At 61.3% G+C, this 224,996-nt stretch carries 215 protein-coding genes, 1 other RNA gene, 1 pseudogene and 1 riboswitch (1 of these 218 running past the window's edge); of the genes and pseudogenes, 126 read left to right on the forward strand and 91 right to left on the reverse strand.

Annotated features, from left to right (window positions below; translation table 11 throughout):
* Positions 1–164 precede the first annotated feature (164 nt).
* A complete protein-coding gene (locus tag BM017_RS05455) occupies positions 165–632 on the reverse strand; it encodes a TIGR02444 family protein (protein WP_092241734.1) in 468 nt (155 codons plus the stop codon).
* Between the two features lie 50 nt (positions 633–682).
* Here BM017_RS05455 and BM017_RS05460 point away from each other — a divergent pair, with 50 nt between their 5' ends.
* The 5 genes from BM017_RS05460 (at position 683) to BM017_RS05480 (ending at position 6,423) form a co-directional block, all read left to right on the forward strand.
* On the forward strand, positions 683–2,593 hold the full coding sequence (locus BM017_RS05460) for an ATP-binding cassette domain-containing protein (protein ID WP_092241736.1): 1,911 nt from the start codon (positions 683–685) through the stop codon (positions 2,591–2,593).
* The gene (locus BM017_RS05465) at positions 2,593–3,165 is read left to right on the forward strand and encodes a mechanosensitive ion channel family protein (RefSeq protein WP_028618427.1); all 573 of its coding nucleotides are present in this window, start codon (positions 2,593–2,595) and stop codon (positions 3,163–3,165) included. Before BM017_RS05460 ends, BM017_RS05465 begins: the two co-directional genes overlap by 1 nt.
* An 88-nt stretch (positions 3,166–3,253) precedes the next feature.
* Positions 3,254–3,886, forward strand: a complete 633-nt coding sequence (locus BM017_RS05470; protein ID WP_028618426.1) for a LysE family transporter — start codon at positions 3,254–3,256, stop codon at positions 3,884–3,886.
* Between the two features lie 183 nt (positions 3,887–4,069).
* On the forward strand, positions 4,070–5,965 hold the full coding sequence (locus tag BM017_RS05475) for an FTR1 family protein (protein ID WP_092241738.1): 1,896 nt from the start codon (positions 4,070–4,072) through the stop codon (positions 5,963–5,965).
* A 2-nt stretch (positions 5,966–5,967) separates the two neighbouring features.
* The gene (locus BM017_RS05480) at positions 5,968–6,423 is read left to right on the forward strand and encodes a YaiI/YqxD family protein (RefSeq protein WP_071490476.1); all 456 of its coding nucleotides are present in this window, start codon (positions 5,968–5,970) and stop codon (positions 6,421–6,423) included.
* 180 nt (positions 6,424–6,603) lie between these two features.
* Here the strand turns inward: BM017_RS05480 and elbB are convergent, their stop codons facing one another.
* Complete coding sequence (gene elbB / locus BM017_RS05485) at positions 6,604–7,269, reverse strand: isoprenoid biosynthesis glyoxalase ElbB (RefSeq protein ID WP_071490475.1); 666 nt, start codon at positions 7,267–7,269, stop codon at positions 6,604–6,606.
* 116 nt (positions 7,270–7,385) lie between these two features.
* Between elbB and BM017_RS05490 the strand changes: the two genes are divergently transcribed.
* The gene (locus BM017_RS05490) at positions 7,386–8,621 is read left to right on the forward strand and encodes a sterol desaturase family protein (RefSeq protein ID WP_092241740.1); all 1,236 of its coding nucleotides are present in this window, start codon (positions 7,386–7,388) and stop codon (positions 8,619–8,621) included.
* On the opposite strand, the gene BM017_RS05495 is transcribed toward BM017_RS05490, so the two are convergent.
* A complete protein-coding gene (locus BM017_RS05495) occupies positions 8,602–9,237 on the reverse strand; it encodes a DedA family protein (RefSeq protein WP_092242379.1) in 636 nt (211 codons plus the stop codon). The genes BM017_RS05490 and BM017_RS05495 overlap by 20 nt on opposite strands.
* Positions 9,238–9,445: 208 nt before the next feature.
* Between BM017_RS05495 and hemB the strand changes: the two genes are divergently transcribed.
* Together hemB and ppk1 are read left to right on the forward strand one after the other, a co-directional pair.
* Positions 9,446–10,459: a porphobilinogen synthase gene (hemB, locus tag BM017_RS05500; RefSeq protein ID WP_092241742.1), complete on the forward strand. Its 1,014-nt coding sequence runs from the start codon at positions 9,446–9,448 to the stop codon at positions 10,457–10,459.
* A gap of 18 nt (positions 10,460–10,477) precedes the next feature.
* The gene (ppk1, locus tag BM017_RS05505; RefSeq protein ID WP_058426437.1) at positions 10,478–12,700 is read left to right on the forward strand and encodes a polyphosphate kinase 1; all 2,223 of its coding nucleotides are present in this window, start codon (positions 10,478–10,480) and stop codon (positions 12,698–12,700) included.
* A gap of 134 nt (positions 12,701–12,834) precedes the next feature.
* On the opposite strand, the gene ppx is transcribed toward ppk1, so the two are convergent.
* The gene (gene ppx / locus BM017_RS05510) at positions 12,835–14,337 is read right to left on the reverse strand and encodes an exopolyphosphatase (protein WP_092241744.1); all 1,503 of its coding nucleotides are present in this window, start codon (positions 14,335–14,337) and stop codon (positions 12,835–12,837) included.
* A 443-nt stretch (positions 14,338–14,780) separates the two neighbouring features.
* On the opposite strand from ppx, the gene BM017_RS05515 reads away from it, so the two are divergent.
* The 4 genes from BM017_RS05515 to BM017_RS05530 all read left to right on the forward strand — a co-directional run bounded on the left by BM017_RS05515 (position 14,781) and on the right by BM017_RS05530 (position 19,312).
* The gene (locus BM017_RS05515) at positions 14,781–15,434 is read left to right on the forward strand and encodes a DUF1120 domain-containing protein (protein WP_092242381.1); all 654 of its coding nucleotides are present in this window, start codon (positions 14,781–14,783) and stop codon (positions 15,432–15,434) included.
* 186 nt (positions 15,435–15,620) lie between these two features.
* Positions 15,621–16,268, forward strand: a complete 648-nt coding sequence (locus tag BM017_RS05520) for a fimbria/pilus chaperone family protein (protein WP_093514186.1) — start codon at positions 15,621–15,623, stop codon at positions 16,266–16,268.
* A 7-nt stretch (positions 16,269–16,275) separates the two neighbouring features.
* Positions 16,276–18,792, forward strand: coding sequence for a fimbria/pilus outer membrane usher protein (locus BM017_RS05525; RefSeq protein ID WP_256575633.1), 2,517 nt, complete (start codon positions 16,276–16,278; stop codon positions 18,790–18,792).
* A complete protein-coding gene (locus BM017_RS05530) occupies positions 18,782–19,312 on the forward strand; it encodes a DUF1120 domain-containing protein (RefSeq protein ID WP_170856041.1) in 531 nt (176 codons plus the stop codon). The genes BM017_RS05525 and BM017_RS05530 overlap by 11 nt, the downstream gene beginning before the upstream one ends.
* Here BM017_RS05530 and BM017_RS05535 read toward each other — a convergent pair.
* Genes BM017_RS05535 through BM017_RS05550 form a run of 4 tightly spaced genes read right to left on the reverse strand, consistent with a single transcriptional unit; the run spans position 19,293 to position 22,133 of the window.
* Positions 19,293–20,030, reverse strand: a complete 738-nt coding sequence (locus tag BM017_RS05535; RefSeq protein WP_092241746.1) for an amino acid ABC transporter ATP-binding protein — start codon at positions 20,028–20,030, stop codon at positions 19,293–19,295. The genes BM017_RS05530 and BM017_RS05535 overlap by 20 nt on opposite strands.
* Positions 20,017–20,667, reverse strand: coding sequence for an amino acid ABC transporter permease (locus BM017_RS05540; RefSeq protein WP_092241748.1), 651 nt, complete (start codon positions 20,665–20,667; stop codon positions 20,017–20,019). Before BM017_RS05540 ends, BM017_RS05535 begins: the two co-directional genes overlap by 14 nt.
* Positions 20,664–21,332, reverse strand: coding sequence for an amino acid ABC transporter permease (locus BM017_RS05545; protein WP_017736949.1), 669 nt, complete (start codon positions 21,330–21,332; stop codon positions 20,664–20,666). Before BM017_RS05545 ends, BM017_RS05540 begins: the two co-directional genes overlap by 4 nt.
* A 15-nt stretch (positions 21,333–21,347) precedes the next feature.
* Positions 21,348–22,133, reverse strand: a complete 786-nt coding sequence (locus tag BM017_RS05550) for a transporter substrate-binding domain-containing protein (protein WP_071490465.1) — start codon at positions 22,131–22,133, stop codon at positions 21,348–21,350.
* A 256-nt stretch (positions 22,134–22,389) separates the two neighbouring features.
* Between BM017_RS05550 and BM017_RS05555 the strand changes: the two genes are divergently transcribed.
* From BM017_RS05555 to BM017_RS05580, 6 genes are all read left to right on the forward strand, one after another.
* Positions 22,390–23,085: a FadR/GntR family transcriptional regulator gene (locus BM017_RS05555; RefSeq protein ID WP_092241750.1), complete on the forward strand. Its 696-nt coding sequence runs from the start codon at positions 22,390–22,392 to the stop codon at positions 23,083–23,085.
* Positions 23,086–23,206: 121 nt separating this feature from the next.
* The gene (trxA, locus tag BM017_RS05560) at positions 23,207–23,536 is read left to right on the forward strand and encodes a thioredoxin TrxA (protein ID WP_003213989.1); all 330 of its coding nucleotides are present in this window, start codon (positions 23,207–23,209) and stop codon (positions 23,534–23,536) included.
* A 235-nt stretch (positions 23,537–23,771) separates the two neighbouring features.
* Positions 23,772–25,031, forward strand: coding sequence for a transcription termination factor Rho (gene rho / locus BM017_RS05565; protein ID WP_016973082.1), 1,260 nt, complete (start codon positions 23,772–23,774; stop codon positions 25,029–25,031).
* 153 nt (positions 25,032–25,184) lie between these two features.
* Positions 25,185–27,167 (forward strand): acyltransferase family protein, encoded by a 1,983-nt coding sequence (locus tag BM017_RS05570; RefSeq protein WP_092241752.1) that lies wholly within the window; start codon positions 25,185–25,187, stop codon positions 27,165–27,167.
* A gap of 59 nt (positions 27,168–27,226) precedes the next feature.
* Positions 27,227–28,693, forward strand: a complete 1,467-nt coding sequence (gene ubiD, locus BM017_RS05575) for a 4-hydroxy-3-polyprenylbenzoate decarboxylase (RefSeq protein ID WP_092241754.1) — start codon at positions 27,227–27,229, stop codon at positions 28,691–28,693.
* On the forward strand, positions 28,693–29,661 hold the full coding sequence (locus tag BM017_RS05580; RefSeq protein ID WP_092241756.1) for a CDP-6-deoxy-delta-3,4-glucoseen reductase: 969 nt from the start codon (positions 28,693–28,695) through the stop codon (positions 29,659–29,661). Before ubiD ends, BM017_RS05580 begins: the two co-directional genes overlap by 1 nt.
* On the opposite strand, the gene BM017_RS05585 is transcribed toward BM017_RS05580, so the two are convergent.
* Positions 29,658–30,140, reverse strand: a complete 483-nt coding sequence (locus tag BM017_RS05585; protein ID WP_092241758.1) for a sn-glycerol-3-phosphate transporter — start codon at positions 30,138–30,140, stop codon at positions 29,658–29,660. The genes BM017_RS05580 and BM017_RS05585 overlap by 4 nt on opposite strands.
* Positions 30,141–30,469: 329 nt before the next feature.
* Between BM017_RS05585 and BM017_RS05590 the strand changes: the two genes are divergently transcribed.
* The gene (locus BM017_RS05590; RefSeq protein ID WP_092241760.1) at positions 30,470–32,857 is read left to right on the forward strand and encodes a TonB-dependent receptor plug domain-containing protein; all 2,388 of its coding nucleotides are present in this window, start codon (positions 30,470–30,472) and stop codon (positions 32,855–32,857) included.
* Positions 32,858–32,883: 26 nt separating this feature from the next.
* Positions 32,884–33,537: a gamma-glutamylcyclotransferase gene (locus tag BM017_RS05595; RefSeq protein WP_092241762.1), complete on the forward strand. Its 654-nt coding sequence runs from the start codon at positions 32,884–32,886 to the stop codon at positions 33,535–33,537.
* Here the strand turns inward: BM017_RS05595 and glpT are convergent.
* Both glpT and BM017_RS05605 read right to left on the reverse strand, forming a co-directional pair.
* Entirely contained in the window at positions 33,534–34,871 is a 1,338-nt protein-coding gene (gene glpT / locus BM017_RS05600; RefSeq protein WP_025857408.1) for a glycerol-3-phosphate transporter, read from the reverse strand. The genes BM017_RS05595 and glpT overlap by 4 nt on opposite strands.
* Positions 34,872–35,058: 187 nt before the next feature.
* Positions 35,059–36,036 (reverse strand): NADPH:quinone oxidoreductase family protein, encoded by a 978-nt coding sequence (locus BM017_RS05605; protein ID WP_071490458.1) that lies wholly within the window; start codon positions 36,034–36,036, stop codon positions 35,059–35,061.
* A 150-nt stretch (positions 36,037–36,186) separates the two neighbouring features.
* Between BM017_RS05605 and BM017_RS05610 the strand changes: the two genes are divergently transcribed.
* Positions 36,187–36,594: a flagellar basal body-associated protein FliL gene (locus tag BM017_RS05610; RefSeq protein WP_032884296.1), complete on the forward strand. Its 408-nt coding sequence runs from the start codon at positions 36,187–36,189 to the stop codon at positions 36,592–36,594.
* Positions 36,595–36,691: 97 nt separating this feature from the next.
* On the opposite strand, the gene BM017_RS05615 is transcribed toward BM017_RS05610, so the two are convergent.
* From BM017_RS05615 to BM017_RS05630, 4 genes are all read right to left on the reverse strand, one after another.
* Entirely contained in the window at positions 36,692–37,810 is a 1,119-nt protein-coding gene (locus BM017_RS05615) for an ABC transporter permease (RefSeq protein ID WP_092241763.1), read from the reverse strand.
* A complete protein-coding gene (rbbA, locus tag BM017_RS05620; RefSeq protein WP_092241764.1) occupies positions 37,810–40,527 on the reverse strand; it encodes a ribosome-associated ATPase/putative transporter RbbA in 2,718 nt (905 codons plus the stop codon). The genes BM017_RS05615 and rbbA overlap by 1 nt, the downstream gene beginning before the upstream one ends.
* A complete protein-coding gene (locus tag BM017_RS05625) occupies positions 40,524–41,489 on the reverse strand; it encodes an HlyD family secretion protein (protein ID WP_092241766.1) in 966 nt (321 codons plus the stop codon). The genes rbbA and BM017_RS05625 overlap by 4 nt, the downstream gene beginning before the upstream one ends.
* Positions 41,490–41,558: 69 nt before the next feature.
* Entirely contained in the window at positions 41,559–42,008 is a 450-nt protein-coding gene (locus BM017_RS05630; RefSeq protein WP_092241768.1) for an EVE domain-containing protein, read from the reverse strand.
* Positions 42,009–42,203: 195 nt separating this feature from the next.
* Here BM017_RS05630 and BM017_RS29065 point away from each other — a divergent pair, with 195 nt between their 5' ends.
* On the forward strand, positions 42,204–42,353 hold the full coding sequence (locus BM017_RS29065; protein ID WP_010207387.1) for a hypothetical protein: 150 nt from the start codon (positions 42,204–42,206) through the stop codon (positions 42,351–42,353).
* Positions 42,354–42,360: 7 nt separating this feature from the next.
* On the opposite strand, the gene BM017_RS05640 is transcribed toward BM017_RS29065, so the two are convergent.
* From BM017_RS05640 to BM017_RS05655, 4 genes are all read right to left on the reverse strand, one after another.
* Positions 42,361–42,990, reverse strand: a complete 630-nt coding sequence (locus BM017_RS05640; protein ID WP_092241770.1) for a 5-formyltetrahydrofolate cyclo-ligase — start codon at positions 42,988–42,990, stop codon at positions 42,361–42,363.
* Positions 42,991–43,046: 56 nt separating this feature from the next.
* A non-coding RNA gene (ssrS, locus tag BM017_RS05645) (6S RNA) lies at positions 43,047–43,225 on the reverse strand.
* Between the two features lie 30 nt (positions 43,226–43,255).
* A complete protein-coding gene (locus BM017_RS05650) occupies positions 43,256–43,573 on the reverse strand; it encodes a cell division protein ZapA (RefSeq protein WP_058426457.1) in 318 nt (105 codons plus the stop codon).
* Complete coding sequence (locus tag BM017_RS05655; protein ID WP_007982902.1) at positions 43,570–43,779, reverse strand: TIGR02449 family protein; 210 nt, start codon at positions 43,777–43,779, stop codon at positions 43,570–43,572. Before BM017_RS05655 ends, BM017_RS05650 begins: the two co-directional genes overlap by 4 nt.
* A 138-nt stretch (positions 43,780–43,917) precedes the next feature.
* On the opposite strand from BM017_RS05655, the gene BM017_RS05660 reads away from it, so the two are divergent.
* The 9 genes from BM017_RS05660 to gcvH all read left to right on the forward strand — a co-directional run bounded on the left by BM017_RS05660 (position 43,918) and on the right by gcvH (position 53,314).
* The gene (locus BM017_RS05660; RefSeq protein ID WP_058426458.1) at positions 43,918–44,475 is read left to right on the forward strand and encodes a YecA/YgfB family protein; all 558 of its coding nucleotides are present in this window, start codon (positions 43,918–43,920) and stop codon (positions 44,473–44,475) included.
* A 20-nt stretch (positions 44,476–44,495) separates the two neighbouring features.
* Positions 44,496–45,818 carry a Xaa-Pro aminopeptidase gene (gene pepP, locus BM017_RS05665; RefSeq protein WP_071490452.1) on the forward strand — a complete coding sequence of 441 codons (1,323 nt, stop codon included), beginning with the start codon at positions 44,496–44,498 and terminating at the stop codon, positions 45,816–45,818.
* Positions 45,815–47,002 (forward strand): 2-octaprenyl-6-methoxyphenyl hydroxylase, encoded by a 1,188-nt coding sequence (ubiH, locus tag BM017_RS05670; protein WP_092241772.1) that lies wholly within the window; start codon positions 45,815–45,817, stop codon positions 47,000–47,002. Before pepP ends, ubiH begins: the two co-directional genes overlap by 4 nt.
* Complete coding sequence (locus BM017_RS05675) at positions 46,995–47,480, forward strand: DUF4442 domain-containing protein (protein WP_092241773.1); 486 nt, start codon at positions 46,995–46,997, stop codon at positions 47,478–47,480. Before ubiH ends, BM017_RS05675 begins: the two co-directional genes overlap by 8 nt.
* 9 nt (positions 47,481–47,489) lie before the next feature.
* Positions 47,490–48,707, forward strand: coding sequence for a 2-octaprenyl-3-methyl-6-methoxy-1,4-benzoquinol hydroxylase (locus BM017_RS05680; RefSeq protein ID WP_170856050.1), 1,218 nt, complete (start codon positions 47,490–47,492; stop codon positions 48,705–48,707).
* Positions 48,708–48,867: 160 nt separating this feature from the next.
* Positions 48,868–49,872 carry an extracellular solute-binding protein gene (locus BM017_RS05685; RefSeq protein ID WP_092241775.1) on the forward strand — a complete coding sequence of 335 codons (1,005 nt, stop codon included), beginning with the start codon at positions 48,868–48,870 and terminating at the stop codon, positions 49,870–49,872.
* A gap of 149 nt (positions 49,873–50,021) precedes the next feature.
* A complete protein-coding gene (locus BM017_RS05690; protein WP_092241776.1) occupies positions 50,022–51,638 on the forward strand; it encodes an ABC transporter permease in 1,617 nt (538 codons plus the stop codon).
* Positions 51,639–51,794: 156 nt separating this feature from the next.
* Positions 51,795–52,877: a glycine cleavage system aminomethyltransferase GcvT gene (gene gcvT, locus BM017_RS05695; RefSeq protein ID WP_071490446.1), complete on the forward strand. Its 1,083-nt coding sequence runs from the start codon at positions 51,795–51,797 to the stop codon at positions 52,875–52,877.
* Between the two features lie 53 nt (positions 52,878–52,930).
* A complete protein-coding gene (gene gcvH / locus BM017_RS05700; RefSeq protein ID WP_092241779.1) occupies positions 52,931–53,314 on the forward strand; it encodes a glycine cleavage system protein GcvH in 384 nt (127 codons plus the stop codon).
* A 42-nt stretch (positions 53,315–53,356) separates the two neighbouring features.
* On the opposite strand, the gene BM017_RS05705 is transcribed toward gcvH, so the two are convergent.
* The 6 genes from BM017_RS05705 to BM017_RS05730 form a co-directional block, all read right to left on the reverse strand.
* The gene (locus BM017_RS05705) at positions 53,357–54,496 is read right to left on the reverse strand and encodes a DegT/DnrJ/EryC1/StrS family aminotransferase (protein ID WP_092241782.1); all 1,140 of its coding nucleotides are present in this window, start codon (positions 54,494–54,496) and stop codon (positions 53,357–53,359) included.
* Between the two features lie 174 nt (positions 54,497–54,670).
* Positions 54,671–54,985 (reverse strand): DUF2388 domain-containing protein, encoded by a 315-nt coding sequence (locus BM017_RS05710; protein ID WP_003176799.1) that lies wholly within the window; start codon positions 54,983–54,985, stop codon positions 54,671–54,673.
* 69 nt (positions 54,986–55,054) lie between these two features.
* Positions 55,055–55,501: an NfeD family protein gene (locus BM017_RS05715; RefSeq protein ID WP_071490443.1), complete on the reverse strand. Its 447-nt coding sequence runs from the start codon at positions 55,499–55,501 to the stop codon at positions 55,055–55,057.
* A 10-nt stretch (positions 55,502–55,511) separates the two neighbouring features.
* Positions 55,512–56,432 (reverse strand): SPFH domain-containing protein, encoded by a 921-nt coding sequence (locus BM017_RS05720; RefSeq protein WP_010207363.1) that lies wholly within the window; start codon positions 56,430–56,432, stop codon positions 55,512–55,514.
* A gap of 76 nt (positions 56,433–56,508) precedes the next feature.
* Positions 56,509–58,188 carry a GspE/PulE family protein gene (locus tag BM017_RS05725; protein ID WP_092241784.1) on the reverse strand — a complete coding sequence of 560 codons (1,680 nt, stop codon included), beginning with the start codon at positions 58,186–58,188 and terminating at the stop codon, positions 56,509–56,511.
* Positions 58,189–58,271: 83 nt separating this feature from the next.
* On the reverse strand, positions 58,272–58,610 hold the full coding sequence (locus tag BM017_RS05730) for a hypothetical protein (protein WP_092241787.1): 339 nt from the start codon (positions 58,608–58,610) through the stop codon (positions 58,272–58,274).
* Positions 58,611–58,737: 127 nt separating this feature from the next.
* Between BM017_RS05730 and BM017_RS05735 the strand changes: the two genes are divergently transcribed.
* The gene (locus BM017_RS05735; RefSeq protein ID WP_010207358.1) at positions 58,738–59,208 is read left to right on the forward strand and encodes an Lrp/AsnC family transcriptional regulator; all 471 of its coding nucleotides are present in this window, start codon (positions 58,738–58,740) and stop codon (positions 59,206–59,208) included.
* A gap of 110 nt (positions 59,209–59,318) precedes the next feature.
* Here BM017_RS05735 and BM017_RS05740 read toward each other — a convergent pair whose 3' ends face one another.
* Positions 59,319–60,686, reverse strand: a complete 1,368-nt coding sequence (locus BM017_RS05740) for a CYTH domain-containing protein (protein ID WP_092241790.1) — start codon at positions 60,684–60,686, stop codon at positions 59,319–59,321.
* Between the two features lie 158 nt (positions 60,687–60,844).
* Here BM017_RS05740 and argE point away from each other — a divergent pair, with 158 nt between their 5' ends.
* Complete coding sequence (gene argE / locus BM017_RS05745) at positions 60,845–61,993, forward strand: acetylornithine deacetylase (RefSeq protein WP_071490438.1); 1,149 nt, start codon at positions 60,845–60,847, stop codon at positions 61,991–61,993.
* A 135-nt stretch (positions 61,994–62,128) separates the two neighbouring features.
* Positions 62,129–63,430, forward strand: coding sequence for an amino-acid N-acetyltransferase (argA, locus tag BM017_RS05750; RefSeq protein ID WP_071490437.1), 1,302 nt, complete (start codon positions 62,129–62,131; stop codon positions 63,428–63,430).
* Positions 63,431–63,462: 32 nt separating this feature from the next.
* Here argA and BM017_RS05755 read toward each other — a convergent pair.
* A pseudogene (locus BM017_RS05755) lies at positions 63,463–64,066 on the reverse strand (ABC transporter substrate-binding protein).
* Positions 64,067–64,436: 370 nt separating this feature from the next.
* Here BM017_RS05755 and BM017_RS05760 point away from each other — a divergent pair.
* The 8 genes from BM017_RS05760 to BM017_RS05795 all read left to right on the forward strand — a co-directional run bounded on the left by BM017_RS05760 (position 64,437) and on the right by BM017_RS05795 (position 71,609).
* Positions 64,437–65,807, forward strand: a complete 1,371-nt coding sequence (locus tag BM017_RS05760; protein ID WP_092241793.1) for an OprD family porin — start codon at positions 64,437–64,439, stop codon at positions 65,805–65,807.
* A 290-nt stretch (positions 65,808–66,097) separates the two neighbouring features.
* Entirely contained in the window at positions 66,098–66,736 is a 639-nt protein-coding gene (locus BM017_RS05765) for a peroxiredoxin (RefSeq protein ID WP_092241795.1), read from the forward strand.
* A gap of 196 nt (positions 66,737–66,932) precedes the next feature.
* Complete coding sequence (ssuE, locus tag BM017_RS05770) at positions 66,933–67,526, forward strand: NADPH-dependent FMN reductase (protein WP_058426479.1); 594 nt, start codon at positions 66,933–66,935, stop codon at positions 67,524–67,526.
* A gap of 95 nt (positions 67,527–67,621) precedes the next feature.
* A complete protein-coding gene (locus BM017_RS05775) occupies positions 67,622–68,590 on the forward strand; it encodes a sulfonate ABC transporter substrate-binding protein (protein WP_071490434.1) in 969 nt (322 codons plus the stop codon).
* A gap of 25 nt (positions 68,591–68,615) precedes the next feature.
* The gene (gene ssuD / locus BM017_RS05780; protein WP_071490433.1) at positions 68,616–69,764 is read left to right on the forward strand and encodes an FMNH2-dependent alkanesulfonate monooxygenase; all 1,149 of its coding nucleotides are present in this window, start codon (positions 68,616–68,618) and stop codon (positions 69,762–69,764) included.
* Between the two features lie 9 nt (positions 69,765–69,773).
* The gene (gene ssuC / locus BM017_RS05785) at positions 69,774–70,562 is read left to right on the forward strand and encodes an aliphatic sulfonate ABC transporter permease SsuC (RefSeq protein WP_071490432.1); all 789 of its coding nucleotides are present in this window, start codon (positions 69,774–69,776) and stop codon (positions 70,560–70,562) included.
* Positions 70,559–71,365, forward strand: coding sequence for an aliphatic sulfonates ABC transporter ATP-binding protein (ssuB, locus tag BM017_RS05790; RefSeq protein WP_092241799.1), 807 nt, complete (start codon positions 70,559–70,561; stop codon positions 71,363–71,365). The genes ssuC and ssuB overlap by 4 nt, the downstream gene beginning before the upstream one ends.
* Positions 71,366–71,393: 28 nt before the next feature.
* A complete protein-coding gene (locus BM017_RS05795) occupies positions 71,394–71,609 on the forward strand; it encodes a TOBE domain-containing protein (protein WP_003213899.1) in 216 nt (71 codons plus the stop codon).
* A gap of 115 nt (positions 71,610–71,724) precedes the next feature.
* On the opposite strand, the gene BM017_RS05800 is transcribed toward BM017_RS05795, so the two are convergent.
* Together BM017_RS05800 and BM017_RS05805 are read right to left on the reverse strand one after the other, a co-directional pair.
* The gene (locus BM017_RS05800) at positions 71,725–72,354 is read right to left on the reverse strand and encodes a TetR/AcrR family transcriptional regulator (RefSeq protein ID WP_092241804.1); all 630 of its coding nucleotides are present in this window, start codon (positions 72,352–72,354) and stop codon (positions 71,725–71,727) included.
* 165 nt (positions 72,355–72,519) lie between these two features.
* Complete coding sequence (locus BM017_RS05805) at positions 72,520–73,896, reverse strand: glutamine synthetase family protein (protein ID WP_003213894.1); 1,377 nt, start codon at positions 73,894–73,896, stop codon at positions 72,520–72,522.
* Positions 73,897–74,493: 597 nt separating this feature from the next.
* Here BM017_RS05805 and BM017_RS05815 point away from each other — a divergent pair.
* From BM017_RS05815 to BM017_RS05845, 7 genes are all read left to right on the forward strand, one after another.
* Positions 74,494–75,852, forward strand: coding sequence for a glutamine synthetase family protein (locus BM017_RS05815; protein ID WP_003176780.1), 1,359 nt, complete (start codon positions 74,494–74,496; stop codon positions 75,850–75,852).
* Positions 75,853–75,910: 58 nt separating this feature from the next.
* On the forward strand, positions 75,911–77,275 hold the full coding sequence (locus tag BM017_RS05820) for an aspartate aminotransferase family protein (RefSeq protein WP_092241813.1): 1,365 nt from the start codon (positions 75,911–75,913) through the stop codon (positions 77,273–77,275).
* Positions 77,276–77,471: 196 nt separating this feature from the next.
* Entirely contained in the window at positions 77,472–78,566 is a 1,095-nt protein-coding gene (locus tag BM017_RS05825; protein ID WP_092242392.1) for a polyamine ABC transporter substrate-binding protein, read from the forward strand.
* A 151-nt stretch (positions 78,567–78,717) separates the two neighbouring features.
* On the forward strand, positions 78,718–79,812 hold the full coding sequence (locus BM017_RS05830; RefSeq protein ID WP_071490428.1) for a polyamine ABC transporter substrate-binding protein: 1,095 nt from the start codon (positions 78,718–78,720) through the stop codon (positions 79,810–79,812).
* 64 nt (positions 79,813–79,876) lie between these two features.
* On the forward strand, positions 79,877–81,019 hold the full coding sequence (locus BM017_RS05835) for an ABC transporter ATP-binding protein (protein WP_010207336.1): 1,143 nt from the start codon (positions 79,877–79,879) through the stop codon (positions 81,017–81,019).
* Positions 81,016–81,936, forward strand: a complete 921-nt coding sequence (locus BM017_RS05840) for an ABC transporter permease subunit (protein ID WP_092241816.1) — start codon at positions 81,016–81,018, stop codon at positions 81,934–81,936. Before BM017_RS05835 ends, BM017_RS05840 begins: the two co-directional genes overlap by 4 nt.
* A complete protein-coding gene (locus BM017_RS05845; protein WP_058426490.1) occupies positions 81,933–82,817 on the forward strand; it encodes an ABC transporter permease subunit in 885 nt (294 codons plus the stop codon). The genes BM017_RS05840 and BM017_RS05845 overlap by 4 nt, the downstream gene beginning before the upstream one ends.
* 102 nt (positions 82,818–82,919) lie before the next feature.
* On the opposite strand, the gene BM017_RS05850 is transcribed toward BM017_RS05845, so the two are convergent.
* Positions 82,920–83,558: an HD domain-containing protein gene (locus tag BM017_RS05850; RefSeq protein WP_092241824.1), complete on the reverse strand. Its 639-nt coding sequence runs from the start codon at positions 83,556–83,558 to the stop codon at positions 82,920–82,922.
* Between the two features lie 276 nt (positions 83,559–83,834).
* Between BM017_RS05850 and BM017_RS05855 the strand changes: the two genes are divergently transcribed.
* The gene (locus BM017_RS05855) at positions 83,835–84,800 is read left to right on the forward strand and encodes a GlxA family transcriptional regulator (RefSeq protein ID WP_092241829.1); all 966 of its coding nucleotides are present in this window, start codon (positions 83,835–83,837) and stop codon (positions 84,798–84,800) included.
* A gap of 7 nt (positions 84,801–84,807) precedes the next feature.
* Here the strand turns inward: BM017_RS05855 and BM017_RS05860 are convergent, their stop codons facing one another.
* Both BM017_RS05860 and BM017_RS05865 read right to left on the reverse strand, forming a co-directional pair.
* Entirely contained in the window at positions 84,808–87,171 is a 2,364-nt protein-coding gene (locus BM017_RS05860) for a penicillin acylase family protein (protein WP_092241832.1), read from the reverse strand.
* Positions 87,172–87,199: 28 nt separating this feature from the next.
* Positions 87,200–87,775, reverse strand: a complete 576-nt coding sequence (locus BM017_RS05865; RefSeq protein WP_092241834.1) for a DUF6436 domain-containing protein — start codon at positions 87,773–87,775, stop codon at positions 87,200–87,202.
* Between the two features lie 99 nt (positions 87,776–87,874).
* On the opposite strand from BM017_RS05865, the gene BM017_RS05870 reads away from it, so the two are divergent.
* The gene (locus BM017_RS05870; protein WP_092242395.1) at positions 87,875–88,798 is read left to right on the forward strand and encodes a phospholipase BipL; all 924 of its coding nucleotides are present in this window, start codon (positions 87,875–87,877) and stop codon (positions 88,796–88,798) included.
* A gap of 42 nt (positions 88,799–88,840) precedes the next feature.
* Here BM017_RS05870 and BM017_RS05875 read toward each other — a convergent pair whose 3' ends face one another.
* Positions 88,841–89,593 carry a DUF2059 domain-containing protein gene (locus tag BM017_RS05875; RefSeq protein WP_071490422.1) on the reverse strand — a complete coding sequence of 251 codons (753 nt, stop codon included), beginning with the start codon at positions 89,591–89,593 and terminating at the stop codon, positions 88,841–88,843.
* 131 nt (positions 89,594–89,724) lie between these two features.
* Between BM017_RS05875 and BM017_RS05880 the strand changes: the two genes are divergently transcribed.
* On the forward strand, positions 89,725–90,357 hold the full coding sequence (locus BM017_RS05880) for a 2OG-Fe(II) oxygenase (protein ID WP_092241837.1): 633 nt from the start codon (positions 89,725–89,727) through the stop codon (positions 90,355–90,357).
* A 2-nt stretch (positions 90,358–90,359) separates the two neighbouring features.
* Positions 90,360–90,842 carry a 2-thiouracil desulfurase family protein gene (locus BM017_RS05885; protein WP_071490420.1) on the forward strand — a complete coding sequence of 161 codons (483 nt, stop codon included), beginning with the start codon at positions 90,360–90,362 and terminating at the stop codon, positions 90,840–90,842.
* Here BM017_RS05885 and BM017_RS05890 read toward each other — a convergent pair.
* On the reverse strand, positions 90,793–91,320 hold the full coding sequence (locus BM017_RS05890; RefSeq protein WP_092241839.1) for a transporter substrate-binding domain-containing protein: 528 nt from the start codon (positions 91,318–91,320) through the stop codon (positions 90,793–90,795). The genes BM017_RS05885 and BM017_RS05890 overlap by 50 nt on opposite strands.
* Positions 91,321–91,454: 134 nt before the next feature.
* Here BM017_RS05890 and BM017_RS05895 point away from each other — a divergent pair, with 134 nt between their 5' ends.
* Complete coding sequence (locus BM017_RS05895) at positions 91,455–91,895, forward strand: DUF4399 domain-containing protein (protein ID WP_092241842.1); 441 nt, start codon at positions 91,455–91,457, stop codon at positions 91,893–91,895.
* Between the two features lie 64 nt (positions 91,896–91,959).
* Here BM017_RS05895 and serA read toward each other — a convergent pair whose 3' ends face one another.
* Positions 91,960–93,189 carry a phosphoglycerate dehydrogenase gene (serA, locus tag BM017_RS05900; protein WP_071490418.1) on the reverse strand — a complete coding sequence of 410 codons (1,230 nt, stop codon included), beginning with the start codon at positions 93,187–93,189 and terminating at the stop codon, positions 91,960–91,962.
* Between the two features lie 205 nt (positions 93,190–93,394).
* Between serA and BM017_RS05910 the strand changes: the two genes are divergently transcribed.
* From BM017_RS05910 to BM017_RS05925, 4 genes are all read left to right on the forward strand, one after another.
* Entirely contained in the window at positions 93,395–94,789 is a 1,395-nt protein-coding gene (locus tag BM017_RS05910; RefSeq protein ID WP_016979015.1) for an FAD-binding oxidoreductase, read from the forward strand.
* A gap of 21 nt (positions 94,790–94,810) precedes the next feature.
* The gene (locus BM017_RS05915; protein WP_092241845.1) at positions 94,811–95,476 is read left to right on the forward strand and encodes a fumarylacetoacetate hydrolase family protein; all 666 of its coding nucleotides are present in this window, start codon (positions 94,811–94,813) and stop codon (positions 95,474–95,476) included.
* Positions 95,477–95,703: 227 nt separating this feature from the next.
* On the forward strand, positions 95,704–96,630 hold the full coding sequence (locus BM017_RS05920) for an SdiA-regulated domain-containing protein (protein WP_092241847.1): 927 nt from the start codon (positions 95,704–95,706) through the stop codon (positions 96,628–96,630).
* Positions 96,631–96,750: 120 nt separating this feature from the next.
* Positions 96,751–97,659: an SdiA-regulated domain-containing protein gene (locus BM017_RS05925; protein WP_092241850.1), complete on the forward strand. Its 909-nt coding sequence runs from the start codon at positions 96,751–96,753 to the stop codon at positions 97,657–97,659.
* Here BM017_RS05925 and rpiA read toward each other — a convergent pair.
* Positions 97,646–98,320: a ribose-5-phosphate isomerase RpiA gene (rpiA, locus tag BM017_RS05930; RefSeq protein ID WP_016979019.1), complete on the reverse strand. Its 675-nt coding sequence runs from the start codon at positions 98,318–98,320 to the stop codon at positions 97,646–97,648. The genes BM017_RS05925 and rpiA overlap by 14 nt on opposite strands.
* A gap of 137 nt (positions 98,321–98,457) precedes the next feature.
* Between rpiA and ilvA the strand changes: the two genes are divergently transcribed.
* Together ilvA and BM017_RS05940 are read left to right on the forward strand one after the other, a co-directional pair.
* Positions 98,458–99,972, forward strand: coding sequence for a threonine ammonia-lyase, biosynthetic (gene ilvA / locus BM017_RS05935; RefSeq protein WP_092241852.1), 1,515 nt, complete (start codon positions 98,458–98,460; stop codon positions 99,970–99,972).
* Between the two features lie 40 nt (positions 99,973–100,012).
* Positions 100,013–100,426, forward strand: a complete 414-nt coding sequence (locus BM017_RS05940; RefSeq protein ID WP_092241854.1) for a DUF2269 family protein — start codon at positions 100,013–100,015, stop codon at positions 100,424–100,426.
* 102 nt (positions 100,427–100,528) lie between these two features.
* Here BM017_RS05940 and BM017_RS05945 read toward each other — a convergent pair whose 3' ends face one another.
* Entirely contained in the window at positions 100,529–101,185 is a 657-nt protein-coding gene (locus BM017_RS05945) for a histidinol-phosphatase (RefSeq protein ID WP_092241857.1), read from the reverse strand.
* A gap of 143 nt (positions 101,186–101,328) precedes the next feature.
* Here BM017_RS05945 and BM017_RS05950 point away from each other — a divergent pair, with 143 nt between their 5' ends.
* Together BM017_RS05950 and ptsP are read left to right on the forward strand one after the other, a co-directional pair.
* Positions 101,329–101,808 (forward strand): RNA pyrophosphohydrolase, encoded by a 480-nt coding sequence (locus BM017_RS05950; protein WP_003176750.1) that lies wholly within the window; start codon positions 101,329–101,331, stop codon positions 101,806–101,808.
* 22 nt (positions 101,809–101,830) lie between these two features.
* Entirely contained in the window at positions 101,831–104,110 is a 2,280-nt protein-coding gene (gene ptsP / locus BM017_RS05955; RefSeq protein WP_092241860.1) for a phosphoenolpyruvate--protein phosphotransferase, read from the forward strand.
* 125 nt (positions 104,111–104,235) lie between these two features.
* On the opposite strand, the gene BM017_RS05960 is transcribed toward ptsP, so the two are convergent.
* On the reverse strand, positions 104,236–104,982 hold the full coding sequence (locus BM017_RS05960; RefSeq protein WP_092241863.1) for an NRDE family protein: 747 nt from the start codon (positions 104,980–104,982) through the stop codon (positions 104,236–104,238).
* A 120-nt stretch (positions 104,983–105,102) separates the two neighbouring features.
* Here BM017_RS05960 and BM017_RS05965 point away from each other — a divergent pair, with 120 nt between their 5' ends.
* From BM017_RS05965 to BM017_RS05975, 3 genes are all read left to right on the forward strand, one after another.
* A complete protein-coding gene (locus tag BM017_RS05965; RefSeq protein WP_092241866.1) occupies positions 105,103–105,885 on the forward strand; it encodes a sulfite exporter TauE/SafE family protein in 783 nt (260 codons plus the stop codon).
* A 78-nt stretch (positions 105,886–105,963) separates the two neighbouring features.
* Complete coding sequence (gene lgt, locus BM017_RS05970) at positions 105,964–106,776, forward strand: prolipoprotein diacylglyceryl transferase (protein ID WP_071490408.1); 813 nt, start codon at positions 105,964–105,966, stop codon at positions 106,774–106,776.
* 54 nt (positions 106,777–106,830) lie between these two features.
* Positions 106,831–107,664: a thymidylate synthase gene (locus BM017_RS05975; protein WP_092241868.1), complete on the forward strand. Its 834-nt coding sequence runs from the start codon at positions 106,831–106,833 to the stop codon at positions 107,662–107,664.
* Between the two features lie 138 nt (positions 107,665–107,802).
* On the opposite strand, the gene cadR is transcribed toward BM017_RS05975, so the two are convergent.
* Positions 107,803–108,243 (reverse strand): Cd(II)/Pb(II)-responsive transcriptional regulator, encoded by a 441-nt coding sequence (gene cadR / locus BM017_RS05980; RefSeq protein ID WP_092241870.1) that lies wholly within the window; start codon positions 108,241–108,243, stop codon positions 107,803–107,805.
* Positions 108,244–108,328: 85 nt separating this feature from the next.
* Between cadR and BM017_RS05985 the strand changes: the two genes are divergently transcribed.
* From BM017_RS05985 to BM017_RS28780, 3 genes are all read left to right on the forward strand, one after another.
* A complete protein-coding gene (locus BM017_RS05985) occupies positions 108,329–110,581 on the forward strand; it encodes a heavy metal translocating P-type ATPase (protein ID WP_092241871.1) in 2,253 nt (750 codons plus the stop codon).
* A 16-nt stretch (positions 110,582–110,597) separates the two neighbouring features.
* A complete protein-coding gene (locus BM017_RS05990) occupies positions 110,598–111,461 on the forward strand; it encodes a LysR family transcriptional regulator (protein WP_092241872.1) in 864 nt (287 codons plus the stop codon).
* 172 nt (positions 111,462–111,633) lie between these two features.
* Positions 111,634–112,410 (forward strand): sce7726 family protein, encoded by a 777-nt coding sequence (locus BM017_RS28780; protein WP_139212850.1) that lies wholly within the window; start codon positions 111,634–111,636, stop codon positions 112,408–112,410.
* A 2-nt stretch (positions 112,411–112,412) separates the two neighbouring features.
* Here BM017_RS28780 and BM017_RS05995 read toward each other — a convergent pair whose 3' ends face one another.
* Together BM017_RS05995 and BM017_RS06000 are read right to left on the reverse strand one after the other, a co-directional pair.
* The gene (locus BM017_RS05995) at positions 112,413–113,489 is read right to left on the reverse strand and encodes a beta family protein (protein WP_092241877.1); all 1,077 of its coding nucleotides are present in this window, start codon (positions 113,487–113,489) and stop codon (positions 112,413–112,415) included.
* A complete protein-coding gene (locus BM017_RS06000; RefSeq protein WP_092241880.1) occupies positions 113,486–113,896 on the reverse strand; it encodes a hypothetical protein in 411 nt (136 codons plus the stop codon). Before BM017_RS06000 ends, BM017_RS05995 begins: the two co-directional genes overlap by 4 nt.
* 254 nt (positions 113,897–114,150) lie before the next feature.
* On the opposite strand from BM017_RS06000, the gene BM017_RS06005 reads away from it, so the two are divergent.
* From BM017_RS06005 to BM017_RS06025, 5 genes are all read left to right on the forward strand, one after another.
* Positions 114,151–115,215 carry a putative 2-aminoethylphosphonate ABC transporter ATP-binding protein gene (locus BM017_RS06005; RefSeq protein WP_092241884.1) on the forward strand — a complete coding sequence of 355 codons (1,065 nt, stop codon included), beginning with the start codon at positions 114,151–114,153 and terminating at the stop codon, positions 115,213–115,215.
* 1 nt (position 115,216) lies between these two features.
* Positions 115,217–116,923: a putative 2-aminoethylphosphonate ABC transporter permease subunit gene (locus BM017_RS06010; RefSeq protein WP_092241887.1), complete on the forward strand. Its 1,707-nt coding sequence runs from the start codon at positions 115,217–115,219 to the stop codon at positions 116,921–116,923.
* 18 nt (positions 116,924–116,941) lie between these two features.
* Positions 116,942–117,967 carry a putative 2-aminoethylphosphonate ABC transporter substrate-binding protein gene (locus tag BM017_RS06015; protein ID WP_092241889.1) on the forward strand — a complete coding sequence of 342 codons (1,026 nt, stop codon included), beginning with the start codon at positions 116,942–116,944 and terminating at the stop codon, positions 117,965–117,967.
* Positions 117,968–118,079: 112 nt separating this feature from the next.
* Positions 118,080–119,213 (forward strand): TIGR03364 family FAD-dependent oxidoreductase, encoded by a 1,134-nt coding sequence (locus tag BM017_RS06020; protein WP_092241893.1) that lies wholly within the window; start codon positions 118,080–118,082, stop codon positions 119,211–119,213.
* A complete protein-coding gene (locus BM017_RS06025) occupies positions 119,213–119,767 on the forward strand; it encodes a phosphonate degradation HD-domain oxygenase (RefSeq protein ID WP_092242397.1) in 555 nt (184 codons plus the stop codon). The genes BM017_RS06020 and BM017_RS06025 overlap by 1 nt, the downstream gene beginning before the upstream one ends.
* On the opposite strand, the gene BM017_RS06030 is transcribed toward BM017_RS06025, so the two are convergent.
* Together BM017_RS06030 and BM017_RS06035 are read right to left on the reverse strand one after the other, a co-directional pair.
* Positions 119,764–121,131, reverse strand: coding sequence for a DUF3482 domain-containing protein (locus BM017_RS06030; protein ID WP_092241896.1), 1,368 nt, complete (start codon positions 121,129–121,131; stop codon positions 119,764–119,766). The two genes, BM017_RS06025 and BM017_RS06030, sit on opposite strands and share 4 nt — an antisense overlap.
* The gene (locus tag BM017_RS06035) at positions 121,124–122,494 is read right to left on the reverse strand and encodes a DUF2868 domain-containing protein (protein WP_092241898.1); all 1,371 of its coding nucleotides are present in this window, start codon (positions 122,492–122,494) and stop codon (positions 121,124–121,126) included. The genes BM017_RS06030 and BM017_RS06035 overlap by 8 nt, the downstream gene beginning before the upstream one ends.
* A gap of 69 nt (positions 122,495–122,563) precedes the next feature.
* Between BM017_RS06035 and BM017_RS06040 the strand changes: the two genes are divergently transcribed.
* Positions 122,564–123,076 carry a dihydrofolate reductase gene (locus BM017_RS06040; RefSeq protein WP_092241902.1) on the forward strand — a complete coding sequence of 171 codons (513 nt, stop codon included), beginning with the start codon at positions 122,564–122,566 and terminating at the stop codon, positions 123,074–123,076.
* Positions 123,077–123,151: 75 nt separating this feature from the next.
* Here the strand turns inward: BM017_RS06040 and BM017_RS06045 are convergent, their stop codons facing one another.
* Positions 123,152–124,543, reverse strand: coding sequence for an L-cystine transporter (locus BM017_RS06045; protein ID WP_092241905.1), 1,392 nt, complete (start codon positions 124,541–124,543; stop codon positions 123,152–123,154).
* Between the two features lie 240 nt (positions 124,544–124,783).
* On the opposite strand from BM017_RS06045, the gene BM017_RS06050 reads away from it, so the two are divergent.
* The 4 genes from BM017_RS06050 (at position 124,784) to BM017_RS06065 (ending at position 130,114) form a co-directional block, all read left to right on the forward strand.
* A complete protein-coding gene (locus BM017_RS06050; RefSeq protein ID WP_092241908.1) occupies positions 124,784–125,842 on the forward strand; it encodes a phosphorylcholine phosphatase in 1,059 nt (352 codons plus the stop codon).
* 214 nt (positions 125,843–126,056) lie between these two features.
* Complete coding sequence (locus BM017_RS06055; protein WP_092241910.1) at positions 126,057–126,590, forward strand: RNA polymerase sigma factor; 534 nt, start codon at positions 126,057–126,059, stop codon at positions 126,588–126,590.
* Positions 126,587–127,534 (forward strand): FecR family protein, encoded by a 948-nt coding sequence (locus BM017_RS06060; protein ID WP_092241912.1) that lies wholly within the window; start codon positions 126,587–126,589, stop codon positions 127,532–127,534. The genes BM017_RS06055 and BM017_RS06060 overlap by 4 nt, the downstream gene beginning before the upstream one ends.
* Positions 127,535–127,666: 132 nt before the next feature.
* Positions 127,667–130,114, forward strand: coding sequence for a TonB-dependent siderophore receptor (locus tag BM017_RS06065; protein ID WP_092241915.1), 2,448 nt, complete (start codon positions 127,667–127,669; stop codon positions 130,112–130,114).
* Between the two features lie 74 nt (positions 130,115–130,188).
* Here BM017_RS06065 and BM017_RS06070 read toward each other — a convergent pair whose 3' ends face one another.
* The 4 genes from BM017_RS06070 to BM017_RS06085 all read right to left on the reverse strand — a co-directional run bounded on the left by BM017_RS06070 (position 130,189) and on the right by BM017_RS06085 (position 136,300).
* A complete protein-coding gene (locus BM017_RS06070; RefSeq protein WP_092241919.1) occupies positions 130,189–131,598 on the reverse strand; it encodes a surface-adhesin E family protein in 1,410 nt (469 codons plus the stop codon).
* Between the two features lie 122 nt (positions 131,599–131,720).
* Complete coding sequence (gene ilvD, locus BM017_RS06075; RefSeq protein ID WP_092241922.1) at positions 131,721–133,562, reverse strand: dihydroxy-acid dehydratase; 1,842 nt, start codon at positions 133,560–133,562, stop codon at positions 131,721–131,723.
* A gap of 225 nt (positions 133,563–133,787) precedes the next feature.
* On the reverse strand, positions 133,788–134,978 hold the full coding sequence (locus BM017_RS06080; protein ID WP_092241930.1) for an MFS transporter: 1,191 nt from the start codon (positions 134,976–134,978) through the stop codon (positions 133,788–133,790).
* Between the two features lie 125 nt (positions 134,979–135,103).
* Positions 135,104–136,300: a class I SAM-dependent rRNA methyltransferase gene (locus tag BM017_RS06085; RefSeq protein WP_092241933.1), complete on the reverse strand. Its 1,197-nt coding sequence runs from the start codon at positions 136,298–136,300 to the stop codon at positions 135,104–135,106.
* A gap of 275 nt (positions 136,301–136,575) precedes the next feature.
* Here BM017_RS06085 and BM017_RS06090 point away from each other — a divergent pair, with 275 nt between their 5' ends.
* Positions 136,576–137,388 carry an HDOD domain-containing protein gene (locus BM017_RS06090; protein WP_170856052.1) on the forward strand — a complete coding sequence of 271 codons (813 nt, stop codon included), beginning with the start codon at positions 136,576–136,578 and terminating at the stop codon, positions 137,386–137,388.
* Positions 137,389–137,409: 21 nt separating this feature from the next.
* Entirely contained in the window at positions 137,410–138,222 is an 813-nt protein-coding gene (mutM, locus tag BM017_RS06095; RefSeq protein WP_071490390.1) for a bifunctional DNA-formamidopyrimidine glycosylase/DNA-(apurinic or apyrimidinic site) lyase, read from the forward strand.
* Between the two features lie 122 nt (positions 138,223–138,344).
* Here the strand turns inward: mutM and BM017_RS06100 are convergent, their stop codons facing one another.
* The 5 genes from BM017_RS06100 to BM017_RS06120 form a co-directional block, all read right to left on the reverse strand.
* Complete coding sequence (locus BM017_RS06100; protein ID WP_003176712.1) at positions 138,345–138,596, reverse strand: YfhL family 4Fe-4S dicluster ferredoxin; 252 nt, start codon at positions 138,594–138,596, stop codon at positions 138,345–138,347.
* A gap of 100 nt (positions 138,597–138,696) precedes the next feature.
* Complete coding sequence (gene coaD, locus BM017_RS06105; RefSeq protein WP_003176711.1) at positions 138,697–139,176, reverse strand: pantetheine-phosphate adenylyltransferase; 480 nt, start codon at positions 139,174–139,176, stop codon at positions 138,697–138,699.
* A gap of 114 nt (positions 139,177–139,290) precedes the next feature.
* A complete protein-coding gene (locus BM017_RS06110; RefSeq protein WP_092241939.1) occupies positions 139,291–140,886 on the reverse strand; it encodes a GMC family oxidoreductase in 1,596 nt (531 codons plus the stop codon).
* Positions 140,887–140,922: 36 nt separating this feature from the next.
* Positions 140,923–141,468 (reverse strand): twin-arginine translocation pathway signal protein, encoded by a 546-nt coding sequence (locus tag BM017_RS06115; protein ID WP_092241941.1) that lies wholly within the window; start codon positions 141,466–141,468, stop codon positions 140,923–140,925.
* Positions 141,469–141,496: 28 nt separating this feature from the next.
* Positions 141,497–142,924 (reverse strand): coniferyl aldehyde dehydrogenase, encoded by a 1,428-nt coding sequence (locus tag BM017_RS06120; protein ID WP_092241944.1) that lies wholly within the window; start codon positions 142,922–142,924, stop codon positions 141,497–141,499.
* Positions 142,925–143,070: 146 nt separating this feature from the next.
* Here BM017_RS06120 and BM017_RS06125 point away from each other — a divergent pair, with 146 nt between their 5' ends.
* Complete coding sequence (locus BM017_RS06125) at positions 143,071–143,742, forward strand: TetR/AcrR family transcriptional regulator (RefSeq protein WP_092241947.1); 672 nt, start codon at positions 143,071–143,073, stop codon at positions 143,740–143,742.
* A 33-nt stretch (positions 143,743–143,775) separates the two neighbouring features.
* A complete protein-coding gene (locus BM017_RS06130) occupies positions 143,776–144,630 on the forward strand; it encodes a sulfurtransferase (protein WP_071490385.1) in 855 nt (284 codons plus the stop codon).
* Here BM017_RS06130 and BM017_RS06135 read toward each other — a convergent pair.
* The 4 genes from BM017_RS06135 to BM017_RS06150 form a co-directional block, all read right to left on the reverse strand.
* Positions 144,617–145,609, reverse strand: coding sequence for a hydrolase (locus BM017_RS06135; protein WP_092241950.1), 993 nt, complete (start codon positions 145,607–145,609; stop codon positions 144,617–144,619). The genes BM017_RS06130 and BM017_RS06135 overlap by 14 nt on opposite strands.
* A gap of 205 nt (positions 145,610–145,814) precedes the next feature.
* Positions 145,815–146,423, reverse strand: coding sequence for a 16S rRNA (guanine(966)-N(2))-methyltransferase RsmD (rsmD, locus tag BM017_RS06140; protein ID WP_071490383.1), 609 nt, complete (start codon positions 146,421–146,423; stop codon positions 145,815–145,817).
* Complete coding sequence (locus BM017_RS06145) at positions 146,423–147,913, reverse strand: M16 family metallopeptidase (RefSeq protein ID WP_092241953.1); 1,491 nt, start codon at positions 147,911–147,913, stop codon at positions 146,423–146,425. The genes rsmD and BM017_RS06145 overlap by 1 nt, the downstream gene beginning before the upstream one ends.
* Positions 147,906–149,261 carry a M16 family metallopeptidase gene (locus BM017_RS06150; RefSeq protein ID WP_092241957.1) on the reverse strand — a complete coding sequence of 452 codons (1,356 nt, stop codon included), beginning with the start codon at positions 149,259–149,261 and terminating at the stop codon, positions 147,906–147,908. Before BM017_RS06150 ends, BM017_RS06145 begins: the two co-directional genes overlap by 8 nt.
* A 231-nt stretch (positions 149,262–149,492) precedes the next feature.
* Here BM017_RS06150 and ftsY point away from each other — a divergent pair, with 231 nt between their 5' ends.
* The 4 genes from ftsY to rpoH all read left to right on the forward strand — a co-directional run bounded on the left by ftsY (position 149,493) and on the right by rpoH (position 153,507).
* Positions 149,493–150,833, forward strand: a complete 1,341-nt coding sequence (ftsY, locus tag BM017_RS06155) for a signal recognition particle-docking protein FtsY (RefSeq protein WP_092241960.1) — start codon at positions 149,493–149,495, stop codon at positions 150,831–150,833.
* Positions 150,830–151,501, forward strand: coding sequence for a cell division ATP-binding protein FtsE (ftsE, locus tag BM017_RS06160; RefSeq protein ID WP_003234627.1), 672 nt, complete (start codon positions 150,830–150,832; stop codon positions 151,499–151,501). The genes ftsY and ftsE overlap by 4 nt, the downstream gene beginning before the upstream one ends.
* On the forward strand, positions 151,498–152,523 hold the full coding sequence (ftsX, locus tag BM017_RS06165; RefSeq protein WP_016976026.1) for a permease-like cell division protein FtsX: 1,026 nt from the start codon (positions 151,498–151,500) through the stop codon (positions 152,521–152,523). The genes ftsE and ftsX overlap by 4 nt, the downstream gene beginning before the upstream one ends.
* Before the next feature lie 129 nt (positions 152,524–152,652).
* A complete protein-coding gene (gene rpoH / locus BM017_RS06170) occupies positions 152,653–153,507 on the forward strand; it encodes an RNA polymerase sigma factor RpoH (protein WP_003176698.1) in 855 nt (284 codons plus the stop codon).
* 123 nt (positions 153,508–153,630) lie between these two features.
* Here rpoH and mtgA read toward each other — a convergent pair whose 3' ends face one another.
* Positions 153,631–154,353, reverse strand: coding sequence for a monofunctional biosynthetic peptidoglycan transglycosylase (gene mtgA, locus BM017_RS06175; RefSeq protein WP_092241963.1), 723 nt, complete (start codon positions 154,351–154,353; stop codon positions 153,631–153,633).
* A 74-nt stretch (positions 154,354–154,427) separates the two neighbouring features.
* Between mtgA and BM017_RS06180 the strand changes: the two genes are divergently transcribed.
* From BM017_RS06180 to trmB, 4 genes are all read left to right on the forward strand, one after another.
* Entirely contained in the window at positions 154,428–154,805 is a 378-nt protein-coding gene (locus tag BM017_RS06180) for a DUF423 domain-containing protein (RefSeq protein ID WP_016976028.1), read from the forward strand.
* A gap of 71 nt (positions 154,806–154,876) precedes the next feature.
* Positions 154,877–155,077: a sulfur carrier protein ThiS gene (gene thiS / locus BM017_RS06185; protein ID WP_170856042.1), complete on the forward strand. Its 201-nt coding sequence runs from the start codon at positions 154,877–154,879 to the stop codon at positions 155,075–155,077.
* A gap of 52 nt (positions 155,078–155,129) precedes the next feature.
* Complete coding sequence (locus tag BM017_RS06190) at positions 155,130–155,924, forward strand: thiazole synthase (protein ID WP_058426547.1); 795 nt, start codon at positions 155,130–155,132, stop codon at positions 155,922–155,924.
* 9 nt (positions 155,925–155,933) lie between these two features.
* On the forward strand, positions 155,934–156,659 hold the full coding sequence (trmB, locus tag BM017_RS06195) for a tRNA (guanosine(46)-N7)-methyltransferase TrmB (RefSeq protein WP_092241969.1): 726 nt from the start codon (positions 155,934–155,936) through the stop codon (positions 156,657–156,659).
* 141 nt (positions 156,660–156,800) lie between these two features.
* Here the strand turns inward: trmB and BM017_RS06200 are convergent, their stop codons facing one another.
* The 9 genes from BM017_RS06200 to BM017_RS06240 form a co-directional block, all read right to left on the reverse strand.
* Complete coding sequence (locus tag BM017_RS06200; protein ID WP_058426549.1) at positions 156,801–157,124, reverse strand: DUF3392 domain-containing protein; 324 nt, start codon at positions 157,122–157,124, stop codon at positions 156,801–156,803.
* Between the two features lie 18 nt (positions 157,125–157,142).
* The gene (gene hemW / locus BM017_RS06205; protein ID WP_071490377.1) at positions 157,143–158,345 is read right to left on the reverse strand and encodes a radical SAM family heme chaperone HemW; all 1,203 of its coding nucleotides are present in this window, start codon (positions 158,343–158,345) and stop codon (positions 157,143–157,145) included.
* Positions 158,342–158,938, reverse strand: coding sequence for an RdgB/HAM1 family non-canonical purine NTP pyrophosphatase (gene rdgB, locus BM017_RS06210; protein ID WP_025859581.1), 597 nt, complete (start codon positions 158,936–158,938; stop codon positions 158,342–158,344). Before rdgB ends, hemW begins: the two co-directional genes overlap by 4 nt.
* Positions 158,935–159,369, reverse strand: coding sequence for a DUF4426 domain-containing protein (locus BM017_RS06215; RefSeq protein WP_092241971.1), 435 nt, complete (start codon positions 159,367–159,369; stop codon positions 158,935–158,937). Before BM017_RS06215 ends, rdgB begins: the two co-directional genes overlap by 4 nt.
* Positions 159,370–159,390: 21 nt before the next feature.
* Positions 159,391–160,011 carry a methionine biosynthesis protein MetW gene (gene metW, locus BM017_RS06220; protein WP_078050562.1) on the reverse strand — a complete coding sequence of 207 codons (621 nt, stop codon included), beginning with the start codon at positions 160,009–160,011 and terminating at the stop codon, positions 159,391–159,393.
* A 7-nt stretch (positions 160,012–160,018) separates the two neighbouring features.
* The gene (locus BM017_RS06225; protein ID WP_071490374.1) at positions 160,019–161,158 is read right to left on the reverse strand and encodes a homoserine O-succinyltransferase MetX; all 1,140 of its coding nucleotides are present in this window, start codon (positions 161,156–161,158) and stop codon (positions 160,019–160,021) included.
* Between the two features lie 119 nt (positions 161,159–161,277).
* Positions 161,278–161,868 (reverse strand): YggT family protein, encoded by a 591-nt coding sequence (locus BM017_RS06230; protein WP_025859579.1) that lies wholly within the window; start codon positions 161,866–161,868, stop codon positions 161,278–161,280.
* Positions 161,869–161,877: 9 nt separating this feature from the next.
* Complete coding sequence (gene proC, locus BM017_RS06235; RefSeq protein WP_092241973.1) at positions 161,878–162,696, reverse strand: pyrroline-5-carboxylate reductase; 819 nt, start codon at positions 162,694–162,696, stop codon at positions 161,878–161,880.
* 33 nt (positions 162,697–162,729) lie between these two features.
* Positions 162,730–163,416 carry a YggS family pyridoxal phosphate-dependent enzyme gene (locus BM017_RS06240; protein ID WP_092241976.1) on the reverse strand — a complete coding sequence of 229 codons (687 nt, stop codon included), beginning with the start codon at positions 163,414–163,416 and terminating at the stop codon, positions 162,730–162,732.
* A gap of 57 nt (positions 163,417–163,473) precedes the next feature.
* Here BM017_RS06240 and BM017_RS06245 point away from each other — a divergent pair, with 57 nt between their 5' ends.
* Positions 163,474–164,508, forward strand: a complete 1,035-nt coding sequence (locus BM017_RS06245; protein ID WP_092241979.1) for a type IV pilus twitching motility protein PilT — start codon at positions 163,474–163,476, stop codon at positions 164,506–164,508.
* Positions 164,509–164,634: 126 nt separating this feature from the next.
* Here BM017_RS06245 and BM017_RS06250 read toward each other — a convergent pair whose 3' ends face one another.
* Positions 164,635–165,270 (reverse strand): C40 family peptidase, encoded by a 636-nt coding sequence (locus BM017_RS06250; protein ID WP_071490370.1) that lies wholly within the window; start codon positions 165,268–165,270, stop codon positions 164,635–164,637.
* Between the two features lie 268 nt (positions 165,271–165,538).
* Between BM017_RS06250 and BM017_RS06255 the strand changes: the two genes are divergently transcribed.
* Positions 165,539–165,949, forward strand: coding sequence for an NINE protein (locus tag BM017_RS06255; RefSeq protein ID WP_162276412.1), 411 nt, complete (start codon positions 165,539–165,541; stop codon positions 165,947–165,949).
* Positions 165,950–166,034: 85 nt separating this feature from the next.
* Here the strand turns inward: BM017_RS06255 and BM017_RS06260 are convergent, their stop codons facing one another.
* From BM017_RS06260 to gshB, 7 genes are all read right to left on the reverse strand, one after another.
* Complete coding sequence (locus BM017_RS06260; protein ID WP_092241982.1) at positions 166,035–167,306, reverse strand: dihydroorotase; 1,272 nt, start codon at positions 167,304–167,306, stop codon at positions 166,035–166,037.
* Positions 167,303–168,307 (reverse strand): aspartate carbamoyltransferase catalytic subunit, encoded by a 1,005-nt coding sequence (locus tag BM017_RS06265; protein WP_092241985.1) that lies wholly within the window; start codon positions 168,305–168,307, stop codon positions 167,303–167,305. Before BM017_RS06265 ends, BM017_RS06260 begins: the two co-directional genes overlap by 4 nt.
* A 24-nt stretch (positions 168,308–168,331) precedes the next feature.
* Positions 168,332–168,838, reverse strand: coding sequence for a bifunctional pyr operon transcriptional regulator/uracil phosphoribosyltransferase PyrR (gene pyrR, locus BM017_RS06270; protein ID WP_058426562.1), 507 nt, complete (start codon positions 168,836–168,838; stop codon positions 168,332–168,334).
* Positions 168,839–168,911: 73 nt separating this feature from the next.
* Entirely contained in the window at positions 168,912–169,349 is a 438-nt protein-coding gene (ruvX, locus tag BM017_RS06275; RefSeq protein ID WP_092241988.1) for a Holliday junction resolvase RuvX, read from the reverse strand.
* On the reverse strand, positions 169,349–169,918 hold the full coding sequence (locus BM017_RS06280) for a YqgE/AlgH family protein (protein ID WP_071490368.1): 570 nt from the start codon (positions 169,916–169,918) through the stop codon (positions 169,349–169,351). The genes ruvX and BM017_RS06280 overlap by 1 nt, the downstream gene beginning before the upstream one ends.
* Positions 169,919–169,985: 67 nt before the next feature.
* Positions 169,986–170,891 (reverse strand): energy transducer TonB, encoded by a 906-nt coding sequence (locus BM017_RS06285; RefSeq protein WP_092241991.1) that lies wholly within the window; start codon positions 170,889–170,891, stop codon positions 169,986–169,988.
* Between the two features lie 76 nt (positions 170,892–170,967).
* A complete protein-coding gene (gene gshB, locus BM017_RS06290; RefSeq protein ID WP_028618297.1) occupies positions 170,968–171,921 on the reverse strand; it encodes a glutathione synthase in 954 nt (317 codons plus the stop codon).
* 239 nt (positions 171,922–172,160) lie between these two features.
* Between gshB and pilG the strand changes: the two genes are divergently transcribed.
* The 21 genes from pilG to madM all read left to right on the forward strand — a co-directional run bounded on the left by pilG (position 172,161) and on the right by madM (position 192,803).
* Positions 172,161–172,568: a twitching motility response regulator PilG gene (pilG, locus tag BM017_RS06295; protein WP_071490365.1), complete on the forward strand. Its 408-nt coding sequence runs from the start codon at positions 172,161–172,163 to the stop codon at positions 172,566–172,568.
* Between the two features lie 46 nt (positions 172,569–172,614).
* Positions 172,615–172,980, forward strand: coding sequence for a twitching motility response regulator PilH (pilH, locus tag BM017_RS06300; protein ID WP_014720320.1), 366 nt, complete (start codon positions 172,615–172,617; stop codon positions 172,978–172,980).
* A gap of 12 nt (positions 172,981–172,992) precedes the next feature.
* On the forward strand, positions 172,993–173,517 hold the full coding sequence (locus BM017_RS06305) for a chemotaxis protein CheW (RefSeq protein WP_071490364.1): 525 nt from the start codon (positions 172,993–172,995) through the stop codon (positions 173,515–173,517).
* Positions 173,514–175,565: a methyl-accepting chemotaxis protein gene (locus tag BM017_RS06310; protein ID WP_071490363.1), complete on the forward strand. Its 2,052-nt coding sequence runs from the start codon at positions 173,514–173,516 to the stop codon at positions 175,563–175,565. The genes BM017_RS06305 and BM017_RS06310 overlap by 4 nt, the downstream gene beginning before the upstream one ends.
* 167 nt (positions 175,566–175,732) lie before the next feature.
* On the forward strand, positions 175,733–181,537 hold the full coding sequence (locus BM017_RS06315; RefSeq protein WP_092241994.1) for an Hpt domain-containing protein: 5,805 nt from the start codon (positions 175,733–175,735) through the stop codon (positions 181,535–181,537).
* On the forward strand, positions 181,530–181,985 hold the full coding sequence (locus tag BM017_RS06320; protein ID WP_058426570.1) for a chemotaxis protein CheW: 456 nt from the start codon (positions 181,530–181,532) through the stop codon (positions 181,983–181,985). Before BM017_RS06315 ends, BM017_RS06320 begins: the two co-directional genes overlap by 8 nt.
* Before the next feature lie 284 nt (positions 181,986–182,269).
* On the forward strand, positions 182,270–182,653 hold the full coding sequence (locus tag BM017_RS06325) for a polymorphic toxin type 44 domain-containing protein (protein ID WP_081049329.1): 384 nt from the start codon (positions 182,270–182,272) through the stop codon (positions 182,651–182,653).
* Positions 182,631–183,050: a hypothetical protein gene (locus BM017_RS06330; protein ID WP_058426571.1), complete on the forward strand. Its 420-nt coding sequence runs from the start codon at positions 182,631–182,633 to the stop codon at positions 183,048–183,050. The genes BM017_RS06325 and BM017_RS06330 overlap by 23 nt, the downstream gene beginning before the upstream one ends.
* Before the next feature lie 328 nt (positions 183,051–183,378).
* A complete protein-coding gene (locus BM017_RS06335) occupies positions 183,379–183,618 on the forward strand; it encodes a DUF6124 family protein (RefSeq protein ID WP_092241997.1) in 240 nt (79 codons plus the stop codon).
* A 61-nt stretch (positions 183,619–183,679) separates the two neighbouring features.
* On the forward strand, positions 183,680–184,309 hold the full coding sequence (locus tag BM017_RS06340; protein WP_092242000.1) for a nucleotidyltransferase domain-containing protein: 630 nt from the start codon (positions 183,680–183,682) through the stop codon (positions 184,307–184,309).
* Entirely contained in the window at positions 184,272–184,706 is a 435-nt protein-coding gene (locus BM017_RS06345; RefSeq protein ID WP_092242400.1) for a hypothetical protein, read from the forward strand. Before BM017_RS06340 ends, BM017_RS06345 begins: the two co-directional genes overlap by 38 nt.
* Positions 184,707–184,839: 133 nt before the next feature.
* The gene (locus BM017_RS06350) at positions 184,840–185,562 is read left to right on the forward strand and encodes a hypothetical protein (RefSeq protein ID WP_092242003.1); all 723 of its coding nucleotides are present in this window, start codon (positions 184,840–184,842) and stop codon (positions 185,560–185,562) included.
* Between the two features lie 120 nt (positions 185,563–185,682).
* Positions 185,683–187,353, forward strand: coding sequence for a malonate decarboxylase subunit alpha (gene mdcA, locus BM017_RS06355; RefSeq protein WP_092242006.1), 1,671 nt, complete (start codon positions 185,683–185,685; stop codon positions 187,351–187,353).
* Positions 187,354–188,187 carry a triphosphoribosyl-dephospho-CoA synthase gene (locus BM017_RS06360; protein WP_092242009.1) on the forward strand — a complete coding sequence of 278 codons (834 nt, stop codon included), beginning with the start codon at positions 187,354–187,356 and terminating at the stop codon, positions 188,185–188,187.
* A complete protein-coding gene (locus BM017_RS06365) occupies positions 188,187–188,486 on the forward strand; it encodes a malonate decarboxylase subunit delta (RefSeq protein ID WP_071490357.1) in 300 nt (99 codons plus the stop codon). Before BM017_RS06360 ends, BM017_RS06365 begins: the two co-directional genes overlap by 1 nt.
* Positions 188,479–189,321: a biotin-independent malonate decarboxylase subunit beta gene (locus BM017_RS06370; RefSeq protein WP_092242012.1), complete on the forward strand. Its 843-nt coding sequence runs from the start codon at positions 188,479–188,481 to the stop codon at positions 189,319–189,321. Before BM017_RS06365 ends, BM017_RS06370 begins: the two co-directional genes overlap by 8 nt.
* On the forward strand, positions 189,318–190,088 hold the full coding sequence (gene mdcE, locus BM017_RS06375) for a biotin-independent malonate decarboxylase subunit gamma (RefSeq protein WP_092242015.1): 771 nt from the start codon (positions 189,318–189,320) through the stop codon (positions 190,086–190,088). The genes BM017_RS06370 and mdcE overlap by 4 nt, the downstream gene beginning before the upstream one ends.
* Positions 190,082–190,669 (forward strand): malonate decarboxylase holo-ACP synthase, encoded by a 588-nt coding sequence (locus BM017_RS06380; protein WP_092242018.1) that lies wholly within the window; start codon positions 190,082–190,084, stop codon positions 190,667–190,669. Before mdcE ends, BM017_RS06380 begins: the two co-directional genes overlap by 7 nt.
* Positions 190,666–191,565: a malonate decarboxylase subunit epsilon gene (gene mdcH, locus BM017_RS06385; RefSeq protein ID WP_092242021.1), complete on the forward strand. Its 900-nt coding sequence runs from the start codon at positions 190,666–190,668 to the stop codon at positions 191,563–191,565. Before BM017_RS06380 ends, mdcH begins: the two co-directional genes overlap by 4 nt.
* A 67-nt stretch (positions 191,566–191,632) precedes the next feature.
* Positions 191,633–192,037, forward strand: a complete 405-nt coding sequence (madL, locus tag BM017_RS06390; RefSeq protein WP_092242024.1) for a malonate transporter subunit MadL — start codon at positions 191,633–191,635, stop codon at positions 192,035–192,037.
* Position 192,038: 1 nt separating this feature from the next.
* Positions 192,039–192,803 (forward strand): malonate transporter subunit MadM, encoded by a 765-nt coding sequence (gene madM / locus BM017_RS06395; protein ID WP_092242027.1) that lies wholly within the window; start codon positions 192,039–192,041, stop codon positions 192,801–192,803.
* 97 nt (positions 192,804–192,900) lie between these two features.
* Here madM and BM017_RS06400 read toward each other — a convergent pair whose 3' ends face one another.
* Positions 192,901–193,821, reverse strand: a complete 921-nt coding sequence (locus BM017_RS06400; protein ID WP_092242030.1) for a LysR family transcriptional regulator — start codon at positions 193,819–193,821, stop codon at positions 192,901–192,903.
* A 143-nt stretch (positions 193,822–193,964) separates the two neighbouring features.
* Here BM017_RS06400 and BM017_RS06405 point away from each other — a divergent pair, with 143 nt between their 5' ends.
* The gene (locus tag BM017_RS06405) at positions 193,965–194,582 is read left to right on the forward strand and encodes a PAQR family membrane homeostasis protein TrhA (protein ID WP_058426584.1); all 618 of its coding nucleotides are present in this window, start codon (positions 193,965–193,967) and stop codon (positions 194,580–194,582) included.
* Here the strand turns inward: BM017_RS06405 and BM017_RS06410 are convergent.
* Complete coding sequence (locus BM017_RS06410; RefSeq protein WP_092242033.1) at positions 194,577–195,479, reverse strand: LysR family transcriptional regulator; 903 nt, start codon at positions 195,477–195,479, stop codon at positions 194,577–194,579. The two genes, BM017_RS06405 and BM017_RS06410, sit on opposite strands and share 6 nt — an antisense overlap.
* 87 nt (positions 195,480–195,566) lie before the next feature.
* Between BM017_RS06410 and BM017_RS06415 the strand changes: the two genes are divergently transcribed.
* A complete protein-coding gene (locus BM017_RS06415) occupies positions 195,567–196,811 on the forward strand; it encodes a D-amino acid dehydrogenase (protein ID WP_256575634.1) in 1,245 nt (414 codons plus the stop codon).
* A 34-nt stretch (positions 196,812–196,845) separates the two neighbouring features.
* Positions 196,846–197,748: a transporter substrate-binding domain-containing protein gene (locus tag BM017_RS06420; RefSeq protein ID WP_092242039.1), complete on the forward strand. Its 903-nt coding sequence runs from the start codon at positions 196,846–196,848 to the stop codon at positions 197,746–197,748.
* Positions 197,749–197,751: 3 nt separating this feature from the next.
* On the opposite strand, the gene BM017_RS06425 is transcribed toward BM017_RS06420, so the two are convergent.
* Both BM017_RS06425 and BM017_RS06430 read right to left on the reverse strand, forming a co-directional pair.
* Positions 197,752–198,471: a 16S rRNA (uracil(1498)-N(3))-methyltransferase gene (locus BM017_RS06425; RefSeq protein ID WP_071490347.1), complete on the reverse strand. Its 720-nt coding sequence runs from the start codon at positions 198,469–198,471 to the stop codon at positions 197,752–197,754.
* Between the two features lie 30 nt (positions 198,472–198,501).
* On the reverse strand, positions 198,502–199,908 hold the full coding sequence (locus BM017_RS06430) for an adenosylmethionine--8-amino-7-oxononanoate transaminase (protein ID WP_092242042.1): 1,407 nt from the start codon (positions 199,906–199,908) through the stop codon (positions 198,502–198,504).
* Between the two features lie 273 nt (positions 199,909–200,181).
* On the opposite strand from BM017_RS06430, the gene BM017_RS06435 reads away from it, so the two are divergent.
* Both BM017_RS06435 and BM017_RS06440 read left to right on the forward strand, forming a co-directional pair.
* Complete coding sequence (locus tag BM017_RS06435; protein ID WP_092242044.1) at positions 200,182–200,733, forward strand: cytochrome b; 552 nt, start codon at positions 200,182–200,184, stop codon at positions 200,731–200,733.
* 32 nt (positions 200,734–200,765) lie between these two features.
* A complete protein-coding gene (locus BM017_RS06440; protein WP_092242046.1) occupies positions 200,766–201,344 on the forward strand; it encodes a YceI family protein in 579 nt (192 codons plus the stop codon).
* Between the two features lie 66 nt (positions 201,345–201,410).
* On the opposite strand, the gene BM017_RS06445 is transcribed toward BM017_RS06440, so the two are convergent.
* From BM017_RS06445 to ahcY, 5 genes are all read right to left on the reverse strand, one after another.
* Positions 201,411–203,294, reverse strand: coding sequence for an RNA helicase RhlE2 (locus BM017_RS06445; RefSeq protein ID WP_071490343.1), 1,884 nt, complete (start codon positions 203,292–203,294; stop codon positions 201,411–201,413).
* A gap of 221 nt (positions 203,295–203,515) precedes the next feature.
* Entirely contained in the window at positions 203,516–204,307 is a 792-nt protein-coding gene (locus BM017_RS06450; protein ID WP_092242049.1) for a substrate-binding periplasmic protein, read from the reverse strand.
* A gap of 63 nt (positions 204,308–204,370) precedes the next feature.
* Positions 204,371–205,453, reverse strand: a complete 1,083-nt coding sequence (locus tag BM017_RS06455; RefSeq protein ID WP_092242051.1) for a hypothetical protein — start codon at positions 205,451–205,453, stop codon at positions 204,371–204,373.
* Positions 205,454–205,529: 76 nt separating this feature from the next.
* Positions 205,530–206,375: a methylenetetrahydrofolate reductase [NAD(P)H] gene (metF, locus tag BM017_RS06460; protein ID WP_092242053.1), complete on the reverse strand. Its 846-nt coding sequence runs from the start codon at positions 206,373–206,375 to the stop codon at positions 205,530–205,532.
* A 185-nt stretch (positions 206,376–206,560) separates the two neighbouring features.
* Positions 206,561–207,970 (reverse strand): adenosylhomocysteinase, encoded by a 1,410-nt coding sequence (ahcY, locus tag BM017_RS06465; protein ID WP_092242059.1) that lies wholly within the window; start codon positions 207,968–207,970, stop codon positions 206,561–206,563.
* 21 nt (positions 207,971–207,991) lie between these two features.
* A riboswitch (S-adenosyl-L-homocysteine riboswitch) is annotated at positions 207,992–208,098 on the reverse strand.
* Positions 208,099–208,296: 198 nt separating this feature from the next.
* On the opposite strand from ahcY, the gene BM017_RS06470 reads away from it, so the two are divergent.
* The 3 genes from BM017_RS06470 to BM017_RS06480 all read left to right on the forward strand — a co-directional run bounded on the left by BM017_RS06470 (position 208,297) and on the right by BM017_RS06480 (position 211,680).
* A complete protein-coding gene (locus BM017_RS06470; protein ID WP_092242066.1) occupies positions 208,297–208,701 on the forward strand; it encodes an acyl-CoA thioesterase in 405 nt (134 codons plus the stop codon).
* 103 nt (positions 208,702–208,804) lie between these two features.
* Positions 208,805–210,736, forward strand: coding sequence for a patatin-like phospholipase family protein (locus BM017_RS06475; protein WP_092242403.1), 1,932 nt, complete (start codon positions 208,805–208,807; stop codon positions 210,734–210,736).
* Positions 210,737–210,792: 56 nt separating this feature from the next.
* Positions 210,793–211,680 (forward strand): formate/nitrite transporter family protein, encoded by an 888-nt coding sequence (locus BM017_RS06480; RefSeq protein ID WP_092242068.1) that lies wholly within the window; start codon positions 210,793–210,795, stop codon positions 211,678–211,680.
* On the opposite strand, the gene BM017_RS06485 is transcribed toward BM017_RS06480, so the two are convergent.
* A complete protein-coding gene (locus tag BM017_RS06485) occupies positions 211,674–212,933 on the reverse strand; it encodes a cation:proton antiporter (protein WP_092242070.1) in 1,260 nt (419 codons plus the stop codon). The two genes, BM017_RS06480 and BM017_RS06485, sit on opposite strands and share 7 nt — an antisense overlap.
* A 203-nt stretch (positions 212,934–213,136) precedes the next feature.
* Between BM017_RS06485 and BM017_RS06490 the strand changes: the two genes are divergently transcribed.
* Positions 213,137–213,523, forward strand: coding sequence for an MAPEG family protein (locus BM017_RS06490; RefSeq protein WP_010207167.1), 387 nt, complete (start codon positions 213,137–213,139; stop codon positions 213,521–213,523).
* Positions 213,524–213,637: 114 nt separating this feature from the next.
* Here BM017_RS06490 and BM017_RS06495 read toward each other — a convergent pair whose 3' ends face one another.
* Positions 213,638–214,822, reverse strand: coding sequence for a murein transglycosylase A (locus BM017_RS06495; RefSeq protein ID WP_092242073.1), 1,185 nt, complete (start codon positions 214,820–214,822; stop codon positions 213,638–213,640).
* Between the two features lie 129 nt (positions 214,823–214,951).
* Here BM017_RS06495 and BM017_RS06500 point away from each other — a divergent pair, with 129 nt between their 5' ends.
* Positions 214,952–215,401, forward strand: coding sequence for a c-type cytochrome (locus tag BM017_RS06500; protein ID WP_092242076.1), 450 nt, complete (start codon positions 214,952–214,954; stop codon positions 215,399–215,401).
* A gap of 6 nt (positions 215,402–215,407) precedes the next feature.
* Here BM017_RS06500 and BM017_RS06505 read toward each other — a convergent pair whose 3' ends face one another.
* The 5 genes from BM017_RS06505 to BM017_RS06525 all read right to left on the reverse strand — a co-directional run bounded on the left by BM017_RS06505 (position 215,408) and on the right by BM017_RS06525 (position 220,386).
* Positions 215,408–215,803 (reverse strand): DUF1090 domain-containing protein, encoded by a 396-nt coding sequence (locus BM017_RS06505; protein WP_092242082.1) that lies wholly within the window; start codon positions 215,801–215,803, stop codon positions 215,408–215,410.
* A gap of 44 nt (positions 215,804–215,847) precedes the next feature.
* Positions 215,848–217,512 (reverse strand): NAD-dependent DNA ligase LigB, encoded by a 1,665-nt coding sequence (gene ligB, locus BM017_RS06510; protein ID WP_092242085.1) that lies wholly within the window; start codon positions 217,510–217,512, stop codon positions 215,848–215,850.
* Between the two features lie 95 nt (positions 217,513–217,607).
* The gene (locus BM017_RS06515) at positions 217,608–217,958 is read right to left on the reverse strand and encodes a DUF1090 family protein (protein ID WP_092242088.1); all 351 of its coding nucleotides are present in this window, start codon (positions 217,956–217,958) and stop codon (positions 217,608–217,610) included.
* 222 nt (positions 217,959–218,180) lie between these two features.
* The gene (gene metK, locus BM017_RS06520; protein WP_071490330.1) at positions 218,181–219,371 is read right to left on the reverse strand and encodes a methionine adenosyltransferase; all 1,191 of its coding nucleotides are present in this window, start codon (positions 219,369–219,371) and stop codon (positions 218,181–218,183) included.
* Between the two features lie 19 nt (positions 219,372–219,390).
* On the reverse strand, positions 219,391–220,386 hold the full coding sequence (locus tag BM017_RS06525) for an ArsR/SmtB family transcription factor (RefSeq protein WP_092242091.1): 996 nt from the start codon (positions 220,384–220,386) through the stop codon (positions 219,391–219,393).
* Positions 220,387–220,647: 261 nt separating this feature from the next.
* Between BM017_RS06525 and tkt the strand changes: the two genes are divergently transcribed.
* The 3 genes from tkt to BM017_RS06540 all read left to right on the forward strand — a co-directional run.
* The gene (tkt, locus tag BM017_RS06530; RefSeq protein ID WP_092242094.1) at positions 220,648–222,645 is read left to right on the forward strand and encodes a transketolase; all 1,998 of its coding nucleotides are present in this window, start codon (positions 220,648–220,650) and stop codon (positions 222,643–222,645) included.
* Between the two features lie 138 nt (positions 222,646–222,783).
* Positions 222,784–223,842, forward strand: coding sequence for an erythrose-4-phosphate dehydrogenase (epd, locus tag BM017_RS06535; protein WP_071490327.1), 1,059 nt, complete (start codon positions 222,784–222,786; stop codon positions 223,840–223,842).
* 17 nt (positions 223,843–223,859) lie between these two features.
* Positions 223,860–224,996, forward strand: the 5' portion of a protein-coding gene (locus BM017_RS06540) for a phosphoglycerate kinase (protein ID WP_092242097.1). 27 nt of this gene lie beyond the right edge of the window; 1,137 of the gene's 1,164 nt are visible here — the first part of the coding sequence; it begins with the start codon at positions 223,860–223,862; its stop codon lies beyond the right edge, outside the window.

The raw sequence follows: 224,996 nt of genomic DNA on the forward strand, positions 1-224,996 counted from the left end.
GCTAAAACCGCTGCTGCGAAACCAGCCGCCAAGCCAGCGGCCAAACCTGCTGCTGCCAAGCCAGCAACACCTGCTGCCGCCCCGGCTGCAGCCACCGCTCCAACTGCACCGGCCAGCAGCACGCCTGCCCCGGTAGCGCCAAGCACCACCCCAACCAGCGCCTCCTAAGTGCTGGTGGCCGCGACGCGCAGCTGTTGCAGCGCGTCGTGGTCAAGGTTGGCGGTGTCCTCAGCCGCCAGTCCTTCCAACCATCGTTGCTGACCCTGCGCATCGCCTGTCGGCCATGTTTGTGCCAACGCTTCCAGGCGCTCCAGCAACTGCCGTTCGGCGTCCAGCTCCAGGGTCTTGACCCGCTCGCGTAAGCCCGCCAAATCCTGATCCTGCAGCGCCATGGCGCGCCATTGCATGCGCACCTGTCGTAACGGTTTGATTACGTGTGTCTGCCAAGACCCGGCGATCTGTTTCAGCGCCTGCATGCGCTCGGCGGTCGCTATCACCGCACGCTGCTCGAGCCACGCACCACACAGCAACAGGCACACGTCCGCACCTTGCTCCTGCAAACGCAGGCAAGCGGCCTCGCATCCTGAGCGGGCGTAAGTCGAGAGGGCAAAGCTCCACAGGTCAGCGCACATATTCACACCCAAGCCAGCGGCCAACGAAGCTGGTAGACTCCGCCGCCATTATGATCCGACTTCAAAGCCTAACATTACAGCGTGGCCCGCAACGTCTTCTCGAAGACGCCGAGCTGACCCTGCACGCCGGTCACAAAGCCGGCCTGATCGGTGCCAACGGCGCCGGCAAATCCACGTTGTTCGCTCTGTTGCTGGGTGAGCTGACCCCGGATTCCGGGGACTGCCTGCTGCCGGCCGACTGGCGCATCGCCCATATGCGCCAGGAGATCGACACCCTCGACCGTATTGCAATCGACTACGTGCTCGATGGCGATCTGCGCCTGCGCCAGGTGCAACACGACCTGGCCGAGGCCGAGAAAGCCCAGGACGGCGCCGCACAGGCGCGCCTGCACTCGGAACTCGACAGCGCCGACGGCTACACGGCTGACGCCCGGGCGCGCAAAATGCTCGCCGGCCTTGGCTTTACCAACGAGCAGATGGACCGCCCCGTCGCCGACTTCTCCGGCGGCTGGCGCATGCGCCTGAACCTGGCGCAGGCGTTGATGTGCCCGTCTGACCTGCTGCTGCTCGACGAACCGACCAACCACTTGGACCTCGATGCGATCCTGTGGCTGGAAGACTTCCTCAAGAATTATCAGGGCACCTTGCTGTTGATCTCCCATGACCGGGATTTCCTCGACGCCGTGGTCGACAACATCGCCCACGTCGAGCAGAAAAAGATCACCCTCTATCGTGGCGGCTACACTGCGTTCGAACGCGCCCGCGCCGAACGCCTGGCCCAGCAGCAACAGGCGTACGAGAAGCAGCAGGCGCAACGTGCGCACATGGAAAGTTACATTGCCCGCTTCAAGGCCCAGGCCACCAAGGCCCGGCAGGCCCAGAGCCGGATCAAGGCCCTGGAGCGCATGGAAGAGCTGTCGGCGGCCCACGTCGACTCACCGTTCGACTTCGTGTTCCGTGAGTCGGTGAAGATCTCCAGCCCGTTGCTGGATCTTTCCGATGCGCGTCTGGGCTACGGCGACAAGACCATCCTGGAAAAAGTGAAGCTGCAGCTTACGCCGGGTGCGCGTATCGGTTTGCTCGGCCCCAACGGCGCGGGCAAGTCGACGCTGATCAAGAACCTGTCAGGCGAGCTGTCGCCACTGGCTGGGCGTCTGACCCGTGGCGAGAACACTGTGGTGGGTTATTTCGCCCAGCATCAGTTGGACTCGCTGGACTCCAAGGCCAGCCCGCTGCTGCACTTGCAGCGCCTGGCGCCAACCGAGCGCGAACAGACCCTGCGCGACTTCCTCGGTGGTTTCGATTTCCGTGGTGCGCGTATCGACGAGCCGGTGCTGAATTTCTCCGGCGGCGAAAAAGCCCGTCTGGCCCTGGCGTTGATCGCCTGGGACCGTCCGAACCTGCTGCTGCTCGACGAACCGACCAATCACCTCGACCTGGAAATGCGCCTGGCGCTGACCATGGCCTTGCAGGAGTTCAGCGGTGCAGTACTGGTGGTGTCTCACGATCGCCACCTGCTCAAGAGCACCACCGACAACTTCCTGCTGGTGGCGGACGGTAAAGTCGAAGAGTTCGACGGCGACCTGGATGACTATGCGCGCTGGCTGACGGATTACCGCCTGCGCAACGCGCCGGTCAGCAACACCCCGGTCAACCCGGACAAGACCGACAAGAAAGCCCAGCGCCAGGCCGCCGCCGCGCTGCGTCAACAGCTGGCGCCGCACAAGCGTGAAGCCGACAAGCTGGAAGCCGAGCTGGGCAAGGTGCATGAGCGCCTGGCCAGGATCGAAACCAGCCTGGGCGACAGTGCCGTCTACGAGGCGGCCCGCAAGGACGAACTGCGCGACCTGCTGGCTGAACAGGCCAAGCTCAAAGTACGCGAAGGGCAATTGGAGGAAACCTGGATGGAGGCCCTCGAATTGCTGGAAACCCTGCAAGCGGAGCTGGAGGCGCTGTCCTGATGGAGGCGTTGCAACTGCCGATACCGACGCAGTGGGTCGAACCCGTATGGGTCGGCGTGCAAATCCTGCTGATCCTGCTGGCCGGCTACCTCGCCCAGCGTTTTGTCGCCAAGGGCCTGACTCGCCTGGGTGAGCGCTATCCGTTCCCGCCGCAATTGCTGATGCCACTGCGCGGTGGCTTGCGCTGGCTGATCATGGGCAGTGCGCTGATCTTTGTGCTGGGTCGCCTGGGCGTGTCCGCCACGGTGTTGTGGACGGCACTCTCCGGGTTTGTCGCGGTTGCCGCCGTGGCGTTCTTCGCCATGTGGTCGGTGTTGTCCAACCTGCTGTGCGCCATTCTGATTTTCACCGTCGGGCCCTTTCGCCTGGGTGACATCGTCGAACTGGTGGATACCGTCGACAAACCGGGCGTGAAGGGTCGGGTCGTGGCGATCAACCTGCTCTATACCACGTTGGTCGAAGTGGCAGAGGCCGGTACCGACAGTGCGATGGTGCAGGTGCCCAACAGCCTGTTCTTCCAGCGCTCGGTGCGCCGTTGGCCAGGTACCCATGTCTTTCCGGGCGACCGCTAGTATTCACATCCTGTAAAAATCTATAGCCATCCTTTGGTCGGCGGAGTTAGCTTAAGGCACAACAGCAAACTCCCTCCTGAGGTGTGTAATGGCACTCGATACGTGGCTGGCCTTTTTCCTGGCCAGTTGGATCATCTCCCTTTCCCCTGGCGCTGGCGCCATCGCCTCGATGTCCAGCGGCCTGCAATACGGCTTCCTGCGTGGTTACTGGAATGCCATCGGCCTGCAACTGGGCCTGGCGATGCAGATTGCCGTGGTCGCGTGCGGCCTGGGTGCCATTCTGGCGACATCCTCCACCGCTTTCTATGCGATCAAATGGTTTGGCGTGGCGTACCTGGTGTACCTGGCCATCAAGCAATGGCGCGCCCTGCCCATGGACATGACCGATGACGCGGCCGTGCGCCCGATCGGTAAACCGATGGCGATGATGTTCCGTGGCTTCCTGGTCAACGCCAGCAACCCCAAGGCCCTGGTGTTCATGCTGGCGGTCCTGCCGCAATTCGTGAACCCACAGGCGCCGCTACTGATCCAGTACCTGATCCTGGGTGCGACGATGATCTGCGTCGATATGGTGGTGATGGCGGGGTATACGGGCTTGGCGTCGAAGGTGTTGCGCCTGTTGCGCACGCCTAAGCAGCAGAAACGGATGAATCGTACGTTTGCGGGGTTGTTTGTGGGGGCTGCGGGTTTCCTGGCCAGCTTGCATCGTGCCACGGCCTGACTGACGAAACGGGATTGAAAATGGGGGAGGGGCGAGCCCCCCTTCCACATGGGTGTCGATACCCACCCTCCAACTGTTCTGACAACTACCTTGCCTCAACCCACGACAAATCACTTGTGCCTTGAGTCAAACGCTTTAACGTTTGACAATGTGTTACTTCGTATTTCCATTTGAGATTCATTCATGACTGCCCCTTTTCGCTTTCTCGCCTGGCTGGTTTTGCCGGCGTTGATGTCGTGCAGCTTCAATCTGTTGGCCGCGACGGCCGAGGGTGCCCCACAAGCCCTGCATTTGCTGGATTACATTGGCGCTGACTACCCAGCGACGGTGGAGGCGGGCAAGGTCATCGATGAGTCCGAATACCGTGAACAGCTGGAGTTTCTCGGGGTGTTGCAGGGCCTGGTGGCAGAGCTGCCGCAGCGCCCGGAACGTGCGGCGTTGGTCAAAGGCGTCGACGAACTGTCAGCGGCTGTAACCGCCCATCAGGACGGTACGACAGTCGCCCGCCAAGCCCGTCAGTTAGGAGCCCAACTAGCCGTGGCCTATGAAGTCAGCCAGGCCCCGGCGATCACCCCTGATCCAACACGAGGCGCGCCGCTCTATGCCCAGCATTGCTCGGTGTGCCACGGCACCGCAGGTGCAGGTGACGGCCCGGCCAGCGTGGGCATGACGCCACCACCGGCCAATCTGCGTGACGCTGTGCGCTTGGATCGCCTGAGCCTCTACGCGATCTACAACACCCTGGGCCTGGGTGTTGAAGGCACCGACATGCCGTCTTTCGCCGACCAACTGGACGACCGCCAGCGCTGGGACCTGGCTACCTACATCGCCGGCTTTACTGCCGACCCGGCGGCTGCAAAAAGCGAGCAACCGTTCAACCTCGCCGACTTGGCCCGCCAGACCCCCAATGAAGTACTGGCGGCCAACGGCCCAGCCGCCGCCGCTACGTTCCGCGCCCAGCGTGCGCAACCGCCGCAGGTCAAGCGTGGCCCGGCGCAGTTGCTCGACTACACCGCGGCCACCCTGGACAAGAGTCTGGCGGCGTTCCAGAAGGGCGATCATGAGCAGGCCTACGACCTGTCTGTGGCTGCGTACCTGGAAGGTTTCGAACTGGTAGAAAGCTCGCTGGATAACGTCGACGCCAACGTGCGCAAGGACACCGAAAAGGCGTTGATGGCCTACCGGCAGTCGTTGCAGGACGGTTTGCCGGTTGAACAGGTGCAACAACGCCTGGACGTGGCCAAGGGCAAACTTACCGAATCCGCCGGTCTGCTTGGCGGTGATGGCTTGAGTTGGTCGCTGAGCTACATCTCCGGTTTGCTGATCCTGTTGCGTGAAGGTCTGGAAGCGATTCTGGTGCTGGCGGCGATCCTTGCGTTCCTGCGCAATACCGGCCAGCAATCGGCGGTGCGCAGCGTTAACGTCGGCTGGGGCCTGGCGCTGCTGGCGGGCCTGGCAACCTGGGCATTGGCCGCGTATGTGATCGATGTGAGCGGTGCCCAACGCGAGTTGCTTGAAGGCTGCACGGCGCTGTTTGCCAGTGTGATGGTGCTGTGGCTCGGCGTGTGGATGCACGACCGCCGCCACGCCGCCGCCTGGCAGGACTACATCAAGAGCAGCCTGGTAGGCGGCGGCGGGCGCTTCGGTTTTGCGGTGCTGGCGTTCTTCTCGGTGTACCGCGAGCTGTTCGAAGTGATCCTGTTCTACGAAACCCTGTGGCTGCAAGCCGGGCCGGCCGGGCATAACGCGGTGCTGGCGGGTGGCGCCACGGCGCTGGTGCTGTTGGTGGGCCTGGCGTGGGTGATCCTGCGGGGTTCGGCGAAGCTGCCGCTGGCGTTGTTCTTCGGCATCAACGCGGCGTTGCTGTGTGCGCTGTCGGTGGTGTTTGCCGGGCATGGGGTGAAGGCGCTGCAGGAGGCCGGCATCTTCGGCACCCGGCCGGTGGCGTTCTTTGATTTCGATTGGCTGGGCATCCACGCCGATGCGTACTCGTTGAGTGCACAGGCGGTGGCGATCCTGGCGATTGTGGTGCTGTACGGTCGCAGCCGTCTGGCCGAAAAGCGCCGGGTGGTTGCCTGAGCATGCGGGTGTGGATCGATGCCGACGCCTGCCCTCGGGCAGCCAAGGACCAGGTGGTGAAGTTCGCCCTCAAGCGCCAGTTCGAGGTGGTGCTGGTGGCCGGTCAGAGCCAGATCAAGCCGAGCTTCTCGTGTGTGAAGCTGATTGTGGTGCCCAGCGGCCCGGATGCGGCGGATGACTACCTGGTGGAGCACGCGGAGCCCGGGGAGCTGGTGATCTGCAGCGATGTGCCGCTGGCTGACCGCCTGGTAAAGAAGGGCGTTACGGCGCTTGATCCACGCGGCAAGGAGTTCAGCCCCGCCAACATGAGTGAACGGTTGGCGGTGCGCAATCTGTTCACTGATCTGCGTGAGCAAGGCCAGATGGGGGGCGGGCCACCGCCCCACGGGGAGAAGGAAAAGCAGGCGTTTGCCAATGCGCTGGACCGCATTCTTACACGCTTGATGCGCCAACCCTGATCCGTGGCGAGCGGGCTTGCCCCGCGTTGGGCGGCGAAGCCGCCCCAATTCAAGCGATGCGGTGAGTCTGTTAGACCATGGCTGCAGGTTTTAGGGCTGCTGCGCAGCCCAACGCGGGGCAAGCCCGCTCGCCACAACAAGCCGAGTCACCTACAAGCCTGCTCACCATAGGTGGGGCTATCAGTCGTTCTCGTGGGTCAGTTCCAGCACCCGATCCACCAGCTTGTTGATCCCTGAAGCGACCTCGCTGATGTTCTTGCCGAGCATATAGGCCGGGGTGCTCACCAGCTTGCGTGCCTTGTCTTCGACGATATCTTCCACCCCGCACTCCTGGTGGGTAGCGCCCATCTTGTCCAGTGCGGCGGCGGTGTCGGCGCAGTTGCCGATGGTGCAGGTCACGCCGGGGCCGTAGATTTTCGCCGCCAGGGCCGGGGAGATGCAGATCAGGCCCACGGGCTTGCCCGCTTCGGCAAAAGCTTCGGCCAGTTCCAGCACCTGCGGGTTGACGCTGCAGCCGGCACCCTCCACGGCAAAGTTCGAGAGGTTTTTCGCCGCGCCAAACCCACCGGGCACGATCAGCGCGTCGAAATCGCCGGCGTTGGCTTCGCGGATATCTTTCACGTCACCCCGGGCGATCCGCGCCGACTCCACCAGCACATTGCGCGACTCGGGCATCTCTTCGCCGGTGAGGTGGTTGATCACATGCAGTTGCGCAATATCCGGGGCAAAGCATTGGACCTGAGCGCCACGCTGGTCCAGGCGCAGCAAGGTGATCACGCTTTCGTGGATCTCTGCGCCGTCGTACACGCCGCAGCCGGAAAGGATCACTGCAATCTTTTTGCTCATGGGCATTTCTCCTGGGGTCTTGGCGTTAAATGTCTACTAATTTGTCATCTGTTGCCAATGGGATCTCACGCCGCTGCACCTAATCTTGATGTAACAAAAATAGACCGGACCAGACCATGGACTTCGTGCCTTACGCGGTACCGTTTTTCATTGCCTTGATCGTCGTGGAGTTGCTTGCCGACCGTTGGCGCGGCGAGCGTAACTACCGGGTGGCGGATGCCATCAACAGCCTCAGCACCGGGGTGCTGTCCACCACCACGGGGCTGCTGACCAAGGGCGTGGGGATTTTGACCTACGCGTTCGCCCTCAAGCATCTTGCCGTTATCGATCTGCCGGCCCAAAGCGTCTGGACCTGGGTGTTCGCCTTCGTGTTCTACGACTTCTGCTACTACTGGCTTCATCGCATGGGGCACGAACGCAACATCCTGTGGGCCGCACACTCGGTGCATCACCAGAGTGAGGACTACAACCTCAGCACCGCACTGCGCCAGACCAGTACCGGCTTCCTGCTGAGCTGGATTTTCTACCTGCCCTTGGCCGTACTCGGCGTGCCATTGGTGGTGTTTATCAGCGTGGCATCGCTTAATTTGCTCTATCAATTCTGGGTGCACACCCGGCACGTGCCGAAGCTCGGCTGGTACGAGTGGTTTTTCGTCACGCCATCCAATCATCGGGCTCACCATGCACAGAACGCTCTCTACATGGATCGTAACTATGGCGGTGTGTTCATTATTTGGGACCGGCTGTTCGGTACCTTCCAGGAGGAAGACGACAACGAACCGGTGATTTTCGGCGTAACCACGCCGTTGGCCAGTTGGAATCCGCTATGGGCCAACCTGCAGTTCTATGCCCAGTTGTGGAGTGATGCGCGGCGCACCGAGCGTTGGTGGGACAAGCTGCGCATCTGGTTCATGCGCACCGGCTGGCGCCCGGCGGACGTGAAGGCCAAGTACCCGATGGCCAGGCACGACCTGAGCCAGTTCCGTAAATTCGACGTGCCACTGGACGTGCGTCAACAGGTGTACATCGCACTGCAATTTGCGGCCTATGTTGGCTTTGGCAGCTATCTGATGAATTTCGGCGAAGGTTTGCCCACGGCGGCACTGATCCTCGGTTGGAGTGCCATGGCGCTGGGGCTGTTTACCTTGGGGGTGGCGCTGGAGAACCGGCCTTGGACGTTGAAGGCCGAGCTTTCGCGGCTGGTGCTGAACGTACCGCTGGTGTGGCTGGCACCGTTGGTCGGGTTATGGCCGGCCAGCAACCTGGGCTGGCTGGGCCTGCTGAGCTACAGCTTGCTCAGTGTGATTGGCCTCTACTGCTGCAGAAGCCGGTTTACTCGACTGGTGTCTTAGGCGGCTCGACCGGGTCCGGCTCTGCTGCGAGCCGGGCCTTGGCGTCGGCGCAGGCTTCGCGGGCGATGCGTGCATTCTTGATGCGACGGCGCAGCCACAGGCCGAAGCCCACTATCAGCAAGGCACCCAATACCCACAGCTCGTATTTCTTGATGCTGCCCAGCATGCCTTCCAGTACGGCGCCGAAGTGATAGGCCGCAGCGCCCAAGGCCAAAGCCCAGATCGCAGCGCCAATGCCGTTGAGGATCAGATAGCGCAACGGTGGATAGCCGGAGAGGCCGATCGCCACTGGCATGACGGTGCGCAACCCGTACACGAAGCGAAAGCTCAGTACCCAGATATCCGGGTGCTTGCGGATATGCTCCAGTGCCTTGTCACCCATCAATTGCCAGCGTGGCTTGCGCGCCAACAGCTTGCGGCCGTGTCTGCGACCCATGTAATACCAAAGCTGGTCGCCGGCGTAGCTGCCGAAAAAGGCAACGACCACCACCAGGTTGATATCCATGTATCCACGGAACGCCAGGAAGCCTGCGAGAACCAGAATGGTCTCGCCTTCAAAGAAAGTGCCCAGGAAGAGCGCAAAGTAGCCGAAGTCATGCAGGAATTGTTGAAGCATGGTCTGGGGTGCTGGCGAAATGAACGCGCAGCCTACGCCTTCATGAAGATTCATGAAAGTATCGAGATGTGTCACGAAGTGAACAATTCCTACGGAAATGCCGAATGCGACTACAGGTCGCATCCTTAAGCACAACTGTCATACCTTCGTCATAATGGCCGCTTATAACTGCATCGCTCGCCCGTAAACCCGGGCTCAGGAGTCTGTCGTGAGCTTTACCCCTGCCAATCGCCTGTTCCCCGCCACCCGTCTGCGTCGCAATCGTCGTGATGATTTTTCTCGCCGTCTGGTGCGTGAAAACGTGCTGACGACCGATGATCTGATCCTGCCGGTGTTTGTGCTGGACGGGGAAAAACGTCGGGAAGCGGTGGCTTCGATGCCGGGCGTGGAGCGCTTGACCATTGATCTGCTGCTTGAAGAAGCCGCTGGTTGGGTCGAGTTGGGGATTCCGGCCTTGGCACTGTTCCCGGTCACGCCGTCTGAACTCAAGTCGCTGGATGCTGCCGAAGCCTGGAACCCGGACGGGATCGCCCAGCGCGCCACCCGTGCCCTGCGCGAGCGTTTTCCGCAGCTTGGGGTGATCACCGACGTGGCGTTGGACCCGTTCACCACCCACGGACAGGATGGCATTCTTGACGAAGACGGCTATGTTCAAAACGACATCACCGTCGATGCGCTGGTCAAGCAAGCCTTGTCCCATGCGGCAGCCGGCGCCCAGGTGGTTGCCCCGTCGGACATGATGGACGGCCGCATCCAGGCGATTCGTGAAGCCCTGGAGCTGGCCGGCCACGTCAACGTGCGGATCATGGCCTACTCGGCCAAGTACGCCAGCGCCTATTACGGCCCGTTCCGCGATGCGGTGGGCTCGGCGCTGAACCTGGGCAAGGCCAACAAGGCCTCGTACCAGATGGACCCGGCCAACAGCCATGAAGCCCTGCACGAAGTGGCGGCCGACCTGGCCGAAGGTGCTGACATGGTGATGGTCAAGCCGGGGATGCCGTACCTGGACATCCTTTACCGGGTCAAAGACCAATTCAAAGTGCCGACCTTTGTCTATCAGGTCAGTGGCGAATACGCCATGCACATGGCTGCAATACAGAATGGATGGCTGAGCGAAGGGGTGATCCTTGAATCCCTGACAGCCTTTAAACGCGCCGGGGCTGATGGCATCCTGACCTACTTCGCCGCCCGCGCCGCCCAATTGCTTAGAGAGCAACAATAGCCCTCACAGGAACACTCGATGAATACCGAAGGACTCACAGAAGTTGCCGTAAAAGACGCTCACCCGGTGGTTGAACAAGTCACCGAGACCCCGCCGGAGCATGAGCCCGCCGCGCCCGTCGTGGTGGCCGAACCGCCCGTGCCGGCCCCGGTAGCGGCGGTGACCAACCTGGATGACAGCAGCCTGTACATCCACCGCGAGCTGTCACAACTGCAATTCAACATCCGTGTGCTGGAACAGGCGCTGGATGAGTCCTACCCGCTGCTGGAGCGGCTCAAGTTCCTGCTGATCTTCTCCAGCAACCTGGATGAGTTCTTCGAAATCCGCGTGGCCGGCCTCAAGAAGCAGATCACCTTCGCCCGTGAACAGGCCGGCGCCGACGGTCTGCAGCCGCACCAGGCCCTGGCGCGCATCAGCGAGCTGGTGCACGGCCATGTGGACCGCCAGTACGCGATCCTCAACGACATCCTGCTGCCGGAGCTGGAAAAGCATCAGGTCCGTTTCATCCGTCGCCGTCACTGGACCACCAAGATCAAGACCTGGGTGCGTCGCTACTTCCGCGACGAGATCGCGCCGATCATCACCCCGATTGGCCTGGACCCGACTCACCCGTTCCCGTTGCTGGTGAACAAGAGCCTCAACTTCATCGTGGAGCTGGAAGGTATCGACGCCTTCGGTCGCGACTCGGGCCTTGCAATCATCCCGGCGCCCCGTTTGCTGCCACGGATCATCAAGGTACCGGAAGAGGTGGGGGGCGCAGGCGATAACTATGTATTCCTATCCTCCATGATCCATGCGCACGCCGATGACCTGTTCCAGGGCATGAAGGTAAAAGGCTGCTACCAGTTCCGCCTGACCCGTAACGCCGACCTGGCGCTGGACTCCGAAGACGTCGAAGACCTGGCCCGTGCCCTGCGCGGCGAGCTGTTCTCGCGGCGCTACGGCGATGCGGTGCGCCTGGAAGTGGCCGACACCTGCCCGAAACATCTGTCGGACTACCTGCTCAAGCAGTTCAACCTGGGCGAGACCGAGCTGTATCAAGTCAATGGCCCGGTGAACCTGACGCGCCTGTTCAGCATCACCGGCCTGGACAGCCATCCGGAGCTGCAATACACGCCGTTCACCCCGCAGATCCCGAAACTGCTGCAAAACAGCGAGAACATCTTCAGCGTGGTGAGCAAGCAGGACATCCTGCTGCTGCACCCGTTCGAGTCCTTCACCCCGGTGGTCGACCTGCTGCGCCAGGCCGCCAAGGACCCGCATGTGTTGGCCGTACGCCAGACCCTTTACCGTTCCGGCGCCAACTCGGAAATCGTCGATGCCTTGGTCGACGCCGCGCGTAACGGCAAGGAAGTCACCGCGGTGATCGAGTTGCGTGCGCGGTTCGACGAAGAGTCCAACCTGCAACTGGCCAGCCGTCTGCAAGCAGCCGGTGCGGTGGTGATCTATGGCGTGGTCGGCTTCAAGACCCACGCCAAGATGATGCTGATCCTGCGCCGTGAAGCCGGCGAGATCGTGCGTTACGCCCACTTGGGCACCGGCAACTACCACGCCGGCAACGCCAAGCTTTACACCGACTACAGCTTGCTGACCTCCGACGACGCCTTGTGTGAAGACGTCGGCAAATTGTTCAGCCAGTTGATCGGCATGGGCAAGACCTTGCGCATGAAGAAGTTGCTGCACGCGCCGTTCACGCTCAAGAAGGGCATGCTCGACATGATTGCCCGCGAAACCCAGTTCGCCCTCGACGGCAAGCCGGCGCACATCATCGCCAAGTTCAACTCGCTGACCGATCCGAAGATCATCCGCGCGCTGTACAAGGCCAGCCAGTCCGGCGTGCGCATTGACCTGGTGGTGCGCGGCATGTGCTGCCTGCGCCCTGGCATTGTCGGGGTTTCGCACAACATTCATGTGCGCTCGATCATCGGCCGCTTCCTGGAGCACACACGGGTGTTCTACTTCCTCAACGGCGGCGAAGAGCAGATGTTCCTCTCCAGCGCCGACTGGATGGAGCGCAATCTCGATAAGCGCGTAGAGACGTGCTTCCCGGTGGAAGGCAAGAAGCTGATCATGCGGGTCAAGAAGGAACTGGAAAGCTACCTCACCGACAACACCCACAGCTGGAGCCTGCAGTCGGACGGTCGCTACGTGCGCAACACGCCGACCGGCAACCAGAACCCGCGCAGTGCGCAGGCGACGTTGCTGGAGAAGTTGGGTAGCCCGATTCTGACGGTGAACTAAAACCCTGCGGGGGTCTAAAAATGTGGGAGGGGGCTTGCCCCCGATGGCGGTGTGTCAGTCACCAAATACTTGGACTGATCCACAGCTATCGGGGGCAAGCCCCCTCCCACAATTGTTTTGCAGAGTTCTTCAGATCAGCGCAGGTTCAGGCTGAACCCCACCCGCTTCAGCCACTCCGCTTCCAGGCCAAAATCCGCCTGGGTCAGCTGGTTCTCATCCAGCCAGCCTTTCGGGAATACCACATCCAGGCTGTCGCCGTCGGCGCGCAGGGTCACCTGGGGCATTGCCTGGGTGCCACGGATGTGGTGGAACAGGATCGCAAAGCGCAGCAGCACGCACAGGCGGATCAGCTTGATGCCTTCGTCGCCGAATTCAGCAAATTTGTCCTTGGGGATGTTACGGCGATGGCCGCGCACCAGCAGGGCGAGCATTTGCTGGTCTTCACGGGAGAAGCCGGCCAGGTCCGAGTGCTCAATCAGGTAGGCGCCGTGCTTGTGGTAATGGTAGTGGGCGATGTCCAGGCCCACTTCATGCACCTTGGCGGCCCAGCCCAGCAACTCGCGCCAGACGCCGTCTTCCAGGTCCCAGTCCTCGGCCACCTGGTCGAAGGCGTGCAGGGCTTTGCGCTCCACGCGGGCGGCTTGTTCCAGGTCGACGTGGTAACGCTCCATCAACGAAGTGAGCGTGCGCTCACGCACGTCTTCGTGGTGATGGCGACCCAGCAGGTCATAGAGCACGCCTTCACGCAGGGCGCCGTCGCAGTGGTCCATGCGTTGCAGTTCAAGAGCATCGAAGATCGCTTCGAGAATCGCCAGACCGGCCGGGAAGATCGCGCGACGATCAGGCTTGATACCGTCGAAGTCGATTTTCTCGGCATCCCCCAGCTTGAACAGCTTGCGCTTGAGCCACGCCAAGCCCTCGGCATTCACCTCACCCGTGCCATGGCCGCCGGCTTTCAGGGCCAGGCCGATGGCGCGGATGGTGCCGGACGAGCCGATGGCTTCATCCCAGGTCAGGCGGTGCAGGGCGTGTTCGATGCTCATGATCTCCAGCCGCGCCGCGGTGTAGGCCTGGGCGTAGCGTGCCGGGGTGATCTTGCCGTCTTTGAAGTAACGCTGGGTGAAGCTGACGCAGCCCATCTGCAGGCTTTCGCGCAGCAATGGCTCGAACCTTTGCCCAATGATGAATTCGGTACTGCCGCCGCCAATGTCGGCGACCAGGCGTTTGCCTGGTGTATCGGCCAGGGTGTGGGACACGCCCAGGTAGATAAGACGGGCTTCTTCACGGCCGGAGATGACTTCTACCGGGTGCCCGAGGATCTCCTCGGCGCGGCGGATGAATTCACCACGGTTACGCGCTTCACGCAACGCGTTGGTGCCGACGATTCGAACGGCGCCCAGGGGCATGCCGTTGATCAGTTGCGCAAACCGCTTCAGGCAATCGAGCCCGCGTTGCATGGATTCTTCGTTGAGCTGGCGCTCGTCGTCGATCCCGGCAGCCAGTTGCACTTTCTCTCCGAGCCGCTCAAGGATGCGGATTTCACCGTTCTGGGCCTTGGCCACGACCATGTGAAAGCTGTTGGAGCCCAGGTCGATGGCGGCGATCAGGGACAGATTCTTGGCTTGGGATTGCGGCATGGTTTGGGGTCTCGGTCGATAACCTGACCATCGTGCCACGATCGACCGCTGGCGCCAACGCGTAGTGCGCCGGTAATTTTCCTGCGGGTGTCTGTGAGGAATTCTTGTGGGAAATGTAGGGTGGTTTTCAGGGCTATCAACGAAAGCGGTTTTAGCTTTGTAGGAGTATTTAACTTTTTATTGTCATCATGCTGTTTATGATTTTGCCTACAAGGGAGCGGTTAATAATTTATTGATTTTGCATTTGTGCCTACTCGGTATTTTGACATGGCTCACTGCTTGTCTTTACGGTTCCCACAACAACTGGCGCCCCATCTGATTCTTTAATCACGAGCCAAAACGACAGACTGTCACCCGGCAATTTCGCCGTGGTGTTATTTATTTATGGTCGGAGTTTTCGGCTGTCGTAAATGCACCTACTCATTACAGATGACAGGTTGATCATGAAAAAAATGCTTGGTGTGACAGTGGGTGCTCTTTGCTTGGCCGCAAGTATTGGGGCTCATGCTACGAATGTTGCCGAACTGATTGTACGGGGGACTATCAAGCCAGTGGCTTGCAACCTCAGCCTCGCTGGAGGCGGCATCGTCGATTATCAGACAATTCCAGCCGCAAACCTGTCCCCGACGCAGTTCAATCCTCTTGCAGCTAAAACGGTCAGCTTGAGCATCAGTTGCGGCCAGAGCCCAGCGCAGTTCCGAGTGGCGCTCACAGACCTGCAACCTGCCCAAAGCAAGGTGGTAGGTATCCTCGGTGCCGGGTTCACCGAGGCGCAGAACTACAGCCTGGGCCTTGCCAATGGCAAGCGCACTGGTGGGTACTCCGTCACGCTCAAGGACCTGAGATCGTCCACTGGGAGCCTGAGCCCCATCATGCGGAGCAGTCAGGGCGCGTCCTGGCAGATCAGTGACGGTAAAGTCGCGCAATCGCCAGCCCAGTATTCATGGCGTAGCGGTGCCACTGCGGTACCTGCATTCGTTACCACGCTTACAGGCACGCTTGAAGTGAAGGCCGTTATCAACCGCGCGAACGATTTGGACCTGGCCCGCGATGTAACGCTGGACGGTCGCACCAGTCTGTTAGTGGATTACATCTAAAAACATCATTAACGGCCGACATTTATCCAGAGATACTTACCTGTCTCTGTTAAATGTCGGTAGTTGTAATGTGTGCATTTGTTGGTGTTCGACTTCTTTTGGTTGTGGGGAAAATCGGTGAATGGTTTATCAATAACCGTTATTTCGTTGCTGCGATATATAGGTTTGTCTCTTTTTTCGTGCGGTATGGCCATGGCAGACGGAATGCAGCCCGAAACAACCGTTGTCATTCTGAATGAGGAAGAGGGCGAGGCAACGCTTAATGTTAAAAATACGGACCCTGGCCCTGCATTGCTTCATTCCGTCATACAAAACATACCCGAAGACCCCGAACACTTGTTGATCGTGACGCCCCCGATTACACGGGTCGAAGCGGGCGACACCCAACTTGTTCGCTTTATCAGTACTACAAAGCAACCCCTCAAGACCCAGCGCCTGAAACGCGTTTCCTTTGAAGGTATCCCTGAGGCACGTGCACCCGGCGGTGCGACCATTGGTATCACCCTGCGCCAGAGCCTGCCATTGATCCTGCATCCCAAAGGCTTGCCCAGGCATGACGCGCCCTGGCAGTTGCTGACATGGGAGCGTAAAGGAGATCAGTTGAGGGTCCACAACAACAGCGCTTACGTCGTCCGCCTAGGGATGGAAGTGCAGCTGCATCCGCAGGCAAGCGTGGCAACGTTGCCGAGAACCTACATCCTGCCGGGCGAAGTGCTGACGCTCGCGTCGGCAGGCTCGGTGGCGGGAGTGGTGGCGGTGGAGATTCACCCGGCCACGGTCTACGGGTTTACGGTGGACAGTTACCGCGCACCCGTTACGGCTGGTGCGGATTGACGGGCCTATGAAAAAGATCAGGCCTACCCGTCGCTCTGCCAATAGCGTGCCGAGCAGTGTTTCCCAGGCTCGCTCCAGGATTCTGCTGGGGCTCGCGACGCTCTGGAGTCTGCCCGGCACCAGCGCAGCGGTTGGGCTGGGGCAGGGGTTTGACTTGGCCGCGTTGACCTCTCTTGGAATAGATCCACAGGTTTCTGAATACTTTCGCAGCGCAGCGCGCTTTCGCGAAGGTGTCCATGTCGTCGGGCTGCGAGTCAATGGCACGCCGCTGGGGTTGGTTGACGCGCGTTTCGATTATCAGGGCCAGTTGTGCTTCACTCCTGCGTTGCTGGCAAAAGCCGGTCTGGTCACCCCGTCCAGGCTTCTGCGCGAGGGCATCACCCCTGACCAGGCCTGCCATGATTTTGTTGGAGAATACCCGGCGACCATGGTGCGTCTGCGCCCTAGCAGCGATGAGGTCGCCCTGGTGGTGCCGACCCAGTCCCTGCGTGCGCCGGAGTGGGAGGGCGGGGATTTTTCCGAGGGTGGCGCGGCCGCCATCTTCAACTACGACGTATGGGGTTTTGATACCCACTCTCGCGGTAGGCCAAGTCGCGTCGTATCGGCCTATACGGAGGCGGGATTCAACCTGGGTAACTGGATCGTTCGCAGCCGCCAGTTCTATATCTCCGACAATGGCAAGACGCGTACCGAACAGGTAAGCGCCTATGCCCAGCGTGATATCGCGGCGTTGCAGTCGACCTTCCAGGTGGGGCAGATTTCCAGCAACAACCCGATTTTTGGCGGTGTGCAACTGACCGGCGTGCAGTTCTCTCCAGACGGCCAGCAGCGCAGCGGTGCGGGCGACAGCAATGTCGTGGTTGAAGGGCTGGCTCAAAGCCAGTCGCGGGTGGAAGTTCGTCAATCAGGCGCATTGATCCATTCCACCCTGGTGCCGGAAGGTCCGTTCAGGCTGACCGGTTTACCGTTGCTGAACAGCACCAGTGACCTTGATGTGAGCGTGATTGACGTGCGTGGGGCAACGCGCAGTTTCGTGGTGCCCGCTGCGTCCTTTCGGGGTGGGGCTCCGATCAAGCCGGGATATTACTTTTCCCTCGGCAAGGTGCGTGAAACGTCCATCGACAACCAGGATTCGCCCGTGGTTGCCATGGGCAGCGGCACCTGGGGGCTGGGCCAGCGCTCGTCGTTGGGTTTCGGTCTGCTGAGTACCGATGAGTACCAATCGGCAGGTGGAACCCTCAGCAGTGTGTTTTTCCATCAGATGACCGTGGGCGTGCGCCATAACCTTTCCCGTGATGCTCAAGATGAGGTGGGTGGCACGCGTAGCACGCTGTCATTGGGGGCTCCTTTATTCGCCAATCTTGATATCAACCTGAGCGCTTCGGTACAGAGTCGCGGTTACCGGGAGGTACTGGACGCCGGTCAGGCTTCGCGGGGGTACAGCCTCGATGCCCGTTTCAAGCGCCAGTACACGGCAGGTTTGAGCTGGACGGCCCCATACCTGGGTGGATTCTCCCTCGGTTTCACCCGTAGCTCTCAGTTTGACGGGCAATCCAGCGATCACCTCTTTGCCTCGTGGAACGACACCTTCAAAGGCGTGGGGGTCGCACTGATTGCCGACGCCCAGGTCGGTGCGACCGCCCCTCGGCGCCATGACCCGGTTCGAGGTGGCCGCCGCGACGAGCGGCTGGACGAGGGCACGTCGGTCAGGCTGCAGGTCACGGTGCCCCTCGGCACTGATCGGCGCATGACCACTTACGTCAGTCGTCGAGGTGACCGGCTGGAAGCTGGCACCGCCCTCAGCGAGCGGGTCAACGACTATGTGAACTATGAGGTCGGTGTCGATCGGGACGTGAAAGAACGAGAACAAAGCGTGCGCGCTCGTGTGGGTGCCTTGCCGCGGTATACCCGCGTGACCCTGGGCGTCAGCCGTGACCCGACGAACACCAACTATTCCGGCCAACTGCAAGGCGGCATCGTGGCCCATGAGCACGGGGTGACCTTCTCGCCGTATACCGTGCAGGACACCTTTGGCATTGTGTCGGTGGGAGATATCGGAGCGGCCAAGGTCTCCACGCCCCAAGGGCCGGTATGGACCGATTTCAGTGGCCAGGCGGTGATCCCCGGGCTGCAGGCCTACAGCAACAACCACCTGCAGGTGCAGACCCAGTCGCTGCCCAAGCGCGTCGACTTGAAGAACGGCACCAAGGTACTCGCTGCCGGTCGGGGGTCAGTCAATATTCTCAACTTTGATGTGGTGAAAGTCCGTCGTCTGTTGCTTGAAGCCCAGGATGAACGGGGTCGGCCACTGCCTCAAGGCGCTGCAGTGTTCGGTCAGGACAACACCTTTGTGACCAGTGTGGTGGGTGACGGCATGATTTTCCTCAGCAATATCGATGGTCCGCAAACCTTGAAGGTTTCACTGCCGGATTCGCAATCCTGCGTGCTGCAAGTCAACCCGGAGCAAGAGCCTGACGATGACAAACTCTATGAAACCGCACCGGTGGTCTGCCATGTTCGCTAAGCACAGGAACCTGTGGCTGTTGTGGGTAGCCCTGGTGACGACCCAGGCGCAGGCTGAAAACTGCCGGATGACCCTGAGTGAGCCCCGTGTCGACTATGGCGTGATTCGCCCTGCGCAAGCCTCCTCCGGCAGGGCGCTAATGACGCTGGACACGCCGCGTACGCTGCACTTGAGCGTGCTTTGCGCGGATCCTTCGGCAATGGCGCTGCGTTTCAGCAGTGTCGCCGCCGATGCACAGGGCTTTCAGTTCGGGCGACAAGGGCGTTTCACCTTGAACCTGAGGCAGGCTCAGGTCGATGGCAGGCCGGTATCGTGGCAGTCCGATGACACCTCCAGCGGACAGCTGCTACCGGGTCGTACGTTGTATGCAAGCGCAAGCGGTACGCCGGTGATGGGCCGTCGGCTGACAGCCCAAGTAGAGGTCACGGTTCAACTGCCGGCCAATGCCCTCGCGGTGCCTCGGGAGACGCTGCTGGAGGGCCATGGCCAATTCGAACTGGTCAGCCCGGCTGTTCCGTAGAACCAATGAAGCTCGCCAGCTCGGCGGTTTGCGGGTGGGCGAATAGCACTTTGGGATCGCCCACCTCATGCACTTTGCCCTGGTGCATGAACACCAGCTTGTCGCCGACTTCACGGGCGAAGCGCATCTCGTGGGTCACCATGATCAGGGTCATGCCGTCCTTGGCCAATTGGCGCACCACGCTGAGCACTTCATTGACCAGTTCCGGGTCGAGGGCCGAGGTGATTTCATCGCATAACAGCACCTTGGGCGACATGGCCAAGGCGCGCGCAATCGCCACGCGTTGTTGCTGGCCGCCGGACAAGCGATCGGGGTAAGCGTCGAATTTTTCACCCAGCCCGACGCGCTCCAGCATTTGCCTGGCCAATTGCGCCGCTTTGGCCTTCGATACTTTCTGCACCACTTGCGGCGCGAGCATGACGTTCTCGCCTACCGTCAGGTGCGGGAACAGGTTGAACTGCTGGAACACCATGCCGACTTTCTGCCGCAGGCTGCGCAGATCGGCGCGGGCGGCGTCGAGGTACTCGCCATCGACCTCGATCACGCCGTCGTTGATGGACTCCAGGCCGTTGAGCGTGCGCAGCAATGTGGATTTGCCCGAGCCACTGCGGCCAATGATCGCCACCACCTGGCCTTCATCCACGGTCAGGTCGATGCCCTTGAGCACATGGTGATCGCCGTAATACTTATGCAGGGCGGAAATTCTAAGCAGAGGCATGCAGTCTCCTTTCCAGGTAGCGGGCACTGAGGGACAGGGGGTAGCAGAGTAAAAAGTAACCAAGGGCCACCAGGCCGTAGACCATGAAGGGTTCGAAGGTGGCGTTGGCGAGCATGCCGCCGGTCTTGGTCAGTTCGGTGAAGCCGATGATCGAGGTCACGGCGGTGCCCTTGACCACCTGTACCGAGAAGCCCACCGTCGGCGCTACGGCAATGCGCAGTGCCTGGGGCAGGATCACATAGCGCAGTTGCTCCAGCGGGTTGAGCGCCAGGCTGGCCGACGCTTCCCATTGCCCGGGGGCGATGGAGTCGACGCAGCCGCGCCAGATCTCGGCGAGGTAAGCGCTGGTAAACAGAGTCAGGGCAATCGCCGCCGCCAGCCAGGGCGAGATATCCACACCCAGCAGGGCTATGCCGAAAAACACCAGGAACAGCTGCATCAATAGCGGTGTGCCCTGAAACAGTTCGATATAGGTGCGCGCCACATTGCGTGGGAAGGCGTTGCGGCTGATGCGCATCGTCATCACCAGCAAGCCGATCACGCCGCCCCCGACAAACGCCACCAGTGACAGCAGCAGCGTCCATTGCAGGCCGGTGGCCAGGTTGCGCACGATGTCCCAGAACGAGAAATCACTCATCGACTGTTCCTCATCACGAAGCGGCGACCGATCCAGTTGAGCAACTGGCGAATCATCAGCGCCATGCACAGGTACACCAGGGTGGTCAGGGCGTAGGTTTCGAACGCACGGAAGTTGCGCGACTGGATAAAGTTGGCGGCAAAGCTCAGTTCCTCAGTGGCGATCTGCGAGCACACCGCCGAGCCGAGCATTACGATGATGATCTGGCTGCTCAGGGCCGGCCACACCTTGCCCAGCGCCGGCAGCAGTACCACGTGGCGGAAGGCTTCGAAGCGCGTCATCGCCAGCGCCGCAGCGGCTTCCAGCTGCCCGCGAGGAATGGCCTGGATACCGGCGCGGATGATTTCCGTGGAGTAGGCCCCCAGGTTGATCACCATCGCCAGCACGGCGGCTTGCCACTCGGTGATCTTCAGCCCCAGCGACGGCAGGCCGAAGAAGATGAAGAACAACTGCACCAGGAACGGTGTGTTGCGGATCAACTCGACATAAACGCCGAAGAACCAGGCGAACGGCTGGATCTTCCACGCCCGCACCACAGCGCCAACGGTGCCCAGGGCCACGCCGAGGATGGCGCCGATGGCCGTGAGTTCGAGGGTGAACAGCGCGCCGCGCAGCAGCAGGTCGGTGTTGGCCAGCACCGGCACAAAGTCAAATTGATACGCCATGAGTCAGCTCCGCTTTCAGAGATCGGCGGGCAGTGGCTCTTTCAGCCATTGCATAGCGTTCTTTTCCAGGCTGCCATCGGCCTTGGCCGCGACCAGGATCTGGTTGACCTTATCCAGCAATGCCGGCTCGTTCTTGTTCACGCCCACGTACACCGGCGAGTCCTTGAGCTTTACCTTCAGCGCGGGTACGCGTTTTGGGTTGCGTTCGCTGATCGCCACCATTACCACGTTGCCGCTGGCAATCAGGTCGACCTGGCCGGCCAGGTAGGCGGCGATGGTCGAGTTGTTGTCTTCGAAGCGCTTGATCGTGGCTTCCTTGGGGGCGACGGCGGTCAGTTCGATATCTTCGATGGCGCCACGGGTCACGCTGATGGTTTTGCCCTTGAGGTCGTCGGTGCTACTGATGGCGGCTTCAGGCGGGCCGAACACGGCCAGGTAGAACGGCGCGTAGGCCTTGGAGAAGTCGATGACCTTTTCCCGCTCAGGGTTCTTGCCCAGGCTGGAGATCACCAGATCGACCTTGCCGGTGGTGAGGAACGGAATACGATTGGTGCTGTTGACCGGGGTCAGTTCCAGCTTGACCTTGAGCTGGTCGGCCAGCAGCTTGGCGGTGTCAATGTCCAGGCCACGTGGCTTCATGTCAGGGCCGACCGAGCCGAAGGGCGGGAAGTCCTGGGGTACGGCGACCTTGAGGGTGCCACGGGCGACGATGTCGTCCAGACCATTGGCCTGGGCGGGTGCCTGGCTCAGCATCAGGCTGGCAAACAGGGCAGTAAGCAGGGCGCTGTAGCGTTTGGTCATGGCAACTCTCCGAGAAGGGCGAAGGGATTTTCTGGGTTTGCCCAGTGCACGGCCCATGCCATCAACCTCAGAATGGTCTGCAGGGCCAGTATTTGTTGAGTTCTGGTGGTCGGACTGGTCTGAACAGTGTCGGGGCTTTGCGCACTGTTTTCGAGCGTCGGCAAAACCCCGCGAGCCCCTTTGGGGCGTGGCTTGCCGCCCGCCACGAATAGCTTTACAACTAGCCACTCAGTTGACTGGAAACTTGACTTTTTTTATGAATTCCATTGCCCAAGCCGTACCGGAAGCGGCCCTGCAGGCCATCCGCAAACTGATCAAGGAGCAAGGCTTCGGGCCGGGCGATGCACTGCCGTCCCAACGTGATCTGGCAGTGCAGTTGGGGGTGAGCCGAGCGTCGTTGCGTGAGGCATTGTCGTCCCTCAGTGCGTTGGGTGTGGTCAGTGTGCAGCCGGGCAAGGGCGTGTTCGTGCAGGCGGTCGAGGAGTCACCGGGGTTCGCCTGGCCCTTCGCGGCGCAGGCTACGCCACTGGATATCTTCCAGTTGCGCTATGCCCTGGAGGGTTTTGCGGCGGGGTTGGCGGCGGTGACGCTGACCCTCGATGAGTTGGACAGCCTGGAAGACAATGTCGAGGCCATGCGCAAGGTGCTCAAGGCCGGCGACTTCGAAGCCGCCGCCAGGCTCGACTTCGAATTTCACCAGCGCATCCTGCTCGCCAGCGGCAACCAGGCGATGGTGAGCATTCTGAGCGCGAGTGCCGAAGTTTTTCTGGAGAGTCAGAAGCTACCGTTCATCCGACCGGAGCGTGCCATGGAAACCTGGCAGGAGCATCGCCGGATAGTGCGCGCGCTGGCCCGGCGCGCCAGCGCGGCGGCGCAAAAAACCATGCAGGAGCACGTACGCAATGCGGCGTTGCGCACCGGCATAGCCTTCGTGACTCCCATAACGCCCTGAGTTGGGCTATACCCAGACTCATGGGCCATCATAGGAAGACTCAATCAGAGGCGGCTTCCTGAACGGGGGAAGGGCGGCTATGATGGGCCACGTTTTTTTTGCTTACAATCCGGAGACATCCATGAGCAACGATCTTATCAAGCACGTCACCGACGCGACCTTTGAGGCCGAAGTACTCAAGGCTCAAGGCCCGGTGCTGGTTGACTACTGGGCTGAATGGTGCGGCCCTTGCAAAATGATCGCTCCAGTCCTGGACGACATTGCGACCACCTACGAAGGCAAGCTGACCATTGCCAAGTTGAACATCGACGACAACCAGGAAACCCCGGCCAAGCACGGCGTGCGTGGCATCCCGACCCTGATGCTGTTCAAGAACGGCAACGTCGAAGCGACCAAGGTAGGCGCGCTGTCGAAGTCTCAGCTCCAAGCTTTCCTGGACGCGAACATCTAAGCGTCGTCAAAAAGGCCCCGCAAAATAGCGGGGCTTTTTCGTGAAACAGGGCTAGACGCTCCGAAACTCAGGTGGTACATTCGGCCCCGCACTGGTTTCTCCACTGCCCCCTGCAAGCCGTCGCCGACGCATTCCTTTTCGATTAGTACGCGATCCTGTCGCCTTCTCTGCGGCGCGGCCTCATTAAGCCAAAAGCTTAATTTCCCCCCTCCATAAATGATTACGTCATTCCTATATGAATCTGACTGAACTCAAGCAAAAGCCGATTACCGACCTGCTCCAATTGGCCGAAGAAATGGGCATAGAAAATATGGCCCGTTCGCGCAAGCAGGACGTGATTTTCTCCCTGCTCAAGAAGCACGCGAAAAGCGGCGAGGAAATCTCCGGTGATGGCGTGCTGGAGATTCTCCAGGACGGCTTCGGCTTCCTCCGCTCTGCTGACGCGTCCTATCTCGCCGGCCCAGACGATATCTACGTCTCGCCAAGCCAGATCCGTCGCTTCAACTTGCGCACCGGTGACACCATCGTTGGCAAGATCCGCCCACCGAAGGAAGGCGAGCGTTATTTCGCCCTGCTCAAGGTCGACACGATCAACTTCGATCGTCCCGAGAACGCGAAAAACAAGATTCTCTTCGAGAACCTGACCCCGCTGTTCCCGACCGTGCGCATGAAGATGGAAGCCGGTAACGGTTCCACCGAAGACCTCACCGGTCGTGTGATCGACCTGTGCGCCCCGATCGGCAAGGGCCAGCGTGGCCTGATCGTCGCCCCGCCGAAAGCCGGTAAGACCATCATGCTGCAGAACATTGCCGCGAACATCGCGCGTAACAATCCTGAAGTTCACCTGATCGTGCTGCTGATCGATGAGCGTCCGGAAGAAGTAACCGAAATGCAGCGCACCGTGCGCGGCGAAGTGGTTGCCTCCACGTTCGACGAGCCGCCAACCCGCCACGTGCAGGTTGCCGAAATGGTGATCGAGAAGGCCAAGCGCCTGGTCGAACACAAGAAGGACGTGGTGATCCTGCTCGACTCCATCACCCGTCTGGCCCGTGCCTACAACACCGTGATCCCGAGCTCCGGCAAGGTATTGACCGGTGGTGTCGATGCCCACGCCCTGGAGAAACCGAAACGTTTCTTCGGTGCCGCGCGGAACATCGAAGAAGGCGGCTCGCTGACCATTATCGCCACCGCACTGGTTGAAACCGGTTCGAAGATGGACGAAGTGATCTACGAAGAGTTCAAGGGTACCGGCAACATGGAACTGCCACTGGATCGTCGCATCGCGGAAAAACGCGTGTTCCCGGCGATCAACATCAACCGTTCCGGCACCCGCCGCGAAGAGTTGCTGACCGCTGACGACGAACTGCAGCGCATGTGGATCCTGCGCAAGCTGCTGCACCCGATGGACGAAGTAGCCGCCATCGAGTTCCTGGTCGACAAGCTGAAAACCACCAAGACCAACGACGAGTTCTTCCTGTCGATGAAGCGTAAGTAGTACGACGTTTCAGGTCGAAAAAATGGCGCACCAAGGGGCGCCATTTTTTTGCGCCAAAAAAGGGAGGTTTGTGCGGCATAAGTGTCAGTTAAGAAACAAAAAAGGGGAGTGAGGCTACGCTCACTCCCATTCGTATCAGGTTGACTACGTTTTATGACTGTTCTTGCTTACCGAAGAGACATCGATGGGCTACGCGCCGTTGCAGTGCTGGCTGTGGTGCTGTTCCATTTTGGGGTGCCTGGTGTAACAGGCGGCTTCGTCGGTGTAGATGTATTTTTCGTGATTTCAGGGTTCCTGATCACCTCGATCATCTGTCGGGAACGCCAGGCCGGGCGCTTCAGCTTTGTGGATTTCTGGGCGCGGCGTGCCCGGCGCATCCTGCCGGCGCTGTTTGTCATGATGGCGGCCACCCTGGCGGGGGGCTGGTTCCTGTTGGCGCCCAAGGACTACGAGGAGCTTGGGCGGTCGGTGCACTACCAGGCGATCTTCACCTCCAACCTGCTGTTTTCTCGCCAGCACGGTTACTTTGAGGCGGCCTCCGACATCAAGCCGTTGTTGCACACTTGGTCGCTGGCGGTCGAAGAGCAGTTCTACATCATCTTCCCGCTGCTGTTGACCGTGCTGGCCAGTCGCCTGAAGCATTGGCGCCTGGCGCTATTCGGGATTTTGCTGGTGTCGTTCGGCATGAGCCTGTGGGCGGTGGCCCATGCGCCGCAAAAGGCGTTCTACCTGTTGCATCTGCGTGCCTGGGAGTTGCTGGCCGGCGCCATGCTGGCGGTGATGCCCCTGCGTGAATGGCGAGCGTCGCCCGCTCTGGCCCAAGGGATCAGCCTGTTGTCGATGACACTGATACTGATCGCCGTTTTAGTCTTCGATTCAGCCACACCGTTTCCCGGCGCGGCCGCGTTGTTGCCGGTGCTGGGTGTGGTCGGGCTGATCTGGGCCAACGGCCAGCAACCCACCTGGGTCGGGCGCCTGCTGAGTTCACGGGTGATGGTGGGCGTGGGGTTGATTTCCTACTCCTGGTACCTGTGGCACTGGCCGGTGTTCGTGTATGCCAGCTATGCCGCGGTTGATGGCCTGAGCCCGCTGGAACTGGGCGGTCTGATGCTGCTGAGCCTGGTGTTGGGCTACCTGTCCTGGCGTTTTGTGGAAACTCCGTTTCGGGAGAAGCGCCTGCTGCCCGGGCGTAAGGCGATTCTGGCGGCGGCGTGCGTCGGGATCCTGTGCCTCGGCATCACAGGTGTGGCGTTGCGCAAGGCCGACGGTGTGCCATCGCGCTTATCCGAGCAGGCCCTGCGTTATGCCCAGGCAAAAAAGTGGAGCCCGGAGTTGATGGCGTGCATGGCCGACAAAGACACGCCCGACGAGCGGCTGTTCTGTTATTTCGGTTCTAAAGACAGCGCGGTTTCCGCACTGGTATGGGGTGACAGTCACGCCACGGCCTTGATTCCAGCACTTGAGATGGCGGCCAAGCGGCACGACATCAGCCTGGTAGAGGCCAGTTTTGCGGGTTGCGTGCCTTTGGATGGCCTGGAAAACATTGCCCGCTGCGCCCATTTCAATCATCGCGTGGAAAAAGCGCTGGCCGAGCGATCCTTCAGCGATGTGGTGCTGGCGGCGCGCTGGAGCTTGTACCTCTATGGGCAGATGTCAGGTGACAAAGAGCACGCGCTCAAGGACCCCGCGACAGGTCAATACGTGCGTGCCATCGCTGAGCAACGCTTCGCTGAGGGGCTGCGCGAGCGCATCAAGGATTTGCGCGCCGCAGGCCATAGAGTCTGGCTGATCAAGGAGGTGCCGCTGCAGGAAATCATCGTGCCTTACCGGCTCAGTCGCCTGGCGATGATGCACCGGCCGGTGGACCGAGAAGGCCTGCCCGTGGCCGAGCACCTCAAGCGCCAAGCCTTTATCTCCCAGCTGTTTGACGAGTTGGCAGCGGCCGACAGCGGTGTCACGGTGCTCGACCCCGCGCCCTTGCTGTGCGGCGCCGATGGCTTGTGCCGGGTTGAGTTCAACGGCCGAGCGCTGTACACCGATGACAATCACCTCTCTGATGTCGGTGCGCGGCACGTCGAGGCCTTCCTGGAGCCGTTGTTTCGTTCGCTGCAATCACGAGGGCTAACGGCCAATTAAGCTGCCAGCCGCCCTCAGAGCAGGTAGGATGTACGCCTATTTTACGGGTGGCATGGTTAATGAAATTCAAGGATCTTCGGGATTTCGTGCAGCAACTTGAGCAGCGCGGAGAGTTGAAACGTATTCAGATGCCGATTTCCCCGGTGCTGGAAATGACTGAGATTTGCGACCGTACCCTGCGTAACAAGGGCCCGGCGCTGCTGTTCGAGAACCCGACCGGCTTTGATATCCCGGTGCTCGGCAACCTGTTCGGTACGCCGGAGCGCGTGGCCTTTGGCATGGGCGCCGAGTCGGTCAGCGAATTGCGCGAGATCGGCAAGCTGCTGGCCTTCCTCAAGGAGCCCGAGCCGCCCAAGGGCCTCAAAGATGCCTGGTCGAAGCTGCCGATCTTCCGCAAGATCATTGCCATGGCCCCCAAAGTGGTCAAGGACGCGGTGTGCCAAGAGGTGGTCATCGAAGGCGATGACGTCGATCTCGCCATGCTGCCGGTGCAGACCTGCTGGCCCGGCGACGTCGGCCCGCTGATCACCTGGGGCCTGACCGTCACCAAAGGCCCGAACAAGGACCGCCAGAACCTCGGCATCTACCGCCAGCAAGTGATCGGCCGCAACAAGGTCATCATGCGCTGGTTGAGCCACCGTGGCGGCGCGCTGGACTACCGTGAGTGGTGCGATAAGCATCCCGGCAAACCCTTCCCGGTCTCCGTGGCCCTGGGTGCCGACCCCGCCACTATCCTCGGTGCCGTGACCCCAGTGCCCGACAGCCTGTCCGAATACGCCTTCGCCGGTCTGCTGCGCGGTAACCGCACCGAGCTGGTGAAATGCCGCGGCAACGACCTGCAAGTACCGGCCACTGCCGAAATCATCCTCGAAGGCGTGATCCACCCGGGTGAAATGGCCGATGAAGGCCCTTACGGCGACCACACCGGCTACTACAACGAAGTCGACAGCTTCCCGGTGTTCACCGTCGAGCGCATCACCCATCGGATCAAACCGATCTACCACAGCACCTACACCGGCCGGCCGCCGGACGAGCCGGCGATTCTCGGCGTGGCACTCAACGAAGTGTTCGTGCCGATCCTGCAGAAGCAATTCCCGGAGATCACTGACTTCTACCTGCCGCCGGAAGGCTGCTCGTACCGCATGGCCATCGTGACCATGAAAAAGTCGTACCCAGGTCATGCCAAGCGGGTAATGCTCGGTGTGTGGTCGTTTTTGCGACAGTTCATGTACACCAAGTTCGTTATTGTCACCGACGACGACATCAACGCCCGCGACTGGAACGACGTGATCTGGGCCATCACCACGCGCATGGACCCCAAGCGCGACACGGTGATGATCGACAACACGCCAATCGACTACCTCGACTTCGCTTCGCCGGTGTCGGGCCTGGGTTCGAAGATGGGCCTGGATGCCACCCACAAATGGCCGGGTGAAACCACCCGCGAGTGGGGCCGGGTGATCGTCAAGGATGAAGCCGTCACTGCCCGTGTCGATGCGATCTGGAAAGAATTGGGAATAGATTGATGCGTGTAACCCTGCAACCTTCCGGCGCCGTGCTGGAGCTGGTCCCTGGCGAGCGAATCCTCGAAGGCGCACGCCGCCTGGGCTACGAGTGCCCACAGGCCTGTCGCAACGGTGTGTGCCATGTGTGCGCCGCGCTGTTGGTGGAAGGCCGCGTGCAGCAGGCTGGTGAAGTGCGTGATCACGGTGAGTTCTACACCTGTATTGCCGAGCCGCTGGAAGATTGCATTGTGTTGTGGGATGGCGTGCTGGCGCCGGGAGAGTTGCCGTTGCGCAAGCTGTCGTGCCAATTGAGTGAATGCGTAGAGGTCGGTGGCGATGTGTGGCGGGTGCGCCTGCGTGCGCCGGCTGGCAAGGCGGTGCGTTACCACGCCGGGCAATACCTGATGATCGAGCGGGAGAATGGCGAGAAATCCGCCTTCTCCCTGGCGTCGGCGCCTCATGCCGGGCGTGAGCTGGAGTTACATGTACTGGCTCGCGAGGACAGCGCGCGCACTTTGCTTGCGCAACTGCAGCGCAACCAGATGGCCCGCGTCGAGCTGCCGTTTGGCGACACCCACCTGGCCGAGCTGCCCGATGGGCCGCTGGTGTTGATCGCCGCCGGCACCGGCATGGCGCAGATGCACAGCCTGATCGAACATTGCCGCGCCTCCGGCTTCAAGCACCCGGTGCACCTGTACTGGGGCGTGCGTCGACCGGAAGATTTCTACGAGATCGAACACTGGGATCAGTGGCTGCAACTGCCCAACCTGTTCCTGCACAAAGTCGTCAGCGATCTGTGCGGTTGGGAAGGGCGCTGCGGGTTGTTGCATGAAGCGGTGTGCGAAGATATTGCCGACCTCAAGTCGGTGCACGTCTACGCCAGCGGCTCACCGGCCATGGTCTATGGCACCTTGGATGCGTTGGTCGAAGCCGGCATGGATGCGCACCAGATGCGAGCTGATGTGTTTGCCTATGCGCCGCGTGCTTAAAATCGTACGCCGGTCGTCACCATCGCTGCATTGAACCCCAGCAACACCAATTCCGCCGCTACCGGCCCGTAATGGGCGCCCACCGACGGAATGATCACTGGCGCCACGCCGAAACGGTTCAACGGGATCTTGTCGCGGTACTTGCCGCGATATCCCTGGATCGCCCCACCGGTCAGCTTCAGGTACACCGGATAGTCCGCCAGGTCGTAGCGTTTACCCGCGTACGCGTAGAACGAGCGCTGGCTGAACGAGTTGCGAAACGTCGCCCCGCCATACACAAAACCTGAGGTTTCATTGCGCTCCAGGCCGATCAGGTCCTGGTTGTTGTTGTGGTCCGGGTCCGGCGCAAAGTGCCGGGTGTAGACGCTGGTCTGGGCGTACCAGAAACCTTTGTCGTCCTCGGTGGCTGGTGCTTCGCCCGCCAGAGCGGTGGTGGCCTGGGCCAGGAACAGCAGGCCAGGCAGTCGGAATTTTTTCATGGGTGCGACCTCGATAGTCGGTTTGACAGGCGGCTAGGTGGGTCGTGACGTGTGCGCTATTTTGACGGCTTGGCGCGTTCCCAGGCTGAACCGGGGCTGAAACTACCGGGATTGGCACGCGCAATCCTGACGAATGGGCGAGTTTGCATATGCAATCGCTTATGCTTTAAAGGTATTTAATTTGTTACATGAATATCCTTAAGCTATATCGCAACGGACTACCGACTCATTCACAACCACCAATCACTGACCGCCACCGCCCGCCAGCCGGACCGATCGTATGAACTCAGAACGCGATGTTCTGGTTTTTTGATTCAAAGGGGAGCGGTATGGGGAGCTACAAGCAACACGCGCTTTACACGGCGATTTTGTCAGCCAATTTGCTGACCGCCGTGGGTTTCAATCCTGTCTTCGCGGCCGAAACCTCGGCTACCGATGCACCCAGGCTCGACACCGTGATCGTCACCGGCACCCGGGCCCAGGAGCGCACGGCCAGTGCTTCGCTGTCACCCATCGATGTGATTTCCGGCGATACCCTGCGCAGCACCGGCTCCGATGAGCTGGGCGCCGTGCTGGCGCGGCTGATTCCGTCGATCAACTTCCCGCGCCCGAGCCTGGTGGACGGTGCTGAGCTGGTGCGTCCTGCGCAGTTGCGTGGCCTGTCGCCAGATCAGGTGCTGGTGCTGGTCAATGGCAAGCGTCGCCATACCAGCGCGTTCGTCAACCTGGGCGGTGCGGTGGGTCGCGGCTCGGCGCCGGCGGACCTGAATGCGATCCCGCTGTCGGCGGTAGACCATATCGAGGTGCTGCGCGATGGCGCTTCCGCGCGCTACGGCTCGGACGCCATTGCCGGGGTGATCAACGTGATCCTCAAGCACGCCGACCATGGTGGCTCGATCTCTACCAAGTTCGGCGAATACAAGAAGGGCGACGGTATCCAGCGTAATGTCAGCGGCAATACTGGCCTGGCGCTGGGCGATAACGGCTTTATCAACCTCTCGGCCGAAGGTGCCGATAACGATTACACCAACCGTGCGGGAGATGATTACCGCCCAGGCAGTGTCGGCTCCACCACCTACGGCCAGCGCGTGTTCCGCCAGGGCGAGCCGGCCACCAATGAGGGCAAGTTCCAGTTCAACTCGGAATATTCGTTCAACGATGCCGCCGAGTTCTACACCTTCGGCGGCTACAGTAAGCGGCGCGGTGAGACGGCGGCGTTCTACCGGGCGAGCAACGCTTCCAATAACATCCCGGCGCTCAACCCCAACGGTTATCTGCCGCTGATCAAGGGCAACCTGGAAGACACCTCGCTGGTGGTGGGCCTGCGTGGGCTGTTGGCCTACGACTGGCATTACGACCTGTCGGCCAACTACGGCAAGAACCAATACGAGCTGGGCACGGAAACCATCAACACCTCCCTGGGCCTGGCCACGCCGCGCAAGTTCGACAACGGCACCCTGAGCAACGACCAGAAGCAAGTCAGCCTCGACCTGTCCCGTGAGTTCGACGTGGGCTTGCTGCCATATCCGGTCTCCGTGGCCTTTGGCGGTGAATACCTGCGCCAGGGTTACGAGATTGAAGCGGGTGAACCGGCGTCCTACTACCAGACCGGCAGCTCGGGCCTCGGTGGCTTCCGTGATGCCGACGCCGGCAGCAGTTCGCGCCACAACTGGGCCCAGTACCTGGACCTGGAAACCAACTTCACCGAAAAACTCAGCGCATCGGCCGCCGTGCGGCATGAGGATTACAGTGACTTCGGTTCCAATGTCAGCGGCTCGCTGTCGGCCCGTTACGACTTCACCCCGCAGGTGGCCTTGCGCGGCAGTATCTCCAACGGTTTCCGCGCACCGTCCCTGGCGCAGCAGAACTTTGCGTTTACCTCGTCGCAATTGATCGGCAGTGATATCCGCGAGGCCGGCACCTTCCCGGCGTCGAGCCAGGTGGCTCGCCTGCTGGGCGCGGAAGACCTCAAGGCCGAGAAGTCGCGCAACTACAGCCTTGGCCTGGTACTGGAACCTGCCGACGACCTGACGGTAACGGTGGACGTGTACCGCATCGATATCCGCGACCGTATCAGTCTGTCGTCCAACCTTAACCTGGACCCGGCCACCCAGGCCTATCTGCGCGCCAATGGTGTCGGCAATATCAACTACACCACTGCCCGCTACTTCACCAACGCCACCGACACCAGCACCGACGGCGTCGACCTGGTGGCCAACTATCGCTATCAGTTCGATAACGGCATCCGCTGGAACAGCACCGTAGGCTACAACTACAACCACACCCGAGTGACGGACGTGAAGCCCAACCCCGCCATCCTCGACAGCCTGGGTGCCAACCTGGTGCGGGTAGACCGTCGCGAAAAGAGCGGTTTGTTGGGCGATACCACGCCTGAGCACAAGCTGAGCCTGGGTAACGACTTCACATTCGGCAATTGGGCGCTGCACAGTAACCTGGTGCGCTATGGTGAATTCACCAGCTACCAGGCAGACAAGGTCAACGACCAGACCTTCAAGGCGGCCTGGGTACTGGATTTGTCGGCGGACTACAAGTTGAAGAACTGGACCTTCACCCTGGGCGGCGACAACGTCACCGATAAATATCCGGAGAAGGTCAACGCGTTTGCCAGCAGCGGTGGGAATTTGGCCTATAGCACTTTTTCGCCATACGGTTACAGCGGTGCGTTCTATTACGGTAAAGTTGCCTACAACTGGTAAAGCACAGGAGACCTAAGCGATTTGCCATGACCGTTATTGAATCCGATCTTTTGCAATTGGCTTACCCTCCGCGGCTCGATCTTGGGCCGCAACTCACTCACGAACAGTTGATGAGCTCGATGCAGGCCACTATGGCGCGGCATAAGGGTGGGCCGGTCTGGTTATTCGCTTATGGTTCGCTGATCTGGCGCCCTGAATGCTCCTCGACCGAGCGGGTGCGGGCACGGGTCCACGGTTATCACCGGGGTCTGTACCTGTGGTCCCATGAGCATCGGGGGACACCGGAGTTGCCGGGATTGGTGTTTGGTCTGGATCGCGGCGGCTCCTGCAGCGGGTTTGCCTACCGTTTGCCGGACGATCAGTTGGAGGCCTCGCTGTACGCCCTGTGGCAGCGCGAGATGCCTTACCCGTCCTACCGGCCACACTGGCTCAGCTGCCGTCTGGAAGATGGCAATACCGTACAGGCGCTGGGGTTTGTGTTGGAACGGCACTTGCCCAGTTACGCCGGTAACTTGCCCGATATCGTGCTGAACCATGTGCTGCAAAGCGCTTGCGGGCGTTACGGCACCACTCGCGATTATGTCGAGCAGACCGTCAACGCCCTGCGTAGCCACGCCATGCCAGATAAGAACCTGGAGGCGCGGCTCAAGCGCTGTGCAAAGGATTGCCCAGGCGGTTAACGCGCCGAGCTGACGCTGTTGGTGTGCCACAGGGTTGGGATCAGGAAGGCGATTGCCAGCAGGCACGCGCCGATCAGCAGCACGAAACCACCGTCCCAGCCGAAATGGTCCACGGTGTAACCCATGGCCGCACTGGCTGCCACCGAGCCGCCCAGGTAACCGAACAGGCCGGTGAAGCCCGCAGCGGTGCCGGCGGCTTTCTTCGGTGCCAGTTCCAGCGCCTGCAGGCCGATCAGCATCACCGGGCCGTAGATCAGGAAGCCGATGGAGAACAGCGCGATCATGTCGATCATCGGGTTGCCCGGCGGGTTGAGCCAGTACACCAGGGTCGCCACGGTCACCAACGCCATGAACACGATGCCGGTCAGGCCACGGTTGCCACGGAAGATCTTGTCCGACATCCAGCCGCACAACAGCGTGCCCGGGATACCGGCCCACTCATAGAAGAAGTACGCCCACGACGATTTATCCACCGTGAAGTGCTTGGCTTCTTTCAGGTAGGTCGGTGCCCAGTCCAGTACGCCATAGCGCAGCAGGTAGACAAACACGTTGGCGAAGGCGATGTACCACAGCATTTTGTTGCGCAGCACGTACTTGACGAAGATTTCCTTGGCGCTGAATTCGTCTTCGTGGCTGGCGTCGTAGCCTTCCGGGTAATCGTTCTTGTATTGCTCGATTGGCGGCAGGCCTACCGATTGCGGGGTGTCGCGCATGGTGATGAAGGCAAAGGCCGCGACCAGCAACGCCACGGTGGCCGGTACGTAGAACGCCGCGTGCCAGTCGTTGAACCAGGCCATGCCCAGCAGGAACAGCGGGCCGATCAGGCCGCCGCCGACGTTGTGCGCCACGTTCCACACTGACACCACGCCGCCGCGTTCTTTCTGCGACCACCAGTGCACCATGGTCCGTCCACTTGGCGGCCAGCCCATGCCCTGGGCCCAACCGTTGATGAACAGCAAAATGAACATCATGGTCACGCTGGACGTCGCCCAAGGTGCGAAACCGAAAATGAACATCACCCCGGCGGAAACCAGCAGGCCGAAGGGCAGGAAGTAGCGCGGGTTGGAGCGGTCGGACACCAGGCCCATGAGGAACTTGGACAGGCCGTAGGCAATCGCGATGGCCGACATCGCCAGGCCCAGTTCGCCGCGGGTATAGCCCTCGTCGATCAGGTAAGGCATGGCCAGGGAGAAGTTCTTGCGCAGCAGGTAGTACCCGGCGTAACCGAAGAAAATACCGGCGAAGATCTGCCAGCGCAGGCGTCGGTAGGTACTGTCTATTTTTTCTTCAGGCAGGGGCGCCTGATGTGCGGCAGGACGAAAGAAAGCAAACATTCAAGAGCTCCAGATTTCTTGTTTTGACTGCGGATGCGAATGTTACAGTTTCGTTACCGAAAATAGCATCGCCTCTTATCTGTAAACAACAAGAAATGAACCCTAATGAATGTTCCCTTACGAACACCGGAGATCAAAATGTGTGAGGGGGGCTTGCCCCTCCCACATTGACCCTATTTCAAATTTTTTATCGAGTCTGGACGACCACTTTACCAACCGCCTTGCGCTGCCCCAGGTCATTGATTGCCTGGGCGGCCTGTTCCAGCGGATACACCTGCGACACCAACGGCTTCAACTTGCCCTCGCCGTACCAGGTGAACAACTGCTGGAAGTTCGCCGCATTATCCTGCGGCTGGCGCTGAGCGAACGAACCCCAGAACACCCCTACCACCGCCGCGCCCTTGAGCAGCGCCAGGTTCACCGGCAACTCCGGAATGCGCCCGCTGGCAAACCCCACCACCAGCAAGCGGCCGTTCCAGGCGATGGCGCGGATGGCCTGGTCAAACAGGTCGCCCCCCACCGGGTCGTAGATCACATCGGCGCCATTGCCGTCCGTGAGGCGCTTGATCTCGTCTTTCAGGCTGGCTTCGCTGTAGTTGATCAACTCATCGGCGCCGGCGGCCTTGGCCACCGCGAGTTTGTCGGCGCTGCTGGCGGCGGCGATCACACGGGCGCCCATGGCTTTGCCGATTTCTACGGCGGCCAGGCCCACGCCACCGGAAGCGCCGAGTACCAGCAGGGTTTCGCCGGCTTGCAGGTTGGCCCGTTGCTTGAGTGCGTGCATCGACGTGCCGTAGGTCATGCTGAACGCGGCGGCGGTGTTGAAATCCATGCTCGGCGGGATCGGCAGTACGTTATAGCCCGGCACCGCGACCTGTTCGGCAAAGCTGCCCCAGCCGGTCAGCGCCATGACCCGGTCACCGACTTTCAAGTGGCCGACTTTTTCGCCCACTTCACTGACCACGCCTGCCGCCTCGCCACCCGGCGAGAACGGAAAGGGCGGCTTGAACTGGTACTTGCCCTCGATGATCAGCGTATCCGGGAAGTTGACCCCGGCCGCGTGCACGTCCAGCAGGATTTCGTTCTTCTTGATCGCAGGGCTTGCGACATCTTCCAGCACCAGGGTTTCGGCAGGGCCGAAGGCTTTGCACAGCACAGCTTTCATCGGACTATTCCTTTTGGCGTCGTGGCCGATAAGTGTAGGAGGGTACGCCCGTGGGTCAACGAGCATGCCCAGGCCTGATAAGCCGCCATAAGCTTGTGCTCTGCCTTGCTAGCGTTATGCTACCCGGCAACCGAATGTGAGGAATGAACTGTGAAAGCGTGGATCCTGTTGATGCTGGCCCTGACCTTGCCGATGGCGGCCCAGGCCGAAGAAGCCAAAGAAGGCGAGGCGCCGAAGGTCAGCTATATCAGCCTGAGCCCGCCGTTCGTGGGCAACTACGGCCTGGATGGCACGGCGAAACTCAAGGTGTTCAAGGCCGACATCGCCCTGCGCGTGACCGGCACCGAAGCGGCCGCCGCCGTCAAAGCCAACGATGCGTTGATCCGTAACCAGTTGGTGGCGCTGTTCACCCAGCAGACCAATGAGGCGATGAGCACCGTCGAAGGCAAGGAAAAACTGCGCCAGGAAGCCCTGAAGCAGACCCAGCAAGTGATGAACGACGAAACCGGCAAACCGGTGGTGGAAGACCTGTTGTTCAACAACCTGATCATCCAATAAGTCGCTACGCGACTATCGGGGGCAAGCCCCCTCCCACAGTTGGAATGCGATCAAATGTGGGAGGGGGCTTGCCCCCGATGACGGCGGTACAGGCGCCTCAGGAAGCCAGGCTTTTCCTGAACCGCGCCAACGCCACCACAAAAAACACCAACCCAATCCCCGCCAGCGCCAGCAAGTCCGGCCACACCACGCTCACCCCCGCATCACGAAACAGAATCGCCGCACTCAAACTCACAAAATGCGTCGACGGCGACCCCTGCATCACCCACTGCAACCACTCGGGCATGCTGTCCAGCGGCGTACTGCCGCCTGAGAGCAACAGCATCGGGATAATCACCGGAATCGCCAGCAGGCCGAATTGCGGCGTCGAACGGGCGAGCGTGGCGAGGAAAATCCCCAGCGCCGTGCTGGCAAACAGGTACAGCGCTGTCACGAACAGGAATAACCCCAGCGATCCGGCCAGTGGTACACCGAGCAAGCCTCTGACCACCACCTCCAGCGACAGCCAGGTGCACAGCACCACCACCAGCATGTTGCTCCAGATTTTTGCCAGCATGATTTCCAGCGCCGTCAGCGGCAGCACCAGCAGGTGGTCGAGGGTGCCGTGTTCACGCTCACGCAGCAGGGCAGTGCCGGTGAGGATAATGGCGAGGATGGTGATGTTGTTGACGATCTGGATCACCGCCAGGAACCAGCCGCCCTCCAGATTGGTGTTGAACAGCGCCCGGGTAGTGAGCTGCGCGGGTGCCCTGCTGGCGGCATCGGCTTGTCCGCTGTAGGTCAGCAGTTCCCGCTGGAAAATCCGCCCGATGTAGCCCGCCCCCATGAACGCCTGGCTCATCGCCGTGGCATCCACATTCACCTGCACCCCCGGCTGGCGCCCCGCCAACAGGTCAGCCTGGAAGTTCGCCGGCACATTGATTACGAAGGTGTACTTGCCGCTGTCCATGACCCTGTCCAATTGGTCATAGGCCAACGGTGCAGGCGCCTGGAATTCGGGCGGTTGCAGCGCTTCGGCCATCTGCCGTGAGAGGGCGCTGTGGTCTTCATCGACAAACGCTACGCTGGCATTGTGCACACCGATCACCGAACCGGCGGCGGGCATATAGATGGCGACGGTGAAGGCGTAGAACAGAAACAGCAGCAATACGCTGTCGTGGCGCAGGCTGGTCAGTTCCTTGATTCCCAGCCGCAGAATGTGCGCGAACTTATGCATCAGGCCTCCTGCTTCTTGAGCATGACCAGGCTCAGCCCGGTAAACCCGACGAAGAACCCGAACAGCGCCAGGCACTGGGGCCACAACTGGCGCAGGTCCAGGGCCTTGGTGAAGGTGCCCACGGCAATATCCAGGAAGTGCCCCGCCGGAAACAGCATACCCATCAAGGCTGCCGCGCCCTCCAGGGACGAGCGCGGCACGATCAGCCCGGAGAACTGGATCGTCGGCAAGCTGGTGATGATCATGGTGCCGAGGATCGCCGCGATCTGCGTACGGGTGAAGGCCGAAATCAGCAGGCCCATGCTGGTGGTCGCCAGCACGTAGAGCAGGCCGCCGAACGCCAGGGTGAGGGCGCTGCCCTTGAAGGGGACGCCGAACAGCCAGCGGTTCATCGCCACCAATACCGCCAGGTTGACCAGGCTCACGGCCAGGTACGGTGCCTGTTTGCCGAGCAGGAACTCCAGTCGGGTCAGCGGCGTGGCGTAGAAGTTGGTGATCGAGCCCAGCTCCTTTTCGCGCACGATGCCGAGCGCGGTGAGCATGGCCGGGATAAATGCCAGGATCAGCGCCATCACGCCGGGGCCTATGGCATTCACGCTGACCACGTCCTGGTTATAGCGAAAGCGCGTTTCCAGCCTGGCGGCGGCCGGGGTGTTGCGCGGCAGGCTGCTCAGTTCGGCCAGTTGCTGCAGGTTCTCCTGATGCACGGCCTCGACATAGTTACGGCTGGTTTCCGCGCGAAACGGCATGCCGCCGTCCAGCCACGCGGCCACCGTAGGCTGGCGGCCGGCATAGAGATCGCGACCAAAACCCGGCGGGATCTCCAGGGCCAGTTTGATTTCTGAACGTTGCAGGCGCCGGTGCAGTTCAGTCGAGTCCTGGATCGGCGCTTGCTCGGCGAAATAGCGCGAACTGCGAAACGCCTCCAGGTAGGCGCGGCTTTGCGGCGTCTGGTCCTGGTCGTAGACGGCGAAGGCGAGGTTTTCCACATCCAGGGAAATGCCATAGCCGAAGATCACCATCATGAACATCGCCCCCAGCAGGGCGAAGGCCATGCGCACTCTGTCGCGCAGCAGTTCCTTGCCTTCGCGGCTGGCTACGGCCACCAGGCGGGCCAGGCTGAACCCACGTTTACTCATGGGCGGTGTGCTGGTTTCGCTGACAGTCTTGGCGGGCACGGTAGGCTCGGCTTCGCCCTGGGCGTGCTCCAGGCAGGTGACGAACGCCGCTTCCAACGTATCGCCGTGGAATTGCTGTTGCAGCGCATCCGGCGTATCGCAGGCCAGCACCTTGCCCGCGTGCATCAAGGAGATGCGGTCGCAGCGCTGGGCTTCGTTCATGAAGTGGGTGGACAGGAAGATGGTCACGCCTTGCTCGCGGGACAGCTCGATCAGCAATCGCCAGAAGTCATCCCGGGCGGCCGGGTCGACGCCCGAGGTGGGCTCGTCGAGAATCAGCACTTCCGGACGATGCAGCACCGCCACCGCCAATGACAAGCGCTGGCGCAGGCCCAAGGGCAGCTCGCCGGACGGTTGCTCGGCGACGTCACCGAGGTCGAAACGCTGGATCAGCTCATCGATGCGCGGGCCGCTGTCCGCCTTGGGCAGGTCGAACAGTTGCGCATGCAGCACCAGGTTCTGGCGCACGCTGAGTTCGCCGTACAGCGAGAAGCTTTGCGACATGAAACCCACGCGCTTGCGGGTGGCCAGGTCCTTGGCGTTCACCGGGTTGCCCAGAAGCGTCGCGCTGCCCTCGGTGGCCGGCATCAGCCCGGTGAGGACCTTCATGGTGGTGGTCTTGCCGCAGCCGTTGGAGCCGAGGAAGCCGAAGATCTCGCCGCGACCAATGGCGAAGCTGACCTTGTTCACTGCGGTGAAATCGCCAAAACGCAGGGTCAGGTCATGGGCCTCGATGGCGATATCGGTGTTGTCGCTTTGCCTCGGCGGGATCACCAGCGGCTGGTTGTCGTGAGCGCTGTCACCCTGGAAGTGGGTGAAGGCTTCGTCCAGCTTGCCGCAGGGTGTCGCGGCGGCCAAGTCGCTGCTCAGGCCATCGGCGATCAGCTTGCCGCGATCGAGCATCAGGCAGTGTTCGAACTGCTCGGCCTCTTCCATGTAGGCCGTGGCCACCAGCAGCGTCAGTTGCGGGCGTTCGCTGCGTACGCTGTCGACCAGTTCCCAGAAGCGCCGACGTGACAGCGGATCGACGCCGGTGGTGGGTTCGTCGAGGATCAGCAGGTCCGGGTCGTGGATCAGCGCGCAGCACAAACCGAGCTTCTGCTTCATGCCGCCGGAGAGCTTGCCCGCCGGGCGTTCGGCGAAACGCGCGAGGTCGGTGGCCAGCAGCAGGTTGTGCATGCGCTGGTCGCAATCGGCTTGGGACAGGCCGAACAGCGTGGCAAAAAAGCGGATGTTTTCGCTGATGGACAGCTCGGGGTACAGGTTGCCGCCCAAACCCTGGGGCATAAAGGCAATGCGCGGGTACAGGCTGTTGCGGTGGCGGCGATCTTCGATGGCGCCGCCGAGCACCTGCAACTGGCCGTCCTGGAGCTTTTTAACCCCGGCGATCAAGCCCAGGAGGCTCGACTTGCCTGCGCCATCCGGGCCGATCAACCCGCAGCGCGTACCAGCCGGCAGGCTGAAAGCGATATCAACCAGGGCCTGTTGCTTGCCGTAGCGATGATGGATCCCCGTGGCCTGCAGCGCCAGGGCGGTCATTGCAGGTTGGCCGGCCAGTCAATGTCAGCCGTGCGCACATAACCGGCGCCGGGCATGCCCGGTTTGGCCTGGGGCACGGCGCTGGGTTGGGTCAGGCGCAGTTTGACGCGGAATACCAGTTTCTGGCGTTCGTCGCGGGTTTCCACTTCTTTGGGGGTGAACTGGGATTTGGCGGCGACGAAGCTGATCCTGGCCGGCAGCGGCTGGTCGGGCAGGGCGTCGAGCAGGATGCGTGCGTCGCTGCCGACGGTGAGGCGGCCGGTCACGGAAGCGGGCAGGTAGAGGTTCATGTACTGATCATTAGGATCGATCAGTAGCAGCACGCGGCCACCCGCGCCGAGCACTTCGCCGGGCTCGGCCAGGCGCAGCTGGATGATTCCGTCGATGGGCGCGCGCAGGCTGCTGTCGTCGATCTCGCTGGTGAGCTGGGCGACCTGGGCCTGGGCGGCGCCAATCTCGGCTTTCACCGAATTGACCTGGGCCTGGGCGGCAGTCACCGCGGCGTTGCCGGTGTTCTGCCGGGCTTGCTGCTGGTCGATCAACTGGCTGCTGGCGAAGCCGCGCTTGTACAGCTCCTGGGTGCGCTTGAGTTCCTGGTTGGCCAGCAATTGTTCGCTCTGGCGCAGTTGTACGTTGGCCTCGGCAGCGGCGAAGTTTTCCTTGGCGCGCAGCACTTCGGCCTCGGCCTGGGCGCGTTGGGCTTCGAGGGTGCGGGTGTCCATGCGCGCGAGCAGTTGGCCTTTGAGCACCTTATCGCCTTCGTCCACCCGTACTTCGGCCAGGCGCCCGGGGATCTTGGCAGCGATCTGCACTTCGGTGGATTCCAGGCGCCCATTGCCCATGCTCAGGCCTTCGGGCAGGCGGTCCTGGGTGGAGCGCCAATAACCGAAGCCGCCGGCACCCAGCAACAGGGCGATGAGGGCAACGGCGAATAGGCGGGAGGTGTGGTGGTTCGTCGACATGGCTGCTTCCTGCGGCGTTAGCGTCCTAGTGTGAGCGGTTTGCCCCGGTGCGGCGTTGACGCCGGTCAGTCAAATCAAGTTGATGACGGCGGCCCATTGCTCGGGCGTGACGGGCATCACCGAAAGCCGGCTGCCTTTTTGCACCAGAGGCAATTCGGCAAGGGCCGTTTGCTGTTTGAGATAGCCCAGGCCGAGCACCTTGGGAAAGGTCTGGACATGGGCGACGTTGATCGCGCTCCACGGATTTTTTTCCGGGCTGGCCTTGGCGTCGAAGTAGTGGCTTTCGGGCTCCAGCGCGGTGGGGTCCGGATAGGCCGCCTCGATGATTTTGCCGATGCCGGCAATACCCGGCTCCGGGCAACTGGAGTGATAGAAGAAAAACTCGTCACCCACCGCCATGGCCCGCAGGAAGTTACGCGCCTGGTAATTGCGCACCCCGTCCCAGCGGGCTTCGCCGAGTTTTTCCAGGCCTTTGATGGAGAGTTCGTCGGGCTCGGATTTCATCAGCCAATAGGCCATTTTCGGGCTCCTGAAATAAGCAGTGGGCAAGTTGTCCTGCAATTTAATGACAAACCGACAGTCGGTTGGCGCCAAGGTTTGCGTGTTGGTTCACGTTACCGCAGAATGCCGGCTTTTAAAGCTTGACGCAGCTGCAACGGACTACTTTGGAACGTTGTTGTCATCGTGTACGAGATGCCTGAAGGGGGGCAATCGATGCAACGTAAACCGGATTTACTATGGATTTTGGTGATTTTGTTTGGTTTGGGCGTCGTGACCACCGGGTATGCCCAAAGCTTGTGGTCGAACAAGACCGATGCGCCCGTTGAACTGGCTCAGCAGCAGCCGCAACCGTTCAAGCGCTGACCCTTCTTCAAGGCGCCGCTGACTCCAGTGGCGTCTTCGCAATATACCAATGCTTATCGGTGACGGTGCCCGCCAACGGCACATCCCAGCTTGCCTGTGCCAATCGACCGACCTTCTGACATTCATGGGCCAGGCCCAGCAGTGTTGGCTTGCGCCAGCTCCGGCGGCGCGCCAGATAAGCCAGGCTGCGGTCGTAGAACCCGCCACCCATGCCCAGGCGTCCGCCGACATCATCGAACCCCACCAACGGCAGCAGCACCAGGTCCAGCGCCCAGATGTTGCGTTGGCGGCTGATATTCCCCTGTGGTTCCAGGATGCGAAAGCGATTGGGCAGCAGCTTTTCCCCAGGTCTCACCCGTTGAAACACCATCTTGGTGCGGGGCCAGGCGCTGAGTACCGGCAGGTAGGTGGCTTTGCCCCGGCGCTGTGCTGCACGCAGCAGCAAGCGCGGATCGATTTCACCGTCCGTCGGTAGATACAAAGAAATATGCTTGGCCCGGCGAAACAGCGGATGCTGTGCCAGTTGCCGATACAGGCCCTGGGCGGCCTTGCGCTGCTCGCTCGGCGTGAGGGCGCGGCGGGCTTTGCGCAACATGCGTCGAAGTTGCGGACGGGAAAGCGGCGCAGGTTCGGTCATGGTTTCGGCTCATAAAACAATGCCAGTCCGGAGACTGGCATTGAGTTTGGGAATTCAGGCTCCCCGACAGAGCCGCTGTCGACTTAGCCCTTGAACCCGAAAGTTCAAGGTGGAAGATGCAGTAGGCTTTAAGGCTTTCCGTCTAGCGGACATGCACACCAGCCCAACGTGCAACTTCCAGGGTAGTGCGAATCGGCTCAGGGACATCGCCGACTGGCAAACACGCCAGGGAGTGGGGCGAGTATACCTTAAACCGTCGCGGCAATCAGCCCTTGGGTGCTTCCGGGTCGCTGGAAAGCACCAGATCGACACGTTCCAGCAAGTCACGCACCTGCTCACGTGTCGAGCCGCTGGCCTGCACGTCAGGGCGTTCCTGCTTATGCAGCAGATCGTGGGTAATGTTCAGGGCGGCCATCACGGCGATGCGGTCAGCGCCGATGACTTTGCCGCTGCTGCGGATTTCACGCATCTTGCCATCCAGGTAGCGGGCGGCGCTCACCAGGTTGTTGCGCTCTTCCTGGGGGCAGATGATCGAATATTCTTTGTCGAGGATCTGCACGGTGACGCTATTGCTTGAACTCATGAGTCTTGCTCCAGGGCCTTCAGGCGCGAAATCATCGATTCGACCTTACGCCGGGCGATTTCGTTTTTTTCAATGAGGTGAGCGCGTTCCTCGCGCCAGGTCTTTTCCTGAGCTAATAGGAGTCCGTTTTGACTCTTAAGTTGCTCGACCCGAGTAATTAGCAATTCGAGTCTGGCCATCAGCGCTTGCAGGTCGGTGTCTTCCATTGGGTTCCACTGGATTTGTCTGATGAATGGCAACTGCAGGATAAACGATCTGACGCCCTTGATAGTCTTGGTACGTCTGCCGGTGCTAGGATACAGCGCTCCATTCTAGACATTGCGCCGTCTGGCGCCTAGCTCACCATGCCTATTCAGAACTCCCCGTACGATGCTTTCTCCAAACTGCTGAGCGCCAGCGGCCACCCCTGCTCACCAGCCGAACTGCACGGCGTGTTGCTGGGCCGTAGCTGTACCGGCGTCGGCTTTGATGCCGACAACTGGCTGGCCGACGTGGCCGAGCTGCTGGAAACCGAACCGACCGACAACGTGCGCAACGCGCTGATCGGCCTGCAAGAGATGGTCAAGGGCGAGCTGACCGGTGATGACGTCACCGTGGTCCTGCTGCTGCCGACCGACGACGCGCCGCTTACCGAGCGTGCCGCCGCACTGGGCCAATGGTGCCAGGGCTTCCTCCACGGCTTCGGCGTGAACGCCGGCGGCCTGGAACTGAGCACCGACGCCAAGGAAGTGCTGCAGGACCTGGCAGCCATCTCCCAGGTGCAAGACGCCCTGGAAGAGTCCGAAGACGGTGAGGGCGACTACATGGAAGTGATGGAATACCTGCGCGTCGCGCCGCTGCTGCTGTTCACCGAGACCAAAAAATCGGCTGAGCCGGCTGCACCCAAGCCGTCGCTGCACTAAGAAAGGAAACCCATCTGCCCATGATCCATATCCCGAAAGCGGAATACACCCGGCGCCGCAAGGCGCTCATGGCGCAGATGGAACCCAATAGCATCGCGATCCTGCCGGCCGCCGCCGTGGCGATCCGCAACCGTGATGTCGAGCACGTCTACCGCCAGGACAGCGACTTCCAGTACCTGAGCGGCTTCCCCGAGCCGGAAGCGGTGATCGTGCTGATGCCCGGTCGCCAGCACGGCGAGTACGTGCTGTTCTGCCGCGAACGCAACGCCGAACGCGAACTGTGGGACGGCCTGCGCGCCGGCACCGAAGGCGCGATCCGTGACTTTGGCGCCGACGATGCCTTCCCCATCACCGATATCGACGACATCCTGCCCGGCCTCATCGAAGGCCGCGACCGGGTGTACTCGGCCATGGGCAGCAATGCCGAGTTCGACCGGCACCTGATGGAATGGATCAACGTGATCCGCTCCAAAGCCCACCTGGGCGCCCAGCCACCGAACGAATTCGTTGCCCTGGATCATCTGTTGCACGACATGCGCCTGTATAAATCGGCGGCGGAAGTGAAAGTGATGCGCGAGGCGGCGCGAATCTCCTGCGCGGCCCACGTGAAGGCGATGCAGGCCAGCCGGGCCGGGCTGTATGAGTTCAGCCTGGAAGCCGAGCTTGATTACGAGTTTCGCAAGGGCGGCGCAAAAATGCCGGCCTATGGCTCCATCGTCGCTGCCGGGCGCAACAGCTGCATCCTGCATTACCAGCAGAATGATGCGGTGCTCAAGGACGGCGACCTGGTGCTGATCGACGCCGGTTGCGAGATCGACTGCTATGCCAGCGACATCACCCGCACCTGGCCGGTCAATGGCAAGTTCTCGCCGGAACAAAAGGCGATCTACGAGATTGTGCTGGCCTCCCAGGAAGCGGCCTTCGCCGAGATCGCCCCGGACAAGCATTGGAACCAGGCGCATGAGGCGACCGTGCACGTCATCACCGCCGGGTTGGTCAAGCTGGGATTGTTGCAGGGTGACGTCGACGAACTGATCGCCAGCGAAGCCTATAAGGCGTTTTACATGCACCGCGCCGGCCATTGGCTGGGCATGGATGTACATGATGTGGGCGAATACAAAGTGGGCGGTGAATGGCGTGTGCTGGAAGTCGGCATGGCGTTGACCGTGGAGCCGGGGATCTACATTTCGCCGGACAACCAGAACGTGGCAAAGAAATGGCGTGGCATTGGCGTACGCATCGAGGACGACGTGGTAGTGACCAAGCAAGGCTGTGAAATCCTGACCGGCGGTGTGCCCAAGACCGTCGCCGACATCGAAGCGCTGATGGCGGCTGCCCGATGAGCCGGGTTAACCTGGCGATCATCGGCGGCGGCCTGGTGGGTGCCAGCCTGGCACTGGCGTTGCAGGCCGGGGCCAGGGCCCGTGGCTGGAAGATCGTGCTGATCGAACCCTTCGCGCCGGGCGACAGCTACCAGCCGAGCTACGATGCACGTTCGTCGGCGCTGTCCTTCGGCGCCCGGCAGATCTATCAGCGCCTGGGCCTGTGGCAGGACATTTCCCGCCGCGCCGAGCCGATCAAGCAGATCCATGTGTCCGACCGTGGGCGTTTCTCCACTGCACGTCTGTCCGCGATGGAGGAGGGCGTGCCGGCCCTCGGCTACGTGGTGGAAAACGCCTGGCTGGGCCAATGCCTGTGGCAAGGCCTGGACAAAGACGTGGTCAGCTGGCGTTGCCCGGCCGAGGTCACACGCATGGAGCCGCTGCCCGATGGCTACCGCCTGACCCTCAATGATGAAACCGTGCTGGAGTGTGATCTTGCCGTACTGGCCGACGGCGGCCGCTCCGGCCTGCGCGAGCAATTGGGCATTGGCGTGAAAACCCGCCCGTACAATCAGAGCGCGCTGATCGCCAACATCACCCCCAGCGAAGCCCACAACGGCGAGGCGTTCGAGCGCTTCACCGATGAAGGCCCGATGGCCTTGCTGCCGCTGCCAGACAACCGCTGCGCGCTGGTCTGGACCCGCATCGGCATGGATGCGCAGCGCCTGGCCAGTCTCGATGAGCGCAGTTTCCTGAGTGAATTGCAGGGTGTGTTCGGCTATCGCCTGGGCACCCTCAAGCAGGTCGGTGCCCGCCACCTGTATCCGCTGACGCTGGTGGAAGCCGAGGAGCAGGTGCGTTCGCACCTGGCGATCCTTGGCAATGCCGCCCACAGCCTGCACCCGATTGCCGGGCAAGGCTTCAACCTGTCCCTGCGTGACGCGAATGCCCTGGCCGAGGCCTTGCTGGCCGGGCCGCAGGTGCCGGGTGATTTAGCCACCTTGCAGGGCTATCGCGAGCGCCAGCGCCTGGACCAGAGCCTGACCGTGGGCTTCTCCGACCAGGTCACCCGCCTGTTTGGCAGCGCCCAACCGTTGGTCGCGGTGGGGCGCAACCTGGGTTTGCTGGGCCTGGACCTGTTGCCGCCGGCCAAGCGCTGGTTCGCCCGGCAGGCCATGGGCCTGGGCACGCGCCCCGATGCGTAAGTGGTTGATCGCGCGTCTGGGCAAGGCGCGGTTGTTGCGTTGGATCATGACCCTGTACCCGCCGTATCTGGGCGCGGGGGTCAGCGTGCAGCACATGAGCGCCGATTTTCGTCACGTCAAAGTGCGCATGGGCCTGGGCTGGTACAACCGCAACTATGTCGGCACGCAATTCGGCGGCAGCCTGTACTCGATGGTTGACCCGTTCTACATGTTGATGCTGATGGAGAACCTGGGCCGCGACTACATCGTGTGGGACAAGGCTGCGAGTATCGATTTCATTTCGCCCGGCAAAGGTCCGGTGTATGCCGAATTCTCCATCGACGAGACCTTGCTGGACGAGATCCGTCGACACACCGAAGGTGGCGAGAAGTACCTGCCCCACCTCGAGGTGCAGATTCATGACGGCTCCGGCACCCTGGTGGCGCGGGTCGACAAAACCCTTTACGTGCGGCGCAAGCCGCCAGTGAGACAGGCTTAAAGCATGGATATGCGCGCAGATGTGCTGATTGTCGGGGCCGGAATGGTCGGAAGCGCCCTGGCGCTGGCATTGCAGGGCAGCGGCCTGCAGGTGCTGCTGCTCGACGGCAGCCCGCTGAGCGTCAAGCCGTTCGACCGTGACGCGGCGTTTGAACCCCGCGTGAGCGCCTTGTCGGCTGCCAGCCAACGCATCCTCGAACGTCTGGGCGTGTGGGACGGCATCCTGTCGCGCCGCGCCAGCCCTTATGGCGAGATGCAGGTGTGGGACGGCAGCGGCACCGGGCAGATCCACTTCTCGGCGGCCAGCGTACATGCCGAGGTGCTCGGGCATATCGTCGAGAACCGCGTGGTGCAGGATGCCTTGCTCGACCGTCTGCACGACTGCGACCTGGGCCTGCTGGCCAATGCGCGCCTGGAACAGATGCGCCGCTCCGGCGATGACTGGCTGCTGACCCTGGCCGACGGGCGCAAATTGCGCGCGCCGCTGGTGGTGGCCGCCGATGGTGCCAACTCCGCCGTACGCCGCCTGACCGGCACCGCCACCCGCGAATGGGATTATCTGCATAACGCCATCGTTACCAGCGTGCGCAGCAGCCAGCCGCATCAGCGTACGGCGTGGCAACGCTTTACCGATACCGGCCCGCTGGCATTTTTGCCGCTGGTGCGGGATGGGCATGAGGATTGGTGTTCGATCGTCTGGTCGACCACGCCGGCCGAGTCCGAGCGCTTGATGGCGCTGGATGATGAGCGTTTCTGCCGTGAACTGGAGCGCGCCTTTGAAGGGCGCCTTGGTACGGTGCTGAGCGCCGACCCGCGCGTGTGTGTCCCGTTGCGTCAGCGCCACGCCAAACGCTACGTCGCCGAAGGCCTGGCATTGATCGGCGACGCGGCCCACGTCATCCACCCATTGGCGGGGCAGGGCGTGAACCTGGGCTTCCTTGACGCGGCGACATTGGCTGAAGTCTTGTTGGCGGCGACCGAGCGCGGCGAGCGCCTGGCGGACGTGAAGGTGCTGAGCCGATACGAGCGTCGACGCATGCCGCATAACCTGGCGCTGATGGCGGCGATGGAGGGCTTTGAGCGGTTGTTCCAGGCCGATCAACTACCGCTGCGCTGGCTGCGCAACGCCGGGCTGAAGATGGTCGACCAGATGCCCGAGGCCAAGGCCGTGTTCGTACGCCAGGCTCTCGGCCTGACTGGCGATCTCCCGGACCTTGCCAAACCCTGATATTGAAATGCGACCCCTTGTGGGAGGGGGCTTGCCCCCGATGAGGCCATCAGCCTACAAGCAATATCCGTCATGCAACATCTGGTAACGCCTCCACCGAGCGCTACCAAATGTGAGTCCTTATCATTTGCCCTCTTTTTGCAAATGAGAGACCGCACCCATGTTGGCACCCAAGCGCCTCCTGACTGCCCTGGCACTCACCCTGATCGGCAGCACCACCGTGCAGGCCGCCGACGAAGTGGTGGTCTACTCCTCGCGTATCGATGAGCTGATCAAGCCGGTCTTCGACGCCTACACCCAAAAAACCGGCGTGCAGGTCAAGTTCATCACCGACAAGGAAGCGCCGCTGATGCAGCGCATCAAGGCCGAGGGCGCAAACGCAACCGCCGACCTGTTGCTCACCGTTGATGCCGGCAACCTCTGGCAGGCCGAGCAGATGGGTATCCTGCAACCGTTCACCTCCCCGGTGATCGACAAGAACATTCCCCTGCAATATCGCTCGTCAAAACACACCTGGACCGGCTTGAGCCTGCGCGCACGCACCATCGCCTATTCCACCGACCGGGTAAAACCGGGTGACCTCACCACCTACGAAGCCCTGGCCGACAAACAATGGGAAGGCCGCCTGTGCCTGCGTACGGCGAAAAAGGTCTACAACCAGTCGCTGACCGCCACCCTGATCGAAACCCACGGCGCGGCCAAGACCGAAGAAATCATCAAGGGTTGGGTCAACAACCTGTCCACCGACGTGTTCTCCGATGACATCGCCGTGCTCGAAGCCATTAACGCCGGGCAGTGCGACGTGGGTATCGTCAACACCTACTACTACGGCCGCCTGCACAAGCAGAAGCCGGACCTGGCCGTGAAGCTGTTCTGGCCGAACCAGGGCGACCGTGGCGTGCACGTGAACCTGTCGGGTATCGGCCTGACCCAGCACGCGCCGCATCCGGAAGCCGCCAAGGCGCTGGTGGAGTGGATGACCACGCCTGAGGCGCAGAAGATCTTTGCCGACGTGAACCAGGAGTTCCCGGCCAACCCGGCGGTGCCGCCGTCAGCCGAAGTGGCGACGTGGGGCAAGTTCGTCGCGGATACCTTGCCGGTGGAAGTCGCGGGCAAGCGCCAGGCTGAGGCGATCCGGTTGATGGATCGCGCCGGCTGGAACTGACACACTACGGGTCAAAATGTGGGAGGGGGCTTGCCCCCGATAGCGGGATATATCAGTTCACTCATCATGGACAGATCCACCGCCATCGGGGGCAGGCCCCCTCCCACATTGAATTGAGTTGAATTTAAGACATTCATTGAGAGCTGACTTTGGCCCACCCCGCCCAACGCCGCTGGTACCTGCCGGTCTTTACCGTCGCCGCCCTGGTGCTGCTGCCGCTGAGCGTGCTGTTGCTGTCCTGGCAAAGTATCGATGCACAGGTCTGGTCGCACCTGTGGGAAACCCAGATGCCGCGCCTGCTGGGCAACACGCTCATCCTGGTGCTGGGCGTCGGCATTGGCGTGACCCTATTGGGCGTCAGCCTGGCCTGGCTGACCAGCCTCTGCGAATTCCCCGGACGACGCTGGCTCGATTGGGCACTGATGTTGCCGTTCGCCATTCCTGCCTATGTGCTGGCCTTTGTATTTGTCGGCCTGCTGGACTTCTCCGGCCCCGTGCAAACCCTGTTGCGTGAATGGTTCGGCACCGGGCTGCGCCTGCCACGGGTGCGCTCCACCGGCGGTGTGATCATCGTTCTGGTCCTGGTGTTCTATCCCTATGTTTATCTATTGGCGCGCACCGCATTCCTGGCCCAGGGCAAAGGCCTGATGGAGGCCGCGCGGGTGCTCGGGCAATCGCCATGGCGAGCGTTCTGGCACGTGGCTCTGCCCATGGCGCGCCCGGCGATTGGGGCTGGAGTCGCCTTGGCGTTGATGGAAACCCTGGCGGATTTCGGCGCGGTCTCGGTGTTCAACTTCGATACGTTCACCACCGCCATCTACAAGACGTGGTACGGCTTCTTCAGTCTTTCCAGCGCCGCCCAACTGGCCAGCCTGTTGCTGCTGGTGGTGATGCTGGTGCTGTACGGCGAGCGGCGCGCCCGCGGCGCCAGCCGGCCGGGCAATGAGCGGCCACGGGGCAAGGCGTTGTACCACCTGCGCGGGGTCAAGGCGGCCGCAGCCAGCAGTTGGTGCGGGTTGGTGTTCGCCTGCGCGTTTGTCATCCCGATGCTGCAACTGGTGGCCTGGTTCTGGCAGCGCGGCCGCTTCGATCTGGATGAGCGCTATTCGGGCCTGATCCTCCATACGCTTTACCTGGGCGGCATCGCGGCCTTGATCACGGTCAGCGTGGCGCTGGTACTGGCGTTCGCCAACCGCCTGGCGCCGACACGGGCGATCCGTTCCGGTATCAGCCTGGCCAACGTCGGCTATGCCTTGCCGGGCTCGGTGCTGGCGGTATCGATCATGTTGGCGTTCAGCTATCTGGACCGTGAACTGGTGGTGCCGCTGTCCGGCTGGCTCGGCGGGGCGGGCAAGCCGTTGTTGCTGGGCAGCCTGTCGGCGTTGGTGCTGGCGTATCTGGTGCGTTTCCTGGCGGTGGCCTATGGGCCGTTGGAAAACAGCCTGGCGCGTATCCGTCCGTCCCTGCCGGAAGCTGCACGCAGCCTTGGCGTCAGTGGTCCACGACTGTTTTGCAAAGTGTATCTCCCGTTGCTGTTGCCGGGGACGTTGAGCGCAGCACTCCTGGTGTTTGTTGATGTGCTCAAGGAAATGCCTGCCACCTTGCTGATGCGCCCGTTCGGCTGGGACACGCTGGCGGTGCGGATCTTTGAAATGACCAGCGAAGGCGAGTGGGCACGGGCCTCTTTGCCGGCGTTGACCCTGGTGCTGGTGGGCCTGTTGCCCGTGATCGGGCTCATCCGACGCTCTGCACGGCAAATCGGTTAGGTGCCAGTCCTACGGCTTGCGGCTACAATGCGCGGCATTCGGTGCGCTTCGTCTTTTGGAGCGGGTCGCTGGACGTGGCTGCAGGCCTTGTGAATCAAGGTGTTCAGCGCGGACAGTAGCTCCGCGCACCTTCGCCAAGCCCGGAAGGAGAAACCCATGGGACAGCGTACGCCTCTGTATGACCTGCATCTCGCCCTCGGCGCGAAAATGGTCGATTTTGGCGGTTGGGATATGCCTCTGCACTACGGCTCGCAAGTTGAGGAGCACCATCAGGTGCGACGCGACTGCGGGGTGTTCGATGTATCTCATATGACCGTGATCGATGTCAGCGGCCCCCAGGCCAAGGAATGGCTGCAGCACCTGCTGGCCAATGATGTCGAACGCCTGCACGACTGCGGCCGTGCGTTGTATAGCGCCATGCTCAACGAGCAGGGCGGCGTGGTGGACGACATGATTGTCTACCGCACCGAGGCCGCCTATCGGCTGGTGGTCAACGCCGCCACCCGCGACCAGGATATGGCCTGGATGCACGCGCAACTGGGCGACTATCAGGTGCAACTGCATGAGCGCGCCGAGTTGGCGATGCTGGCCATCCAAGGCCCCCACGCCCGGCAGAAGATCGCTGAGCTGGTCACTCAATCGCGCAGCACCCTGATTCACCAGCTCAAGCCCTTCGAAGGCCGCGCCGATGGTGACTGGTTTATCGCACGTACCGGGTACACCGGCGAAGACGGCCTGGAAATTGTCCTGCCTGCCGATCAGGCACCGGGCTTTTTCAATGACCTGGTGGGCGCTGGTATTTCACCCATCGGCCTCGGCGCCCGCGATACCTTGCGCCTGGAAGCGGGCATGAACCTGTACGGCCAGGACATCCACCAGGAGGTTTCGCCCCTGGCGTCGAATATGGCCTGGAGCATCGCCTGGGAACCGGCCGAGCGTAATTTCATTGGCCGCACCGCACTGGAAGCGGAAAAAGCAGCTGGTGTGCAGTTCAAACTGGTCGGGCTGGTGCTGGAAGAACGCGGGGTTTTGCGTGCTCACCAGGTGGTTCGTATCGCCAATATTGGCGAAGGGGAGATCACCAGTGGTAGTTTCTCTCCTACGCTGAGCAAATCCATTGCGCTGGCGCGTGTACCGACGGCAACCGCTGATCGGGCCGAAGTGGAAATCCGCGGCAAGTGGTACCCGGTTCGAGTGGTCAAACCGACCTTCGTGCGCCATGGCAAAACCTTGATCTAACCTATTTCCGGCAGGCCGAAGGCCGCTGACATTACTTCTTGAGGACACAGACTATGAGCGATATCCCTGCCGACCTGCGTTTTGCCGAAAGCCACGAATGGGCACGCCTGGAAGCTGACGGCACCGTCACCGTCGGTATTTCCGACCATGCCCAGGAAGCGTTGGGTGATGTGGTGTTTGTTGAGTTGGCCGAAGTGGGCGCCCAGTTTGACGCGACTGGCCAGGCGGGTGTGGTTGAGTCGGTCAAGGCCGCCTCGGATATCTACGCCCCGGTTGCAGGCGAAGTGATTGCCGTCAACGAAGAACTGAGTGGTAGCCCGGAGCTGCTGAACTCTGATCCCTACGGCGCTTGGATCTTCAAGCTCAAGCCAAGCAACCCGGCTGACCTGGAAAAATTGCTGGATGCTGCCGGCTACAAAGCCGCCATCGGCGAGTGATCCTGTTGCGGGAGCCGGTCAAACGGCTCCCGCAATGTGTTTTCAGGGCTGTAGAACCGCCTTCACGGCTGCCACCGACCGCTCCACATCCGCCTCTGTCATCGCCGTAAACATCGGCAACGACACGATCAAACGCCCCACTCTCTCCGCCACCGGGAACATGCCTTCCTTGAACCCCTGTGCCCGATAAAGGCTCAGCAGGTGGATCGGCGGGTAGTGATAGCCAATGCCGACGCCATGAGCCTGCATCTGCTCCATGAAGGTGGCGCGGGCTGGCAGACCGTCTTGACGTTCCGGCAGCACCAGTTGAAACAGGTGCCAGTTGCTGTTCTCGAAGTCTGCCGGCGGCAGTTGTGCGCCGTACTGCTCTTCAAAGTCACTGCCAAAGCATTTGAAGTAGTGCCGCGCCAGGTTCTGGCGGTGAGCAGTGATCTGCTCGATATGGGCAAATTGCCCCAGGCCAATGGCGGCGGCGATGTCGGTCATGTTGAACTTGCCGCCCAATACATCCACGTCGAGGCCGTCGAAGCCGGTGCGGGTAACGCCCTGCAGGCGGTATTTTTCCGCCAGCCGTGCCTCTTCGGCGTTGTTCAACACCAGGCAGCCGCCCTCGGAAGAGGTGATGTTCTTGTTGGCCTGGAAACTGAACGACACAAAATCCCCGGTGGCGCCAATACGCTCGCCATCCCAGCTGGAACCCAGCGCCTGCGCCGCATCTTCGATAATGCGCAGGTTGTACTTGTTCGCCAGTGCATACAGCATCGGCATATCCAGGGGCAGGCCGGCCAGGTAGACCGGGATGATCGCCTTGGTGCGCGGGGTAATCGCCGCTTCCACCTGGGACAGGTCGATATTGCGGGTCACCGGGTCAATATCGGCAAACACCGGCGTAGCGCCCACTTCCAGGATCACGTTGGCCGTGGCCACCCAAGAGATTGGCGTGGTGATGACCTCATCGCCCGGACCGATGCCGGCAATGCGCAAGGCAATCTCCATGGTGCAGGTGCCCGAGTTGAAGGTGCGCACCGGCCGACCGCCAAGGTACTCCGACAACTGCGCCTCGAAGGCCTGGACCTTCGGCCCGCTGGTGATCCAGCCCGAGCGCAGTACATCGCCGACCGCTGCAATGGTGGCTTCATCAATGGTGGGTTTGGAAAACGGCAGGAAGGGCAGTTGGCTCATGACGACGAAGGCATCCGTTTCAGGTTGGCGATGAGTAAGCGAGGTATCAGTACCGGCATGGTTGCACGGGTTGACTGAATATAGCCTGTCGCCCGTGAATGAATTGTCATGCGCGGGGAAAAACGTGGACAAAAAAATGCCGCTTCAACAGCGGCATTTTTCAGAGCGATGGAATCACTCGGTGACAGCATTTTTCGCAAGGATGGCGTTGGCCAACTCCATGTCCGTGGCCTGCAGACCAGGGTTGTCAGCGCGAACTTTCTGCATTGCTGCTTCCAGGTATGGACCACGGATGCCGCCGTCGCTGGCAACGAAGCTGCCTGCGTCGTCTTGTGCAGCGACCACCAGCTTGTGGTCCTTGAAGGTCAGGTACGTCGAGCCGGTAGTGGCGCCGGACGAGATGACATTGCGCCAGAAACTGTCGGCCATGGCTGATCCGACAGGGAGGGAAAGCACAGCAAGGGTTGCGACAGCATATTTGAGACGCATGATGGGTGACTCCGGGTGGGTTATCTGTACTTTATGATTGTAGTTAGCCCAATCGAGTTCCATCACTGACTAAACAGTTTCAACCCTTAACACCACGCCTTCCTGGCCAACCACCCGTACTTGAGCGCCTACGGGGCTGTCCGGGCCGGTCACCATCCACACGCCATCACCGACTTTCACCTTGCCCCGGCCATCCACAATCGCCTGGTGCACCACGAAGGTGCGGCCGATCAGCTCGGAGCCGCGTTCGTTGAGCCCCGGCTGGTCGCTGGCCTTGGCGCTGCTGCGCTGACGTTTCCACCAGTACACCGCCGTCATTATCGACAACACGGCAAACAGCAGGAGTTGCCATTCCAGCCCCAGGGGTGGCACCAGAAACTTGATCACGCCCACGGCCGCCGCGGCGATACCCATCCACAACAGGTAACCGCCAGCGCCGAATACCTCAAGAATCAGCAGTACCGTGCCCAGTGCCAGCCAATCCCAGAACGACAGATGCTGCAGGAAATCCCACATGGCGCTGGCCTCAGCCTTTCTTGTTGTCGAACGTTGCCTTGACGATCTCGCCGATACCGCCAACTGCGCCGATCACCTGGCTGGCTTCCAGCGGCATCAGGATGACCTTGCTGTTGTTGGCCGAAGCCAGCTTGCCCAGGGCGTCGATGTATTTCTGTGCGACGAAGTAATTGACCGCCTGCACGTTGCCCGACGCGATTGCTTCCGATACCACCTGTGTGGCGCGGGCTTCGGCTTCGGCCTGACGCTCACGGGCTTCGGATTCAAGGAACGCCGCCTGGCGGCTACCTTCGGCCTCGAGAATCTGTGCCTGCTTCTTGCCTTCGGCCGTCAGGATCGCCGAGGCGCGCAGGCCCTCGGCTTCGAGGATCTGCGCACGCTTGATCCGTTCGGCTTTCATCTGGCCCGACATCGCGGCCATCAGGTCGGCGGGCGGGCTGATGTCCTTGATCTCGATACGGGTGATCTTGATCCCCCATGGCGCGGTGGCTTCGTCCACGGTCTTCAGCAGTTTTTCGTTGATGCCGTCACGCTGGCTGAGCATGGCATCCAGTTCCATGGAGCCGAGCACGGTACGGATGTTGGTTTGCAGCAGGTTGCGGATGGCGTGTTCGAGGTTGTTCACCTCGTAGGCGGCCTGGGCGGTGTTGACCACCTGGAAAAAGCACACGGCGTCGATCTGCACGGTGGCGTTGTCGGCGGTGATGACTTCCTGGGGCGGGATATCCAGTACGCTTTCCATCACGTTGATCTTGCGACCGATGCGGTCCATGACCGGGATGATGATGTTCAAGCCAGGCTTGAGGGTATTGGTGTAACGGCCGAAACGCTCGACCGTCCATTGGTAGCCCTGGGGGACCACCTTGAAGCCCATGAACAGGATGGCGATGGCCAGCCCCACGAAAAGAAGCAGTACGGTTCCGATCTGCATAGCGATTCCCTATCTGATGGTGTCAGTGAAACGACGTTGGGCGATTGTAACGGTGTTGTCACCGATAAGAACGGTTTCACTGCTTAACAAACAAAGGATTTGTTACCGAATCCCCGGGAGTCACCCGCAAGACTTCCGCCATCGTGGTGAGCCCCGCCGCGACCTTCCGCATGCCGGCCATACGCAAGCTGCGCATGCCGTGAGTCACTGCTGCCTGGCGCAGGGCCTGCACATCGGCCCCAGGCGTGATCAAAGTCCTGAGCGCTTCGTTCAAAACCATGATTTCGTAAACGCCGGCCCGCCCCTGATAACCGCTGTGTCGACATTCAACGCACCCGACCGCTTCATGGGCGTCACCCAACGCACGCTTGCAGTGGGGGCACAGAACCCGCACCAAACGCTGCGCCATTACGCCGAGCAAGGTGGCTTTGATCAAATAATGCGCAATGCCCAGCTCCTGCAGGCGGCTGATGGCGCTGGGCGCATCGTTGGTATGCAGGGTCGACAGCACCAGGTGCCCGGTCAATGCAGCCTGGATCGCCATTTCGGCGGTCTCCTGGTCGCGGATCTCGCCGATCATGATGATGTCCGGGTCCTGGCGGAGCAGGGCGCGGATGCCGCTGGCGAAGGTCAGGTCGATATTGTGCTGAACCTGCATCTGGTTGAACGCCGGCTCGACCATCTCGATCGGGTCTTCCACCGTGCACAGGTTGACTTCCCGCGTGGCCAATTGCTTGAGCGTGGTGTAGAGGGTGCTGGTCTTGCCTGAACCGGTAGGGCCGGTGACCAGGATGATGCCGTTGGTCTGGCTCGTCATGGCTTGCCAGCGTTGCTGGTCCTCAACCGATAAACCAAGCTGGTCAAAGCCCTTGAGCAGCACCTGTGGGTCGAAGATCCGCATCACCAGCTTTTCACCAAATGCCGTGGGCAAGGTGGACAGGCGCAGTTCCACTTCCGCTCCGGTCGGGCTTTTGGTCTTGACCCTGCCGTCCTGGGGCCTGCGCTTTTCCGCCACGTTCATGCGGCCCAGGCTTTTGAGGCGGCTGACGACTGCCATCGTGACCTGGGGCGGGAACTGATAGACGTCGTGCAACAACCCGTCGATGCGAAAGCGCACACGGCCCTGTTCACGGCACGGTTCAATGTGGATATCACTGGCACGCTGGCCGAAAGCGTACTGCAACAGCCAGTCGACGATGTTGACGATATGCGCGTCGTTGGCATCCGGCTCCTGGTCGCTGGCGCCGAGGTTGAGCAGTTCGTTGTTGCCCGGTGCCGCAACTTTTTGATCGGCGCCGCTGACGGACTTCGCCAGCCGGTAGAACTCGCCGATACAGCGCGTTATGTCATGGGGGTTGGCAACCACACGCTTGATCGAGCGCTTGAGCACCTGCGCCAGCCCGGCTTCCCAACTGGTGACGTGGGGCTGGGCGCTGGCGACGGTGACCGTCTGCGCGTCCACCGCCACTGCAAGGATGGCGTGGCGTTGGGCGAACGCATGGGACATCAGCGGCACGACCGTCGCCACATCGATCTTCAACGGATCGATGCGCAGGTACGGTTGCCCGGCATGTTGGGCCAGCCATTCGGTCAGGGTTTCCAGACTGGGGCCAAGGGCTGCGATGCTTTCCAGGGGATGCAAGGTGTTGCTGGCCGGCAGCGCCGACAACTGCTGTGCAACTTCCGGGGTGATCACTCGCCCTTCGAGCAAAGCCGGCAGCAGCTGACGCAGTTCCAATCGTTGATCAACCGGCATGGAGATTTTCCTGAGGGCAGTGTGCGTAAATCCCAGGCTAGCCAGCCCCTGAATATCTTCCTCCCGGCGTGTATTGCAGGGTCTTACTGAGCAACCGCCATCACTGCCTGAGGCGCCACGGAATCAGCCGACCACACGTCCAGTGTGCACACGCTGATCAGGTTTCGAATCTTTTCACCGATCACCTGGGCGCGGTGCCAGCTCAGGCCGTCCATCACGATGGCGATGTTCAACAGGTCTTCTTCGCGGTTGACTGTAACCTGCTGTGGCGTGAGGAATTGCAGAGCGAAATAGTTGAGTACCCGGCACACAACGTCGGGCTCCGCCTCGGCGACGATGTGGTAATGGGCCTGGCAATGGGCGCTGTTGACGGCCCACGCATCGACGCGGGTGGCGGGGTGGTTGGTTTCGACGGCATGCATGGGAAAGCTCCGGATTCGACTGGAGAAATTTTTACATTCGCGACGGGAGATTTCTTATCTAAGATGGGCCTTATTTGTCGAAAATCGAATCAATCAATTCAGAATAAGTGCGATGGAGGGTATTTATATGCACAGCGAGTTGGACGCCTACGACCGCCGTATCCTGGCCCTGTTGCAAGAAGACGCTTCTCTCTCCAGCGCGCAGATCGCCGAACAGGTCGGCCTGTCCCAGTCGCCTTGCTGGCGACGTATCCAACGGCTCAAGGAAGAGGGCGTGATTCGTGGCCAGGTGACCTTGCTGGATCGCAAGAAGATCGGCCTCAACACGCAGATATTCGCCGAGGTGAAACTCAACGCCCACGGCCGCTCCAACTTCACCGAGTTCACCGATGCGATTCGCGGGTTCCCGGAAGTGCTGGAGTGTTATGTGCTGATGGGGGCGGTGGACTTTCTGCTGCGTATCGTCACCTCGGACATCGAGGCGTATGAGCGGTTTTTCTTCGAGAAACTGTCGATGGTGCCGGGGATTCAGGAGGTTAATTCGATTGTGGCTTTATCCGAGATCAAGTCCACCACCAGCCTGCCAGTACTGCGCTGACAGGGATGGCCTCATCGCGGGCAAGCCCGGCTCCCACATTGGATTGGGTTCACAGATTTCTATGTGTGAACCCAGTCAGTGTGGGAGCGGGCTTGCCCGCGAAAGCGTCCTTACAGGCGCAGCAAGGTCTTCCACGCCCGGTTCTGATACACCGCAATCGCCTGATGCATCCGCGCATCCAGCGACTCATCGGTAATCGGCTGGTTGGCCAGTTGCACCAGCTTGTTCAGCTCGCCGTACAGACGGTCCAGTTCCGGAATGTCGACCACCTGGCGCGCATGGTGCAGCCAGGCCTGGATGCGTTCGATACGCGGCAGTTGCTCGGCCAGGTCTTCCGGCTGTTGCTGGTAGCGCGGCAGTTGCAGGGCGACAGCGTCGTCGGCCAGCAGGCGCGGCAGCCAGTTGGTGATTTGCGCGGCGCCCTGGCGGTTGCCACGCACGGTGCGGTCGGCGGTCCAGCTGCGGGCGAGCAGCCAGCGTGAAGCGTTCAGTGAGAACAGGCCCCAGCGCACGTCGTCCAGTTCTTCGGCGAACTGTTCCGGTGCGGCTTTGCGGATGTCCTCGTCGTCATCACCGGCCTGTACCAGTGGACGCCAGTCTTCCAGCAGGGCATCGAGCGCGCTGCGCAGTTCGCTGGTGGACTGACGCGGTGCCGCCTGGCCAAGGCTGCCGACCAGGGCCCGCAGTTCGCCGAGGTTGTCGACCCAGTCTTGCAGCAGGCGCCAGTGGCCATTGAAACGGTATTGCTCGGCCAGGCGTTGGCTGCTGCCCAGCAGGTGCCACATGATCGCAGCGAAGGCATCGTCCAGCGGCATTTCAGCGTGGATCTGCGGCGCCGGCAGGCTCAGGGAGTAGCTACTGGCGTCGTACAAGCGGTAGCCGCGCTCGGCCTTGCTGATATCGCACGGCATCAACGCCAGGGTCGCGGCCAGCTCGGCGGCCAACTCCAGCAGGGCGGCCGGTTCGCCTTCGCGCAGTTCCAGTTCCAGCTCGCAGATTTCTTCTTTCTGCTTGCCGACCACCACGTGGCCCAGATCCAGGGCGGCTTCGATCACCACCTTGGCCTTGCCGCGACCCCAGGCGATTTCGGCGCGCTCACGCACGAAGTCGGTGGTGAAGATCGGCTTGAGGGTCTTTTTGTCCAGCTCGGCCAGTTGCTCGGGCCAGCATTCGCCGTCGAGCTTCTTCACGTCGAGCTTGGCTTTAGGCAGTTCCCAGTTGTATTCGTTACGTTCCGACAAGCCGGCGACGCTCTGGCCGCGGGTCTTGAGGGTCTGGATGATGTCGTCACCGTCCTTGCGCAGGCGCAGGGCGACTTTGGCCTGGGCCAGGTCGCGCTCGGGGGTGTCGAAGTACTGGTTCATCAACTCACGGCGTTCCCAGCCACTTTTGTTGCGTTTTTTCAGGAGCGGGTGCTCACGCAGCGCGGCGAGGGTCTCGCGGCTGACGCGGAGCTTGATTTCAGTTTCTTTTTGCATGGCCGGAACATCCAGGATCGGGAGCGCAGCCGGGGAAGTGAGTGGCTGCCAAGGTCGTGCAGTGTACAGGACTGAGCCCGGCAACGCGCCGCAACGGTTTATTGTGTCGTGCAGATGGCTCTATAGTGAGGCTCATCCGGGAAGTCGAGAGGCCGAGCATGCCGTTACCGTCCATGAAAGAGCAGTTTGCCGCGTTGATTGCCGCGCCATCCGTGAGCTGCACCCAGGCGTCTCTCGACCAGACCAACCGCCCGGTGATCGACTTGCTCGCCGCTTGGCTGGGGGATCTGGGTTTCGCCATCGACATCCAGCCAGTCAGCCCCGGCAAGTTCAACCTGTTGGCCAGTTACGGCAGTGGGCCCGGAGGCCTGGTGCTGGCGGGTCATAGCGATACCGTCCCTTATGACGCAGCGCTGTGGAAGACCGACCCGCTCAAGCTGACGGAAGTTGATGGCCGTTGGGTAGGATTGGGCAGCTGCGACATGAAGGGCTTTTTCGCGCTGGCCATCGAAGCGGTGTTGCCGCTGCTGGATCAGCCGTTCAAACAGCCGCTGCTGATTCTCGCCACCTGTGATGAAGAAAGCTCCATGTCCGGCGCTCGCGCACTGGCCGAAGCGGGCCGCCCGCTGGGTCGCGCAGCGGTGATCGGCGAGCCGACCGGCCTCAAGCCGATCCGCCTGCACAAAGGCGTGATGATGGAACGCATCGATATTCTTGGCCAAAGCGGCCACTCGTCGGACCCGAGCCTGGGCCACAGCGCGCTTGAAGCCATGCACGACGCCATCGGCGAACTGCGCGGCCTGCGCCTGGCCTGGCAGCGCGAGTACCGCAACCCTCAGTTCAGCGTGCCGCAACCGACCATGAACTTCGGTTGCATCCACGGCGGCGACAACCCCAACCGCATCTGCGGCCAGTGTTCCCTGGAGTTCGACCTGCGCCCACTGCCGGGCATGGACCCCCAGGTGCTGCGCGATGCGATCCGCCAGAAGCTCCAGCCGGTGGCCGAGCGCCATCAGGTCAAGATTGACTATGCGCCCCTGTTCCCCGAAGTACCGCCGTTCGAGCAACCGGAAGATGCCGAACTGGTACGGGTGGCGGAACGATTGACCGGCCATCGTGCCGAAGCAGTAGCGTTCGGCACCGAAGCGCCTTATCTTCAGCGCCTTGGTTGTGAAACCCTGGTGCTCGGCCCCGGCGACATCGCCTGCGCACACCAGCCGGGCGAATACCTCGAAATGTCACGCTTGACGCCTACAGTGCGTCTATTGCGGGAACTGATCGAACATTACTGCCTGAAACCTGCATAAATTAACCCCTGCCTGTTCGTACATAGAAGGAGAGTGAGCGTGTCGCCAAGCCTGTTCCGACGATAACCATCAGCCCGCCGTGCGCTTTCACGATTCATCCTTTCTCGGCTGCTTTTTATTACAGGCCCAGGTTCTATGCCCGACTACGTTAACTGGCTTCGCCATGCGTCCCCCTACATCAATGCCCACCGCGACTGTACCTTTGTGGTCATGCTGCCTGGCGATGGTGTGGAACATCCCAACTTCGGCAATATCGTCCACGACCTGGTGCTGCTGCACAGCCTGGGTGTGCGATTGGTGCTGGTCCACGGTTCGCGCCCACAGATCGAAGCGCGCCTTGAAGCGCGGGGCCTGACCCCGGCTTACCACGAAGGCTTGCGCATCACCGATGCCGCAACCCTGGAGTGCGTGATCGACGCGGTCGGCCATCTGCGTATCGCCATCGAAGCGCGCCTGTCGATGGACATGGCCTCGTCACCGATGCAGGGCTCGCGCCTGCGCGTTGCCAGCGGCAACCTGGTGACGGCACGTCCGATCGGTGTACTCGAAGGCGTGGACTACCATCACACTGGCGAAGTGCGCCGCGTCGACCGCAAGGGTATCAATCGCTTGCTGGATGAGCGCTCCATCGTGTTGCTGTCGCCGCTGGGGTATTCGCCCACCGGTGAGATCTTCAACCTGGCCTGCGAAGACGTCGCGACCCGCGCCGCCATCGACCTGGGCGCCGACAAACTGCTGCTGTTTGGCGCCGATATGGGCTTGATCGATGAGAACGGCCGCCTGGTACGCGAGCTGCGCCCGCAACAGGTGCCGGCTCACCTGCAGCGCCTGGGTAAAACCAACTATCAGGCCGAATTGCTCGATGCCGCCGCCGAAGCGTGCCGGGGTGGAGTAGGGCGCAGCCATATTGTCAGCTATGCCGAAGACGGCGCCTTGCTCACCGAGCTGTTTACCCGGGACGGCGGCGGTACGCTGGTGGCCCAGGAGCAATTCGAGCAGGTGCGCGAAGCGGCGATTGAGGATGTCGGCGGTTTGCTCGACCTGATCAGCCCGCTGGAAGAGCAGGGCATCCTGGTACGCCGTTCGCGGGAAGTGCTGGAACGTGAGATCGAGCAGTTCAGCGTGGTGGAGCGCGAAGGCATGATCATCGCCTGTGCAGCGCTGTATCAGATCGCCGATTCGGACGCGGGAGAGCTGGCTTGCCTGGCAGTGAACCCGGAATATCGCCATGGCGCTCGTGGCGATGTGTTGCTGGAGCGCATCCAAGCCCGTGCCCGGGCGCAGGGGTTGAAGACCTTGTTTGTCCTCACCACCCGCACCGCGCACTGGTTCCGTGAGCGGGGGTTTGTGCCGAGCAGTGTCGACCGCCTGCCGTCGGCGCGGGCGTCGCTGTACAACTATCAGCGTAATTCGAAGATCTTCGAGAAGGCCCTGTAACCCACACCCTGTAGGAGCCGGTTAACCGGCTCCTACAGGGTGCAGGGCTTGACGAATTTGTCGGTCACGAAGGCCGAGTCATCCGGCAGCACTACCTCGACCTTTCCCTGTTACTCCAAGAGCTGCGCCGTCTCCCCGATCGCCTTCGCCGTGCCGCCTTTTGGCAGCGCATCGGTTTGTTGTGCCTGGGCATCCGGGAATGTCGTGCCGGCTAGCAGCTCATGAATGTCTGCGGCGTCGGTGCCTGTCATTTTCGCGATTTTCTGCAGCGGTTTCGAATCTACTAATGAGAGGTTGAGACAAACGGCGTCGCGATGGTTTTACCGAACAAATCCTTGGGTGCGTCAATGTGGCTGTCCTTACGCACCACCGATGCTTCAGAAGTATTGATCTGGGCCGATACGATGAACGCGACGATGGATAGATTCCGTGATGCCGCTGCGGCAGCGGCGCTGGAACCGAGGTTGCCGATTTGCACGTCGCCCGAGGCGATGGCGGTTACGACTTCCGGCCCACTGTTGAATGGCGCCAGGCAATTTTCTAGCCGATGGGCAAATCGGCCGCTTTGACACCAAAAGAAACTATTAGTGACACAAAAACTGTAACAAATTGACGGGAGGATATGCGTTTGGCCATGATGGCGTCGCCTTTTTGATCGTGGGTGACGTATGCAACCTTACGGCCACACTAATCGATCTAAAAAAGTGCTAACAAATACCCTTTAGGAATTAGCTTGTGAAGCGGTTCGTCTACGCTGACGGGTTCGCGTCATGCAAAGGCTTATTCCCGAATCGTATGAAAAAGAATGAAATAATTCTTTTTGGGTGTATGAAAAACTCATTACCCTGCAGGGACCAAATCAACTGCGATTAGACGAAGGTAGTAGACACACAAGGTTACGATTGACTTGGTGGTCACTATCTGGCGCTAATCGGGCATCTGTGGATCGAGGGCGTCAGACCCGAGACCAAAGAAATACAAAAATTAGAAATGAGAGGAGCGGTACATGAAGAAGTCAACATTGGCGTTGGCCGTAGCTTTGGCTGCGATTGCCCAGCAGGCAAACTCCGCCGGTTTCATCGAAGACAGTAAGGCAACACTGGGGCTGCGTAACTTCTACATCAACACCGATAACCGTGACGGTCACCCTAACGCCACGTCCAACACGCGTAGCAAAAACGCTGAATGGGGCCAAGGCTTCGATCTACGTTTCATCTCGGGTTACACCCAAGGTACTGTGCAGTTCGGTGTTGACGCGATCGGTCTGTACGGCGTGCGTCTGGATTCGAGCCGTGCTGATCACGGTAACTACACTGGCACTGCTTCGGGCGGTACCATCTTCCCAAGCGACGGCAACAAAGCTGTCCACGATTACGCCAGCCTGGGCGTGACCGGTAAGGTGAAGATCTCCCAGACCGAACTGAAGTTGGGCACCCTGCAGCCAAAACTGCCGGTTATCGTGACCAACGATGGTCGTCTGCTGCCGCAAACCTTCCAAGGTGGCCAGATCACCACCAACGACATCAAGGATTTGACCTTGGTGGCCGGTCAGGTGGAAAAGGCCAAGGGCCGTAACTCCAGCAATAACGAAAACCTGTCGATTGGCGGCGCCAACGGTAGCTCCAACTACAACGCCGGCAAGTTCAGCAACAAGTTCTACTACGCCGGTGGTGACTACAAGCTGACCAAAGACCTGACTGCCCAGTACTACTACGGCAATCTGGAAGATTTCTACAAGCAGCACTTCCTTGGTCTGACCCACAACTGGGCAATCGGTCCAGGCGTTCTGAAGTCTGACCTGCGTTATTTCAACAGCTCGGACGATGGCAAGAACGGCAACACTGCCGCTTACTACTCCAGCGGTAACTACAACAACTTCAACGCGGGTAAAGGCAAGGTCGACAACAACCTGTACAGCGGCCTGTTCCTGTACACCGTTGCCGGTCACACCTTCGGTGGTGGTTACCAGGTCAGCAATGGTAGCAGCGACTTCCCTTGGTTGAACCAGGGCGACGGCTCGTCGGCTTACATCACTACCGACATGCAGATCCAGAAGTTCGCCCGCGCTGGCGAGCGTACCTGGCAAGCTCGCTACGCTTATGACTTCGCAAAAGTCGGTGTACCTGGCCTGACCGCTGGTGTTGTCTACCTGAAAGGTAGCGACATCGACACCATCGCCAACAACAACGGCCGTGCCGAAACCACTGGTCAATCCGAGTGGGAGCGCGACATCACTGTTGCCTACGTGATTCCGGAAGGCCCGCTGAAAAACCTTGGTGTTGCCTGGAAAAACGCTATGTGGCGTACCGACCTGGCGAACACCCGTTCCCAGGACGAAAACCGCCTGATCGTCAGCTACTCGCTGCCACTGTTCTAGTAGCGTGACGCTGTTGTAAGCCTGTAAAGCCCTGCCCGGTGCAACACCGGGCAGGGTGTCTTGCTTTCAAGTCGGGCCAAACCCCCGCAGGCCCTTCCTGACCCCTCTTTGTACAGCGTCTCAAGGCCTTCTCGAACCTTGAAAACGATGTTGCTCCTCGTCTGCCCCCGCGTCCAATGAACAGATTTTTAATATTCCTTTATCGTCTAGATAAATTGATATTTATTCTTTTTAAATAATCCACAATCCATGCACAGTGGGCTCCATAAGCACTCACCAGGAGCCACACCATGAGCCTAAGACTGGGCGATATCGCCCCCGACTTCGAACAGGATTCCAGCGCCGGCACGATTCGTTTCCACGAATGGCTGGGCGATAGCTGGGGTGTGCTGTTTTCCCACCCGGCGGATTTCACCCCGGTGTGCACCACCGAGCTGGGTTTCACCGCCAAGCTCAAGGACGAATTCGCCAAGCGCGGCGTCAAGGCCATCGCCCTGTCGGTCGACCCCGTGGATTCGCACCACAAGTGGATCGAAGACATCAACGAAACCCAGAGCACTGTTGTCAACTTCCCGATCCTGGCCGACGCCGATCGCAAAGTGTCCGACCTCTACGACCTGATCCACCCCAACGCCAGTGACACCCTCACCGTGCGTTCCTTGTTCGTGATCGACCCGAACAAGAAGATCCGCCTGACCATTACCTACCCGGCCAGCACCGGGCGCAACTTCCACGAGATCCTGCGGGTCATCGACTCGTTGCAGCTCACCGACAGCCACAAGGTCGCCACGCCCGCCAACTGGCAGGACGGTGATGAGGTGGTGATCGTGCCTTCGCTCAAGGATGAGGAAGAGATCAAGAAGCGCTTTCCGAAGGGCTATCGCGCGGTGAAGCCGTACCTGCGCCTGACACCACAACCGAATCGCTGATCACATAGCAGGGGTTTTGAGGCCGTTTCGACGGCCTTTTTTTTCGGCTGCGATTTCATATCTGGCATATGCATTTAAAGAATAAACAAATGAAAAAATAAGATTTATAGATATATGAATCTGCTGATAAGGTCTGTTCCATCTTGGCGCCATCGCCACACAGCGAACCGCCGACACCTGCTCAAGGAATTCCTGCATGTTGGTCGTAACACTTGGAGGCAGCCCCAGCCAGCGCTCCCGCTCCGGGGTATTGCTGGATAAAACCCGTCAGTGGTTGCAAGACAAAGGCGTAGAAGTGGTGAGTTACCAGATACGGGACTTCCCGGCTGAGGACCTGCTGCATGCGCGCTTCGACAGCCCCAAGGTCATCGACCTGTTGCAACAAGTGGCTAACGCTGACGGCCTGGTGATCGCTACGCCGGTGTACAAGGCCTCGTTCTCCGGCGCGCTGAAGACCGTGCTGGACCTGCTGCCCGAACGCGCCCTGGCCCACAAGATCGTGTTGCCGATGGCCACCGGCGGCAGCATCGCCCACATGCTGGCGGTGGACTATGCCTTGAAGCCGGTGCTGTCGGCGCTGAAGGCCCAGGAATTGCTCCACGGCATCTTTGCCGAAGACAGCCAGATCGCGTATGGCGAAGGCAGTGCCCAGGCGCAGTTGGTGCCAGTGCTCGAACAGCGTTTGCACGAAGCCCTGGAAACACTGTACGGCGCCATGGCCCGTCGCCCGAAACCGCTGGACCCCCACGTGTTGAACGAACGTTTGTTGAGTGCTCGCTGGAGCATCTGAGCCTCACTGATATACCGAAACACTCACCTTACTCAGCCGCCAACGGCCAAGCAGGTGCAGCCAAAACCCCTAATCGCATTTTTGGAGAGAGCGCCATGCGCACTGTCATCTTGCGTCGTGGTCTGGTCGCACTGTTTGCTGCGGCTGTGTCCTTCGGCGCCATTGTTCAAGCTCAAGCGGCCGAGACCCTGCGGATCGGCTATCAGAAATACGGGACGTTGGTGCTGCTCAAGGCCAAGGGCACCCTGGAAAAACGCCTGGCGGCCCAGGGCGTGAATGTCCAGTGGACCGAGTTCCCTGGCGGCCCCCAGCTGCTTGAAGGCCTGAATGTCGGCTCCATCGACTTTGGCGTGACCGGCGAAACCCCGCCGGTGTTCGCCCAGGCTGCCGGTGCCGACCTGCTCTACGTGGCCTACGAACCACCGGCGCCGACCAGCGAAGCGATCCTGGTGCCGAAAGACTCACCGATCAAATCCGTGGCCGAGCTCAAGGGCAAGAAGATCGTGCTCAACAAAGGCTCCAACGTGCACTACCTGCTGGTGCGGGCCCTGGAAGATGCCGGCCTGAAATACACCGATGTGCAAACCGTATTCCTACCGCCCGCCGATGCCCGTGCCGCTTTCGAGCGTGGCAGTGTGGACGCCTGGGTGATCTGGGACCCGTACCAGGCCGCCGCCGAGAAACAACTGCAGGCCCGCACCCTGCGTGACGGCACCGGCATCGCCGACAACCATCAGTTCTACCTGGCGACCAAACCGTATGCCGAACAACACCCGCAAGTGATCAAGGCGCTGGTGGAAGAAGTACGCGCCGTGGGCGAATGGTCCAAGGCCAACCCCCAGGAAGTCACCGAACAAGTCGCACCGCTGCTCGGTCTGCCGGCTGACATCACCCTGACCTCGGTAAAACGCCAGGGCTACGGCGCGCTGTTCCTGACCCCGGAAGTGGTCGCCGCCCAGCAGAAAATCGCCGACAGCTTCTACCAACTCAAATTGATCCCCAAACCCTTGAGCATCAAGGACGTGATCTGGACGCCACCCGCCGCCGTTGCCAACGCGCCGTAATCCGACTTCTTCAGGAGACAACTCCATGAGCCTCAATATTTTCTGGTTCCTGCCTACCCACGGCGACGGCCATTACCTTGGCACCGCCGAAGGCGCTCGCGCCGTGGACCACGGTTATCTGCAGCAAGTGGCCCAGGCCGCCGATCGCCTGGGCTTCGGTGGGGTGCTGATCCCGACCGGGCGCTCCTGCGAAGACTCGTGGCTGGTGGCCGCTTCGCTGATCCCGGTGACCCAGCGCTTGAAATTCCTTGTCGCGCTGCGCCCCGGGATCATTTCCCCGACGGTGGCTGCGCGTCAGGCCGCGACCCTGGATCGTCTGTCCGGTGGCCGTGCGTTGTTCAACCTGGTGACCGGCGGCGATCCGGAAGAATTGGCCGGCGACGGCTTGTTCCTCAGCCATGAAGAGCGCTACCAGGCCTCGGTGGAATTCACCCGCATCTGGCGCCGTGTGCTGGAAGGCGAGACCGTGGATTACGACGGCGAACACATCAGCGTCAAAGGCGCCAAGCTGCTTTACCCGCCGATCCAGCAACCGCGTCCGCCACTGTACTTCGGCGGCTCCTCCGAAGCGGCCCAGGACCTGGCAGCCGAGCAGGTGGAAATGGTGTTGACCTGGGGTGAACCACCGGCCGCTGTCGCGGAAAAAATCGAACAGGTACGCGCCAAGGCCGCCAAGCTCGGGCGTACCGTGCGCTTTGGTATCCGCCTGCATGTGATCGTGCGTGAAACCAACGAAGAAGCATGGAAGGCCGCCGACAAACTGATCTCCCACCTGGATGACGACACCATCGCCCGTGCCCAGGCCTCTTTGGCACGCTTTGATTCTGTCGGCCAGCAACGCATGGCGGCGTTGCATGGCGGCAACCGCGACAACCTCGAAGTCAGCCCCAATCTGTGGGCCGGCGTTGGCCTGGTGCGTGGCGGTGCGGGGACGGCGCTGGTGGGCGATGGCCCGACCGTGGCGGCACGCGTCAAGGAGTACGCCGCGCTGGGTATCGACACGTTTATTTTCTCCGGTTATCCACACCTGGAAGAGTCGTATCGCGTTGCCGAATTGCTGTTCCCTCACTTGGATATCGAGCGACCCGAGCTGCCGAAAAGCGCCGGCTACGTCAGCCCGTTCGGCGAGATGGTCGCCAACGATATCCTTCCCAAAGCTGCGTCACAGAGCTGAGGCCGCCCCATGAGCTATGAAAAACTAAGCCACCGCGTGGCGCCCTGGGTACTGCCGGTGCTATTGCTCGCGGTGTGGCAGTTGTCGGTGTCGGCGGGGTGGTTGTCGACCCGTATCCTGCCGGCGCCCAGTGCCGTGATTGCTGCCGGCGTGCATCTGGTCGCCAGCGGTGAGATCTGGACGCACCTGGCGATCAGTGGCTGGCGTGCCGGCCTGGGGTTTGTGATCGGCGGCAGCATCGGCCTGGTCCTGGGCTTTATCACTGGCTTGTCGAAGTGGGGCGAACGCCTGCTGGACAGTTCGGTGCAGATGATCCGCAACGTGCCGCACCTGGCGCTGATTCCGCTGGTGATCCTGTGGTTCGGCATTGATGAGACGGCGAAGATTTTCCTGGTTGCCCTCGGCACGCTGTTCCCGATCTACCTGAATACCTACCACGGCATCCGCAATGTCGACCCGGCGTTGGTGGAGATGTCGCGCAGCTACGGCTTGTCCGGGTTCAGCCTGTTCCGCCAGGTGATCCTGCCGGGTGCGCTGCCGTCGATCCTGGTGGGCGTGCGCTTTGCCCTGGGCTTCATGTGGCTGACGCTGATCGTGGCGGAAACCATATCGGCCAGCTCCGGCATCGGCTACCTGGCGATGAACGCCCGTGAATTCCTGCAAACCGACGTGGTGGTGTTGGCTATCGTGATGTACGCCATCCTCGGCAAACTCGCCGATCTGGCTGCTCGTGGCCTGGAGCGTGTGTGGCTGCGCTGGCACCCGGCCTATCAAGTGAATAAAGGGGGGGCGGCATGACAGCTCAACAACCTCCGCGCCTGCTCAAGGGCATCCCCCTGGCGGTACGCAAGTTGCGCAAGGCCTTTGGCGCACGGGAAGTGCTCAAGGAGATTGACCTGCACATACCTGCCGGCCAATTCGTGGCGGTGGTCGGCCGCAGTGGCTGCGGCAAAAGTACCTTGCTGCGCCTGCTGGCCGGGCTGGACAAAGCCAGCGGCGGCGAGCTGCTGGCCGGTTCCGCACCGCTGAGCGAAGCGCTTGAAGACACGCGGTTGATGTTCCAGGAAGCGCGCCTGTTGCCATGGAAAAAGATCATCGACAACGTCGGCCTTGGCCTTAAAGGCGATTGGCGCCCCAAAGCGTTGGAAGCCCTGGAGGCGGTCGGCCTGGCTGAACGTGCCAACGAGTGGCCGGCGGCGCTGTCCGGTGGGCAAAAGCAACGCGTGGCCCTGGCCCGTGCGCTGATCCACCAACCGCGCCTGCTGTTGCTGGATGAGCCACTGGGGGCGCTGGATGCCCTGACCCGCATCGAGATGCAGCAACTGATCGAAAACCTGTGGCAGAAGCATGGCTTCACCGTGTTGCTGGTAACCCACGATGTCAGCGAAGCCGTGGCAATTGCCGACCGCGTCATCCTGATCGAAGACGGCGAAATCGGCCTCGACCTGATCGTCGACCTGCCACGCCCGCGTGCACGGGGCTCACATCGCCTGGCCGCGTTGGAAGCTGAAGTGCTCAACCGTGTGCTGTCGTTGCCCGGCTCGCCACCGGAACCCGAACCTGTTTCACCGCTGCCTACGCAATTGCGTTGGGCTCAATAACTCACTCGTCCCCTGAAGGAAGAACACCATGACTATTAAAGCCATCAACGTGCGTAACCAGTTCAAAGGCACCATCAAGGAAATCGTCGAAGGCGACGTGCTGTCGGAAATCGACGTGCAGACCGCGTCCGGCATCGTCACTTCCGTGATCACCACCCGCTCGGTCAAAGAGCTGGAGCTGGTGATTGGCAGCGAAGTGATTGCCTTCGTGAAATCCACCGAGGTGTCGATCGCCAAGTTGTGATCGCGCTTGAGACCGCCATCGGGGGCAAGCCCCCTCCCACATTTTGAATGTATTCACAAGTCAAAGTGTGGGAGGGGGGCTTGCCCCCGATGAGGCCGGCCCAGCCCCTACAAAATTAACGCTTGGGCAGATAGGGCGGCAGGTACAGCCCTACATAGGCATCAAACACTCGCATCCCTTCCTCCGCCATGCGCGGCGTGATCAACCCATGCTGATGCACCGAGCGTGCATACACGCGGTCGCTCAACTCCAGCGCCAGCGCGAACACATCCACGTCTTTCGGCAAGGTCGGCACTTCGAAGTGCCGGTTGAACACCGCGAGCATCAAATCTCCCAGCTCCAGATCATGCTGACGATCTGCCTGGGTCACTTCGGTCAGCCCATGCTGGGCCAGGATCAACTGGCGTGCGGCGGCGTCATGCTCGTAGATGCTGAGCATGCGCTGTTCGACGATGCAGGACAGGTCGCGCCAATGCTTGAGTGAGTCGTGGTCGATGGGCGCCTGAATCGCCGCCCGGAAAGCGGCATGCACATCGGCGGTCAGAGCTTCCAACAGCGCCGGCACACTGGCGAAGAAGTGATACACCGACGACGGCGGAATCTGCGCCCGCTCGGCCACGCCGTAGATCGACAAACCCGCCACGCCTTCGGCAGCCAGCAAGGTGCGGGCGGCGTCGAGGATCGCGTCGATCCGGGCCTGACTGCGGGCGCGGGGTTTGCGAAGGGCGGCGGGGCGGGTGGTCATGGAAGTCTCCTACAAGGCAGCGGGCATTGTACGCAGAGCCTGAAGATGATCCATACCTGGGGCGAGGGCTTTTGTGGTGAGCGAGTTTGTTGTGGCGAGCAGGCTTGTTGTGGCGAGCGGGCTTGCCACAACAAGCCTGCTCACCACATTTACAGTCGCAACCGCTTACACGGTATGCAGGTACCAGTTGTACTCAAGGTCGGAGATGGAGTGTTCGAACTCTTCCAGCTCACTTTCCTTACAGGCGACGAAGATATCGATGTATTTAGGATCGATATACTTGGCCATCACCTCGCTGTCGTCCAACTCGCGCAATGCATCGCGCAGGTTGTTCGGCAGGCTTTGCTCGTTTTGCTCGTAGCTGTTGCCTTCCACTGGTGCGCCAGGCTCGATCTTGTTGGTCAGGCCGTGGTGCACGCCTGCCAGGACCGAAGCCATCAGCAGGTAAGGGTTGGCGTCGGCGCCGGCCACGCGGTGTTCGATACGTACGGCATCGGACGAGCCGGTCGGTACGCGAATCGCCACGGTACGGTTGTCCAGGCCCCAGCACGGCGAGTTCGGCACGTAGAACTGTGCGCCGAAACGACGGTAGGAGTTGACGTTGGGGCACAGGAACGCCATCTGGGCGGGCAGGGTCTCGAGCACACCGCCGATCGCGTGACGCAATGCGGCGTTCTGCTCGGGATCCTCGCTGGCAAAAATGTTCTTGCCGTCTTTGTCCAGGATCGAGATGTGTACGTGCAAACCGTTGCCTGCCTGGCCCGGATACGGCTTGGCCATGAAGGTGGTGTCCATCTCATGGTCGTAGGCGATGTTCTTGATCAGGCGCTTGAGCAGTACCGCGTAGTCGCAAGCCTTGATCGGGTCGGCCACGTGGTGCAGGTTCACTTCGAACTGCGCCGGGGCACTTTCCTTGACGATGGCGTCGGCCGGGATGCCTTGTTCTTTCGCACCTTCCAGGATGTCCTGGAGGCAGTCGACATATTCGTCGAGGTCGTCGATCAGGTAGACCTGTGTCGAGTGCGGGCGTTTGCCGGAGATCGGCGAGCGGGGCGGTTGTGGGCGGCCGTTCACGTTCTCCTGGTCGATCAGGTAGAACTCAAGCTCGAAGGCGGCGCAGATGGTCAGACCGAGGTCGTCGAATTTGCTTACAACTTGGCGGAGCACTTCGCGCGGATCGGCGAAGAAAGGTTCACCTTCCAGTTCGTGCATGGTCATCAGCAGTTGCGCGGTGGGGCGCTTTTGCCAGGGTTCATTGCACAGGGTGTCGGGGATCGGATAACAGATTCGGTCAGCATCACCGATGTCCAGGCCCAGGCCGGTGCTTTCCACCGTAGAGCCGTTGATATCCAGGGCAAATAAAGAGGCAGGCAGGTTAATGCCCTTCTCGTAAACCTTGTGGAGGCTGGTGCGTTCGATGCGCTTGCCGCGCACCACACCATTCATATCCGCAATTAGAAGGTCTACGTACAGAACCTCAGGATGATCCTTAAGGAACGCGTTCGCTTCGTTAAGCTGAACGGCACGCGGGGGTACCGACATGATGCAACACCTTTGTTGTTAAAAATATCAATCATTGATCTTTTCTGGTTTCAGTCAACCCGAACGGCATGCCGAAGTCAAGCGAGGCCTTTTTTGCCCTAAAAAAGCGCCGTGAAGGCTTTTTTGGGGCTTTTTGGGGCGGTTTTTTGGGTTTGAGAGGCTTGGGACTCGCAGGCTTGAGCGGGCCGTGTTGTATTTTTTACGGGGGTGTTGTGTAAAAAAATGAACAAGGCTAAGCTCGATTCAAACCCATAACAGCAATAATACCGGGGTGCTTCATGTTTCACCTGCCGCCCAACGGCGTCTTGGCCTGCTTCAGCCAGGCTGTGTCATCCGTATTTTCCTCCCGCATGATAGCGCGCCCCCCGGCCAATATTCTTGACGCCCGGTCTACCCTCTTTTTTGCTTCCTCATTTGTCAGAGAGCGGCGTGCGCCCTGCGTGCTGCTCAAGATTGCGCACAACTTTGGCGTGAGGAATGCAACGCAGCAGCAAATGGCAGGTAAGCTCCTACCCTGAACGAAAAAACGACGCGGATGCTGCGTCAAACAACGCCTGGCCTTTAATGGATGCCAGGAAACCCAGCCCAGAGGCATTTATGAGTAACAACCTCGACCAGCTCACCGATTGGTTGAAAGACCACAAGATCACAGAAGTCGAATGCATGATTGGCGACCTCACCGGCATCACCCGGGGCAAGATCTCGCCGACCAACAAGTTCATTGCCGAAAAGGGCATGCGCCTGCCCGAAAGCGTTCTGCTGCAGACCGTGACCGGCGACTATGTCGAAGACGACATCTATTACGAATTGCTCGACCCGGCCGATATCGACATGATCTGCCGCCCCGACCAGAACGCCGTGTTCCTGGTGCCTTGGGCCATCGAGCCGACCGCCCAGGTGATCCACGACACCTACGACAAGCAAGGCAACCCGATCGAGCTGTCGCCGCGCAACGTGCTCAAGAAGGTCCTCAAGCTCTACGCCGACAAAGGCTGGCAGCCCATCGTGGCGCCGGAGATGGAGTTCTACCTGACCAAGCGCTGCGAAGACCCTGACTTCCCGCTGCAACCGCCGATCGGCCGTTCCGGCCGCCCGGAAACCGGTCGCCAGTCTTTCTCTATAGAAGCCGCCAACGAATTCGACCCGCTGTTCGAAGACGTCTACGACTGGTGCGAACTGCAGGAGCTGGACCTCGATACCCTGATCCACGAAGACGGCACGGCGCAGATGGAGATCAACTTCCGTCACGGCGATGCCCTGTCCTTGGCCGACCAGATCCTCGTGTTCAAGCGCACCATGCGCGAAGCCGCGCTCAAGCACGACGTGGCCGCCACCTTCATGGCCAAGCCGATGACCGGCGAGCCTGGCAGCGCGATGCACCTGCACCAGAGCATCATCGACATCGCCACCGGCAAGAACGTCTTCTCCAATGAAGACGGGACCATGAGCCAGCTGTTCCTCAATCACATTGGCGGCCTGCAGAAATTCATTCCTGAACTGCTGCCGCTGTTTGCCCCCAACGTGAACTCGTTCCGCCGCTTCCTGCCCGACACCTCGGCGCCGGTGAACGTCGAGTGGGGCGAAGAAAACCGCACCGTCGGCCTGCGCGTACCGGATGCCGGCCCGCAGAACCGCCGTGTGGAAAACCGCCTGCCGGGCGCCGACGCCAACCCGTACCTGGCGATTGCCGCCAGCCTGTTGTGCGGCTACATCGGCATGGTCGAAGGCCATAACCCGAGCGCGCCGGTGGTGGGCCGTGGTTACGAGCGGCGCAACCTGCGCCTGCCGTTGACCATCGAAGACGCCCTGGAGCGCATGGAAAACAGCAAGACTATCGAGAAATACCTGGGGCAGAAATTCATCACAGGCTACGTCGCGGTCAAGCGGGCCGAGCATGAAAACTTCAAGCGCGTGATCAGTTCGTGGGAGCGGGAATTCCTGCTCTTTGCCGTCTGATACGCCGGGCGCGCCCTTTGAACGGCGCGCCCTTTACTGAAAAGTCTAGGAGATTGGTATGTCCAGCAACAACCCGCAAACCCGTGAATGGCAAGCCTTGAGCAGCGATCACCACCTGGCGCCGTTCAGCGACTTCAAGCAATTGAAAGAGAAAGGCCCACGGATCATCACCAAAGCCCACGGCGTTTACCTGTGGGACAGCGAAGGCAACAAGATCCTCGACGGCATGGCCGGCCTGTGGTGCGTGGCGATCGGTTATGGCCGCGATGAACTGGCTGACGCCGCCGCCAGGCAAATGAAAGAACTGCCGTACTACAACCTGTTCTTCCAGACCGCTCACCCGCCAGTGCTGGAACTGGCCAAGGCCATTTCCGACATTGCACCGGCCGGCATGAACCACGTGTTCTTCACCGGTTCCGGCTCCGAAGGCAACGACACCATGTTGCGCATGGTCCGCCACTACTGGGCGATCAAGGGCCAGCCGAACAAGAAAACCATCATCAGCCGCAAGAATGGCTACCACGGTTCCACCGTGGCCGGCGCCAGCCTGGGCGGCATGACCTATATGCACGAGCAGGGCGACTTGCCGATCCCGGGCATCACTCACATCGCCCAGCCGTACTGGTTTGGCGAAGGCGGCGACATGAGCCCCGAAGAATTCGGCGTGTGGGCTGCCAACCAGTTGGAAGAAAAGATCCTGGAGCTGGGCGTGGACAACGTCGGCGCCTTTATTGCCGAGCCGATCCAGGGTGCCGGTGGCGTGATCGTGCCGCCGGCCACCTACTGGCCGCGCATCAAGGAAATCCTCGCCAAGTACGACATTCTGTTTATCGCCGACGAAGTCATCTGCGGTTTCGGCCGCACCGGTGAGTGGTTCGGTAGCGACTTCTACGACCTCAAGCCCCACATGATGACCATCGCCAAGGGCCTGACCTCGGGCTACATCCCCATGGGCGGCCTGATCGTGCGCGATGACGTGGTGGCGGTGCTCAACGAAGGTGGTGATTTCAACCACGGCTTCACCTACTCCGGTCACCCGGTGGCCGCTGCAGTGGCGCTGGAAAACATCCGCATCATGCGCGATGAAAAAATCGTTAACCGTGTGCATGATGAAACGGCACCGTATTTGCAGAAACGCCTGAGGGAGTTGGCGGATCATCCGCTGGTGGGCGAAGTGCGCGGCGTGGGCATGCTCGGTGCCATTGAACTGGTGCAGGACAAGGCCACCCGCAAGCGCTACGAAGGCAAGGGTGTCGGCATGATCTGCCGCACGTTTTGCTTCGAAAATGGCCTGATCATGCGCGCCGTGGGCGACACCATGATCATTTCGCCGCCGCTGGTGATCAGCAAGGCAGAAATCGACGAGCTGGTGACCAAGGCTCGGCAGTGCCTGGACCTGACTTTGGCGGCATTGCAGGGCTAAGTGCTAGGCTCAGAACGCAGCGGCTTTCGGGTGCTGCGTTCAGGGCAGTTATAAATGAGGCTTTGGTTGAAAGCCGGCCTCGGAACTTGCCAGACTGTCGCCCTGTTTTGTTGCCCTTTGGCTGGGCTACTCAACATTGAAAGCTTGTGGCCCAAAAAAGAAAAAATCGGAGCATCACCAAATGAAGGCATTAGGTTTGAAGAACGCTGGCAAGACCCTCCTCGCCTTGTCCCTGATGGGCGCAATGGCGGGCGCGGCCCAGGCAGACGATAAAGTGCTGCACGTCTACAACTGGTCCGACTACATTGCACCGGACACCATCGCCAACTTTGAAAAAGAGTCGGGCATCAAGGTGGTGTACGACGTTTTTGACAGCAACGAAACCCTGGAAGCCAAGTTGCTGGCAGGCAAGTCCGGTTACGACATTGTCGTGCCGTCGAACAACTTCCTCGCCAAGCAGATCAAGGCCGGTGTCTACCAGGAGTTGGACAAGTCCAAGCTGTCCAACTACGACAACCTGAACAAATCCCTGCTCAAGGCCGTGTCGGTCAGCGACCCGGACAACAAGCACGCCTTCCCGTACATGTGGGGCTCGATCGGTATCGGCTACAACCCGGAGAAGGTCAAGGCCGCGCTGGGCGTGGACAAGATCGACTCGTGGGACGTGCTGCTCAAGCCTGAAAACATCGCCAAGCTCAAAAGCTGCGGCGTGAGCTTCCTCGATTCGCCAACCGAAATGCTGCCGATCGCGCTGCACTACCTGGGCCTGCCGACCGACAGCCAGAAGAAAGACGACCTCAAGCAGGCCGAAGCGCTGTTCCTGAAGATCCGTCCTTCGATCGGCTACTTCCACTCGTCCAAGTACATTTCCGACCTGGCCAACGGCAACATCTGCGTTGCCGTGGGTTACTCGGGTGACATCCAGCAGGCCAAGTCCCGCGCGGCCGAAGCCGGTGGCAAGGTCAAGGTGGCCTATGACATTCCGAAAGAAGGCGCTGGCAGCTTCTTCGACATGGTCGCCATCCCTAAAGATGCCGAGAACGTCGACGCGGCCTACAAGTTCATGAACTACCTGCTCAAGCCGGAAGTCATGGCGTCGATCACCAACAGCGTGCGTTTCCCGAACGGTAACGAGAAGGCCACCGCACTGGTCGAAAAAGATATCACCAGCGACCCGGGCATCTACCCGCCAGCGGATGTGCAGGCCAAGCTCTACGCCATTGCCGACCTGCCGGCTGCGACCCAGCGTGAAATGACACGCAGCTGGACCAAGATCAAGTCCGGTAAGTAAGCGCTGAAACCGGTGGAGGGGCAGTTTGACTGCCCCTCTCACAAATTAAATAACAGAAAGTTTTGCCGGATCGGTTTATCGAGGGTAAGTTGCGCGCCGGTTTTGTTGCCGGGCAACAACTTTGGGCCCAACTATTTAAGAGGACCTCCACTTGCCAATTTCTTTATTTCGCAAAGCCATGCTGGTGGGTGCAGGTATCACGCTGACGTTGAGCGTACAGGCCGCACCGACCGTGCATATTTATAACTGGTCGGATTACATCGGCGACGACACCCTGGCCAACTTCGAAAAGGCCAGCGGCATCAAGCCCGTGTATGACGTGTTTGACTCCAACGAAACCCTGGAAGGCAAGCTGCTGGCCGGGCGTACCGGCTACGACGTGGTGGTGCCGTCCAACCACTTCCTGGGCAAGCAGATCAAGGCCGGGGCATTCCAGAAGCTCGACAAGTCGTTGCTGACAAATTACGCCAACCTTGACCCGGCGCTGCTCAAGCGCCTGGAAAAGAACGACCCGGGCAACCAGTACGCCGTACCGTACCTGTGGGGCACCAATGGCATCGGCTACAACGTCGATAAAGTGAAGGAAGTGCTGGGCGTCGACCATATCGATTCCTGGGCCGTGCTGTTCGAGCCGGAAAACATGAAGAAACTGGCGACGTGCGGCGTGTCGTTCATGGACTCGGCGGACGAAATGCTGCCGGCAGTGCTCAACTACATGGGCCTGAACCCCAACAGCGAGAACCCTGAAGACTACAAGAAGGCCGAAGCCAAGCTGCTCAAAGTGCGGCCCTACGTGACCTACTTCCATTCTTCCAAATACATCTCGGACCTGGCCAACGGCAACATCTGCGTGGCGGCCGGGTTCTCCGGCGATGTGTTCCAGGCCAAGGCTCGCGCAAGCGAAGCGGGCAAGGGCGTGAACATCGCCTACGCGATTCCGAAGGAAGGCGGCAACCTGTGGTTCGACGTGCTGGCCATCCCCAAGGATGCCACCAACGTCAAAGAAGCCCACGCCTTCATCAACTATTTGCTGCAACCTGAGGTGATCGCCCAGGTCAGTGATTACGTCGGTTACGCCAACCCTAACCCAGGGGCGGACAAACTGATGAAGCAATCGATACGCACGGACGAAGCGGTTTACCCACCGCAGGCGGTACTCGACAGGACCTTCGTCAACTTCGAGCTACCCCCGAAAGTGCAACGTTTGATGACCCGTAGCTGGACCAAGGTCAAGACGGGCAAGTAAGGCTCAAACTATCCAAGGTTCGCCCGCCTCGGGCGCACAGAAATTTTTGTTGGGAGTTTCGTAAATGGCAGTTGCCTCCGGCGCCTATAAGAAAGCCCTCGAAGGGGACCAGACACCGAAGAAGGTGCTGGTCAAAATCGACCGGGTCACGAAGAAGTTCGACGAGACGATTGCCGTGGACGACGTGTCCCTGGAAATCAAGAAGGGCGAGATCTTCGCCCTGCTCGGCGGTTCGGGTTCGGGCAAGTCCACCTTGCTGCGCATGCTCGCAGGTTTCGAGCGCCCGACCGAGGGCCGCATCTACCTCGACGGCGAGGACATCACCGACATGCCGCCCTACGAGCGGCCGATCAACATGATGTTCCAGTCCTACGCCCTGTTCCCGCACATGACCGTGGCGCAGAACATCGCCTTCGGCCTGCAACAGGACAAGATCCCCAAGGCCGAGATCGACGCCCGCGTGGCCGAGATGCTCAAACTGGTGCAGATGAGCCAGTACGCCAAGCGCAAGCCGCACCAGTTGTCCGGTGGCCAGCGCCAGCGTGTGGCCCTGGCCCGTTCCCTGGCCAAGCGTCCGAAACTGCTGTTGCTCGATGAGCCCATGGGCGCTCTCGACAAGAAGCTGCGTTCGCAGATGCAACTGGAGTTGGTGGAGATCATCGAGCGCGTGGGCGTGACCTGCGTGATGGTGACACACGACCAGGAAGAGGCCATGACCATGGCCGAGCGCATCGCGATCATGCACCTGGGCTGGATCGCCCAGATCGGCAGCCCGATCGACATTTACGAAACGCCTACCAGCCGCCTGGTGTGCGAGTTCATCGGCAACGTCAACATCTTCGACACCCAAGTGGTCGATGACGCCGAAGGCCACGCGGTGCTCAAGTGCCCGGACCTGGACCGCGACATCTATGTGGGCTACGGCATCGCCACCTCGGTGGAAGACAAGTCGGTAACCTACGCCATCCGCCCGGAAAAACTGTTGGTCACCACCGAAATGCCGACCTGCGAGCACAACTGGTCCAGCGGCAAGGTGCACGATATTGCCTACCTGGGCGGCCATTCGGTGTTCTACGTGGAGTTGCCGAGCGGCAAGCTGGTGCAGTCCTTTGTGGCCAACGCCGAGCGCCGTGGCCAGCGGCCAACCTGGGGTGACCAGGTCTACGTATGGTGGGAAGACGACAGCGGCGTGGTACTGCGCTCATGAACATGAAGAAGCTCAAGCGCCGCCTGCAACGAATAACGCCCAGTGGCCGTCATGCGGTCATTGGCATTCCCTTCCTGTGGCTGTTCCTGTTCTTCATGCTGCCGTTCTTCATCGTCCTGAAGATCAGTTTTGCCGAAGCCGACGTGGCGATCCCGCCGTATACCGAGATCTACACCTTCGTTGAGCAGAAACTGCAGTTGGTGCTCAACCTGGGCAACTACGCGATGCTCGGCGACGACGAGTTGTACATCGCTGCGTACCTGGGCTCGCTGAAAATGGCGTTCTTCAGCACGCTGCTGTGCCTGTTGATCGGCTACCCGATGGCCTATGCCATCGCCAGTGCGCGCAAAGAGATGCAGACCGTGCTGGTGCTGCTGATCATGATGCCGACCTGGACCGCGATCCTGATCCGCGTGTATGCGTGGATGGGCATCCTCAGCAACAACGGTTTGCTCAATGGCTTCCTGCTGTCCATCGGGTTGATCAACGAGCCGCTGCAGATCCTCAACACCAACATCGCGGTGTATATCGGCGTGGTCTATTCGTACCTGCCATTCATGATCCTGCCGCTGTACGCCAACCTGGTGAAACACGACCAGAGCCTGCTGGAAGCCGCTTCGGACCTGGGTTCGAGCACCTTCAACAGCTTCTGGAAGATCACCGTGCCGCTGTCCAAGAACGGCATCATCGCCGGTTGCATGCTGGTGTTCATCCCCGTCGTGGGCGAGTTCGTGATCCCGGAACTGCTGGGCGGCCCGGAAACCCTGATGATCGGTAAAGTGTTGTGGCAAGAGTTCTTCAACAACCGTGACTGGCCGGTGGCCTCTGCCCTGGCGGTGGTGATGCTGGCGATCCTGATCGTGCCGATCATCCTGTTCAACCGCAGCCAAGCCAAAGAGATGGAGGGCAAGGTATGAAGCGCTTCAGTTTCTCGAGTTTCATGCTGGTGGCGGGGTTGCTGTTCATCTACCTGCCGATGCTGATCCTGGTGATCTACTCGTTCAACGAATCCAAGCTGGTAACAGTGTGGGGCGGTTGGTCGATCAAGTGGTACGTGGGCCTTCTGGACAACACCCAGTTGATGGGTTCGGTAGCGCGTTCCCTGGAAATCGCCTGCTACACGGCAGTGGCCGCGGTAGCGCTGGGCACCCTGGCGGCCTTCGTGCTGACGCGCATCAGCCAGTTCAAGGGCCGCACGCTGTTTGGCGGCCTGGTGACCGCGCCGTTGGTGATGCCCGAGGTGATCACCGGTCTGTCGCTGTTGCTGCTGTTCGTGGCCATGGCGCAGATGATCGGCTGGCCCCAGGAGCGTGGCATCGTCACCATCTGGATCGCCCACACCACGTTCTGCGCGGCGTATGTGGCGGTTGTGGTGTCGGCGCGCTTGCGTGAGCTGGACCTGTCGATCGAAGAAGCGGCGATGGACCTGGGTGCGCGGCCGTGGAAGGTGTTCTTCCTGATCACCATCCCGATGATTGCGCCGTCGCTGGCGGCGGGCGGCATGATGTCGTTCGCGTTGTCCCTGGATGACCTTGTGCTTGCCAGTTTCGTATCGGGCCCGGGCTCGACGACCCTGCCGATGGAAGTGTTCTCGGCGGTGCGCCTTGGGGTCAAACCCGAAATCAACGCCGTGGCCAGCCTGATCCTGCTGGCGGTGTCGCTGGTGACCTTCCTGGTGTGGTTCTTCAGCCGGCGTGCCGAAGAGATGCGCAAGAAGGCCATTCAGCAAGCGATTGAAGAAGCCGCTGCCGATGGCTGGCAGCAGCCGGACAAGCGCCGGGCAGCTGCACCGGTCTAAATGTGGGAGGGGGCTTGCCCCCGATGACAGTGTGTCAGCCAATGGATATGTGGCTGATGCTCCGCTATCGGGGGCAAGCCCCCTCCCACGTTTGACTGCATTTCAAGTCCAGGGCGACTTACGGATCACCTCCACAAAATTCATCGGCTTGAACCCCGGCTCCTGATCCACCAGCACGTCCGTCTTCACGTTGCCGAACGTGGTCTGCGGACGATGGCGCAAGCCGTCGGCAAACGCGCAGATGATGCACTCCTTGAACCCCTCGCCGCGTGGGTGCGCATGCACCACGGCTTCGCGCTGCAAGCTGGAAAACGCGGCGTAGTCCATGCCCAGCACGTCCATTTCGACGCCGGCCGTCACCAGTGCCACAGTCGGGCGCAAATGCTGCGGCACGCCCGGCGTGGTGTGCAGGGCGATGGACAGCCACACCTGTTCGATATCGTCATCGCTCAGCCCGTACGGCTTGAGGAACACGGCTGCGGCGTTGGCGCCATCCACTTCGAAGCGCTCGTTGTCACTGCGATGCCCCTCCACCAGGCCCAAGTCATGGAACATCGCGCCGACGTAAAGCAGCTCCGGGTTGTAGGCCAGTTGCTTGCGTTCACCGCTCAAGGCGCCGAACAGGAATACCCGGCGCGAGTGGTGGTAGAGCAGGTCGGATTCGACGTCGCGGATGTATTCGGTGGTGGCCTTGGCCAGGGCGCTGTCCGGAATCGGGATGCCGGCGATGGTGGTGGTCATGGTGGTTCTCCTCAACAAAGCGCCGGGGGTGGCGCTGATGAGTCCAGTCTGTTCGCGTGCCCGCCAAGGGGCCATCGCGGCGGGGGAGCGATCCCGGCCAATGTGCTGGCATATCACGCCAAGGGTGTACTCGGTCAAATGTGGGCGCTGGCTTGTCGGATCGCCGCACCGCTGCGATATCATCACCTCGGTATACCTGATGGACCGAGTCGCTTGCATCGCAGGCAAGCCAGCTCCCGCAGGGTTTTGCGTTCGCCCGGACATAAAGGTCTACCCATGCAAAAAACCGTCGCCATCCTGATCTTCCCCGGCGTCCAGTCACTGGACGTGAGCGGTCCCATGGACGTGTTCTGCGAAGCCAACCGTTTTCTGCCGTCGCAGGATCATTACCGGTTGGACGTCATCGGCTTCGGTCACGGCAACATGGTTGCTTCCAACGGCCTGTCATTGCAGGCCCACCGGCACTACAGCGAAGCGTTGCAAGCGTATGACCTGCTGCTGGTGGCGGGTGGTCCGCAGTTGCCCTTCGAAGACTTCGGCGCCGAGTTCGATGCTTGGTTGCGTGGCGCCACGGCGCGTGCGCAGCGCTTCGGCTCGATCTGCAACGGCGCTTTCCTGCTGGCCCGCGCCGGGCTGCTGGACGGGAAAGCCGTCACCACCCACTGGAACGATGCGGCGGATCTGGCGCGCTTGTGCCCCACGGCTCAGGTCGAAGCCGACCGTCTCTACGTGCAGGACGGCAGTCTCTACACCTCGGCCGGGGTCACGGCGGGCATCGATCTGTCGTTGTATCTGTTGGCCCAGGATCATGGCCCGGAAGTCGCGCTGAACGTGGCCAAGCGCCTGGTGGTGTTCACCCAGCGGTCGGGCGGGCAGTCGCAGTTCAGCCCGTTTCTGACGCCCCACGCCGAAACGACCTCGGCGGTAGCGCTGGTGCAGTTGTATGTGTTGGCGAACCTGACCGGGGACCTGACCATTGCCGATCTGGCCAAGGCCGCGAACATGAGCGCACGCAATTTCTCCCGGGTGTTTGCCCGTGAGGCGCGGATCACGCCGGCGGAGTTTGTCGAGCGGGCGCGGGTGGATGCGGCGCGGGTCATGCTGGAAAGCAGCCCCGCACCGCTCAAGACCGTGGCCTACCAATGCGGCTTTCGCGACGCCCAGCACATGCGCAGTGTGTTCAACCGCCGCCTGGGCGTGACGCCGCAACAGTTCCGGCTTAACTTTGCGGCGCCGGTATAGGCGCCGGTTACTGCGGCGCGCGCGCGGGCAACAGCTTCAGTGTCCCGCGCGTATTGGCTGTCACTTCCTCATCGGTGAAATGCGCCTGTTCGTAGCCACCTTCAATGTAGGTTTCGGCCTGGTCGCTGTAGTGTCGGTCAAACGGCACGCCACTTTGCCCTACCGGGTTGATGGTCAGTGCGTGAGCCGCATCGGCGAAGTCGATCAAGCGGCGGGTCGAGGGGCCGTAGGTGACCGGCCACGGCGCCGGGCCGATCATGGCCGACTGGTTGTTCGGCACTTCATGGGTGCCCGGCGCAGGGAACGGGCCGACGTTGAACACCTTTTCCAAAGGCTTCTGCATGCCCAATGGATGGCCGTGGGTCAGGGTATGCGCGGTGCCCCACTGCCATTGGCCCGGGTCATCGCCGAGGGTGGCCTTGAGGTGCGCGAGGCTGTTGTCCCAGGCGAGCTTGACGGTGTCGGCGCGCTTGCCATCCCACCACGGTGAGTCCGGCGTGGCGGCCAGGCGTGGCAGGGCGGCGTCGATCACGCGGGTGGTGAGCAGGGTCTTGAACATGCCGTCGCCGAGTTTCGGGTGGAAGGCCGCGTCGGCCAGGTTGAACAGGAACTGGTTGAACAGCGTGGCGCTGGTGGAGTCCAGCGGGTAGTCACCTTTCCAACGTGCAAGCTGCTCCACCAGTTTCAACTGTGCCGGGTCCTTGACCACCTCACGCAGTACCGGCAACAGCGGCGCCAGCAGGCGCGGGCCGAAAGCGGTGGTGGTGCCCAGTTGCAAGGCCTGGCTGTTGTTCACGTCCCATTTCACGCTCTTGTCGCTCAACTGCGCATTCAACTGCTGGCCACGGTCGGCCAGGTTGTAATAGCCGGGGATCTCCATACCGGTGGGCGACGCGGGCTGAGCATTGGCCGACACCACATAGCCGCGTGCCGGGTTTTCTTCCTGCGGGTTGGCGCTGAAGGGGTAGAAACCCGGTTTATCGGCCTGTTCGGTACTGCCATCGAGGATGAAACCGGGGTTGACTCCGGCCGGGCGAATCGGCAGTTGCGCCGCCGCCCACCAGCCGATATCGCCCTTGGCGTTGGCCCACACGATATTCAGGCCCGGCGCGGACACCTTGGCTGCAGCGGCTCGGGCCTTGGCCAGGGTGTCGGCGCGGTTGAGCTGGTAGAAGCCTTCGAGGATCGGATTCTGGGTGTCGAGGAACGCCCACCACATGGCAATCGGGGTGTTGCCGGCGTTCTCGCCGAGCACGTCATTGATGATCGGGCCGTGGGGCGATTGGCGCAGGGTCAACGTCACCGGCGCCTGGCCCTTTACCGCGATCTGTTGCTCGGTGCGGGTCATGTCGACCCACTGGCCGTGGTACCAGACCTGGTTGGCATTGTCCGGGTTGACCTTCTCGGCGATCAGGTCGAGGTCGTCGTTCTGGAACATGGTCAGGCTCCAGCCGAAATCCAGGTTGTGTCCCAGGAATGCCATCGGCACCAGTGCGTTGTGATAGCCATACAGCTCGAAACCCGGCGCCGACAGCTGCGCTTCGTACCACACCGACGGCACCGAGAACCGAATATGCGGGTCACCCGCCAGCAACGGCTTGCCGCTCTTGGTACGGTTGCCGCTGATGGCCCAGGCGTTACTGCCTTCGAACTGCGGCAGGCCGTTGTCGGCCAGGGCCTGTTCGCTCAGTGACGCGAGGGCGCCGAGGGTCTGCCAGTCGCTGGCGGCGAGGTTGAGGGCGCCCTTGGGCTGCCAGTCGAGGTCAAAGATTTTCAGGTAGTCGCTGCCCAACTGGTCGCGTACGTAAGTCAGCAAAGGCTCGGTGCGAAACGCGGCGGCAAAGCTGTAGGCCATATACCCGGCGACGCTGATGGTGTCTTCGGCGGTGAACGGCCGCTTGGGGATGCCCAGCACGTCGAACTCCATCGGGCGGGCGTGGCTGTCCTGATACTGGTTGATCCCGTCCAGATAGGCTTGCAGGGCCTTCCAGTGCGCCGACTCATGATCCAGTTGCGCCACATAGGTCGCGGCGCGGTCGCGAATGCGCAGGCTGCGCAACAGTTTGTCGGTCTCCAGCACCTTCGGCCCGAGCACTTCGGCCAGTTCGCCACGCGCCAGGCGCCGCATGATTTCCATCTGGAACAGACGGTCCTGGGCATGCACATAGCCCAGGGCGCGATACAGGTCGGTTTCGTTCTCGGCGCGGATATGCGGCACGCCACGGTCGTCGTAGCGCACCGTGACCGAGCCTTGCAGGTTGGCCAGCGTCACCGTGCCCTGGCGGGTGGGCTGCTTGCTATAGACGTATGCGCCTGCGCCAAGGGCAGCCAGCACGACCAGAACCGCGAACACCTGCAAGACGCGCTTCATGAACATTCCTTACCAAGAGAGAGGCGGGTTACGAGCCTTTTGGCCACGAACAATAGCAGCCCACCGCCAGGGTGTGAGTAGCATTTATCTCGCGCCCCGCTTCAAGGGCCTTCAGGATCGGCTCAATAAAGCTGTTGCTGGAATTGCACGTAAGGCCCTCGCTGTAGGGCCCGAAATACGCGAGCTTGCCTGTGCGATCCCAGATCCCCACGGCCGGGCTGGCCGGCACCTGGTCGGCGCCGGGCAGGGCGGTGAGGGTTTTCATCGTGCGCAGGTTGTCGGGCAGTTGGCCGTGGCTGCCGGGCTTTTGCAGGGCGTAGAACTCGACGCCTTGGCGCGCGTACTGCTCGATCAACTCGCCCAGGTGCTGCTGGTTGCCGACGTTGCACGGGCAGGCTGGGTCCCAGAAGTGCACCAGGCGGATCGGGCCGGGGCCGGCGAGGTCGGCGGGCAGCTTCAATGGATCACCGGAAAACACCGCCGTGTGTTCGCTGAAGGCGCGCAGGTAGCGGCCCTGGAACCAGTCATACGCCGCCCACAGCACGCCGGCGCAGATAACCAGGATCAGGCTGGCGAATAGAGCGGTGCGGTAGGGCTGTCGCATTCAGATGTATCCTCGAAGGTCGCGTAGCTTGCCATGCTTGTCCTGACAGATGAATATCGCAGCTCGATATTCATCTTCGCCGCCAGTCTGGAAGCCTTTATGCCTGTCACCTTTGACCCCGATCATCTGCGCGAAAGCTTGCAGCCCCTGGTGGATGCGCAACCGCTTTCAGCCGAGGCACGGGTCTACCAGCGTTTCTATGGGCTGGACCAGGCGGTGAGTCGCCTGGGGCGCTTCGAGGTGGATGGATTCGAGGTGGTCGCGCAAGTGTGGTGGCCGCCCACACCGGTGGCCACGATGTTCATGTTCCACGGCTTCTACGACCACATGGGGCTGTACCGTCATGTGGTGAAGTGGGCGCTGGACCAGGGCTTCGTGTTGATCGCCTGCGATCTGCCCGGGCATGGGCTGTCCAGCGGCGCGCGTGCCAGCATCGACGATTTTGCGGTGTACCAGCACGTGGTGCAGGCCCTGTTTAGCCAGGCCGAAGCCCTGCAATTACCACAACCCTGGCACCTGTTCGGGCAAAGCACCGGCGGCGCGGTGGTGGTGGACCACCTGCTCCACCACGGCGCCGACAGCCCCGCCCAGGGCAAGACCTTCCTGCTGTCCCCCCTGGTGCGGCCGCGTGCGTGGGGCTGGTCGCAGGTCAGCTATTACCTGCTGCGCCCCTTCGTCAAAGGCATTGCGCGGCGGTTCAGCGAAAACACCAACGACCCCGCGTTCAAACCGTTCCTTGAAGCCGACCCACTGCAGCCGCGCCAGTTGCCGACCGCCTGGGTGGGCTCCTTGGCGCGCTGGATCAAACACATCGAAGCCGCACCGCGCAGCCCTCGGCGGCCGGTGATCGTGCAGGGTGAAGAAGACATGACGGTGGACTGGCAGCACAACCTGCAGGTGTTGCGGAGCAAGTTCGACCAGCCGGAGGTGTTGATGCTGCCGCGTGGCAGGCATCACTTGGCCAATGAGATTCCGGAGATTCGCGAGCAGTACTTCAGGTATCTCACCCAGCACCTGAACTAAGACGATCCAAATGTGGGAGGGTGCTTGCCCCTCCCACATTTTTTACTGCGCAAGGCTTGAGGTGCTTTGGCCGACCGCCAGGCCCGCGCGAATAGCGGCAAGGGCTGCCTGGTAATACGCCTTACCTTCCGGCGACTCCGCAAACGTCGCGAATTCTTCCAACTCCGGGTCGGACAGATCCCGATAGACGTACAGCAGCGTGTTGTTCAGATCCTTGTCGATCTGCTGCATCAACCGTTCACGTTGACCGTTCAACATGCCTTGGGCCTGGCCGCCGCCCAGCAGGCCGGGGATCATCTGGCTCAGGCTGTCGGCCGCCACGCCGGCAATCGCCAGGCTGACTTCCGCGCCGGCTTCACGGGCCGGCAGGGCCTGGGCCAGGTGGCCGATGATCAGGCTGCGTGTGGCGCCGGCTTCGATTTTCGGCAAACCCTGGGCGTTTTTCGCCAGTTGGTCACGGCGGGTGGCGAGCAATTCGGCGGCGACAATCTTGCGGCCCAGGGGCGATTGGAAAAACGCCAAGGCAGGCGCAGGGTCCGCCAGGTGTTTGCGCAATTGCGCTTCGGCACGCTGGTCCATGGCCTGGGCGGCAAAGCGTTTATTGCTGTTGTCCACCAGCGCCTGGTACACCGCCGGCGGCAGGCTATTGCGATAGCGTTGCTGGGCGGCACTGAGGGCGTCATTGAAATGCGCACGTTGTTCGGCCCAGCCGGCGACCTTGTACAACTGGTCATGGCCGTCTGCCCAGGCGGGCAAAACGCAGAACATCAGCAAGGAAAAAAACAAACGACGCATAGGGACTCCTGTCAGTCGGCCACTATTGTCCGTGTCGGGCGTAGGATTTGTCGAGAAGTCCTATCAGTCACCTGACTAAAGTGCATTCAGACGCTCGGCGGCTCTGTCGGATTCACAGGCGTATGGATACTATGCGCGCCATGCAAATGCCCTTCGATCACCCCTTGCTGCAATGTATTGTCGACGACCTGGCCGAAAAGGGCTGGTCCCGACAGGACGGCTTCCTGCCCCAGGCTCTGACCCTGGAACTGGCGGCTGAGTGCCGTAAACGCAAGGCCGAAGGTGAGCTGGCCCCGGCAGCGGTAGGGCGCGGCCCGAGCCAGGAGATCCGTGAAGGCATTCGCGGTGACCACATCCAGTGGCTGGAAGAGGGCGATGCGGCGGTTTGCGACACCTATATGGCGGTGATGGACAGCCTGCGCTTGGCCATGAACCGTGGCCTGTTCCTGGGCCTGGAAGACTTCGAAAGCCATTTCGCGATGTACCCGCCGGGGGCGTTTTACCTCAAGCACCTGGATCGTTTCCGTGACGATGACCGGCGCATGGTCTCGGCGGTGATCTACTTGAACGATGCCTGGCTGCCCGAACATGGCGGCCAGTTGCGCATGTACCTCAAAAACGGCGTCGAATATGACGTGGTGCCCACCGGCGGTAGCCTGGTGGTGTTCCTGTCGGGCGAGGTGCCCCACGAAGTGATGCCCGCCACGCGCGAACGCCTGTCCCTCACCGGCTGGTTTCGCCGGCGGGGCAACGAGCCGTTCTGAGCATGCAAAAGATTCTGATCAGCCGCTGCCTGCTCGGGCACAAGGTGCGTTATGACGGTGGCGCCAGCGGGCCGTTCGACCAGTTAGCCGCGTGGCAGGCCGAGGGGCGTGTGGTTGCGATCTGCCCGGAAGTGTCGGGTGGTTTGCCAACGCCACGACCTGCTGCCGAGATCCCAGGCGGGCAGGGTGTGGATGTGTGGGAGGGGCGTGCCCAGGTGCTGACGGCCGAGGGCGAAGATTTCAGCGCAGCGTTCCTTGATGGTGCCCGCCAGGCACTGGCTCTGGTTCAACGCCACGCTATCCGCATCGCCGTGCTCAAGGCCAATAGCCCGTCCTGTGGCAACCTGCTCACCTATGACGGCACTTTTACCGGCGTGAAAGTGAGTGGCGAGGGCGTAACCGCGGCACTGCTCAAGCGCCACGGCGTGCAGGTGTTCAGTGAGCTGGAGCTGCCTGAGGCTGCGCGGGCACTGGCGCGGCTGTAGTCGGGGCCTCTGCGTCAAACCACTTTTGCGACAGCGCCTTTAATCGGCCATCCTCCTTCACCCGTTTCAGCGCCCCGTCCAGGCTCGTCTTGAACGCCGGGTTACCCTTCTGGAACGGGATCACCAAATCAGGCTTCTCGCGATAAACCTCGCTGAAATCGAACTGATCCTCAAGGTCGGCAGTCTTAGCGATATGGTTGATGGCCACGTCGTACTTGCCGGTTGCCACGCCGGGCAGCAAGTCGACGTCATCGGTGGTGATGAACGAGGAGCGCACATCCATTTCCTTTGCCAGCAGTTCACCCAGTTCCACTTCGAAACCGGTGAGTTTGTCGCCTTCCTTGAAGTTGAACGGAGGTGTATTGGCTTCAAGGGCGATGCGCAGTTCGCCACGATCGAACACATCATCGACCAGCTCGGCGTGAGCCAGGGGGCTCAGAAGGGGAAGCAGCAGTAACAGGCCAGGCGAAAAGCGCATGGTCACTCCTAGAGAATTTTTATGTGCGAGGCGCCGGTCAGCATCGCTTTGCTATGGTGTTGAGTGCCTTGGACAGCAATTTGTCGCGAAGTTGTCTTAACCCTACAGATTTCACAGAAAAACTGGAGAAGCGAATGAAAGCCCTTTTGTCCCGTGCCACCCTGGCCTCCCTGATGCTGGGTGCTTCGATGTTGGCAAACGCTGCTGATGTTCCCCGCACCCCCGCACCCAAGGGCGCCGAGGTGTTTATCGTCTCGCCCAAAGATGGCGCCACCGTCGACAAGACCTTCACCGTCAAGTTTGGCGTGAAGGGGCTGGACCTGGAACCGATCGACAAGCAGGTGCCCGGTGCCGGTCACCATCACCTGCTGGTCGACCAGGACGTGAAGTCGCTCAAAGCAGACGAGGCGATCCCGGCCACCGCCACCTCTATCCATTTCGGCAAGGCGCAAACCGAAACCGAACTGACACTGGCCCCAGGCAAGCACACCTTGCAACTGGTGGCGGGCGATAACGTGCACCGCCAGTTCGAGCCCACTGTAGCCTCGAAAGTGATCACGGTTAACGTCAAGTAAGATTTGTTCAGATGCAAAAAAGGGAGCCCCGAGGGGCTCCCTTTTTCGTGGTGCGGTCGAAACCTTAGAACAACACGCGGCTACGGATAGTGCCGTTGATGTGCTGCAGCTTCTCTTGCGCCAGGTCCGAGTACTCGGCGTCGACGTCGATCACCACGTAGCCGACCTTCTCGTTGGTCTGCAGGAACTGACCGGAGATGTTGATGCCGTTTTCCGCGAAGACCTTGTTGATCTCCATCATCACGCCAGGGATGTTCTGGTGGATGTGCAGCAGACGGTGTTTGCCAGGGTGAGCCGGCAGGGCCACTTCCGGGAAGTTCACGGACGATACCGAGGTACCGTTGTCGCTGTACTTGACCAGCTTCTCGGCCACTTCCAGGCCAATGTTGGCTTGGGCTTCAGCGGTGGAACCGCCGATGTGCGGGGTCAGGATCACGTTGTCCAGGCCACGCAGCGGGCTTTCGAAGATGTCGTCGTTGGAGCGAGGCTCAACCGGGAACACGTCGATGGCGGCGCCGATCAGGTGCTTGTCCTTGATCGCATCGGCCAGGGCGTCCAGCTCGACCACGGTGCCGCGTGCGGCGTTGATCAGGATGCCGCCCTTCTTGATGGCGCGGATTTCCTTCTCGCCGATCATCCACTGGGTCTCGGCAGTTTCCGGAACGTGCAGGGTCACGATGTCGGACATGCCCAGCAGCTCGGTCAGGCTGGCCACTTGGGTGGCGTTGCCCAATGGCAGCTTGGTCAGGGTGTCGTAGAAGAACACCTGCATACCGAGGCCTTCAGCCAGGACCGACAACTGAGTGCCGATCGAGCCGTAACCGACGATGCCCAGCTTCTTGCCGCGGATCTCGAAGGAGTTGGCCGCGCTCTTGATCCAGCCGCCACGGTGGCAGGAAGCGTTCTTCTCGGGAATGCCGCGCAACAACAGGATGGCCTCGGCCAGCACCAGCTCCGCCACGGAACGGGTGTTGGAGTACGGTGCGTTGAACACCGCGATGCCGCGCTCGCGCGCAGCAGAGAGGTCGACCTGGTTGGTGCCGATGCAGAAACAGCCGACCGCCACGAGTTTCTTGGCGTGATCGAAGATTTCTTCGGTCAGCTGAGTGCGGGAGCGAATGCCGATAAAGTGCGCGTCGGCGATCTTTTCCTTGAGCTGGGCTTCCGGCAGAGAACTGGTGATGTACTCAATGCTGGAGTACCCGGCGGCCTTCAGTACTTCGACGGCCGATGGGTGGACGCCTTCCAGAAGAAGGAACTTGATCTTGCTCTTATCGAGAGAAGTCTTGCTCATCTGCGTAAACCTGTATCCCGGAGAAAAATGGCAGGGAATCGGATCGCTTAAGCTGACCCGGACGGCAGGAAAGCCGTCACCGCAGAAACGCCTTTGGGCTCTGTCCTGCGGGGGCGGTATGCTAGCATACGCGCCCCGCTAAACACTCATTCCTGCGACGTGAAGCGTTCTCAGGATGACCATGAATTGTTCGAGAGTTCTGTCGATGACCCATCCTGCCCTGATTGATGAGCTAAAGACCCTGGTTGAGCCCGGCAAAGTGCTGACCGATGCAGACTCCCTGGAGGCTTACGGCAAGGATTGGACCAAGCACTTCGCACCCGCCCCGACCGCCATCGTCTTCCCCAAGACCACTGAGCAGGTCCAGGCCATCGTGCGTTGGGCCAATACCCACAAGGTGGCGCTGGTGCCATCCGGTGGGCGTACTGGCCTGTCGGCCGCTGCCGTGGCGGCCAATGGCGAAGTGGTGGTGTCGTTCGACTACATGAACCAGATCCTCGACGTGAACCTCACCGACCGCACCGCCGTGTGCCAGCCGGGCGTGGTCACCAAGCAATTGCAGAACGTTGCCGAAGAAAAAGGCCTGTACTACCCGGTGGACTTCGCGTCGTCGGGTTCCAGCCAGATTGGCGGCAACATCGGCACCAATGCCGGCGGAATCAAGGTCATTCGCTACGGCATGACCCGCAACTGGGTGGCCGGCATGAAGGTCGTCACCGGCAAGGGCGATGTACTGGAGCTGAACCGCGACCTGATCAAGAACGCTACCGGCTACGACATGCGCCAACTGTTCATCGGCGCCGAAGGCACCCTGGGCTTTGTGGTCGAAGCCACCATGCGCCTGGATCGTGCGCCGAAAAACCTCACCGCCATGGTGCTCGGCACTACTGACTTTGATTCGATCATGCCGGTATTGCACGCGTTCCAGAGCAAGCTGGACCTGACCGCCTTCGAGTTCTTCTCCGACAAGGCCCTGGCCAAGGTCATGGGCCGTGGCGACGTGCCGGCGCCGTTCGAAACCGAGTGCCCGTTCTATGCGCTGCTGGAATTCGAAGCAACCACCGAAGAAGTCGCCAACCACGCACTGGAAACCTTCGAGCACTGCGTGGAACAAGGCTGGGTGCTGGACGGTGTGATGAGCCAGAGTGAAACCCAGCTGCACAACCTGTGGAAACTGCGCGAGTACATCTCCGAGACCATTTCCCACTGGACCCCATACAAGAACGATATTTCGGTGACTGTCTCCAAAGTACCGGCGTTCTTGAAGGAAATTGACGCGATCGTCGGCGAGCACTATCCGGACTTCGAAATCGTCTGGTTCGGCCACATCGGCGACGGCAACCTGCACCTGAACATCCTCAAGCCGGAAAACCTGAGCAAGGACGAGTTCTTTGCCAAGTGCGCCACCGTAAACAAGTGGGTGTTCGAAACCGTCGAGAAATACAACGGCTCGATCTCCGCCGAACACGGCGTTGGCATGACCAAGCGCGATTACCTGACCTACAGTCGCTCGCCGGTTGAAATCGAATACATGAAGGCTGTCAAAGCGGTGTTCGACCCGAACGGGATCATGAACCCTGGCAAGATCTTCGCTGTTTAATCGCCCTGAAGGAGTCGTTCCATGAGCTACCAGCACAAGTATGTCGACGGCACCAACATCCACTTTCCGGTGGGGAAAGTGGTGTGTATCGGGCGTAACTACGCCGAACATGCCAAGGAACTGGACAACCCGGTACCGACCGAACCGTTGCTGTTCATCAAGCCGGGCAGCTGTGTGGTGCCGTTGGGCGACAGTTTCACTATCCCCACCGAGCGCGGTTCGGTGCATTACGAAGCGGAGATCGCGGTGTTGATCGGCAAGCCATTGTCGAACAAGCCCAGCCGTGAAGAAGTGCTGGATGCCATCTCCGGCTTCGCCCCGGCCCTGGACCTGACCCTGCGCGACAAGCAGGCCGAGTTGAAAGCCAAGGGCCTGCCGTGGGAAATCGCCAAGTCCTTCGACGGCGCGGCGGTGATTGCGCCGTTCGTGGTGGGCAGTACCTTTGCGGACGTGACCGACATCGGCATCCGCCTGACCATCAATGGCGAGTTGCGCCAGGACGGCAACAGCGCGCAGATGCTCAACCCGATCATCCCGATGATCCAGCACATGGCCGGCTGCTTCTCGCTGCAGGCGGGCGACGTGATCCTCACCGGCACCCCGGCCGGTGTAGGCCCGCTGAATGTGGGGGATGAGTTGGTGCTGGAACTGGCGGGCCAGCATCGTTTTGAAAGCGTTGTTCGTTAAGCACTGACAAAACGCGGTCAAAATTGTGGGAGGGGGCTTGCCCCCGATGGCGGTTTATCAGTCAAACATCTGTTGCCTGACACTCAGCAATCGGGGGCAAGCCCCCTCCCACATCCCAGGCTTTTGCATTTTTTTCACACGCCATCCGGATAATCCTCAGCCTCGTTCGCGCAGGCCCGTTGTTCCTGTGCTATCACCTAACGCTGACTTTCCGGAAAAAGCGCCCAATGGCCGTGTCCCTGCCCTCCGCTTCACCCAAGCCGCGTTCCCGTTTTGCCATGCGCTGGTATTCCTGGCTGTTGCTGACAGGGGTGATCCTGTATGGCGTGGCCTGGGCCCTGCACTGGGATGATCGCGGTGTGTTGTGGGTGCTGGAGCGCTTTGAGACGCCGGCTGAACGCCAGCAGAGCGTATGGCTGCCGGACTACCATGCGGTCATCGATGGCAAGCTCTTACCCGGGATGGAGAAGGACGAAGCGTCAGACGTTGCCTACAACCCACAGACCAAAACCCTGTTTTCCGTGATGGGCAAAAACCCGTTCCTGGCCGAGTTGAGCCTGCAAGGCGATGTATTGCGCAAGATGCCGCTCAACGGCTGGGACAACCCGGAAGGCGTGACCGTGATGGAGAATGGCCTGTTGGCGGTGGTCGACGAGCGCCAGCACACCCTGACCATCGTCAAGGTCGATGCGAGCACCACCCAACTGAACAAGGCCGACTTCACCAGCTATGACCTAGGCCCGTCCAAGGACCAGAACAAGGCCTTCGAAGCCATCACCTGGGACAAGCGTAACCAGCAGTTGATCCTTGGCGAAGAGCGCCCGCCCGCGCTGTTTACCTGGAAAAGCGACGGCGGCCCGACCCTGGCGGGCGATAAACAAACGCTGGCGAGCAAAGAACTGGACATGCGCAACCTCTCGGCCCTGTCCGTCGACCCGCGTACCGGGCATTTGCTGGTGCTGTCGGCCGACTCCCATCTGTTGCTGGAGCTGGACGAGAAGGGCCAGCAAGTCAGCTTCATGACCCTGCTCGGCGGTTTCAACGGCCTCAAGCGCACCATTCCCCGTGCCGAAGGGGTGACCATGGACGAGGAGGGCACGCTGTACATCGTCAGTGAGCCAAACCTGTTCTATCGGTTCGAAAAGCAGAAATAGCACACCGATTACGTCAGATATGTCTCTGTGAGCGGCATCTGCCAGACATCCGGGCGTGTTTAAGTTTAAATTCAGATGGGCGTGATATTCATTCGCCACTTTTGAATTTGAGCCCGCCCGATGCAACGACTAGCCCGCCCCAAACCCCTGTTCATCATGCTTGCGCTGATCGCCCTGGTCAGCGCCGGGGCCGTTGCGCAGCATTTTCGCCTGTTCGAACGTGCCTGGTTCAATTGGCAGGTATGGCGCCAGCCAGCGGACGAACGCTCCATCGGGCTGGCGGACTACCGCGTCACGCTGGAGGCCCAGGCCATTGAGGGGCTCGACGACGATGTCTCGGCCCTGACCTACGACCCGGTGCGCAAAAGCCTGTTCACCGTCACCAATAAAAACGCCGAGCTGATCGAGTTGTCCCTGGAAGGCAAGATCTTGCGGCGCATCCCCTTGATCGGGTTCGGCGATGCCGAAGCCGTGGAGTTCATCAGCGACAACATCTATGTCATCAGCGATGAGCGCCAGCAGCGGCTGATCAAGGTGCATGTGGACGATGACACCCAATTCCTCGACGCCGCTGACGCGGAGCAGATGACCCTGGGCCTGCACGTCGGTGGCAACAAGGGCTTTGAAGGCCTGGCCTACGACTCGGTGGGCAAGCGCCTGTTCGTGGCCAAGGAGCGCGACCCGATGCTGATCTATGAGGTGCATGGCTTCCCGCATTTCAAACCGGAAAAAACCTACTCGGTACACGTGATCAATAACCCCAAGCGCGACGCCGGGTTGTTTGTGCGTGACCTGTCGAGCCTGCAATACGATGAGCGCAGCGGCCATCTGCTGGCGCTGTCGGATGAGTCGTTTCTGGTGTTGGAACTGGATATCGACGGTCGCCCGTTGAGCAGTCTGTCACTGCTCAACGGACGCCATGGCCTGACGAAGCGAGTGCCGCAGGCCGAAGGCATCGCCATGGATGACGAGGGCGCGCTGTACCTCGTCAGCGAGCCGAACCTGTTCTACGTCTTCAAGAAGCCTTGAGGGTTTTGACGCCTTCGGCGGTGCCCAGCAGCAGCACATCGGCCGGACGCGCCGCGAACAGGCCGTTGGTGACCACGCCGACAATCGCGTTGATCTGCGTTTCAAGCTCCACCGGATTGGTGATCTGCATGTTGAACACATCGAGGATAATGTTGCCGTTGTCGGTCAGCACACCTTCACGGTACACCGGGTCGCCGCCCAGCTTCACCAGCTCGCGGGCCACGTGGCTGCGGGCCATCGGGATCACTTCCACTGGTAACGGGAAGGCACCGAGCACCGGCACCAGCTTGCTGGCGTCGGCGATGCAGATGAAGGTCTTGGCCACGGCCGCGACGATCTTCTCGCGGGTCAGGGCTGCGCCGCCGCCCTTGATCAGGTTCAGGTGTTCGTCGCTTTCATCGGCGCCGTCGATGTAGAACTCCAGGTCGCTCACGGTGTTGAGCTCGTACACCGGAATGCCGTGGCCCTTGAGGCGTGCGGCGGTGGCTTCGGAGCTGGCCACGGCGCCATCGAATGCGCCCTTGTGCTGGGCCAGTGCATCGATAAAGCAGTTGGCGGTGGAGCCGGTGCCGACACCGACGATGCTCTTGTCGTCGAGTTTAGGAAGGATTAAATCGACGGCGGCCTGGGCCACTGCCTGTTTGAGTTGATCCTGGGTCATGCGGGCTCCGGAACGGGCGGGGAGTTATCGAGGGGCGCGAGTATAACCCAACAAAACCTCTGGATTCGTGTGGTCGCCCGCCCAAACGCTGGGTTAGACTCCTTGGCCCTGCCCAACCCGCCCAGTGATATCCGCCGATGCTTGAACAGTACGTCAAAAAGATCCTCACCTCGCGCGTTTACGACGTTGCCGTAGAAACACCGTTGCAGACCGCCCGTCAGCTCTCCGAGCGGCTGGGCAACCAGGTCTGGCTCAAGCGTGAAGACTTGCAGCCGGTGTTCTCGTTCAAGATTCGCGGCGCCTATAACAAGCTGACCCAACTGAGCGCCGAAGAACGTGCGCGCGGCGTGGTCACCGCGTCGGCCGGCAACCATGCCCAGGGCCTGGCCCTGGCGGCGAAGGTGCTGGGGGTCAAGGCCACCATCGTGATGCCCAAGACCACGCCTGAAATCAAGGTCGAAGGCGTGCGCTCCCGTGGCGGCAAAGTGGTGCTGCATGGCGATTCGTTCCCGGAAGCCCTTGCCTACTCGCTCAAACTGGTCGACGAAAAAGGCTACGTGTATATCCACCCCTACGATGATCCGCACACCATTGCCGGGCAGGGCACCGTGGCGATGGAGATCCTGCGCCAGCATCCAGGGCCGCTGGACGCGATTTTCGTACCGGTGGGCGGCGGCGGGCTGATCGCCGGTATTGCGGCGTACGTGAAATACCTGCGCCCCGAGATCAAGATCATCGGCGTCGAGCCGGACGACTCCAACTGCCTGCAAGCCGCCATGGCTGCTGGCGAGCGCGTTGTGCTGCCGACCGTGGGCATCTTTGCCGATGGCGTGGCGGTGGCGCAGATCGGCCAGCACACCTTCGACATCTGCAAGGACTATGTGGATGAAGTGATCACCGTGAACACCGACGAGATCTGTGCGGCGATCAAGGACATCTACGACGATACCCGTTCCATCACCGAGCCGGCAGGGGCTTTGGGCGTGGCCGGGATCAAGAAGTACGTCGAGACCCGTGGCGTCACCGGACAGACTCTGGTCGCCATCGACTCCGGCGCCAACGTCAACTTCGACCGCCTGCGCCACGTGGCCGAACGCGCCGAGCTGGGTGAAGGCCGCGAAGCCATCATCGCCGTGACCATCCCCGAGAAGCCCGGCAGCTTCAAGGCGTTCTGCGAGGCCGTGGGTAAACGCCAGATCACCGAATTCAACTACCGCTACCACTCCGGCAGCGAGGCGCACATCTTTGTCGGCGTACAGACCCATCCGGAAAACGATCCGCGCAGTGCCCTGATCGCCAGTCTGACCCGCCAGGGGTTCCCGGTGCTGGACCTGACCGAGAACGAACTGGCCAAGTTGCACATTCGTCACATGGTGGGCGGGCACGCGGCCAAGGTCAGCGATGAAGTGGTGTTGCGCTTCGAGTTTCCGGAGCGTCCGGGGGCGTTGTTCAACTTTCTTAACAAATTGGGCGGGCGCTGGAACATCTCGATGTTCCACTATCGCAACCACGGCGCAGCAGACGGCCGTGTAGTCGCCGGCCTGCAAGTGCCGGCGGATGAACGTCACCTGGTACCGGCCGCCCTGGAAGCCATCGGCTACCCGTACTGGGATGAAAGCGATAACCCGGCCTACAAACTGTTCCTCGGTTGAGCGACTACGCTGAAGGGGCGGCCTTCAAGGAAAACGACACATGGAAACCCTGACCACCCTGAAAGTTATCCACATGGCAGCCACCGTGGTGTTGCTGCTCAGTGGCCTTGGCCTGGCGCTGCTGGCCTGGCGCAAACGCAGCGCCGGCCCGGCGGTGACCGTGCAGCGCCCGTGGGCGTTCGTCTGGTTGCTGATGGGCGCGTGCGTGGTCAGCATGCCGTTTACCGGCTGGTGGCTGGTGCACCTGGTTGGCTGGCCGCTGGGCCAGACCTGGATCCTGGGTTCCAGCATCCTCTATACCGTGGCGGCGCTGGCCTGGTTCTGGCTGGTGGCGCGGCTCAATCGCCTGCGCAAAGGCGAGGGTGGTAGCCTGAACTTCACGCTGGTGCTGGCGGTGGTCAGTCTGGCGGGGTTTGTGGCGATTGCCGGTCTGATGGGCGCCAAGCCGGTTTAAGGCTTTGGACCGCGTCGTCTGCATCGGGGGCAAGCCCCCTCCCACATTTTGACCGTGTGAACCCGATCAAGTGTGGGAGGGGGCTTGCCCCCGATAGCTTCATCAGCTGCGCAGCGTGATCACCGGCCAGCCGCGTTTCTCGGCCTCGGCCCGCAGATTCGGGTCCGGATCCACCGCCACCGGGTGAGTCACTTGCTCCAGCAGCGGCAAGTCGTTCATCGAGTCGCTATAGAAATAGCTGTCTTGCAGGCTGTACCCGGTTTCCTCCAGCCAGCGGTTCAAGCGGGTCACCTTTCCTTCACGGAAGCACGGCACATCGGTGCTGCGCCCGGTGTAGCGGCCGTTTTCCATCTCGCACTCGGTGGCGATCAAGGTTTCAACGCCCAGGCGTGCGGCAATCGGCGCGGTGACGAAACGGTTGGTGGCGGTGATGATGACCAACTTGTCACCGGCGGCGCGGTGTTTGGCCAGCAGCTCAATGGCCAGCGGCAGCATGATCGGCTCGATGCAGTCGCGCATATAGTCGTTGTGCCACTCGTTCAACTGGGTGATCTCGGTGCGGCCGAGGATCTCCAGGCAGAAGTTCAGGTAGGCGGCGTTGTCCAGCTTGCCGGCCAGGTAATCCTGGTAGAACTCGTCGTTGCGGGCCTTGTAGGCCACCGGGTCGAGAATCCCGCGTTCACAGAGGTAATCGCCCCAGGCGTGATCGCTGTCACCGCCGAGAAGGGTGTTGTCCAAGTCGAATAAAGCCAGGCGCATTGCAGTTACTCGCTGAAAAGTCTGTAAAAAGGCGTCCAGAATACGGTCTTTTCACAAGAGTGCACATAAGGTACGAAGCCTCGTTGCCGCTTCATCAACCTTTGTGGAACAATGCGGCGACATGCGTTTGCGAGGTTGTTGCCGTGATCGACCCCGATGGTTTCCGTCCTAATGTCGGGATTATTCTTACGAATGATGCCGGACAGGTGCTATGGGCTCGCCGAATCAACCAAGATGCCTGGCAGTTTCCTCAAGGTGGAATCAACCCCGACGAGACCCCTGAAGACGCCTTGTACCGCGAGTTGAACGAAGAAGTCGGCCTTGAGCGCGAAGATGTGCAGATTCTGGCCTGTACCCGTGGCTGGTTGCGCTATCGTTTGCCGCAACGCCTGGTGCGTACCCACAGCCAACCGCTGTGTATCGGCCAGAAGCAGAAATGGTTTCTCCTGCGCCTGATCTCCAATGAGCAGCGGGTGCGGATGGATTTGACCGGTAAACCGGAGTTCGATGGCTGGCGCTGGGTCAGCTATTGGTATCCGTTGGGCCAGGTGGTGACATTCAAGCGCGAGGTTTATCGTCGCGCGCTCAAAGAGCTTGCCCCGCGCCTTTTAGCGCGCGACTGACGACGGAGTTCGACCCCGAGCCATGCTCAATACGCTGCGCAAGATCGTCCAGGAAGTTAACTCCGCCAAGGATCTCAAGGCGGCGTTGGGGATTATTGTGTTGCGCGTCAAGGAAGCCATGGGCAGCCAGGTCTGCTCGGTTTACCTGCTGGACCCCGAGACCAACCGTTTTGTGCTGATGGCCACGGAGGGCTTGAACAAGCGCTCCATCGGCAAGGTCAGCATGGCGCCCAATGAAGGTCTGGTGGGCCTGGTGGGGACGCGTGAAGAACCCCTGAACCTTGAAAACGCGGCCGATCACCCGCGTTATCGCTACTTTGCCGAAACCGGTGAAGAGCGTTACGCCTCGTTCCTTGGGGCACCGATCATTCACCACCGCCGCGTCGTCGGCGTGTTGGTCATCCAGCAGAAAGAGCGCCGTCAGTTCGACGAAGGTGAAGAAGCCTTCCTCGTGACCATGAGCGCGCAGCTCGCCGGGGTTATCGCCCACGCCGAGGCCACTGGCTCGATTCGCGGCCTGGGGCGCGAAGGCAAGGGTATCCAGGAAGCCAAGTTCGTTGGTGTACCCGGTTCGCCAGGCGCTGCGGTCGGTACGGCGGTGGTCATGCTGCCGCCGGCGGATCTGGACGTGGTGCCGGACAAGACCGTCACCGACATCGACGCTGAAATCAAACTGTTCAAGACCGCCCTGGAAGGCGTGCGCGCCGACATGCGCAACCTGTCGACCAAGCTGGCCACCCAACTGCGCCCCGAAGAGCGCGCGCTGTTCGACGTGTACCAGATGATGCTCGACGACGCGTCGCTGGGTAATGAAGTCAAGACCGTGATCAAGACCGGCCAGTGGGCCCAGGGTGCGCTGCGCCAGGTGGTCACCGATCACGTCAACCGTTTCGAACTGATGGACGACGCCTACCTGCGCGAACGGGCCTCGGATGTGCGCGACCTCGGTCGCCGTCTGCTGGCGTACCTGCAGGAAGATCGCACCACCAACCTGGTCTACCCCGACAACACCATCCTGATCAGCGAAGAGCTGACCGCGACGATGCTTGGCGAAGTGCCGGAAGGCAAACTGGTCGGCCTGGTGTCGGTACTCGGCTCGGGTAACTCCCACGTCGCGATCCTGGCCCGGGCCATGGGCATCCCGACGGTGATGGGCCTGGTGGACCTGCCGTATTCCAAGGTGGATGGTATCGACATGATTGTCGATGGCCATCGCGGCGAAGTCTTCACCAACCCCAGCGAAGTGCTGCGCAAGCAATACGCCGAAGTGGTCGAGGAAGAGAAGCAACTGGCGCTGGGCCTCGATTCATTGCGCGAGTTGCCATGCGTGACCACCGATGGTCACCGTGTGCCGCTGCTGGTGAATACCGGCCTGCTCGCCGACGTGGCTCGTGCGCAACAGCGTGGCGCCGAAGGGGTGGGGCTGTACCGCACCGAAGTGCCGTTCATGATCAACCAGCGTTTCCCGAGCGAGAAGGAGCAGCTGGCGATCTATCGCGAGCAACTGCAGGCCTTCCATCCGTTGCCGGTGACCATGCGCAGCCTGGACATCGGCGGCGACAAGTCACTGTCGTATTTCCCGATCAAAGAGGACAACCCGTTCCTCGGCTGGCGCGGCATTCGCGTCACCCTCGACCACCCGGAAATCTTCCTGGTTCAGACCCGCGCCATGCTCAAGGCCAGCGAAGGCCTGAACAACCTGCGCATCCTGCTGCCGATGATCTCCGGCACCCATGAGCTGGAAGAGGCGCTGCACCTGATCCACCGTGCCTGGGGCGAAGTACGCGACGAAGGCGCCGACGTACCGATGCCGCCGATTGGCGTGATGATCGAGATTCCGGCGGCGGTGTACCAGGCCAAGGAACTGGCGCGGCAGGTGGACTTCCTGTCAGTGGGGTCCAACGACCTGACTCAATACCTGCTGGCTGTGGACCGTAACAACCCACGGGTGGCCGACCTCTACGACTACCTGCACCCGGCGGTGCTGCAAGCCCTGCAACATGTGGTGCGCGACGCCCATGCCGAAGGCAAGCCGGTGAGCATCTGCGGCGAAATGGCTGGTGACCCGGCGGCGGCGGTGCTGTTGATGGCGATGGGCTTTGACAGCCTGTCGATGAACGCCACCAACTTGCCTAAGGTGAAGTGGATGCTGCGCCAGGTGGAGCTGAGCATGGCCAAGGAGCTGCTGGCGAAGTTGATGACTATCGACAACCCGCAGGTTATCCACAGCTCGTTGCAGTTAGCCTTGAAAAACCTGGGACTGACGCGGATGATCAACCCGGCCTCGGCCAAAACCTTGTAAGGCCTGACACAAATCAAAATGTGGGAGGGGGCTTGCCCCCGATGAGGGAGTGTCAGCAGCAAATGTGTTGCTGACACACCGCTATCGGGGGCAAGCCCCCTCCCACATTTGGTTTTGTGGTGTGGCTAGATATTGAGTTCAACCTCGCCAAGCCGCCCACCATGCGGCCCAAAACTGCGCTCCACCATCCGCCGCGACCCATCCGCATTCACGATCAACGCCGTACTCGCCCTGGTCCCATAACTTGGGCTGGCGATAAACACGCTCGACAATAAACTTTCCGTCGCCAACCCCACCCCTGTATCTGGCAGATCGGCAAACGGCGCTGTCTGCGGATCACTCAAAATCCCCAACAGTGCCTCCGGCTGCGGATCATCCAACAGCGCGCTCAACGCCGCCCTGGCCTTGAGCAACTTAGGCCACGGCGTATCCAGCCCCGCGTTGGATAGCCCATACACCCCGGCCTTCAGGCGCGTGGGCTCGGTATGGTTGGCGTTGTAATGCCACAGCTCATCCCGCGTGCCCACCAGCAGATTGAATCCGGCATATTCAATCGAACGGCCGTTAACATCGGCTAAATATTCGTCAATCGGCAGCGAACCGTTGAGAAACCGCGCCACTAATTCCCCCCGTGACTTACGGGCCGGCGGTTGATGAGGATCACGGATATTGGTCAGGGCAGCGAAGCGCCCGTCGGCGTTCACGCCCAGCCAAGTGCCACCGGCTTCCTGGTCACGGCCGGCGTACACCTGTGGCGCATCCGGCCACTGGGCCAGCGGCAGGCTGGGGCGGGCGTAGAACTCATCGCGGTTGGCCGCGACGATCAGCGGCTGGGCGTGGCCCGGCCGCCAGGCAAAAACAATCAGGCACATCAGGCGATCCCTTTTGTGTTTTCAACCACTCTACCCACTCAAGCAGAGGCGTTCCATCGTATCCAGTTGGGTCGCATGCCTTCCATCCGTTAACATGCCGGACTTGGTTCGGGGGCTCCCATGGAATTTCTGCTGTATTTGCTGCTCGGCGCCTGTGCGGGCGTGCTCGCCGGGCTGTTCGGCGTGGGCGGCGGGATCATCATCGTGCCGGTGCTGGTGTTCAGCTTCACCTTGCAGGGGTTTGACCCGCAGGTGCTGACCCACCTGGCGGTGGGTACTTCCCTGGCGACGATCATCTTTACCTCGGTGAATGCCGTGCGTGAACACCACCGGCGGGGCGCGGTGCGTTGGCCGATCTTTGTGTGGATGACCGTGGGCATCCTGATTGGCGCCGGCTTTGGCGCGCTGACTGCCGAGGCGATTTCCGGCCCGCACCTGCAAAAGATCATTGGCGTGTTTGCCTTGCTGGTGGCCGTGCAGCTGGCCCTGGAGGTCAAGCCCAAGGCCAGCCGTACGGTGCCGGGCAAGGTTGGCCTGACCGTGGCGGGGACGTTTATCGGCTGGGCCTCGGCGATTTTCGGAATTGGCGGCGGTTCGCTGACCGTGCCATTCCTGACCTGGCGCAGCGTGCCGATGCAGCAGGCGGTGGCCACTTCATCGGCCTGTGGCTTGCCGATTGCGATGGCCAGTGCATTAAGTTTCATGATTCTGGGCTGGCATGACCCGCTGTTGCCCGCTCATAGTCTAGGGTTCGTGTATTTGCCAGCGCTGTTGGGCATTGCCCTGACCAGCATGGTGTTCGCCCGTTTCGGCGCACGCCTGGCGCATCGCTTGTCGCCGCGTTTGCTCAAGCGGTTGTTCGCCGGGTTGCTGTTCTGTGTCGGTTTGAACTTTTTGCTTTGAAAAACCTTGAGTAATGCAGGCTTAATCGCGGCCCGGCATGGTCCGCACGCCTAACGAATGATTTAACGAGGAGTCGCAATGCTGCCTTACCCGCAGATCGACCCGGTGGCCCTGGCCATCGGTCCGCTGAAAATCCACTGGTACGGGTTGATGTACCTGATCGGCATCGGCGGTGCCTGGTTTCTGGCCTCCCGACGCCTGAACCGGTTCGACCCGACCTGGACCAAGGAGAAACTCTCCGACATGGTCTTCTGGCTGTCGATGGGGGTGATTGTCGGCGGGCGACTCGGCTACGTGCTGTTCTATGATCTGTCCGCGTACATCGCCAACCCGACATTGATCTTCGAAGTATGGAAAGGCGGCATGGCGTTCCACGGCGGCTTTATCGGTGTGATGATCGCTGCCTGGTGGTTCGGTCGCCGCAACGGCAAGTCGTTCTTCCAACTGATGGACTTCGTCGCGCCGATGGTGCCGATCGGCCTGGGCGCCGGGCGTATCGGCAACTTCATCAACGCCGAGTTGTGGGGCAAGCCGACCGACGTGCCGTGGGCCATGGTGTTCCCGCCGTTCAGCGATCCGGCGCAACTGCCGCGCCACCCGTCGCAGCTCTACCAGTTTGCGTTGGAAGGCGTGGCGCTGTTCCTTATCCTGTACATCTTTTCGCGCAAACCGCGCCCGACCATGGCGGTTTCCGGCATGTTCGCGCTGTTCTATGGGATCTTCCGCTTTATCGTCGAGTTCGTGCGTGTGCCGGATGCGCAACTGGGCTACCTGGCGTTCGGTTGGGTGACCATGGGCCAGATCCTCAGCCTGCCGATGATCATCGGTGGCCTGGGCCTGCTGTGGTGGGCGTACAACCGCCCGCAACCTCTGAAGAACACCGCGCTTTAAATTCGAATGCCCAGGTCTTTATCTGGCCTGGGCTTCAACGATACGGGTACCAACATGAAGCAATATCTCGAGCTACTGAACGACGTCGTGACCAATGGATTGACCAAGGGCGATCGCACCGGTACCGGCACCAAAGCCGTGTTTGCCCGTCAGTATCGGCATAACCTGGCCGACGGCTTCCCGCTGCTGACCACCAAGAAGCTTCACTTCAAAAGCATTGCCAATGAACTGATCTGGATGTTGAGCGGCAACACCAACATCAAGTGGCTGAACGAAAACGGCGTGCGCATCTGGGACGAATGGGCCACCGAAGACGGCGATCTGGGCCCGGTGTACGGCGAACAGTGGACCGCCTGGCCAACCAAGGACGGCGGCACGATCAACCAGATCGACTACATGGTCCACACCCTCAAGACCAACCCCAACAGCCGCCGCATCCTGTTCCACGGCTGGAACGTCGAGTACCTGCCGGACGAAACCAAGAGCCCCCAGGAAAACGCCCGCAACGGCAAACAAGCCCTGCCACCGTGCCACCTGCTGTACCAGGCGTTCGTGCATGACGGTCACCTGTCGATGCAGTTGTATATCCGCAGCTCCGACGTCTTCCTCGGCCTGCCGTACAACACCGCCGCGCTGGCCTTGCTCACCCATATGCTGGCCCAGCAGTGCGACCTGATCCCCCATGAGATCATCGTCACCACCGGCGACACCCACGCCTACAGCAACCACATGGACCAGATCCGCACCCAGCTGGCGCGCACGCCGAAGAAGCTGCCGGAACTGGTGATCAAGCGCAAACCTGCGTCGATCTACGACTATAAGTTCGAAGACTTCGAGATCGTGGGCTACGACGCCGACCCAAGCATCAAGGCTGACGTCGCCATCTAGCGACTGTCCTGGTGTTAAAGTGTGGGCTTGCGTGGGAGGGGGCTTGCCCCCGATAGCGGTGGATCAGCCAAGTATTGGGTGGCTGAAACTCCCCATCGGGGCAAGCCCCCTCCCACATTGGAACCGTGTTGCCTTGAGTTAATGGCCGTGGCTTCTGCCCACATGTGAGGGCTCGGCCTCGCTGGCGGCAACACCTCCGCTGACCTCCAGTTGCTGCAAAATCCCACAGTGATCCCCGCCACCACAGCGCTGGCGCAGGTCCAGCAATTGCTCCTGCAACGCCAACAGCCCATCGATCCGCGCTTTCACGTGGTGGATATGCTCGTCGATCAGCGCATTCACGCTTTCGCACTGGTCCTGGGGGCTGTCCCGTAGCCCCAGCAGGCTGCGGATTTCTTCCAGGGTCATGTCCAGGCTGCGGCAATTGCGGATAAACACTAACCGCTCGGTGTGTGCCTGGGTGTATACGCGGTAGTTGGCATCGGTGCGCGCCGGCGGCGGCAGCAGGCCTTCCTTCTCGTAGTAACGGATGGTTTCCACCGGACAGTCGGTCAGTTTGGCCAGTTCGCCGATCTTCATCGCAACAATCTCCAAATGGGTGCTTGACCCTATAGTGGCTACAGGGTCTTTACTTGGCAACAGGCACCTTTACGGACGCGACAGAATGAGCGATTCCATCCACACCCCGCATAAACACGAACATGATCACGATCATGGCCCGAAAAAACTCACGCCCGTGCATGACCATGGCCACGGTGGCTCCTGCTGTTCCGGCACCCCGGCCCCGGCGTTGGTGCAATTGAGCGAAGCGCCCACCGCCGGCTCGCGGCTGAGCACCTTTCGCATCGAAGCCATGGACTGCCCCACCGAGCAGACGCTGATCCAGAACAAACTGGGCAAGCTTGCGGGTGTGCAGCAACTGGAATTCAACCTGATCAACCGCATCCTCGGTGTCACCCACGACCTGCCGACGACGGCGCCGATCATTGACGCCATCAAGTCCCTGGGCATGCAGGCCGATCCCATCGAAGAAGGCACACCCGCCGCCGAACCGCCCGCCAAGAAACACTGGTGGCCGCTGGCGTTGTCCGGCATCGGCGCGTTGGGCGCCGAAGTGCTGCACTTCACCAGCGCCGCGCCGACCTGGGTGATTGCCATCGTCGCGCTGGTGTCGATCCTCAGTGGCGGGCTCACCACCTATAAGAAGGGCTGGATTGCCCTGAAAAACCTCAACCTGAACATCAATGCCCTGATGAGCATCGCGGTAACCGGTGCGATCCTGATCGGCCAGTGGCCGGAAGCGGCGATGGTGATGTTCCTGTTCACCGTGGCCGAGTTGATCGAAGCCAAATCCCTGGACCGTGCGCGCAATGCCATCAGCGGCTTGATGCAGATGACGCCCGAGCAGGCCACCGTGCAACAGGCTGATGGTTCGTGGGCTGAGCAAGAGGTCAAGAGTATCGATCTTGGCGCCATCGTGCAGGTAAAGCCTGGCGAGCGCATCGGCCTGGACGGCGAAGTCACCGCTGGCCAATCCACCATCGACCAGGCGCCGATCACCGGTGAAAGCCTGCCGATTGAAAAGACCGTGGGCGACAAAGTCTTCGCCGGCACCATCAACCAGGCTGGCTCCCTGGAATATAAAGTCACTGCCGCCGCCAACAACTCCACCCTGGCGCGCATCATTCACGCGGTGGAGCAGGCCCAGGGCGCACGGGCACCGACCCAGCGCTTCGTCGACAGCTTCTCGAAAATCTACACCCCGGCGGTGTTCCTGTTTGCCCTGGGCGTGGCGGTGATCCCGCCGTTGTTCATGGCCGGCGCCTGGTTCGACTGGATCTACCGCGCCCTGGTGCTGCTGGTGGTCGCCTGCCCGTGTGCACTGGTGATTTCCACCCCGGTGACTATCGTCAGCGGCCTCGCGGCGGCAGCGCGCAAAGGCATCCTGATCAAGGGCGGCGTGTACCTGGAGGGCGGTTACAAGCTCGATTACCTGGCTCTCGACAAGACCGGCACCATTACCCACGGTAAACCGGTGCAAACCGATTACCTGGCGCTATTCCCCAACGTCGAAGACAGCGCACCGGCATTGGCCGCCAGCCTGGCTGGGCGTTCCGATCACCCGGTGTCGCTGGCGATCGCCAATGCGGCTGTGGATAAAAATCTGCCTACCCACGTTGTGGATAACTTTGCCGCCCTGGCCGGTCGTGGCGTGCGCGGCGAGATCAACGGCGAAACCTTCCATTTGGGCAACCACCGCCTGGTGGAAGACCTGGGCCTGTGCTCGCCGGCGCTGGAAGAAAAACTCTTCGCCCTGGAGAAACAAGGTAAGTCCGTGGTGCTGCTGCTCGACAAGTCCGGCCCACTGGCGCTGTTCGCCGTGGCCGACACGGTCAAGGACAGCAGCCGCGAAGCCATCCAGCAGTTGCACGAACTGGGCATCAAGACTCTGATGCTTACCGGTGACAACACCCACACCGCCCAGGCGATTGCCGCGCAGGTTGGCATCGACCAGGCCCAGGGCGACCTGTTGCCGACCGACAAGCTGCAAGCCATCGAAACCCTCTACGGCCAAGGCCACCGCGTGGGCATGGTCGGCGACGGCATCAACGACGCCCCGGCCCTGGCCCGCGCCGAGATCGGCTTTGCCATGGCTGCAGCGGGTACCGACACGGCTATCGAGACTGCTGATGTGGCCTTGATGGACGATGACCTGCGCAAGATTCCGGCTTTCATTCGTCTGTCGCGGCAAACGTCGAGTATCCTCAAGCAGAACATCGCCCTGGCGCTGGTGATCAAGGCGATCTTCCTCGCGGTCACCTTCCTGGGCATGGCCACGATGTGGATGGCGGTGTTCGCCGACATGGGCGTGAGCTTGCTGGTGGTGTTCAACGGCCTGCGCCTGTTGCGCAAATAGACGATGAGAGGGTGGTGTGCTGAGTGCCGAGTTGAAGGCGTTTTATATGGTCGCCCGCCTGGGCAGCATTACCCAGGCGGCGAAAAAACTCGGCCTGAGCCAACCCACGGTCACCACCCAGATCCGCAATCTGGAAAGCCAATACGGTATTGAATTGTTCTACCGTGGCGGGCGTCGCCTCACCGTCAGCGACGAGGGCGCGCGGCTGCTGCCGATGGTCAAGGCGCTGTTGCAGCAGGAAGCGGATATCGAGTTTTTCCTGCGCAACAACGGCCAGGTCCAGGGCGCACTGAGGATTGCCGCGACGGCGCCGTACTACATCCTCGACCTGGTCAAAGCCTTTCGCGAACGCCTGCCGCAGGTGGAAGTGTCGGTGGAAATCGGCAACTCCCAGCAGGTGCTCGAAGCGCTGGACGATTACCGCGTCGACGTTGCCGCCTCCTCGCAATTGCTGGAAGACCCACGCCTGATTCGCCGCGTACTGGGCACCGACCCGTTGGTGCTGGCGGTGCACCGCAACCATCCGTTGGCCAAGCTCGACCATGTGCCGCTCAACGCGTTGGCCGGGCACACGCTGTTGATGCGTGAAGCGGGCTCTACCACGCGACGTTTGACCGAAGAACTGTTGCAGAGCGCAGGTGTGAGCTTCGGACCGCTGCTGGAAATCGGCAGCCGCGAGTCGATTCGTGAAGCGGTGCTGCGCAACATCGGCATCAGCATCATTGCCCGCCAGGAAGTGCCCCATGACCCGCAATTGCGCGTGCTGACCATCGAGAACGCGCCGCAGATTCCGGAGTATCTGTACTGCCTCAAAGAACGGAAAAGTGCTCGCCTGCCGGCGGCTTTTCTGGGGCTGGCGCAGGAAATGTCAGGATGTTGAAGATGAAAATCAGTCGGCTATATGCTCAAATTTATGGATGTCTGCTGAGGTTTGGGAGTCAATTGCGCTCTCAAGGCGGCCAGATTTTCTGTCGTTACCGAATGGCCGGGCTGTGTTATTTTGGTACGTGAATGCTGATCGTGTGTTTTTATAACTTTATTATGGTTTATATATGTTGAATGAGCAGATGATTAAAGCTGCAGTCATCGCGAAAATTCAGACCAAGGTTAATAGTGATGGCGCGGTACTTATAAATGAGATGGTTTTTTCTCATGGGGCTCGACGTGCTGATTTGGCGGTGGTTAATGGAAATCTCCATGCTTTCGAGATCAAAAGTGACTTAGATACGCTTCGTAGATTAGAGGGGCAGGTTTCGGACTACTCATCAAGGTTCGACAAGCTAATTTTGGTTGTGTCTGAAAAGTTTGTTGAGCATGCATTGCAAAGTAATGAAAAAATAGGTGTTTGGAAGGCGTCATTAGATCTCAATGGTAAGGTCCGGCTTCAAGTAATACGTCCAGGAAGACTTGACCGGGTACGAGATGTTGGTTTCTTGTGTGATTTTCTTTTGAAGTCTGAATTAATAGATTTAGTAAGAGCTCACAAGAAATATACGTATCTTTCAAGGCTTTCTCGTGAGAATTTGACTGCGTTAGCTTTAGATATACCGATTTCAATAATTAGAGATTTTATGCTTAGGGCAATAAAGCTCAGGTATGAAAAAACGAGTTCTCTGTTTTTCGCTACATGCTCTGATGGCGTCGTCTCTCCTAATGAAATGGATAACCTTAGCCGTTCAAAGGTTCGGCGAAAAGAGATGGAGGAACTATTTAAATGCCCAAGAGCGTTGGGTGCGAATGTTGAGCGGCGAGAAATAAACCTATCTAGGTTTTTCCCAAAAGGGGACATTCCTGAAAATATCCCCCGTTTTGTATTGGTTCCTTCCTAATACTAGAAGATCCAATCGTCTTCATTTTCTGGAACGCCAACCTTAAGGCGTTCCAGTTGATAGTTTATATGTAGATTTACTCGGACGGAAATTGCCGTCACCGGTGCATTTATTGTATCGCCGACTCGGCTAACTGTATTCTTTAACATCTGTGCGCCCCAGCTTTCGCTTTCGGCAATTTCAGGGTGTTCTCTTAATAGCACTGCCGCTGCATCTATGAAACCTTCACCTTTGGTCCGAGGGCGGCGCTCGAAAAACCAAAATCCGTCGCTAGGTATATCTAATCGAGGCAGAAATACTCCCCCAAGGTCATCGTAAACCACTGAATGTATGGATGCATGATCCCCATAAATTACTATATCTGAGCCAATTTCTTCGAATAATAGATTTTCTAAAATATCTATTTTCCCTGATGTTTCGCTTTTTTCATTTAAGAAAGGTGTTACTGATCTTGGGAAACTAGTGCCAGCTAGTACTCGTGGGACTTCTGGTACTTCTTCAACTATTGTGTTTATTGTTTTTAATATGCTTTCCAGTACCCCAGGTTTGATGTTTTTTGTTGATATGTCTCTAATGAATCCGGCATCTATAATTATTAGAGATTTTTCGGGTTGCTCCAGAGCATACAAGGAGTTTAGAGTGTGTTCTAAATCTGTTTTAAAGTCTTTAATTCGGAATACAGGAGGGCGTTGTAGACGCTCTAAATTAAGTGCCTGCCTGACAATTTCACGGCCCTTTGCTCCTGGTGTGAATTGTACAGTAGGAATAATGTTCTCATTTTTTTCAACAAAACTAATCCAGCTTTTAAAATTATCCTCAGGATTCATGAGGTCTCTTACGGCTTGGTTTTGATGCTGGATTTCTCTAGTAAGGTCTAGAATATAGTTTCGCTGACCTACACATTCAGTGATTTTTGCAATGGCTTTTTCACATCCGTCAGAGTTACGCCATTTCCCTAAAATTATCACCGGAGTAAGGCTGTCTTTAGATTTTTCGTCAAGATGCGAATAACCGCTGAGCTCAGCTTGCCGTGTACGAATTATCGGGTAATATTTAAAATCTTTGAAGTTGATGTTCATCGCTCGTCCCTCCGTTCCGCTTGGCTCTCTAAGTGAGCTGCAAGTTTATTTCTGATTGTGTCTTTTAGAGGCTCTGGATTTATCATTGAGGAAAGAGAGTTTGAAATATTTCTATAAGAAACGAGATCGTTTTGTTGGGAGATTAGGTCGTTCTGATATTTCATGGATTCGTTTTTGAATTTTATTGCCTCGTCTTTGGCAAGAATTAAATCGTCCTCAAATTTTTCTAGAGCTCTAAATGCTGTGATGCTTAGGGCTAGGGTAATAACCGCAGACGCGATCCATCCAGAGAGTGAAACGATATTTGCGTTACTCTCTGGAGATGTCAGATATATGCTGATGGCGACGCTGGAGAGACCGACAAGTAAACTGATTATTGAGACTACCCTGTCAACGTTTTTTATCATTTTTGAGTCCACTTCAAAAGCGATTGATGCTGGATCGTAGCTGGTTTGGGTGTCAGTAAACAGCGGTAAGTCGTGTCCAGTGATTCAGCTTCTGTTTCGTGATCTTACTGGTGTGGCGTTATTTAGGTTCTCCGGAAGAAATATTGCCTACCCAAATCCACGAATACCACTATCACCGGGTTTTGCCTTTCTGCCACACCAGGGACGCATTGCCCCCCTAGCATGGCCTTCATCCGTTCGATGAGGTGCCTTGCATGAACACAGCCCTGACCCAACCCGGTGCGCCCATGAAGGTGCGGGGTATCCAGAAACGCTTCGGCGCCTTTACCGCGCTGGACAACGTGTCCCTGGACGTCGCCGCTGGCGAGCTGGTGTGCCTGCTGGGCCCGTCCGGTTGCGGCAAGACCACCTTGCTGCGCTGTATCGCCGGCCTGGAACGCCAGGACAGCGGCGAGCTTTACCTGGGCAACCGCGATGTTTCCCTGCTGCCGCCCCAGGCGCGGGACTACGGCATCCTGTTCCAGTCCTACGCGTTGTTTCCCAACCTCACCGTTGAAGCGAACATCGGCTACGGCCTCACCGGCAGTGGTCGCGATGAAGTGCGCCAGCGCGTCGGCCAGATGCTCGAACTGGTCGGCCTGGTCGGTAGCGAAAAGAAATACCCCGGTCAGCTGTCCGGCGGCCAGCAGCAACGCGTCGCTTTGGCCCGTGCCTTGGCGCCCGCGCCTTCGTTGTTGTTGCTGGATGAACCGATGTCGGCCCTCGACGCCCGCGTGCGTGAGCATCTGTGTACCGAGCTGCGCCAACTGCAACGGCGCCTGGGCATTACCACGCTGATGGTCACCCACAATCAGGATGAAGCGATGCTGATGGCCGACCGCATCGCCGTGATGAACAACGGCAAGGTCGAGCAATACGCCACGCCCCAGGAGATCTACGACCGTCCGGCCACGCCGTTCGTGGCGGAGTTTGTCGGCCAGGGCAATTGGCTGCCGTTCAGCCGCAACAGTGCCAGTCACGCCCAGGTCGGCGGGATGAACATGCGCCTGGCCGACGATGCCGCCATGGCCAAGTCCGGGCGCCTGTTCTGTCGCCCGGAGGCGATCAGCGTCAACCCGTCGGTGCATGAAGAAAACCTGTTCCCGGCCAAGGTGCGCGAGATCACCTTCCTTGGCAACCGCTGCCGCATGAGCTTTGAGCTGGAGCAATTGCCCGGCCACCCGCTGCTCGCCGAACTGGCCCCGGAAGCCATGCCGCGCCTGGGGGCACAGCACATCTGGGTGGCCTTGCCGCCGCACAGCCTGCAGGTGTTTGCCTGAGATGGCTGCTGTGATGACACTGCCACGCCAGGTTTCCCGCGCCGAAACCGGCGACAGAATTTTCGTCGTCGGCGGCAAACTGCTGTGGCTGTTGCTGTTGGGTATCGCTGTATTGATGCCGTTGCTGGCGATCTTCTGGCGCGGTTTCAGCAGCGAGGCCGGGCAGGGCGGTGGCCTGGTGGCGGCGCGGGAGCTGGTGACCAGCGCCAACTTCCATTGGCTGCTGGGCAATAGCCTGAAAGTGTCCCTGAGCGTGGCGGCCATCGTCGTACCGCTGGCCTACCTGTTTGCCTACGCCCTGCAACGCACCTTGATTCCCGGCAAGGCGATCTGGCGCGGTATGTCACTGCTGCCGCTGATGGCGCCGTCGATGCTGCCGGGCATTGCGCTGGTCTATCTGTTTGGCAACCAGGGCATGCTGCGCGGGCTGCTTTCGGAGAACATCTACGGTTTCTGGGGCATTGTGCTGGGGGAGGTGATCTACACCTTCCCACATGCCTTGATGATTCTGCTGTCGGCGCTGTCCCTGGCGGATGCACGCCTGTTCGATGCCGCCTCCAGCATGGGCGCCAGCCCGGCCCGGGCGTTTCGCAGCATCACCTGGCCGGCCACGCGCCAGGCGGTGTTCGCCGCGTTTTGCCTGGTGTTCACCCTGACCATCACCGACTTCGGTGTGCCCGTGGTGGTGGGTGGCGATTATCAGGTGCTGGCCCTGGAGGCCTACAAGGCGGTGGTCGGCCAGCAGCAGTTCGGGCGCGGTGCGCTGATCGGCATGGTGTTGCTGTTGCCGGCGTTGTTCAGCTTTGGGGTGGATGCCTGGCTGCGCCGCCGTCACGGCGACTCGATGAGCGGCCGTGCGCAAGTGTTTCAACCGGTGCCGTCGGCCTTGCGGGACGCCTGCTACCTGGCCATCGTGCTGCTGATCTGCGCGGTATTGCTGTTGGTGTTCGGCATGGCGGTGTATTCCTCGCTGGTGAAATTCTGGCCGTACAACCTGTCGCTGTCCCTCAACCATTACCAGTTCGAGGACACAGCCGGCGGCGGTTGGCTGGCTTACCGCAACAGCCTGACCCTGGCCCTGTGCACCGCGTTGATCGGCAGCGTGCTGATCTTCACCGGCGCCTACCTGATGGAAAAAACCAAGGGCCAGAAGGGCCTCAACCTGGCCCTGCGCATGCTCAGCTTCGTGCCGATGGCCGTGCCGGGCCTGGTGCTGGGCCTGGGCTACGTGTTCTTTTTCAACCTCAACGGCAATCCGCTGCATGTGTTCTACGGAACCATGACCCTGCTGGTGGTGTGCACCATTGCGCATTATTTGACCACTGCACAGATGACCGCGACTACCGCACTGCGCCAGCTCGACGCCGAGTTCGAAGCCGCCGCGCTGTCCCTCAAGGCGCCGCTGTACCGGCATTACTTGAAGGTGACGGTGCCGATCTGCCTGCCGGCGCTGCTGGACATCGTGCGCTATCTGTTTGTGTCGGCGATGACCACCGTGTCCGCCGCGATCTTCCTCTACAGCCCCGACACCATCCTCGCCGCTGTTGCCGTGCTGAACATGGACGACGCCGGCAACGTGGGCGGTGCGGCGGCCATGTCGACCCTGATCCTGTTCACTTCGGCCGGCGTTTCGCTGCTGCTGGCGTGGGCTTCACGTGGCGCGTTGCGCCGCTCCCAAGCCTGGCGCCAGACCGCGCCCGGGCAATAATCCTGAAGGAGGTGTTCCATGTTCAAGCCCCTGGCGCTGGTCGCGGCGGTACTCACGGCATTCAGCGTGAATGCCTTTGCCGCAAAAACCGAGTTGACCGTGTACACGGCCCTCGAAGCCGAGCAATTGAAGACCTACAAAAAGGCCTTCGAACAGGCTAACCCCGACGTCGAGATCAAATGGGTGCGTGACTCCACCGGCATCATCACCGCCAAGCTGCTGGCCGAGAAAGACCGCCCGCAAGCCGACGCAGTGTGGGGCCTGGCCGCCTCCAGCCTGGCGATCCTCGACCAGCAAGGCATGCTGGACAACTACGCGCCCAAGGACCTGGACAAGATCGGCAAGAACTATCGCGATGCCGCCAACCCACCGGCGTGGGTCGGCATGGACGTGTGGGCGGCGACCATCTGCTTCAACACCGTTGAAGCCGAGAAACAGGGCCTGACCAAGCCGGTGAGCTGGCAGGACCTGACCAAGCCTGAGTACAAGGGCAAGATCGTCATGCCCAACCCGGCTTCGTCCGGCACCGGTTTCCTTGACGTCAGCGCCTGGCTGCAGACCTTCGGCGAAAAGCAAGGCTGGCAGTACATGGACGACCTGCACCAGAACATCGGTCAGTACGTTCACTCCGGGTCCAAGCCGTGCAAGCTGGCGGCTTCCGGTGAATTCCCGATCGGCATTTCGTTTGAATACCCGGCGGTACAGCTGAAACGCCAGGGCGCGCCGTTGGACATCATCTTGCCGAAGGAAGGCCTGGGCTGGGATATTGAAGCCACCGCGGTGATCAAAGGCACCGCGCACAAGGACGCCGCGCAGAAGCTCGCCGACTTCTCCGCCAGCCCGGCGGCCATGGAGCTGTACAAGGACAACTTTGCCGTGCTCGCCCAGCCAGGTATCGCCAAGCCGCAGACCGAATTGCCGGCCGACTACGAGCAGCGTTTGATCAAGAACGACTTTGCCTGGGCGTCGAAGAACCGCGACAGCATCTTGACCGAGTGGCGCAAGCGCTATGACGGCAAGTCGGAGAAAGTGGCAGGGCAGTAAGGTTTTTCGTTGGGGCTACTGGCCTCATCGGGGGCAAGCCCCCTCCCACACTAATCGAACTGTGGGAGGGGGCTTGCCCCCGATGGCGGTCTGCAAAACAGGACATCACGATATGACACACCACAGCGACCTGCTGATCATCGGTGCCGGCATCCTCGGCCTGTCCCACGCCTACGCCGCCGCCAAACGCGGCCTCAAGGTCAAGGTGTTCGAACGCAGCGCCACGCCCTTGGGCGCTTCGGTGCGCAACTTCGGCCAGGCGCTGGTGACCGGCCAACCACCGGGGCCGATGCTCGACCTGGCACGCGAAAGCCGTGAGATCTGGGGCCATTGGGCGCAGGTCGCCGGGCTGCAACTCAAGCGCAACGGCGCCTACCTGTTCGCCCGCACCGAAGCCGAAGAGCATCTGTTGGAAGCGTTCTGCGCTGGCCGTGCGCAGGAACACGGCTACAACGTCGACCTGCTGCAAGGCGCAGCGATGAAGGACCTGTACGGCGGCCAGTTCCGCCATCACCGCGCTGCGTTGCATGGCAAGGACGATCAGCAACTCTATTCGCGCGAAGCGATCCCGGCGCTGATCAACTACCTGGCGCAAGAGCTGAAGGTGCAGTTTTACTTCTCTACGCTGGTGCGCGACGTCGAACCGGGCCAGTTGCACAGCACGGCAGGCAGCTTTCGCGCTGAACAGATCATCGTGTGCTCCGGCCACGACTACCAGACCCTGCTGGCCGAAGCGATGGCCGAACTCAACCCGAGCATCTGCCGCCTGCAAATGCTGCGCGCGCGGCCAGCGGTGAACCTGAACCTGCAACACGCGTTGCTCACCGGCTTGAGCTGCGTGCATTACGGTGCCTTTGCCGACCTGCCGGAAGCCGCGCCGGTGCAGGCGCAAATCCTGCGGGAGGCACCGCACCTGCATGAGCACGGTATCCATTTGCTGATCAGCCCGACGCCCCATGGCGAACTGATCATCGGTGACTCCCATGACTACGGCAGCGATGCATCGCCGTTCAATGCCGAGCAGGTCGATGACTGGATGATCGCGCTGGCCGAGCAGACCCTGGGCTGCAAGATCCAGGTCGTGGAGCGCTGGCAGGGCGTGTACGGCTCACGCGGGCCGGCGCCGTTTTCGTTCCTGCGGGCGGCGCCGGGTGTGAGCGCGGCGTTGATGCACACCGGTGTGGGCATGAGCGTGGGGCCGGCAATGGCTGAGCGAAATATCACAACCTTGTGGGGGGCGGCGTGATCAACCCGGAACAGACCATCGCCGAAGTCTTCGGCTTGTACGAACAGCACGGCACGGCGGATTACATCGGCGAGCCGGTGTCGCAGATCGAGCACATGTCCCAGGCCGCACAGTTGGCCATGGCCGAAGGCTTCGATGATGAAGTGGTGCTGGCGGCGTTTTTCCACGATATCGGGCACTTGTGCGGCGAGGGCGGCGAAAACATGGGCGGCTATGGCGTGGTCAGTCATGAGCAGCTCGGCGCCGATTACTTGCGTCGTGCAGGCTTCAGCGAGCGCATGGCCAAACTGGTGGAGTATCACGTGCAAGCCAAGCGCTACCTGACCTTCAGCCAGCCGGGTTATTACGCCCGCCTGAGCGAAGCCAGCCGCCGTACGCTCGGGTACCAGGGCGGTGTAATGACTCAGGAAGAGGCGCAGGCGTTTGAACAAGATCCGCTCTGCGAGATCAGCCTGCGCATGCGTCATTGGGACGAGCAGGCCAAGGCAATGCACGTGCCGGTGCTCGACCTCGAGGTGCTCAAGGCCAAGGCGCGGCAGGTGCTGGCGGCTTAGGTTTCGTCGAGGCGCCGGGCCAGAGCTTCGACCTGTTCCTGGCGCTCAGCCTGGCTGAGCCTAGGGTGAGGGTTGAGCGACGACCACTGCGGGTGGGCGCGGGCTTTGTGCAATGCATCCGGCAACTTGCCCTCGCGCCAGGTCTTGTCCTGGGGCGTGTCGACCTTGATGCTGTGCATCGCCGCATGGCCGCGCAGGTCCAGGGCCTTGAGCAACTGGCGTTGGCGCAGAGCGAGCAGGCGCAATACGCTGTCGTCCACGGTCAGCTCGCGCTGGCCTTTGATCTTGCCCAGCAGCCGGCTGCCATAGCTGCGTGCGGTTTGCAGCGCGCCACCGGCAATGGCGCCGGCCAGGGCGGCGGCGCCCAAGGTCAGGCCGCCGACCAACAGATCCACACCGGCACCCGCCGCTGCGCCTGCGGCGATCCCGCCACCGACGCGCACGCCGAGTTGCTTTAGAGTTTCCGGGTTGAACAGGTCGTCGCCCCAGCGCCCGTCCAGCAGCGGCAAGTCACTGGCGGCGGCATCCTGCGGGCGGAAGCCGAACAGCTTGAGCAGCGCTTCCACACACTTTTGTTCGCGTTGGCGCACGGCTTTGCGCAGGTCGCCGATGGCGTGTTGTTCATCTTCGGTGACCACGCTACGGCGGCAGGCGGCGCAGTCGATCAGCAGTTCGGCGATCAGCCGGGCGGCGCTTTGCTGGCGGGCCTGGCGCTGCGCCCCTTGATCCAGGATCAGCCGTTCCAATTGCGGCCGTGCGTTTTCCAGCAGCAGGGCGAGGCTTTCATACAGGCGCCGCTCGCCGTCTTCCGGCGGTGCCACGCTGTCGAAGCGCACCAGCGCGTGCAGGCCAAGCCGAGCCAGGGCTTCGCGCCAGTCCGGCTCGCGGTGGTCGCTGCTGCTGACAAAGTTGAGCACCGGCAGCAACGGCTTGCCGCAACTGGCCAGCACTTGCAGCTCGTCGCGGTATTTGGCCAGTACCGGCTCGCGGGCGTCGATCACATACAGGCCGGCGTCGGAGGCCAGCAGTTGGCGCAGCACCTTGGCTTCCTGTTCGAAACGCTGGCGCGCTTCGCTGCCTTCCAGGAACCGCGCCAGGCGCGCCGGGCCGTCGAGGCGTTCGCCGGGGCGATCCAGGCGCTCCAGGTAATCGAGCAGGGCGATGGCGTCTTCCAGGCCGGGGGTGTCGTACAGCTCCAGCAGGGCTTCGCCGTCCACCGACAAGCGTGCGCCTTCAACATGCCGTGTGGTACTGGGACGATGGGACACTTCGCCGAAGCCCACATCTCGCGTAAGGGTGCGCAGCAGCGACGTCTTGCCGACATTGGTGTGGCCGACCACGGCGAGTTTCAGGGGCTTAGTCATGACCGGTCTCCAGCCAGTTCAGCGGTGCGCAGTCGGCAAAGGGCAATTCAAGCTGTTGCAGCGCGGTGTGCCAGTCGCCCAGGCGCTCGGCGTCGAGGGCCTGGCCGGGCGGCGCTTGTAGCAGCCACACGCGGGTGGCGGTGGCGCTGCGGGCGAGTTCGGCGATCAGCGCCAGGCTGCCGCGATCCGGCGAGCGGCGCGGGTCGCAGGCGATGGCCAGACGTGCGGGCGGGAAGCGCGTGAGTTGTTCCAGCAGTTTGTTGCGCGATTCGCGGCTGTCGAGGATCCCGGCGTTCTTCACGTTGTGCGGCAGTTTGGGCGGCCAGGGGCGCAGGTCGTCCAGTTCGATGGCCACCAGCAGCGCGCCGTCGCTTTGCAGTTCGCTGACGCCGCCGCTGACGTGATGCAGTTGTTCGGGGGCGGCATCGTTGACCCCGAGGCGCTCACTGCTCGGCATCAGGCGCTCGCGCAATTGGCTGTAGCCGGGCAGGTTGAGGTCCAGGCGCAGGGCGGCGCGTCCACGTTTCCAGCGCCACAGGCAAAGCAGGGCAAGGATCAACCGGGGCAGCAGGCCATAGACCAGCAGCACGCCCACCAGCCATGCGGCCCAGGCCTGGCGGGCGCTTTCGATATTCAGCGCGGAATCGCCGCTGGCGCGGATCATCTCGACAGTCGGCACATTGAAGCCCAGCAGGGCGGGCAGGGCGCCGAGGGCCTGGGTGACGGCGACGAAGGTGTCGGCGCCGAGAATGGTGGTTTCCCACACGAAGCCGTAGCGGCGGGTGGCGAGTAGTGTCAGCAGAATCACCAGGGCGCTGAGCAACGCCAGCAACCACAGGCTATTGACCAGCACACCTACGGCCCAGCGATTGAGTTTCTGCCGTTGCAACAATAGCAGCAGTGCGGGCGCCAGCTGCGCAGCCTTCGCGTCACGGGCGAGTTTTTCGCTGAGCCATAACCACAGTCGCCCCAGGCTGGCGCTGTGTTCACCGGCAAACAGCAGGCCCAAGGCCCAACTGATCAGCAGGATCAGGTTCAAGCCGAGCAAGCTGCCCAAGGCCCAGAACACATTCACCGGGACCAGACCGTTGCCCAGCGCGGCAAAGGCCAGGCCCGCACCGCTGATCACCGCGACGACCGCCAGCAGCACCAGCGCCAGACGTGCGCCTTGCAACCAGCGGGTGAGGGCGGTCGTGAGCCCATCGCGCTCGGCCAGGTGCAGGGCGCGGTGCTGGATGCGCGTCGGCAGGTCGCCACCGACGGTGCGGGCCAGGCGGCTGGCTTCCAGGTCTTCCAGAGGGCCGGCGTGTTCTTCGCGCAGGCGCACGGTTTCTGTCAGCCAGAGTGTGTGCAAAGGAGTCACGCGTTGTCCTGTCGTGTTTGTGAGCCTGGAGCATAACCCCTGGCTCGGGGCTCTGGTATTCTCGTCGCCATGAAAAAAACTCTCCCTTTAAGCCTGATCGCAGCCCTCGGTGAAAACCGTGTGATCGGCGTCGACAACAGCATGCCCTGGCATTTGCCGGGGGATTTCAAATATTTCAAGGCCACCACGCTCGGCAAGCCGATCATCATGGGGCGCAAGACCTGGGACTCCCTGGGCCGACCGTTGCCGGGGCGCTTGAACATCGTGGTCAGCCGTCAGACCGATCTGGCGCTGGAAGGTGCGGAAGTTTTTCCGTCTCTGGAGGCCGCGCTAGAGCGCGCTGAGGAATGGGCAACGGCGCAAGGCGTTGACGAGCTGATGCTGATTGGCGGTGCTCAGTTGTATGCGCAGGGGCTGGAGCAGGCGGATCGGCTGTATTTGACGCGGGTGGCGTTGAGCCCGGAGGGGGATGCCTGGTTTCCGGAGTTTGATCGGGGCCAGTGGAAGTTGGTTTCCAATCTGGAGAATCCAGCTGAAGGTGATAAGCCTGCTTACAACTTTGAAGTCTGGGAAAAAGCTTAAAAGCATCGGGGGCAAGCCCCCTCCCACATCTTGACCGTCAAGTGTGGGAGGGGGCTTGCCCCCGATTGCTATCTATCAGGCTTGCGCTAATTCCGCATGCTCATCCGCATTCAACAACGCCTTGTCCGTCTGCCCCATGACCTGGCTGGTAATCGCCCCCGCCGTCATCGAGCCATTCACGTTCAACGCCGTACGGCCCATGTCGATCAGCGGCTCCACGGAAATCAGCAGCGCCACCAGTGACACCGGCAAGCCCATGGCCGGCAGCACGATCAGCGCGGCGAAGGTCGCACCGCCGCCCACGCCGGCCACACCGGCCGAACTCAAGGTCACAATCGCCACCAGGGTCGCGATCCACAGCGGGTCCAGCGGGTTGATGCCCACGGTCGGCGCGACCATCACCGCCAACATCGCCGGGTAGAGGCCGGCGCAACCGTTCTGGCCGATGGTCGCGCCGAACGAGGCGGCAAACCCAGCGATGGATTGCGGGATGCCCAGGCGACGGGTCTGCGCTTCAATGCTCAGCGGGATCGCCGCCGCGCTGGAGCGGCTGGTGAAGGCAAAGGTCAGCACCGGCCACACCTTGCGGAAGAAGCGCAGCGGGTTGATCCCGGCCAGGGACAGCAGCAGGCCGTGCACCACGAACATCAGGCCCAGGGCCAGGTACGACACCACCACGAAACTGCCGAGCTTGATGATGTCTTGCAGGTTGGAGCCGGCGACCACTTTGGTCATCAGCGCCAATACGCCATACGGCGTCAGCTTCATCACCAGGCGCACCAGGCGCATCACCCAGGCTTGCAGGGTGTCGATGGCGTTGAGGACTTTCTGGCCCTTTTCCACGTCATCCTTGAGCAGTTGCAGCGCGGCAACCCCCAGGAATGCGGCGAAAATCACCACGCTGATGATCGAGGTCGGCTTGGCCCGGGCCAGGTCGGCGAACGGGTTGGCCGGCACGAACGACAGCAGCAGTTGCGGGATATTCAGGTCGGCGACCTTGCCCGCGTAATCGCTCTGGATCACTTGCAGGCGCGCCATTTCCTGGGTGCCGGCCACCAGGCCTTCGGCGGTGAGGCCGAACAGGTTGGTCAGGGCGATGCCGATCAGCGCCGCAATCGCGGTGGTGAACAGCAGCGTGCCGATGGTCAGGAAGCTGATCTTGCCCAGGGACGAGGCGTTGTGCAGGCGTGCCACGGCGCTGAGGATCGACGCGAATACCAGCGGGATCACGATCATTTGCAGCAGTTGCACATAACCGTTGCCGACCAGGTCGAACCAGCCGATGGAGGCCTTGAGTACCGGGTTGCCGTCACCGTAGACCGTGTGCAGCACGGTGCCGAACACCACGCCGAGTACAAGGGCAAGCAGCACCTTCTTGGCGAGGCTCCAGTTTGTGCGACGGGTTTGTGCCAGGCCCAGCAACAGGGCCACGAACACCAGTAAGTTGAGAATCAGGGGCAGATTCATTGAAGCTCCGTTGAGAAGGCAGCCAATCGCGCGAGCCTGCGATTGCGAACCGGAAAGCCTAACAGCTTGAAATATATTGATTTAATACCGATATGGAATGGTGACTGTCGTTTTTGGAATAAGCCTTTGACGCTCAGGCACATGTCCTTGGCGCGTTCACGACGCAAGCGGTCGTGCTCGGGCGATAACTGTCACAGGGATTTGTTAGCGTCGATGTTTTTCACTCAGGGAGAAACGCATATGAAGCTCGCTTCGAGATTGTTTGCCGCCGCACTGTGCTTGGGCCTTGCCGGGCCAACCATGGCCGCCACCGAGTTGAAACACTGGCCGGCCCCGGCCGCCGAGCAACTGAACAAAATGATCGCCGCCAACGCCAACAAGGGCAATTTCGCGGTGTTCGACATGGACAACACCAGCTACCGCTACGACCTCGAAGAGTCCCTGCTGCCCTACATGGAAAACAAGGGCTTGATTACCCGCGACAGCCTTGATCCGTCGCTCAAGCTTATGCCGTTCAAAGACACTGCCGACCATAAGGAAAGTCTGTTCAGCTACTACTATCGCCTCTGCGAAGTGGACGACATGGTCTGCTACCCGTGGGTTGCCCAGGTGTTCTCGGGGTTCACCCTCAAGGAGCTCAAAGTGCAGGTCGATGAGCTGATGGCCTCCGGCAAGCCCGTGCCCGTCACTTATTTCGAAGGCGACGCCGTTAAGAAGTCCGAGGTGCAACCGCCGAAAGTCTTCACCGGCCAGGCCGAGCTATACAACAAACTGATGGAAAACGGCATCGAGGTGTATGTGATGACCGCCGCTTCCGAAGAGCTGGTGCGCATGGTCGCCGCCGATCCGAAGTACGGCTACAACGTCAAGCCCGAGAACGTCATCGGCGTGACCACCTTGCTCAAGGACCGCAAGACCGGCGAGCTGACCACCGCGCGCAAACAGATCACCGCCGGCAAGTATGACGAAAAGGCCAACCTGGGCCTGGAACTCACGCCCTACCTGTGGACCCCGGCGACCTGGATGGCCGGCAAGCACGCGGCGATCCTCACCTACATCGACGAATGGAAAAAGCCGGTACTGGTGGGTGGCGACACCCCGACCAGCGATGGCTACATGCTGTTTCACGACGTGGACGTGGCCAAGGGTGGTATCCACCTGTGGATCAACCGCAAGGACAAATACATGACCCAGTTGAACGGCATGATCGCCAAGCACGCGGCGGCGCAGGCCAAGGAAGGGTTGCCGGTGACGGCGGACAAGAACTGGGTGATCGTCAAGCCTGATGAAATCCAGTAACACCGCGGCGCTTGTTATCGGGGGCAAGCCCCCTCCCACAGTTGACCGAGTTCCAACATGAGAATGCAGTCAGTGTGGGAGGGGGCTTGCCCCCGATAGCTATCTGATTGACAGGCCAAAAGCTACAGCAAAAATAGATATCAATTGCGAACCAATCTCATCATCTGCTAGCGTGCGCACTTCCTGAACCCTCCGTTCTTCTCAAGGTAGTGCTGTGTCCTCCTGGAATTCGCAGATAGCGCGCCTGTTCGCGGAGCAGAAGAAAGCCCTCGAAGCCTTCGTCACCCGCCGCACCGGCAGCGCCCAGGTGGCCGCCGACCTGACCCAGGAATCGTTCCTGCGCCTGGCACGTCTGGACTCCGGCGAGAAGATCGACAACCTGCCAGCCTTCCTCTTCACCATCGCCAGCAACCTGGTGCGCGATCACCAGCGCCAGGCCATCCGCCGTGAGCGCCTGGATGCCGGCGAGCCCAGCGAAGAACTGCCGTGCGGCAACCCCGGTGCCGACGAACAACTGGCCGCCTACCAGCAGGAGCAACTGATGCAGGACGCAATCCTGGCGTTGCCCGCAGCGACTCGGCAGATCTTCCTGCTCTATCATGTCGACGAACTTTCCTATCGCGAGATTGGCGAACGCCTGTCGATCAGCCCGCGCAGCGTGGAATACCAACTGCGCCGCGCCTTGATTGAATGCCGTGCCTACATCAAGACGCGGCTCGCCTGCGACACACAAGGACGTCGGTCATGACTGCGTTACCCACTGCCGACGCGTTGTTCGAAGAAGCGTCCGCCTGGTACTTCCGCTTGCAGGCCGAGGACGTGACCCCGGCCGAGATGGACGCTTTTGCCGCCTGGCTCGGGCAGGGCCAGCCCCAGGACGACGCGTGGCAGGAAGTGCAGGCGATGCTCGGCGGTTTGCGTGAACCGGCACGGCTGATCCGCCGCGCCGAGCAGGTCGCGTGGCGCAAACCCGCGCGGCGTTGGGCTTATGCCGCTGCCGTGCTGCTGGCGGTTGGGTTGACCGTGCAGAACACGCCCTGGCTCGACCGCCTGCGCGCGGACTACGCCACCGGCACCGGCGAAACGCGCACAGTCGAGTTGGCGGACGGCTCCCAGTTGCAGCTCAATACCGACAGCGCCGTTCAGGTACGCATGAGCAGCGGTGAGCGTCAGATTCGTCTGTTGCGCGGGGAAGGTTTTTTCAGCGTGACCAAAGACCCGGCGCGGCCCTTCGTGGTGCAGTCCGGCGAGGGCTGGGTGACGGTGGTCGGCACCCAGTTCAGCGTGGCAAGGCGGGATGCGCAGACGCGGGTGCAAGTGGCGCAGGGCAAGGTGCAGGTCAGCGCGGGCGCCGGTGAGCCGGTCTACCTGGAGCCGGGACGGGCCGTGGAATATCAGGGCCAGCACCTTGCCGAGGCCCACGGTTTCGATGCGGCCAGCGGTTTCGCCTGGCGCCAGCGACAACTGGTGTTCCGCCAACAACCGCTGTCGGAAGTGGTCAGCGAGTTGAACCGCTACTGGCCTGGCAAGACCCTGGTGCTGGGCGATGCGCTGCGCAATCGCGTGGTGTCCGGCGTGTTCGAGATCGACAAACCGGAAGCCGTGATCAAGGCGCTGGAATACACCCTCAACCTGCGCGCTGAGCACTACACCCCGTATTTACTGGTGTTGCGCGAAGGCAAAGCCTCTTAGCGGCAACTTTTGCAAAATATTTTCAGGGTTTCCCCGCAAGCCATCGTCCTTGATCACTGAGGCGTAAATAGTAAGCACTCTCAAGTAGTGCGGCGCCGATCACAGACTTTTTTGCACCGGGGAGCACCATCCATGGCACACCGATTCGCCGCGCGGCCCTTGCTGGCACTGGCTATTTCCATGGCCTGCGGCACTGCGCCGCTGTATCTGCAGGCCGCCGAAACCACCCAGGCCCAGACTTATCGATTCGATATTCCGGGGCAAAGCCTGGACGGTGCGCTGGCGGCATTTTCGGCAGTGACACGGGTGCAGGTACTGGTGAATGGTGAGTTGACCCAGGGTGTGGTGTCACCGGGGGTGAAGGGCAACCTGGGGCAGCGTGAAGCCTTGGGGCAACTGCTCGGCGGCACGGGGTTGAGTGCGGCGTTTATCAATGCCGATACCGTTACCCTGGAAAAGCGTGTGGACGCCGGTGGCGCCCTCGAAGTCGGCGCCACCACCATCAGCGCCGAGCGCCTGGGCGTCACCACCGAAGGCACCGGCTCCTACACCACGGGTGCCGTGACCATCGGCAAGGGCGAGCAGAAACTCAAGGACATCCCGCAGTCGGTCAGCGTCATGACCCGCAAGCAGATGGACGACCAGAACACCACGAAGCTCTCCGACGTGGTCAAGCGCACGCCCGGCCTGACGGCGACCAAATCTCCTGGCCCTGGCATGTTCATCTTCTCCCGTGGTTTCGAAGTCGGCACGCTGCAATACGACGGCGTGGGAATCCCGCGTAACACCTATACGCTGGGCAGCTACCTCACGGAAAACATGGCGATCTATGACCGCGTCGAAACCCTGCGCGGCCCGGCGGCCTTGCTGCAAGGCGCGAATAGCCCCGGCGGCACCATGAATCTGGTGCGCAAGCGTGGCCAGCAGGCACCGACAGTGACCATCACCGCCAAGGCCGGCTCGTGGGACCACTACGGCACCCAAGTCGATGCCGGTGGCCCGCTCAACCCGGAAGGCACCTTGCGCGGCCGGTTTGTGGCGGATTACGACACCACCAACTCCTTCGTCGACTACGCGGGCGGCTGGAATCAGACCGTCTATGGCGCCGTCGACTACGACTTCACGCCAGACACCACCGTGGGCGTCGGCATCAGCAACCAGAAAGGCCACTCACGCCCCAACTTCATGTCGCTGCCCCGCTACGCCAATGGCAGTGATATCGGCCTGCCGCGCTCGACCTTTGTCGGCGCCAGCTGGAACCGTGCCGTCAACAACCAGACCCAGGTGTTCGCCGACCTGGAGCATCGTTTCAACGATGACTGGAAGGTGAAGGCCGCGCTGGTGGCGATGGACGAACACAACGACGCGACCTACCAGGCGACGTGGGATACTGTCCCCAACCCCGGCGACACGGGCAATGTGCGCTACATCGACTGGGTGACCGACTTCAATACCAAAAGTCGCGGCGCGGATGTGTATGTCAACGGCAAGTTCGACGGCCTGGGTTTCCAACAGGAAATGGTTCTGGGCGCCAACTATTCCAAACTCACCACCGACGACCAGTGGGCGCGGGCGGCAACGAATGGCGCGGATATTTTCAACATCGACCATAACCGTGTGCAGCGCGACAAATACCAGTTGTTCCAGGCGGGGAACGCCTCGAAGAGCTGGTATGACATCCGTCAGAAAGGCATCTATGGCACCTGGCGCGTCAAGGTGCTGGACCCGCTCACGCTGATCCTCGGCGCGCGCACCAGTTGGTATGAGTACTCCTATATTGGCCAGAACGGCCGCCAGGGCGTGTACGGCGTTGCCGAGGAAAGCACCACGCAAACCTCCGGCAAGGTCACGCCGTATGCAGGCCTGGTCTATGCCCTGAACGATCAATGGTCGGCCTACGCCAGCTACGCCGATGCGTTCGAGCCGCAAACCAACCTGACCACCTCGGGATCTCTGCTCAAGCCTATCGAGGGCAAGAACTACGAGCTGGGCATCAAGGGTGAACTGGCCGATGGCCGCCTCAACACTTCATTCGCGATCTTCCGCTACGACCAGGAAAATCGTGGCGTCCAGGACCTGCAAGGGCCGATGAACTGTAATGGCTGGTACTGCTCGGTGGCCTCGGGCAAGGTCCGCAGCCAGGGTTTTGAAGCCACATTGGGCGGTGAAGTGCTGCCGGGTCTGCAACTGGTCTCCAGCTACACGTACAACACCACCAAGTTCCTCAAGGACGACACCTACGAAGGCAAGGTCTTCAGCACCTGGACGCCCAAGCACCTGCTCAAGGTGTGGGGCGATTACCAGTTGCCGGGGGACTGGCAGAAGGTCAGCGTCGGCGCTGGCGTAACGGCGCAAAGCAGCACCGTCGCCTACGATCGCACCTTCAGCGTGCCGGGCAATGCACTGTGGGATTCGCGGGTGGCCTACAAGATCAACCAGGAATTCACCGTCGCGGCGAACCTGAACAATATGTTCGACAAGAAGTACTACATCCCGGCGTACAACGCGAACTGGGGCAGTAACTACTATGGCGACCCGCGCAATGTGATGTTCACCATGACCTACACCCCACAGTTCTGAGTGCAACCGGAATAAAAATGCCCCGCACGTGGCGGGGCATTTTCATGGGATCAAACAACCCACGCTATCGCGCGTCACTTCACCGATTTCAAATGCCAGTTCCATTGCGCAACCAACGCGTTCTCACCCAATTTGATGAACAGCCCATAGTCGCTCAGGTAGGCTGCCTGGTAAGTCCAACCTTTCATCTGAACGCAGTCGAGTACCTTTGCTTGCCCCTTCAGGTCCGGGGTCAGGGTGGCGGCCGGGATTTCCCGAGCGACCTTGCAGGTCACGGTTCTTGGCTCGCTGTTCTCCGGCGAAGGACTGCCATCGGGGTTGATGGATTTTGACCACGTTTGGGTGTAGCTCACCTCACTGGCGAGGGGCAAGTTACGCCAATCGCCTTGAAAGCTCAGGCCAACCAAGAGGCGTGTCTTCACCTTGTCAGTGCCTGTTTTGCGGTCGAGACCTTGGCTGTCCAGATCAAACAGGCCTTGGAAGGTCAGCTCCTGGTTAAAGCCAAGTGCCGAGTCGCGTGTTTGTACCAGCGTCTGACCCGATGCTTTGTCGACACTGATGAATGTCTGCTTGGTCTGGTCGCCCACGCGGGTGTTGTTGAAGAGCACGGCGTCATAGTCGTAGGCCAGCTCGCTCAGGGTGCGGGTTGGCGCAGGCAGGCCGAGCGCTCGGATGGCCGCCAGTACGGCTGGGTTGGCATTGGTTGCGCTGGCAGCGGGTGGCAATGCCTGGCGCGCCTTGAAAGCGGGTAACCGGGCCAGCTCCACCGGCGCCTGGCACAGAGCCTTGAAGAGCTGGGCATGTTCGCCGGAAGCTTGATCCAAGGCTTGCGGCTTGAATTGTCGACGGATTTCGCCGTTGATCATCTGGCGCGTTTCATCGAGGTTGAACTGGCTCATCAACGTAATGGTGCGTTGTGTGCAATCCAGGGTCAGCCGCTCCTGCCGTTGAGTAAACAACGATGCGGTCTTGGCGACCTGATAGTGCAGGTAATCCTCTGTGGCCCAGACGGATATCTGACTGCCTTGCTGCTGCACGCTGTTACGGTCGATCAGCAGCCAGCCCTGATCGGCAGAGGTTTGCAGCACCCGCCAGTCGGGCACGGGGCGTGCCTTGCATACGCTCTGCAATTGAGCGCTTTGCTGCAGTTGTTGGGCCTGTGCCGCTGGCAGGTCGACGCCTGTTGCCGGTGAGGGAGTAAAAGCCCGCAGGCCCGTGCGCGTGGGGTAGAACATCCTTCCAGGACCTTGTGTGCAGTAGGCGTCGAACTGCACAGAGATCGGGTTTTGCTGCAAGTCGACGGAGTACGCGACTCTGTCGCCGTTGCGCAGGATGGTGTAGTCGAGCGCCGGCAGTGTCATGGCTTCGTTGAAGAGTGCAAGGCCTGGGTCCACCTGAGGCTTTTGCAGCGAGCTGCAACCGGCCAACGCCAATAGGGAAAGCGCCCATGCAGCTGGGCGTAGAGCGGTAAAGCGGGCATCCATGCGGGTAAGTTCCTTGAGAATACAGTTGCGCCTGTTATCGGCCGGCGTATGAAAAACTACAGCGTCAGAACGCCAGGCAAAAAAATGCCCCGCACGTGACGGGGCATTTTTATGGGCGCAGCTTACAGACCGTCAAGCATCGCCTTGTTACGCACAGCACCCTTGTCGGCACTGGTGGCCAGCAGGGCGTAAGCCTTCAATGCGGTAGTCACTTTGCGTGGACGCTTCTCCACTGGCTTCCACCCCTTCTTGTCCTGCTCAACCCGGCGTGCCGCCAGTTCTTCGTCGCTGATCAGCAGGTTGATCGAGCGGTTCGGAATGTCGATCAGCACCTTGTCGCCGTCCTGCACCAGGCCAATTGCGCCACCGGCAGCGGCTTCCGGCGAAGCGTGGCCGATGGACAGGCCCGAAGTACCGCCGGAGAAGCGGCCGTCGGTCAGCAAGGCGCAGGCTTTGCCCAGGCCCTTGGATTTCAGGTAGGACGTCGGGTACAGCATCTCCTGCATGCCCGGGCCGCCTTTCGGGCCTTCGTAGCGGATGATCACGATGTCGCCTTCCTTCACTTCGTCGGCGAGGATGCCGCGCACGGCGCTGTCCTGGCTTTCGAAGATCTTCGCGTTGCCTTCGAACACATGGATCGACTCATCCACACCGGCGGTTTTCACCACGCAGCCATCCAGGGCGATGTTGCCGTACAACACGGCCAAACCGCCTTCTTTCGAGTAGGCGTGCTCGACACTGCGGATGCAGCCGTTTTCACGGTCGTCGTCGAGGGTGTCCCAACGGGTCGACTGGCTGAACGCGGTTTGCGTCGGGATACCGGCCGGGCCAGCCTTGAAGAAGGTGTGCACGGCTTCGTCGTCAGTCTGGGTGATGTCCCACTTGGCGATGCCTTCGGCGATGGATGGACTGTGCACGGTCGGCAGATCGGTGTGCAGCAGGCCGCCACGAGCCAGCGAACCGAGGATCGAGAAGATTCCGCCGGCGCGGTGCACGTCTTCCATATGGTACTTCTGGATGTTCGGCGCGACCTTGCACAGTTGCGGCACGTGACGGGACAGGCGGTCGATGTCGCGCAGGTCGAAATCGATCTCGGCTTCCTGGGCCGCGGCCAGCAAGTGCAGGATGGTATTGGTGGAACCGCCCATGGCGATGTCCAGGGTCATGGCGTTCTCGAACGCCTTGAAGTTGGCGATGTTACGCGGCAATACCGACTCATCGTTCTCGCCGTAGTAACGCTTGCACAGCTCGACGATGGTGCGGCCGGCCTGCAGGAACAGCTGCTCGCGGTCGCTGTGGGTGGCCAGCGTCGAGCCGTTGCCCGGCAAGGCCAGGCCCAGGGCTTCCACCAGGCAGTTCATCGAGTTGGCGGTGAACATGCCGGAGCACGAGCCGCAGGTTGGGCAAGCGCTGCGCTCGTATTCCGCGACCTTCTCGTCAGAAGCGCTGGAATCGGCGGCGATGACCATGGCGTCGACCAGGTCGAGGCCGTGGGAGGCGAGTTTGGTCTTGCCGGCTTCCATCGGGCCGCCGGAGACGAAGATCACCGGGATGTTCAGGCGCAGGGCGGCCATCAGCATGCCAGGGGTGATCTTGTCGCAGTTCGAGATGCAGACGATGGCGTCGGCGCAGTGAGCGTTGACCATGTATTCCACGGAGTCGGCGATGATCTCGCGGCTCGGCAGGGAATACAGCATGCCGTCATGGCCCATGGCGATGCCGTCATCCACGGCGATGGTGTTGAATTCCTTGGCGACGCCACCGGCGCGTTCGATCTCGCGGGCGACCAGTTGGCCCAGGTCTTTGAGATGGACGTGGCCGGGTACGAACTGGGTGAACGAGTTGGCAATCGCGATGATCGGCTTCTTGAAGTCGTCATCTTTCATCCCCGTGGCACGCCACAGTGCGCGCGCGCCGGCCATGTTGCGGCCGTGGGTGGATGTTTTCGAGCGGTAATCTGGCATGGAGCACTCCGGGCGGCTAATCGGTATCAAAAGGGAGTGAGCTTCTATTGACGTCTGGAACACCCGAAAAATGGCCGTGTGTCCGGAAGTTGCCACTCGCGTCGCGGGATCGCCGCTTGCTTGGGCCTCGAGCTCATAAACCCGCCGGGGGATGACTGGCGATGAATAGGCCGATTCTACACCGCTGGCGGCGGGAGGGAATGACCGAAACCGTGAAGATAGCGGCTACGGGACGTGCGGGTGACGCCGCGCCCATGCGTTCAGGGCCAGGGCGACGGCGCTCAGCATCAGAAAGCACAGACCCAGCGCGGTACTCAGATGGTGGGTAAAGGTGCTGATGAATGCACTGATAAGACCACCGGCAATGAATAGCACTGCCGCCACCGCTGAGGCCGCCGTCCCTGCATTGTCCGGAAACAAGCTCATGGCCTTGGAATTGGAAATGGGGCGGGTGATGGTCGTGCCTGCTGTGCAGAGCAGCATGGGCACCAGCACGGTCGGGGTTGATAAGCCGAACTGATAGGCGAGGACCAGCATGACGATGCCCGAGATCGCGATCAGCACCAGCCCGGTGGCCATCTGGGTCGCGGCCGGTAGTCGCTTGTGCAACAAGCCCGCACTGACACCGCCCAGTACATAAGCGGCGCCGTAGAGGAGCAGGGTCAACGAGTATTCGTGGGGCGTCAGCTGCAACTGGTCCATGAAAATCAGCGGTGACACAACGATGAACGAGAAATGACAGGCGAAGGTAATCGCGGAGATCGTGGCATAGCTGGCGAAGTGCCGGCTGGCGAAGACCTTGGTGTAGGCCTTGAACATGCTTTGGCGGCTTGGTGCCGCTTGAGGCAAGCCGCCATGGAGTAGCCGGTGAGCCATGATCAGGGTGGCTGCACAGAGCGCTATAAACAGATAGAAGCTGGCTTGCCACCCCCCGTGCAGTTGCAGCCACGCGCCCAGCAGCGGGGAAACCGAAATGAAAATTCCCCCGGCCGTAGCCATGGCGATCCGCAACCGCTCTTGTTCTCTGCCGAAGAAAAGGTCCTGCACCAACGCTTGGGACAGTATGAAACCGCCGCAACCCATGGCCTGGATGACGCGAAAGAACAGGAATTGGGCGGTCGTGCTGGCGGTTAAACACCCGGCCGCACCCATGATTGCGACGAGCATGCTGGCCAGTAGCAGCTTCTTGCGGCCGATCCTGTCGGACAGCGGGCCGATCAACAGCATGGCGCAGGAAAAGCCAATGGCGAACAGGCTGACCGAGCGGGCGACCTGGGTGGTGGAGGTGGAGAAGTGTTCCGCCAGGGCGGGAAAGGAAGGCAGCACGACGTCAAGCGGGAAGACGCCCAGCAGGGTCATGGTCATCAGCCAGAAAACAATGAAAGGTTTTTCAGCCTGTGTGATTGCCGTCGACATGGGCGAGCCTCGATTCCGTGAGGGAGTCGAGGATCGAGTCTGAGTAGAGGAAAGTCAAAGCCTGGTTTTGAGCGAAACTTCCTGAAAGCCTGTAGGAACCCGGAGGCCCCTACAGGCCAGCGGCATCAGCTATTCGGCAACAACCGGCACGTAATGCTCTTGATATACCGCGTCTCGGCAATCGCCGGATGCACCGGATGATCCGGACCCTGGCCACCACGTTCGAGCATCTGGATATTACGGTCCAGGTGACGGGCGCTGGTCAGCAGGATGTTTTGCAGGTCATCTTCCGGCAAGTGCATGGAGCACGACGCGCTGACCAGGATGCCGTCCTTGCTGAGCAGGCGCATGGCTTGCTCGTTGAGGCGGCGGTAGGCGCCTTCGCCGTTTTTCATGTCTTTCTTGCGTTTGATGAAGGCCGGTGGATCGGCGACGATCACATCGAAGCGTTCTTCGCTGGCTTTCAGTTCTTTCAAGGCTTCAAACACGTCGCCTTCGATGCAGGTCATCTTCTCGGCAAAGCCGTTCAGCGCGGCGTTGCGCTCCACGCCGTCGAGGGCGAAGGCGGAGGCGTCGACACAGAACACTTCACTGGCGCCGAAGGCCGCAGCCTGCACGCCCCAGCCACCGATGTAGCTGTACAGGTCCAGCACGCGCTTGCCCTTGGCATACGGGGCCAGGCGGGCGCGGTTCATGCGGTGGTCGTAGAACCAGCCGGTTTTCTGGCCCTGGATTACCGGGGCTTCGAACTTCACGCCGTTTTCTTCCAGCGCTACCCACTCCGGCACCAGGCCGAACACGGTTTCGACGTAGCGGTTGAGGCCTTCGGCATCGCGCGCGGCGGAGTCGTTCTTGAACAGGATGCCGCTTGGCTTGAGCACTTGGGTCAAGGCAGCGATCACGTCTTCTTTATGGGCTTCCATGGTCGCCGAGGCGATCTGCACCACCAGGATGTCGCCGAAACGGTCGACCACCAGGCCCGGCAACAGGTCGGAGTCGCCGTAGACCAGGCGGTAGAACGGCTTGTCGAACAGGCGGTCACGCAGGGACAGGGCGACGTTCAGGCGGTGCACCAGCAGCGACTTGTCCAGCTGCAACTTGATGTCGCGCGACAGCAGGCGGGCGCAGATCAGGTTGTTCGGGCTCATGGCCACGATGCCCAGGGTCTTGCCGCCGGCCGCTTCGAGGATGGCCTGGTCACCCGCCTGGAAACCGTGGAGTGGGGTGGCGGCCACGTCGATTTCGTTGCTGTAGACCCACAGGTGGCCGTTGCGCAAACGACGATCGGCGTTGGCTTTGAGACGCAGGCTTGGCAGGGACATGACGTCGCTCCGGAAAAAAGAGCGGGAGTATACCTGTTGCGGCGCGGTTCATGTGGGCGTGGGCTTGCCCGCGATGCAGGCGGCGCGGTGTATCTGACGTACGGCGGTGATGCCATCGGGCAAGCCCCCTCCCATATTTAGTCCGGTTTCAATCGGGCATTTGGGTGTCGGTCAGGTTTGCTTAGAGGTTAGAATCGCCGCCTAGCCCAGAGTATGTACTTATGTCCCAAGAGCTTTCCGCCGAACAGATCCAACAGGCCCTGCAGGGCATCAGCGTGCCGCCCCAGCCGCAAATCATGGTGGATTTGCAGATGGAGCAATACATGCCCGATCCGGACCTGGAAGTGATCGCGCGGCTGATCTCCCAGGACCCGGGCCTGTCGGGCGCACTGCTGAAGATCGTCAACTCGTCTTATTACGGCCTGAGCAACAAGATCGCGTCGATCCAGCGCGCAGTGAACCTGTTGGGCAGTCGTTCGATCATCAACCTGATCAACGCGTTGTCGATCAAGGGCGAGATGAGCGACGACACCATCGTCACCCTCAACCGCTTCTGGGACACCGCCCAGGATGTGGCCATGACCTGCCTCACCCTGGCCAAGCGCACCGGCGCCCAGGCGGTGGACGAGGCCTATGCCCTGGGCCTGTTCCATGACTGTGGCGTGCCGCTGATGCTCAAGCGCTTCCCCAACTACATGGCGGTGCTGGAGCAGGCGTATGCCAATGCCGGCCCCGATTGCCGCGTGGTCGACACCGAGAACAACGCGTTCAACACCAACCATGCCGTGGTCGGCTACTACACCGCCAAATCCTGGCGCCTGCCGCAGCATGTGACCGACGCCATCGCCAACCACCACAACGCCTTGGCGATCTTCAGCGATGAGTCGTCGCGCACTCCGCAGCTCAAGAACCTGCTGGCGATCCTGAAAATGGCCGAGCATATCTGCTCGTCCTACCGTGTACTGGGCAGCCAGACGGTGGACCATGAATGGAATACCATCGGCCACCTGGTGCTGGACTACGTGGGGCTGTCGGACTACGACTTCGAGAGTATGAAATTGTCGATCCGCGAACTGGGCGCCCACTGATCCTTCCTTAAAGAGGCACCTATGCCCGAGTTACCAGAAGTCGAAACCACCCGGCGCGGGATTGCGCCCCACCTGGAAGGCCAGCGGGTCAGCCGCGTGGTGGTGCGCGAACGGCGCCTGCGCTGGCCGATCCCGGAAGACCTCGATGTGCGCCTGTCCGGGCAGCGCATCGTGCTGGTGGAGCGGCGGGCCAAGTACCTGTTGATCAATGCCGAAGTGGGCACCTTGATCAGCCACCTCGGCATGTCGGGCAACCTGCGTCTGGTAGAGGCCGGCATGCCGGCGGCCAAGCATGAACATGTGGATATCGAGCTCGAATCCGGCCTGGCCCTGCGCTACACCGATCCTCGGCGTTTTGGCGCGATGCTCTGGAGCCAGGACCCGCACAACCATGAACTGCTGATCCGACTGGGGCCGGAGCCGCTGACCGACCTGTTTGACGGCGAGCGTCTGTTCCAGCTGTCCCGTGGGCGGTCGATGGCGGTGAAGCCGTTCATCATGGACAACGCGGTGGTGGTGGGTGTGGGCAATATCTACGCGACGGAAGCGCTGTTTGCGGCGGGGATCGATCCGCGTCGTGAGGCGGGTGGTATTTCGCGAGCGCGTTATTTGAAGCTGGCGATCGAGATCAAGCGCGTGCTGGCGGCGGCCATCGAGCGTGGCGGCACCACGTTGCGCGACTTTATCGGCGGCGACGGGCAGCCGGGGTATTTCCAGCAGGAACTGTTCGTCTATGGCCGGGGCGGCGAGGCGTGCAAGGTCTGCGGCAGCGAATTGCGCAATGTGGTGCTGGGACAGCGCGCGAGTGTGTTTTGCCCTAAGTGCCAGAGCTGATTGATGGGTGATTGCTGATATTGCCATCGGGGGCAAGCCCCCTCCCACAGTGAAAGTGTTCGCAATCCAAATGTGGGAGGGGGCTTGCCCCCGATGAGGTCATGACAGGCGCTAAAGGTGGGTCAGGCCTTACCGGTAATCTTGCGGTACTTCTCCATCAGTTGCTCTTGCGTCTCTGGATGGGCTTCATCCAGCGGGATGCAATCCACCGGGCACACTTGCTGGCACTGAGGCTCGTCGTAGTGGCCGACGCACTGGGTGCACAGGTTGGGGTCGATCACGTAGATCTCTTCGCCCTGGGAAATTGCGGCGTTCGGGCACTCGGGTTCGCAGACGTCGCAGTTGATGCAATCGTCGGTGATGATCAGGGACATGGAAACTCCTGCCAGGGCCGTCCGCCAAGGCATCTGAAAACTAATGCGCGCAATTGTGCCGCATTGGCGCCCGCAGTGCGAGCAGGCGCCGATTGGGGGCTTATTTCTTGAAGCGCAGGGTCAGTGCATCCGCCACGGCCGGGTGCACGAACTTGGTGATATCTCCGCCCAAAGCGGCAATTTCACGGACCAACGTCGAGGAAATGAACGAATAGCGTTCCGACGGTGTGAGGAACAGGCTTTCCACGTCCGGCGCCAGTTGGCGGTTCATGTTGGCCAACTGGAACTCGTACTCGAAGTCCGACACTGCACGCAGGCCGCGCAGGAACACATTGGCGTTCTGCTCTTTGGCGAAATGCGCCAACAGTGTGGAAAAGCCCACGACTTCCACATTGGGCAGGTGTTTGGTGACCTCACGCGCCAACTCCACACGCTGTTCCAGGGGAAACAGCGGGTTTTTCTTGGGGCTGGCCGCGACCGCGATGATCACATGGTCGAACAAGCGTGAGGCACGTTCGACCAGATCGCCATGGCCTTTGGTAATCGGGTCGAAGGTACCTGGGTACAACACTCGGTTCATCGCGTCGTCCTGGCGGAGTCCGTTGGGGAACCGGATGGTATCGCAGCCGTCCCGGTCGGGAAAGTCAACTTATGCAGAAGAAAGCACTATAGACACGGCGAATACCGTGTTTTTTCACGCTGTTTTCAGACGTTCGGCCAAGGCTGTCGCCAGTTGGGCGGTCAAACCGTACACCGATAATTGTGGGTTGGCCCCAATGCTGGTGGGGAATAGAGAGCCATCGTGGATCGACAGGTTGCGCAACTGATGATGGCGACCCAGGCTGTCGGCCACTGCATTTTTCGGGTCTTCGCCCATGGCGCAACCGCCCATCACATGGGCGCTGCCCAGGCAGGTGCGATGCAGTTCCAGATTGAGGCCTTCAATCAGCGTGCGCGCTTCGCCCAGGGTTTTTACGTAGCGGGCATCGTGATGCAGCGGCTTGACCGACTTGGCGCCCGCCGCGAACTGGATCTCGGCCATGCTGTGGAAGGCACGACGCAAGCCATTCCAGGCGTAGTCCGACACCTGGTAGTCGAGCACCGGCGTGCCATCGCCACGTAGCTCCACGCTGCCGCCCGGGCTGTCGGGGTGGAAGCCGTCGCGCAGCAGCGCCAGCATCGCGTGGGTGTTGGGCAATTGGCTCATGTCCAGGGCGTTCTGGGTGCCGTAACCGCCGAGCAGGGTGCTGGCCAGCGCTGGGTGCAAGGGCGGCGCCTCCAGCTTGTACGACATTTTCCCCGTGGTGCCGTCCTGCCACTGGAAATGGTCGGAATAGATCGACTGCGGCGCGCCGTAGAACGGGTTGATCACCTCGTCGAACAGCCCGGCGGAGAAGTTCACCAAGTGCAGGAATGTGCGTTTGCCCAGCCGCGAGTGCGGGTCGGGCGCGTCCGAGCGCATCAGCAGCGCGGGGCTGTTGATGCCGCCGCCCGAGAGCACGTAATGTTTGGCCTTCACCGTGATCTTGCGTCCGGTAGGCGCCACGCAACGCTCGTCCATCGCCATACATTCCAGGCTACTGATGGTGTCGCCGCTGTATTTGAGGCGCTCGGCGCGGGCCAGGTACAACAGCTCGCCGCCTTTTTCCAGGGTGGACGGGATGGTGGTCACCAGCATCGATTGCTTGGCGTTGACCGGGCAGCCCATCCCGCAATAGCCCAGGTTGAAGCAGCCGCGCACATTGCGCGGGATCACATGCCAGCTGTAACCGAGCTTTTCGCAGCCTTTGCGGATCACATCGTTGTTGGGGTTGGGTGGCAGGGCCCAGGGCGCGATGCCCAGGCGTTGTTCCATCTTTTCGAACCAGGGCGCCATTTCGGCGCTGCTGTGGCCCTTCACGGCGTACTCGCTGGCCCAGTGGGCGAGGGTGGCGTCCGGGGTGCGGAAGCTGGACGTCCAGTTGATCAGCGTAGTGCCGCCCACGGCCCGGCCCTGCAGGATGGTGATGGCGCCGTCCTTGCTCATGCGACCGATGCCCTCCTGGTACAGGCTGGTGTAGGCCTCGTCCTCCAATAGCTTGAAGTCGCTGCTGGTCTTGAGCGGGCCTTCTTCGATCAGCAGCACCTTGTAGCCGGCGGCACTGAGGACTTCGGCAGTGGTGCCGCCGCCGGCACCGCTGCCGATGATCACCACATCGGCTTCCAGGGTCAGGTCGTTATCGAGGGTGGCGCCATTGTGGGTTTTCCAGCCACGGGCCATGCCGTCGCGGAACAGGTCGGGTACGGGCATCAGGGTCGTCTCTTGTTTTTATGGGAGGGCGGCGAATCAAATCTTCGGCGGACCGGGGTAACCGCAATGCGCCCAGGACGCCGGCTGGAAATACCAGGCCATGATCACCAGCTTGAGCAGCGAGCCCTGGCCCATGCGCAGCAGGTTCAGGTAGCTGTTTTCCCAACGGTGCAGGAAGTTGCGGATCTGCTCGCCGCTGGCGTTTTCCCAACTGCCCCAGATTCCGGTCAACGGTCCACGGGTGACGCCCATGCCCAATACGTCGAACAGTTGCTGGGTAAGCTTGAACATCTCCGGCGACAGGTGTTGCAGGCTGAAGTCGAGCTTCTTGAGGGTGTCTTCAATCCCGCTGGCAACTTCCTGGGCGCTGGCCACGCCTTCGAGCAGCACCGGGATGACCGCGCGCAGGAACGGCAAGTCACTGCTGCGCAGCATGGCAAAACCGCTGGCCGGCGTGCTGCTGGAGCAACCGCTGAGGCTGGCGCCCAACCCGGCGGTAGCCAGGAAGGCGCTGGCGCACAGGCCAATCTTCAAGACGCCGCGCCGCGACAGCACGGGTGAATCAGTCAGGCTAGGGTTCATTGTTATTGGTATCCCGTGGGTGGCGGTTTCAGCGAACGAACAGCTTCTGGATCAACGTCTGGATGGCTTTGCCGTAGGGCGGGTAGATCAGCTTCGCCGCGTTAAGGCGCTGTTTCACCAGCACCCCCTTGGCTTTGCTGAACGTCAGGAAGCCTTCATGCCCGTGATAGTGGCCCATACCCGACGGGCCGATGCCGCCAAAGGGCATGTCGTCCTGAGCCACATGCAGCAGCGTGTCGTTCAGGCACACGCCGCCGGAATGGGTTTCGTGGAGCACGCGGTCCTGCTCGCGCTTGTTGTAACCGAAGTAGTACAGGGCCAGTGGGCGAGGGCGTTGGTTGATGTAGGCAAAGGCCTGGTCGATACCGCGATACGGCACGATCGGCAGCACCGGGCCGAAGATCTCGTCCTGCATCACGGTCATGTCATCGCTGACATTCAGCAACAGGCTGTGGGCCATGCGCCGCGCCTGGCCCTGGTCATACAGCGGGATCAGGGTGGCGCCCTTGTCGGTGGCGTCCTTGACGTAGGCATTCAGCCGGGCCAGTTGTCGTTCGTTGATGATGGCGGTGTAGTCCGGATTGTCGGCCAGGGTCGGATAAAATCCGCGAACGGCCTGGGTGTAGGCCTCGACGAAGCCGTCGACGCGGTCTTCCGGCACCAATACATAGTCGGGCGCGACACAGGTTTGGCCGGCGTTCAACGCCTTGCCGAAGGCGATGCGTTCGGCGGCGTCCTTGAGTGGTACATCCGCAGACACGATGGCCGGCGACTTGCCGCCCAACTCCAGGGTGACCGGTGTGAGGTGTTCGGCCGCCGCACGCATCACATGCTTGCCGATGCTGGTGGCGCCGGTGAACAGCAGATGGTCGAAGGGCAGCTTGGAAAACGCCATGCCCACCTCGGCTTCGCCCAGCACTACGCACACCAGGTCTTCGGGGAAGATTTTCGCCAGCAGCACCTTGAGCAAATCGCCAGTGGCGGGGGTGGACTCACTGAGCTTGAGCATCACCCGGTTGCCCGCCGCCAACGCGCCGACCAGCGGACCAATGGCCAGGTACAGCGGGTAATTCCAGGGCACGATCACGCCAACTACGCCCAACGGTTGATAGATGACTTTGGCCGAGGCCGGTTGGAAGGCAATGCCTACAGCTCGCCGGGATGGTTTCATCCAACCCTTGAGGTGTTTGCTGGCATAGTGAATGCCATGCAGGCTGGGCATCAGTTCGGCAAACAGGGTTTCGTCGGCACTGCGGTGGCTGAAGTCCTGGCTGATCGCGTTGATCAGTGCCTGGCGCTCGTCGCTGAGCAGGTCGCGCAGGGCCTTGAGCCATTGCTGGCGCTGCGCGGCCGATGGCATCGGGTTGGCGGCGTAGGCACGACGCTGGGTGTCGAACAGGCGCTGGAGTGAGTCCAGTGCCTGGGAATCTTGCAGGTAGGCAACGTTGGCAGACATGGCGGCGTTCCCGATTGTTATAGGTCTGCCTGGATTTTTAGAGTCATTACTCTAAATTGTCAAATAACATTGCAGCAACATCCGGTTTTATCCGTGCAAGGATAGGCCGTAAGATGCCTTATCACGTGTACAGAAGCTGATCCCCTATGGCACCACGAGTAAAGACCAGCGAGCGCATTGTGCAAACCAGCCTGGAGCTTTTTAACCAGCAGGGCGAGCGCAGTGTGAGCACCAACCACATTGCCGCCCACATGGAAATTTCGCCGGGCAACCTGTACTACCACTTCCCCAACAAGCAGGCGATCATCGCCGTGCTGTTTCGTGAATACGAAGCCCTGGTGGACAGTTTCCTGCGCCCACCCCAAGGCCGCGCCGTCACCGTCGAAGACAAGCGCTTCTACCTGCAGGCCGTGCTGGCCGGTATGTGGCGCTACCGTTTCCTGCACCGCGACCTCGAACACCTGCTGGAAAGCGACCCGGAACTGGCCACCGGCTACCGGCGCTTTTCCCAGCGCTGCCTGACCCAGGGCGGCGCCATTTACCAAGGGTTTGTCGACGCTGGCATCCTCAATATGGACCCGGTGCAAACCGAAGCCCTGACCCTCAATGCCTGGATCATCCTCACCTCCTGGGTGCGCTTTCTGTGCACCACCAATGAAAACTGCGCCCACCTGAGCGCCGAGGCGATCAAGCGCGGGGTGTATCAGGTGCTGGTGCTGGAGGCGGGGTTTGTCACGCCCCAGGCGAAGGAGGCCGTGGATGCGTTGTTCAAAGAATTTTACGTGCCGTTGAATCAGGCATTGGAAGAAGTGAAGTAGGACCTTTCCCGAATCTGTTCATAGGAGTCCGTCATGCCGCTTGCCCAACTGATCAGCCCCCAGCAATTGGCCGAGCGCCAGAAGGCCGGCGGGTTGGTGATCCTCGATTGCCGTTTTGCCCTGGAAGACCCTGACTACGGGCTCTGCAGCTATGCCGAAGGGCATATCGAGGGCGCGCAGTACGCTGACCTGGAACGCCACCTCAGTGGGCCGGTGATCAAGGGCGTGACCGGTCGCCATCCGTTGCCGGCCGCAGATACCTTCGCCGAGCAATTGCGTGCCTGGGGGATCAACGCCGACACCGATATCGTGCTGTATGACGACGGCCCCGGTGCCTATGCCGCACGGGCCTGGTGGTTGTTGGCGTGGCTGGGCAAGCGCGATGGCGTGTTTATTCTGGATGGTGGCCTCAAGGCCTGGCATGCGGCGGGTTTCCCGCTGAGCCTGGACGCGCCGGTGGTTGAGCCGGGCGCCTTCGTTGGTACGCCAGATAATCGCCTGGTGCTGGATGCCGAACACCTGCAAAAACGCCTGGGCCAACCCGGCCTGACCTTGCTCGACGCCCGTGCACAGCCGCGCTTTCGCGGTGAAGTCGAGCCGATCGACCCGGTGGCCGGGCACATCCCTGGGGCGCAGTGCGCGGCGTTCAACGAAAACCTGGGGGCTGACGGCCGCTTCCTGCCGGCAGACCAACTCAAGCAACGCTTCGCCGCCCAACTGCAAGGTCGCTCGCCGGATGAACTGGTGGCGTACTGCGGCTCAGGGGTGACGGCGTGCCACAATCTGTTTGCCCTGAGCCTGGCCGGTTACCCGTTGGGCAAGTTGTATGCAGGGTCGTGGAGCGAGTGGATCACCGATCCGGCACGGGCCATCGCTACCGGCGACTGAGCAACCAGGCCGGAATACGGCGCTCCAGGTAATAACCGGGGCGCTTCAGTGTTCCATCGACAAAACCGACATGCCCTCCCTTGGCCAGCAATTCGAATTCGGTGCAGTCCGACAGCTCACTGGCCTCGGGCAGGCTGTGGGCAAACACAAACGGGTCATCGGCGGCCTGGATGATCAGGGTCGGCGTGCGGATATCGCTCAGGTAATAGCGACTGGAGGCGCGGCGGTAATAGTCCTCGGCGTTCAGGAAACCGTGCAGCGGCGCGGTGACCCGGCCGTCGAAGTCCCAGAACGTGCGCATCTTGTCCAATGAGCCCAGGGCCTCAAGCGTCTTCAACCCCTCCGCACGACCATCCTCTAGAAAGCGCCGTTGCTTGACGCGGATATAGGCCAGCATTTCCCGCATGAAATGCTTCTGATAAACCCGCGAGAATCCCAGGCCGATGCGATCCGCGCACTGGTCCAGGCGAAACGGCACCGATACCGCCGCCGCGCCTTGCAGCCCTGATGCTTCGCCGGTTTCGCCCAAATGCTTGAGCAGCACATTGCCGCCCAGTGAATAACCCACCGCATACAGCGGCGCCAGCGGTCGCTTGGCGCGCAGATGGGCAATCGCCGCGGCCAGGTCTTCGCTGGCGCCGGAGTGATAGCTGCGCGCCAACAGGTTTGGTTCGCCCGAGCAGCCACGCCAATTCAGCGCCGCGCTGGCCCAGCCTTGCGCAGCCAGGGCTTTTTGCAGACCGGCCACGTAGGGCGAATTGGAGGAACCGGTCAACCCATGCAGTACCAGCACCAACGGTGCTTGCGCGTCATGGGGGCCATGCCAATCGAGGTCGAGGAAGTCGCCGTCTTCCAGCCACAGGCGTTCGCGTTGGCGTTCGATGTGGGTGGTAGGGCGCCACAGCGGCCCCCACAGTGTTTGCAGGTGGGGGTTGCCGAGGCCGAAGGCGGGGGTGAACAGGTCGGAAGAAGGGGTCATGACACGCTCTGCTGCGGATGCATTTAACTGTGGCGAGCGGGCTTGCCCCGCGTTGGGCTGCGAAGCGGCCCCAAAACCAGAATGATGTTCTAACTGAGCAATCGCGGTGTTCTTGGTGGGGCTGCTGTGCAGCCCAACGCGGGGCAAGCCCGCTCGCCACAACAAGCCCGCTCACTACAGAAAGCCCGCTCGCCACAAACAGAGGTCAGGCGGCGCTGCGTTGCCACAACGCGTAATACACCCGTCCGGACTTCTGTTCCCGGTGCAGGCGCCAGGTGGCCGGCAAGCCCAGGGTAGAAGGGGCGGTCTCGCTTTCAGTGTAGATCCACGAATCCGCTGCCAGCCATTGGCGATCTTCCAGCAATGCGCACACGGTTGGCAGCAAGTTCTGGTTGAACGGCGGGTCGAGGAACACCACGTCGAACTCGCTGGCCGGCTGGGTTTCCAGGTAGCGCAGGGCGTCGGCGGTTTGCACCTGGCCGGTGGTGCAGCGCAGGGTGCCCAGGTGTTCCTTGAGGCTGGACACCGCCACATTGCTGGCGTCCAGCGCCTGACCCAGGGCGGCGCCACGGGACAGCGCCTCCAGGAACAGCGCACCACTGCCAGCGAACGGGTCCAATACCTTGGCGCCTGCAATGTATGGAGCCAGCCAGTTGAACAGGGTTTCACGCACGCGGTCAGGCGTCGGGCGCAGGCCTACGACGTCGGGGAAGCTCAGCTTGCGGCTGCGCCATTCGCCGCCAATGATGCGCAGCTGGCCCACACCGTTATGCACGTTGTGGACAGGTTTTTTCGGGCGAGATGAACTGGCCATTAATGCTCCGGAACCCCGAGCGGCTGCTCGGCGGGTTTATCAGTGGGGGGCGGTAGTGGCTTTTGCGCAATCGTCGGGCCGGCGGTCACGATGACCATCTTGTCGGCGCTCAAGTGTTTATTCATTGCAGCCTTGACCTGCTCTACGGTCAGGGCCTGGGATTGTTTCATGAAATCTGCCAGATAGGTCAGCGGCAGGTTGTAGAAACCCATCGCGCCCAACTGCCCCGCGATATCGGCGTTGCTGGCGGTCGACAGCGGGAAACTGCCGGCCAGCTCGCGCTTGGCGTCATCCAGTTCTTTTTGCGTCGGGCCGGTCTTGAGGTAGTCGGCCACCACGTCCTCGACCAGGCGCAGGGTGCCGCCGCTCATTTCGGCGCGGGTCTGCAGATTGATCATGAACGGGCCACGCACCTGCATCGGCGAGAAACCGGAGTACACGCCGTAGGTCAAACCACGTTTTTCACGCACTTCGCTCATCAAGCGAGTGCCGAAACCGCCACCGCCGAGGATCTGGTTACCCAGGGACAAGGCTGCGTAGTCCGGGTCGGCACGGTCGATGCCCAGTTGCGCGAACAGCAAGTGAGTCTGTTTGGACGGGAACTCGATACGAGTCAGGCCCGGTGTGGGTTCGGTCGGCTGAGCAATTTTTGGCAGCGCCGGGCCCTTGGGCAGCGATGCAGAAACCTTGGCCGTCATGGCTTCGGCTTCGGCGCGGGTCAGATCGCCCACTACCGCAATCACCGCGTTGCCTGCTGCGTAAGCCTTGGCGTGGAACGCCTGCAACTGCGCGATGGTGATCTTTGGCACGCTCTCGGGCGTGCCTTCGCTCGGGTGCGCGTAAGGGTGGTCGCCGTACAGGCGCTTGAACAGTTCAAGGCTGGCCAGCTTGCCGGGGTTCTGCTTCTGGTACTCGAAGCCGGCGAGGATCTGGTTCTTGATCCGGGCCAGGGAGTCGGCCGGGAAGGTCGGTTTGCCGATCACCTGGTCAAACAGGCTCAGGGCGGCGTCGCGTTTGCTACTGTCGCTGAGGCTGCGCAGGGACACCAGCGCCATGTCGCGGTATGCACCATTGCCAAAGTCCGCGCCCAGACCTTCGAAATCACGGGCGATCTGGCTCACATCCTTGCCCGGTACGCCTTCGTTGAGCATGGCGTTGGTCATCAGCGCCAGGCCGGGTACGTTGCCGTCCTGGCTGCTGCCGGCGGCGAACAGGATGCGCATGTCAAACATCGGCAGTTCATGGGCTTCGACGAACAGCACCTTGGTGCCTTCGGCGGTGGTCCAGGTCTGTACGTCGAGCTTGCGGTTGGTCGGCGCCTTGTCGTCCAGTTCCGCCAGGGATTGCAGCTTGCTGCTCGATTGGGCTTTTTCCAGTGCCTGGCTGGCGACGGACTCGCTCGGACGCAGGAAATACACGGCGCTCGCCGCAATCAGGGTGACGACGATCAGGCCGGGGAAGATCAGGCGGCTGCTTTTGCGATCACTCATGAGCGGTCTCCTCAGGCAAAACATGGGCGACGCTCAGACGTTCGCGGGTGAAGTAGGTGCGCGCGGCTTTCTGGATATCTTCCGGGGTCACGCTTTGCAGGTCGGCGAGCTCCGTGTCCATCAGTTTCCAGGACAGGCCGACAGTCTCCAGGGAGCCGATGGCCGTGGCCTGGCTGGTGATGGAGTCACGCTGGTAGACCAGGCCGGCAATGACCTGGGCGCGGATGCGTTCCAGTTCTTCGGCGGTCGGCGGCTTGGCCTTCAACTCTTCCAGCAGGCGCCACAGGCCGGCTTCTGCCTGGGCGACGGTTTTCTTCTTCTGCTGATTCGGCGTGGCGCTCAGCATGAACAGGGTATCGCCACGGGTGTAGGCGTCGTAGTTGGTGGACGCAGCGGAAACCAGCTCTTCGCCACGCTCCAACTGTTCGGAGATGCGGGCGCTGTAGCCGCCGTCCAGCAAGGCCGAGATCAGGCGCAGGGCCTGCACCGAACGCTTGTCTTCGGCGGTGGCCAGGCCCGGTACGTTAAAGCCCAGCATCACGCTCGGCAATTGGGTTTTCACATGCATCGTCAGCAGGCGCTCGCCGGGCTCGGCCAGTTCCATCGGGATCTTGGCCGATGGCACGTCACGCTTGGGGATCGGGCCGAAGTAGCGCTGGGCCAGGTTCTTCACTTCGTCCGGGGTGACGTCGCCGACCACCACCAATGTGGCATTGTTCGGCACGTACCAGGATTGGTACCAGTGGCGCAGCTCTTCGACTTTCATGCGGTCCAGGTCGGCCATCCAGCCGATGGTCGGCGTGTGGTAGCCGCTGGCCGGGAATGCCATGGCCTTGAAGCGCTCGTAGGCCTTGGACATCGGGTTGTCGTCGGTGCGCAGGCGGCGCTCTTCCTTGATCACCTCGATCTCGCGGCTGAACTCGTCGGCCGGCAGGCGCAGGCTGGCCATGCGGTCGGCTTCCAGCTCGAAGGCGACGCCCAGGCGGTCGCGGGCCAGCACCTGGTAATAAGCGGTGTAGTCATCGCTGGTGAAGGCGTTCTCTTCGGCGCCCAGGTCGCGCAGGATCAGCGAGGCTTCGCCGGGGCCGACCTTGGCGCTGCCCTTGAACATCATGTGTTCCAGGGCGTGGGACAAACCGGTCTGGCCCGGGGTTTCGTAGCTCGAACCGACCTTGTACCAGACCTGGGAAACCACCACCGGGGCGCGATGATCTTCGCGCACGACCACCTTGAGGCCGTTGTCCAGGGTGAATTCATGGGTGGGTTGTGGGTCGGCAGCCAAGGCTGAAAGAGGCAGACAAACTGTGCTGAACAGCAGGCCTGCGGCGCGGCGGGCTAGAGCATTCATTCGTTTTTAAACCTGTTGGGCTGCCCGCTTGGTCTTAGCGTCGGCGGGCGAGGAGGTGCTAGGATACTGATCCGACTGAGGGACGGCCACTGCGGCCGTCTTGTTGAGGCCCTATTTTGGCCTTCAAAATGTTGCGCATGAACGAGCTGGCTAAAAAACAGTCTGTTACGCATCGAATTTTATTTACCGGCGCGCCCCTTGGCGCGTCGCTACCTTGAGATAGCCGTCTCCATGTTTGGTTCCAACGACGACAAGAAGACCCCAGCCGCGGCTGGCGAGAAGAAAGGCCTGTTCGGATGGCTGCGCAAAAAACCGCAGGAAACCGTCGACGAACACCCGCCGGTTCAACCTGAACCTATCCCTGAGCCAGCAGTAGAAGCCGAACCGGTTGCCGAAACCCCGGCGCCGGTGGTATTGCCGATGGCCGAGCCGGTGTTGCAGCCGGTCGTCGAGGCTGTCCCGGAACCCGAGCCGGAACCCGAGCACAAACCGTGGCCGGAACTGCCGGTGGCTGAAGAGCCCGTGGCGCTGGTCGAAGATGTGCAGGCTGAGCACATCGCCCCGCCGATTCCGACTGTGGCCGAGGTGACAGTGCCTGCTGTTGTCGAGCCGGAGCCCGTCGTCGCACCTGTCGAAACCAGCAAGACCGGCTTCTTCGCCCGTCTCAAGCAAGGCCTGAGCAAGACCAGCGCCAGCATTGGCGAAGGCATGGCCAGCCTGTTCCTGGGCAAGAAGGTCATCGATGACGAACTGCTGGAAGACATCGAAACCCGCCTGCTCACCGCCGACGTGGGCGTCGAAGCCACTGCCGTGATCATCCAGAGCCTCACCCAGAAGGTCGCGCGCAAACAGCTGACCGACGCCGACGCGTTGTACAAATCCCTGCAGGCCGAGCTGGCCGCGATGCTCAAGCCGGTGGAAGCGCCGCTGGTGATCACCCCGAAAAAACCTTTCGTGATCCTGGTGGTGGGCGTCAACGGCGCCGGCAAGACCACCACTATCGGCAAGCTGGCCAAGAAGCTGCAGTCCGAAGGCAAGAAAGTCATGCTGGCAGCCGGCGATACCTTCCGTGCCGCCGCGGTTGAACAACTGCAGGTGTGGGGCGAGCGTAACAAGATCCCGGTCATCGCCCAGCACACCGGCGCCGATTCCGCCTCGGTGATCTTCGATGCCGTGCAAGCCGCAAAGGCCCGTAACATCGACGTGCTGATCGCCGATACCGCCGGTCGCCTGCACACCAAAGACAATTTGATGGAAGAGCTGAAAAAGGTTCGCCGTGTGATCGGCAAGCTCGACGCAGACGCGCCGCACGAGGTTCTGCTGGTACTGGACGCTGGCACCGGCCAGAACGCCATCAGCCAGGCCAAGCAATTCAACCAGACGGTACAACTGACCGGCCTGGCATTGACTAAGCTCGACGGCACGGCCAAGGGCGGCGTGATCTTCGCCCTGGCCAAGCAGTTCGGGTTGCCGATTCGTTATATCGGCGTCGGTGAAGGCATCGACGACCTGCGCACCTTTGAAGCCGAACCCTTTGTACAGGCACTGTTTGCCGAGCGGGAGCGTTCATGATTCGATTCGAACAGGTCGGTAAACGCTATGCGAACGGGCATGTCGGCTTGCATGAGCTGAGCTTTCGAGTGCGTCGCGGCGAGTTTCTATTTGTAACCGGTCACTCCGGCGCAGGCAAAAGTACGTTGTTGCGCCTGCTGCTGGCCATGGAGCGTCCGACCACCGGTAAGTTGCTGTTGGCGGGCCAGGACCTGGCCACCATCAGTAACGCGCAGATTCCGTTCCTGCGCCGCCAGATCGGCGTGGTGTTCCAGAATCACCAGTTGCTGTTCGATCGCACCGTGTTCAACAACGTGGCGCTGCCGTTGCAGATCCTCGGGCTGTCCAAGGCCGAGATCGTCAAGCGCGTGGACTCGGCCCTGGAGCGCGTGGCGCTGTCGGACAAGACCGATCTCTACCCTGGCGACCTGTCCACCGGCCAGCAACAGCGCGTCGGTATCGCTCGCGCTATCGTCCACCGCCCGGCCCTGCTGCTGGCGGACGAACCCACCGGTAACCTCGACCCGCGCCTGGCGGCCGAGATCATGGGCGTATTCGAAGACATCAACCGCCTGGGCACCAGCGTGCTGATCGCCAGTCACGACCTGGCACTGATCGCGCGCATGCGCCATCGCATGCTCACTCTGCAACGCGGCCGCCTGATCGGTGACGGGGAGGCCGGCGTATGAGTGCAACACGCAGCCCTAAAGTCTCCGAGCGCGTGGCGCCGAAACCGGCCGACCCGCAACCGCCGAAGAAAAAACACGACCACGATGACGACGGCCCGGACTTCAGCACCTTGCTGCGCGCCTGGATCGAAAGCCATCGCGCCAGCCTGGTCGACAGCCTGCGCCGCCTGGGCAAGCAGCCGATCGGCAGCTTTTTCACCTGCCTGGTGATGGCAGTGGCCCTTAGCCTGCCGATGGGCCTGTCGCTCCTGCTTAATAATGTGGAGCGCCTGGGCGGTTCCTGGCAGCGCGCAGCGCAGATTTCGCTGTACCTGAATATCGACGCCAGTGCCAAAGATGGCGAAGCATTACGCGACGACATCAAGAACATCCCCGGCGTGGCGGATGCCGAGTACATCAGTCGCGATCAGGCGCTGGAAGAGTTCCAGCAACAATCCGGCCTGGGCGAGGCGCTCAAGGAGCTGCCACAGAACCCGCTGCCGGGCGTGGTCCTGGTGACGCCGAACGAAGTCGACAAGCCGGCGCTGGAAGCCCTGCGACAAAAACTCGCAGAGATGCCCAAGGTGCAACAAGCGCAACTTGATCTAGTCTGGGTAGAGCGCCTGGCCGCGATCCTCAAGCTGGGCGACCGCTTTGTGTTCGGTCTGACAGTGCTGTTGGTGTCTGCATTACTTTTGGTGATAGGTAATACCATTCGTCTTCATATTGAAAACCGTCGCACCGAGATAGAAGTGATTAAACTGGTCGGCGGCACGGACAGCTATGTGCGTCGGCCTTTTCTGTACATGGGCGCGCTTTATGGCTTTGGTGCCGGGATTTTGTCCTGGGGCGTGCTGGCTTTTGGCCTGGACTGGCTGAACGACGCGGTTGTCGGGCTTGCCGGACTCTACGGCAGTGATTTCGCCCTGGCTGGCGTGCCGGTAGCCGATGGTCTGAGTCTCTTGCTTGGCGCGGTATTGTTGGGGTATATCGGTGCTTGGATTGCGGTCGCTCGTCATTTACGTGAGCTGGCACCTAAGTAGTTAATGTCAGATTAATGTGGTTTCGTTTGTATTGACCGTATTGGTGGTTTAGGGAACTTGTCCTACGGTTCCCGGTCAATTTTCGCAGTGCTTCACTGCACGAGTTATGTGAGTCGGAGGTTTTTTCGTATGACCACTTCTTTGCAACCTGCTTATGCCTTGGTCCCGGGTGCGAACCTGGAAGCCTATGTGCACACGGTCAACAGCATTCCATTGCTGACGCCCGAGCAGGAGCGTGAACTGGCCGAGAGTCTCTACTATGAGCAGGATTTGGGGGCGGCTCGGCAGATGGTGCTCGCCCACCTGCGTTTTGTCGTACATATCGCCCGTAGCTATAGCGGCTACGGCCTGGCTCAGGCTGACCTGATCCAGGAAGGCAACGTCGGCCTGATGAAGGCTGTAAAGCGCTTCAACCCCGAGATGGGTGTGCGCCTGGTATCGTTTGCCGTGCACTGGATCAAGGCGGAAATCCACGAGTTCATCCTGCGCAACTGGCGCATCGTGAAAGTCGCGACCACCAAGGCCCAGCGCAAACTGTTCTTCAACCTGCGCAGCCAGAAAAAACGCCTGGCGTGGCTGAACAACGAGGAAGTCCACCGCGTGGCCGAAAGCCTTGGTGTGGAACCGCGTGAAGTGCGCGAGATGGAAAGCCGCCTGACCGGCCACGACATGGCCTTCGACCCCGCTGCTGAAGCGGACGACGACAGTGCCTTCCAATCGCCGGCCAACTACCTGGAAGACCACCGTTACGACCCGGCGCGTCAGCTGGAGGATGCGGATTGGAGCGACAACTCCAACCACAACCTGCACGAAGCGCTGGAAGTGCTGGACGACCGCAGCCGTGACATCCTCTACCAGCGCTGGCTGGCAGAAGAAAAAGCCACGCTGCACGACCTGGCGCAGAAGTACAACGTTTCGGCCGAGCGGATTCGTCAGCTTGAGAAAAGCGCGATGAACAAGCTGAAACTGTCCATCGCAGCCTAAAAATATGGGAGGGGCGGTGCGACGATTCGACTTGCCCCCCGATAGCAGAGTGTCAGTCAACATCAAGGTGACTGGTCCATCGCTATCGGGGGCAAGCCCCCTCCCACATTTGTTTTTGTTGTGTCAGTCGGACCAGGGCGCCTTGCGGGAGTTGTTCAGTTCGACCAGGTAACCGTCTCCACCCAACTGACTCATCTGCTGACGAATCCAAGCTGCGCGCCTTGCCACATACGCCGTCGGATGGCTGGCACTCCACACCCGTGGATTGGGCAAAACAGCCGCCAGATAGCTGGCCTGCTGCCGCGATAACCCCTTGGCACTCACCCCAAAGTGATGCCGCGCCGCCGCTTCCGCGCCAAACACGCCTTCGTCCCACTCCACGCTATTGAGGTACACCTCAAGAATCCGCTGCTTGGGCCACAACACCTCGATCAACCCGGTAAACCAGGCTTCCAGGCCTTTGCGCAAATAGCTGCGGCCGGCCCACAGGAACAGGTTCTTCGACACCTGCTGGCTCAACGTACTGGCACCGCGAATCGAGCCGCCGCGCTCGTTGTGCAGGATCGCCGCCTGGATCGCACCGAAATCAAAGCCCCAATGCTGCGGGAAGCGCTGGTCTTCACCGGCCATCACCGCCACTTTGAGGTCATCGGAGATCTCGTCCCACGATACCCAGGTGCGCTGCAGGTCAATGGGTTCGCCGTCGAACCAGGATTCGACCTTGCGCTCCACCATCAGCGCGGTGAAGGGCGGCGGGACGACACGAAACAGCAGCACCAGCAGCACACTGCCGATGGCAAACCATTTGACGACGTTGAGAAAGCGTTTGAAGAGGAGACGCAGCATAGAGATGGCTTGGCCGAACCCGTTGAGCGGGCCATTATACAGACCCGGCCCTTTGAGTCTGACTGGAGTTCCTCATGCTGCGTGGCTTTCTGATGTTGGCTGCCTTTTTCGGCTTCACCGGTGTCGCCCTTGGGGCCTTCGCCGCCCACGGCCTGAAAAACCGCCTGAGCGCCGAGTACCTCGCAATTTTCCACACCGGCGTGACCTACCAACTGGTGCACACCCTGGCGCTGTTCGGCGTGGCGCTGCTGGCGGCGCATATCCCTGGCCGGTTGGTCAGCTGGGCGGGCATCTCGTTTACCGTTGGCATCCTGCTGTTCTCCGGCAGCCTGTATGTACTGACCCTGACCGGCATCAGCAAGCTTGGGATCATCACGCCGTTTGGCGGCCTGGCCTTCCTGCTTGGCTGGTTCTTCCTGGGCCTGGCGGCGTGGCGCTTGCAGGCAGCCTGACCAAGGGACTTGGGCCGGCAACCTCAATCGGGCTAGAATGCCGACCCCTAAAAACGATGGCGGCCCGTGGCATGCGCATTCAGTTAAACGGCGAATCCTTTGAACTGCCCGACGGTGAAACCGTTGCGGCCCTGCTGACCCGCCTGGACCTGACCGGGCGGCGCGTCGCAGTGGAACTCAACCTGGATATCGTCCCGCGTAGCCTGCACGCCGAGACCTTACTCGCCGAAGGCGACCAGGTCGAAGTGGTCCACGCCATCGGCGGCGGCTGATCGCGCAGTTTCCTGACTTCTGCAGAACCTCACCCCATTCCGAGGATTTCCCATGAGCATCGTTCGTAGCGACAAGCCTTTCGTTCTGGCCGGGCGTACCTACCAGTCCCGCCTGCTGGTCGGCACCGGCAAGTACCGCGACATGGAAGAAACCCGCCTGGCCATCGAAGCCTCGGGCGCCGAGATCGTCACCTTCGCCGTGCGCCGCACCAACCTCGGCCAGATCGAAGGCGAGCCGAACCTGCTTGAAGTGCTGTCGCCGGATCGCTACACCTTCTTGCCGAACACCGCCGGTTGCTACGATGCCATTGAGGCCGTGCGCACCTGCCGCCTGGCCCGTGAGCTGCTCGACGGCCACAACCTGGTGAAGCTGGAAGTGCTGGCCGACCAGAAAACCCTGTTCCCCAACGTGATCGAAACCCTCAAGGCCGCCGAAACCCTGGTCAAGGAAGGTTTCGACGTGATGGTCTACACCAGCGATGACCCGATCATCGCGCGCCAACTGGCGGAAATCGGCTGCATCGCGGTGATGCCACTGGCCGGCCTGATCGGTTCCGGCCTGGGTATCTGCAATCCGTACAACCTGCAGATCATCCTCGAAGAAGCCAAGATCCCGGTGCTGGTGGATGCGGGCGTGGGCACGGCCTCCGACGCAACCATCGCCATGGAACTGGGCTGTGACGCGGTGCTGATGAACTCGGCGATCGCCCACGCCCAGCAACCGATCCTGATGGCCGAAGCCATGAACCACGCCATCGTCGCGGGCCGCCTGGCCTACCTCGCCGGCCGCATGCCGAAAAAACTCTACGCCAGCGCCTCCTCGCCGCTGGATGGTCTGATCAAGTAAGAGCCATTGATGACTGAATCAAACGAAACGCCGAACACCCTGGAAGCAGGCGACGAGTCCAAGCACCGCCGCATCAAGAGTTTTGTGATGCGCGCCGGTCGCATGACCGAAGGCCAGCAAAAGGGCCTGGAGCAAGGCACGCCGCTGTTCGTGTTGCCATTGGCCGACGCGCCGGTGGACTACGACCAGGTGTTCGGCCGTTCGGCCCCGCGTTCCCTGGAAATCGGCTTCGGCATGGGCCACTCCCTGCTGGAAATGGCCGCCGCTGCGCCGGACCAGGACTTCATTGGCGTGGAAGTCCACCGCCCAGGTGTCGGCGCGCTGCTCAACGGCGTGTTGACCCAAGGCCTGACGAACCTGCGGGTCTATGACTGCGACGCGATCGAAGTGCTCAACCGCTGCATCGCCGACAACAGCCTAGACCGCCTGATGCTGTTCTTCCCGGACCCATGGCACAAAGCCCGTCACCACAAGCGCCGCATCGTCCAGGCCTCCTTCGCGGAACTGGTACGCACCAAGCTGAAAGTGGGCGGCATCCTGCACATGGCCACCGACTGGGAGCCCTACGCGGAGTACATGCTGGAGGTGATGAACGTCGCCCCCGGCTACCGCAACCTGGCTGAAGACGGCAAATGCGTGCCACGCCCGGCCGAGCGGCCGATCACCAAGTTCGAGCGTCGTGGTGAGCGGTTGGGGCATGGGGTGTGGGATTTGAAGTTCGAGAAGTTGGCGTAACCGGCCCCTGGCTTCAAATGCAATCAAATGTGGGAGGGGGCTTGCCCCCGATAGCGGTGGATCAGTCAGCTTATCTGTAGCTGACCCACTGCAATCGGGGGCAAGCCCCCTCCCACATTTGTTTTCGCAGTGTGCCTTGGATCAGCGGCGGTCTGCGACTACACCAATCAGTACCAGCACCACAATCAACACCGGCGCCAGGCTGTAGTTATTGAACTGGCTCAACCCCCGCACAATCCACGGCGTGGCATAGATCAGCGCCGCGCCGCTGCCGATCATGCACACCAGCGCCATCAACGGCACGCGCAACGCACCCGCGATGCTGCCCAGGCGTGCTTCGATCCAGCCCTTGATATCGGCGCCGAACAGCACCAGCAGGCAGCCCACGAGGGCCAGGGAGATTTCCGACAGGTTGCTGCGGCTCCAGCGGGATACGGTGGCGAGCAGGTCGAGTACCAAATCCATTCGATTTCCTTAAGAGCGTCAGCTCAAAAACTTCTGCAACAGATCATTGAGAAAGAGTTGCCCGCGGTCGGTCGCCGCCAGGCGTGACGGTTCGACCTGCATTAAGCCACTTTGTTCTGCCTCGCGGCGGCCTTCATCGAGGCTCGCCAGATCCAGACCGGTACGCTCGGCGTAGAGCCTGGCATCGACCCCTTCGGTGAGGCGCAGGGCGTTCATCAGGAACTCGAATGGCAACTCTTCGTTGGTCAGCTCCTTCGCGCCGGCCTGGAAGCTTTTGGCCGGGTTTAGGTAGTCCTTCGGTGCACGGGTCTTCCAGGTGCGTACGATGCGTCCGTCCGGATGGCTGAGCTTGCCGTGTGCGCCGGCACCGATGCCGATGAAGTCACCGAAGCTCCAGTAATTGAGGTTATGCCGTGCCGGGCGACCTGGTTGGGCATAGGCCGATACTTCATATTGCGCGTAGCCGTGTTCGGCGAGCAACGCCTGGCCGGCTTCCTGGATGTCCCACAGGGTGTCATCTTCCGGCAGTGCAGGCGGCTGGTTCCAGAACACGGTGTTGGGTTCCAGGGTCAGCTGGTACCAGGACAAGTGCGTCGGCTTCAGCGCGATGGCCTGGCGCAAGTCGCTCAAGGCATCGTCCAGGGACTGATCGGGCAGCCCGTGCATCAAGTCCAGATTGAAGTTATCGAACCCGGCCTGGCGCGCCATGCCGGCGGCACGTACGGCTTCGTCGCCATTGTGGATGCGGCCCAGGGCCTCAAGCTTTTCCTGCTGGAAGCTCTGGATACCGATGGACAGGCGATTGATCCCCAGCTTGCGATAGGCCACGAACTTTTCTTGCTCGAATGTGCCGGGGTTGGCTTCCAGGGTGATCTCGATATCGCCGGCAAACGGGATGCGGGCTTCCACGCCCTTGAGCAACCGCCCCAACGCTGCGGCGCTGAACAGGCTGGGCGTGCCGCCGCCGAAGAAGATCGAACTGAGTTCGCGGCCATGCACTGCGTGCAGGTCCTGATCGAGGTCGGCCAACAGGGCGTCCACATACTCCTCTTCCGGCAGCACTTTACTGGCGGTGTGGGAGTTGAAGTCGCAATAAGGGCATTTGCGCACGCACCACGGGATATGGATATACAGCGCCAGGGGCGGCAGCACAGGCAAGGCCGCCCGAGGTGTTTGCGCGCCGCCGTGGATCAGCGGCTGCGCAGAGGTGTTCAGGGTCATTTCAGGCTCAGGCGTTGGCGCAGCAAATCCATTGCGCGGGCACGGTGGCTGATCTGGTTCTTGTCGGCCGGGCTCAGTTCGGCACTGGAAACGTTACGTTCCGGCACCCAGAACAACGGGTCATAGCCAAACCCATGCTCGCCGCTGGCCGCATGCAGGATGCGCCCGTGCCACAGACCTTCGCACAGGATCGGCAGCGGGTCATCGGCATGCCGTACCAGGGCCAGCACGCAGACGAACTGTGCGCCGCGCTCGGCGTCCGGTACGTCCTTGAGCGCGTCCAGCAGCTTGGCGTTGTTGGCGGCATCGCCCTTGCCGTCGGCGTAGCGCGCCGAATAAATGCCCGGTGCGCCGCCGAGGAAATCGACGGCCAGCCCCGAGTCATCCGCCAGCGCCGGCAAGCCGGAGATGCGTGCGGCGTTGCGTGCCTTGAGGATGGCGTTCTCGACGAACGACAGGCCGGTCTCTTCCGGTTCCACCTGGCTGAACTCGCCAATCGAGCGCAACTGCACGGAGTCGCCGAGCATGGCTTGCAGTTCTTTGAGTTTGCCGGCGTTATGGCTGGCCAGTACGAGTTGGGTGAGGTTCATTATTCCGCCGGAAACAGTTCCTGGTTGAACTGGAAGCTATGGGCTTTGCCGCCGGTTTCAACGTTGATGGTAAACGTCTTGTATTCGCGCTGCGTCACGGAGTAGGGCGCCAGGTAATTGATGCCGCCTTTCTCGTTGATCTGCTTGAACGTCAGGACTTCACTCTTGCCGCCCAAGTCCTTGATGGTGCCGGTCACTTGCGCGGCCACCGGGGTCACGCCCTTGATCACCGTCACGTTGATCAAGCCCTTTTCCTTGCTGCGCACCACGCCGACGGCCTGGGCGGTTTCCGGTTGCAGGAAGCTGGAGGTGAATGTGTTGTAGTGGACGGTGATATCGCCGAAGTCTTTCTTGCGATTGGCATCGATAGCGTCGGCGGCCAGGGCGCTGGCGCCCAGGCACGCGGTCAATAGAAATACAGCCAGGCGTTTCATGAGCGTCCCTCTTGAAGATGATTAGACGGCAATCTTGTGGTCCGTCAGGCCAGGACTGCTGACCCGGTAAATACCGATTTCGCCCAACAGATTGGGCCATAGTTTACTTGCCCAGCCGTGACGATGCTGTTGATCGACGGCAAGGCGGTTGATCACCTTGGCTTCACGCTCACTGCACAGGGCTTCGAAGTCTTCGAAGGTGCAGAAATGGATGTTCGGCGTGTTGTACCAGGTGTACGGCAGGAAGTCCGACACCGGCATGCGGCCCTTGGTGGCCAGGTACCAGCGGCAGCGCCAGTGCCCGAAGTTGGGGAAGGTGATGATGCACTGGCGGCCTACGCGCAGCATTTCGTCGAGGATGCGGTCCGGGTAGTGCACCGCCTGGAGGGCCTGGGTCATCACCACGATGTCGAAGCTGTTGCTGGCAAAGTTGCCCAGGCCCTTGTCCAGGTCCTGCTCGATCACGTTGATGCCCTTGGCCACGCACTGGGCGATGTTGTCCGGGTCGTTTTCCAGGCCGTAGCCGGTGACTTGCTTGTTGTCGCGCAGCCAGCTCAGCAGTTCGCCATCGCCGCAGCCCAGGTCGAGCACGCGGCTGCCGGCGGGGATCCACTCTTGGATGATTTCCAGGTCGGCTCTCATGGCGTTCTCACACAGTAATCCGGTTCATGTAATTGCCGAACGCCTGCAAGTAACGCGGGATCGGGATCAGGAAGGCGTCGTGGCCTTGCGGTGCATCGATCTCCAGGTAGCAGACGTCCTTGCGTGCAGCCATCAGCGCGTCCACCAGCTCGCGGGAGCGGGCCGGCGAGAAGCGCCAGTCGGTGGTGAAGGACATCACGCAGAACTTGGCCGTGGCGCCTTCGAAGGTTTTCGCCAGGTCGTCGTCGTGGTTGGCGGCCGGGTCGAAGTAGTCCAGCGCCTTGGTCATCAGCAGGTAGGTGTTGGCGTCGAAACGCCCCGAGAACTCCTCGCCCTGGTAGCGCAGGTAGCTTTCCACCTGGAACTCGACGCTGTGGAAGTCGTAGTTGAGCTTCTCGCTCTTGAGGCCACGGCCGAATTTCTCGCCCATGGAATCATCGGACAGGTAGGTGATATGCCCGACCATCCGCGCCAGCATCAGGCCGCGCTTGGGAATCACGCCGGCTTCCTGGAACGAACCACCGTGGAATTCCGGGTCGGTAAGGATGGCCTGGCGTGCCACTTCGTTGAAGGCGATGTTCTGCGCCGACAGCTTGGGGGCCGAGGCGATTGCCAGGCAATGGCGCACGCGGTCCGGGTAGGTGATGGTCCATTGCAGCGCCTGCATGCCGCCCAGGCTGCCGCCGATCACTGCCGCCCACTGGTTGATACCCAGCAGGTCGGCGAGGCGCGCCTGGCTGTGCACCCAGTCTTCCACGGTGAGCACCGGGAAGTCGGCGCCGAACGGCTTGCCGGTTTCCGGATTGAGGCTGCTGGGGCCGGTGGAACCGTTGCAGCCGCCCAGGTTGTTCAGGCTGACCACAAAGAACTTGTTGGTGTCGATGGGCTTGCCGGGGCCGATGCAACTGTCCCACCAGCCGGGCTTGCGATCCTCGGCAGAGTGGAAACCGGCCGCGTGATGATGGCCGGACAAGGCGTGGCAGATCAGCACGGCGTTGCTCGCCGTGGCGTTCAGTTGGCCATAGGTTTCATAGATCAGGTCGTAGGCAGGCAGCGAACGGCCGCAGGCCAGGGCCAGCGGTTCGCTGAAGTGCGCCACTTGGGGCACGACCAGTCCAACAGAATCGGGGGGAAAGGCAGCTGGCATCGACCCTGCTCTCGTTTAAATGAGGCGTAAGTCTAAAGACCGCTGCACCTAGCGGCAAGCAATGGCCTGAGCGGTTTGAAATGTGGGAGGGGGCTTGCCCCTCTCACATTTGCTTTGCGTCAGATCAGCAGACGCAAAATCTCCGGCATCCCGGTCATGGCTGCCAGGTTGTTGATCACCAGCATGTCCAGCAACTTGAGCACCATGAACGCCAGGATCGGCGAGATATCCAGGCCGCCGAGGTTCGGCAGCAGGCGGCGGAATGGCGCCAGGGCCGGCTCGCAGATCTGGTTCACCAGCTCGGCGCCAGGGTTGTGGCTACCGGGGGCGACCCAGGACAGGATCACGCTGATGATCAGGGCGAAGAAGAAGATCTTCAGGAACAGCGCGGTCACGCCGATGATGGCCCAGATCAGCAACTGTACGAAATTGCCGGTGGTGCCGTAGGTCAGCAACAGGGTCAGAGCCATCAAGGCCAACTGCACCAGGATTGCCAGCACCAGCGACGACATGTCCAGGCCGAACAGGCTCGGGATGATCCGGCGCAATGGCTTGAGCAGCGGCTGGGTGGCCTTGACGATGAACTGGCAGAGCGGGTTGTAGAAGTTCGCACGCACCAGTTGCAGCACGAAGCGCATCAGGACGATCAGCAGGTACAGGCTGCCGAGGGTTTGCAGCACGTAGACGGCTGCGGTGTTCAAACCAATCATGTTGGCTCCTTATTTGCCCAGTTGTTCGGCGAGTTCCGCCGAGCGGCGCGCAGCGGCACCCAGTGCTTTTTCCACCAGGGCTTCAAAGCCCCCGGCCTGGAACGACTCGATGGCCGCCTGTGTGGTGCCGCCCGGCGAGGTCACGCGGCGGCGCAGCTCGGCGGCGTCCACATCGCTGGACACCGCCATGCGCGCAGCACCCAGGGCGGTCTGCTCGGCCAGTTGTTCGGCAACGTCCTTGGACAGTCCCAGCTTCACGCCGGCGGCGGTCATGGCTTCGATCAGCAGGAAGAAATACGCCGGGCCGCTGCCGGATACGGCGGTGACCGCGTCCAGTTGCTGCTCCTGTTCCAGCCACAGCGCGACGCCCACGGCGGACAGCAGTTCTTGCGCCTGGTCGCGTTGTTCGGCGCTCACTTGGGCGGTGGCGTACAAGCCGCTCACGCCCTGGCTGACCAGGGCTGGCGTGTTGGGCATGCAGCGCACGATCGGCTGTGCGCCGAGCCAGGTGTTCATGCTGGCGCAGGTGATGCCGGCCGCAATCGACACCACCAGCTGATGCGGCTGCAGGCTTGGGCGCAGGCTTTCGCACACCGCCTTCATGGCCTGCGGCTTCACTGCCAGCACGATCACGTCGACGCCCTGGATGGCCTCGGCGTTGTCGGCAAAGGTTTCAATACCGTGCTCGGCGCTGACGCGGGCACGGGTGTCTGCGCCCGGGTCGCTGGCGCGGATCTGCGCGGCATCCAGGCCCTTGGCCCGCAGGCCACCGATCAGGCTGGCCGCCATGTTACCGGCGCCGATAAAGGCTATACGCGTGTCTCTCATGACAGGTCCTTAGCTAAATGGAAGTCAGCCATTTCATGGCTGGCCGTAGTCGCGGGCGCCAAACAGGGCGGTACCGATCCGCACCCAGGTGGCGCCTTGGGCAATGGCCGACTCAAGGTCGTGACTCATGCCCATGGAAAGTGTGTCCAGCGGCAGGTTCAAACTGGCTTGCAGCTCGCGCACGGTGGCGAAGGCTGCATCTTGCGCGGCGCGCTCTTCGGTCGGCTCGGGGATTGCCATCAGGCCACGCAGCTTCAGGCGCGGCAGGGCGCTGATAGCGTTGGCCAGGGCTGGCAGGTCGGCGGGTGTACAGCCGGACTTGCTGGCTTCGCCGCTGACGTTGACCTGGATGCAGATGTTCAGCGGTGGCAGGTCGGCCGGGCGTTGTTCGGACAAGCGTTGAGCGATTTTCAAGCGGTCCACGGAATGCACCCAAGCGAAGTTCTCGGCAATAGCGCGCGTCTTGTTCGATTGAATGGGGCCGATGAAGTGCCAACTCAAGGGCAGGTCGGTTAATTCGGCCTGTTTGCCCAGGGCTTCCTGCAGATAGTTCTCGCCAAAATCGTGCATCCCGGCGGCATAGGCTTCGCGCACGGCTTGCGCGGGTTTGGTCTTGCTCACGGCCAGCAGGTGGATGCTGCTTGCGTCACGTTGCACGGCGTCGGCTGCGGCGCGGATGCGCTGGCTAACCTGGCCGATGTTGTCTGCTATCGTCGACATTCAAGATGCGCCCGTGGATATGGAGTCCGCGGCATTCTACTGGAAATGGAAAGCCCTATGGATATCACTGAATTACTCACGGTCAGCGTGCGCCGTGGCGCCTCCGACCTGCATTTGTCCGCCGGACTGGCGCCGATGCTGCGGGTGGATGGGGAGGTCTGGCCGCTGGACGGGCCGGTGCTTTCACCCCCGCAAGTGGCCGACTTGTTGAGCCCATTGCTCAATCAGCACCAACAAAAGGATTTCGAAACATCTCTTGAAACGGATTTTGCCTTCGAGCTGCCCGGCGTGGCGCGGTTCCGCGCCAATGTGTTCCGGCAGGACCGTGGCATGGGCGCGGTGTTTCGCGCCATCCCGTCCGAGGTCCAGAGCCTGGAGAACCTCGGCCTGGGGGAAGTCTTCCAGCGTATTGCCCAACTGCCACGCGGCCTGGTGCTGGTGACCGGCCCTACCGGCTCGGGCAAGTCCACTACCCTGGCGGCGATGATCGACTTTCTCAATCAGCATCGACGCCAGCACATCCTCACCCTTGAAGACCCCATCGAATTTATCCACACGCCGAACATGGCGTTGATCAATCAGCGTCAGGTGCACCGCGACACCCATAGCTTTTCGGTTGCCCTGCGCTCGGCGCTCAGGGAAGACCCGGATGTGATCCTGGTGGGTGAACTGCGCGACCTGGAAACCATCCGCCTGGCCCTGACGGCGGCTGAGACCGGGCACCTGGTATTCGGCACCTTGCATACCTCGTCGGCGGCAAAGACCGTGGATCGGCTGGTGGATGTGTTTCCGGCGGGGGAAAAGGCCATGGTCCGCTCGATGCTGTCGGAGTCGTTGCAGGCAGTGGTGTCCCAGGTGCTGGTGAAGAAGATCGGCGGGGGGCGGGTGGCGGCCCATGAAATCATGTTGGGTACGCCGGCTATTCGCAATCTGATCCGTGAGGACAAGGTGGCGCAGATGGTCTCGGCGATCCAGACGGGTGGGGCGCTGGGGATGAAGACGTTGGATATGAGCTTGAAGGCGTTGGTCGGGGAGGGGGTGATCAGTCGGGAAGAGGCGCAGCAGAAGGCGAGGGTGCCTGGGGAAATATGAAGGTCCAAATGTGGCAGGGGCTTGCCCCCGATAGCAGTGGATCAGTTAGCTTATTTGTAGCTGATCCACGGTAATCGGGGGCAAGCCCCCTCCCACATTGTTCACCCACCGCACTCCAGCCTGGAATCAGCGCTGGACCACCCGCAGGTTGTTCTGCTCTTTGGGCAATACCCGCTTGGCAATCACGTAGTTCTTGTCCCAGAACGGTTTCTTCAGCGTGTCGATGCTGACCGCTTTGCCACGGCGTGGTGCGTGGATGAAACGGTCGTTGCCCAGGTAGATGGCAACGTGGTTCACCTGGCGGCTCTTCAATTTGAAGAACAGCAGGTCACCCGGTTTCAAGTCCTTGCGATCAACCTTCTGCCCGTGGCCGGCGGCCATGGCGTTGGAGGTGCGTGGCAAATCCACGGCGGCTACGTCGTTAAACGCATATTTCACCAAGCCGCTGCAGTCGAACCCTTTACTTGGGCTGCTGCCGCCCCAACGATAAGGAGTACCGAGCACGTTGACGGCACGGCTGAGCACGGTGCTGCTCTGCCTGGTGTTGACGCCTACCAGGCCGGCCGTTGCCTTGCCGTGGGCCTTGCTCAGTTGAGTCGGGCGGTTGACGGTCAGCTTGACCGACTTGGCGGTGCTTGGCGTGCTGTGGACTTTAGGGGTGAAACCGTTAACGTTGGGAAGTCGTTGCTCACGATTGGTGGCGTGGGCGGCCAGTGGCATTAATAGGCAAATGGTTAGCCATGTCTTGAAAAATGGTCGCATTAGGCGTGGCTCTTATGGGTTTGCGCGCAACTTTATAACAGCTTTTTGTGTCGTTCTCAGGCCGTTTGTCGACTGAACCTTGACGTCAAAATCAGGAAAAACGCGACGATTCGCCGCAATTGTCCTACACAAGTCAGGTGGCATAAGGCTTTCAGGGCAGGGAAGATACCATTTGCCGTACGTCGGGCGCCCGTAAAAAAGTCACAAAGAAAATGAAAAAATTTATCTATCGAGGCAAAAGAGGTACGCGATGAACACCTATCAGCAGATTGGCGAGCAGCAAGACACCCACAGCAAGGTCATCGGTTACCTGCTGTGGATTTTCGGTTTTACCGGGGCGCATCGCTTCTATTACGGCAAGCCGGTGACCGGAACGATCTGGTTTTTCACCTTTGGCTTGCTGGGTATCGGCTGGCTGATCGACCTGTTCCTGATCCCGGCCATGGACCGTGAAGCGGACCTGAGGTTTACCGCCGGGCCCATCGAATACAACGTGGCCTGGATCCTGTTGGCGTTTCTCGGGGTATTTGGCGTGCACCGCATGTACCAGGGCAAATGGATCACCGGCCTGATCTACCTGCTGACCGGCGGTTTGTTCCTGGTTGGGGTGCTGTATGACTTCTGGACGTTGAATACGCAGATATCGATCCGCAATGCCGAGCGCAACAGCGGCCGCTGATCTTTAACTTCTGGTGGAGATCAACATGTGGGAGGGGGCAAGCCCCCTCCCACATTGATCATGCCCACATTAGAGGTGGGATTTTTCAGGCCGGGTAGCTGATGCGGCCATCCACCAGGGTGTAACGCACCGTCGCCGGCAGGCTATGGCCGATGAACGGGCAGTTTTCACCTTTGGATAGCCATTGCTCCCCCGCAATCGTGGAACTGGCCGGATCAAAAAGCACCAGGTCCGCCGCCGAACCCACCGCCAACTTGCCCGCTGGCAGGCGCAAGGCCTCGGCCGGGCCGCTGCTCAGGCGTGCCAACAATGTCGGCAAGTCCAGCAACCCATCTTCTACCAACGTCATCGCCAGAGGGAGCAACAGTTCGACACTGCTGATGCCCGGCTCTGTCGCGCCAAACGGTGCCAGCTTGGCATCCCTCTCATGGGGCTGGTGATGGCTGGAAATCGCCGAGACCACACCGGATTTCACCGCCGCGCGCAAACCATCGCGGTCAGCCAGGGTACGCAGTGGCGGTTGCACGTGGTACAGGCTGGAGAAGTCGATCAGCGCTTCGTCCGTCAGGATCAGCTGATAAAGCGCCACATCCGCTGTCACCGGCAATCCACGGGCCTGGGCCTGGGCGATCAGGGCCACGCCCCGCGCACTGGTCAACTGGCTGAAGTGCGCACGCACGCCGCTTTGTTCCACCAGCAGCAGGTCACGGGCCAGGGCCACGGTCTCGGCGGTTTCCGGGATGCCCGGCAGGCCGAGGAAGCTGGCCACGGCGCCTTCATGGGCCAGGCCGCCTTCGGCCAGGTCACGGTCCTGGGAATGGAAGATCACTGTAAGGTCGAAAGTCGCCGCGTATTCCAGGGCACGTAACAGCGTGCGGGTACTGCGAAAGCTATCCAGGCCGTTGCCGAAGGCCACGCAACCGGCGTCGCGCAGGGCGATCAGTTCGGCGAGTTGTTCGCCTTCCAGGCCTTTGCTCAAGGCGCCGATAGGGAACACTTTGCAGTTGCCGGCTTCGCGGGCGCGGTCGAGGATCAGCTCGGTCACGGCCGAGGTGTCCAGCACCGGCCTGGTGTGCGGTGGGCAGCACAGGCTGGTTACCCCACCGGCTGCGGCAGCGCGGGTTTCGCTGGTGATATTGCCCTTGCGGCTGTAGCCCGGCTCGCGCAGGGCGACGTTCAGGTCAACCAGGCCAGGCGCGGCCACCAGGCCTTTGGCGTCGATCGTCTCGCTGGCGCTGAAGCCTGCGGGCGCGGCGCCAATGGCGATGAGCTTGCCGGCGTCCAGATGCAGATCGGTAACTTGATCCAGGCCACTGGCCGGATCGATGACGCGGGCGCCGAGGATGCTGAGCTTCACTGGGCGTTCTCCTGCTCGAATTGACGTTGCGCGGTTTGCCCGCTCATGGCCATGGACAGCACGGCCATGCGTACGGCGATGCCGTAGGTCACCTGGTTGAGGATCACCGACTGCGGACCGTCGGCCACCGCCGACTCAATCTCCACGCCACGGTTGATCGGGCCCGGGTGCATCACGATGGCATCCGGCTTGGCGCCGGCCAGGCGTGCGGTGGTCAGGCCGAACAAACGGTAGAACTCGCCTTCGCTCGGTAGCAGGCCACCGGCCATGCGCTCGCGTTGCAGGCGCAGCATGATCACCACGTCCACGTCCTTGAGGCCTGCGGCCATGTCGGTGTAGACCTTCACGCCGTACTGTTCGATACCGATGGGCAACAGGGTTTTCGGCGCAATCACGCGGATATCCGGGCAACCCAGGGCTTTGAGGGCCAGCATGTCCGAGCGCGCGACCCGCGAATGCAGGATGTCGCCGACGATGGCCACCGAGAGATTCTCAAAGCTGCCTTTGTGCCGACGAATGGTGAGCATGTCGAGCATGCCCTGAGTCGGGTGGGCGTGGCGGCCGTCACCGCCGTTGATGATCGCCACCTGCGGGCATACGTGTTCGGCGATGAAGTGCGCGGCGCCGGAGTCGCCGTGGCGTACCACGAACATGTCGGCGGCCATCGCTTCCAGGTTGCGCAGGGTGTCGAGCAGGGTCTCGCCCTTGCTTGCCGACGAGGTGGACACGTTCAGGGTGATCACATCGGCCGACAGCCGCTGGGCGGCCAGTTCAAAGGTGGTGCGGGTGCGGGTGGAGTTCTCGAAGAACACGTTGCAGATGGTTTTGCCGCGCAACAGCGGGACCTTCTTCACCGCCCGGCCACCGACTTCGAGGAACGAGTCGGCGGTGTCGAGGATTTCGGTGAGCAGTTCGCGGGGCAAACCGTCGAGCGACAAGAAGTGTCGCAACTGGCCCTGAGCATTGAGCTGCAGCGGGCGCTTGGCATCTAGAGGCGTCATCGCGGGGACTCTTTACAAGGCGGTTTAAAGGGCGAGGTCTTGCAGTTCGAGTACGAGCGGCGTGGGACCGAGCAATTTTACCCGTTGATGGGCTTCTAGCGACAGGGTGGCGCCGACCACATCCGGGCTGATCGGCAATTCGCCGGCGTCCAGGTCCAGCAGGCACACCAGGGTCACGCTGGCCGGGCGGCCATAGTCGAACAGTTCGTTCATGGCGGCACGGATGGTGCGACCGCTCATCAGCACGTCGTCGATCAGCACCAGGTGCTGGCCTTCGATCTCGAAAGGCAGGGCCGACGGACGCACTTGTGGGTGCAGGCCGTTCTGGCTGAAATCGTCGCGGTAAAAGGAGACGTCCAGGGTGCCCAGGGGCGAATCGCTGCCCAGTGCTTCCAACAACGCCTGGGCCACCCACACACCGCCGGTGCGAATACCGATGAAGCGCGGCTCGCTGATGTTGCGGTGTTGCAGATGGGCCGTGAGGCTGGTGGCCATCTGGCTGATCAGTTCGGCGGGGTTCGGCAGGCTCATGCAGGCTCCTTCAGGACCTTGGCGCAGGCAAGGTCCGGGCTCAAACGTAAAAAGACGCGGCAAGCCGCGTCTGTCAGGATTCAAATAAAGCGGTGTTTTCATCCAGCCAACCCTGCAACAGCAGGGCGGCGGCGATGGCGTCTACCGGGTTGTCGCGGTAGCTGCCTTTCTGCCCGCCACGGTCGCGTCGCTCGCCTTTGGCTTCAAAGGTGGTGAGGCGTTCGTCGTGGGTATAGAAGGGCAGGTTGTAGCGGCCATTGAGGCGGCGGGCGAATTTTTCGGCACGCAGGCACATGTCGCTGGGGGTGCCGTCCATGTTCAGGGGCAGGCCGACCACGACCGCGTCGGGCTTCCACTCTTTGATGAGGGCTTCAACATGGTTCCAGTCCGGCACGCCGTTCTGGGCTTTCAAGGTGCACAGCTCACGGGCCTGGCCGGTGATCACCTGGCCTACGGCTACGCCGATCTGTTTGGTGCCGTAGTCAAACCCGAGGATCAGACGCAAAGCCATCAGGCGTGTCCCGCCTGGCTGGTCAGCAGGTTGAGGTTGATCCCCAGCGTCGCCGCAGCTGCGTCCAGGCGCAGTTCACTGGCGGTGTTGAACAGGATGTCGGCGTCGAACGGGCAGGTCAGCCAGGCATTGCTGGCCAGTTCGGCTTCCAATTGGCCGGCTTCCCACCCCGCGTAACCGAGGGTGATCACGCTTTGCTCAGGGCCCACGCCGTCGGCGATGGCGAACAACACGTCCTGGGAAGTGGACAGCGATACGCCGTCCAGATCGACCGTGGCCTGGAACTTCGGCCCGCTCGGGTGCAGCACAAACCCACGATCAGTCTGCACCGGCCCGCCGATGTAAATCGGCACGCCCTGGCACCGGGCCGGCGGGTCAAGCTCGGGGCGCAGTTGCTCAAGGATATCCGCCAGGTTCAGCTCTTGCGGGCGGTTGACCACCAACCCCATGGCACCATTGGCCGTGTGCTCGACGATGTAGGTCAAGGTCTGCGCAAAGTTCGGGTCGGCCATATGGGGCATGGCGATCAGGAATTGATGCTTGAGGTAGGTCGGGCTGACGTTTTTCATGTTCGATAGTGTGGCGGTGGAGGGGCGAACTGACAAGCTGGTGATGTGCCACAGCTGGTAATTGTCATCAATTGCTCGACAGCCGATCACCCTTGGCAAACTTCCAGGTGCGGATGATTTCCAGGCGGTCGACGTCGTTCAAATCGCCGCTGAACGGCGCAAAGGGCGCGGCCAGGCGCACGATGCGCTGGGCGGCCTGGTCCAGCAACGGCTGGCCGGACGACTCGAGCACCTGCACTTCATAGAGCGTGCCGTCGCGGTTGATTGACACCAATAGTCGCAAATTTCCGTAAATCTGCTGGCGTCGGGCTTCCTCCGGGTAATTGAGGTTACCGATACGCTCGACCTTCTTGCGCCACTCGTCTTTGTACCAGGCGCCTTTGTCGCGCATGGTCGATGCGGCGTTCAGCCGATAGATGCGCGGGCGCTTGGCGTACAGCTGCTGTTCGTTGGCCAGTTCGGCTTCGAGGCTGGAAATTTCGTCGGACAGGGTCGAACTGTCGAAAGTCGGTGCCGGTTTTACAGGCTGGGGCGTGGGTTCGGTCTTGGTTTTTTCGCGCTGGGCCGGGGCTTTCTGCGGTTTGGGTGCGATGGTGGTCACGGCGGGCTTGGGCGCTGCCTGCTTGACCTCCGGCTTGGGCGCCGGTGGTGGGGTGACTTTGTTGACCTTGTTGTCCTGGAACGGCGCCACTTCGGTGGTCTTCGGCACGGCTTTCTTGTCGAGGGTGCCGCTGCCTTGCTGGTTGTCCTGGGCGAGAAAGTCAGCCTTCTCGGGCTTCTTTTCGCTCTTGAACGTGGCGAGGGTGATTTCCAGGGTCTGGGTGATTTGCTTGGGTTCGACCATGGTGAAACCCACGCCGAGGATCAGGGCCAAGTGAATCAACGCTGCCAGGAACAGGGTAAATCCGAGCCGATCAGCCGGGCGCACGCCGCTGTGGGAGAGTTCGGGGGGTAGCTCGGACGGGAGTGTCATGACAAAAAACCAACATCGCGCGTTTCACAGGTGGGGCATGATAGCGCAATGTTGGTGCGTGTCCGGCTGTTCTATATCACTTGGCTTGCAGCTTGCGCTCAATGGCGGCCATCAACATTTCGCCGATGTTCGTGCCAAATGCGTTGTCGATCTCGCGAATGCAGGTGGGGCTGGTGACGTTGATTTCGGTGAGGTTCTCGCCGATGACGTCCAGTCCCACGAACAGCAGGCCTTTTTCGCGCAGGGTCGGGCCAACCTGGGCGGCAATCCAGCGGTCCTTGTCCGATAGAGGGCGGGCTTCGCCACGACCACCGGCCGCCAGGTTGCCACGGGTCTCGCCGGCGGCCGGGATGCGCGCCAGGCAGTAGTCCACCGGCTCGCCGTCAATCATCAGGATGCGCTTGTCGCCGTCCTTGATCGCCGGCAGATAGGCCTGGCCCATGATCTGCTGGGTGCCCAGGGCGGTCAGGGTTTCCAGGATCACCGACAGGTTCGGGTCGCCGGCGCGGTGGCGGAAGATCGAGGTGCCGCCCATGCCGTCCAGCGGCTTGAGGATCACATCACCATGCTTGGCAGCGAACTCGCGCAGCACATCGGCGCGGCGGCTGACCACGGTCGGTGGTGTGCACTGTGGGAACAGGGTGGCGAACAGCTTTTCGTTGCAGTCGCGCAGGCTCTGCGGCTTGTTGACGATCAGCACGCCGGCGCGCTCGGCCTGCTCCAGCAGGTAGGTGGAGTAGACGAATTCCATGTCGAACGGCGGGTCCTTGCGCATCAGGATCACGTCCAGATCGCTCAGTGGGCTGTCGATTTCGTCTTGCAGCTCGAACCACTTCTCAGGGTTGGCAAACACCTGCAGCGGGCGCATGCGTGCGCGGGCCTCGCCGTCACCCTGGTAAAGATCGCGCTGCTCCATATAGAACAAGGTCCAGCCGCGGGCCTGGGCGGCCAGGAGCATGGCCAGCGAGCTGTCCTTTTTATAGGAAATGCTGGCGATAGGGTCCATGACAATGCCGACGCGAACGCTCATGGGGGATTTCCTCTAGCAAATTAGGGCGCATAAAAGTGGCGTCAGAGTGGCGCTGCGGCTGTTGTGGGTCAAGGAAAAACCACCTGGCCGGTTGCTCGATAGATTGCGCCCGGAGACTGTGCTAAAAAGACTGCCACGGCGCAGCAGCCCTTGAATTCCAAGGCTTGCGGCGCTCATCCTGTGCAACATCAGGCAGTACACACCGAAAACCGATTCGCTGTGGCGATGGCAGAGCAGATATGGAACAGCATTCCAACGCCTTGAGAGTGATGGTGATCGACGATTCGAAGACGATCCGCCGCACCGCCGAGACCTTGTTGAAGAACACGGGGTGCGATGTCATCACGGCCATCGACGGTTTCGATGCCCTGGCCCGGATTGTGGATCATCACCCGCACATTATTTTTGTCGACATCATGATGCCGCGCCTGGATGGCTATCAGACCTGCGCGCTGGTGAAGAACAACCCGGCGTTCAAGTCGATCCCGGTGATCATGCTGTCGTCCAAGGACGGCTTGTTCGACAAGGCCAAGGGGCGCATCGTGGGTGTCGATCAGTTTTTGACCAAGCCTTTCAGCAAGGAAGAACTGCTGGGCGCGATCAAGGCCTACGTGCCAGGGTTCGCCGTAGTAGAACAAGCACACTGACGCCGCCTCACAAGGGCCGGCGTCCACCTATGTAGTGGGGAAAACCATGGCACGTGTTCTGATCGTCGACGATTCGCCGACTGAAATGTACAAACTGACCGGCATGCTGGAAAAGCATGGCCATCAGGTCCTCAAGGCTGAAAACGGTGCGGATGGCGTGGCCCTGGCCCGCCAGGAAAAACCCGACGCCGTCCTGATGGACATCGTGATGCCGGGCCTCAATGGCTTCCAGGCCACCCGCCAGCTGTCCAAGGAGCCGGAAACCAACGGCATCCCGATCATCATCATCACCACCAAGGACCAGGAAACCGACAAGATCTGGGGCGCACGCCAGGGCGCCAAGGACTACCTGACCAAACCGGTGGATGAAGAAACCCTGATCGCCACCCTGAACAAGGTGCTGGCCGGCTGACGGTTCGCCATCATGACCGAGTCGCAAACCGCCTTTGAGCTGCTGCTGGACATCGACCGCCGCTGTCGCCTGTTGGCCGCCGACCTGCCGTCCCAGGAAACCCGTCTGCAACGCTGGAGCGGGATCGGCTTTCGCCTGGGGCAGCACTGGTATGTGGCGCCCATGGGCGAAGTTGCCGAAGTCCTGCATGAACCGCGCTGCACGCTGATGCCCGGGGTCAAGGCCTGGGTCAAGGGTGTGGCTAACCTGCGTGGGCGCTTGTTGCCGGTGATGGACCTGGGCGGGTTCCTCGGCCTCGAGCTGTCCAAGGCACGCAAACAGCGGCGCGTACTGGTGGTGGAATTCAACGATTTGTTTGTCGGGCTGCTGGTGGACGAGGTGGTGGGAATGCAGCATTTCGCACAAGACGCACTGCTGGCGAGTGCCGCTCCCGGCGCGCCGTTTATCCAGGGACGTTTCGAGGGCACTCCGCAGTGGCAGGTCTTCAGCCCCTTCGCCCTGGCCCAGGCTCCAGGCTTCATGGATGTTGCCGCATGACCACCGTTACCCCGCCAAAACCCCAGGCCGCGTCGCGCAGTCGTTCCCAGATCATTGTGCTGTTCATTGCACTGATCGTGTTCATCATGTTGCTGTTTGCCAACTTTGCGTACCTCAACACCCAGTCCACCTATGACAAGCAGTACATCGGCCACGCCGGTGAGTTGCGCGTGCTGTCCCAGCGCATTGCCAAGAACGCCACCGAAGCCGCCGCCGGCAAGGCTGCTGCGTTCAAGTTGCTGGGCGATGCGCGCAACGACTTCGCCCAGCGCTGGGGCTACCTGAAAAAAGGTGATCCGGAAACCGGCCTGCCGGCTGCGCCCAGTGCGGTACGCGCCGAAATGCGTGCGGTGCAGACCGACTGGGAAGCGCTGCTGAAAAACACCGACGCGATTCTCGCCAGTGAGCAGACCGTGCTGTCCTTGCACCAGGTCGCGGCGACCCTGGCGGAAACCGTTCCGCAGTTGCAGGTGGAGTCGGAAAAGGTCGTCGACATCCTCCTGCAACGCGGTGCCCCGGCCAGCCAGGTCGCCCTGGCCCAGCGCCAGTCGTTGCTGGCCGAGCGTATCCTGGGGGCGGTGAACACCGTACTGGCCGGCGACGAAACCGCCGTGCAGGCCGCCGACGCCTTTGGCCGCGATGCCAACCGTTTCGGCCAGGTGCTCAACGGCATGCTCCAGGGCAACCCCGGCCTGCGCATCACCCAGGTCGAAGACCGCGATGCCCGCGCGCGGCTGGCGGAAATCGCCGAGCTGTTCGAGTTTGTCTCCGGCTCGGTGGATGAAATTCTCGAAACCTCGCCGCAACTGTTCCAGGTGCGCGCTTCGGCGAGCAACATCTTCAACCTGTCACAAACCCTGCTCGATGAAGCCTCGCACCTGGCCACCGGTTTCGAAAACCTGGCCAGTGGCCGCAGTTTCGACACCATCGGCGGCTATGTACTGGGCCTGCTGGCGCTGACCTCGATCATCCTGATCGGCCTGGTGATGGTGCGCGAGACCAACCGCCAACTGCATGAAACCGCCGAGAAGAACGAGCGCAACCAGAACGCGATCATGCGCCTGCTGGATGAAATCGAAGACCTGGCCGACGGCGACCTCACCGTGACGGCCTCGGTGACCGAAGACTTCACCGGCACCATCGCCGACTCCATCAACTATTCCGTCGACCAGCTGCGCGATCTGGTTGCTACCATCAACCTCACCGCCGGGCAAGTCGCCGGTGCGGTGCAGGACACCCAGGCCACTGCCATGCACCTGGCCCAGGCCTCGGAGCACCAGGCCCAGCAGATCGCCGAAGCGTCCACGGCGATCAACCAGATGGCCCAGTCCATCGACCAGGTGTCAGCCAACGCCGCCGAATCGTCGGCGGTGGCGGAGCGCTCGGTGGAAATTGCCAACAAGGGCAACGAGGTGGTGCACAACACCATCCACGGCATGGACAACATTCGCGAACAGATCCAGGACACCGCCAAGCGCATCAAGCGCCTGGGCGAGTCGTCCCAGGAAATTGGCGATATCGTCAGCCTGATCGACGATATTGCCGAGCAGACCAACATCCTCGCCCTCAACGCAGCGATCCAGGCGAGCATGGCCGGGGACGCCGGGCGCGGCTTTGCAGTGGTGGCCGATGAAGTGCAACGCCTGGCCGAGCGTTCGTCGGCGGCGACGCGGCAGATTGAAACCCTGGTGCGGGCGATCCAGGCCGACACCAACGAAGCGGTCATTTCCATGGAGCAGACCACCACCGAAGTGGTGCGCGGCGCACGGTTGGCCCAGGATGCCGGGGTGGCGCTGGAAGAGATCGAAGGCGTGTCGAAAACCCTCGCAGCGTTGATCCAGAGCATCTCCAACGCGGCGCAGCAGCAGACGAGTTCGGCGGGGCAGATCTCCCTGACCATGAACGTGATCCAGCAGATCACCACCCAGACCTCTTCGGGCTCCACGGCCACCGCAGAAAGCATCGGCAACCTGGCGAAAATGGCCAGCCAGCTGCGCCGGTCGGTGTCGGGGTTCACCTTGCCAGCGGCTAAACAGGCTGATGATTGAAATGCAGTACACATGTGGGAGGGGGCTTGCCCCCGATAGCAGTGGGTCAGTCACCCAATCTTTGACTGATGCACCGCCATCGGAGGCAAGCCCCCTCCCACATGTGATCTCTATCTGTCTTGATATCTCGCACCACCAGCAACCCATGAATTCCAAGCGGAGCAGTTATGGTTGATCGGCACGACTACGTGGCCCTCGAATGGGTCAAGGGCGACATTGCCGAAACCCTGAAACAGGCCCGTTCGGCGCTCGATGCGTACGTCGAAACCTCAGACGGCGATGCCATCGGCGAGTGCCTGGCGTGTGTCCATCAAGTGCATGGCGCGCTGCAAATGGTCGAGTTCTATGGCGCAGCCCTGCTGGCCGAGGAAATCGAAGAGCTGGCGCAGGCCCTGCAAGCCGACCGCGTGAGCCAGCGCGACGAAAGCATCCGCCTGCTGCAACAGGCCCTCAACCAATTGCCGCTGTACCTGGACCGTGTGCACAGCGCCCGCCGCGACTTGCCGCTGGTGGTGTTGCCATTGCTCAACGACCTGCGCAGCGCGCGTGGTGAAAGCCTGCTGTCGGAGACCAGCCTGTTCAGCCCGCAACTGCTGACCATCGCGCCGCTGCCTGATGAGGCCCTGGCCCAACGTGCCGTGCCCGACCTGAAAGAACAACTGCGCCAGTGGCACCAACTGCTGCAACAGGCCTTGGCCGGGTTGCTGCGCGAAGACCATGGCCCCAGCAACCTGGAAGACATGGCGCGGGTGTTCGCGCGCCTCGAAGCCTTGTGCCAGGGCGCGCCGTTGTTGCCATTGTGGCAAGTCACCTCGGCGCTGGTCGAAGGCATGCTCACCGGCGTGATCGCCAACAGTCCGGCGCTGCGCAGCCTGCTCAAGGCCAGCGACAGACAGCTCAAGCGCCTGCTGGCCCAGGGCATCGGCGGGATCAATCAGGCAGCGCCGGATGAACTGCTCAAAAGCCTGTTGTTTTACGTCGCCAAGGTCACTCGGCCGACGCCGCGCATGCAAAGCCTCAAGGAACGCTACGGCCTGGATGAGGCCTTGCCCGACAGCGCGGTGGTCGACGCCGAGCGCGCGCGCCTGGCCGGGCCGGACCGCAACGCCATGGGCTCGGTGCTGGGCGCGTTGTGCGAAGAGCTGGTGCGGGTCAAGGAGCGCCTCGACTTGTTCGTACGCAGCGACCGCCAGCACACCAGCGACCTGGATGCGCTGCTCGCACCGCTGCGGCAGATCGCCGACACCCTGGCGGTGCTGGGTTTCGGCCAGCCGCGCAAGGTCATCATCGATCAACTCGCCGTGGTACTGAGCCTGGCCCAAGGCCAGCGCGAGCCTAACGACGCTGTGCTGATGGACGTCGCCGGCGCCTTGCTCTACGTCGAAGCCACACTGGCCGGCATGGTCGGCACCGTCGAGCCGGAAAGCCGCGAAGAAAGCCGCCTGCCCACCACCGATCTGACCCAGATCCACCAATTGGTGATCCGCGAATCCTGCCAGTGCCTCAAGCAAGCCAAGGAACTGGTGATCGACTGCATTGAAGCCGACTGGGATCGCCAGCGCCTGGAGTCCCTACCCGAGCTGCTGAGCCAGGTGCGTGGCGCCCTGGCGATGATCCCTTTGCCCCGTGCGGCGAGCCTGATGCGCGGATGCACGGATTACGTCGACGAACAGTTGATGGGCAGTGATGCGCCACCGTCCGAGATGCAATTGGCGCATTTCGCCGACGTGATCAGCAGCCTGGAGTATTACCTCGAGCGCATGCTCCAGGACCCCGATGCCGCAGGTGAGCGCGTGCTGGAGTTGGCCACTCAAGGCTTGGCGGCGCTGGGTTACCTGCCCGTCGAGAAACCCTGGCGCCAGGCGTTGGTTGCACCCGATGCCACACTGCCGGCCGAGCTTGCGCCGAGCCAATCGCAGTACGACGCCCTGGCCAGTCCGACGTCGCGCCTCAACCCGCCGGCCCTGCAACGCCCCGGCAGCCTGTTGCCGCCGCCCGCCGACGAGGAGCCCATCGACGACGAACTGCGCGAAGTTTTCCTCGAAGAGACCGACGAAGTCCTCGAGGTGCTGCACCGTCATCTGCCCAACAGCGCGGACAAAACCGCCCAAGGCGAAATGCGCCGCGCTTTCCACACCCTCAAGGGCAGCGGCCGCATGGTGCGCGCCCTGGTCTTGGCCGAGCTGGCCTGGGCCGTGGAAAACCTGCTCAACCGTGTGCTGGAGCGCAGCGTGGTGCTCGGCCCCGAGGTGCAACAGGTGCTGGATGAAGCGGTGGCCCTGTTGCCGGAATTGATTGCTGACTTTGCCATCGACGGCCAGCGCCAACGTGATGAAGTCGACGCCCTGGCCGCCCGCGCGCACGCCTTGGCCAGCGGTACACAAGTAGCGGCCGCCGAACCCCATGACCCGATGTTGCTGGAGATTTTCCGCAACGAAGCCCAGAGCCACCTGGACAGCCTCAACCACTTCCTGCAACAGGCCGCCGAGCATGTGCCGCTGCAAGTCAGCGATGAGCTGCAACGCGCCCTGCACACCCTCAAGGGCAGCGCCTACATGGCCGGCGTGCTGCCGATCGCCGAACTGGCGCGCCCGCTGGACCACCTGACCCGCGAGTACAAGGCCCACCGTCTGCCGCTGGACCTGGATGAAGTGGAGTTGCTGCTGGAAGCCGAAGGTCTGTTCCAGCGTGGGCTGCGCGACCTGGACAGTGATCCCTTGGCGCCGATCAACGGTGCAGAGGGCCTGATCAAGCGCACCCAAAGCCTGTTGGATCAGCAGCTTGAAGCGCTGCTCGACGTGCGCATCAAGCGCGATCCGCAGCTGATCGCCAACTTTCTGGCCCAAGGCATGGACATCCTGCTCGACGCCGAAAGCCTGCTGCGCCGCTGGCAGCAGCACCCCGGCGAGCGCCAGGAGCTGACTGCGCTGCTGGATGAACTGACCACCCTGGGCGAGGGAGCGCATGATGCGGATCTGCACGCCATCGACGAACTCTGCGAAGCCCTGCTCGACCTCTATGGCGCGGTGGAGGAGAGCAGCCTGGCGGTGAGCGAGCGGTTCTTCCACGAGGCCGAGCAGGCCCATGAAGCGCTGATCAGCATGCTTGACCAACTGGCCGCCGGCCAGGAAATCAGCCCGGCGCCGGCCCGTGTCGAGGCCTTGCGCGAGTTGCTCGATGAAGCCCTCGACCCGTCCGCCACCGGCTTGATCAAACGCGATGGCAGCCAAGTGCTGAGCATTGCCGAACTGGGCGCCGCCACCCAGCAGTTGGATCACGAAATCACGATGGACGACGAGATCGTCGAGATCTTTCTTGAAGAAGCCGTGGACATCCTCGACAGCGCCGGCCAGTCGCTCAAGCGCTGGTTGCTGGAACCTGACAACGCCGCGCCGTTGTCGTCGTTGCAGCGCGACCTGCACACCCTCAAGGGCGGTGCACGCATGGCCGAGATCGGCCCGATTGGCGACCTGGCCCATGAGTTGGAATGCCTGTACGAAGGGTTGGTGGACCGTCGCTACAGTTACTCCACCGAGCTCTCCCAGGTGCTGATGGCCAGCCATGAGCATCTGGCCTTGCAGCTTGAAGAGCTCCAGCATCACCAACCCTTGAGTGACAACGCCGAGTTGATCGCCAAGGTGCGGGCGTTGCGCCAAGGCAACGCGCCTGCCGCATCCGCCGCTGCGCCAGCAGCGTCGGGCGCCGACCCGGAATTGCTGGATATCTTCCTCGAAGAGGCGGCCGACATTCTCGACAGTTCCAGTGCAGCGCTGTCGCGCTGGCAGGCCGAGCCCGGCAACCGCCAGGAAGTGGAAACCCTGTTGCGCGACCTGCACACCCTCAAGGGCGGCGCGCGCATGGTCGAGATCACCCCCATTGGCGACCTGGCTCACGAACTGGAATTCCTCTACGAAGGCCTGTCTGCCGGCTTGCTCGCGCCGTCGCCTGAGCTGTTCGCGTTGCTGCAGGGCTGCCACGACCGCCTGGCGCAGATGATCGATGCCGTGGCGGACGGCTTGCCGGTCGGCTCGGTGGACAAGCTCATCGAGCGCATCAAAAGCCTGGTGCACCCAAACCAGGAGCCGGTGACGCCGGTGGCGTTGCCCGCAGGCAAGGCGGAGGCCGTGGTGGACCCGGCTGCCGACATGGTGAAGATCTCCGCCGAGCTGCTGGATGATCTGGTCAACCTGGCCGGTGAAACGTCGATTTTCCGCGGCCGTATCGAGCAGCAGGTCAACGACGCACGCATCGTCCTCACGGAAGTGGAAACCACTCTCTCACGCATGCGCGACCAGCTGCGGCGTCTCGACACCGAAACCCAGGGCCGCATCCTCAGCCGCCAGCAGGCCGAGGCCGAGCGCCTGGGCTACGAAGAATTCGACCCGCTGGAGATGGACCGCCATTCGCAGTTGCAGCAACTGTCCCGTGCGCTGTCCGAATCGGCCTCCGACCTGCTCGACCTCAAGGACACCCTTGAACGCCGCAACGAGGACGCCCATGGCCTGTTGCAACAACAGGCACGCATCAATACCGAGTTGCAGGAAGGCCTGATGCGCACGCGCATGGTGCCGTTCGAACGCATGCTGCCACGCCTCAAGCGCATCGTTCGGCAGGTGGCGGGCGAGTTGGGCAAGGACGTGGAATTCATCGTCGGCAACGCCGAAGGCGAGATGGACCGCAATGTGCTGGAACGCATGGCGGCGCCCCTGGAACACATGTTGCGCAATGCCGTCGACCACGGCCTGGAGTCCCGCGATGCGCGACTGCTGGCCGGCAAGCCGGAGAAAGGCCGCATCACCCTGGACCTGACCCACGAAGGCGGCGATATCGTCTTCGACATGCGCGACGACGGCGCCGGCGTGCCGCTGGAAGCCGTGCGGCGCAAGGCGATCAAGCGTGGCCTGCTCGGGGCGCATCAAGAGATGAGCGACCGCGACGTGTTGCAGTTCATCCTGCAGCCGGGGTTCTCCACGGCTGAAAAGATCACGCAGATTTCCGGGCGCGGCGTGGGCATGGACGTGGTGCATGAAGAGGTTCGCCAGCTCGGCGGCTCGATGGTCATTGACTCGACCCCGGGCGAGGGTGTGCATTTCCGCATTCGTTTGCCGTTCACCGTGTCGGTCAACCGTGCACTCATGGTGCAGTGCGCGGACGATCAATACGCGATCCCGCTCAACACCATCGAGGGCCTGGTGCGGGTGCTGCCCCATGAACTGGCCGGGCATTACCAGCAAGACCCGCCGTATTATGAATACGCCGGCCAGCGTTACGAACTGTTCTACCTGGGCGACCTGCTGCACACCGTCAGCCGCCCCAAACTGCTGGGCCAGTATCAACCGGTGCCGGTACTGCTGGTGCAGTGCAATGAACGGCACGTGGCCATCCATGTGGACGCCATGGCCGGCACGCGGGAGATTGTGGTCAAGGGCCTGGGGCCGCAGTTTGCCGGTGTGCAGGGCTTGTCTGGCGCGACGATCCTGGGCGATGGTCGCGTGGTGCTGATCATTGACCTGCTGGCGCATATCCGTGCGCGGCAACCCGCGCTGCCGGCCCAATCGGTCGACGCGCCACTGATCCTCAACGACCCGCTGAAAAAGCGCCCGTTGCTGGTGCTGGTGGTGGACGACTCGGTTACCGTGCGCAAAGTTACCAGCCGCCTGCTGGAGCGCAACGGCATGAACGTGCTCACCGCGAAAGACGGCATCGACGCGCTGGCAGTGCTGGAAGAACATACACCGGACCTGATGCTGCTCGACATCGAAATGCCGCGCATGGACGGCTTCGAAGTCGCCACCCAAGTGCGCAACGACCCCCGGCTGATGCGCCTGCCGATCATCATGATCACCTCGCGCACCGGCCAGAAACACCGCGACCGCGCCATGGCCATCGGCGTCAACGACTACCTCGGCAAGCCGTACCAGGAATCGGTGCTGCTCGAAAGCATCGCCTACTGGAGCAAGTCTCATGCTTGACCACCGCACCAGCCAACTCACCGGCCTGCTGCTGCCCCTGGCCGACCGCCACCTGGTGCTGCCCAACGTCGCCATCGCCGAGTTGATCGACTTCCAGCGCGGCGAACCGGCCAGCGACGCGCCGCCGTGGTACTTGCGACAAGTGACCTGGCGCGACCGGCAGATCCCGCTGATCAGCTTCGAAGCGGTGTGCGGCGAAGCCAGTGTGACCGGCGAACGCTCGCGGATCGTGGTGCTGAATGCGCTGGGTGGGCGGCCGACGTTGAAGTTTATTGCGCTGGTGATCCAGGGGATTCCACGGTCGTACAAGCTCGACAGTGAGTTGAGCTACGTGGATGTGCCGCTGTGCCCGCTGGAGCTGGCGGCGGTGCAGGTGGGCGAGCATGTGGCGAAGGTGCCGGATTTGCTCGGCCTGGAGGCACTGCTGGTAGAGTCCGGCCTGGCCTGATCCCTCATTCTCAATCCCAGTGAATATCAAAATGTGGGAGGGGGCTTGCCCCCGATGGCTGACTGTCAGTTGATACTTCTATACCTGACCCACCGCAATCGGGGGCAAGCTCTGTCTTACATTTGATCCTCTGTGTTTGACAGGCCGTCGCGACCCAAACCGCCCAAAAATGTCGGAACTGAATGTTATTTGTGTAAGTAATTTCTTTAACTGGATTGGGCCGGTTTTCTGGCCTGAGTGGGATGCTAGGTTCGGCGCTTCCCTTTGCCAGTAAGGACACGCAAATGGCTGTGCCGTTAATGCCTCCCGGTGTTTCAATGTTTGAAAATATGGCGATTGCCAAGTGCAAGCGCATCCATCTCAGGCCGGGTTCGGCGTTTGCCTATTCTTGGTTTTATTCGCAGGTCAGAGCTGCAGGGCCGTGGAACTACAAGAAGCAAGGGCGTCAATACGAGGCTTTTGGTAATTTCAATTACGGTGCCACGGGCACGGTGTTAGGCATTCCCGATCATGTGTTACTGCGGGCTGCAGGAGTTGCTCAAACCATCGCCAAAACCACCCTGCCGGATTTTGGCTCATGGTGGGGAGATGATCCTTTTGGTGATGACCCGCGAGATCAATATTGGATAAGGAGAGGTATCGAGTATGCGATTTCACAAGGCTACTGAAGGCCTCATACCGATCCTGCGTAACTGCCTGCTGGTGGGCTGCCTGATTTATATCGCAGGCAGTTGGTTACTATCACCCGGAACACCGGATTTGGACGAAGTGGTGTTGAAGCATTCCTTGGGCAACGGCTCCTCGATCTATGGCGCGCGGGATGGCCAAGGCGGTGCAACGGTGGGCTTTTCATACCGCTACTACGTGCATAGGAACTTGAGTAACGATCGGGAAATACTCACCACATTGGTGTCGGCGCATCCTTTTCTGAAAACCAAGGAACCCAATGTTCAAGTGAGTGAGCATGAGGGCGTGCTTACATTGGATATTCAGGGGCGAGTGTACGAGTACAACAGCTATGCCCTCGAAGGTCTTGGCCCGATCAAGGTGGTGATGGGGCTGTGATGGACTGGGCTTCGGATTTTTCCTGCAAGATTTTGGGCTGTGCATGAACTTGTCGGGCGCGGACAGCGCGCCTAGTCTTCGTCCCGTCATCGCAAAAAACGGTGACACGGACGTGCAAGTCCGACGAAACTGTTTAGGCGTACAAACGCCCAGCCATCCAACGGGCGTTTTTTGTGCTCGCTGCTTTATGGCGGCTGCGCGCAGGAGGTCTTCGGACCTGCTGGGTGTCCTAAACAGGCCCGGTCTTGCACACCTGCGCACGGTCGCCACCCTTATTCGCGTGCAAGCGAAAGGTGGCGCTCCTTACTCACTGTTTAGGAGTTTCATCATGATCAAACCAACCCCCAATCCGCCCCTCTTCACCGTAAACCCTCACCAAGACACCGAAACCCTGCTGGTCAACGCCAGCGAAACCCTGTCCTCCCTCAACGCACTCACTTGCAACCTCGCCTTCGACCTGGACACCTCCCAGCGCGCGATCATGCTCGGCATCCAGCAAATGGCGGAGTTGGGGCAATTGCTGGTGGATCGTGCCCTGGAACAGATTTCCCCTTATCCAGCCGCTTAAAACTTGATCGTTCCCAAAAAGGGACCTATCGTTCCCTTTTTGGGACTCTTTGGCCGCTGCCATGCAAACCTTGCCGCTCAGCACCGCGCTCTTCACCGCTACCCAGCAAAAAGTGCTGGGTCTACTTTTCGGCAAGCCCGACCAAAGCTTCTTTACCAATGAAATTGCACGCTGGGCCCAGGTTGGCAAGGGTAGCCTTACGCGTGAACTGGAACGTTTGCAGTTGGCAGGCATCTTGAGTATGACGCGCCAGGGCAACCAGACCCATTACCAAGCAAATCCTCAATGCCCGATCTACTCGGAATTGTTAGCCATCGTGCGCAAGACCCTGAGCCTGGACGAGCCCTTGCGTAATGCACTGGCATCTTTCGCCGAGCAGATAACCTGGGCCTTTGTCTACGGTTCCATCGCCAAGGGCGAAGCACACTCATCCAGTGACATAGATCTCATGTTGATCGGCGAAAGCCTCAACTACAGTGAAGTCATGGAGCAGCTCATGCCGCTGGAAGAGCAGCTGGGCCGCACCATCAACCCGACGCTTTACACCCCTGAAGACTGGATCGGCAAATGGAATGCGGGGAACAGTTTTGTGCAGCGGGTCGTGCAGCAGGACAAGATCAATCTGATTGGGGGCAACCCCCTGGAATCCACGGATGGACAGCAAGGTAAACCTGGAGAATCTGCAACGTAGCGGCGGTTTGAAGGCTGAGCCGCCGGATCGCAAAGAGTGTGATGGGCTGATGCGTTCAGCCAGGGATCGGCTGAGGGATGCCGGCAACCCACAGTTATCATTCGCCAGTCGTTTCGACCTGGCTTACAACGCGGCTCATGCTATCGCCCTCACGGCCTTGCGCTTGCAGGGGTATCGCTCGGACAAACGCTATCTGGTGTTTCAATGCCTGGTTCACACCACAGGTGCCGGCAAGGTGCAGGTGAGGTTGTTGGCGCTGTGTCATGAGCGTCGGAACCTGGCGGAGTACGAAGGGTATATGGATGAGGACGAGCCGCTCTTAGCCCAGTTGATTGACAGCACGACCACGTTGCAGGGAAACGTGGAGGGCCTGTTGGCTGGATATCAGTGGGCATGACTCGATCAAAAATGTAGGAGAGGCGTCCTGGTGAATTGTGACGGGGTGCGGATCACTTGTTCCTTTCCCATCGTAAAGATCCCCACCCCACTGCCGATAGCCAAGGAAGTTTTTCGACAGAAGTATCGACGCAATGTGGCTTTTGGATGGGTTTGCCTGGCTGTACGACCTCAACCGGTTTACCGGCACGCTTCTGATGTGGTTTGGCGTGCTGGTGCTCACGGCAGCGGTGACCATGAACGTGCAGTCCAATCGTGGGAAGCTGTGGGGGTTCATGATTACCACCGCAGGCGCGGTGTTTATCCTGGTGTACCTCGAAAGCCTCAAGCTGGTCGGCGCCGATAAGGCTATCAAAGGCGTGGTGAGCAACTTTGTGGTCATGACCCTGGGCGGTCTTGGCTCGGGCCTGCTGGCGGTGGCGATAACCCAAGGACCCACCCCTGAAGAAGACAAACAGGCTCGAGGGTTTATCCGTGATCGTCTGCTGGACGCGCTTGAATACGCCTTTGTGTACGTCGCGATTTGCGCGTTCACCGTGTTCGCGGTGTGCTTGCCACTCAACCTGCTGGGCTGGCCTCCCGTCGACGAGCACGACTTGCTGAGCCTGCTGATGGTGTGCCTGGGTGCCCTGCTGGGTTACGCGATAACCTCCCGTCCCAATCGCTTGAGAAACTGGGAGCAACTGGGCGGCTGTGCGCTGGTGGCGCTGCTCTTGCTGCTGTCGCCGGTTTACGCCCAGGCGCTGTCGGGCCTGTGGGAGTGGAGTTGGGCGGCTGTGTTGGGGCTGCACGGTTTTGCCGCGTTGGCGTTGTTAAGAACCATATGGTTCCACCGCAGCGAATGGCACAGCACCTGAACGCCCGGGTTCATTGAACCATCATTAACCCAGGCGTAACAGTCCAGCGCTCAGCTTGATTGATGGCCCCCTCAATCACTCCTAAGGTAAGCCCCACGACAGCAAACCCGTGGAGCGACCATGACAACAACAATCACCCCCGACTCACGCTGGACGCGGCGGCGCGACGAGAAGCAGCGGCGGCTCGGGCTGGTCAGGCAATACGCAGACGGTGCGGTGCTGCCCAGCGACAGGATCGTCGAGGCGCTTGAGGCGTTGATCCTCCCCGGCGACCGTGTGGTGCTGGAAGGCAACAACCAGAAACAGGCCGATTTCCTCTCGCGCTCCCTGGCCAAGGCCGACCCGGCCAAGCTCCACGATTTGCACATGATCATGCCCAGTGTCGGCCGCTCCGAGCACCTGGACCTGTTTGAAAAAGGCATCGCCCGCAAGCTGGACTTTTCCTTTGCCGGCACCCAATCCCTGCGCATCAGCCAGTTGCTCGAAGACGGCCTGCTGGAAATCGGCGCGATCCACACCTACATCGAACTCTATGCGCGGCTGGTGGTGGACCTGATCCCCAACGTGGTGCTTTCCGCCGGCTTCATGGCCGACCGCGCCGGCAATATCTACACCGGCGCCAGCACCGAAGACACTCCGGCGCTGATCGAGCCAGCTGCGTTCAGCGATGGCATCGTCATCGTGCAAGTCAACCAGTTGGTGGACGACGTCATCGACTTGCCCCGCGTCGACATCCCCGCGAGCTGGGTGGACTTTGTGGTGGTGGCCGACAAGCCGTTCTATATCGAGCCACTGTTTACCCGCGATCCCCGCCACATCAAGCCGGTGCATGTGCTGATGGCGATGATGGCGATCCGTGGCATCTACGAAAAACACAACGTGCAGTCCCTCAACCACGGCATCGGTTTCAACACCGCCGCCATCGAGCTGATCCTGCCGACCTACGGCGAATCCCTCGGCCTCAAGGGCAAGATCTGCCGCAACTGGACCCTCAACCCGCACCCCACGCTGATCCCCGCCATCGAAAGCGGCTGGGTGGAAAGCGTGCATTGCTTTGGCACCGAACTGGGCATGGAAAACTACATCGCCGCCCGCCCGGATGTGTTCTTCACCGGCCGCGACGGCTCGATGCGCTCCAACCGCATGTTCTGCCAGCTCGCCGGGCAATACGCGGTGGACCTGTTTATCGGCGCCACCCTGCAAGTCGACGGCGACGGCCATTCCTCCACCGTGACCCGTGGCCGCCTTGCCGGGTTTGGTGGCGCGCCGAACATGGGCCATGACCCGCGCGGTCGCCGTCACGGTACGCCCGCATGGCTGGACATGCGCCACGACGATGCCCCGCAAGCGCTGCTGGAACGCGGTAAAAAACTCGTGGTGCAAATGGTCGAAACCTTCCAGGAAGGCGGCAAACCCACCTTCGTCGACACCCTCGACGCCGTCGAGGTCGCACGCAAAAGCGGCATGCCCCTGGCGCCGATCATGATCTACGGCGATGACGTCACCCACCTGCTCACCGAAGAAGGCATCGCCTACCTGTACAAGGCGCGTTCCCTCGAAGAGCGCCAGGCGATGATCGCAGCCGTCGCAGGCGTCACGGCCATTGGCATGCGCCACAACCCCAAGGACACCGCACGCATGCGCCGCGAAGGCCTGATCGCCTTGCCCGAAGACCTGGGGATTCGCCGCACCGACGCTACCCGCGAGTTGTTGGCCGCCAAGAGCGTGGCCGACCTGGTGGACTGGTCAGGCGGCCTGTACAACCCGCCCGCCAAATTCAGGAGCTGGTAAATGCGCGCCCTCAAACTGCATGAACTTAGCCTTGCGGATCGCCTGGCCGACATGGCCGTCGATGCGCTGATCGATGAAGCCGACCTATCGCCCAAACCGGCCCTGGTGGATAGGCGTGGCAACGGCGCCCATAGCGATTTGCACTTGGGCCTGATGCACGCTTCGGCGTTGTCGCTGTGGCCGATGTTCAAGGAAATGGCCGAGGCCGCGATTGAGATCGGTGAAGTCGGTTTGCCCCTGCGTGAAGCCCTCGGGCGTCTTGGCCGTGACGGTGAGCAGGCAATGCTGACCACCACCAACGGCGTGAACACCCATCGTGGCGCGATCTGGGCACTCGGGTTGCTCACCGCCGCCGCCGCGCTGCAACCACGCGCCGTGACGCTGACTGCCGCCAGACTGGCCCTGCTCCACGACCGTTTCGCCCCACAACCCATGAGCCATGGTGCCCAGGTTGCCCAACGCTACGGCGCACGCGGTGCCCGTGAAGAAGCGCAGCTCGGCTTCCCGTCCGTGGTGCAACGTGGCCTGCCGCAACTGCGTAAAAGCCGCCTGCACCATGCCGGCGAACAGAACGCTCGCCTGGATGCCTTGCTCGCGATCATGACCGAGCTGGCCGACACTTGCGTGCTCTACCGCGCCGGCACCGAAGGCCTTCAGGCCATGCAGCACGGTGCCCAAGCCGTGCTGGACGCTGGCGGCAGCGCAACCCTGGCCGGTCGCCGCCAACTGCATGAGCTGGACCAGCAACTGCTGGCCCTGAATGCCTCCCCCGGCGGCGCCGCCGACCTGTTGGCCGCCTGCCTGTTTATCGACCGCCTCGACGGAGCGTTGTGATGGAAACCTTATCCTTTGAATTCCCCGCCGGGCAGCCGCCAAAAGGCCGTGCGCTGGTGGGTTGCGTCGGCTCGGGCGATCTGGAAGTGCTGCTGGAACCGGGCACGCCGGGCACCCTGACCATCCAGGTGCAGACTTCGGTGAACGGCGCCGAACAACGCTGGCAACATCTGTTCGAGAGGATGTTCCAGGAGCAGACGCCACCGGCCTTGAACATCGATATTCACGACTTCGGTGCCACCCCTGGCGTGGTGCGCCTGCGCCTGGAGCAGGGTTTCGAGGAGGTCGGCCATGACTGACTTGCTCGCCAGACACAGCTTCGTCGAGCTGGGCGCTCGGCAGCGCGCCAAGGCTTTGCTGGACGTTGGCTCTTACCGCGAATTGATCGACCCGTTCCAGCGTGTCATGTCGCCGTGGCTCAGCCGCCAGGGTGTGGTGCCCCAGGCCGATGACGGTGTGGTGATCGCCAAGGGCAGCCTCGGCGGGAAACCGGTGGTGATTGCCGCCATCGAAGGCAACTTCCAGGGCGGCAGCCTCGGCGAAGTGGGCGGTGCGAAAATCGCCGGCGCATTGGAACTGGCGGCCGAAGACAATCGCAAGGGTATCCCGACCCGCGCTGTGTTGTTGCTGGAGACTGGTGGCGTGCGCTTGCAGGAGGCCAACCTGGGCCTGGCGGCGATTGCGGATATCCACGCGGCGATTGTCGACCTGCGTCAGTACCAGCCGGTGATCGGCGTGGTGGCGGGCAGTGTCGGTTGCTTTGGCGGCATGTCCATCGCGGCCGGGTTGTGCAGTTACCTGGTGGTCACTCGCGAAGCACGCCTTGGCTTGAATGGCCCGCAAGTGATCGAACAGGAAGCGGGGCTTGAAGAGTACGACTCCCGCGACCGGCCCTTCATCTGGAGCCTTACCGGCGGCGAGCAACGCTTCGACAGTGGCTTGGCCGACCGTTACGTGGCGGACGATGTGGCCGAGATTCAACAGACTGTGAGTGCGCTGCTGCAACAAGGCCTGCCCGCCCGACAACGCAGCCGCCAATCCGAATATTACCTGGCGCGCCTGGCCGAACTGGACGCTACGCCGCAGATCGACCCGGCGACGGTGCGCGCGCTGTATCAAGGAGAACGCTCATGAGAGGTTTGCAGTGGTTCAACGCATTGAGCGCCGGCGCCACGCCTGTCGAGGGTTTGCCGAACTCCGTGAAAGTGGCCGACGGCCTGCTGGGCGAACAAGCCGTACGCTTTATCGCCGTGGTCACCGACGCCCAAAACCGTTTCCCCCGCGCACGCAATGGCGAAGTCGGTTTGCTGGAAGGTTGGGGTTTGGCGAAGGCTGTCGATGAAGCCATCGCCCGTGGCGACAAGCGCCCAATCATCGCCATTGTCGACGTGCCCAGCCAAGCCTACGGCCGGCGCGAAGAAGCCCTCGGCATCCACCAGGCGCTGGCGGCCGCCGCCGACAGCTACGCTCGCGCACGGCTGGCCGGGCACCCGGTGATCGCGCTGCTGGTGGGCAAGGCCATGTCCGGCGCGTTCCTCGCCCACGGTTACCAGGCCAACCGCCTGATCGCCCTGCGCGACCCCGGCGTGATGGTGCACGCCATGGGCAAGGCTTCGGCGGCGCGGGTGACCCTGCGCAGCGTCGAAGAGCTGGAAGCCCTGGCCGCCAGCGTGCCGCCGATGGCCTATGACATTGACAGCTATGCCAGCCTCGGTCTGTTGTGGGAGACTCTCTCGGTCAGCCAGATCGAACAGCCCACTGCGGACGACGTGGCGCGGGTCGGCGATTGCCTGGTGCATGCGATCAAGGATATCGGCAACACCGACTTGAGCAGCCGCCTCGGCGCTACCAACCGCGCCGCCTCCAGCCACGTGCGCCAACTGCTGCGGGAGCAATGGTGAACGCCCACGACCTGCTCTGGGGCATGACCCCGGCGCACCTGCCCGCTGACGCGCCGGCGTGGGCGAAGGATGCGGTTGGCACGGTAGTCGTGCGTCGCGCCATCGTCGCGCCTGGCTTTGTCGCGGTGGGCGTGCGTGGGCGTTTGCGCGAGCAGCGGTTTGCCGCGTTGATGCCGATGGCAGCCGTACAGCGGCGGGTCGCGCCGGAAGCGTTGCGCGATGTGGTGTCGACAAGGGATCTACCGGCATTGCAGGCCCTCGATCAACTGCGGCCCGTGCTGGCGCCATTGAGTTGGGGCGTCACGGGCAGCGCAGGTTTTGAGTTGGCAACGGGCATTGAAGCCCTGCATGCCCAGAGCGACCTGGACCTGATTCTGCGCACGCCCGAGCCGCTGGATCGCAACGATGCACGCGACCTGCTGGCCACTTTGGATGAAGTTACGTGTGCCGTGGACCTGCAACTGCAGACACCTTTCGGCGCCGTCGCCTTGCGCGAATGGGCCGGTCCATCACGGCGGGTGCTGTTGAAAACCGCCAACGGTGCGCATTTGGTCATTGATCCCTGGCAGGCCGTGGCATGAGCAGCCTTCTGGTGTTCCCAGGGCAGGGCGCCCAGCGCCCGGGCATGCTCCAGGCGGTGCCGGCCGACGTGCTGGAGCAGGCCAGCGATGCCTTGGGTGAAGACGTTCGCACCTTGGATTCGGCCGAGGCCCTGGCCAGTACCCGCGCTGTACAACTCTGCCTGCTGATCGCCGGCGTCGCCCATGCCCGCCAGCTGCAACACACCCCGGATTACGTTGCAGGCCTGTCCATCGGTGCTTACCCGGCAGCGGTGATCGCTGGTGCCCTGGACTTCAGCGATGCAATCAAGCTGGTCAGCCTGCGCGGTGAGCTGATGCAAAACGCTTATCCACAGGGCTACGGCATGACCGCGATCATCGGCCCCGAGTTATCCACCGTCGAAAACCTGCTGGCCGAAATCCACAGCCCTGAAACCCCGGTGTATCTGGCCAATATCAATGCCGATAATCAGACCGTCATCGCCGGCAGCGACCAGGCCATGAAACGTGTCGCCGACCGCATCAAGGGCAACGGCATCGCCAAACGCCTGGCCGTCAGCGTGCCCTCCCATTGCGCATTGTTGGACCAACCGGCCCAGGCCTTGGCGCAAGCCTTCGGTCCGCTCAAGGCGCCGCGCATCACCTACCTGAGCAGCACCCGCGCACGACCGATTCACAACCCCAAGCAATTGCGCGACGACCTGGCCTTCAACATGTGCCGCGTCGTCGACTGGCGCGGCACCGTGCAAAGCGCCTACGAGCGCGGCGTGCGCCTGCAAATCGAACTGCCACCGGGCGCGGTGCTCACCGGCCTGTCACGCCGGGTGTTTGAACAAGGCACGGTGATCGCCTTTGAGGGCGCACGCCTGGACACCTTGCAGGCCCTGCTGCAAGAGGAGGAGCGCCGCCACCGATAAAGCACTGCCCAAGGCTTTCGAAGCACAACAACAACAATTTCGATAGAGCACTTTGAGGACAACAACAATGATTATCTACGGTGTGGCATTACTGGCGATCTGTACGCTCGCGGGCGTGATCATGGGCGACATGCTCGGCGTGTTGCTGGGTGTCAAATCCAACGTGGGCGGGGTGGGGATCGCGATGATCCTGTTGATCTGCGCCCGCCTGTGGATGCAAAAGCGCGGTGGCATGACCAAGGATTGTGAAATGGGCGTTGGCTTCTGGGGCGCGATGTACATCCCGGTGGTGGTGGCGATGGCTGCGCAACAAAACGTGGTCACCGCCCTGCACGGCGGCCCGGTGGCGGTGCTCGCCGCGATTGGTTCGGTAGTGGTATGCGGTTGCACGATTGCCCTGATCAGCCGCACGCAAAAGGGCGAACCGTTGCCCGATGAAGAGCCGCTGATTGCTCCAGTGGGAGGTCGCTGATATGTGGGATCTCATCGAAAAAGGCCTGGAACACAACGGCCTGATCACCGCGTTTGCCTTCGTGGGTGTGGTGATGTGGATTTCCGTGGTGCTGTCCAGGCGCCTGACCTTCGGGCGCATTCATGGCTCGGCGATTGCCATCGTCATCGGCCTGGTATTGGCCTGGGTCGGCGGTACGATCACCGGTGGCCAGAAAGGCCTGGCGGACCTGGCGCTGTTCTCTGGCATTGGGTTGATGGGTGGGGCAATGCTGCGCGACTTTGCCATCGTCGCCACGGCGTTCGAAGTGCAAGCCACCGAGGCGCGCAAGGCCGGGATGATTGGCGTGATCGCGCTGCTGCTGGGGACGATCCTGCCGTTCATCGTAGGCGCGAGCATGGCTTGGGCGTTTGGTTATCGCGATGCGATCAGCATGACCACCATTGGCGCAGGGGCTGTGACCTACATCGTCGGCCCGGTGACCGGCGCGGCAATTGGCGCGACCTCGGATGTGATGGCGCTGTCGATTGCCACCGGCTTGATCAAGGCGATCCTGGTCATGGTCGGTACGCCGGTCGCGGCGCGCTGGATGGGCTTGGACAACCCGCGTTCGGCGATGGTGTTTGGTGGGTTGGCCGGCACCGTCAGCGGTGTGACGGCGGGGCTGGCGGCGACGGATCGGCGGCTGGTGCCGTATGGCGCGCTGACGGCGACGTTCCACACCGGGCTGGGCTGCCTGCTTGGGCCTTCGTTGCTGTATTTCATTGTGCGCGGCCTGGTTGGGTAAGGGGTCTATCAGGGCCTCATCGGGGGCAAGCCCCTCCCACATTTGAACTGCGAACACATTCAAGTGTGGGAGGGGGCTTGCCCCCGATGGCTGTGTGTCAGGCTGACACTTGGCGATTGGCATACATCCGACACTCCGCCAACAACGCCAGCAGGTTCGGGTCCCTTTCCTTGGCCTTCAGGAACACCACCCCGATATGCTGCTGCAACCGATACCTGGGTTGCAGCGGTATGAGCTTCACGCGGTTCTCATACACCGCCGCGATCCGTCCCGGCAGCAGCGCATAACCCACGCCCGAGCTGACCATGCTCAGCAGCGTGAAGATATCATTGACCTGCATCGCCACCTTCGGCTCGAACCCAGCCTGCTTGAACACACGGTTGCCATCCTGGTGCGTGGCGAAGCCTTGGGTGAGGGTGATGAAGGTCGCGTCGCGCACGTCGGCGAGGTCGATTTCTTGCTCGCGGTCGAAGGGTGAGTCGGCCGGGGTAGCGAGGAATATATCGTCGGAAAACAGCGCGATCTGTTCGCAGTCGGGGTCGTTGGCGTGCTCATCCAGGGAGATGAGGATCGCGTCTACTTCCATGTTCTTGAGCTTGTAGAGCAGGTCGAAGTTTGAACCCAGGATCAGGTCGATATTGAGCTCGCTGCGGCGGATCTTCAGGCCCATGATCAATTGCGGCACGGTCTTCACCGTCAGCGAATACAGCGAGCCCAGTTTGAAGCGTTCGGCGGAGAACCCGGCGGCTTCGCGGGTCAGGCGTACGCTGTCGACCACGTCGGCCACCAGTTTCTGTGCACGCTCTTCCAATACGTAGGCGCTTTCCAGCGGCGTGAGGTTGCGCCCTTCGTGTTTGAACAGCGGGCAGCGCAGGGCGTTTTCCAGGGAGTGGATGGCGCGGTGTACGCTCACATTGCTGGTTTGCAGCTCGGCGGCGGCGCGGGTCAGGTTGCCGGTGCGCATGAACGCCAGGAAGATTTCCAGTTTCTTGAGGGTGAATTCTTCGTCGATCAGCATGGCCGTGGCTCTTGTTCGAATGCCGTCGATTGTGCCCGCAAAACCGTTCGGCGTCGCCGGAACGTCATAAGCCGCTTGCACTCTTATGCGCAAGGCTGGACGCTTGCCAGCCAGTCCTAACGGTTACAGGAGGCCAGTGACAGATGTACCACGGGGAACGATTCAACGCCTGGAGCCATTTGCTCGGTGCAGTCGCGGCGTGTATTGGCGCCGTGTGGATGTTGGTGGTGGCGAGCCTGGACGGCAGCCCCTGGAAGATCGTCAGCGTGGCGATCTATGGGTTTACCTTGATGGTGCTGTACAGCGCGTCCACCGTGTACCACAGCGTGCAGGGGCGGCGAAAAGAGATCATGCAGAAGGTCGATCACTTTTCGATCTACCTGTTGATCGCCGGCAGCTACACGCCATTTTGCCTGGTGACCCTGCGCGGGCCGTGGGGCTGGACGCTGTTCGGGATTGTGTGGGGGCTGGCGGTGATCGGGATTTTGCAGGAGATCAAGCCGCGCTCGGAGGCGCGCATCCTGTCGATCGTGATCTATGCGGTGATGGGCTGGATCGTGCTGGTGGCGGTCAAGCCGTTGCTGGCAGCATTGGGGACCGCCGGGTTTATCTGGCTGGCCTCGGGCGGGGTGTTGTACACCGTCGGCATTATCTTTTTTGCCTTGGAGGATCGCCTGCGGCATTCCCATGGCATCTGGCATTTGTTTGTGATCGGCGGCAGCCTCCTGCATTTTGTGGCGATCATGCATTACGTCTTATAGCCGCTCCAGAAGCTCCCTGGCACGGTGGCCAAAAATCTCCAGCAGATTGGCCAACATATGCGGCGGCGCCTCGTCGGCGCGGGTCAGGGCGTACAGGGTGATTGGCAGCGGCGGGGTCAGGGGGCGGATGCAGGTAGTGGTTGTCGACGCGCCCAGCGCGGTGAAGGGGTCGATCACCGTCAGACCTGCGCCGGATTCCACCATGGCGCGGGCCAGGGAATAGGTTTGCACCGAGATCGTCACCCTGGGCGGTGGGTCGACGTTTTCCAGGTAGCTGTCGAGCTTCGCCGCCAATGGGTCGGCGCTGGAGAGGCCGATCAGCGGTGCGCCTGCCAGGTCAGCCAACGGCAAGGGCTGGCTCAGTTCGGCTGGCGGCCAATAGCCTTTGGACGCCAATGCCACCAGCACACCGCCCGCCAGCACCTGCGTGGTCAACCCCGGATGGCCGGAAAAGTTGAGCGTCAGCGCCAGGTCAATCTCACGCATCAGCAGCTTCTGCACCAGCTCGCGGCTATGGTCGCTGGACAGCTCGCAGGTCATGTCCGGGTAATCGTTTTTCCACTGCAGAATCGCCGGCGGCAGCAGCGACAGCGCCAGCGCCGGGATCGCGCCGATGCGCACACTCTGGCCCGGTTCTCGGCGCAAGGCCTTGGCCAGGCGCCGCACACCCTGCAGGCTATCGGTGACTTTCTCCACTTCGCTTTCCAGCGCCAGGGCTTCCGGGGTGGGCAGCAACTTGCCGCGTACCCGCAGGAAGAGGGGGAAGCCCAACTGCAATTCGGCGTGTTGCAACACTTTGGTCACCGCCGGTTGCGAGACATGCAGCAATTGCGCGGCGGCGCTGACCGAACCGGTCTGGCGAATGGCCTGGAAGATTTCGATATGACGCAAGCGCATGGCAAGTCCATAACCTTTGTTTATAAGTGACCCATCTTTATTCATTGTCGGTGGCCTGTCACCTGCTCTTAGGCTTGAGGCCTCTTGATTCAACGGTGGGCGGCAAAGATGGTGTGCATCATTGGCGGTGGGGTGATTGGTCTGGCCAGCGCATACGCGTTGGTGCGTGCAGGTCATGAGGTGACGGTGATCGATGCATGCGAGACCCTGGGCAGTGAGACCAGCTTCGCCAACGGCGGGCAATTATCCTATCGCTACGTGGCACCCCTGGCCGATGCTGGCGTGCCGCTGCAAGCCATTGGCTGGTTGCTGCGTGGTGACTCGCCGCTGAAGCTGCGCCCGCGCCTCGACCCCCGGCAATGGCGCTGGATGGCGGCGTTCCTGGGTGCCTGCCGTGGCTCGGTGAATAAGCGCAATGCCGCGCACCTGTTGCGCCTGGCCTGCCTGAGCCAGGACACCTTGCAGCAGTGGCGCGAGCACGACCACCTGGACGGTTTCGAATGGCGGCGCAACGGCAAGCTAGTGACCTTTCGCAACGCCAGCTCCTTTGAGCATGCCCGCGGCAAGGTCACCGATATCCTGCAACAGCAGGTGCTGTCGGCCGCTGATTGCGCTCGCCTGGAGCCGGCGCTGGCGGGCGGTGGATTTGTCGGCGGGATCTATACACCCAATGAAGAGGTCGCCGATTGTCATGCCTTCTGCCAGCGATTGGCGGCGCGGCTGGAGGCATCGGGGCGTTGCACCTTCTTGTTGGGGCGCAAGGTCACCGGGATCCGCCATGCCGAGGGCGCGGTGCAGGCCATCGAGATCGATGATGAAGTGATGCCGGTCGAACACCTGGTGCTGGCGGCGGGGTATCGCAGCGCCGAGTTGGGCGTGTCGCTGCCGCTGTACCCGCTCAAGGGCTACAGCCTCAGCGTGCCGATTGGCGCTCGGCACCAGGCGCCGAACGTGAGCATCACCGACTATGACCGCAAGATGGTCTACGCACGTATCGGCGAACAACTGCGGGTCGCCGCCATGGTCGATATCGTCGGTTTCGACGCCCGCCTCGAACCCAAACGCCTGGCGCTGATGAAACGCCAGGCCGTGCAGACGTTTCCGCTGGCGGGGGATTACGCCCACGCAGTGGAATGGGCCGGCATGCGCCCGGCCACCCCGACCGGTGTGCCGCTGATTGGCGCGGGTGTCTACCGCAACCTGTGGCTGAACCTGGGTCACGGCGCACTCGGCTTCACCCTGGCCTGTGGCAGCGGCCAGTTACTGGCCGAGTTGATCGGCCGGCGAACGCCTTCCATTGATATGCAGGGCCTTACGCCTCGCGCTGCGTAAAGACTCACAAACCGAAAACCAACGGAGAATAACAATGAAAAAGATCCTGTTGACCGGCTGCACCCTGGGGCTTTTGCTGGCCGCGCAGGCCCATGCCAATCAAACGCCGCTGGACGGTACGCTGGGCAAGATTGCCGACGCCAAGACCATCACCTTGGGCTATCGCGATGCGTCGGTACCGTTTTCCTACGTGGGGGATAACAGTGGCAAACCCATGGGCTATTCGGTGGAGTTGGCGAACAAGATCGTCGAGCGCATCCAACAGAAAACCGGGGTGGCCAAGCTCACTGTGAAGTACAACCTGGTGACGTCTCAGACCCGTATCCCGCTGGTGCAGAACGGTACCGTCGACCTGGAGTGTGGCTCCACCGGGGTGACCGCCGAGCGCCAGAAGCAAGTAGCGTTCTCCTACGGGTTTATCTATGTGAAGGGGCAGTTGCTCACGGCAAAAGACAGTGGCATCCAAGGCTTTGCGGACCTTGCAGGCAAGAACGTGGTAACCACGGCCGGCACCACCAACGAGCGTTTCCTCAAGAGCTACAACGCCGAGCACAAGGCCAATATGTTCGTGATCAGCGCCAAGGACCATGGCGAAGCCTTCAAGATGCTTGAGACCGGCCGCGCGGCGGCGTTCTACATGGACGACGCGTTGCTCTACGGCGAACGCGCCAAGGCCAAGGACCCGCACAACTGGGTGGTGGTGGGCGAGGAGCAATCGCGGGAAATCTACAGCTGCATGGTGCGCAAGGACGACCCGCAGTTCCTGGCGGTGGTCAACGAGACGCTCGCAGACCTGTACCGCAGCGGCGAGATCAATGGGATTTACCAGCGCTGGTTCGAACAGCCGATTCCACCCAAGGGCCTGAACCTGGAGTTCCCGATGACCAGCGAGTTGAAGGCGATCATTGCCCAGCCGATCAGCGATCCGGTGGAGTAACCCCTAGAAGTCGCCCCACAACTGCTGGGCGACGGCCAGCGCCACCACCGGCGCCGTCTCGGTACGCAACACCCGCGGGCCGAGGCGGGCGGCGTGGTAGCCGGCGCCTTGGGCGGTTTCGACTTCATGGTCGGTCAAGCCGCCCTCGGGGCCGATCAGAAAGGCCAGGCTGGCAGGCTTGGCATGGCTGATCATCGGCTCGGCCACCGGGTGCAGCACCAGCTTCAACTGCGCCTCGGTCTGCTTCAACCAGTCTGCCAGCAGCAGCGGCGGGTGAATCGCCGGCACCGTCGAACGCCCGCATTGTTCACAGGCGCTGATCGCCACCTGGCGCCAGTGCAGCAAGCGTTTGTCGGCACGCTCGTCCTTGAGGCGTACTTCGCAACGCTCGCTGAAAATCGGCGTAATCGCGTTGACGCCCAGTTCGGTGGCTTTCTGGATCGCCCAGTCCATACGCTCGCCCCGTGACAGGCCCTGGCCGAGGTGGATATGCAGCGGTGATTCGGCCTGGCCTGCGAAGCACTCTGTCAGTTGCACAGTGACGCGTTTCTTGCCGACTTCCAGCAGCGTGCCCAGGAACTCCTGGCCGGAGCCGTCGAACAATTGCACGGCATCGCCTTCGCCCATGCGCAGCACGCGGCTGATGTAGTGCGCCTGGGCTTCGGGCAGTTCGTGGTCGCCGATGCTCAGCGGGGTGTCGGTGAAAAAGCGGGACAGTCTCATTTCTGTTCTCTGAAAAAGGAGTGCGGGCAATCAGCCCGGATCACGGAAGCCTGGGTGGAAGTCTTTTGGCACCGCCACACTGACTGTGCTGTTGGTGGCGATATCGATGCCTTCGCTGGCGACCTCGGCAAGGAAGTCGATCTGCTCCGGGGTAATCACATAGGGCGGCAGGAAGTACACCACACTGCCCAGCGGCCGCAACAGCGCACCGCGCTCCAGGGCGTGCTCGAATACCTTCAAGCCACGGCGTTCCTGCCACGGGTAGGCGGTCTTGGTGGCTTTGTCCTGGACCATCTCGATGGCCAGCACCATGCCGGTCTGGCGTACTTCCGAGACGTGAGGGTGGTCCACCAGGTGCGCAGTGGCAGTGGCCATGCGCTGGGCCAGGGCCTTGTTGTTCTCGATGACGTTGTCTTCTTCAAAGATATCCAGCGTTGCCAGTGCCGCCGCACACGCCAGCGGGTTGCCGGTGTAGCTGTGGGAGTGCAGGAAGGCGCGCAGGGTGGGGTAGTCGTCGTAGAACGCGCTGTACACGTCTTCGGTGGTGACCACGGCTGCCAGCGGCAGGTAGCCGCCGGTGAGCGCCTTGGACAGGCACAGGAAATCCGGGCGGATACCGGCTCGCTCGCAGGCGAACATGCTGCCGGTACGGCCGAAGCCAACAGCGATTTCGTCGTGGATCAGGTGCACGCCGTAACGGTCGCAGGCTTCGCGCAATAGCTTGAGGTAAACCGGGTGGTACATGCGCATGCCACCGGCGCCCTGGATCAGCGGTTCGATAATCACAGCGGCCACGGTGTCGTGGTGCTCGGCGAGGGTCTGTTCCATTACCCGGGCCATCGTGCGCGAGTGGTCTTCCCAGCTCACGCCTTCGGGGCGCAGGTAACAGTCCGGGCTTGGTGCTTTGATGGTGTCGAGCAACAGCGCCTTGTAGGTCTCGGTAAACAGCGGCACGTCGCCCACCGACATCGCGGCGATGGTTTCGCCGTGGTAGCTGTTGGTCAGGGTGACGAAGCGCTTCTTGTTCGGCAGGCCGCGGTTGAGCCAATAGTGGAAGCTCATTTTCAGCGCGACTTCGATGCACGACGAGCCGTTGTCGGCATAGAAGCACCGGGTCAGGCCTTCGGGCGTCATCGCCACCAGACGCTCGGACAGCTCGATCACCGGCTGGTGGCTGAAACCGGCGAGGATCACGTGTTCCAGTTGATCGACCTGGTCCTTGATGCGCTGGTTGATGCGCGGGTTGGCGTGGCCGAACACGTTGACCCACCAGGAGCTGACGGCGTCGAGGTAGCGCTTGCCTTCGAAGTCTTCCAGCCATACGCCTTCACCGCGCTTGATCGGGATCAGCGGCAGTTGCTGGTGGTCTTTCATCTGGGTGCAGGGATGCCACAGCACGGCAAGGTCGCGTTGCATCCACTGGTTGTTCAAGCCCATCGGTGATCTCCTCGAAGCGGTCCTGCGGCCGGCGCAGGTGAAACAATCGCGCAAGCCTATGCAATGGGCGGCTGTGTCACAAGCCATTACCGGTGAATTCGCAGTAAACGCGAGACGGTCTGTCACGTTTCTAAGGAATAGTCCTTAATCCATTGTTAACGTACTGTGCATAACCTCTTGATCGTATTTCTCGATATTTCAAAGCGAAATTTTCGGCTTTAATTCGATAGGTAAATCGCTAGTCTTGGGCACAGTTCTTACGGGATTAAGTACATGCAGCTACGCAATTCACCGGCCCGCTATGGTTGGGTCAGCATGGTTTTGCACTGGGGCGTGGCCCTGGTGGTGTTTGGCTTGTTCGCCCTGGGCCTGTGGATGGTCGGCCTCGACTACTACAGCGCCTGGCGCAAAGAAGCGCCGGACCTGCACAAGAGCATTGGCATCACGCTGTTCGCCATCATGCTGGTGCGTATCGTCTGGCGCCTGGTGAGCCCGCCGCCGCCACCGTTGGCCAGTTACAGCCGCATGACCCGTATCGGCGCGGCCTTTGGTCACGCCTTCCTTTATCTCGGGCTGTTTGCCGTGATGATCGCCGGTTACCTGATTTCCACCGCAGACGGTGTCGGTATCCCGGTGTTTGGTCTGTTTGAGATTCCTGCCGTGGTTTCCGGGCTACCGGACCAGGCAGACACCGCCGGCGTGGTGCACTTGTACCTGGCCTGGGTGTTGGTGGTCTTCGCCGGCTTGCACGGCGTGGCTGCATTGAAACACCACTTTATCGATCGTGATGCGACCCTCACGCGAATGCTGGGGCGCAAAGCCTGATGTTCAACCTCGACTCACAAGGAATAGAAAGCATGTTGAAAAAGACCCTCGCTGCTCTGGCAATCGGTACTGCCCTGCTGTCCGCAGGCCAGGTGATGGCTGCTGACTACAAGATCGACAAAGAAGGCCAGCACGCCTTCATCGACTGGAAAATCAGCCACCTGGGCTACAGCTACATTCACGGTACCTTCAAGGACTGGGACGGCACCTTCAGCTGGGATGCCGCCAAGCCAGAGGCCAGCAAAATCGCGGTCGATGTGAAGACCGCCAGCCTGTGGTCCAACCACGCAGAGCGTGACAAGCACATCGCCAGCAAAGACTTCCTGGACGTTGCCAAGTTTGCCGACGCCAAGTTTGTGTCCACCGCAGTCAAGCCCACTGGCGAAAAAACCGCTGACGTAACCGGCGACCTGACCTTCCACGGCGTAACCAAGTCTGTGACCTTCAAGGCCACTTTCAACGGTGAAGGCAAGGATCCATGGGGCGGCGAACGTGCCGGCTTCAACGCCAAGACCACCGTCAACCTGAACGACTTCGGTATCAAAGGCCCAGGCCCGTCCTCGCAGACAGTGGACCTGGACATCTCGCTGGAAGGTGTCAAGCAGAAGTAATTTCTGCCTGCACAAAAAAAGCCCCGCATCGAAAGATGCGGGGCTTTTTTATGGGGCTTGTAAAACTCAGCGATTGCGTGTCAGCAGCGCTGGCTTCTCACCACGAGGACGGCCTGGCAACTGATCCAGTTGCTCCGGTGTCGGGAAGCGATCTACTTTCGACTCCTTGTGGATGATCTTCGGCGCCGGGCCACCGCGCGGGTTCTGCACAGCCGGTTCGGACAAGCGAGGCTGGTCGTCACGGGCCGGGCGGCGATTGTTGTTGCGCGAGTCTTCGCGACGGGCCTGGCCGTCACGGGGTGCGCCATTGCGCGGGCCATTGCGCTTGGCAGGCGGCGTACCGGTGGTACCGCCGCTGCTGTTGCGAGGGCCATTCTGACGGCCGCCCTGTGGCTGGCCGCCACGTGGAGCGCCTGCACCCGCGCCCTGCGCCGGAGCACCAGGGCGACGGCCACGGCCTTGGGCCGGTTTGGCCTGGGGCACGTAGTCAACGCGGTTACCGAAGTTATCCACATCGTCGTCGAGGAACTCGTCCGGAGCACGGTCGGCAGCAGCGCGTGGCGGTTGGCTCGGCTGGCGCTGTTCGCGGGCCGGGGTGCCTTCGCGGGGTTTCTGCTCACGGGCCGGGCGTTCGCCACGGCCGCTGGTGGCGGATTTTTCCTTGCCCTTGTCCTTGCCCTTGTCGCGACGACCACCGCCACCCCCGCCGCCGTTCGGGCCATCGCCCTTCGGACCGCGTGGGTTGCGCGGGTTGCGCACGTCCGGGCGCTCGCGCGCTTCTGGCTTTTCGGCCTCCACGGCGCTGGCATCGAAGCCCATCAGGTCGCCATCGGCGATTTTCTGCTTGGTCATGCGCTCGATGCTTTTCAGCAGTTTTTCTTCGTCCGGCGCGACCAGGGAGATGGCCTCGCCCGAACGACCGGCACGGCCGGTACGGCCGATACGGTGTACGTAGTCTTCATCGACGTTCGGCAGCTCGAAGTTGACCACGTGCGGCAGTTGGTCGATATCCAGGCCGCGAGCGGCGATATCGGTGGCCACCAGGATGCGCACCGAGCCGGCCTTGAAATCAGCCAGGGCCTTGGTGCGCGCGTTCTGGCTCTTGTTGCCGTGGATGGCGACGGCGGTGAGGCCGTGCTTGTCCAGGTACTCGGCCAGGCGGTTGGCGCCGTGCTTGGTGCGGGTGAACACCAGCACCTGTTCCCAGGCGCCTGCGGTGATCAGGTGCGCCAGCAGCGCACGCTTGTGGCTGGCGGCCAGGCGGAAGACGCGTTGCTCGATACGCTCGACCGTGGTGTTCGGCGGCGTGACTTCGATGCGCTCCGGGTTGTGCAGCAGCTTGCCGGCCAGGGCGGTGATGTCCTGGGAGAACGTGGCCGAGAACAGCAGGTTCTGGCGTTTGGCTGGCAGGCGGGCGAGGACCTTTTTCACGTCATGGACAAAGCCCATGTCGAGCATGCGATCGGCTTCGTCCAGCACGAGGATTTCCACGTGGGACAAGTCGACGCTGCCTTGGCCGCACAGGTCGAGCAAACGACCGGGGCAGGCCACCAGCACGTCGACGCCACGGGACATGGCCTGAACCTGTGGGTTCATGCCGACGCCGCCGAAGATGCAGGCGCTGACGAACTTCAGGTCGCGAGCATACAGCTTGAAGCTGTCATGCACCTGGGCGGCGAGTTCGCGGGTTGGGGTCAGGACCAGTACGCGCGGTTGGCGTGGGCCGTGACGCTGGGATTTGTCCGGGTGACCGTTGGGGAACAACCGCTCCAGAATCGGGAGGGCGAAACCGCCGGTTTTACCAGTACCTGTCTGAGCCGCAACCATCAGGTCGCGACCTTGCAACACGGCGGGAATGGCCCGCTGTTGCACCGGAGTAGGCTCGGTATAGCCCGCTGCCTCGATGGCGCGGACTAAAGCCTCGGAGAGACCGAGGGAAGCAAAGGACATGAGTAATCCTGTTTTAGTTAGGGCTTGGCCCAAAGGGATAATCTTGCCGGGCGTGAATGGCGCTTAGGGGAGCGCAACCCCGTCCGGTCCTGCTGCGTCTGGCGGGCACTCCACCGGCTCGCGCGGGCTGAAAGCTGCGCTGTAGCGGGGTTGGGTGCCTTTTTCAAGACCTCAGCGGCCGGGCGTGAGCCTGGCGGAAAGGCCGGAGTATAACAGAGCAATCACTGTGCGCTGCTTTCCTGCTGCTCAACGGTGCGTTCAGAGGCCGTAATGGCCTGGATTCCACCATATTTGGCACTCAAGGCGCTATAGGCCGGCTCTTGCTTGAAGCGTTTGAGCTCGGCGGCAAAGCGCTGTACCAGGAGGTCCATGCCTGCGCCACGGCGTACCGCGAGAAATTGCTGCTGGCGACTGACCACGGCCGGCGCCTGGCTGACCTTGCCTTCCAGGCCCAGCGCCTTGATCACATGCTGGCCCACTCGACGGTCGGTGATCACCAGGTCGATGCGTCCCAGCATCAATTTGCCGAAGTTGGCCTCATGGCTCGGTGCCGGTTCACGATTGAACAGGGGGGAGTCGCTGAACGCCGCGCCGTACAGGTAGCCTGGCGACGTGCCGACGGTCAGGCCGCTCAGGTCTTCGAGGTTGTGCACGGGGTGGGGACGCTCATTGGCGTAGAACAGCGTGAACTCCACTTCGGACAACGGCTCACTGGGGTATAGCAGCAAGGCGTCGCGCTCATGGCTGTGGAAAATATCCAAAGCGCCATCGGCATGGCCTTGGTCCAGCATGGCCAGGCAGCGCTTCCAGGGCAGGAACTGCCATTCCACATCTACGCCCAGGCGCTGGAACACAATTACCGTGGTTTCATAATCCAGCCCCCGCATGCTGCCCTGGTCCTCATACACGTAGGGCGCCCAGGGCTCGGTGACAATGCGCAGTTTCTCGCCATAAGCGGCGAGGCTCAGGCAAGTGAAGAGGGCGGCAGTCAACAACTTCAGAATGACGGGCATGCCCTGAGGTTACGACGCTCCCGCACTAAAGAGAAGCTCTGGCACGCGCATCTGCGGGCGGGGCTATTTGCCCGGTGAGGCCATCAAGTGTTCGTAGATCGCTGCCCGCCGCTCGCCGAGGATCAGGCGTACCACGGGGTTGGCAAACCAGTGCTCCAACTGATGAGTGTCGATCGGGCGCTTCTGGCGTTCTTCCAGGTTCTGCCGGGCCTTGTCCCACCAAACCGGGCCACACGCCTGGTCGAACTCGTTCTCATGCTCGTAGCAGCCGTAGAGAATTTCACGGATGAATTGCTGCTGGTGCTTGGGCAGCACCAGCGTGATCAGCTTGTACAGAAGGCGCTGCAGGCGGGGAGGGCGTGGCAGGTGCGAGGACACCTTGCGAGTGTCGGCCAACGCCAGTGCGCTGGTGGGCGCGGCCGCATGCTTGGCGATCCAGGCCTTGACCTTGGCGCGAAACAGCTGCTTGCGACTCCAGTAGTGGTGGATCAGGTCCGGGCATTCGCGCACGTTGACGGTGCGATAGGCGGCGATCGACAGGCAGAACTCTTCGAGGGTGTACGCGCCTTGGGCATAGGGGAACAGTTCGTCCATCAAGGCGATGGAGCGGTCGAGGATGTGCGCATCCTGTTGCGTCAGGCCCATGACCCCGGAGTTGAGCGTCATCATGTCATCGTCGGCCACGCCCATGTCCAGCAGGCGCTGGCGCAAGGCGGTGTAGAGAATGCTCTCGTGGTTGTCGCCGTACTTGCTGTAGAAGGCATTGCACAGCAGGGTGCCGGGTTGCACGCGCTCGAACAGGTCCATCGGTGAGTGATGGAAGAAGGTATCGGTGTCGATCAGCATGGCCACCGGCGATTCTTCCAGCACTTGGCGCAATACCACATGCTTGGTACGGAAGTGATAGCCGTGGGGTTCGCTCCAGCGTTTGCGGGTAGCTTCGTCCAGCGGGCGTACGCGTACCGGCAAAAGGCGATAGGGCTCGGGGTTGTCGCTGAATACCTGGATATCCACGGCGGCTTCCGGGGTTGCCTGCAGGAAAGCCAGCGCACTGGCGATGCTGAACACCGCTTCCTGGTGGTAGGTCTCGGAGCCGAAGACCAGGTAGACCAGTTGTGGGCGGGACGGCGTGGGCACTGTATTCATGGACTGCTGGGTTCCGTGGGCATGTAAAACGACAAAGGCCCTCGTAGACGAGGGCCTTGGCACTGCCGGGCAACCTTCAGCGTGGCAGCTTGAGGTTGTTCCAGATTGCAAGGCTTGGTTCAGCCTGGTTCAGGGTATAGAAGTGCAACCCTGGCGCGCCACCTTGCAACAATTCTTCACACATTGTGCTGATGACCTGTTCGCCGAACGCCTGGATGCTCTTGACGTCGTCGCCATAGGCTTCCAGTTGTTTGCGCACCCAGCGTGGGATCTCGGCGCCGCAGGCATCGGAGAAACGCGCCAGTTTGCTGTAGTTGGTGATCGGCATGATGCCTGGCACGATCGGGATGTTCACGCCCATGGTTCGTACACGCTCGACGAAGTAGAAGTAGCTGTCGGCGTTGAAGAAATACTGGGTGATTGCGCTGTCGGCGCCGGCGTTGGCCTTGCGCACGAAGTTCTGCAGGTCGTCTTCGAAATTGCGTGCTTGTGGATGCATCTCCGGGTAAGCCGCGACTTCGATATGGAAATGGTCGCCGGTTTCTTCACGGATGAAGCTCACCAGGTCATTGGCGTAGCGCAGCTCGCCGCTGGCCATGCCCATGCCGGACGGCAGGTCACCGCGCAGGGCGACGATGCGCTTGATACCAGCAGCTTTGTACTGGGTCAGCAGGCCGCGCAGGTCGGCCTTGCTGTCGCCCACGCATGACAAATGCGGAGCGGCGGGAACTTTGACCTGGCTTTCCAGCTGCAACACGGTGTTGATCGTGCGGTCACGGGTCGAGCCGCCAGCGCCGTAGGTGCAGGAGAAGAAGTCCGGGTTGTAGCTGGCCAACTGCGTGGCAGTCGCCATCAGTTTTTCATGCCCAGCATCGGTCTTGGTCGGGAAGAACTCGAAGCTGTAGCGACGGTCTTGGGACATGGTAATAACCCTTTGAAACTCAGATACCGGAAGTCATGCACCGATTTAATGTAGGAGGGGCTTGCCCCCGATGAGGGTGTGTCAGTCGACATATCTGTTAACTGGCATTTCGTTATCGGGGGCACGTCGCACCGCCCCTCCCACATAAAGGCCCGCCCTCACAAGGAGAGCGGGTGGTAAGCAAATCAGTAGCGGTAAGCGTGCGGCTTGAACGGACCTTCGACGGTCACGCCGATGTAGTCGGCCTGGGTCTTGGTCAGTTGAGTTACCACGCCGCCGAAGCCGCGGACCATTTCCAGGGCCACTTCTTCGTCGAGTTTCTTCGGCAGTACTTCCACGGTCAGGCGCTCGGCTTTCTGGGCAGGCGACAGGTCGGCGTACTTCTGGCCGAACAGGAAGATCTGGGCCAGTACCTGGTTGGCGAACGAGCCATCCATGATGCGGCTTGGGTGGCCAGTGGCGTTGCCCAGGTTAACCAGGCGGCCTTCAGCCAGCAGGATCAGGTAGTCGTCGTTCTGTGGGTCGAAATCACCCGCGCCGGTACGATGAACCTTGTGCACCTGAGGCTTCACTTCTTCCCATGCCCAGTTCTTGCGCATGAAAGCGGTGTCGATCTCATTGTCGAAGTGACCGATGTTGCAGACCACGGCACGTTTTTTCAGGGCGGCGAGCATGTTGGCGTCGCAGACATTCACGTTACCGGTGGTGGTGACGATCAGGTCGATCTTGCCCAGCAGGGCCTTGTCGACGCTGGCGGCGGTGCCGTCGTTGACGCCGTCGATGAACGGCGAAACCACTTCAAAACCGTCCATGCAGGCTTGCATGGCGCAGATCGGGTCGACTTCGGAAACCTTGACGATCATACCTTCCTGACGCAGGGACTGGGACGAACCCTTGCCCACGTCGCCGTAGCCGATCACCAGGGCTTGCTTGCCCGACAGCAGGTGGTCGGTGCCGCGCTTGATGGCATCGTTCAGGCTATGACGGCAGCCATACTTGTTGTCGTTCTTGCTCTTGGTCACCGAGTCGTTGACGTTGATGGCCGGAATTTTCAGCTCGCCCTTGGCCAGCATGTCCAGCAGGCGGTGCACGCCGGTGGTGGTTTCTTCGGTCACGCCGTGGACGCGGTCGAGGATCTGCGGGTACTTCTTGTGCAGCAGCTCGGTCAGGTCGCCGCCGTCGTCGAGGATCATGTTGGCATCCCAAGGCGCGCCATCTTTGAGGATGGTTTGCTCCAGGCACCACTCGTACTCTTCTTCGGTCTCGCCTTTCCAGGCGAACACCGGGATACCGGCAGCAGCGATTGCGGCAGCGGCCTGGTCTTGAGTCGAGAAGATGTTGCAGGACGACCAGCGCACTTCGGCACCCAGGGCAACCAGGGTTTCGATCAGCACGGCAGTCTGGATAGTCATGTGGATGCAGCCGAGGATCTTCGCGCCCTTGAGCGGCTGCTCAGCGGCGTACTTGCGACGCAGACCCATCAGGGCAGGCATTTCGGATTCGGCGATAAAGGTTTCGCGACGGCCCCAGGCAGCGAGGGACATGTCGGCGACTTTGTAGTCGTTGAAATCTGCAGGCGTGTTGACAGCGCTCATGAAGAGCCTCCATTCGTAGTGTGCGAATGGGCGCCGTTGAGCGTTTAGTATCAGGCCAGGTGGACCAGGCCGGACAACGCCCCATCCGAGCCTGACAGGTTGAACCTGCTGCAGCGCCCCTCGGACAGGTGGCGGGAGAACGGTATCAACCGAAGATAACCGTTTTGAAGCGGGTGCGATTATAGCCGTGTGCGCCAGACTTCCCAAGCCTTTCTGTCGGCCATATGAAGATCGCTCATGGGGTTGATAGGCAATGGCGCGTAGAGCTTGGGGCGGGCGTCTGCCATGATGTTGCCCATCATTGGGCAACACGCTTTGGAGTGAACATGAACTTCCACACACGCAAATGGGTAAAACCCGAAGACCTCAACCCCAACGGCACCCTGTTCGGCGGCAGCCTGCTGCGCTGGATCGACGAAGAAGCGGCCATCTACGCCATTGTTCAACTGGGCAACCAACGCGTCGTCACCAAGTACATCTCCGAAATCAACTTCGTCAGTGCCTCGCGCCAGGGCGACATCATCGAACTGGGCATCACCGCCACTGCGTTCGGTCGCACCTCCATCACCCTGACCTGTGAAGTGCGCAACAAGATCACCCGCAGTAGCATTCTTACCGTGGAAAAAATGGTTTTCGTCAACCTTGGTGAAGATGGCCTGCCAGCGCCTCATGGCCGCACTGAGATCAGGTATGTGAAGGATCAGTTCAAGGACGACATTCCTCCACTGTAATCGCGGCCCGGGTCGATTTGCTTTACCAAATCATTCCGGATGGACCTGTCCCGGCTCTCGCGTCACTCAGGATGACATCCTGTAGAGAATGGCGCGTATGAATATGAAAGTGTCCAGCTCGCATTTCACTGCTCAGTCTCAGCCGCCGGAGAATGTAGAAAAGAATATAAAGACATCGCTGGTCAAAGACGTGGGCGAGCGCAAAGTGAGCCTTGAGCGATTCAGCGATGGCCGGGTGGAAGTGGTTTCGTCACCGCCGCCGCTTACGCATCTGGTATTGAGTGGGGGTGGGGCCAAGGGCATTGCTTTCCCGGGCATGGCCCAGGCACTTGAAAACCACAAGGCACTGGCGGGCGTCAAAGTGATCTCCGCGTCCTCCGTGGGCGCGATTTCTGCTGTGTTGCTGGCCAGTGGCATGGATGCCAGGACCTTTGAAAACCTGTCGAACAGACTCAACCTGCCTGAATTGCTGAACAGCAAGAATTCTTTTATGGCAAAGCTACAGAATGCCAGTACTGAAATTGGAAAACTGGCAGGGCGCTTGCCAGGTACGGCGGGAAATATCGCGCAGTTATTGTTCACCCTGATACCGCGCCTGCAAACCGAAGCGCAGGCCCTGAAAGACCTGATCGGCAATGAGGCGCGCAAGTCGCTGCTGGCGAAGGTCGCCGGGACCCGGCGGGTAGACCGGCCCGCTGGCGTCATGAAGATTGCAGACCGGCTCAGTGCCGGGAAAGGACCGACGTTTCGCGACATTGAGGTGTTGAGTCGTCACATTTCTGCGGTCAAGCAGCTCAACATCACGGGAACCGGTCTGTTCGATGGCCGACCGCAGTTGGTGGTGTTCAATGCGAGCACCACACCGGACATGGACATTGCCCAGGTGGCTCTTATATCTGGCTCATTACCTGGGTTGTTCAAAAGCCCGATAGAGCGGGGCCATGCCTTTCAGGAGCACGCTGAGCAAACGGCATTTCTGGATGGTGGACTGCTGGTCAACACGCCGTCTTCTGCGGTGATTGATCCGCCTTTTCCAGAAAGCCCTCTGAGCAAGAGCGAGTCACTGGTCGTCAGGTTCGAGTCCGAAAACCCGGAGCCTGCCAAGGCAGGCAGCGTTGTGAGCGGCTTGCTCGATAGGATCATTGGTGTCCCGCATGCGGCTGCCTGGGGGTATCAGGAAGACAAGCTCAAGGCACAAGCGGATCAGACCGTCGTATTACCGCTGAAATCAGAAAAGGGCGACTTCCGTGGCGTGTTCGGTGGCACGGTCAATTTCACCATGACCGACGATCAGAAGAAGCATCTGCAAACGTCGGCGCGTACGGCGGTAAGCGCGCACCTGGAAAAGCGTGCGGCGTTGCGTGAGCGTTACCAATTCCAGTCATTGGACGACGCGGTGTTGGCCATGGACGACAAAATGCTGGCGAGCGTTGAGAGTTATCTGGAGAAGGATCCCGCCGCCAAGGATGTGCTGATGTTTCGCAAGAGCGCACAGCAAGCAATGCAGGAACTGGAGGCCGCCATTACCGAAGCCAATCAGGACAGTGACAAGCTGACGGTGACTCCCAGGTTGGCGGCTGCGTTGCGTAACCTGGATGCGCTGGCACGTCGTCCCGAGCGTGTCGAGTGGTTGGGACGGCGTCTCAACGCAGCCGGAAGGCCTAATTTTCAGCAGCTTCTGCAAGTGATGAACAGACAGCCTCCTGGCAACGAAGTGGCGATGTCGAAGGTCATGACGAACGCGGTTGTGCAGATGAACAGGCGTGATCTGGCGGTAAAGGCCGAAAATTTCACGCGGGAAGTCATTTACCCGTCGCTCTATCGGCCTGGCCAGCCGCAGGCCAATATCGAATTGCTGCGGCGTGCCGCCCGTGACTTGGCGGATGCCACGACGCCACAGGCGTTCAACAACGTGCGCGACGGCATCGTCAAATACTACAAGGCGCGTAGTAAACCCTGGAGTACCCCGATCCGCTCTACCACTGTAGAAGCCGCCATAGCCTGGCGCATACCAGTTAAATCGTCAGGCCACTGAACAGCCATCGTCGGGCCGTGTCGTAGCTACAGGTACCCCTCGGACTCTGGTAAATCATGGCCACCCAAACAGACGGCAAGACCCCCAACCTGTCGCAGGAAGAGCAGCAGGACGTGGACAAGAACCAGCCGCCTCGCGCGGCGGTGCTGCACGAAATCATCCGCACCCAGGGCGACCAGGAGCTCGAGCGCAGCGTCGCCGCCCTATGGTGGTCGGCGCTGGCTGCCGGCCTGACCATGGGTCTGTCGCTGATGGCCATGGGGCTGCTCAACTCGCGTCTGCCGGAGGGCGAAGCCTTCAAGGTGATCGCCAGCTTCGGTTACTGCGCGGGCTTCCTGGCGGTGATCCTCGCGCGCCAACAGTTGTTCACCGAAAACACCCTGACGGCCGTGCTGCCGGTGATGAGCAAGCCCACCCTGGGCAACGCCGGGCGCCTGCTGCGGTTATGGTCGGTGGTGCTGGTGGGTAACCTGTGCGGCACCTTGCTAGTGGCGTACGTGATGCTGCACCTGCCGATCTTCGATACCAGGACCGACATGGCCTTCCTTGAGATCGGGCGCAAGATCATGGAGAACGACCCCGGCCAGATGTTCGCCAAGGGCATCGTTTCCGGCTGGATGATCGCCACCATGGTATGGATGATCCCGTCCATGGAGAGCGCCAAGATGTGGATCATTATCTTGATCACCTACCTCATGGCATTAGGCGACTTCACTCATATCGTTGTCGGCTCGGCGGAGGTGTCGTACCTGGTGTTTGCCGGCGAGTTGCCGTGGAGTGACTTCTGGCTGGTGTTTGCCGGGCCGACCCTGGCGGGCAATATCATTGGCGGCAGCTTTATCTTTGCGTTGATCAGTCATGCGCAGATTCGCAGCGAAAGCAGCCTGCCGGGCAAAAAAGCTGCGGACCCGAGGCATCCGCAGCGGATCAACAAGGATCAGTGAGTGTCAGGCGCGGCCTGGGGCTCGTCCCGGGTTACGCGCTTGACCAGCTTGCCGATGCTCAAGCCCTGCAACAGGATCGACGACAGCACCACGATGTAGGTGATGCTCAGCAGCAAATCGCGCTCCGGGCCCAGTGGCAAGGCCAATGCCAGCGCCACTGAAACCCCACCGCGCAAACCACCCCAGGTCAGGATGCGGATGGTCCCGCGTGGCACCGTGCGCCAGCGGCGCAGCAACAGAATGGCCGGAGCGACCGTCAGCAGGCGCGACAGCAGGATCGCCACGGCCAGCAGGCTGGCGGCGAACACGTGCAGCCAGTTGAACGGCAACAGCAACAGTTCCATGCCGATCAGTGCAAACAGCAGGGCGTTGAGCATGTCATCGAGCAGCTCCCAGAAGCCGTCGAGGTAGCGACGGGTCATGTCGTTCATTGCCAGCTTGCGCCCCAGGTTGCCGATGATCAGGCCGGCGACCACCATCGCGATCGGTGCCGAGACGTGCAGTTCGGTGGCCATTGCCGAGCCGCCGATGACCAGAGCCAGGGTCAGCATCACTTCGATCTGGTGCTGCTCGATACTCTTGATCATCAGGTAAACGAGGTAGCCGATCAGGCCACCGAACACCACGCCGCCGATGGCCTCATGGGCAAACAGCATGGCGGTAGCGCCCACGGTGGGCGTCTCGCCCAACTGTGCGATCCCCAGCAGTACGGTAAACACCACGACTGCCGTGCCGTCATTGAACAGCGACTCGCCGACGATGGTGGTTTTCAGGGGTTTGGAGGCATTGGCGGTACGCAGTACGCCCAGCACCGCAATCGGGTCGGTGGGGGAAATCAGTGCACCGAACAGCAGGCAGTAGAGGAAGCTCACATGCCAGCCAAACAAGGCAAAGATGTAATACGCCAGGCTGCCGATCACTACGGTGGCGATCAGCACGCCGAAGGTCGCCAGCAGGCCGATGGGCCAGCGGTAGCTGCGCAGGTCGTTCAGGTTGACGTGCAAGGCGCCGGCGAACAGCAGGAACGAGAGCATCCAGTTCATCAACAAATCGCCGAAGTCGATCTGGCCGATCAGTTGCTGGATGCGTTCCTCAAGACCGGGGTAGCCGAGAAAACTCAAGCCTTGCAGGATCAGTGAAAACACCAGCGCCGTGACCATCACGCCGATGGTGGGTGGCAGGCCGATAAAGCGAAAGTTCACGTAGGTGAGCAGGGTGGTGAGGCAAATGAAGGCGGCGACAAGTTCAAGCATCCGGGGTCCTTGGAAGGTGGGGAGAGAGCGTTGATGGGGGATGGACCGCAACAGCGGCACGATGTTGCAGGAGTGGGGGCAAATCACCGATAGAACCTTTCCGGACGTGGCGGTTCATAGCGGTGTGTGCGGTTTTACAGGTTTAGTGCTAAAACTCTAATTTCTGTTTAAAACTTAAAACAAAATTAAAAAAGGAATCAGTGATGACGGTGGCCTTCTGGTGTGTGTTGATCGCAATTTTCCTGCCTTATCTGTGTACAGGCGTGGCCAAGTTCAGTGGTGGTAAGTTCGGGCCACGGCAGAACCACGACCCCCGGGCGTTCCTGGACACCCTCGAAGGGTTTGCCAAGCGTGCGCATAGTGCGCAGCTCAACAGCTTTGAAGTCACGCCAGCGTTTGCGGCTGCAGTGATCATCGCGCACCTGGCCGGTACGGCCGAATTGGTGACCATCAATGTGCTGGCTGTGCTGTTTATCACCAGCCGCCTGCTGTACATCATCTGTTACCTGGCGGACTGGGCGATGCTGCGTTCGCTGGTGTGGTTTGTGGGGATGGCGTTGATTGCGAGTTTCTTCTTTGTCTCGATCTGACGGTTGAAGCCGATTCCTTGGGTGTGGGCTTGTTGTGGTAAGCGCGCTTGCCACAACAAGCCTGCCCACTGGCAAGCCCGCTCACCCCAATGAACCAAGTTGGACAGACCGCTTTCACGTCCCGCTAGGTGCATCCGGTACATGCGGCAGTGCTGCGCCCTTGGGCCACAGCATCCAGATCTGCCCCTGCTGTTTCATGTTGCCCGCCAATTCTCCCGCTGCGTCGCCGGTGCCCCAGAACAGGTCCGCGCGCACTTCGCCCGTGATCGCACCGCCGGTGTCCTGGGCGGCGACGGGCCTTGTGATAGGTGAACCGTCCGGTTTGGAAGTCGATAGCCACAGCAGGCTGCCCAGTGGAATCACCTTGCGATCCACCGCCACACTGTAGCCTGCGGTCAACGGCACGTTCAGCGAACCGCGCGGGCCTTCGTTACTGTCGGGGCGGGCGCTGAAGAAGACGTAGCTGGGGTTGCTCGCCAGCAGTTCCGGGATGCGCTGCGGGTTGGCCTTGGCCCAGGCGCTGATGGCGCCCATGGTCACATCTTCTTTCTTCAACTGCCCTTGCTCCACCAACCAGCGGCCGATGGGGCGATAGGGGTAGCCATTCTGGTCACCATAACCGACGCGCAGTTGGCGCCCTCCGGCCAGTTGGATCCGGCCTGAGCCCTGGATTTGCAGGAATTGCAGGTCCATCGGGTCAGTCAGCCAGGCAATCGGTTTGGCCGTGGAGCCTTGGCCATTGATGGCGCTGGCGTCGTCGTAGGGCTTGAGTACGCGACCTTCCAGGCGACCGCGCAGGCGTTTGCCCTTGAGTTCGGGGTAGATGCTTTCCAGGTTAACGATGATCAGGTCGTCCGGTACGCCATACACCGGCACATTGGCTTTGGCGGTTTTGGTCAGGCTGCCGGGGTAGACCGGCTCGTAGTAACCCGTGATCAAGCCGTTCGGGGTGTTGTCGGCCGAACGCAGGCCGAACACATCCAGGCGCTCCTTGAGAAACCCGCGTACGGCCACGGCATTGCCGGGCACCGTAGCGGCGGCTGCGCAGGTCGCGCCCCAGATCGGGTCGGCCTTGAGGCGTTGGCAGGCGCTGCGCCAGGATTCGAAACCGGCCAGCAAATCGTTGTCGGATACTGCGGGTAGCGCTTCCCACGGCGCGCTGACATAGGTCGCGACGGCGTGAGGCTTGGAAGTTTCATCTTTGGCAGCTTCTTTACCCGCATCGCAGCCGGCCAGCAGCACGATTATCGGCAGAGCCCACGCCAGGCGGCGGCTCCAGGGTTTCGACATGACATACATACAAACACTTCCTGAAGCGATTGCCCGCGCTGTAACACCTTCGGGCAACCCTTATTATTAATAGGGCTATTGGTCTTTGTGGGTGGGGCGAGGATACTGGCCGCCGTTTCCCGTGACCTCGAAGCCACCATGACTTTTAAACGACTGACTGTTGTACTGCTGGCCTGCCTGGCCCTGTCCTCCTGCGGCGGTGTCGATCCGAATTCGCCGCTGGGCCAGCGCAAGGCAATCTTCAAACAGATGCTCAAGACCGGCGAAGACCTGGGCGGCATGTTGCGCGGGCGCATTCCGTTCGACGGCGCCAAGTTTGCCGAGGGTGCGGTCAAGCTCGACGCCTTGTCCCATGAGCCTTGGAAACATTTCCCAAGCGTGCGCGAAGAAGATAACACCAGCGCCAAGGACGATGTCTGGCAGAAACAGGCGCAATTCCAGCAACTGGCCCGCAACCTTGAAGCGGCCACCGGCGAATTGGTGACCGCCAGCCAGGTGCAGCCCTACAAGGCCAGTAACCTGGGGCCGGCCGTGCAGAAAGTCGAAGATGCCTGCAGCGCCTGCCATAAACAGTTCCGGGACCACTGACCGGTTTTACTGGTCGAGTTCTTCCACCGCGTCCTGCAGTTCCTTGCGGGACTCGGCGAGCTTGTCCTTGCGCTTGTTGATCTTGTCCGCGTCGCCTTTTTTCATGGCCTTGTCGAGGTCGGCCTGACGGCGGCTGACTTCGTGCTTGGCGTCGAGTACCTTGTTTTCACGCTCCTTCTTCAGGGACGCGTCGGTGCAGTTGGCGGTGACTTCACTCAGGGCTTTTTCCAGGCCGGCTTGTTGCGCGCTGTTGCCGTGGGCCTTGGCTTGTTCGATCTGGGTGCTGATGGCTTGGCGTTTGGCGGCGCAGCCGGTGAGGGGAGCGGCTTGTTCAGCGGCCAGCAACGGTGTGGTCATGAAGCTTGCGACGGTCAGCAAGGCAAAAGGGATTAGAAATTTCATGTGGGGCTCCAAAGTCGCAATCTGATGGCGAGGGGCAGCGGGGTTCAAAACCCGTCTATCCCCGCCATGCGTAATGTTTCAGCCAAGGCCTGTACATGCGGGTCGCGAAAAAAAGCGCTTAATTGCGCTGCGCGGCCCGGGCCGATGCCATCAATGTTCAGCCAGGCCTGGGTGTCTCTGGCGACCAGCGTTTGCCAGTCGCCCTCCAGGTTGTTACGTGCCGCAGGCGGTACACCCAGGGCCTTGAGCCATTGTGCAAAGGGCCGCTGCCGAGCGCTGTGAAGGCTTTCGAGTAGGCGTTCGCGGCTGCGATCACCGAAGCCATCAATGTTAGCAAGCTCTGCCGCGTCCAGGGTTAACCAATCGAGAAAGCCTGCGATTAGACCGGCCTGGATCAATACGTTCCAGGTTTCACGACCTACGTGTGGCAACGCGAGGCCCTGGTTGCCGCTGAGCCAGGTAAGGCGTGCCAGTAATTGTTCCTCGCAATCGGGGTCCAGTTGCCAGCAGCTCAGCGCATGGAATTTGGCAGGGTTGGGCACTGGCAGGTCCACCCTGGTGGTACTGCGCAAAATGACCGCGTCCAACCGAGGAATAACCTGGCCCGCCAGGCTGACCGCGACCTGGTCGCCAGGTCGGATATCCAACGCTTGCCAGCGTACCAATGAGCCGACACTTACCCGGCTGATTTTCCGGTCGTCCAAGCGTACCGGCTCCAGTTCCAGCATGGGGGTGATGCGTCCGGTGCGTCCGACCTTGAACTCAACGTTGCGCACCAGTGCCAACGCCTTGGCCGCTGGGTACTTCCAGGCGACTGCCCAATACGGCGCATTAACCTGCCAGCGTTCGGCGGGTGCGCGCTGCGCCTGGTGCAGCACCACGCCATCGCTGGCGAACGGCAATGGATGGTTGTACCAATAGGTGCGCCAATGCGAGGCATCGGTGATGTTTCGAATGGGATGGCTGTAGCGTTGGCTATCGGTGAAGCCCCAGCGTGCCAGTGTGGCGAGGCGTTCGGTAAATGTCGCCGGCCCTTTCGGCCAAGCCCAGACGAACAGGCCAATGCATGCGGCGTCGCTGTCGCTCAATTGCTTGCGGTTCATCAACCCGGCTACCTTGCTGCGGGCATTGAGCCCACCATTTGCCGACTGCACATGGTCGCCGAGGTGCCAATAGAGTTCGCCTTGTAATACGAGATCAATGGGCTCGGGCAACTGCTGGACTATGCCGGGGATTTTGCGCGCTGAGGCAGACCAGTCGTGACCCCTTGCTCCATCGCCGCGGCTGATGACTTGGCTCAGGCGCCCCTTGCGATACACCAGGGTCACCGCCACACCGTCCACCTTCGGTTGAATCCAGACATCCTCGCGGTTGACCAGCCAGGCAGCGACTGCCTGTTCATCCAGCAGTTTCTCCAGGCCGGTATGGGCAACGGGATGCGGCCGGGTACCGCGTGCGCTCGCCAGTGGGTTGTCGGGCGTCAAAGGGGTGTCGGGGAAACACTGGCGCCAGTGGGCCAGTCGCTGGCGGGCCTGGTCGTAGAGCTCATCGCTCACAGGGGATTGGCCGAGCCGGTGGTAGCTGTCATCCCACTGGCGGAGTTGTTCGGCCAGGGTGCTGACCTGTGCCCGAGCATCGTCGGGGCAATCTTCGGCCCACAGGCTGAACGATAAAATACTGAGTAAAAGGGCTATCGGTAGGCGCATCATGAGCATCCTTGCTCGAAAAGGGTGCCCAGCCTAATGGAACCCTGCGGCCACAAAAAAGCCCCGACAGCGCGGGGCTTTTTACCGGGTGTTTCTGTTTACTTGAACAGGCCGCCCAGGGCTTTCACCGCGTCAGGTTTATCAGCCTTGGCTTCCTGTGTTTGTTGCTTGGCATCGGCTTTGGCCTGCGCTTCGGAAAGTTTGTCACAGCCTTTGTTGATCTGGTCTTGAGCGGCTTTGAAGGCCTTCACTTTCAAGGTGTCCTTCTGGGCTTCGGCTGCATCGATCCTGGTTTGCAGGTCTGCGGCTTGCTTCTGGCAGTCGCCGGAATTGCCGCCACCGAGCTGCGAGCTCAGGGCACCGCTCAGTGCGCTCAGGTCGGCGGCGTGGACCGGCAGGGCGAACAGGCTGAGCAGAAGGGCGGCAGGGGCGAGCGTGGAGATGCGCATGAAAAACCTCAATGTTCGATTGCCTGCGCGCTTGGAACTCCCGGGCTGGCGCAGGGCAATATCCAAATAAGGTGAGAGGCCCGAGAGGGCGCGGATTCTAGAGGGCCATCATTGGGCCTGCAAGCTTTGGATCCAAAAAGTGTGAGGGGTGTCGCGCAAAGTGCGATGCAATAAAAAGCCCCGCCAGGCGAACCTGGCGGGGCTTTTGTGCACCTTGAGCGTTTACAGGCCGGCGGCGGTGCGCAGGTCGTTGGCGCGGTCGGTTTTTTCCCAGGTGAAGGTGGTGAAGGTGTCGTCGCCGACAGTCTTCTGCGCAGGGGTACGGCCGAAGTGGCCGTACGCTGCGGTTTCCTGGTACATCGGGTGCAGCAGGTCGAGCATGGTGGTGATCGCGTAAGGGCGCAGGTCGAAGACCTCACGCACCAGCTTGACGATCTTATCGTCGCTGATCTTGCCGGTGCCGAAGGTATTCAGCGAGATCGACGTAGGCTGGGCCACGCCGATAGCGTAGGAAACCTGGATCTCGCAGCGCTCGGCCAGGCCGGCCGCGACGATATTCTTCGCCACGTAACGACCCGCGTAGGCTGCCGAGCGGTCAACCTTGGACGGGTCTTTACCCGAGAACGCGCCGCCGCCGTGACGGGCCATGCCGCCGTAGCTGTCGACGATGATCTTGCGACCGGTCAGGCCGCAGTCGCCTACCGGGCCACCGATGATGAACTGGCCTGTCGGGTTGATGTGGAACTGGGTGTCCTTGCTCAGCAGTTCGGCCGGCAGCACGTGCTTGACGATCAGCTCCATCACGCCTTCGCGCAGGTCGGCGTAGGACACGTCTGGGTTGTGCTGGGTCGACAGTACAACCGCGTCGATACCCACGACCTTGCCGCCTTCGTAACGGCAGGTCACCTGGGACTTGGCGTCAGGGCGCAGCCACGGCAGCAGGCCGGATTTGCGGGCTTCTGCCTGACGCTGCACAAGCTGGTGCGAGAAGGTGATCGGTGCTGGCATCAACACGTCGGTTTCGTTGCTGGCGTAGCCGAACATCAGGCCCTGGTCGCCGGCGCCCTGGTCTTCCGGCTTGGCGCGGTCTACACCCTGGTTGATGTCCGGGGACTGCTTGCCGATGATGTTCATCACGCCGCAGGTCGCACCGTCGAAGCCGACGTCGGAACTGTTGTAGCCGATGTCGGTGATCACATCACGAACCAGTTGCTCCAGGTCAACCCAGGCGGTGGTGGTCACTTCGCCAGCGATGATCGCTACACCGGTTTTCACCAGGGTCTCGCACGCCACACGGGCGAACTTGTCTTCAGCAATGATGGCGTCCAGCACCGCATCAGAAATCTGGTCGGCGATTTTGTCCGGATGCCCTTCAGACACGGACTCGGAGGTGAAAAGGGAGTATTCGCTCATCTCGATGTTTTCCTGATATTTACCGATGGTGAGTGTCGCCAGCCGGCCGCTGAAAATGGCGGACCTGGATCTGGAAACCATTGCGTAAACCTACATAGAGGCTATCCCCGGGAACGAGTCCCGCAGCGGTGGCCCAACGGGCCAGATCATCCTGTTCAAAACCCAACCAGAGATCACCGCAGGCCTCCCTGGCCCAATTCTGGTTGTGGCTGCATAAATCCGTAACCAGCAGGCTACCGCCGGGGTGCAGCAGCCCGGCCATTTGCTTGAGGGCCTCGGCGGGGGCGGCGAAATGGTGCAAGACCATATTCAGCACCACGCAGTCGGCCTTGATTGTCGTGCTGCTCAGTGCGTCGGCCAGTTGCAGGCGGACATTGCCCAGCGACTCGCGCTCGCAGAGCTGGCGTGCCAGGTCGAGCATCGCCGGGCTGTTGTCCAGCGCCGTGACCTGGTGAAACCGCCGCGCCAGTTCCGGCAGGAAACCGCCATCGCCCGGTCCGACTTCCAGCGCTGTGGCCTCGTCGCTGAAGCTCAGCTTGTCCAGCAGCGCCAGTACGCTGTCGCGGTATTGAGCCAGGCCAGCGATCAGGTCCTGCTGGGCGCGAAACTTCTCTGCTACCCGCGCGAAAAAGTCCTGGCTGGCGGCGGCGCGCTGCCCGTGGACCTGGCCGATGCGCGATTGCACATCAAACGGCAGGCTCAGGTTGTCCACCTCTTCGAGCAGCGCGGTGTGCAGCTTGCCGCCCAGCAGTTCGGTGTGGGGCAGGGCGCGCCGATAGAAAATCGCATTGCCTTCACGGCGGGTCGCCACCAGCTCGGCCTGGGCCAATACCTTCAGGTGATGGCTCATGCCTGACTGACCGATGGCGAAGATCTGCGCCAGCTCCAGTACGCCAAAGGAGTCGTTGGCCAGTGCGCGCAACACGTTCAGACGCAACGGGTCGCCAGCGGCCTTGCACAAGGCTGCCAGTTCATCGCCGTCGTCGGGGCGCAGTGAGTGCATGGGTATATTCATATGGTCAGCAGTCTAGTGACGGGTGGGTATCCCTGCAAGGCCAATATCAAAAAGTTTTGATATTGGTCGATAAGTGGCGGTTATAAGCAGTCGCTATAACCTTTAGACGAAAAGCTTGAAGGGTTCTGCAAGGTATTGACGCCCAAAGCACAGGAAAAACCTCCTCAAGTGACTATCTGTCATTGCCCGCAGGCGGTGGCTGAGGGAAAATGCCGGTCCTTTTTTCCGTTTCTTTTATATTCAAACCTCAGGAGATCAGCGATGCCCAGCCGTCGTGAGCGTGCCAACGCCATTCGTGCCCTCAGCATGGATGCCGTGCAAAAAGCCAACAGCGGCCATCCCGGTGCCCCGATGGGCATGGCGGATATCGCCGAAGTACTTTGGCGTGACTACCTGAAACACAACCCGAGCAACCCGTCGTTCGCCGACCGTGACCGCTTCGTGCTGTCCAACGGCCATGGCTCGATGCTGATCTACTCGCTGCTGCACCTGACCGGCTACGACGTCACCATCGACGACCTCAAGAGCTTCCGCCAGCTGCACAGTCGCACCCCGGGCCACCCGGAATTCGGCTACACCCCAGGCGTCGAGACCACCACCGGTCCCCTGGGCCAAGGCCTGGCCAACGCCGTAGGCTTCGCGCTGGCTGAAAAAGTCCTGGGCGCGCAGTTCAACCGCCCTGGCCACGACATCGTCGACCACCACACCTACGTATTCCTGGGTGATGGCTGCATGATGGAAGGCATTTCCCACGAAGTCGCGTCCCTGGCCGGCACCCTGGGCCTGGGCAAGTTGATTGCCTTCTACGACGACAACGGCATCTCCATCGACGGCGAAGTCGAAGGCTGGTTCACCGACGACACCCCGAAGCGTTTCGAAGCCTATAACTGGCAGGTGATCCGCAATGTCGACGGTCACGATCCGGAAGAGATCAAGACCGCCATCGATACCGCCCGCAAGAGCGCGCAGCCGACCCTGATCTGCTGCAAGACCACCATTGGCTTCGGTTCGCCGAACAAGCAGGGTAAAGAAGACTGCCACGGCGCCCCACTGGGTGACGCGGAAATCGCCCTGACCCGTGAGGCCCTGAAGTGGAACCACGGCCCGTTCGAAATCCCGGCTGACATCTACGCTGAGTGGAACGCCAAGGAAAAAGGCCTGGCCACCGAAGCCGAGTGGGACCAGCGCTTCGCGGCCTACTCCGCCGAATTCCCTGAGCTGGCCAACGAGCTGGTGCGTCGCCTGGCCGGCGACCTGCCTGCCGACTTCTCGGAAAAAGCCTCGGCCTACATCGCCGAAGTCGCGGCCAAGGGCGAGACCATCGCCAGCCGCAAAGCCAGCCAGAACACCCTGAACGCCTTCGGTCCGTTGCTGCCAGAGATCCTCGGCGGTTCGGCTGACCTGGCCGGTTCCAACCTGACCCTGTGGAAAGGCTGCAAAGGTGTCTCGGCGGAAGACGCCAGCGGCAACTACATGTACTACGGCGTGCGTGAGTTCGGCATGAGCGCCATCATGAACGGCGTGTCCCTGCACGGCGGCCTGGTGCCTTACGGCGCGACCTTCCTGATGTTCATGGAATACGCCCGCAACGCCGTACGCATGGCTGCGCTGATGAAGAAACGCGTGATCCACGTGTACACCCATGACTCCATCGGCCTGGGCGAAGACGGCCCGACGCACCAGCCGGTCGAGCAACTGACCAGCCTGCGTACCACGCCGAACCTGGATTGCTGGCGCCCAGCCGACGCGGTGGAATCCGCCGTGGCCTGGAAGCACGCCATCGAGCGCAAGGACGGCCCATCGGCGCTGATCTTCTCGCGTCAGAACTTGCAGCACCAGGTGCGTACCGACGCGCAGATCGCCGACATCAGCCGTGGCGGCTACGTGCTCAAGGACTGCATCGGCGAGCCGGAACTGATCCTGATCTCCACCGGTTCCGAAGTGGGCCTGACCGTGCAGGCGTACGACAAGCTGACCGCCCAGGGCCGCAACGTGCGCGTGGTGTCGATGCCTTGCACCAGCGTGTTCGAAGCCCAGGACGCCGGCTACAAGCAGTCGGTATTGCCGTTGCAGGTCAGCGCGCGTATCGCCATCGAAGCGGCTCACGCCGACTACTGGTACAAGTACGTGGGCCTGGAAGGCCGCGTGATCGGCATGACCACCTACGGTGAGTCGGCGCCGGCGCCAGCGTTGTTCGAAGAGTTCGGCTTCACCCTGGAAAACATCCTGGGCCAGGCTGAAGAGCTGCTGGAAGACTAAGTCAGTCTGCGTTGTCTGTACTGGCGCCATCGCGGGCAAGCCCGCTCCTACATTTGGATCGCGGTCTAATGTGGGAGCGGGCTTGCCCGCGATAGCGATGGTGCTTTCAACACCGAACTCACCTTGATCGAGAACCCCATGCCTCAACCGCGTCCCTACAAAGTTGCACTCAACGGCTACGGCCGCATTGGTCGTTGCGTCTTGCGTGCTCTGTTCGAGCGAGGGACGACGGCCGGGTTTGAAATTGTTGCAATCAACGACCTGGCTGACATGGCCAGCATCGAATACCTGACACGCTTTGACTCCACCCACGGCCGCTTCCCCGGCGAAGTGCGGGTCGAGGGCGATTGTCTGCATATTAATGGCACTTGCGTGCAGGTCTTGCGCAGTGCCACCCCCGAAGCCATCGACTGGAAAGCACTGGGCGTCGACCTGGTGCTGGAATGTTCCGGTGTCTACCACACCCGTGCCGATGGTCAGCGTTTCCTCGACGCCGGCGCGCCGCGTGTGCTGTTTTCCCAGCCGATGGCCAGCGAGGCAGATGTCGACGCCACCATTGTCTACGGCATCAACCAGGATTGCCTGACCGGCGATGAGCGGCTGGTGTCCAACGCCTCCTGTACCACCAACTGCAGCGTGCCGCTGTTGCGCTTGCTGGATCAGGCGATCGGCCTGGACTATGTGTCGATCACCACGATTCACTCGGCGATGAACGATCAGCCGGTAATCGACGCCTATCACCACGAGGACCTACGCCGTACGCGCTCTGCGTTCCAGTCTGTGATTCCGGTGTCCACCGGCCTGGCCCGGGGCATCGAGCGACTGTTGCCGGAACTTGCCGGGCGAATCCAGGCCAAAGCCGTACGGGTGCCGACGGTGAACGTGTCCTGCCTGGACATCACCATGCAGACTGTCAGTGATACTGACGCGACGGAGGTCAACCGGATCCTGCGCGATGCCGCCACCAGCGGCCCGCTCAAAGGCTTGCTGGCCTACACCGAGTTGCCCCACGCCAGTTGTGATTTCAACCATGACCCGCATTCGGCGATTGTCGATGCCAGCCAGACCCGCGTTTCCGGCCCGAGGCTGGTGAACATCCTGGCCTGGTTCGACAACGAATGGGGTTTTGCCAACCGAATGCTGGATGTTGCGGAACATTATCTGCACATCGCCTCTAAACAACCTCATCAACAGTAATTCAGGAACTGCGACCCATGACCGTGTTGAAGATGACCGACCTCGATCTGCAAGGTAAGCGCGTACTGATCCGCGAAGACCTCAACGTCCCAGTCAAGGACGGTGTAGTCACCAGCGATGCGCGAATCCTGGCTTCGCTGCCGACCATCAAGCTGGCCCTGGAAAAAGGCGCGGCCGTGATGGTCTGCTCCCACCTGGGTCGCCCGACCGAAGGTGAGTTCTCCGCCGAAAACAGCCTCAAGCCTGTGGCCGACTACCTGAGCAAAGCCCTGGGCCGCGACGTGCCGCTGGTGGCTGACTACCTGGGTGGCGTGGACGTGAAGGCCGGCGACATCGTGCTGTTCGAAAACGTGCGCTTCAACAAGGGCGAGAAAAAGAACAGTGATGAACTGGCCCAGCAATATGCGGCACTGTGCGACGTGTTCGTGATGGACGCCTTCGGCACCGCCCACCGCGCCGAAGGTTCCACCCACGGCGTAGCCAAATACGCCAAGGTCGCTGCGGCTGGCCCACTGTTGGCCGCTGAACTGGACGCACTGGGCAAGGCCCTGGGCGCGCCGGCCCAACCTATGGCGGCCATCGTCGCTGGTTCCAAGGTGTCGACCAAGCTGGACGTGCTCAACAGCCTGAGCCAGATCTGCAACCAGCTGATCGTCGGCGGCGGCATTGCCAACACCTTCCTGGCGGCCGCCGGTCACCCGGTAGGCAAGTCCCTCTACGAGCCAGACCTGCTCGACACGGCCCGTGCCATCGCCGCCAAAGTCAGCGTTCCGCTGCCGGTGGACGTGGTAGTGGCCAAGGAATTCGCCGAAAGCGCCGAAGCCACCGTCAAGCTGATCGCTGACGTGGCCGCCGACGACATGATCCTGGATATCGGCCCGCAAACAGCGGCCAACTTCGCTCAATTGCTGAAAGCTTCGCAGACCATCCTGTGGAACGGCCCGGTTGGTGTGTTTGAATTCGACCAGTTCGGCAACGGCACCAAAGTGCTGGCCAACGCCATTGCCGAAAGCTCGGCCTTCTCCATCGCTGGTGGCGGCGACACGTTGGCGGCGATCGATAAATATGGCGTTGCTGAGCAGATCTCCTACATTTCTACCGGTGGCGGTGCGTTCCTCGAATTCGTCGAGGGCAAGGTACTGCCGGCCGTTGAA

The sequence above is a fragment of the Pseudomonas sp. NFPP04 genome (genome assembly GCF_900113815.1).
Lineage (GTDB): Bacteria > Pseudomonadota > Gammaproteobacteria > Pseudomonadales > Pseudomonadaceae > Aquipseudomonas > Aquipseudomonas extremorientalis.

What these genes read in the sequence shown, in the direction of transcription:
- BM017_RS06410 (WP_092242033.1), bottom strand. Translation starts at nt 195,479, where the DNA reads ATGCGCTTGCGTCATATCGAAATCTTCCAGGCCATTCGCCAGACCGGT.
- BM017_RS06475 (WP_092242403.1), top strand. Translation starts at nt 208,805, where the DNA reads ATGAAAGTGTCCAGCTCGCATTTCACTGCTCAGTCTCAGCCGCCGGAG.
- gcvT (WP_071490446.1), top strand. Translation starts at nt 51,795, where the DNA reads ATGGGACAGCGTACGCCTCTGTATGACCTGCATCTCGCCCTCGGCGCG.
- BM017_RS06080 (WP_092241930.1), bottom strand. Translation starts at nt 134,978, where the DNA reads ATGTCGACGGCAATCACACAGGCTGAAAAACCTTTCATTGTTTTCTGG.
- BM017_RS05495 (WP_092242379.1), bottom strand. Translation starts at nt 9,237, where the DNA reads ATGCTTCAACAATTCCTGCATGACTTCGGCTACTTTGCGCTCTTCCTG.
- BM017_RS06285 (WP_092241991.1), bottom strand. Translation starts at nt 170,891, where the DNA reads ATGACACTCCCGTCCGAGCTACCCCCCGAACTCTCCCACAGCGGCGTG.
- BM017_RS05640 (WP_092241770.1), bottom strand. Translation starts at nt 42,990, where the DNA reads ATGACCGAACCTGCGCCGCTTTCCCGTCCGCAACTTCGACGCATGTTG.
- ubiH (WP_092241772.1), top strand. Translation starts at nt 45,815, where the DNA reads ATGAGCCGGGTTAACCTGGCGATCATCGGCGGCGGCCTGGTGGGTGCC.
- BM017_RS06380 (WP_092242018.1), top strand. Translation starts at nt 190,082, where the DNA reads ATGGTGAACGCCCACGACCTGCTCTGGGGCATGACCCCGGCGCACCTG.
- BM017_RS06145 (WP_092241953.1), bottom strand. Translation starts at nt 147,913, where the DNA reads ATGAGTGATCGCAAAAGCAGCCGCCTGATCTTCCCCGGCCTGATCGTC.
- BM017_RS06015 (WP_092241889.1), top strand. Translation starts at nt 116,942, where the DNA reads ATGTTCAAGCCCCTGGCGCTGGTCGCGGCGGTACTCACGGCATTCAGC.
- BM017_RS05525 (WP_256575633.1), top strand. Translation starts at nt 16,276, where the DNA reads ATGAAAAAGATCAGGCCTACCCGTCGCTCTGCCAATAGCGTGCCGAGC.
- ptsP (WP_092241860.1), top strand. Translation starts at nt 101,831, where the DNA reads ATGCTCAATACGCTGCGCAAGATCGTCCAGGAAGTTAACTCCGCCAAG.
- BM017_RS05490 (WP_092241740.1), top strand. Translation starts at nt 7,386, where the DNA reads ATGGACTTCGTGCCTTACGCGGTACCGTTTTTCATTGCCTTGATCGTC.
- BM017_RS06400 (WP_092242030.1), bottom strand. Translation starts at nt 193,821, where the DNA reads ATGCTGATCGACGAAGAATTCACCCTCAAGAAACTGGAAATCTTCCTG.
- BM017_RS06280 (WP_071490368.1), bottom strand. Translation starts at nt 169,918, where the DNA reads ATGAAAAACGTCAGCCCGACCTACCTCAAGCATCAATTCCTGATCGCC.
- BM017_RS05650 (WP_058426457.1), bottom strand. Translation starts at nt 43,573, where the DNA reads ATGAGTTCAAGCAATAGCGTCACCGTGCAGATCCTCGACAAAGAATAT.
- BM017_RS05940 (WP_092241854.1), top strand. Translation starts at nt 100,013, where the DNA reads ATGGAAACCCTGACCACCCTGAAAGTTATCCACATGGCAGCCACCGTG.
- ssuE (WP_058426479.1), top strand. Translation starts at nt 66,933, where the DNA reads ATGTTGGTCGTAACACTTGGAGGCAGCCCCAGCCAGCGCTCCCGCTCC.
- BM017_RS06135 (WP_092241950.1), bottom strand. Translation starts at nt 145,609, where the DNA reads ATGACCCCTTCTTCCGACCTGTTCACCCCCGCCTTCGGCCTCGGCAAC.
- BM017_RS05890 (WP_092241839.1), bottom strand. Translation starts at nt 91,320, where the DNA reads ATGCGCTTTTCGCCTGGCCTGTTACTGCTGCTTCCCCTTCTGAGCCCC.
- tkt (WP_092242094.1), top strand. Translation starts at nt 220,648, where the DNA reads ATGCCCAGCCGTCGTGAGCGTGCCAACGCCATTCGTGCCCTCAGCATG.
- glpT (WP_025857408.1), bottom strand. Translation starts at nt 34,871, where the DNA reads ATGTTTGCTTTCTTTCGTCCTGCCGCACATCAGGCGCCCCTGCCTGAA.
- BM017_RS05795 (WP_003213899.1), top strand. Translation starts at nt 71,394, where the DNA reads ATGACTATTAAAGCCATCAACGTGCGTAACCAGTTCAAAGGCACCATC.
- ilvA (WP_092241852.1), top strand. Translation starts at nt 98,458, where the DNA reads ATGCTTGAACAGTACGTCAAAAAGATCCTCACCTCGCGCGTTTACGAC.
- BM017_RS05800 (WP_092241804.1), bottom strand. Translation starts at nt 72,354, where the DNA reads ATGACCACCCGCCCCGCCGCCCTTCGCAAACCCCGCGCCCGCAGTCAG.
- BM017_RS05715 (WP_071490443.1), bottom strand. Translation starts at nt 55,501, where the DNA reads ATGTGGGATTTCCTGCAGCATCTGTCGTTCTGGGATTGGCTGGCACTG.
- BM017_RS06480 (WP_092242068.1), top strand. Translation starts at nt 210,793, where the DNA reads ATGGCCACCCAAACAGACGGCAAGACCCCCAACCTGTCGCAGGAAGAG.
- BM017_RS06115 (WP_092241941.1), bottom strand. Translation starts at nt 141,468, where the DNA reads ATGAACCCTAGCCTGACTGATTCACCCGTGCTGTCGCGGCGCGGCGTC.
- mtgA (WP_092241963.1), bottom strand. Translation starts at nt 154,353, where the DNA reads ATGCTGCGTCTCCTCTTCAAACGCTTTCTCAACGTCGTCAAATGGTTT.
- BM017_RS06525 (WP_092242091.1), bottom strand. Translation starts at nt 220,386, where the DNA reads ATGAATATACCCATGCACTCACTGCGCCCCGACGACGGCGATGAACTG.
- BM017_RS06470 (WP_092242066.1), top strand. Translation starts at nt 208,297, where the DNA reads ATGAACTTCCACACACGCAAATGGGTAAAACCCGAAGACCTCAACCCC.
- BM017_RS05805 (WP_003213894.1), bottom strand. Translation starts at nt 73,896, where the DNA reads ATGTCGGTACCCCCGCGTGCCGTTCAGCTTAACGAAGCGAACGCGTTC.
- BM017_RS05480 (WP_071490476.1), top strand. Translation starts at nt 5,968, where the DNA reads ATGCGGGTGTGGATCGATGCCGACGCCTGCCCTCGGGCAGCCAAGGAC.
- ahcY (WP_092242059.1), bottom strand. Translation starts at nt 207,970, where the DNA reads ATGAGCGCTGTCAACACGCCTGCAGATTTCAACGACTACAAAGTCGCC.
- BM017_RS06340 (WP_092242000.1), top strand. Translation starts at nt 183,680, where the DNA reads ATGCAAACCTTGCCGCTCAGCACCGCGCTCTTCACCGCTACCCAGCAA.
- BM017_RS05555 (WP_092241750.1), top strand. Translation starts at nt 22,390, where the DNA reads ATGAATTCCATTGCCCAAGCCGTACCGGAAGCGGCCCTGCAGGCCATC.
- BM017_RS05925 (WP_092241850.1), top strand. Translation starts at nt 96,751, where the DNA reads ATGCAACGACTAGCCCGCCCCAAACCCCTGTTCATCATGCTTGCGCTG.
- BM017_RS05545 (WP_017736949.1), bottom strand. Translation starts at nt 21,332, where the DNA reads ATGGCGTATCAATTTGACTTTGTGCCGGTGCTGGCCAACACCGACCTG.
- BM017_RS06215 (WP_092241971.1), bottom strand. Translation starts at nt 159,369, where the DNA reads ATGAAACGCCTGGCTGTATTTCTATTGACCGCGTGCCTGGGCGCCAGC.
- BM017_RS06350 (WP_092242003.1), top strand. Translation starts at nt 184,840, where the DNA reads ATGTGGCTTTTGGATGGGTTTGCCTGGCTGTACGACCTCAACCGGTTT.
- BM017_RS05885 (WP_071490420.1), top strand. Translation starts at nt 90,360, where the DNA reads ATGCAAAAGATTCTGATCAGCCGCTGCCTGCTCGGGCACAAGGTGCGT.
- BM017_RS05705 (WP_092241782.1), bottom strand. Translation starts at nt 54,496, where the DNA reads ATGAGCCAACTGCCCTTCCTGCCGTTTTCCAAACCCACCATTGATGAA.
- argA (WP_071490437.1), top strand. Translation starts at nt 62,129, where the DNA reads ATGCCCGACTACGTTAACTGGCTTCGCCATGCGTCCCCCTACATCAAT.
- BM017_RS05465 (WP_028618427.1), top strand. Translation starts at nt 2,593, where the DNA reads ATGGAGGCGTTGCAACTGCCGATACCGACGCAGTGGGTCGAACCCGTA.
- BM017_RS05570 (WP_092241752.1), top strand. Translation starts at nt 25,185, where the DNA reads ATGACTGTTCTTGCTTACCGAAGAGACATCGATGGGCTACGCGCCGTT.
- BM017_RS05660 (WP_058426458.1), top strand. Translation starts at nt 43,918, where the DNA reads ATGCCTATTCAGAACTCCCCGTACGATGCTTTCTCCAAACTGCTGAGC.
- BM017_RS06330 (WP_058426571.1), top strand. Translation starts at nt 182,631, where the DNA reads ATGCGATTTCACAAGGCTACTGAAGGCCTCATACCGATCCTGCGTAAC.
- BM017_RS05765 (WP_092241795.1), top strand. Translation starts at nt 66,098, where the DNA reads ATGAGCCTAAGACTGGGCGATATCGCCCCCGACTTCGAACAGGATTCC.
- BM017_RS06335 (WP_092241997.1), top strand. Translation starts at nt 183,379, where the DNA reads ATGATCAAACCAACCCCCAATCCGCCCCTCTTCACCGTAAACCCTCAC.
- BM017_RS06190 (WP_058426547.1), top strand. Translation starts at nt 155,130, where the DNA reads ATGAGCATCGTTCGTAGCGACAAGCCTTTCGTTCTGGCCGGGCGTACC.
- BM017_RS05855 (WP_092241829.1), top strand. Translation starts at nt 83,835, where the DNA reads ATGCAAAAAACCGTCGCCATCCTGATCTTCCCCGGCGTCCAGTCACTG.
- ftsE (WP_003234627.1), top strand. Translation starts at nt 150,830, where the DNA reads ATGATTCGATTCGAACAGGTCGGTAAACGCTATGCGAACGGGCATGTC.
- rbbA (WP_092241764.1), bottom strand. Translation starts at nt 40,527, where the DNA reads ATGACCGCCCTGGCGCTGCAGGCCACGGGGATCCATCATCGCTACGGC.
- elbB (WP_071490475.1), bottom strand. Translation starts at nt 7,269, where the DNA reads ATGAGCAAAAAGATTGCAGTGATCCTTTCCGGCTGCGGCGTGTACGAC.
- BM017_RS05860 (WP_092241832.1), bottom strand. Translation starts at nt 87,171, where the DNA reads ATGAAGCGCGTCTTGCAGGTGTTCGCGGTTCTGGTCGTGCTGGCTGCC.
- BM017_RS06070 (WP_092241919.1), bottom strand. Translation starts at nt 131,598, where the DNA reads ATGGATGCCCGCTTTACCGCTCTACGCCCAGCTGCATGGGCGCTTTCC.
- metW (WP_078050562.1), bottom strand. Translation starts at nt 160,011, where the DNA reads ATGAGAGCCGACCTGGAAATCATCCAAGAGTGGATCCCCGCCGGCAGC.
- rpiA (WP_016979019.1), bottom strand. Translation starts at nt 98,320, where the DNA reads ATGACCCAGGATCAACTCAAACAGGCAGTGGCCCAGGCCGCCGTCGAT.
- BM017_RS05455 (WP_092241734.1), bottom strand. Translation starts at nt 632, where the DNA reads ATGTGCGCTGACCTGTGGAGCTTTGCCCTCTCGACTTACGCCCGCTCA.
- BM017_RS06345 (WP_092242400.1), top strand. Translation starts at nt 184,272, where the DNA reads ATGGACAGCAAGGTAAACCTGGAGAATCTGCAACGTAGCGGCGGTTTG.
- BM017_RS06120 (WP_092241944.1), bottom strand. Translation starts at nt 142,924, where the DNA reads ATGTCTGCCAACGTTGCCTACCTGCAAGATTCCCAGGCACTGGACTCA.
- BM017_RS06420 (WP_092242039.1), top strand. Translation starts at nt 196,846, where the DNA reads ATGAAAAAGATCCTGTTGACCGGCTGCACCCTGGGGCTTTTGCTGGCC.
- BM017_RS06425 (WP_071490347.1), bottom strand. Translation starts at nt 198,471, where the DNA reads ATGAGACTGTCCCGCTTTTTCACCGACACCCCGCTGAGCATCGGCGAC.
- BM017_RS06045 (WP_092241905.1), bottom strand. Translation starts at nt 124,543, where the DNA reads ATGAATCTGCCCCTGATTCTCAACTTACTGGTGTTCGTGGCCCTGTTG.
- ftsY (WP_092241960.1), top strand. Translation starts at nt 149,493, where the DNA reads ATGTTTGGTTCCAACGACGACAAGAAGACCCCAGCCGCGGCTGGCGAG.
- thiS (WP_170856042.1), top strand. Translation starts at nt 154,877, where the DNA reads ATGCGCATTCAGTTAAACGGCGAATCCTTTGAACTGCCCGACGGTGAA.
- cadR (WP_092241870.1), bottom strand. Translation starts at nt 108,243, where the DNA reads ATGAAGATCGGCGAACTGGCCAAACTGACCGACTGTCCGGTGGAAACC.
- BM017_RS05915 (WP_092241845.1), top strand. Translation starts at nt 94,811, where the DNA reads ATGAGCTACCAGCACAAGTATGTCGACGGCACCAACATCCACTTTCCG.
- BM017_RS05865 (WP_092241834.1), bottom strand. Translation starts at nt 87,775, where the DNA reads ATGCGACAGCCCTACCGCACCGCTCTATTCGCCAGCCTGATCCTGGTT.
- BM017_RS29065 (WP_010207387.1), top strand. Translation starts at nt 42,204, where the DNA reads ATGCAACGTAAACCGGATTTACTATGGATTTTGGTGATTTTGTTTGGT.
- BM017_RS05880 (WP_092241837.1), top strand. Translation starts at nt 89,725, where the DNA reads ATGCGCGCCATGCAAATGCCCTTCGATCACCCCTTGCTGCAATGTATT.
- BM017_RS06005 (WP_092241884.1), top strand. Translation starts at nt 114,151, where the DNA reads ATGAACACAGCCCTGACCCAACCCGGTGCGCCCATGAAGGTGCGGGGT.
- BM017_RS06030 (WP_092241896.1), bottom strand. Translation starts at nt 121,131, where the DNA reads ATGACTAAGCCCCTGAAACTCGCCGTGGTCGGCCACACCAATGTCGGC.
- BM017_RS06130 (WP_071490385.1), top strand. Translation starts at nt 143,776, where the DNA reads ATGCCGCTTGCCCAACTGATCAGCCCCCAGCAATTGGCCGAGCGCCAG.
- BM017_RS06495 (WP_092242073.1), bottom strand. Translation starts at nt 214,822, where the DNA reads ATGTATGTCATGTCGAAACCCTGGAGCCGCCGCCTGGCGTGGGCTCTG.
- BM017_RS05685 (WP_092241775.1), top strand. Translation starts at nt 48,868, where the DNA reads ATGTTGGCACCCAAGCGCCTCCTGACTGCCCTGGCACTCACCCTGATC.
- BM017_RS05655 (WP_007982902.1), bottom strand. Translation starts at nt 43,779, where the DNA reads ATGGAAGACACCGACCTGCAAGCGCTGATGGCCAGACTCGAATTGCTA.
- BM017_RS05820 (WP_092241813.1), top strand. Translation starts at nt 75,911, where the DNA reads ATGTCCAGCAACAACCCGCAAACCCGTGAATGGCAAGCCTTGAGCAGC.
- ssuB (WP_092241799.1), top strand. Translation starts at nt 70,559, where the DNA reads ATGACAGCTCAACAACCTCCGCGCCTGCTCAAGGGCATCCCCCTGGCG.
- BM017_RS06065 (WP_092241915.1), top strand. Translation starts at nt 127,667, where the DNA reads ATGGCACACCGATTCGCCGCGCGGCCCTTGCTGGCACTGGCTATTTCC.
- BM017_RS06305 (WP_071490364.1), top strand. Translation starts at nt 172,993, where the DNA reads ATGACCGAGTCGCAAACCGCCTTTGAGCTGCTGCTGGACATCGACCGC.
- BM017_RS28780 (WP_139212850.1), top strand. Translation starts at nt 111,634, where the DNA reads ATGTTGAATGAGCAGATGATTAAAGCTGCAGTCATCGCGAAAATTCAG.
- BM017_RS05875 (WP_071490422.1), bottom strand. Translation starts at nt 89,593, where the DNA reads ATGCGTCGTTTGTTTTTTTCCTTGCTGATGTTCTGCGTTTTGCCCGCC.
- BM017_RS05740 (WP_092241790.1), bottom strand. Translation starts at nt 60,686, where the DNA reads ATGCAAAAAGAAACTGAAATCAAGCTCCGCGTCAGCCGCGAGACCCTC.
- metK (WP_071490330.1), bottom strand. Translation starts at nt 219,371, where the DNA reads ATGAGCGAATACTCCCTTTTCACCTCCGAGTCCGTGTCTGAAGGGCAT.
- BM017_RS05580 (WP_092241756.1), top strand. Translation starts at nt 28,693, where the DNA reads ATGCGTGTAACCCTGCAACCTTCCGGCGCCGTGCTGGAGCTGGTCCCT.
- ruvX (WP_092241988.1), bottom strand. Translation starts at nt 169,349, where the DNA reads ATGGCTTTGCGTCTGATCCTCGGGTTTGACTACGGCACCAAACAGATC.
- BM017_RS05590 (WP_092241760.1), top strand. Translation starts at nt 30,470, where the DNA reads ATGGGGAGCTACAAGCAACACGCGCTTTACACGGCGATTTTGTCAGCC.
- ppx (WP_092241744.1), bottom strand. Translation starts at nt 14,337, where the DNA reads ATGCCGCAATCCCAAGCCAAGAATCTGTCCCTGATCGCCGCCATCGAC.
- mdcE (WP_092242015.1), top strand. Translation starts at nt 189,318, where the DNA reads ATGAGAGGTTTGCAGTGGTTCAACGCATTGAGCGCCGGCGCCACGCCT.
- BM017_RS06450 (WP_092242049.1), bottom strand. Translation starts at nt 204,307, where the DNA reads ATGCCCGTCATTCTGAAGTTGTTGACTGCCGCCCTCTTCACTTGCCTG.
- ssuD (WP_071490433.1), top strand. Translation starts at nt 68,616, where the DNA reads ATGAGCCTCAATATTTTCTGGTTCCTGCCTACCCACGGCGACGGCCAT.
- BM017_RS05585 (WP_092241758.1), bottom strand. Translation starts at nt 30,140, where the DNA reads ATGAAAAAATTCCGACTGCCTGGCCTGCTGTTCCTGGCCCAGGCCACC.
- BM017_RS05470 (WP_028618426.1), top strand. Translation starts at nt 3,254, where the DNA reads ATGGCACTCGATACGTGGCTGGCCTTTTTCCTGGCCAGTTGGATCATC.
- trxA (WP_003213989.1), top strand. Translation starts at nt 23,207, where the DNA reads ATGAGCAACGATCTTATCAAGCACGTCACCGACGCGACCTTTGAGGCC.
- BM017_RS06320 (WP_058426570.1), top strand. Translation starts at nt 181,530, where the DNA reads ATGCTTGACCACCGCACCAGCCAACTCACCGGCCTGCTGCTGCCCCTG.
- ilvD (WP_092241922.1), bottom strand. Translation starts at nt 133,562, where the DNA reads ATGCCAGATTACCGCTCGAAAACATCCACCCACGGCCGCAACATGGCC.
- BM017_RS05995 (WP_092241877.1), bottom strand. Translation starts at nt 113,489, where the DNA reads ATGAACATCAACTTCAAAGATTTTAAATATTACCCGATAATTCGTACA.
- BM017_RS05630 (WP_092241768.1), bottom strand. Translation starts at nt 42,008, where the DNA reads ATGGCCTATTGGCTGATGAAATCCGAGCCCGACGAACTCTCCATCAAA.
- BM017_RS06365 (WP_071490357.1), top strand. Translation starts at nt 188,187, where the DNA reads ATGGAAACCTTATCCTTTGAATTCCCCGCCGGGCAGCCGCCAAAAGGC.
- mdcH (WP_092242021.1), top strand. Translation starts at nt 190,666, where the DNA reads ATGAGCAGCCTTCTGGTGTTCCCAGGGCAGGGCGCCCAGCGCCCGGGC.
- pilH (WP_014720320.1), top strand. Translation starts at nt 172,615, where the DNA reads ATGGCACGTGTTCTGATCGTCGACGATTCGCCGACTGAAATGTACAAA.
- BM017_RS05850 (WP_092241824.1), bottom strand. Translation starts at nt 83,558, where the DNA reads ATGACCACCACCATCGCCGGCATCCCGATTCCGGACAGCGCCCTGGCC.
- BM017_RS05965 (WP_092241866.1), top strand. Translation starts at nt 105,103, where the DNA reads ATGGAATTTCTGCTGTATTTGCTGCTCGGCGCCTGTGCGGGCGTGCTC.
- BM017_RS05460 (WP_092241736.1), top strand. Translation starts at nt 683, where the DNA reads ATGATCCGACTTCAAAGCCTAACATTACAGCGTGGCCCGCAACGTCTT.
- BM017_RS05945 (WP_092241857.1), bottom strand. Translation starts at nt 101,185, where the DNA reads ATGCGCCTGGCTTTATTCGACTTGGACAACACCCTTCTCGGCGGTGAC.
- BM017_RS05680 (WP_170856050.1), top strand. Translation starts at nt 47,490, where the DNA reads ATGCGCGCAGATGTGCTGATTGTCGGGGCCGGAATGGTCGGAAGCGCC.
- BM017_RS06245 (WP_092241979.1), top strand. Translation starts at nt 163,474, where the DNA reads ATGGATATCACTGAATTACTCACGGTCAGCGTGCGCCGTGGCGCCTCC.
- lgt (WP_071490408.1), top strand. Translation starts at nt 105,964, where the DNA reads ATGCTGCCTTACCCGCAGATCGACCCGGTGGCCCTGGCCATCGGTCCG.
- BM017_RS05710 (WP_003176799.1), bottom strand. Translation starts at nt 54,985, where the DNA reads ATGCGTCTCAAATATGCTGTCGCAACCCTTGCTGTGCTTTCCCTCCCT.
- BM017_RS06440 (WP_092242046.1), top strand. Translation starts at nt 200,766, where the DNA reads ATGTTGAAAAAGACCCTCGCTGCTCTGGCAATCGGTACTGCCCTGCTG.
- BM017_RS06435 (WP_092242044.1), top strand. Translation starts at nt 200,182, where the DNA reads ATGCAGCTACGCAATTCACCGGCCCGCTATGGTTGGGTCAGCATGGTT.
- BM017_RS05625 (WP_092241766.1), bottom strand. Translation starts at nt 41,489, where the DNA reads ATGTCGACGAACCACCACACCTCCCGCCTATTCGCCGTTGCCCTCATC.
- BM017_RS06445 (WP_071490343.1), bottom strand. Translation starts at nt 203,294, where the DNA reads ATGTCCTTTGCTTCCCTCGGTCTCTCCGAGGCTTTAGTCCGCGCCATC.
- BM017_RS06200 (WP_058426549.1), bottom strand. Translation starts at nt 157,124, where the DNA reads ATGGATTTGGTACTCGACCTGCTCGCCACCGTATCCCGCTGGAGCCGC.
- BM017_RS05835 (WP_010207336.1), top strand. Translation starts at nt 79,877, where the DNA reads ATGGCAGTTGCCTCCGGCGCCTATAAGAAAGCCCTCGAAGGGGACCAG.
- BM017_RS05615 (WP_092241763.1), bottom strand. Translation starts at nt 37,810, where the DNA reads ATGCATAAGTTCGCGCACATTCTGCGGCTGGGAATCAAGGAACTGACC.
- BM017_RS06225 (WP_071490374.1), bottom strand. Translation starts at nt 161,158, where the DNA reads ATGCCAGCTGCCTTTCCCCCCGATTCTGTTGGACTGGTCGTGCCCCAA.
- BM017_RS05960 (WP_092241863.1), bottom strand. Translation starts at nt 104,982, where the DNA reads ATGTGCCTGATTGTTTTTGCCTGGCGGCCGGGCCACGCCCAGCCGCTG.
- mdcA (WP_092242006.1), top strand. Translation starts at nt 185,683, where the DNA reads ATGACAACAACAATCACCCCCGACTCACGCTGGACGCGGCGGCGCGAC.
- BM017_RS06405 (WP_058426584.1), top strand. Translation starts at nt 193,965, where the DNA reads ATGTACCACGGGGAACGATTCAACGCCTGGAGCCATTTGCTCGGTGCA.
- BM017_RS06310 (WP_071490363.1), top strand. Translation starts at nt 173,514, where the DNA reads ATGACCACCGTTACCCCGCCAAAACCCCAGGCCGCGTCGCGCAGTCGT.
- BM017_RS06325 (WP_081049329.1), top strand. Translation starts at nt 182,270, where the DNA reads ATGGCTGTGCCGTTAATGCCTCCCGGTGTTTCAATGTTTGAAAATATG.
- BM017_RS06050 (WP_092241908.1), top strand. Translation starts at nt 124,784, where the DNA reads ATGAAGCTCGCTTCGAGATTGTTTGCCGCCGCACTGTGCTTGGGCCTT.
- gcvH (WP_092241779.1), top strand. Translation starts at nt 52,931, where the DNA reads ATGAGCGATATCCCTGCCGACCTGCGTTTTGCCGAAAGCCACGAATGG.
- BM017_RS06370 (WP_092242012.1), top strand. Translation starts at nt 188,479, where the DNA reads ATGACTGACTTGCTCGCCAGACACAGCTTCGTCGAGCTGGGCGCTCGG.
- BM017_RS05735 (WP_010207358.1), top strand. Translation starts at nt 58,738, where the DNA reads ATGCACAGCGAGTTGGACGCCTACGACCGCCGTATCCTGGCCCTGTTG.
- BM017_RS05550 (WP_071490465.1), bottom strand. Translation starts at nt 22,133, where the DNA reads ATGACCAAACGCTACAGCGCCCTGCTTACTGCCCTGTTTGCCAGCCTG.
- coaD (WP_003176711.1), bottom strand. Translation starts at nt 139,176, where the DNA reads ATGAACCGAGTGTTGTACCCAGGTACCTTCGACCCGATTACCAAAGGC.
- BM017_RS05840 (WP_092241816.1), top strand. Translation starts at nt 81,016, where the DNA reads ATGAACATGAAGAAGCTCAAGCGCCGCCTGCAACGAATAACGCCCAGT.
- BM017_RS06060 (WP_092241912.1), top strand. Translation starts at nt 126,587, where the DNA reads ATGACTGCGTTACCCACTGCCGACGCGTTGTTCGAAGAAGCGTCCGCC.
- ssuC (WP_071490432.1), top strand. Translation starts at nt 69,774, where the DNA reads ATGAGCTATGAAAAACTAAGCCACCGCGTGGCGCCCTGGGTACTGCCG.
- BM017_RS06020 (WP_092241893.1), top strand. Translation starts at nt 118,080, where the DNA reads ATGACACACCACAGCGACCTGCTGATCATCGGTGCCGGCATCCTCGGC.
- BM017_RS06490 (WP_010207167.1), top strand. Translation starts at nt 213,137, where the DNA reads ATGACGGTGGCCTTCTGGTGTGTGTTGATCGCAATTTTCCTGCCTTAT.
- madM (WP_092242027.1), top strand. Translation starts at nt 192,039, where the DNA reads ATGTGGGATCTCATCGAAAAAGGCCTGGAACACAACGGCCTGATCACC.
- BM017_RS05725 (WP_092241784.1), bottom strand. Translation starts at nt 58,188, where the DNA reads ATGCCGGTTGATCAACGATTGGAACTGCGTCAGCTGCTGCCGGCTTTG.
- BM017_RS05675 (WP_092241773.1), top strand. Translation starts at nt 46,995, where the DNA reads ATGCGTAAGTGGTTGATCGCGCGTCTGGGCAAGGCGCGGTTGTTGCGT.
- trmB (WP_092241969.1), top strand. Translation starts at nt 155,934, where the DNA reads ATGACTGAATCAAACGAAACGCCGAACACCCTGGAAGCAGGCGACGAG.
- ftsX (WP_016976026.1), top strand. Translation starts at nt 151,498, where the DNA reads ATGAGTGCAACACGCAGCCCTAAAGTCTCCGAGCGCGTGGCGCCGAAA.
- BM017_RS05975 (WP_092241868.1), top strand. Translation starts at nt 106,831, where the DNA reads ATGAAGCAATATCTCGAGCTACTGAACGACGTCGTGACCAATGGATTG.
- epd (WP_071490327.1), top strand. Translation starts at nt 222,784, where the DNA reads ATGCCTCAACCGCGTCCCTACAAAGTTGCACTCAACGGCTACGGCCGC.
- BM017_RS06360 (WP_092242009.1), top strand. Translation starts at nt 187,354, where the DNA reads ATGCGCGCCCTCAAACTGCATGAACTTAGCCTTGCGGATCGCCTGGCC.
- BM017_RS05920 (WP_092241847.1), top strand. Translation starts at nt 95,704, where the DNA reads ATGGCCGTGTCCCTGCCCTCCGCTTCACCCAAGCCGCGTTCCCGTTTT.
- argE (WP_071490438.1), top strand. Translation starts at nt 60,845, where the DNA reads ATGCCGTTACCGTCCATGAAAGAGCAGTTTGCCGCGTTGATTGCCGCG.
- BM017_RS05985 (WP_092241871.1), top strand. Translation starts at nt 108,329, where the DNA reads ATGAGCGATTCCATCCACACCCCGCATAAACACGAACATGATCACGAT.
- BM017_RS05775 (WP_071490434.1), top strand. Translation starts at nt 67,622, where the DNA reads ATGCGCACTGTCATCTTGCGTCGTGGTCTGGTCGCACTGTTTGCTGCG.
- BM017_RS06010 (WP_092241887.1), top strand. Translation starts at nt 115,217, where the DNA reads ATGGCTGCTGTGATGACACTGCCACGCCAGGTTTCCCGCGCCGAAACC.
- BM017_RS05895 (WP_092241842.1), top strand. Translation starts at nt 91,455, where the DNA reads ATGAAAGCCCTTTTGTCCCGTGCCACCCTGGCCTCCCTGATGCTGGGT.
- BM017_RS06515 (WP_092242088.1), bottom strand. Translation starts at nt 217,958, where the DNA reads ATGCGCATCTCCACGCTCGCCCCTGCCGCCCTTCTGCTCAGCCTGTTC.
- pepP (WP_071490452.1), top strand. Translation starts at nt 44,496, where the DNA reads ATGATCCATATCCCGAAAGCGGAATACACCCGGCGCCGCAAGGCGCTC.
- BM017_RS06100 (WP_003176712.1), bottom strand. Translation starts at nt 138,596, where the DNA reads ATGTCCCTGATCATCACCGACGATTGCATCAACTGCGACGTCTGCGAA.
- BM017_RS06500 (WP_092242076.1), top strand. Translation starts at nt 214,952, where the DNA reads ATGACTTTTAAACGACTGACTGTTGTACTGCTGGCCTGCCTGGCCCTG.
- serA (WP_071490418.1), bottom strand. Translation starts at nt 93,189, where the DNA reads ATGAGCAAGACTTCTCTCGATAAGAGCAAGATCAAGTTCCTTCTTCTG.
- ubiD (WP_092241754.1), top strand. Translation starts at nt 27,227, where the DNA reads ATGAAATTCAAGGATCTTCGGGATTTCGTGCAGCAACTTGAGCAGCGC.
- rsmD (WP_071490383.1), bottom strand. Translation starts at nt 146,423, where the DNA reads ATGGCCAGTTCATCTCGCCCGAAAAAACCTGTCCACAACGTGCATAAC.
- BM017_RS05815 (WP_003176780.1), top strand. Translation starts at nt 74,494, where the DNA reads ATGAGTAACAACCTCGACCAGCTCACCGATTGGTTGAAAGACCACAAG.
- mutM (WP_071490390.1), top strand. Translation starts at nt 137,410, where the DNA reads ATGCCCGAGTTACCAGAAGTCGAAACCACCCGGCGCGGGATTGCGCCC.
- BM017_RS05870 (WP_092242395.1), top strand. Translation starts at nt 87,875, where the DNA reads ATGCCTGTCACCTTTGACCCCGATCATCTGCGCGAAAGCTTGCAGCCC.
- BM017_RS06180 (WP_016976028.1), top strand. Translation starts at nt 154,428, where the DNA reads ATGCTGCGTGGCTTTCTGATGTTGGCTGCCTTTTTCGGCTTCACCGGT.
- proC (WP_092241973.1), bottom strand. Translation starts at nt 162,696, where the DNA reads ATGAGAGACACGCGTATAGCCTTTATCGGCGCCGGTAACATGGCGGCC.
- BM017_RS05910 (WP_016979015.1), top strand. Translation starts at nt 93,395, where the DNA reads ATGACCCATCCTGCCCTGATTGATGAGCTAAAGACCCTGGTTGAGCCC.
- BM017_RS06040 (WP_092241902.1), top strand. Translation starts at nt 122,564, where the DNA reads ATGAAAAAAACTCTCCCTTTAAGCCTGATCGCAGCCCTCGGTGAAAAC.
- pilG (WP_071490365.1), top strand. Translation starts at nt 172,161, where the DNA reads ATGGAACAGCATTCCAACGCCTTGAGAGTGATGGTGATCGACGATTCG.
- BM017_RS06230 (WP_025859579.1), bottom strand. Translation starts at nt 161,868, where the DNA reads ATGATTGGTTTGAACACCGCAGCCGTCTACGTGCTGCAAACCCTCGGC.
- BM017_RS05720 (WP_010207363.1), bottom strand. Translation starts at nt 56,432, where the DNA reads ATGCAGATCGGAACCGTACTGCTTCTTTTCGTGGGGCTGGCCATCGCC.
- BM017_RS06150 (WP_092241957.1), bottom strand. Translation starts at nt 149,261, where the DNA reads ATGAATGCTCTAGCCCGCCGCGCCGCAGGCCTGCTGTTCAGCACAGTT.
- BM017_RS05540 (WP_092241748.1), bottom strand. Translation starts at nt 20,667, where the DNA reads ATGAGTGATTTCTCGTTCTGGGACATCGTGCGCAACCTGGCCACCGGC.
- BM017_RS06455 (WP_092242051.1), bottom strand. Translation starts at nt 205,453, where the DNA reads ATGAATACAGTGCCCACGCCGTCCCGCCCACAACTGGTCTACCTGGTC.
- BM017_RS06505 (WP_092242082.1), bottom strand. Translation starts at nt 215,803, where the DNA reads ATGAAATTTCTAATCCCTTTTGCCTTGCTGACCGTCGCAAGCTTCATG.
- BM017_RS06125 (WP_092241947.1), top strand. Translation starts at nt 143,071, where the DNA reads ATGGCACCACGAGTAAAGACCAGCGAGCGCATTGTGCAAACCAGCCTG.
- pyrR (WP_058426562.1), bottom strand. Translation starts at nt 168,838, where the DNA reads ATGAGCCTGCCGAACCCCGCCGAACTGATCAGCCAGATGGCCACCAGC.
- metF (WP_092242053.1), bottom strand. Translation starts at nt 206,375, where the DNA reads ATGTCCCAAGACCGTCGCTACAGCTTCGAGTTCTTCCCGACCAAGACC.
- rho (WP_016973082.1), top strand. Translation starts at nt 23,772, where the DNA reads ATGAATCTGACTGAACTCAAGCAAAAGCCGATTACCGACCTGCTCCAA.
- BM017_RS06000 (WP_092241880.1), bottom strand. Translation starts at nt 113,896, where the DNA reads ATGATAAAAAACGTTGACAGGGTAGTCTCAATAATCAGTTTACTTGTC.
- BM017_RS06085 (WP_092241933.1), bottom strand. Translation starts at nt 136,300, where the DNA reads ATGTCCCTGCCAAGCCTGCGTCTCAAAGCCAACGCCGATCGTCGTTTG.
- BM017_RS06250 (WP_071490370.1), bottom strand. Translation starts at nt 165,270, where the DNA reads ATGCGACCATTTTTCAAGACATGGCTAACCATTTGCCTATTAATGCCA.
- gshB (WP_028618297.1), bottom strand. Translation starts at nt 171,921, where the DNA reads ATGAGCGTTCGCGTCGGCATTGTCATGGACCCTATCGCCAGCATTTCC.
- madL (WP_092242024.1), top strand. Translation starts at nt 191,633, where the DNA reads ATGATTATCTACGGTGTGGCATTACTGGCGATCTGTACGCTCGCGGGC.
- BM017_RS06485 (WP_092242070.1), bottom strand. Translation starts at nt 212,933, where the DNA reads ATGCTTGAACTTGTCGCCGCCTTCATTTGCCTCACCACCCTGCTCACC.
- BM017_RS06315 (WP_092241994.1), top strand. Translation starts at nt 175,733, where the DNA reads ATGGTTGATCGGCACGACTACGTGGCCCTCGAATGGGTCAAGGGCGAC.
- hemW (WP_071490377.1), bottom strand. Translation starts at nt 158,345, where the DNA reads ATGACCCTGAACACCTCTGCGCAGCCGCTGATCCACGGCGGCGCGCAA.
- BM017_RS05595 (WP_092241762.1), top strand. Translation starts at nt 32,884, where the DNA reads ATGACCGTTATTGAATCCGATCTTTTGCAATTGGCTTACCCTCCGCGG.
- BM017_RS06430 (WP_092242042.1), bottom strand. Translation starts at nt 199,908, where the DNA reads ATGGGCTTGAACAACCAGTGGATGCAACGCGACCTTGCCGTGCTGTGG.
- BM017_RS05730 (WP_092241787.1), bottom strand. Translation starts at nt 58,610, where the DNA reads ATGCATGCCGTCGAAACCAACCACCCCGCCACCCGCGTCGATGCGTGG.
- BM017_RS05515 (WP_092242381.1), top strand. Translation starts at nt 14,781, where the DNA reads ATGAAAAAAATGCTTGGTGTGACAGTGGGTGCTCTTTGCTTGGCCGCA.
- BM017_RS05520 (WP_093514186.1), top strand. Translation starts at nt 15,621, where the DNA reads ATGGCCATGGCAGACGGAATGCAGCCCGAAACAACCGTTGTCATTCTG.
- ligB (WP_092242085.1), bottom strand. Translation starts at nt 217,512, where the DNA reads ATGATGCGCCTACCGATAGCCCTTTTACTCAGTATTTTATCGTTCAGC.
- BM017_RS06110 (WP_092241939.1), bottom strand. Translation starts at nt 140,886, where the DNA reads ATGCCCGTACCCGACCTGTTCCGCGACGGCATGGCCCGTGGCTGGAAA.
- BM017_RS05845 (WP_058426490.1), top strand. Translation starts at nt 81,933, where the DNA reads ATGAAGCGCTTCAGTTTCTCGAGTTTCATGCTGGTGGCGGGGTTGCTG.
- ppk1 (WP_058426437.1), top strand. Translation starts at nt 10,478, where the DNA reads ATGAATACCGAAGGACTCACAGAAGTTGCCGTAAAAGACGCTCACCCG.
- BM017_RS05535 (WP_092241746.1), bottom strand. Translation starts at nt 20,030, where the DNA reads ATGCCTCTGCTTAGAATTTCCGCCCTGCATAAGTATTACGGCGATCAC.
- BM017_RS06265 (WP_092241985.1), bottom strand. Translation starts at nt 168,307, where the DNA reads ATGACGCCTCTAGATGCCAAGCGCCCGCTGCAGCTCAATGCTCAGGGC.
- BM017_RS05760 (WP_092241793.1), top strand. Translation starts at nt 64,437, where the DNA reads ATGAAGAAGTCAACATTGGCGTTGGCCGTAGCTTTGGCTGCGATTGCC.
- BM017_RS05605 (WP_071490458.1), bottom strand. Translation starts at nt 36,036, where the DNA reads ATGAAAGCTGTGCTGTGCAAAGCCTTCGGCCCTGCCGAAACCCTGGTG.
- BM017_RS06240 (WP_092241976.1), bottom strand. Translation starts at nt 163,416, where the DNA reads ATGTCGACGATAGCAGACAACATCGGCCAGGTTAGCCAGCGCATCCGC.
- BM017_RS05475 (WP_092241738.1), top strand. Translation starts at nt 4,070, where the DNA reads ATGACTGCCCCTTTTCGCTTTCTCGCCTGGCTGGTTTTGCCGGCGTTG.
- rpoH (WP_003176698.1), top strand. Translation starts at nt 152,653, where the DNA reads ATGACCACTTCTTTGCAACCTGCTTATGCCTTGGTCCCGGGTGCGAAC.
- BM017_RS05530 (WP_170856041.1), top strand. Translation starts at nt 18,782, where the DNA reads ATGTTCGCTAAGCACAGGAACCTGTGGCTGTTGTGGGTAGCCCTGGTG.